Here is a 225477-nt window from a genome sequence, read left to right as displayed (position 1 = left end):
GAGCGCTGGCGCAAACAGTTCGATGAAGGTGTAGACAAAGCCGCGCAAGTACGCGCCTTGCTTGACGCCCAGGTGCGTGACGTTGGTGCCGAACAGATGCCCGGCCGGGATCGCACGCAGATTGCGATCACGCTCTGGGTCAAAGGCCATGCCGGCGACAATGCCCACGCCCAGGCCCACTTCCACATAGGTCTTGATGACGTCGGCGTCGATGGCTTCGAGCACGACATCGGGCTTCATCTGGCGCAACTCGAATGCGTGGTCGATCTTGGGCCGGCCGGCAAAGTGCTGGTCGTACGTGATGATCGGGTAACCCTTCAGGTCTTCCAGTGTCAGGTGCTGGCGTGCGAGCAGCGGGTGCTCAGGCGGCGTCACCACCACATGCTGCCACTGGTAGCCCGGGATCGAGATCAGATCCTTCACATGCGACATACCCTCGGTGGCGATGGCGATGTCGGCCTGATCGTGCAGCACCATCTCGGCAATCTGCGCGGGCGTGCCCTGCTGAATGGACAGGCGCACCTTGGGGTACTTGCGCGTGAATTCCGCGATCGCCTTGGGCAAGGCGTAGCGCGCCTGCGTGTGCGTGGTGGCGATGGTGAAGTTGCCCTGGTCCTGTGCTGCGTAGTCTTTGCCGACGCGTTTGAGCGTTTCGACCTCTTCCAGCACCCGCTCGACCGAGGCGAGGATGCGCCGGCCCGGCTCCGTGAGGCCCCGGATGCGCTTGCCGTGCCGCGTGAAGATATCGACACCCAGTTCCTCTTCCAACTCGATGATGGCCTTGGAGACACCTGGTTGTGATGTATAAAGCGCTTTTGCGGCCTCGGTCAGGTTGAATTTCTGCCGCACGGCTTCGCGCACGAAGCGAAATTGATGGAGGTTCATGGCTGCGCGGGGTAGTGCAAGGTCAAGGAAATGCGAGCGATAAGAAGGCTACTTATAACCGACGCCATATAAACAAACAATTTTTTATTGGTTTGGGATATGAGGCCATTTCATTACGATGCTCGAACTTCGTGATAACACGCCCTCACTGTCCCTGCGCTATGACGCTCGCCTATACGGTTTCCGGTTTGCTGGTCGGCCTGTTGGTCGGCCTGACGGGCGTTGGCGGCGGTTCGCTGATGACTCCGCTGCTGACGCTGATGTTCGGCTTTTCGCCGGCTACCGCCGTGGGCACGGACTTGGCGTTTGCCTCGCTGACCAAGGGCGTCGGCACGATCGCACACCGCAGCCACGGCCATGTTCGCTGGGACATCGTCAAGCGCCTCTGCCTGGGCAGTCTGCCCGCCGCGCTGGTGACGGTGATCATGCTGAAGAACGCCGGCAACCTCGATGCCGAATGGATGCACCTCATCCGCCTGACGATTGGCGTGTCGGTCATCCTGACGGTGATCTCGTTGCTGTTCCGCCAGCGCGTGCTGGGCTGGCTGGCGTCCAACCCGCGCTATCGCCTGCAGGGCACGGGTTTGGCCGTGGCAACCGTCATCGTTGGCGCGGTGCTGGGTGTGCTGGTGACGGTGTCGTCCATTGGCGCCGGTGCGGTGGGCGCGACGCTCATCCTGATCCTGTATCCCGAATTGAAGAGCGCCGAAGTGGCCGGCACCGATATCGCCTATGCCGTGCCGCTGACCGCCGTGGCGGGCCTCGGGCACATGTACCTGGGCACGATCGACTGGAACCTGCTGCTCTCGCTGCTGCTGGGCTCCATCCCGGGCATCTGGCTCGGTGCGCGTCTTTCCAAGAATCTGCCGGAACGTCTGGTGCGCGGCGCGCTTGCCGCCACGCTGACGATCACGGCCATCAAGCTGGTGTCGTGATGCGTGCGCCCGTGTGTGATGCGATGCCGGCCCCGCTTGATTGTTGCTGCTGCCGTTGAGTTGACGACAGCACCATAACGAAACGCTTTCTCCCAATTGAATCGCACGCCGGCCTGACCGGATTGGACTGAACAGTCATGTACCAATACGACGCTTACGATCACCGCCTCGTCGCCGACCGCGTCGCGCAGTTCCGCGACCAGGTGCGCCGCCGCATTTCGGGCGAGCTGACCGAAGAAGAGTTCCTGCCGCTGCGCCTGCAGAATGGTCTGTACTACCAGCGCCACGCCTACATGCTGCGCGTGGCGATTCCGTATGGCCACCTGCGCGCCAATCAACTGCGCATGCTCAGCCACATTGCCGCCGAGCACGACCGCGGCTATGGCCACTTCAGCACGCGCCAGAACATCCAGTACAACTGGATCGAGCTGGAGCAGGTGCCGGATATCCTGGCCAAGCTGGCTTCGGTGGAAATGCATGCCATTCAGACCTCGGGCAACTGCATCCGCAACATCACGACCGACCAGTTTGCCGGCGTGGCGCCAGATGAGGTGATCGATGCGCGCCCGCTGGCGGAAATCCTGCGCCAATGGTCGACGTTCATCCCCGAGTTCGCGTTCCTGCCGCGCAAGTTCAAGATCGCCGTCTCGGCCTCGCGCCAGGACCGCGCCGTGACGCAACTGCACGACATCGGCGTGTACGCCTATGAAAAAGACGGCCAGACGCTGCTGCGCATTCTGGCCGGCGGCGGCATGGGCCGCACCCCGATCCTGGGCGCCATCATCAAAGAAGACCTGCCGTGGCAGCACATGCTGTCGTACATCGAGGCCGCCGTTCGCGTGTACAACCGCTATGGCCGCCGCGACAACAAGTACAAGGCGCGTATCAAGATTCTCGTGAAGGCCATCGGCGCGGAAGAATTCGCCCGCCAGGTGGAAGAAGAGTGGCAACACATCAAGGACGGCCCGTCGACCATCCCGCAGGCCGAGTTCGATCGCGTGGCCCAGTACTTCGCGCCGCCCGCGTATGAAAAGCTGGCCGATACGGATGCCGCCTATGAGAAGGCGCTGCTGGAGAACAAGGCGTTCGCGCGTTGGGTCAGCCGCAACGTGCATGCGCACCGCGTGCCGGGTTACGCCGCGGTCACGCTGTCGCTCAAGCCGGGCGTGGCACTGCCCCCGGGCGATGCGACGGCCGAACAGATGGCGCTGGTGGCCGACTGGTCCGAGCGCTTCGGCTTTGGCGAGCTGCGCGTGGCGCACGAGCAGAACCTGATTCTGCCGGACGTGAAGAAGCGTGATCTGTTCGCGCTGTGGCAACTCGCCAAAGAGCACGGCATGGCCACCGCCAACATCGGCCTGCTGACCGACATCATCGCCTGCCCGGGCGGTGATTTCTGCTCGCTGGCCAACGCCAAGTCGATCCCGATCGCGCAGGCCATTCAGGCGCGCTTCGACAACCTGGACTACGTGTACGACCTGGGCGAGCTGTCACTCAACATTTCGGGCTGCATCAACTCGTGCGGCCACCATCACGTCGGCAACATCGGCATCCTGGGTGTCGATAAGGCGGATGAAGAGTGGTATCAGGTGTCGCTGGGCGGCGCGCAGGGCAACGAATCGGCGCTGGGCAAGGTGATCGGCCCATCGTTCAAGGCCGAAGAAATGCCCGACGTGATCGAGCGCATCATCGACACCTTCGTCGCCCAACGCGTGGAAGGCGAGGTGTTCATCGATACCTACCACCGCATCGGCATGGCCCCGTTCAAGGAACGCGTCTACGCCCATAGCGACAAGCAGGCTGCCTGATAACGAGGGAACGAACATGAGCAAGATCATCAAGCTGCAAAACGGTGCCCCGCAAATCGTGGCCGATGAATGGACCGTACTGCGCGCACCGGAAGGTGGCGAGCTGACGCCAGCCGATGTGGAGGCCGCCACGCACGCCATCGTGCCATTGGTCTTCTGGCAAGCCAATCGCGATGCGCTGCTCGGCCGTGCTCGCGCTGGCACGCTGGCCGTGTGGCTGGCCCCGGATGACGAGCCGTTCGCACTGCAAGCCGATTTGCCGAATCTCTCATTGGTGGCGGTGGACTTTCCGGTCTTCCGCGATGGCAGGGGCTACAGCACGGCCTTCCTGCTGCGCCAGCGCCTGGGCTTCACGCGCGAGCTGCGTGCCATCGGCGACGTGCTGCGCGACCAGCTCGACTTCATGCGCCGCTGCGGTTTCGATGCCTACGCCGTGCGCGCCGACAAGAACATCGACGATGCGCTGAACGGCTTTGGCGAGATCAGCGTGCGCTACCAGGGCGCCATCGACGAACCGCGCCCGTTGTTCCGCCGCGAGCGCGCCGTGCAGGAGGCCGCGTGAGCGATCTGCAAGACGCTGCCGTGTCGGAAGTGCCGGTGTCCATGATCGGGCGCCCGGTGCTGTGGACACGCCCGGCCTACACCGGCACCGCCGAAGCACTGGCCGCCAAGGAAGCCGCGCTGTTCGAGCGCCTGGCCGCGATTGCCGCCAAGCATGGCGTGGCGAAGTTCGCCACCAGCCTGGCTGCCGAAGACATGGTCGTGACCGACGCCATCCTGCGCAGCCCCGAAGCCGTGCGCGCGCATCTGCCGATCTTCACGCTGCAGACCGGCCGCCTGCACGCTGAAACGCTGGCGATGCTCGATCGCATCCGCGCACACTACGGCTACGCGATCGAGCAATACGCGCCGGACGCACGGGCAGTGGAAGCCTATGTGCGCGACCACGGCCTGAACGCGTTCTACGACAGCATCGAGCTGCGCAAGGCGTGCTGCAACATCCGCAAGGTGGTGCCGCTGAACCGCGCGCTGAAAGACGCCGACGCGTGGCTCACGGGCCAGCGCCGCGAACAGGCCGTCACCCGTGCCGACCTGCCGTTTGCCGAAGATGACGACGCGCGCGGCATTGCCAAGTACAACCCGCTGTTCGACTGGTCCGAGCCCGAAGTCTGGGCCTACCTCGAACAGCACAACGTGCCCACCAACGCGCTGCACGACAAGGGCTACCCCAGCATCGGCTGCGAGCCCTGCACGCGCGCGGTGCGCGCCGGCGAAGACGTGCGCGCCGGCCGCTGGTGGTGGGAATCGCGCGACAGCAAGGAATGCGGCCTGCATGCGGCGAATGCGGTGGCAAGCGCGGTGACAAATTCGGCGACGAACGTGTCGCAAAAGAGCTAAGGAAAGGAAGATGGGAGTGATGAGCGAGATCCCCGGCACGGCACTGACGCCCGTGCAGAACGAGCACCTCGACTGGCTGGAAGCCGAGTCGATCTACATCATCCGCGAGGTGGTGGCCGAGTGCCGCAACCCGGCGCTGCTGTTTTCCGGCGGCAAGGATTCGATCGTCATGCTGCACCTGGCGCTCAAGGCGTTCCGCCTGGGCGATCGCAAGATCGAACTGCCGTTCCCGCTGGTGCACATCGACACGGGCCACAACTACCCGGAAGTGATCACTTTCCGCGACCAGCAAGTTGCTGCGCTGGGTGCGCGCCTGGTGGTCGGTCATGTGGAAGACTCCATCAAGCGCGGCACGGTGCGCCTGCGTAAAGAGACCGATTCGCGCAACGCCGCGCAGGCCGTCACGCTGCTGGAAACCATCGAATCGCACGGCTTTGACGCCTTGGTGGGCGGTGCCCGTCGCGACGAAGAGAAGGCCCGCGCGAAGGAGCGCATCTTCTCGTTCCGCGACGAGTTCGGCCAGTGGGATCCGAAGGCCCAGCGCCCGGAACTCTGGAGCCTGTACAACGCCCGCATGTCGCAGGGCGAGCAGATGCGCGTGTTCCCGATCTCCAACTGGACGGAGCTGGACGTGTGGCAGTACATCGCCCGCGAAAACCTCGCGCTGCCGCCGATCTACTACGCGCACGAGCGTGAAGTTGTGCGCAAGAACGGCCTGCTGGTGCCGGTCACGCCGATCACGCCCAAGGCCGATGGCGACGTGAGCGAAGTCCTGTCGGTGCGCTTCCGCACCGTGGGCGACATCAGTTGCACGTGCCCGGTGGCGAGCACCGCCGCCACGCCGGCCGAGATCATCGCCGAGACGGCCATCACCGAAATCACCGAACGCGGCGCCACGCGCATGGACGACCAGACGAGCGAAGCCTCGATGGAAAAGCGCAAGAAGGAAGGGTATTTCTGATCATGACGAATCAAGCATCGCACCAAGGGCTGCTGCGCTTCATCACCGCCGGTTCTGTCGACGACGGCAAGAGCACGCTAATCGGCCGCCTGCTGTATGACAGCAAGGCCGTGTTGACCGACCAGCTCCAAGCGCTTACGCGCGCCAAGAACAAGCGCACCGCTGGCGAGCAGATCGACTTCTCGTTGCTGACTGACGGCCTGGAAGCCGAGCGCGAACAAGGCATCACGATTGATGTGGCGTATCGCTATTTCTCGACCGCGCGCCGCAAGTTCATCATTGCCGACACGCCGGGCCACGAGCAGTACACGCGCAACATGGTGACGGGCGCTTCGACCGCGCACGCCGCCATCATCCTGATTGACGTCACACGCGTGACGACCGTCGACGGCAAGGCCGAACTGCTGGCCCAGACCAAACGCCACTCGGCCATCGTCAAGCTGCTGGAGCTGCAGCACGTGATCGTGGCCGTCAACAAGATGGACCTGGTCGACTACAGCGAAGCGCGCTTCAACGAAATTCGCACCGCCTACGACGCACTGGCTGCGCAACTGGGCCTGCGTGACGTGCGCTACGTGCCGGTGTCCGCCCTGCGCGGCGACAACATCGTGCACGTATCCGAAACCATGCCGTGGTATCAGGGCGAGCCGCTGCTGGCGCTGCTCGAAGACCTGAAGGTGGAAGACACGGCCCCGGCGGGCGATGACGCGCTGCGTTTCCCGGTGCAGCTCGTGGCGCGCCAGGATGGCTCGCAGGCCGATGACTTCCGCGGCTACATGGGCCGCGTGGAAGCCGGCACCGTGCGCGTCGGCCAGGCCGTGCGCGTGCTGCCCGCCAACCGCGAAACCACCGTGGCCGAAGTGCTGACGCCCAACGGCGCCGCCGATTCCGCCGGCCCCGGCGAGACCGTCACCGTGCGTCTGGCCGACGACGTGGACATCTCGCGCGGCGACACCATCGTCGCCGTATCGACTGAAGCGACTGCCGCCGCCAACGCCGCCAAAAAGCTGCATGCAGACCTGTGCTGGTTCGATGAACACGCGCTGAACCCGGCGCGCAAGTACGTGCTCAAGCACACCACCGCCACCGTGTTCGCACGCGTGGCGGAAGTCGAGCGCGTGCTGGATGTGCACACGCTGTCGCACGAGACCGGCCGCAAGCAGATCGCGCTGAACGACATCGGTACGGTCCACATCAGCCTGCAAAAGCCGATTGTGTGCGATGCCTATGGCGATAATCCGGCCACGGGCGCGTTCATCCTGGTGGACGAATCGACGCACCATACGGTGGCTGCTGGCATGATCCGTGCATTTTCCTAAAGTGAAAGGGGCGCGGTAAGGCGGCGCCCTGCAAAGGAAAAGGCGAAGGAAAAGGCAAAGGAAGCTGCAAATGGAAGCGAAGACCCCCAAAACACTCGGTCACGTGAGCCTGATTGGTGCGGGCCCTGGCGCCGCCGATCTCATCACGGTGCGCGGTGCACGATTGTTGGGCGAAGCCGAGGTTGTGCTGCACGACGCACTGGTCTCGCCCGAGGTCTTCCAATACTGCCCGCAGGCGGTGCTGATCGCCGTTGGCAAGCGCTGCGGCAAGCGCTCGACCGCGCAGCGCTTTATTAACCGCCAGCTCGTTGATCTGGCCACCAAGTACCAGCGCGTCGTGCGCCTCAAGGGCGGCGACCCGATGCTGTTCGGTCGCGCTGATGAGGAACTGCAGGCGCTGGAGCATGCCGGTATCGACTACGAAGTCGTGCCGGGCATTACGGCAGCGCTCGCGGCCGCATCGGCGATTCGTCAGCCGTTGACCAAGCGCGGCGTCGCCCGCAGCGTTGCCTTCGTCACGCAAGCCAAGGCTGCCGACCCGGACACGCCGCAGCCCGAAGGCGTAACGCCCGGGCCCGCAGCGCAAGCCGATTCGCTCGTCTACTACATGGGCCGTGATCAGGCGGCATCCATTGCGGCTGACCTGATCGCCCGTGGTCGTGCACCGTCGACGCCCGCCTGGGTAGTTGAAGCCGCCACCACGCCCGAGCAGCGCTCGGCGTGCTTCACGTTGCAGCAGATGGCCGATGGTGCCGCTGGGGAGTGGATCAACCCCGAGCACCCGAGCCTGCTGATGATTGGCGACGCGTTTGCCGTGCGGGCCACTGCGGCAGTGCCCGAACGCGCGCTGGGCGCGCATCCCTACAGCCTGGCCGCCTGAGCCGCACTCAAGGCGCCAGCGCTTTCTCACCTCCCCTGTTCAGCAATCCAAACCGCCCGGTGCAGCGACAACGCTGCCGGGCATGAGATGCTTTGGTGTGTTCCATTCTCCGGGGAGAGATCTGTGCCATGCCGCACATCATCATCGAGTACACCGCCAATGTCGAAGCCGATGCGCGCATTCCTGAGCTGATGCGTGTGCTCAACGATGTGCTGATCGGCCACGCAGATGTGTTTCCCATTGGTGGCATCCGCACGCGTGCCCAGCGCCTCGACCAGTACCGCATGGCCGATGGCGTGGAAGACGACGCCTTCATCCACGTGGCCTTGCGCATCAGGGCGGGCCGGTGCAAGACCGTGACCGGGCCGATCTGCGCAGAACTGTTTGCCGCAATGCGCGCGCACCTGGCCGACGTGTTTGCCGGCCGTTACCTGGGGTTGACGCTGGAACTGGTGGAGTTCGACACGCACGGCTTTCACGTCGAGAACAACGTGCATACACGCTTCGCGCGCGTGGCGGAACCGCAGTAAGGAGACCTCTGGCTCAGCCGAGTTGGCGAGCGCAGTAACCCGCAATGGCGTCGAGTACGGCGTCGTCTTCACCAACGGCGTCAGCGCAGCGGATGGAGAGGGTGGGATGGGCCTGCGCGCATTGCGTGACCAGCGCAGGCAGATCGCGCCGCAAGTGGCCGCCCTGGCCGAAGAACACCGGCACGATGGTGACGCTCTGCGTGCCGTTTGCGGCCAGGTCGTCGATGGTGCCGGGCAGGTCAGGCGTCATCAATTCGAGAAAGGCGAGGCGCGTGTCGACGTCGGGCTGTTGCGCGGCCAAACGCTCGCGCAGGCGGTCGAACGGCTCACGCCAGCGGGCATCGCGCGCGCCGTGTGCAAACAGGATGAGCGCGCGCGCGGCCATCAGTGACGCTCCACCCAGCGCAGCGACACGAGCGCAAGTGCGAGGTACAGGGCGCCGGGCACGATCGCCGTGAAGATCGCTGGCCAGGTGTTCAGCAGGCCAACGTGCGAGAACAGGTTGTTCACCAACTGGAACGACAGCCCCAGCATGATGCCGCCGAACACCTTCAGGCCGACCGCACCCGCACGCGCATGCAGATAAGCAAAGGGCAGCGCCAGCGCCATCATTACCAGCACGGTGAACGGATAGACGACTTTCTTCCACAGCGCGATTTCGTAGCGCTGCGTTTCTTGCTTGTTGTCGCGCAGATGGCGGATGTACTGGAACAGATCCAGCGTGGCCATGCGGTCGGGTGTGACCATCAGCACCGACAGAATCTGCGGCGTGAGTTCGGAGCGCATCTCTTGCTGCGGCAGTCTGGTCTGCTCGCCGCGGAAGTCGGGCGCCAGCGCATCGGGCGCGCCGGCCACGGCTTGCACGGTGTTCTGCGGTGTCACAGTGCCGGGCTTGTGGGGGAGTTCAATGAAGCGCGTCTCCGTCACGCCGTTCAGTTGCCAGTTCTGGTGGCCCTGATAGCGCGCCTGTTCTGCCACGCGGATGGAGTTCAGGCGGTAGTCCGAATCGAATTCGTAGATGCGCAGGCCCTTGATGGACTGATCGGGCTGCAGCGCGCCCACGTTGACGAAGCGCGTGACTTCGCCGCCCGTGCCGTCCGGCTTGGCGGAGCCGCGATCCTTAACCCATACGCCCGAGCGGAAGCCCGCGGACACCGTTGCGCCCAACGCCTCCAGCCGAACCTTTTGTGCGTACTCCTCCGCCTTCGGCCCGATGAATTCACCAAAGATGTATGTGACAAGCGCCAGCGGCAGCGCGATCTTGAACAGCGACATCAGCGCGCGCCGCGTATCGAGCCCCGCCACGCGAAAGATCGTGAATTCCGACTGGCTCGCCATCTGTGAGAACACATAGATGGCGCTGATGAGCGCCGCCACCGGAATCACTTCATACACGCGCGTTGGCGCCTGCAGCATCACGTGGAAGAATGCGACGAGCGTGGTGTAGCGCCCCACCACCGAGCCCAATTCGCCCAGCATGTCAAAGAAGATGAACAGCGCCAGCACCGCAAACAGGATGAAGACGAACACGCCGTAAATCTGGCGCGCGAAGTACTTCTCGTAGACCGGCATCTTCATCATGCGCCCGCCTTCTTGGGTGCAAATCCGAGCAGGGCGGAAATCCCCTTCAAGCCGGCCGCGCTGTAATGGCGGAAGCGGAACAGCAGCACCGCGCAGATGAAGGCGGCAAGGTGGATCGGCCACCAGCCCATGAATACGTTCATCTTGCCTTGCGAGACCCACGCCTGTGACAGGTTCAGCAGGTTCGAATACGTCAGGTAGATCAGCACCGCGAAGATCATCGGCGTGTAGCGGCCCAGGCGCGGGTTGACGTAGGCCAGCGGAATGGCAATCAGCACGAAGTTCAGCGCCAGCAGCGGCAAGCCGATGCGCCAGACCAGCTCGCCCAGATTCTCGGGCGTCGGGTTGGCGAGCAGGTCTTTGGTGGAGCGGCTCTTGGTGGGCAGGTTGGCATCAGCCTGCGGTGGTTTGTTGGCGACCTTCACGCCGTACTTGTCGAATTCGACGATACGGTAGTCGAGCTTGCCGGGTGTGCCTTCATAGCGGCGGCCCTTGTCGAGCACGACGAAGCGGTCGCCGTCGGGCATGGTCTTGAACTCGCCGGTCTTGGCTATCGCCACGCCGATCTTGTCCTGCTCGGCATTGGCGACGAACAGGTTGCGGGCATGTTTCATGCCGTTATCGACGCCTTCAATGAAGAGCACGTAGTTGCCGTGCGCGGGCTCGATAAAGCGGCCGGCGGAGATCATCGACAGCACGTCGCGCTGCTCGAACCGGTCACGGAACAGCGCACTCTGCTGGTTGGCCCACGGCCAGCCAAACAGCGCCAGCAGCGCCACCAGCACGATGAGCGGCAGCGAGAAGCGCAGCACTGGGCGGATGAAATCCGTCAGGCTGATGCCCGCGGTGAACCACACCACCATCTCGGAATCCTTGTACCAGCGCGTGAGCACCAGCAGCACCGAGATAAAGAGCGTGGCGCACAGCAGAATCGCCAGATAACCCAGCGTGGCCAGGCCAATGAGGAGCAGGACGTCGTTCGGGTTGGCCTCACCGTTGGCGGCCATGCCTAGAATGCGGATCACCAGGGTGGTCAGCATGAACGTCAGCAGCACGAGGAAGACGGCGCCGGCGGTAAAGGACAGCTCGCGTCGCAGGGCTTGTTCGAAAATCATGCGGATGCGGGATGGAGGGCGAGGTCGGGATCAACGTTGTTGCGATGTGGATTCCATCGGGGCCCCGCGCAAAATGGCGGATAATGAAGGCTTTCGTTGACTCGCCTCAAAGAGAGAAGCGCGATGGAATTTAGCACAAAAGCCCTGGACTGGGCCAAAGCGGGCGCCCTGGCGGCCAAGAGCGATTGCCTCGTGATTGGTCTGTTCGAGTCGCAGACCCTGGCAGGCGCCGCCAAGGCGCTGGACGTGGCCACCAAGGGCCTGGTGGCCCGCCTCGTCAAGCTGGGCGACTTTGAAGGCAAGCGTGGCACGTCGTTGCTGCTGCATGAGGTGGCCGGCGTGGGCGCTGCCCGCGTGCTGCTGGTCGGCCTGGGCAAGGAAGCCGATTTCACCGACCGCGCCTATGCGGAAGCCGTGCGCACCGCGCTGCGCACGCTGGCCGGCACCAAGGCCGCCAACGTGACGTGGACGCTCACCGAGCACACCGCCCGTGACAAGGACACTGCCTGGGCCGTGCTGACCGCCGTCACGCTCATCCGCGAGGCCAGCTACCGCTTCATCGAGCGCCATCCAGAGCTCAAGAGCAAGCGCGACAAGAACAGCACCGGTTTGCGCAAGCTCGTGCTGGCCGTGCCGGCAGCGGACGCCAAGGCCGCCAGCGTTGCCGCCACGCGTGGCAACGCCATCGCCAACGGCATGGACCTCACGCGCGATCTGGGCAACCTGCCGTCGAACATTTGCACGCCGACGTATCTGGCCACCACCGCGCGCCAGATTGCCAAGGATTTCAAGCTCAAGGTCGAAGTGCTTGGCCGCAAGCAGATCGAAGCCCTGAAGATGGGCGCCTTCCTCGCCGTGACCAAGGGTAGCGTCGAGCCGCCAGCATTTATCGTGCTGCGCTACGAAGGCGGCCCGGCCAAGCAGGCACCGGTGGTGCTGGTTGGCAAGGGCATCACGTTTGATACGGGTGGCATCTCGCTCAAGCCGGGCGAGGGCATGGACGAGATGAAGTACGACATGTGCGGCGCCGCTTCGGTGCTGGGCACGCTGCGTGCTGTGGCCGAGATGGGCCTCAAGCAGAACGTCATCGCCGTGGTGCCGACCTGCGAAAACATGCCCAGCGGCGTTGCCACCAAACCGGGCGACGTGGTTACCAGCATGTCGGGCCAGACCATCGAGATCCTGAATACCGACGCCGAAGGCCGTCTGATCCTGTGCGATGCGCTCACCTACGTGGAGCGCTTCAAGCCGGCCGTGGTGATCGACGTGGCAACGCTCACCGGTGCCTGCATCATCGCGCTCGGCCACATCAACACCGGCATGTACGCCCGCAGCGATGCGCTGGCGGGTGCGCTGGTGGCGGCGGGCAAGCAATCGCTCGACACCGCCTGGCGCATGCCGCTGGACGAGGAGTACCAGGAACAGCTCAAGTCCAACTTTGCCGACATGGGTAACATTGGCGGCCGCCCGGCTGGAAGCGTGACGGCGGCCTGCTTCCTGGCGCGCTTTACCGAGAAGTACGACTGGGCCCACCTCGACATCGCCGGTACCGCCTGGAAGAGCGGCGCAGCCAAGGGCGCCACGGGCCGCCCGGTGCCGCTGCTGACGCGTTTCCTGATGGACCGCGGTTGATCAATCAGAGGCAAGGCAGCGCATGACCCGCGTCGATTTCCACAGCAACGTGCCCGGCAAGCTGGCGTATGCCTGCCGGCTCGTGCGCAAGGCTTACATGGGCAGCGACGGGGGCCACAAGGTGATCGTGGTGGGTGATCAAGCTGCGCTGCAAGCGTTTGATACGCAGTTGTGGACCTTCAGCCAGCTCGATTTCCTGCCGCACTGCGGCCTGCGTCATCCGCTCGCTGACCAGACGCCGATCCTGCTGGCCGATGTGTCTGAGCCGCTGGATGACGCTCCGCATCACGACATCCTGGTCAACCTCTCGCTTGAGCCGCCGCCGCTGTTCGCGCGTTTTTCCCGGTTGATCGAGATCGTTGGCGATGACGATGCCGATCGCGCTGCAGCGCGTGATCGCTTCCGCTTCTACCGCGACCGCGGTTATCCGATCCAACACCACGACGTGGGGCGCGCATGAGCGACGGACGCTATCCTGGATCCCACGCAGACAACAACATCCCCGTCCTGACGGAGATCGTTGAGCTGGAGGATGCTGCTCCCGTTGCCACGCCAGCCGCGACGCCGCCCGCGCCTGACGCCCCCCAGGTCCATGTTCCACCGGCCTTGCGAGAGCAGGGCCTGGCGCCCACGTCGGCCATGCCGCCCGCCGGCACCGACGCCGCGCGCGTGATGGGCGAGGTGATGTGGCGTTTTCAATCCGAATGGCCAGCGTTGATCGAGTCGCAATGCCGTGCCGCGATGGAGTCGCGTCTGTCGCTGTTGAGCGAACAACTGGCGGCGGACCTCACGCGCGCGCTGGAAGCACGCCTGATGGATTGGCTCGGCGCGGCGCTGGACGATGCGCTTGTTGCGCAACAAAGGCCGCCGCCGCGTTGATCGCACAGAGAAAACCCGCCATCCGGCGGGTTTTTTGTTGGTGGCGGCCGCAGTCAGTCCGTCACAGCACCCTTGCTGGCTGGCGCCGCCAGCTTCGCAAATTTTGCCAGCACGCCTCGCGTATAGCGGGGTGCGGGTTGCCTCCAGACGGCGCGGCGGCGGGCAAGTTCATCATCCGGCACGTTCAGTTGCAGCAGGCGCTGGTGCGCGTCGATGGTGATCGAGTCGCCTTCGTGCACCAGCCCAATCGTGCCGCCCACATACGCTTCGGGCGCCACGTGCCCGACCACCATGCCCCACGTGCCGCCCGAGAAGCGCCCATCCGTGATGAAACCGACCGACTCGCCCAACCCCTTGCCGATGATGGCCGACGTGGGTGCCAACATTTCCGGCATGCCGGGGCCGCCCTTGGGCCCGAGATAACGCAGCACGAGAATGTCACCGGCCTTGATCTGGTCGCTCAGGATGGCGTTCATCGCGCTTTGCTCATCGTCGAACACGCGCGCCGGGCCGGTGATGACCGGGTTCTTCAGGCCGGTGATCTTCGCCACCGCGCCTTCTTCAGCCAGATTGCCCTTCAGGATGGCGAGGTGGCCTTCCTTGTACAGCGCCCGGTCGATCGGCAGGATCACGTTCTGATCCGTACGCGGTTGGTCGGGCACGTTGGCGAGTTCCTCGGCGAGTGTCTTGCCGGTGATGGTGATGCAGTCCCCGTGCAGCAGGCCGGCGTTGAGCAGCAGCTTCATCACCTGCGGGATACCGCCAGCCTCGTGCAGATCGGTCGCTACGTACTGGCCTGACGGCTTGAGGTTGCAGATGACGGGCACGCGCTGGCGCACGCGCTCGAAATCATCGATGGTCCACTCCACGTCGGCTGCGTGGGCGATGGCCAGGTAATGCAGTACGGCATTGGTCGAGCCGCCGGTGGCCATGATGACGGCCACCGCGTTCTCGATCGACTTGCGCGTGATGATGTCGCGCGGCTTCAGGTCGCGGCGCACGGCCTCAACCAATACGCGGGCCGATTCTGCGGCGCTGTTGACCTTCTCCTGGTCCGGGTTCGCCATCGTCGACGAGTACAGCAATGACATGCCCAGCGCCTCGAATGACGAGCTCATCGTGTTGGCCGTGTACATGCCGCCGCACGAACCGCTCGACGGGCAGGCGTTCTTCTCGATGCCCTCGAAGTCTTCATCGCTCATGCGGCCGGCGGTGAATTCGCCCACGGCCTCGAATGACGACACGATGGTCAGATCCTTGCCTTTCCAGTGGCCGGGCTTGATGGTGCCGCCGTACACGTAGATGCCCGGCACGTTGGTGCGCGCTAACGCGATCATGCCGCCCGGCATGTTCTTGTCGCAGCCGCCGATGACCACCACGCCGTCCATCCACTGGCCGTTGACGCAGGTCTCGATGCAATCGGCAATCACCTCGCGCGAGATCAGCGAATACTTCATGCCCTCGGTACCCATCGACATGCCGTCGGAGATGGTGGGTGTGCCGAAGGTCTGCGGGTTGGCTTTGGCGTCTTTCACCGCAGCCACGGCGGCATCGGTCAGCTTCTGCAGCCCCGAGTTGCACGGCGTGATGGTTGAATGGCCGTTCGCCACGCCGATCATCGGGTTGTTGAAGTCGTCTTTCGTGTAGCCCAGCGCGTAATACATCGAGCGGTTGGGCGAGCGCGCCACGCCCTGGGTGATGTGCTGGGAACGCTTGTTGTCTGGCATGGGAGTCTCCGTGGGGCGGGAATGTCGCGGGAATGTCGTTATAGGAAACAGCGTGGCGCCCAGCATGCGCTTGGACAGAATACGCGTCAAATATATTATTGAGTGATTATTGAGTCGAAAAAACTATCAATCCAAATGATGGACTTGCGCCAGCTCCGCTATTTCGTGACCGTCGCCGAAGAACTCCATTTCGGCCGTGCCGCCGAGCGTCTGTCGATGACGCAGCCCCCCTTGTCGCAGCAGATTCGCACGTTGGAAGAGGAATTGGGCGTGACGCTATTCCACCGCACGCAGCGTTCGGTGGCGCTCACGCCGGTGGGCGCACGCTGGCTGGTCGAGGTGCGGCGCCTGTTGGCCGATGCGGCTGCGTTGCCGGCGCTCGCACAGCGGCTGGCGCGCGGGGAGGTGGGGTCGCTCTCGCTGTCCTTCGTCAGCACCGCCGATTACGGCATCCTGCCCGCCGTGCTGCGGCACTTCCGGGATGCGCGGCCTGACGTGCAGCTCCAGTTGCGCGAAGCCACCAGCGATGTGCAGATCGAGGCGCTCCTCGCTGGCGAGGTGGACGTCGGCGTGGTGATTGCGCATCACGTGGGCTCGGTGCCGGGCGAGCTGGAATACCGACCACTGGTGCATGAGCGCCTGGTGCTGGCCGTGCCTGCGTCGCGCGTCGAACAATGGGGCGTTGCACCGGGCCAGCCGATTGCGCTGGCCGATGCTGCGGCCGAGTCGCTCATCATCTTCCCGCGGCGGTCCGCGCCCGCGCTGTATGACATCATTACCGGCTATCATGCCGCGCACGGCAGACCCCGTGAGCCAGGGGTGGCCGGGCGTATCGGCCAGGAAGCCATCCAGATGCAGACCATCGTCAGCCTTGTCTCCGCCGAGATGGGTGTCGCGCTGGTGCCCGCATCGTTATGCAACCTGCAGCGGACAGGCGTGGTCTATCTCGAACTCGCTGCGCCGAGCCCGCTCATTGAGACCGGGCTGGTGTGGCGGCGCGATGCGGCTTCGCCGGTTCTGCCATGGTTCATAACCAGCGCCGAAGCCGTCGCCAGGCAGCACCAAGACAACCAAAACTGAAACCCCAGGATTCATGCTCATCCATCCGCAATTCGACCCCGTCGCCCTGCATCTGGGGCCGCTCGCCATCCGCTGGTACGGCCTGATGTATCTGGCTGCGTTCATCATGTTCCTGTGGTTCGGCCGCCTGCGCACGCGCCAGCCGCACATCGCCGCCGAGGGCTGGAGCGGCCGCGATCTCGACGACATGCTGTTCTATGGCGTGCTGGGCGTGATCCTGGGCGGACGCCTGGGTTACGTGCTGTTCTACAAGCCCGACTGGTATTTCGCTCACCCGCTCGACATCTTCAAGGTGTGGGAGGGCGGCATGGCTTTCCATGGCGGTTTCCTCGGCGTGGTCGTGGCGATGATGTTGTATGCGCGCATGCGCGGCCGCTCGTGGATGCAGGTGACGGATTTCATTGCGCCGATGGTGCCGTGCGGGCTGGCCGCGGGGCGCCTGGGCAACTTCATCAACGGCGAACTGTGGGGCCGCGTGTCGTCACCCGATCTGCCGTGGGCAATGATGTTCCCGCAGGCACAGGGTGAGGATCGTGAGTGGCTGCTCTCGCACGCGCAGCAGGCAGTCACCAGCGGCTTGCAAGCCGTGTTCGACCAGTACCACATGCTGCCGCGCCACCCGTCGCAGATCTATCAGTTTCTCGGCGAGGGCGTGTTGTTCTTCATTCTGCTGTGGTTGTACGCGCGCAAGCCGCGCCCGATGGGCGCTGTCTCGGGCGCCTTCCTGCTCGGCTATGGCGTATTCCGCTTCGCGGCAGAGTTTGCGCGCGAGCCGGACAACTTCCTCGGTCTGCTGGCGGCGAACCTGTCGATGGGGCAGTGGCTGTCGTTGCCGATGATCGTGATCGGCATTGCGATGTTGGTCTGGGCTTACCGGCGTGCGGGCAGCAACGGTAACGATGCAAAGGCCCGGGCGCACGCCTGACGCCGCATCCGCGCAAAGAAAAAGCCACCGGCTTCGGTGGCTTTTTCATGGCGGCGTGATCGCCCGCTTGCGCGCTTACTTCAGCATTTGCACAGCACCGGAGACGGTCACCGTCACCTGCGCCTTGCCGCCCTCGATGGGCACCGGCGCCGAATCGTACGAAGCCGGAGCGGCCGCCATGCGCATCATCGGACGCGGGCCCGGGTTGTTGCTGCCCTCGCTCACATGCACGTCGCGGATGGTGTAGCTCGTGTAGCCAAACAGCTTGGTGGTCGCCTGTGCCTTGTCGCGGAACGCATTCACGGCCTGATCGATCAGCTTGGCTTCAGCCGCGGTACGTGCCTCACGCGAGAGCGTGAAGTTCACGTTCTGCACCTGCATCTGGTTGGCGAGCTGGCCGGCCAGCTTGGAGGCTGCCGCAAAGTCCTTCGACGTGATGCGCACTTCCGCGCGGCCGCGCCAGACGCTGATCTTGCCGTTGCGGTCGGTGTTCGGATAGATGTTGAAACCGCCCGTTTCCGCCTGCACGCCAGACGTACGCTTGGCCTGATTGATCACCTCATCAGCCTTGCGCGACAGTGCTGTGGAGATCGCGCCCGGGTCCGCGCCTTCCTGTTCGGCGCTCAGGGTGAGCGTGACGGTGTCGGTCGGCACTTCGGCTACGGCCTGTGCATCCAGCGACAGCACGCCCGAATGATTTGTCTCAGGTGCAGCTTGTGCGAACGCAGTCGTCATCATTGCAGTTCCCAAAACGGTTGCGGCCAGGACAGATTTCATTGTGTTCTCCCAAAAAGCAATGTGATGCGTCTGACTGATCGCCGCGCGCATCGTTCATCACGTTTGCAACAATTGGCGCCTTGATGCCCGCCATTCACTCAGGGTTGTGCATCAACTTGGTGGTGATGTAGCGCCACTGCGCAGGCGTGACCGGCGTGATCGACAGGCGGTTACCGCGTTGCAGCACCGTCATGTCAGCGAGTTGTTCGTGCGCCCGCAGCGTCGGCAGATCGATCAGCGCGCACTTGCTGACAAACTTCACGTCGACGAGCATCCAGCGCGGCGCTTCCGGTTTTGACGCGGGGTCGTGATAGTGGCTCTTGGCGTCGAACTGCGTGGGGTCCGGGTAGCTGGTCGAGCAGACTTGCGCCAACCCGGCAATGCCCGGTTGCGGGCAAGACGAGTGATAGAACAGCACGCCATCGCCGATACGCATGCGGTCGCGCATGAAGTTGCGCGCCTGATAGTTGCGTACGCCAGTCCAGGGCAGGGTGCCCTCGGTGTGTAGCGTGTCAATGCTGGCCTCGTCGGGCTCGGATTTCATCAACCAGTATTGGGCGGCCATCGTGTGGGGCGCGGGTAGCGCACGGAAGTGACGGTGTGCGCAGCATAGCAACACCGTCGTGGCCTTGCCATTGGCGATACGGCAACCGAACGCGCAACGCGCGTGCGCAAAGAAAAAGGCGGTAGCGCACATGTGCACTACCGCCTTTTGTCGGGTCCCCACCTTGGCCGCTAGACCCGCATCCTGAACCCAAGTGAGGTTCAGAGTGGCAGCGGAAGCCGCATTTCGGGTACATCACCGGCACAGGGAGCCCGCGACTTTCGTCGCACGCTATGCACTGGAAGACGCGCTCGCCCACACGGCATATCCCGCACCAAGCAATGCTTATCGGTTCAAGGAATTAATGGCCATGGCGAACCAGGCAGGGAAACTGTCAGACGCATCATCACGCTGTTTTCTAGCGCATGGCGATGCGTCTGAGAGATTCATCGCGGGCAACCGTTTTTCGCTACTCTGTAGCCGCTAAAGCCTTATGTTGTAAGGGTTTGCGGGAGATGACGGAAGCCATTGGGAGACACTATACACCCGTTCGCATCCGAACCCAAGCCCGGATGCGATCCGGTTACAAACACGTTTTGTATTGAGTCAAATGACTTCGCCGTACTGGCGCAGCGCTTCGTCGGTGCGGGCGTTGAGGTCGGCCAATTTGGCGCGAATCGTGTCGATCGGCAGGGCGGAATCGGACGCGGCCTGGCGCTGCATCGAGAGCAGATCCGACGCGATGCTGATCGCGGCCATCACGGCGACACGCTCGATGCCCTTGGTGTTCGAGCCGTTCTTGATGCGCGTCATCTGGTTGTCGACCATGGCGGCAGCTTCACGCAGGGCGGCTTCATTGTCGACCGAGACCGCAAACTTGTACGGCTGCCCGGCGATGTTCACTTCAATTTGCTTGCTGCTCATGCTTAGGTCTCCGAATGCGGGGCGGGGGCGGCCGTTGTGTCATGGGCGCCGGCGGCCTGGCCTAGGAGGTCAAGCTGGCGGGCGTCGGTGGCCGTGGGCAGCTTGTCGAGAATCGACTGGATGCGCAGTTGCGCTTCTTCGATCTTGGCATTGAGCACGCTGCGATCGGCGACCATCGCGTCGCGCTCGGTCTTGGATGCCTCGGCTTCCGCCTGAAGCCGCTCGACTTCGGCGCGCAGGCGCTGGTTCTCGGCGGCTAGCGCATCGGCGTGACGCAGCACGCGCGCGATTTTGCCGGCAAGTTGTTCGAGTTCGTTCAGCATTGGGTGTCAATCAGAATCGAGTGGGGGGATTTTAGCCGATCATGCGCGCAGCGCCTGTCCTCCATACGGATGCGCAACAGGAGGCGACGCAGGGGGCACAACGGGCGGGTGGTTTTTTTACCGCATGGAAGGCGGGTTTGGTGTGCCTTTTCCGTTAAACTTCGCGGCGTCCTGGTGCTCGCAGCACCATCTGCAGTTAAACGGGAAGCAGGGAGCGCCCACCCCAAGTGACGCGCCAACCTGCGCTGCCCCCGCAACGGTAAGCGAAAGTCGCGTGTGCCTGCCATCTCACGAAGAAGATGGGCGCCGCGCGGTCTGTCCATGCGCCACTGTTCCTTCGGGAATGGGAAGGCGGGCAGGCCGCTTCGCCAGCCCGGATACCGGCCAGGACGGTGGATCTCAGAGCCGATGTGCAACCCTGGAGGGAACCGCATCGAGATCCTGCTGCCAGCGACCCGCGGGGGAACGGGTCCGGCTGACGCTTCTTGTCTTTTCAACATGAGCTTGACAAAAAAACGGCCACTCCGGATGCCCCGGACGGCCATGCGCGCGCTTGCCAGTGCGCTGACGGGGGTCATGGCGGGTGCAGTTGCGCCGGCCTGGGCACAAAGCAATACGCAGACGGCCAGCACGGCGGTGGGCGAACTGAATCCGACGGTGGTGACGGCCTCGCGCAGCGAGCAGCCCCTGTCGGATGCGTTGCCGCACACCACGGTCATCAGCCGCGCCGACATCGAGCGCTCGCAGGCGCCGGATGCGGTGACGCTGCTGCGCCGCGAGGCCGGCATCGAAATCGCACAAAATGGCGGCCCCGGCACGAGTTCCAGTCTTTTCATGCGTGGCGCCAGTTCTAGCCAGACGCTGGTTCTGATTGATGGTGTGCGGGTGAGTTCCGCTACGCTGGGCACCACGCAGATCGATCAACTGATGGCCGACCAGATCGACCATATCGAGGTCGTGCGCGGCAACGTGTCAGCGCTGTATGGTTCCGATGCGATTGGTGGCGTGGTGCAGATTTTCACGCGCAGCGGCCAGGGGCATGCCCCGTTGGCCAATGCAGAGATTGGGTACGGCGCACGCAACACCAAGCGCGCGCAGGCGGGTATCAGTGGCTCGCTGGGTGAGCGCGGCGATACGTCGTTCGCGGTGTCGGTGTCGGAGTTCAAGACCGACGGCTTCTCTGCAATCAATCCGCAGCAGGCCAAGAATGCCAACCCGAACGACAACCCCTACACGAACAAGAGCGTGTCGGCGCAGTTGTCGCATCGCTTTTCCGCGGATTGGCAGGCAGGGCTGACGTACTTCCAGACCTGGGGTGATGTCAGTTACGACAGCGGCTTTGGCAGCCCGACCGATATCAACATCGCGCATAACCAGGTGCGGTCGATGTCGGCGTACGTGGACGGCAAGGTGACGCAGGACTGGAAGACGCGCGTGACGCTCTCGCAAGGTGACGATAAAAACCTGAACTTCCTGAACGGCGCGCAGAACGGTCGTTTCAACACGCGCAACCAGCAGGCGAGCTGGCAGAACAATTGGGCGTTCATGCCTGACCAATTGCTGAAGGTGGGCCTGGAGCATTCGCAAATCACCATCGACAGCGATGCCTACGATGCGCCCACGCGTAGGATCGATTCCGGCTACATCGGCTACGAAGGCAAGTTCGGCCCGCATCAGTTGCAGTTGAACCTGCGTCGTGACCGCTACTCGGATTTCGGTGGCGCCAACAGCTACTACGCCGGTTACGGCTTCGCGTTCAACCCGCAATGGAAAGCCGTGGCGAGCGTGAGCAACGCGTTCCGTGCGCCGAGCTTCAACGAGCTGTACTACCCGTTCTTCGGCAGCCCCACCCTGCAGCCTGAGAAAGCCCGCTCGGTGGAAGGCGGCGTGGAATACAGCAGCACGATCGGCCTGGTGCGCGTGACGGCGTTCGAGACCGATTACAGCAACCTGATTACTGCGGTGTGTGACGCGTCGTTCAACTGCGCGGCCGCCAACGTCAATCGTGCGCGTGTGAATGGTGTGGAGACGTCGTATCGGGGTTCGATCTATGGCGTGGACCTGCGTGCCAGCTTTACCATGCAGAACCCGCAGGACTTGTCGGCCAACCAACTGCTGTCACGCCGCGCGCGGCACTTCGGCAGTGTGTCGGCGTACAAGACTTTCGGGCCGTTCTCGGCGGGTGTGGAGTGGAATGCAGCGGGCGACCGCCAGGATTCGACCAAAACGCTCGGCGGCTATGGCTTGCTGAACCTGGTCGGCCGCTACCAGATCACGCCGGATTGGGCACTGTCGGCGCGCGTGGAGAACGTGACGAACAAGAACTATCAGTTGATCTATCCGTACAACACGGCATCGCGTGGGGTGTTCTTCACGCTGTCGTGGCAACAGCACGAGCCGAAGAAGCAATGACACCTGCACTGCCCGCACGCGGTTTTGCCTGGCGACTGTGGTCGCTGCTGGCGCTCGCGTGCGCGGTGGTGCTGGTGGCGTCATTGATGCTGGGCAGCGTGAAGCTATCGCCCGCCGAAGTCTGGCGGGCGTTGATTGGCGGTGGCGATGGTCTGGCTGCAGGCATCGTCACCGAGTTGCGCCTGCCGCGTGCGGGTGCTGCATTTGCAGCCGGTGGCCTGCTGGCCTTTGCCGGGGCGCTCATGCAGATGCTGCTGCGCAATCCGCTGGCCGATCCATATGTGCTGGGCGTGTCTGGCGGCGGGGCGGTGGCGGCGCTCACGGCAATGCTGTTGTCGCTGCCGTGGTGGGGCGTGCAGGCGAGTGCTGGAGCGGGGGCCTTGCTGTCGATGGCCCTGGTGGCGGCGCTTGCGCGTCAGCACCTGTGGCGCGGCGAGCCGGGCGAGGCCAATGCGCGCCTGCTGCTCGGCGGCGTGGTGATGGCCTCCGGTTGGGTGGGCTTGATTACTTTGATTCTGACCGTCGCGCCCGAGAACAAACTGCGCGGCATGATCTTCTGGATGGTCGGCGACCTGGGTGGCGCTGATCGTTACGCGGGTGCGTTGATGGCGCTTGTCGCAGCGATGGCCGTGGTGCTGCCGCATGCGCGCGACTTGAACGTACTGCTGACCGGCGAGACGCGCGCGCGTGCGCTGGGTGTGCCGGTGGCGCGCGTGCGTGCGCTGATCTACGTGGTGGCTTCCCTCTGCACGGCGGTGGCGGTGACGATTGCGGGCTCGGTCGCCTTTGTCGGGCTGCTGGTGCCGCACATGGTGCGTCTGGCATGGACGCGCGACGTGCGCATCCACCTGCCCGCCACCGCAATGGCCGGCGGCGGGCTGCTGATGCTGGCAGATCTGATCGCCCGCACGGTGATCGCCCCGACGCAACTGCCGGTGGGTGTGATCACCACGATGCTGGGCGTGCCGACGTTCCTGTACCTGCTGATGCGTGGTGCGCGATGAGCTGGTTACGTGGTGTGCGTCGGGGTCCCCCTTCGGATGCATATGCACACCCGGACGCAGCACCTGAACTCGCGCTGCGCGACCTGCGAGTGGCCGTCGATGGGCGCGTGTTGATCGAGCGTCTATCGATGACGGCCACGGCTGGCCAGCTCTGGTGCGTGGTCGGCCCGAACGGCGCGGGCAAGTCGACGTGGCTTGCGGTGCTGGCGGGCCTGCGTGCGGCGGACGGCGGCAGCGTCACGCTCGATGGTGTGCCGCTTGCTGACTGGCCCGCGCTGGCGCTGGCACGCCGCCGCGCGTTTCTGCCGCAGACGTTGCACGATACGTTCCCGATCAGCGTGCGCGCCGCGGTGATGACGGGCCGCCATCCGCATCTCGCGCGCTGGGAGTGGGAGGGCGAAGCCGATGCACACGCTGTTGATGCGGCGATGTCTGCGCTGCAATTGCAATCGCTGGCACAACGCGATGTACGCACGCTCTCCGGCGGCGAGCGCCAGCGCGTGGCGATTGCTGCCGTGGTGGCGCAGGAGGCGCGTGTGCTGCTGCTCGACGAACCGGTCGCACATCTCGATTTGCATCAGCAGATTGCCGTGCTGCGCTTGTTGCGCGAAGGCTGCCGAAAGCATGACTGGCTTGTCGTGCTGACCGTGCATGATTTGAACCTTGCGCGCCGCTTCGCCACGCACGCGCTGCTGATGGATGGCCAAGGGCATACGAACGCTGGCGCTGCCGCCGATGTGCTCACCCCAAAACACTGCGCCCGCGTGCTGCGCACCCCGATTGCCGAGGTGGCCGACGGCCGCCACACGGCCTTGATTCCTGAAGACCCCGATGATGATTTCTGAAGACAAAAACGACGGCCTGAACGAGCGCCACCGCTCGCGCATGCAGCGCAAGAAAGCCGTGGTGGACGCCAAGATCGCCGCTGCTACCGATGTGCGCGGCGTGCTGCTGGTCAACACCGGCAACGGCAAGGGCAAATCCAGCTCCGGCTTTGGCATGGTGATTCGCGCCATGGGGCACGACATGCAGGTCGGCGTGGTGCAGTTCATCAAGGGTGCAATCCCGACCGGTGAGGAGCGTTTTCTGCGGCGCTTTCCCGAGCAGTGCGCGTTTTACGTGATGGGCGAGGGCTACACGTGGGAGACGCAGGACCGCACGCGCGACATTGAAAAAGCCCAGGCGGCATGGGCCTGCGCACGTGAGCTGCTGAACGACCCTTCCATCGGCCTGGTGCTGCTGGACGAACTGAACATCGCGCTCAAATACAACTACCTTGATGTGCAGACCGTGCTGGCTGATTTGCGTGCGCGGCCGCCCGCGCAGCACGTCGTCATTACCGGACGCGGTGCGCCGCCCGAGTTGATCGAGGCTGCGGATACCGTGACCGACATGGCGCTCGTCAAGCATGCGTTTGCCCAAGGCATTCAGGCACAGCCGGGAGTCGAACTGTAATGAGCCAAGCACTGCATATTCCGCCGTTTGATGATGCGCGGCGCACGCGCCTGAAGGCTGCTGTGGACAGCAAAACCAAGCCGCTCGGCGCATTGGGCCGGCTTGAATCCCTGGCCGTGCAGATCGGTCTGATCCAGAACACCGACACGCCGCAACTGACGCGCCCGGCGATGGTCGTGTTTGCCGCAGACCACGGCATCGCCCACGCAGGTGTGAGCGCCTATCCGCAGGCGGTGACTGCGCAGATGGTGCTCAACTTCATCGCGGGCGGCGCGGCCGTCAACGTGTTCTGCCGCCAGCATGAGTTTGCGCTGGAAGTGGTGAATGCCGGCGTGGCCGCTCCGCTGTGGCCGGCTGACACACCGGGCCTGGTCGATGCGCCCATCGGCCCTGGCACGCGCAACTTTGCTGACCAGCGTGTCCACCAAGCTGCCATGACCGCCGACGAGTGTGAGCGCGCTATGGCGCTCGGTGCACAGCGCGTGGCACACCACGCGGCGCTGGGTACCAATGTGATCGCGCTGGGCGAGATGGGCATCGCCAACACGGCGTCTGCCGCGTGTCTGATGGCGCGGCTCGCCGGCTTGCCAGTCGCGCAATGCGTCGGTCGCGGCACGGGTCTTGACGATGAGGGCCTGGCCCACAAGCGTGCCGTGTTGGAAGCGGCAATGGCCCGACATGCCGACGTGCATGATCCGCTCGATGTGCTCGCGTGCTTTGGCGGTTTCGAGGTCGCAGCCATGACTGGCGCAGTACTTGAGGCAGCGCAGCGTCGCATGGTCATCCTTGTCGATGGGTTTATCGCCACGGCTGCCGTGCTGGTGGCGGCCCGCATGGCGCCTGATGTGCTGCACTATTGCGTGTTCGGGCACGTGTCGGACGAACGCGGGCATCGTGCGTTGCTCGAGATGCTCGATGCGCGGCCGCTGTTGTCGCTGTCGTTGCGTCTGGGTGAGGGCAGCGGGGCGGTGCTGGCGTATCCGCTGGTCGTGTCGGCCGTGGCCTTCCTGCGCGAGATGGCCACCTTTGCCAGCGCAGGTGTGAGCGAGCGCTCCGCGCCATGAACATCCTGCGCGAGCACTGGCAGGCGCTGTGGACGGCGATCGGGTATTTCACCCGCATCCCTGTGCCGGCGTCGGTCGGGTTCTCGCAAGCAGGGCTGAATCGCGCGGCGCGCTACTTTCCGCTGATTGGCTGGTTGGTGGGCGCAGTGGCAGCCGCGGTGTACTGGCTCGTGTTGCGTACGGTGCCTGCGCCAGGTGTGGCAGTGGCCGTGTCGATGGTGGCCACGTTGCTGCTGACTGGCGCCTTTCACGAAGACGGCTTGGCCGATTGCGCCGACGGCTTTGGCGGCGGCTACACGCCAGAAGACCGGTTGCGCATCATGCACGACTCGCGCATCGGCGCGTTTGGGGCGATTGCCGTGTGCATGGCGTTGCTGCTCAAGTGGCAACTGCTGAGCGCGTTGGCGCCGCATGGTTTCGCCCTTCTTGTTGCGATGGTGGCCGCCCACGCTGCCAGCCGTGCGGCCGCTGTCAGTTACCTGCTCACACACGACTACGTGCGCGCCGAAGGCAAGGCCAAGCCCGTGGCGCAGCGCATGCGATGGGGCGATGCGTTGTGGACCGGCGTGTTCGGTGTCGTACCGCTGCTGTGGTTCGGGCCGATGTGTGCGGCGCTCGTCGTTGTCGGGTTGATTGTTGCGCGCTGGCTGCTGGGCCGCTACTTCGTGCGCCGCATCGGCGGCATCACGGGCGATTGCCTGGGGATGGCGCAGCAGATTTTCGAGTTGCTGGTTCTGTGGGGGCTGCTGGCATGGATGTCATCCTGATCCGCCACGCGCGGCCTGCCATGACTGCTGGTCTTTGCTACGGCCGTACGGATCTGGCGCTGGCGTCTCCGATGGACCCTGACCCTTCGGCCGTCGTCGAAAAACTCGTCGCTCACAAACCGCATCGCCTGTTGGCGAGCCCGTTGCAACGCAGCCGCCTGACGGCCGAAGCCATGGCGCAAGCGGCGCAATTGCCCGCCATCGAAATCGATGCGCAATTGATGGAACTCGATTTCGGCGCCTGGGAAGGCTGCCAGTGGGATGACATCCCGCGTGCGGAAATCGATTGCTGGGCGCGTGATCTGGTGCATGGCAATCCGCATGGCGGGGAGTCGGCGGCGGATTTGCTGGCACGCGTGACGACCTGGGCCAATGCAACGACTGCGATGCCCGTGCCATGTGTGTGGGCCGTGACGCATGCCGGCTGCATGCGCGCGCTGGCGGCGCATTGGTTGCAACGGCCGTTGGCCGAGACGCTGCAATGGCCGCTGCAATGGGGGGCGGCCAGTGGTTTTCGTGTGCAGCCCGGCGCGTTGCCGGTGTTGCTGTTCTGGAACCGCTAGCCGACGGTGCGTGTTAGCGGCCAGCCTGCGAACCCAGGCGCCGCGAGCGCGCCTGCTCCAGGTCTTCGCATAGCAGTGTTGCGGCTTGCACCAGGCGCGGGCCGAAGCGGTTGATCAGGTCACCATTGATGCTGAACAGGTTGCCGCGCTGCACGGCCAGCAATTGCGGCCAGCGCTTCCACCCGTCGAGCGTATCGATGGGGCGGCTGCCTTGCGTCGCGCCCATGCTGGCGGTCAGCAACACTTCAGGGTTGGCCGCGATCACGGCTTCGGGCGAGACGGTCGGCACCAGCAAGGGCTCGCTGGCAAACACATTGCGGCCACCGCACAGCGCCAGCATGTCCGTGAAGATGTGCTGGCCGTTGAGCGTCATCAGCGGTTGTTCCCATACCTGATAGAACACCGAAACCGGCGGCCGGCTGGCGTAGCGCTGGCGCAGCGTATCGGTGCGTTGGCCGAACGCCTGGGCCGCCTCATGCGCACTGGCGCGGGTGTCGAGCAGCGTGCCCAGCGCTTCGATCGAGCGCGGGATATCGCCCATGCGATGCGGCTCGGAAAAGAACAGCGGAATGCCCAGCGCATGCAGCCGGTCGATTTGCTTTTGCGCGTTGCCGTGGCGCCAGACCACCACCAGATCAGGCTTGAGCGCGGCAATGCGTTCCAGATCCAGCGAGCGGTTGTCGCCCACCTGCGCAATGTCGCGGGCGGGCGGTGGGTAGTCGCTATAGGCCACGGTGCCGACGATGCGCCCGCCGCCACCTGCCGCGAACAACAATTCAGTCGCATGCGGCGCGAGGCTGACGATGCGTTGCGCAGGGCGTTGCAGCGTGACGGTGGCGCCGGTGTCGTCGGTGACAGAGATGGCGGCAAGCGCCGGAGCGGTGGCGATCGCTAGCGCAAGTGTGGTGAGACCGAACACACACAGGCAACGGACAAGACGCGGGAGGCGGGCGGGCATTGGGGCGCAATCAGACGGGGGGCGATAGCGATGCTAGCGCATCGGCAAGACGTTGCCATCCGGTCTCATTTGGAGGAAGGCCGAAGCGCAAGCCGCAGACAGGTGTCTCAAACAGCCGGGTCCAGACGCCGAGGCGCGCCAGGCTTGCGTGCAGCGCATGAGCATGTGGCGTGGGCGCCCAGGCAAACAGCGGTGTGGCGATATTCAACAAGCCGTGGCGATCAAGCAACGCACAGAGCCGCACGCCTGCCTGTTGCAGTTGCGCGCGCGTGGAGGTTTGCCACGCGGTATCCGCCAGCGCGGCGCGCACCACGGCGCGGGCTGGGCCGTTGACGGTCCAGTGCCCCAGTGCCTCGCGCAGTGAGGCCAGCAGATCAGGCGCGGCCAGCGTGAAGCCGATGCGTGCGCCAGCCAACCCATAGAACTTGCCGGTGGAGCGCAGTACCACCAGCCCCGGCGTTCCCGCCAGCGGGGCCAGCGTCGGGCCTTCATCGAACGCTTCGATGAAGGCTTCGTCCACGATCAACGTGCCGCCGCGCGCATGCAGACGCGTGTGCCAGTCGCGCAGTGTTTCCACGCGCAGCAGGCGCGCTGTCGGGTTGTTCGGGTTGACGACGACCATGTGCCGCACGTCGTCAGGCAGATCACCGAGAAACACCGCTTCGGGCAGCAGCGCGACGTCGTGACCGGCGCGTGCAAAAGCGGGCGCATATTCGCTGTAGCCGACGTGCGCGATGCCAACTCGCCCGCGTGGCAGCAGGGTTGGCAGTGTGCGGATCGCCGCCTGCGTGCCCGCAACCGCCAGCACGGCACGCGCATCGCTCACGCCGTAATGCGCGGCTGCCTGGGCTTCGAGGCCATCGTCTTCGGGCAGGCGCAGCCAGGCGTCGGGCGGGATTGGCGGGACGGGATAGCCGTGTGGGTTGATGCCCGTAGACAAGTCCAGCCAGCCGCCGGCAGGCTCACTGTAACGGGCGCGTGCGGCTGCAAGGTTGCCGCCATGGACGATGCCGCTGATAGCACTCACGATACGCCCCCTGCCACGGCAGCAATCAGCGCCAGCATGCCGAGCCACAGCCACAGCGTGCGCGACACCAGCGTCAGCGCACGCGTGATATCGGCGGCGGTGGCGGGTTCACCGATGCCCAGCGGCGGGCGGGCCTCCTCCACGCCTGCGTAGCATGCGGCGCCGCCCAGCCGCACGCGCAGGCTGCCCGCACCTGCGGCCATCACCGGGCCCGCGTTCGGGCTCGACCAGTGCGGCGCCTGCGCACGCCAGCAGCGCAGCGCATCTGCGGTGTGGCCTAGCAGCGCATAGCTCATCGCCGTGAGCCGGGCGGGCATCCAGTTGAGCACGTCGTCGATGCGCGCGGCCGCCCAACCAAAGCCGTTAAAGCGCGCATTGCGATAGCCCCACATTGCATCGAGCGTGTTGGCCAGCCGATACAGCACCACACCCGGCGCACCGGCCACCACCAGCCAGAACAGCGGCGCGAAGATGGCATCGCTGCCGTTCTCCAGCGCAGACTCCACGGCGGCGCGGGCGATGGGTTCGTCGGTCGCTTCAGACAAGTCACGCGAGACGATGCGTGAGGCGAGTGCGCGTGCGCGGGGCAGATCCGCATCGCACAGCGCAAGCGCAATCGGCGCGATGTGGTCATGCAGGCTGCGCGCGCCGATGGCGAAATAGAGCGCGATGGCATTGAGCGCAACCCCCAGCCATGGCGATGCATGACGCACCATGATGACGAGCCATTCTGCCAACAGCACGAACGGCAGCACCGTGATCAGCCACGCGATGAGACCAACGATGCGCGACCAGGCCAACGCTGCAGGCGCGTAGTTCATGCAGCGCTCAATGGCTGTGGCGATGCGCCCGAAGCCGACCAGCGGATGCCAGCGCGGCACCTCGCCAAACAGCCGATCGAGCAGCACGCCCGCGAGCGTGGCGAGCGCGACGAGGGGCCATCCGAGATCCCATACGCTACCCACGCTACCCACGCCACCCACCGGAAAGCTCACGTTGCTGCACCGAGTGCCGGCCCTTTCACCACCATCGGAATGCCAGCTACCAGCAGATGCACGTTGTCGGCCAGTGCGGCCAGGCGTTGGTTCAGCCGGCCCAGCTCATCCACATAGAAGCGCGTGACGGCGCCCATCGGCACCACGCCCAGGCCGATCTCGTTGCTCACGAGAATGACCTCGCCGGGCAGCAGCGGCAGGGCAGTGAGCAGCGCGTCCATCTCGGCTGTCCAGGCGTCAGGCGGCGTGATGAGGCCAGTCTCGGGGTATTCGTGATGCTCGGAGAAGAGCAGGTTGTTGAGCCACAGCGTCATGCAATCGACCAGCACACAACCGCCGTGTTGCGTGTGCGTGTAGAGCGCTTCGGCCAGGTGCACGGGCGCTTCAACCAAGCCCCAATCGGCTGGGCGGCGCGCGCGGTGCAGGGCCACGCGCAGTTGCATCTCTTCATCGCCCTCATTGGCGGTGGCGACGTACGTGACTGGCCCCGCGCATTGCAGGGCGAGCTGTTCAGCGTGATGGCTCTTGCCCGAGCGGGCACCACCGAGGACGAGTGTGAGGCGGCGTGACATCCCTGCATTCTAGCGAGGCGGCAGGAGGGCGGGTGCGATAATCCGCGCATGTCAAAGCCACCGATTTCTGTGCCGCTGTCCGAGTATCGCGGCACGCTGATGATCCAGGGCACCACGTCTGATGCCGGCAAGAGCACGCTGGTCGCAGGACTGTGCCGCGTTGCGTCTCGCGCGGGTGCGCGCGTGGCGCCGTTCAAGCCGCAGAACATGGCGCTCAACAGCGCTGTCACCGCTGACGGCGGCGAGATCGGCCGCGCGCAGGCATTGCAGGCACTGGCCGCAGGCGTGGCGCCCACCGTCGACATGAACCCCGTGCTGCTCAAGCCCAACAGCGATACCGGTGCGCAGATCATCATCCACGGCCTGCCACGCTGCGACCTCGACGCCCGCGCGTATCACGACTACAAGCCCACTGCCATGGCTGCCGTGCTCGAATCGCACACGCGCCTGCGTGCGCAATACGACCTCGTGCTGGTGGAAGGCGCAGGCAGCCCGGCTGAGATCAACCTGCGCGACCGCGACATCGCCAACATGGGCTTTGCCGAAGCGGTCGATTGCCCGGTCGTGCTCGTCGCGGACATCGATCGTGGTGGCGTATTCGCGCACCTTGTCGGTACGCTCGCCTGCCTGTCGGAGAGCGAACGTGCGCGCGTGACCGGCTTCGTCATCAACCGGTTTCGTGGCGACATTTCACTGCTCACGCCGGGGCTTGACTGGCTGACCGCACAGACGGGCAAGCCGGTGTTTGGCGTGCTGCCCTACCTGCACGGCCTGCACCTTGACGCGGAAGATGCAGTGCAGACGGCGCAGCATGCGGCTTCAGACGATGCGCTACGCGTAGTGATTCCGGTGCTGCCGCGCGTGTCCAACCACACCGATTTCGATGCACTGCGTGCGCACCCGCAAGTGGACGTGCGCCTGATTGGTCCGGGGCAGCCGATTCCGCCGGCCGACCTCATCATCCTGCCAGGCAGCAAGAGCGTGCAGGCCGACCTTGCCTGGTTGCGGGCCAATGGCTGGGAAGCGGCCATCGCGCGGCATCTGCGGTATGGCGGCAAGCTGATCGGTATCTGCGGCGGTCTGCAGATGCTCGGTCGGCGTTTGCACGATCCGCAAGGGCTGGAGGGCGCGCCCGGCAGCGTCGAGGGCCTTGGCTATCTTGATTTCGAGACCACGCTGGAGACCGCCAAGCAATTGCGTCAGGTGCGCGGCGCGCTGGCAGCGGGCGGCGCAACCATGACCGGTTACGAAATCCACATGGGCGTGACAGCGGGGCCGGCGCTCACACGGCCCGCCGTGCAACTCGACGATGGCCGCGCAGATGGCGCGATCTCCGCCGATGGGCAAATCCTCGCCACCTACCTGCACGGTTTGTTCGATGCGCCCCACGCTTGCCGCGCGCTGCTCGCCTGGGCCGGCGTGCGCGATGCGCAGGCGCAGGACTACGCCGCATTGCGTGAGGCATCGCTCGAACGCCTTGCCGACACGTGCGAGGCGCATCTGGACCTCGCCGCGCTCTTCGGAGCGCCGCCACGTGCGGGCTGAGCCATAATTGCGGATGGGCAGATTCGATGAGTGATTGAATCAGCACACGACTCAGCGAGCGCGCGATGTGGACAAGGAGGCATGCATGCCGGTGGCCGTTGTAGCGAATCCGAAGGGCGGGGTGGGCAAAAGCACCTTGGCGACCAATCTGGCCGGCTACTTTGCCGCGCAGGATCACGCCGTAATGCTGGGCGACACCGACCGCCAGCAGTCCTCACGCGAGTGGCTGGCGCTGCGCCCCGAGACCGCCAAGCCCATCCGCACTTGGGAAATCAGCGCCGACCACATCGCCAAGCCGCCCAAGGGCACCACGCATGTGGTGCTCGACACCCCGGCCGGCCTGCATGGCTGGCGCCTGAGCGATCTGGTCAAGATGTCCGGCTATGTGATCGTGCCGCTGCAGCCCTCGATGTTTGACATCCTCGCTACGCAGGCCTTCCTGCGCAAACTGGCCGACGAAAAGCCGGTGCGCCATGGCGAAGTCAAGTTGGGCGTGGTCGGCATGCGCGTGGACATGCGCACGCGCGCCGCTGAACAGCTTCAGCGCTTCGTGCAGGGGCTGGAGGTTCCCATCCTCGGTTATCTGCGGGATACCCAGAACTACGTGCAACTGGCCGCGCACGGCCTGACGCTCTGGGACGTGGCGCCCTCGCGCGTCGCCAAAGACGTGGAGCAGTGGAGCGGCATCCTTTCATGGTTGGACCAGACGGGCCACGCTGCTTCCGCCGGCCCGCATACAAGCGACGCCCTGGCCGATTGACCGCTCTGCCCCCATTGACACATTGATACGTTGGCGCGCAGGCCAGGCCTCGGGCGTCATCGCCCGATTGACGTGTCGGCGATAAGGAGATGGCGTGCCATCCAACCAGTTACCCGGTGAGGCGCGAACACCCAGCACGGAGCGGTCCAGACTCCGCGAGCTATGGACAGGAATCAGAACGGCCTGCGCGGGTGCTGTTCAACCGTCCGGTAGCGGCCGGAACACACCGGATCTGGATGACAGCCAACCGCACGCTTCACGCGTTGCCATTCCGCCGGGTTTGCCGCCAACGGCAAGAAAGATCGGATATCACGGCACCAGCCTTTCCGGTTATCAACGAATCCTGGCGCGAGGTATTGAGCCGTCCGGTGCGCTGCGTACCGGCATGGCCGTTGCCAGCAGGCCGCCGGTTTTCTACATCACTGACAGGTGGGACACCGCCTTGTCTTACGCGAGCGGTCCGGAGCAGATTTTGATGGGCGCTACTTTGGGGTGATCTCCAGCGAGCAGGTGCGCTCAACCGTGGTGCCGCTTCTGACCTGGTGACTTGACGATTGGCAGTGCCGCGCGGATTGCCCGGCCTGCCGGCCTTGTCAGATCTCGAGGTTGTCGATCAGGCGCGTCTTGCCGAGCTTGGCCGCAGTCAGCACGACCAGTGGTTCACCTGCGGCGACGTTCTCGGGCGTCGGCTTTTGCAGATCGGTACGGCGGCGCACGGCCACATAGTCGGGTTGCCAGCCGCGGCCACGCAGATACTCCATCGCCTTGTTGGTCACCTCTTCATGCGAGGCCTGGCCCTGCAACACGGTTTCCAGCACGTCCTGGCGCACCTGATGCAGCGTGCGGTACAGCTCGGGCGCTTCGGCGCGCTCTTCGTTGGTCAGGTAGACGTTGCGTGACGATAGCGCCAGGCCGTCATCCGCGCGCACCGTTTCGGCCGGGATGATGTCTACCGGCAGCGCAAACTGATGGGCCATGCGGCGCACGATCATCAACTGCTGGTAGTCCTTCTTGCCGAACACGGCCACGCGCGGCTGCACGCAGCAGAACAGCTTCATTACCACCGTGCACACGCCCTTGAAGAAGCCGGGGCGGAACTCGCCTTCCAGCGTGTCGCCCAGGTCGTGTGGCGGGTCGACGCGGTATTCCTGCGGCTCGGGGTACATGTCGCGCTCGGTGGGGGCGAACAGCACGTACACACCTTCCTTCTGCAGCTTTTCAATGTCGTCCTGCAGCGTGCGCGGGTATTTGTCGAAGTCTTCGTTCGGACCAAATTGCAGGCGGTTCACGAAGATGGAGGCCACCACCGGATCGCCGTGCTGGCGCGCCAGGCGCATCAGGCTCAGGTGGCCCTCATGCAGGTTGCCCATGGTCGGCACGAAGGCGACGCGGTTCTGGCCGCGCAATTGGTCGCGCAGTTCCTGGATCGACGAGATGACTTTCATAGTTGTTGTGTGACCTGGCTGACCTGACGCTGGGTCAGGTCGGGGAGTAGGCGAGGCGCACGTAAATGGGCGCGTACGGTTCAGCCTGCGTGATTTCGAGCAGCGATTCGCGCGAAAGCTCCAGCATGGCGACAAAGTTGACCACCACGATGGGTGCGCCCTTGCCGGACTGGATCGCTTCTTCAAACAGCTCGGTGAACTCCATAAACCGCGCGTGCTGCAGACGGCGCAGGATCTGGCTCATGTGCTCGCGCACAGACAGCTCTTCGCGCGAGATCTTGTGATGCTGCGTGAGCTTTGCCCGGCGCAGCACATCGGCCCACGCGATGCGCAGGTCGTCGGAATTGACGTCGGGGTAGCGCGGCGCGAGGCTTTGCTCGATGTAGACCTGGGCGCGCAGGAAGTCGCGGCCCAGCTGCGGTACGGTGTCGAGCTTCTGGGCGGCCAGCTTCATCTGCTCGTATTCGAGCAGGCGGCGCACCAGTTCGGCGCGCGGGTCTTCGGGTTCAACGCCTTCGTCGGTTTTCTTGACCGGCAGCAGCATGCGCGACTTGATCTCGATCAGCATGGCGGCCATCAGCAGGTATTCGGCGGCCAGCTCAAGGTTGGTCGCGCGGATCTGCTCGATGTACGCCAGGTACTGTCGCGTGACCTGCGCCAGCGGAATGTCCAGCACGTTGAAGTTCTGGCGGCGGATCAGATACAGCAGCAAGTCCAGCGGCCCTTCAAACGCCTCAAGGAAGATCTCGAGCGCATCGGGCGGGATGTAGAGATCCTGCGGGAGCTTGAACAGCGGCTCGCCGTAGAGCCGCGCAAATGCGAGGCCGTCGACCTGCACGGGCGTGGAATCCTGATCGGGCGCCACGCTGGGCAGCTCGACGGGCAGTGGCAGCTTGTCCTGCGCGGATGTGGTCATGCGGCGGCGAGCCTGACGGGTTTGCGGCCCGTCGGCCGATCAGTCCAGCGAGTAGACGTAAGGCTTTTGCGCCACGCGGGCTGACTTGGCGCGTGCACGCTCTTCCAGGTCAATCGGGTCCTTGTCCCACAGCAGGGAGCGACCTTGGCGCTGCTGCGCTTCCAGGTCGGGCTTCTGGGTCTTGAGTTCTTCCAGAAACTGGGTGATCTCGGACTTGTACAGGGCCATGGCGGTATGTGATGTTGTGTGATCTTGCCCGCCCGAAAAGCGCCCGGACGGAAAACCGGCGCATTTTACCGTATTGGCCGTGGTATAGCCCGCGGGCACGGCACGTGCGAAACCCCTCTGGCCGATCCGGAAGGCAGCATTCGTTGCATTTGCCTGGGCACCCGCCGGGGTCGGTATGGTCAAATACGCCTTTCCTTTGACGCAGCCGGCCCGTGGGGCGGCGCCACGTTTGCCACGATGACCGGCTCCAATCGACCATCGCGACCGTCACGACCACCACGCTTTCGTTTCCCTGGTTTGCCCGCCGTCGTGCTGTGGGCTGGCGTTGCCATGTCCCTCGCCTGCGCGCCGGCGCATGCCGAGTACGACGTCAAGATCGACGCGCCGAAGTCTATCCGTGACCTGCTTGAGCGCCACCTGGATCTGCCGCGCTACAAAGATCGCAAAGACATCACTGACGATCAGCTCCAGTACATGGTCGAGACCATTGGCGATCAGGTCACCAAGCTGACGGCCACCGAAGGCTATTTCGTACCCAAAGCGACCGCGAAGCTGGAGGGCCCGCCGGAGCACCGTGTGGTCAACGTGAAGGTGGAGCCTGGCCCGCGTACCACCATCGACGTCGTAGCGCTCGACTTTACCGGCGCGATCACGCAGGACGCCAAGCGCATTGATGAACTGAAGAAATCATGGGGGCTGCAGCATGGCATGGCCTTCCGCCAGGCCGGGTGGGACAAGGCCAAGGACGACGGTTTGGCTGCGCTGCAAAGCAAACGTTATTACGCGGCCAAGCAGACATCGTCGCAGGCGCGGGTCGATCCGGACGAAAGCAAGGCGGACCTGGCGGTGAGCTATGACAGCGGCCCCGCTTACACGCTCGGGCCGTTGAATGTACAGGGTCTGTCGCGCTACCCGCACAGCATCATCGACCACGTGAACCCGTTGCGCGTGGGCGAGGATTACTCGGCCGATCGTTTGCAATCGTTGCAGGCCGCCATTCAGGGGCAGCCGTATTTCTCCAATGCCATCGTTGACTTGGGCGATGACCCGAAGAATCCGGTCAACGCGCCAGTGCGTGTGCGCGTGCGGGAGTACCCGCCCAACCGCATCACCAGTGGTGTGGGTTACGGCACAGATACCGGCGCCTCGGTGGAAGGGCGCTATCAGTATCTGAATCTGTTCAGCAAGGCATGGGTGGTCGACACGCAAGCCCGTATCGAACAGCGTCGCCAATACTTGTTTGCGGGCGTGACCGTGCCGCCCGACGACAAGCAATACGTGAACAGCGTCTACACCAGCATGGACCGCACCGATACCTCGGGCACCGAGACGCGCAGCTATCGTTCCGGCTTCAAGCAGACACGCGTGCGTGGTATCTACGAGACCTCGTTTACCGTTGATTTCTACTACGACGACTTGCGCCCCGAAGGCGCCGAGCGCCAGTTGAGCAAGGCACTCGTGCCCGGCTTTGCCTGGACGCGCCGCGATGTGGACGACCCGCTGTTCCCGCGCCGCGGCAACATCATCACGACGCAGATCGGCGCTGCGGTGAAGGGCGTGCTGACGGACCAATCGTTTGTGCGTTCGTACAGCCGTATCCGCCAGTTCGTGCCGGTTGGGCAGCGCGATATTTTTGTCGCGCGGGGGGAGCTGGGTGCGGTCATCACCTCCGGTTCGGGCGATGGCGTGCCGGCCACGCTGCGCTTTCGCACGGGCGGCACGCAGTCAGTGCGCGGCTACGATTTCCAGAGCATCGGTAACGACGTCAACGGCAGCACGCTGCCGACCAAGTTCCTCGTGACAGGCGGGTTGGAGTATCAACGCTGGTTCCTGCCGCAATGGGGCGCCGCCGTGTTCTGGGATACCGGCACCGCCACCGACAACTGGTCGGAGCGCCGCTGGTTCAACGGCGTGGGCATCGGCGTGCGCTGGAAGAGCCCGGTTGGGCCGATCCAGCTTGATATGGCCTATGGCATCCAACAGAAGCAGTTCCGGCCGAGCGTGTCGCTGGGCATCGCGTTCTGAAGGCCAGTATGAGCAGTAAGCAGAGGCTCCGCGTGGCGCAGACGCGCGCGGCCGCGAATGCCGCCAGCCGCCGACACTGCGGGGGCAAACTGACCGATTGCCGTCTGGAGGCGGCGACATGACCGATTCGCAAACGCCTGACGACAACCCGCCCGACGCACCGCGCCCCGAGCGCCCCAAGCGCCCCGAGCGAGGCTGGGGCCGCCGCACGCTGCGCTGGTTCGGTGGCTTCATCGCCCTTGTGCTGGTGATCGTGCTGGCGCTGGCCGGCTGGCTGGTCTGGGCGATTCATTCGCAGTCGGGCACGGCGCAGTTGTGGTCGCTCGCCACCCGCTTTGGCCACGCCTATGTGTCCGGCAAGCTGGAGGGCGGCACGGTGCGCAAGGGCCTGTCGTTGCGTGATCTGCACGTGCGCGCGGGCAGCACGGAAGTGCGTATCGACCACGTGGAAGGCCGCTGGGCCGTCACGCGTGGCCCGTGGCATGTGCACTTCGCCTATCTGCGTGTGGGCAATGTCGAGGTGATCCTGCATCCGACACCGCCCTCACCGCGGAGCGGCCCGCCCGATTCGCTCGTGTTGCCGCTGGCGCTGGATGTGGACCGCCTTGCCGTCGATCGTCTTGCCGTCCGGCAGGGCACGTCGACCACCGAACTGAAGTCGATTGCCGGCAGCCTGCACACAGACGGCGTGCATCACAACGTGCTGCTCGACGGCATGCAAACGCCGGCTGGCAAGCTGGCCGCCACCTTGCGCATGACTGGCACGCGGCCGTATCCGCTTACCGGCGCTGCGACGCTCGCCACGCAATTCGAGGCGAATGGGCAGAAGCAGGATGCATCGGTGTCCGCGCAGCTGTCGGGTTCGCTTGAGACGCTGCATATCGACGCGACCGGCACCGGCGCCAAGCTGACCGCACAGGCGCTGATTGACGCCACGCCGTTCGGCGCGTTGCCGCTATCGCGCGCCGTGATATCGGCGGAGCACGTGAATCCGCGTGCGTTTGCGCCGGGTGCGCCAGAAGCGTCGCTGTCGATCCACGCCGATTTGCGTCCCGACGAGAAGGGCAAGATGTTGACGGTATCCGGCCCCATCCAGATCGACAATGCGCAGGCCGGTACGCTCGACAAGCAGAAGCTGCCGCTGCAATCGCTGCGCGCGCAGGTGCGGCTGAACGAAGACGAACAGCAGCTCACCGGCCTGGATGTGCGGCTGCTGGGCGGCGCGCAATTAACGGGCGGTGCCGATGTGCAAAAAGGCCACGGCACGTTACGCGTCGATGTGCGCCAGCTTGACTTGCAGGCGCTGCACGCCTCGCTGGAGAAGACGAAACTCGCTGGCCCCATCACCGTCGACTTTGCGGGCGGCACGCAGCATGTGGCGCTGGATCTGGCGGGTGGCGATATGCGTGCGCAAGCAAAGGCGGTGCTCGATGCGGCGCTGGTAGCGGTCGAGAACGCACAGGTATCGCTTGGCCGTTCGCGGCTGACGCTGGCGGGCACGCTCAAGCATGACGATGCGCAGTCGTTCGCCTTCAAGGGCAACCTGGCGGAGTTCGATCCGTCGCGGCTGGCGAAGGTGGCCAAGGGCCGCATCAATGCGGAGTTTGATGCGCGCGGCACGCTGGGTGAGCCGATCGACGCGGCCATCAAGTTTGCCGTGCGCGACAGTGACTACGCCGGCTTGCCGATGACCGGCGACGGCAACGTCCATTTGCGCGGCGAACGCCTGCTGCCCAGCGATGCGAAACTCGACATGGCAGGCAACAAGGCCAGCCTGCGCGGCAGCTTTGGGGGGGCAGGCGACCGCATGCATGTTGAAGTCGACGCGCCGCAGCTTGCGCGTTTGCAGCTTGGCGTGAGCGGCGCGCTGACCTTGTCGGGCGATGTGTCCGGCACGATCAAGCGGCCACAGGTCGATGCCACGTTCCGCGCCAACCAGCTCGCCTATCAAGGCAACAAGATCGATACCGCCCACGGCCGTGCGCAGATCCGCGACGGGATCGACGGGCCATTGCTGTTCGAGCTGACTGCGCAGCGCGTGACGGGCCCGAGCCTGTCGTTGCGCGAGGTGCACGCCACGCTGGACGGCACGCGCCGCGCCCATCGCTTCCGCGCGGATGCTGACGGTAACGTGCGCAACCAGCCGTTCAGGTTCGCGCTGGCGGGGGATGGCGCGCTGACGCCGGCCAAGGACGGCGACGGATGGGATGGCACGATCTCCGCGCTGTCGGCGCAGGGCGCACCCAACCTGCAGCTCACGGCGCCGGTGCGCCTGTCGGTAGCGCCGGGCCGCCTCCTGATGGGCCGCGCAGACCTGACGCTGGATCAGACGCCCATCCATATCGAGCGCATTGAATCCACACAGGGCCACGTGCGCAGCGCCGGGCACGTCGACGGTTTGCAGACCGCTCGGGTGCTGGAGCTTGTACGCACCTGGACGGGCCAGGCACCGCCGGTACGCACGGATCTCGTCGTCGACGGCCAATGGGATCTGGACCTCGGCAGCACAGCTACCGGCACTGCGCGCATCGCCCGCCGCAGCGGCGATCTGTCGATCAACGCCGGCCGCGGTTTCACGCCGCTGGGCCTGACCGAAGCGACTGTGGAAGTGCGCGGCGAAGGCATGCGCCTGGGGCTGCGCGGCAACGTGCAATCCACGCGCGTCGGCAATCTCTACCTCGATGCCGGTGTCGGGCTCGTGCGTGATCCGGGGCCGGGCGCATTGGCACTGATGGCACCTGCCTCGCCTCTGTCCGGCGGCTTGACGATCAGCCTGCCGCACCTCAAGGGCATTGGCGACTTGCTTGGCCCTGACATCGCAACGGACGGCCAGTTGGCGGCCAGCCTGACGTTTGCCGGAACGGTGGGCGCGCCCAAGGTGAGCGGCTTCCTGACGGGGCAGGACATTGACGTGGCGCTATATGACCAGGGCATCCGCCTGACCAAGGGCGTGGTGCGCGTGGCGCTCGACCAGAACGTGGTCGACCTGCAGGAGGTGATGTTCCACGGCGGCGACGGCACCGTGCGGGCACAGGGCCGCGTGCAGCTTGGCGAGGCCAACCCGAATCTGGCCGGCTCCATCGTGGCCGACAAGCTGCAGCTCTTCGCCGATCCGGACCGCACGCTGGTGCTCTCCGGCCAGGCGCGCATCGCCAACGACAACGACCGCGTGGCCATCACCGGCAAGTTCAAAGTTGACCGCGGCTTGTTCGATCTGCCGAAAGACGGCGCACCGGCGTTGGGCGACGATGTGGTCATCGTGCGCCGCGCCGATGCCGCTCGCAACCAGGCCGAGCGTGGCGTCAAACGCGAAGAAAAGCCCGCTGGCCGCTTCAGCCCGGTGGTCGATGTCGATGTTGATTTTGGCGACAACTTCCGCTTCAAGGGCGCGGGCGCAGACCTCTCGCTCGGCGGCCAGATGCACGTGCACAGCGAACCGCTGGTGCCTCTGCGTGGCACCGGCACGATCTACGTGCGCCAGGGCAGCACGTACGAGGCGTTCGGCCGCAAGCTGGCCATCGAGCAGGGCGTGCTGAACTTTGTCGGGCCGATCAACAATCCGTCATTCAACATCACCGCCATGCGGCGCAACCAGGAAGTCGAGGCCGGCGTGCAGGTGACGGGCACCGTGCGCCAGCCGCGCGTAAAGCTCGTCTCCGAGCCGAATGTGCCCGACGAAGACAAACTCTCGTGGCTGATGTTCGGCTACAGCGCATCGAACGCGGGCCTGGGCCAGCAGCAGGCGATGTCCGGCGCGGCGCTTGGCCTGTTGGGCAACGTGGCCGGCAAGAACGTGGCGCGGCGCATTGGGCTCGACGAGTTTTCCATCGGGCCGTCCACCGCCGGGCTGACTGATCCGCAGGTGGTGAGCCTGGGCAAGGCGATTTCGGAGCGCATCACGGTCGGGTACGAACAGAGCCTGTCGACGGCCGATTCCATCGTCAAACTGACGTGGCAGTTCTCACGGCGGTGGTCCGTGGTGGCGCGCGGCGGCACGATCAACGGCGCGTCGGTGCTGTTCAACAAGCGGTGGTAATCGGGTAATCCGGCTGCCAGAATGCGAGGAATACACGTTTGAACGGGAGGGTCCATGCCGCATCGTCAACTGGCACAAGTGGGGGTCACCATGGGAATTCTGGCGTCATTGCTGGGGCTGTTCGGTTGCGATCAGCAGAAGGTTGACCAAGCCGTCGATCGCGTGGGTGACGCCGCCAAACGGGCGTGGCAGTCGGCCAAGCCCGACAACCTGTTGTTCAAGGACATCGTGCCCGGACAATCCACCGAAGCCGATGTGAAGGCCACCGCAGGTCAGCCAGAGATGATCTGGGAGAACGAGGGCGGCACGCGGCAACTGGAGTATCCGCGCGGGCCGGAAGGGACTTCAACCTGGATGGTGACGATCGGCCCCGACGGGCACGTGCAGAAGATCGATCAGGTACTGACGGCAGAGAACTTTGGACGCGTGCGGGTTGGGCAGAGCAAGGACGACGTCCGCCGGATGCTCGGCAAGCCGGGGAAGGTTGAGGCGTTTCGGTTGAAGCAGGAAGAGGTTTGGGGTTACCGGTGGATGGAAAGCCCGACTGAGAAGGCGTTCTTCAATGTGCACTTTGGGCCGGATGGGAAGGTGACCACGACCTCGCGTAGCGACAATCGCCTGAACGGAGCGTAAGGCTGATTGTTGTGTGTGTGGGCGCCCGCCGGGGGATGTGCTTATGGTGCATCCCCTTGTTTCATCCCCGGCAGGAGATGAAACCGGGGATGAACCAACAGCGCCCATCACAGGTCGGTGCGCAACTTCCAAAGCTCCGGAAACAACACCACATCCAGCATCTTGCGCAGATAGCCCACGCCTTCGGTGCCGCCGGTACCACGCTTGAAGCCGATCACGCGTTCCACCGTCGTCACATGCCGGAAGCGCCATTGCCGGAACGCGTCTTCCAGGTCGACGAACTTCTCAGCGAGTTCGTATAGCTCCCAGTGGTGTGTCGGGTCGCGGTAGACCTCCAGCCACGCGGCTTCCACCGAGGCGTTGTAGGTGACCGGGCGCGACCAGTCGCGCTCCACGCAATCGGCGTCAAACGCAAAACCGTGGCGCGCCATGTAGCGCACCGCTTCGTCGTACAGCGACGGCGTTTCCAGCGCGGCCTTCACCTGCGCGTAATGCTCCGGACGATGCGCGTGCGGCTTGAGCATCGCCGCGTTCTTGTTGCCCAGGATGAACTCGATCTCGCGGTACTGATACGACTGAAAGCCCGACGATTGCCCAAGGTGCGGGCGCATGGCCGAGTACTCGGGCGGTGTCATCGTGGCTAGCACGTTCCACGCCTGTACAAGCTGATCCATGATGCGCGACACGCGCGCCAGCATTTTGAACGCGGGCGGCAGGTTGTCGTTGCGCACGCAGTCACGCGCGGCGCGCAGCTCGTGCAGCATCAGCTTCATCCACAACTCCGTGGTCTGGTGCTGCACGATGAAGAGCATCTCGTTGTGGTCCGGCGAGCGCGGATGCTGCGCGTTCAGAATCTGGTCGAGCGCGAGATAGTCGCCATAGCTCATCGATTTCGAGAAATCGAGCTGCGCGTTGTGCCAGTTCTCGCCATCGTTGCCGGGTGCAGCGTGCATGGGGCAGCCCGATGCTGCAGGTTTGATCGGGTCAATGGGGTTCGACATCTCAGGTCACCAGCGTACGTTCGTTGAATTGGGCCGATTGCCATGTGCCGCTTTCCAGCACGTCGCGCAGCGCCTCCACGGCGTCCCACACATCGGCAAAGCTCGTGTATAGCGGCGTGAAGCCGAAGCGCATGATGCGCGGCTCACGGTAGTCCCCGATTACGCCGCGCGCGATCAGTGCCTGCACCACGGCATAGCCGTTCGGGTGTTCGTAGCTGACGTGGCTGCCGCGCACTGCGTGCTCACGCGGCGTGATGAGCGTGAGCGGAAAGTCTGCGCAGCGCGTTTCCACCAGCGTGATGAAGAGGTCGGTCAGCGCGAGGGATTTGGTGCGCAGCTCCGCCATCGATGTCTGTGCAAACAGGTCGAGCCCGCATTCGACCATCGCCATGGAGGTGATCGGCTGTGTGCCGCACAGGAAGCGGCCGATGCCGGCATCGGTGTCGTAGCGTGGCTCCATGGCGAACGGACGCGCATGGCCCCACCAGCCCGACAGCGGCTGCCAGAAACGCTCGCGCAGCGCAGGCGCCACCCACACGAAGGCGGGCGAGCCTGGGCCGCCATTCAGATACTTGTACGTGCAGCCGATGGCGTAATCCGCGCCGCCGGCGTGCAAGTCAACGGGCACGGCGCCCGCCGAGTGCGCCAGATCCCAGACCGTCAGCGCACCGTGCTTGTGCGCGAGTGCCGAGACGGCCGCCATGTCATACATGTGCCCGCTCTTGTAGTTCACGTGTGTGAGCATGGTCACGACAACGTCGTCGCCCAGCGCGCCTTCCAGCTCGTCTGGCGAATCGATCAGGCGCAGCCTGTAGCCGTCGCGCAGCAAGTCGGCCAGCCCTTCGGCGATGTACAGGTCGGTCGGAAAATTGTGCGTTTCCGAGACGATGATTTTGCGATTCGGCGCGTCTTCACGCTGCACGCGAATCGCGGCCGCCAGCACCTTGAAGAGGTTGATCGACGTCGTATCGGTGACGACCACTTCGTCTTCGCGTGCGCCAATCAGTGGGGCGAGCTTGTTGCCCAGGCGGCGCGGCAGCTCAAACCAGCCGGCCTGGTTCCAACTGCGGATCAGGCCGTCGCCCCATTCGTTGGCGACGACTTCCTGCGCGCGGGCGAGCGCAGCTTTCGGGCGTGCGCCGAGCGAGTTGCCATCCAGGTAGATCACGCCGTCGGGCAGCGCAAAGGCATCGCGCAGCGGGGCGATCGGGTCGGCTGCGTCGCGTTCGAGGCAGGCGTTGCGGGTGATGGTCATGTGAATGCGGGGGCGAAAAAAGCGGTTGGTGTTTTGTCGTTGTGTGGATCAGGGCAGGCTGCGCAGCACGGCGCGCACCGGGCTCGCATCAAGCGTGGCGAACTTGAGCGGCAGGGCGATCAGTTCGTAGTCGCCGGCGGGCACGTCGTCGAGCACCAGCCCTTCGAGGATGGCGAGACCGTGTTTGCCGACGGCGTGATGCGCGTCCATGGTCTTGGAGGTCTGCGGGTCGAGCGAGGCGGTATCGACGCCGATCAGGCGCACGCCCTGCGCGGCCAGCAGTTCGATGGTTTCGGGCGCGATCGCGGCGAAGTGGTCGTCCCACTTGGTCTGCGGCATTTGCGCGTAAGTGCGCAGCAGTACGCGCGGCGGTGTGTCGGTCAATGCCTCACGTACGTGTTCGGGTTCGACGCGCGCCACGCCCACGCAGTGGATGACGCGGCACGGGCCAAGGTAAGCATCGAGCGGTACCTCGCCAATCGCCGCACCGTCCGCACGGTAGTGCAGCGGCGCATCGGCATGCGCGCCCGTGTGCGGCGACAGCGTGATGCGCCCGACGTTGACTGGACAGTCACCTTCGAGCTTCCACGCAATTTCCTGCGAAAACGGCGTGTCGCCGGGCCAGATGGGCGTGGCGGCGGAAAGGGCGGGGCTGATGTCCCACAAAGTGCGTTCCAAGGCGGCTCCGAGGCAAAAACGCGTGTGAAAAAGTGTGAATCGGTGCCGGAATGATAGGGAAATCCACGCGCAATGGGTTTGCATATTCGTGCGCAAAATTTCAATGAAGTCGCATAAAATTCAACACATTAAAGAAATGGCGCAAAGAACGACGATAAATGCAACTCGACACCACCGATCTGCGCATTCTCAAGGTCTTGCAGGAAGACGGCCGCATCAGCAACCAGGACTTGGCCGAGCGCGTGGCGCTGTCGCCGTCGGCGTGCCTGCGGCGCGTGCGGATGCTGGAAGAGGGCGGCGCCATCACCGGGTACCGGGCGCAATTGGGCAGGGTGGCGCTGGGGCTGGAGCTGGAGGCCATCGTGCAGGTGTCGATGCGGCAAGACGTGACGGGCTGGCACGAGACCTTCATGGCCGCCGTGCAGAGCTGGCCCGAGATCGTGGCCGCTTACATCATCACGGGAGACTGCAATTACATCCTGCGCGTGCAGGCGCCCAACCTGCAGCACTACTCTGAGTTCATCATTGAGCGTCTGTACAAGACGCCGGGCGTGATGGACATCCGCTCAAACATCGTCCTGCGCACCATCAAGGACCGCGATGGCGGCCTGGCATTGCTCATGGAAGCACGCGGCGTCCGCCCGCTGGAAGGCAGCGCGACGGGCAAGCGAGGCAAAGCAAGCTAGCGCCGCACTTTCTGACGAGGATCAATCCCCTGCGGGTGGCATGCGCGGATAGTGGCCTTGTGTTGTCGACCGGAGCGGGCCATGGCCAAGAAATTTCCGCTGCATCCTGTGCACCCCGAGCGCATCTGCTGGGGCTGCGACAAGTATTGCTCTACCGATGCATTGGGCTGTGGCAACGGCTCGGGCCGCACCCAGCACCCTGCCGAGTTGCTTGGCGATGACTGGTATGAATTCGGGGACTGGGGTATCGAGGCGGAAGCGCCGCAGAAGGCGGCCACGTCCGCATGATGTGGCGGGCTACGTGCCGATGTGCGTGAGCGAAGAGAACGCGCCGCGATGGAACACCAGCGGTGCACCGTCGGGATCGATCACGCCGCAGCGTTCGACTTCGCCCACGAAGATAACGTGGTCGCCTTCGTCGTAGCGGCTGCGGTTATGGCACTCGAACCACGCCAATGATTGCGCGAGAATCGGCAAGCCAGTCGGGCTCAGGCGGTAGTCAATGTTGGCAAAACGATCGCCCTTGAGCGTGGCGAAGCGCTTGCACAGGTCCAACTGCTCAGCCGCGAGGATATTGATCACGTAGTGCGAGCCAGCATGGAACAGCGGGAATGAATTCGCCTGCATGCCCAGGCTCCACAGCACCAGCGGCGGGTCCAGCGACACCGAATTGAACGAGCTGGCCGTCACCCCGACGAACGCTGGTGTGCCCGGCGCGCCTTCCGAGCGCGTGGTGACCACCGTCACACCAGTGGCAAACTGGGACAGGGCATGCCTGAAATGCGCGGCATCGAAATCAGGCGGGGTGGCGCTACCATGCGCCGACGGCTTGCGCGCGGAAGGCTCCCTGTCGCGCGTGTGCCTGGGAATGGCTCCGTGATGGTCCATGCAAACTACCAAAAGTGATGCCCCAATTGTAACGGACGGTGGATTGTCCGGTTTGGGCGTAGGGCTTTGCGTGCTTCGGCAGACTCGTGTCAGGATTTGCGTGCTCTGCCGACCAATGGCAACCCGATCCACTTTGCAGGAGACCCGGAATGACTGAACAACGCGCCCTCGAGACCGCCATCCTGGGCGGAGGCTGTTTCTGGTGCCTGGAAGCCGTGTTCCAGCAGGTGCAGGGTGTGCGCAGCGTGGTGTCCGGCTATGCCGGCGGCCATGTCGATCACCCCAGCTACCGCGCCGTCTGTAATGGCAACACCGGTCACGTTGAAGTGGTGGCAGTGCAGTTCGACCCCGCGGTGATCCCGTATCGCGAGATTCTCGACATCTTCTTCGCCATTCATGATCCGACCACGCCGGATCGGCAGGGCAACGATGTCGGGCCGCAGTATCGCTCCGCCATTTTTGCGCAAACACCCGAGCAACTGGCGACGGCGCGCACAGCCATTGCTGAACTTGGCGCCAGCGACATCTTCGAAGCGCCCATCGTGACGGAACTGGTGGACGCCGCTGACGGCAAGGTGACCTTCTGGCGTGCAGAAGACGAGCACCAGAATTACTTCCGTGACCACCCGGCGCAGGGTTACTGCGCGTTCGTCATCTCGCCCAAGGTGGCGAAGTTCCGCAAGCAGTTCGCGCACCGCCTGCAGGGCTGAGCGGGAAGGGCTGGGGCTATGCCGCGTCCGCCGGCAGGCGCGCAGCAATGGCCTCAGCCAGCTTGATGCACGATAGCGGGGACGACCCTTCCGCCTTGTTGCTCACCAGAATCGTTACCTTGCGCCCGGCCGCCAGTGCAGCCACCGCCATGTCGGCCAGCGTCTCGCGCGAGAACGGATCTTCATCGACGAGCTTATTGAACGGCTTGTACGCTGCTTCGGCCTGCGCGTAGCGGTAGCGGCTGTTCAGGTTCCAGCGCACCACCAGCGGGCCGCCCGCACCTTCATCCAGCAGGGCAACCGCAGCGGCCTGCCGATCCGCCGCCGGCATCCGCTCATGCAGGCCCACGCAATAGCGCACGCCAACTGCACGCAGCATCTTGATGAAGCGTGGCGTGAGCAAGGTGGCGTCGCGCAACTCCACTGTGTAGCTGGCATCCGGATTGCGCTGCGGATCGAGCGGCGGCAGCGCGGTCAGAAACGCTTCGAGCCGCTCCACAAAACCGGCCGCATCTTCGGCCAGCGCGCCGAGCGGTGAAAGTTGGAACACCAGCGGCCCGCACCGCATGCCAAGCCCGCGTGTGGCCGGCTCGACAAAATCCCGCACCGCAAATTCCGCGTTCAGGAAGGCGGGATTGGCCATACGGCCGCGGCCGTCCGATTCGCGAATCCAGGCGTCGCACACGGCAGACGTTGCCTTGACAGCAAAGCGGAAATCTTCCGGCACGCTGGCCGCGTAGGCCACGTAGTCCGCCAGCGGAATCGGTGAATAGAAACCGCGATCGATGCTGACCGTGCGCAGCAGCGGGTGCCTGGCGTACGCGGCCAAGCCCTTGCGCGCGAGCATTGAGTCGGAATACTCACCCGCATAGACCAGCCCATCCCACCCCGGATACGACCATGACGACGTGCCAATGCGTAACCCATGCAGCCCACGCAGCAGGCGCTGCGCGAGCGCCGCCACCTCGGGTGTCACCGTGGCTGGCATCACGCCCTGGCGGGCGGAAGAGCGCTTGGGGCTGGATGCGGTTTTGGCTGAAGGGCGGACTAACCCTGTCGCCGCACTGTCGCTCGATGCTGGCGGCGCGCCAAACAGATCGTCGATGGGGGCAGGGTCGGATGAACTGGCGGCCAAACGGTTATGCGTAGATATAGCGGCGCGACCACGGGATCGAGGTCGCCGATTTGCCGGCTTTTTGCAGCACGGTCTGGAAAATCGAGATCTCGTCAGCGTCGAAGGCGTGCGCACAACCGGCCAGGTAGACGCGCCAGATGCGGTACTTCTTCTCGCCCACCATCGCGCGGATGGTGTCTCTGTTGGTCTCGAAGCGCTCGGCCCAGTGCTCAAGCGTGCGCGCATAGTGGCGGCGCAGGCTTTCAACGTCAAGCGCTTCCAGGCCGCCGTCCTGCGCAGCGGAAAGCGCCAGAGAGATATGCGGCAGTTCCCCTTGCGGGAAAACGTAGCGATCAATGAAATCGCCGCCACCCATGGACGCCTCGCCACCCTCAGGGTCGGTGGAGGTGATGCCGTGGTTCATGGCGATACCGCCATCGGCCAGCAGATCGTGCATGCGGCGGAAATAGCCCGGCAGGTTCTTGCGCCCAACGTGCTCGAACATGCCAACGCTGGTGATGCGGTCGAACTGGCCGGTAAGGTCTCGGTAATCCTGAATGCGGATTTCGATCTGATCTTGCAAGCCTGCGGCGCGTACGCGCTCGGTGGCGAGGTCGTACTGGTTTTGCGACAGCGTCACGCCCAGACAGCGCGCACCGTATTCCTGCGCCGCACGCAGCACCAGCGCGCCCCAGCCGCAGCCGATGTCGAGCAGCGTTTGCCCCGGTTGAAGGCGGATCTTGGTGAGGATGTGGTCGATCTTCTTGAGCTGCGCCTGATCGATCGTTTCGTCGCCGTTCTCGAAGTAAGCGCACGAGTAGATCATGTTCTGGTCCAGCCACAGCTTGTAGAAATCGTTGGAGACGTCGTAGTGGTACTGGATTGATTCCTTGTCGCCTTCCTTCGTATGGGCGAAGTGGCGCACCACGCGGGCCAGCGCATTGCCGCTGGTGGTGGCGGCCGAAGTGGCCAGGCCGTAGGCAACGTTGATGATGTCGGCCAGCTTGCCGTCCAGGTCGATCTTTTCCTGGACATACGCCTCGCCGAGATTGTTGAGCGTGGGCGCGAGCAGCAGGGGCAAGGCGCTGGCTTCGCGCACGGTAAGCGTGACACGCGGTTGCTCGAAACGGCCCAGTTCGTACTGGTCGCCGTTCCATAGGCGCAGGCGGATCGGGAGGTTGGAGGACTCACGGATGTCCTTGATCCACTGCTCGAGCTTGCGGTCAATCGCCTGATGGAAAAGCATGTCGACGCCTCCCTGATGTGCAGATGTTCGGGGTGGCCATCGGATTGCGGCCCGAACGCATCACATTAGCTTACGACAAACTTTCCCATTGTGCTGTGCGGGTCTTACGGGCGCGCGCTGGCCGCAATCCACGGCCAGCAAGCGCCGTGCCAGCATGACGCGATGCACAATAACTATGGCGTAATCCGTATTGCGCATCCGCCCCTCCGCCCTTCGGCCTATGGGGCGAGGCGAACGATCGTCCAGTTGCCGTCGGCCTGTTTGCGGTACTCCAACCGATCATGCAGGCGCGATGGGCGGCCTTGCCAGAACTCGAGCCGCTCGGGCAGCAGGCGATAGCCCCCCCAGTGCGGCGGCCGCGGCGGGGCGTCGCCAAAGCGCTGGCTGTATTCGGCTTCGCGGGCTTCCAGTGTGGCGCGGTCGGCCACCTCGCTGCTTTGCTCCGAGGCCCAGGCGCCCAGGCGCGAACCCAGCGGGCGCGAGTGGTAGTAGGCGTCGCTCTCGGCATCGCTTACCTTTTCGACGATGCCCTGAATGCGCACCTGGCGCTCCAGCCCGATCCAATGGAACAGCAGCGCAGCGCGGGGATTGGCGGCGAGTTCCTCGCCCTTGTGGCTGGCGTAGTTTGTGAAGAAGGTGAAGCCGCGTTCGTCCAGGTTCTTGAGCAGCACGATGCGGGCCGAGGGTTGGCCCAGCGGGTCTACAGTGGCAAGCGTCATGGCGTTGACTTCGGCCACCTCGGCTTTCAGGGCCTCGTCGAACCAGCGGCGGAACTGGCGCAGGGGGTTGGCATCGACATCGACGATGTCGAGCGAGGCGCGGGCGTAATCGGTGCGGATATCGGCAATGGAAGTCATATGCGTGGCGGATGCGTGGTAGGCGACATGCGGCGAACCGGCTGAGTATAGACAAACACCGCCTGCCGCCCTTTGCTTGCACGCAAGGGCTGGCACGGTTTGCGCTTGGGGCAGCGGTGCTGGCGATCTGTTCCGCGCCGCCTATATTGGCTAGTCAGGGCGTCAGGCTGGCGGCGCCTGCCATCTCTCCCCACAAAAATTTCAACAGGATGTCGAAATGGCCCCCCGTTCCCATTCTCCTGACTCCCCTGCCGGCCTGACGCGCCGCCAGTGGCTGCAGGGCACGCTGGCGTTGGCTGCGGCCGGGCTGGCGGGCTCGCAGGTGTTGCGCGCGGTGGCGCAGGCGCCCGGTGAATCGCTGGATGCGTTCATGGCGTTGTCACAGGCGCTGACGGCGCGGCCGGCGTTGGATCGTGCCGTTGGCACGCGGTTGCTGGCCGCGCTGGGCAAATCCGGTGCGGACTTTGCCGCGCAGTTGCGGCCCCTGGCGCAGGCACTGGCAGCGGGCTCACTCTCAGATGCACAGCAGAAGACCGCGCTGCAGATTCTGGAAGCGTGGTACCTGGGTGTGGTTGACGGCAACGTTGTCACGTACGAGCAGGCGCTGATGTACAGCGTGGTGTCCGACACGCTGGTCATCCGCACGTATTGCCCCAACCAGCCCGGCTTCTGGGCCGAGCCCCCTGTCGAGAGGCAAGCCTGATGGCCGATACTCAACAAGCCGATATCGTTGTGGTGGGCTCTGGCGTGGCGGGGGCGCTGGTGGCGTACGAGCTGGCGCGTGCGGGCAAGTCGGTGCTGATGCTCGAAGCCGGGCCGCGCCTGCCGCGCTGGGAGATCGTCGAGCGCTTCCGAAATCAGGCCGACAAGATGGATTTCATGGCGCCGTATCCGTCAACGCCGTGGGCACCGCATCCGGAATATGGCCCGCCCAACAACTACCTCGTGCTCAAGGGCGAGCATCAGTTCAACTCGCAGTACATCCGCGCAGTGGGTGGCACAACGTGGCACTGGGCAGCGTCCGCCTGGCGCTTCATACCGAACGATTTCAAGCTGCGCAGCGTGTACGGCATCGCGCGGGATTGGCCGCTCCAGTATCAGGATCTGGAGCGCTACTACGGCCTGGCAGAAGAGGCGCTTGGCGTGTGGGGGCCCAACGACGAGGAGCTTGGCTCCCCGCGCAGTCAGCCGTATCCGATGGCGCCACTGCCGCTGTCCTTCAGCGAACGCACGATCAAGGAAGCGCTCAACGCGCACGACGCGAGCTTTCGTGTGGTGACCGAACCGGTGGCGCGCAACAGCCGCCCATACGATGGCCGCCCGACCTGCTGCGGCAACAACAACTGCATGCCGATCTGCCCAATCGGTGCGATGTATAACGGCATCTTCCATGTGGAGAAAGCCGAGCAGGCCGGCGCGCGGCTGATCGAAAACGCCGTGGTCTTCAAGCTCGAAGTCGGGCCCAACAAGCGCATTGTGGCCGCGCGCTATAAGGACGCCAAAGGCGCCGAGCACCGCGTGGAAGGCAAGTGGTTTGTGCTGGCGGCCAACGGTATCGAAACGCCCAAGCTGATGCTGATGTCGACCAGCCAGGACTATCCCAAGGGCGTGGGCAACAGCTCCGACATGGTCGGCCGCAACCTGATGGACCACCCCGGCACCGGCGTGAGCTTCTATGCCGACCGCAAGTTGTGGCCGGGGCGTGGGCCGCAGGAAATGACCTCGCTGATCGGCTTTCGCGATGGGCCATTCCGGGCCACGCAGTCGGGCAAGAAGCTGCACCTGTCGAACATGTCGCGCATCGAGCAGGAGACGCAGCGCATCTTCAAGGAAGGCAAGCTCATCAAGCCCGCCGAACTGGATGCACGCATTCGTGATCAGGCCGCGCGCTATGTGCAGTTCGACAGCTTTCACGAGATTCTGCCGCTGCCCGAGAACCGCATCGTGCCGAGCGCGACGGAGGTTGATGCCATCGGCATCCCGCGTCCGGAGATCACGTATCACATCGACGACTACGTCAAACGCAGCGCGGTGCACACACGCCAGGTTTACGCCACGGCAGCCCAGGTGATGGGCGGCACCAATGTTGAATTCCACGACGACTTCGCGCCCAACAACCACATCACCGGCGCGACCATCATGGGGGCTGACCCGAAGGATTCCGTGGTCGACAAGGACTGCCGCACGTTTGATCATCCGAACCTGTTCATCAGCAGCAGCTCCACCATGCCGACAGTGGGCACCGTTAACGTGACGCTGACCATCGCGGCACTTGCCCTGCGCATTGCAGATCAACTGAAGAAGGAGGCGTGACATGCGAACGATCGCTTCGTTCTCTTTGCTGTTGCTCTCGGGCTTGGTGGCAAACGCATGGGCCAAGGACACGCCGGCCGATGCCGCGCAGATCAAGCGCGGCGAATATCTCGCCATTGCCGCCGATTGCGCGGCCTGCCACACGGCGCCGGGCGGCAAGCCATTCGCGGGCGGCTTGCCGATGCAGATCCCGATGCTGGGCACGATCTACAGCAGCAACATCACACCCGATGAAAAGACCGGCATCGGCAAATGGAGCTATGAGGATTTCGAACGCGCCGTGCGCAAGGGCGTGGATGACGACGGCGACAATCTGTATCCGGCCATGCCGTATCCGTCGTACGCGAAGATCAACGATGCGGACATGCGTGACCTCTATGCATACTTCCGCAACGGCATCACGGCCGTGCAAAACGATCCACCACCGAGCACGATCCGCTGGCCGCTGAGCATGCGCTGGCCGCTCAAGCTGTGGAACCTCCTGTTCCTCAAGAGCGAGCCGTACGTCCCTCAGGGCGACAAATCGCCGAGGTGGAATCGCGGCGCGTATCTCACGCAGGGCCTCGCGCACTGCGGCACATGCCACACGCCGCGCGGCTTCGCCATGCAAGAGAAGGCGATGGATGAGCGCGGCAGTGGCTACCTGTCGGGTTCCACGCTGGCGGGCTGGACGGCGTTCAACATCACCTCGGACCCAACCAGCGGCATCGGCGCCTGGAAGCCCGAACAACTCGTGCAGTACCTGCGCACCGGCAGCCTGCCCGGCGTGGCGCAAGCCGCGGGGCCGATGGGCGAGGCCGTGCAACACAGCTTCTCGCGCATGACGATACGGGACGTTCAATCCATCGCTGAATACCTGCGCACCGTGCCGGCCGTGAGCAACAACCTTGAGCGCGCGCGGCAGGACTGGGGCAAGCCCGCCACCGATGTGACCGCGCTGCGCGGCAAGCCCATCGAAACCACCATCGACGCCGCGCGCCTGTACCTCGGCAACTGCGCCACGTGCCACCAGGCTGACGGACGCGGCACGCCCGATGGCTACTATCCGCCGCTGTTGCACAACTCCGCAGTTGGCACGCGGGATACGACCAACCTTGTGCAGGTGATTCTGTTCGGTATCGAGCGCAAGGCGGGCGACAAGCACATCGGCATGCCGGCGTTTGGGCGTCAGCTGTCCGACGAACAGCTCGCAGCACTCACCAACTACGTCACGCGGCAGTTTGGTGATCCGGCCACCCCGCCGATGACTGCGGACGCCATCGCAAAGCGGCGTTCAGCAAAGTAGCGACGATGGTGCCGGCGGCAGATCAGCCGCCGGTCGTCAGCGGGTCGCGCGCTGCAGGCGCTGCGGGGCGGGCAGGCGCTGCGGCCTTGCCCGAGTCGGACTGCGTCGATTTCAAATCGCCTTCCGGCGTACGCCCCGGCGTTTTGCTGTGATACGTCTTGCCCGGCGGCGGCGCGGTCGGGCGTTGGCGTACATCGGCGAGCAGCTTGCCGCAGGCGCTTTCCGGCGCAGGCTTGAGTTCCAGCACCGGCAACACTGCTGCCACCGGCGCCGTCAGTGCCAGCGCTACCGCACCGCCTGCACGCAGCGCCACCACCGCCGGGTTGACCGACACGTCCGGATGCTTGTAGGTGCCCTTTACGTACAGTGGTGTGCGCAGTGAGAACACACGCAGCCCCTTCGAGTCCGGATGGATGGTGAAGTCCAGCGCTTCCTGCTTGAAGCTGGTCGCGCCGGTCACGTCGATGACGGCATCCTGTGTATCCACCACGAACGTGCGTGCCTGCGCCAGACCATTGCTCACGGCAAAGTCGCCGGCCGCGCAGTTGATGGTGACCTGCTTGTCGCCGAAGAGCTTGGTGAGGATCACGTTGCCCACGTTCAGCCCCATGGCTTCGAGAATGAATTTGCTGATGGTGCCTTGCTCCACCAGGATCTTCAGCTCTCCGTTGGACGCGCCGAGCAGCGCCGCCACCGAGTTGCCGGTGGCCGACAGGCGTGCGTCCCCGTTGATCTCGCCCACGCTGGCGCGCACGGATTCGATCTTCGGGAACAGTTGCTTGATCTTGAAGTGCCGCGCAGCCAGTGCGGCGCGCGCCTGCATGGGCGAAGCATGGCCGTCGAGCTGGATGTTGGACGCCAGCGTGCCGCCCGCAATGCCGAAGTTGAGCGGATCGAGTGTGAGCACCGCATCCTGCAGCTTGACGTGCGTGACGAGGTGATTGATCGGCAAGTCGGCGGTGTGGACGATGCGCTCGCCCGTGAACTTCACGTCGGCATCGATGGCGTTCCAGCGGTCCGTGCGGAAAGGCTCGACCGGCAGCACCTTGTCGGCGGGTTGGCGCACGGTCTTGTTGTCGCCCGGCTCTGCGCTTGGGTCAGCGCGTTTTGCCTTGCTGGCGTTGGAGTCGGCACCGATGATTGGCGCCAGATCAGCAAACAGCAATTGATGCGAGACCAGTTCACCCGTCAATTGCGGACGCGGCTCGCGCATCGCAAAGGCGAGCGTGCCGCCCAAATCCGAACCGCCTACGCGGCCCGTAAATTTTTCATAGCGCCACGTCGATCCTTGTTTGCGCAGTTCACCGATCAGCCGACCACGCGTGTCAAACGGCGGTGTATCGGGCAGCACCACGCCCGTCAGCGGATACAACTGCGCCATGCTTGCGCCCGACAGGTGCAGGCGCAAATCCAGCGCCGTCAGGCTGGCCGGGTTGGTGAGCGTACCTGCCAGATCAATGCGCGTCTTGCCGACCGTGACGTCGGCCTGCAGCGGGTAGGGCCGTTGTGCATCCTGCAGGCGCAGCACGCCGCCGGCCTTGCCGCTGCCCCTGATGGCAGCGTTGTTGTAGGTGCCCTTGACCGTCCAGGCGATGCCGTAAGGCTGCTGCGGATCGGGCGCCACCGGCGTCTGTGCCGCGGTGCCTGATGCCGTCGCGCCTGATGCCGCCGCACCAGATGCGGTCGGCACCTTGGCAGGCTGGTCCGTGCTTTTGATGGCCGTGCCGTTGGCGGCCGTGTACAGCGCCTGGTTGTCGACCGTGTCGATGGTGGCGGCCAGGTGGATGCGCTTGATGTCATCGTCCAGCGCCAGCGAGCCCTTGCTGAACGCAATTTCGCGCAGGTCCAGTTTCCAGTCCGATGGCTTCTTGTTGTCGCCCTCGCTGCCCGCCAGGTTGAACGTCCAGTTGTTGCGGTTCTGCTTGTCGCGCTCCAGCGCAATGGCAGGCGTGTCCAATGTCACGCTCGGGATGACGATGCGATGCGCCAGCAGCGGCAGCGCCTCCAGCACAAACGTAAGCTGATGGATGGTTGCTACGTTCGGTTGCTTGGCCCAATCCGGATTGCCCACGGTGATGTCGTTGGCAATCAATCGCGGCCATGGCACATACGCACGCCAGCCAGATTCGCCTTCGGGCTTCTTCCACGTGAGCATCAGGTCGCCATTGATGGCGAAGGGGCGGCCGATGGCTTGCGAGACGCGGTCGTTCAGATAGGGCTTGGCGCGGTTCCAGTCGAACGTCAGCACAAAGATGACCGCCGCTGCCACGATGACGACGGGTGTGATGACCAGTCCGAGGGCGAGTTTGCCGGATGTACGCATCGTCTTTTTGTTGGTATTGGCACAAAAATGCGACCGCGCGCGTTGATATATAGTTCGGCGCAATCCCGATTCAATTGTGTCATGAGCCACGTAGCAATCAGCGCGCCCGCGCATCCGCCCATCCTCGATGATGAATACGCACGCCGGTTTGGCGGCGTTGCCCGGCTATATGGCCCGCAGGCGCTTGAGCGCTTTGCGGCGGCGCACGTGTGCGTGATCGGCATCGGCGGCGTGGGCTCGTGGGCAGCCGAAGCGGTGGCGCGCTGTGGTGTCGGCAAGTTCACGCTGATCGACCTCGATCACATCGCCGTATCCAACACCAACCGCCAGATTCACGCGCTGGGCGACGCTTATGGCATGGCCAAGGTGGACGCCATGGCCGAGCGTATCCTGCAGATCAATCCGCGTGCCGAGATCAGCCGCATTGATGATTTCGTGACCATCGAAAACGTCGAGGCATTGCTCGGTCACGCGTTCGACTACGTGATCGACGCCATTGACGCGGTGAAGGTAAAAACGGCCATCGTCGCGTTCTGCAAGCGCACCGGCAAACGCATGGTGACGTGCGGCGCCGCAGGCGGGCAACTCGACCCGACGCGCATTCGCGTAACAGACCTCTCCCGCACGATTCAAGACCCGCTGCTGGCCAAGGTGCGTGGCAATCTGCGGCGCCAGCACGGCTTCTCGAAAAACCCGAAGTCGCGTTTCGGCATTGATGCCGTGTTCTCGGACGAGCCTTTGCGCTATCCCGAACCGGAGCAGCAGGCGTGTGCGGTCGAGTTACCAGTCGAGTCGAGCCACGCCGGTATCGACGACCTTGCGGCGACTGGCGACATCGCTGTGGTCAACGCACCGCCCGCGCCGCAGCCCACGCAGGGGCCGCAGGGCCTTGCATGCGCGGGCTTTGGTTCGTCCGTGTGCGTGACGGCGGTGTTCGGGATGGTGGCAGCGTCAACGGCGCTGCGGGCGATCGCTGGCGTCTGACGCTGAGCGACGCGTCAACGCGGGATGACCTGATCCAGCTTCTCGCGGATGGCGTCGGCATACACCCCTGACCATCCATCGCGGGGCTGGCTATCGGCAAAGACCACAAAGCCCGGCATGACCGACACGCCGTATCGATCGGCGGTGCCCTGGCTCTCGTCGAAATCCATGGTGACGAACGTGGCACGTCCGGCGTAGTTCGATTCCATCTGTTCCAGGCTGGCCACGGCGGATTGGCTCGGGTGACTCCACTGCGCTGCAAAGCACACGACCACCGGCTTGCGTTGCGAGGCGTCGATCACATCGGATTGAAACGAGGCATCGTTGACGGTCTTCATGGGCGCTCCCGGGCTGGAGTGGACGCCCGCACAACGAGGGCCAGCGGGCAGGGCCACTCTGACTCTAGGCAGCAGAGCGCCGGTCGACAAGCCGTGTTCAGTCGACGTGCTCGATGTTGCTCATCGGGTTGCCCATCTGCGCCAGATACGTCGTCATCATGCGGTCCATCACGTCGACATGCTGCGCAAACCAGGCGGGCAGTTCCGCCACCAGCCGGCGGCCCAGTTCCATCTCGCCGGCGGCGGCGCGCTTGCGCACCTCGCGGCACAGCGCCAGTACGTTGTCGTGCTCGCCGCGGTGGCAGTGGCGTGGGGGAAAGTCCGCCGCGTCCATCCACCCGTTTTCTTCGGCGAAATGGTGCTCGGTGTGCTCGATGAAGGCGTCGAGCGTGGCGATGAACTCCGCGTCCGAGGCATCGGCAACGGCGTTGAGCAGCGCGCAGAACTCGGCGTGGTTGGCGTCGGTGGCGGCGTCTCCGAGTTGGAGCGTTTCAGACCATTCGATCACGGGCATGGCGGCGCAGAGTAGGGTGGACGAAGCCGTCAGCTTACGCGACGGCCTTTGTGCCAGGGTTTGACGCTGGGCAAACCGGCTATTCGGCGTCTGCCTCGGGCTGCTGTTGCAGCACCTCCATTGCCCGCGCGTACAGCGCCACCGACGACGCATAGCCGCGCCCGATCTGGTACAGCGTGCCGCCCTGTTCGGCCAGCAGGCTGGGAAAACCGTTGATGCCCCAGCGGCGCGACAGGCGGAAGTCTTCGCGGGTTTCGTCGCGCAGCGCGTCCGTATCGAACACGCCATCGAAGTGTTCCGCCTCAACGCCGCTGGCGATGGCCACTTCGCGCAGCACGCCGGTCTGTGTGGTGTCGCGGCCTTCGGCATAGAAGGCGTGCTGGATGGCGTGGAAGAGGGTGAGCACGCGCTCGTCATCTTCGGCCCAGTGCTCGCGTGCCATGACGACGGCGCGGCAGGCAGGTTCGGTGTCGTAGACGAAGCCGTCCCGGCGCATGGCTACCGTGGGCGATTGGTCGAATGGCATGCCGCTGCGCTCGGCCACGGCATGCCAGTGGTGAAGGATTTCGTCGCGCTTGTCTGCGGCCATGGGCTCACGCTGGCCGGGGCGCAACCCACCGGTGATGAGCGTGACGGGCACCGGTGCACCAAGCATGTCGGCCAGGCGCTTGCGCAAGTCGGCAAGCTGCGGGCCGAAGCCGTAGCACCAGGAACACATCGGATCGGCTACGTAGATCAGTCGCATGATGGCTCCTTCAATTCAGTTTGGATGCCAGTTGGCGGCGCCAGTGCGACACCGCCTGCGGTGCGTCGTGCATCATGTCAAACACCGAGACCATCGTCTTGCGGGCAATGTCATCGCGGAATGCACGGTCGCGTTCAACGATGGCGAGCAATTGTTCCAATGCCGCTTCATATGCCTGCCCGGCAATGTACTGCTGCGCCAGGTCGAGCCGCGCTTGCAGATTGCCCGGTTCCGCTTCCACGAGCGTGCGCAGGGCGCCGGCATCTGGCAGCGTGTCGGCCCGTTCGGTTGCCTTCAGGCGCGTCTCCAGTGGGGCATAGCGCGCGTGTTGCGACGCCTTGGGCGAGAGCAGTGCGAACGCGTCCTGCGCGGCATGCGTGTCGCCCCCGTCCAGCAGCAGGTTCACCAGTTCAAAACGCGCGGCATCGAAACCAGGGTCGAAGGCCAGCGCGTTCTGGAACGCCTCGCGCGCGTGAGCCGGTTCACCCGCCTGGCTTGCGGCCAGTCCTTCGCGGTAGGCAACTTCCGCGGGTTGCGGAATCACGCGGTCAAGGAACGCGCGCAGTTGCGCTTCGGGCAAAACGCCGACGAACTGGTCAACCGGTTTGCCATCCACAAACGCCACCACATACGGGATGCTGCGCACGTGGAACTGGGCGGAAAGCTCGGGGTTTTCATCCGAATTGATCTTGGCGAGCTTCCATTTGCCGGCGTACTCGGCTTCGAGCTTTTCCAGCATCGGGCCCAATGTGCGGCATGGGCCGCACCACGGCGCCCAAAAATCGACCAGCACCGGGATCTGGCGAGAGGTTTCGATCACTTCTTGCGCGAAATTCTGCGAGGTGATGTCACTCATCGTCGGGATTCTCCTGAGGGGCAATGGCGCCGGCACATGCCCGGCGAAGGGTATTGTGCATTTTACTTGGGGTGGGCTGGGCCGTTTTCAGGGGGGGTTGTCCACCCGCTGAGCGGCGCAATAACGTATGTCAGGGCAACGGTTGAAAATAGAACGATCGTTCGGATACCATCCGGTAAAAACAACATACAAATTCACGGAGACATGGCATGACACGACCGCACTTCCAGTTCTGGCCCCGACGTTTGCCGTACAACATCAGCTCGCCGCAAACGAGCCTTTGGTACAACCTGGAAGTGTCTGCGCGACGCTATCCGGACAAAGACGCGATCATCTTTTACGGTCGCCACACCACCTTCCGTGAGTTGCACGACGATGCGCTGGCCGTGGCCGGCTGGCTGCAGCAGGTGGCGGGCGTGCAGAAGGGCGATCGCGTGCTGCTGTACATGCAGAACTGCCCGCAGTTCATGGCTGCGTACTACGGCATCTTGCGCGCTGATGCGGTGGTCGTGCCGGTCAACCCGATGAACCGGCCCGAAGAATTCAAGCACTACATCACCGATTCGGGCGCAGCCACGGTCATCTGCAGCGCAGACCTGGCCGTCAACGTGACGACCTCCAACGCAGAACTGGCGCCAGCCCAGCGCACGAAGCATCTGCTGGTGACCTCCTACGCTGACGCACTGCCTGCCACGTACGAATACCCTGAAGACGCACCGCCCGCATGGATCGCCGCACAACATCCGGCACAACCGGGCGCCGTTGACTGGAACGGCGTGCTGGCACAGCGCCTCGTGCCGGGCCCGCACACCGCCGGGCCGGATGATCTGGCCGTGATGCCGTACACGTCTGGCACCACGGGTTTCCCGAAGGGTTGCATGCACCCGCACCGTACCGTCATGCACAACGTGGTGGGCGGCTCGATGTGGTCGAGTTCGACCAAAGAGGGCGTGAGCCTGTCGATCATTCCGCTGTTCCACGTGACCGGCATGCAGTACGGCATGAACGCGCCGATCTACATGGGCTCCACCGTCGTGATGCTGCCGCGCTGGGACCGCGAGGTGGCGGGGCGGCTGATCTCGCGCTACAAGATCACGCACTGGACGAACATCCCGACCATGGTGATCGACTTTCTGGCGAGCCCGCAGTTGGCGGAGTTTGACCTGTCGAGCCTGGCCTACATCGGCGGTGGCGGCGCGGCGATGCCGCAGGCCGTGGCCGAGCGCTTGCTGAAGGATTTCAACCTGGCCTACCAGGAAGGCTATGGCCTGTCGGAAACCATCGCGCCCACGCACAGCAATCCGGCTGACCGGGCCAAGCAGCAGTGCTTGGGTATTCCCGTGTTCAACACCGACGCGCGCATCGTCGATCCGCAGACCCTTCAGGAACTGCCGATTGGCGAGGTGGGCGAGATCATCGTCAGCGGCCCGCAGGTTTTTCTGGGCTACTGGGGCAAGCCGCAGGCCAGCGCGGAAGTCTTCATCGAGTTCGAGGGCAAGACGTTCTTTCGCACGGGCGATCTGGGCCGGATGGACGAAGACGGTTACTTCTTCCTCACCGACCGCCTGAAACGCATGATCAACGCGTCGGGCTTCAAGGTGTGGCCTGCCGAGGTGGAGAGCCTGCTGTACAAGCACCCCGATGTGCAGGAGGCCTGCATCATCGGCACGCGTGACGCATATCGCGGCGAGTCGGTCAAGGCGGTGGTGGTGCTCAAGGCCCACGCCAAGGGCAAGGCCACCGAAGACGACATCATCAACTGGGCGCGCGACAACATGGCCGCCTACAAGTACCCGCGCGTGGTGGAGTTCGTGGATGCGCTGCCCAAGTCCGGCACGGGCAAGGTGATGTGGCGCACGCTGCAGGAACAGGAAAACGCCAGAAACGTGGCGGCCGAGAAACCGGCGGTTGCCTAAAAAGAGCGTCGAGACCGTCGAGACCGTCAAGAGTAAGGGGCCCGCGCGGCCCCTTTTTCAATGCCCGCGTGCCTTGAAGAGCAACGCGCCAATGCCATGAAAACCACGCTGACGCGCATGCCGCATCGGCGTGACGCCCCCGCGATCTGCCAGGTTCGGATCGGCCCCGCCGTCGAGCAGCAACTGTACGGTCTTCTCGTATTTGTCGCTGCCGTCGCCCAGGGCTACGGCTTCGATCAGCGCGGTGAGGCCCAGGTTGTTGGTGGCGTCTGGCGGCACGCCCGCCTTGACGAGTTCGTTCACCACTTCCACGTAGCCACGGCGTGCGGCCGGGATGAGCGCGGTGTCGCCGTCAGCGTTGGTGGCGCGCAGGTTGGCACCGTGCGACAGCGCAAGGCGTACCGTTTCCGCATCGCCCTGGATGGCAGCGAGCAGGAAGGCGCTGTTCTGCGTGTTGTCCTGCAGGTTGACATCGGCACCGGCCTGGATAAGCAAGCGGGCCGCCGCGCCCATGTGTGCCATGACGGCGGCGATGAGCGCCGTGCGGCCGTCGGCGTCGCGCGCCTTGAGGCTGGCGCCCTCGGCCAGCAACGACTGGATGGCCATTGTGTTGCCGGTCTGCGCGGCAGCGATCAGGTCGCGGTCACGCGTGGCGGGCGCGCTGTGGCGCACGGAGCGGGCGTCGGGCGTGTGGGCCGCGCCGGGTGCCACCTTGGCGCTGGCGTTGGCCGCGACACGCAGGATCGGCAGATGCTGCTCCTGCCACGCGTTGGCCATGTCGCCCACGGCCAGTGCCATCCCCAGCATGACGCCGATGAACTGGTTGAGCGCAGGACGCGGAGCGATAAGCATGGCGGACGGGTTCAGGCGCTGAGATAGGGGTCAGGCAGCGGTGCGGTGTCCGTTGCGTCTGTTGTCGCGGACGGTGCGTTTGCCGCGTCGGTGGCTTGCAGGCGTGACCACAGGCGGTCCAGATATGGATCGTGCAGCCCATTGCTGGCCAGGCCGATCAGCGTGCGCTGCAGGTATTCGCGGGCCGGGCCGTACAGCCCGACCGCTTCGCGCAGGCAGCCGACCACGCGTTCGTCTGGCAGGCGGCCGGCGTAGGCTTCGTGCGTGCGGTTCATGACGAAGGCCAGCGCCAGGACGCGTTGGCCGTTGATCTCGGTGGGCAACCAGCGGGGGAGGTAGGCGCCGGTCAGCATCTCACGGCGCCAGAGGACGCGGAATTCGCGCTCGGCATGGTCGCGCGGCACGCGAAAGGCCACGCCCCGGCAACTGCCGCCACGGTCCAGGCCGAGCACCAGCCCCGGGTTGTCCCAGGTACCGCGGTTGATACGGGAATAGAGGTAGAAGCCGCGATGGTATCCGTGCACCGTGGCGCGGGCGGCCTCGGTGTGGAAAATCATCGGGTTCCAGATGAGGGAGCCGTAACCGAACACCCAGGCGTCCTGGCAAGCGCCGGGCGCAGCCGACAACCGCGCGAGCGTCGATGCAAGCGACGCTTCCAGCGCAGTCTCGGTCAGCAACGACGACGCGACGGGCGAATCACCCAGGGCGGCGCGCAACCGGTTCTGTTCGAGATCCTCTCGGGTGACGGCCATGTCGCAAGCATAGAGCAATCGTTACGAGTGGTCACGCGGGTGGGCCGCCGATGCCTCGGAAACAGTGTGTTGCGTGGTGGGGGGAACGTCTGACTATGGCGCGGCCGCAACGGTAGAGGGTATTGGGCCGGAAACTGGAGGCGGGGGAACGGAATTGAACCGTCTTATACGGCTTTGCAAGCCGCAGCATTGACCACTCTGCCACCCCGCCGGGGGAGGCGGCTGCGATGCGCCGTGTGAGGCATCGCAAGCCGGGTGCGGATTCTAGCGCAGGATCAGACTTCCAGCAGATCGACCTCAAAAAGCAACGTTGCGTTCGGGGGGATCACGCCACCAGCGCCGCGTGCGCCGTAGCCCAGGGCAGCCGGAATGATCAGCTTGCGCGTGCCGCCGACCTTCATGCCTTGCACACCTTCGTCCCAGCCCTTGATGACGTGGCCTGCGCCTAGCGGGAAGGCGAACGGGTCGTTGCGGTCCTTGCTGGAGTCAAACTTGGCGCCGGCCTGGCCGTTTTCGTACAGCCAGCCGGTGTAGTGCACGGAGACATACTTGCCGGCCGTGGCTTCAGCGCCGTCGCCGACGACGACGTCTTCGTATTGCAGGCCGCTTGCGGTGGTTTCGATGGTCATGTTGAGCCTCGTGGGGTGGCGTGGGTTAGAGAGGGTTCAGGGTTCAGGCAGCGTCTGCAGCCTTGAGCGTTTCGAGCCGGACGTGGACGTTGTCCGCGTCATTGGCGATCCAGATGTCGCCGTCCTGGATGGTGACCTGCAGACGCATGGTGCGTTCCACCATGGCGGCGAGCGCCGCGACGGTGTCCGCCGCGACTTCGTACACCGACACGTTGGTAAAGCGCGTGACCTTGGTTTCAGTCTGCTGCCACCACACGCGGCTGGCGTTGCCGCTATAGGTATACACGGCGACTTGTTCAGCGCGATTGCTGGCCTTGCGGATGCGGGTGTCGTCGGGGTTGCCGAGGTCGATCCACAGTTCGATGGCGTCGGTCAGATCGCGTTGCCAGAGTTCGGGCTCGTCGGGTTCGGACAGGCCGCGCGTGAAGGCGAGCGTTTCGCTGGCGTGGCGGGCGAAGGCGAGCACACGCACCATCATGCGTTCGTCGTTCTCGCTCGGATGGCGGGCGACGGTCAGCGCGTGGTTGGCGTAGTAGTGGCGATCCATGTCGGCGATCTGCAGATCGACCTTGTAGATCGTGGATTTCAGGGCCATGCGGGTGATCGGTGGATGGGCCGTTTTTGGCAAAGCGCGCATTGTCGCACGGGCTGATGAAGCTGACGGTATTGGCTGGGCGCATTCCCAACGGCGGCTGTTTGCGGTATACGAGCGGTGTGTGCGCTAGTCGGCGCATGCTTTTCGTATCCAAATCAGGACAATCAGAACGATGCGTTGGATATTCGGAATCGTGGGCCTGTTGCTGGGCGGCCTGTCGGGGGGCGTCGTCGGGGCGTTCTTTGGGGCGTTGATCGGCCTGGGGCTGGCGTCGCTGATCCTGTACATGGACAAGCGGGCCAGCGCGCAGTGGGCCAATCCGCCGGAGGTGCCGGATGCGTCGCAGGCTCATGCGCCCGCACAGGCGGCCGCGGCGCACGCGCCCGCCACGCTGCAGGAGCGCGTGGCGCGGCTCGAGCATGAGGTGTCGCTCTTGCGCCGGCAGATCGCTGAAATCAAAGGTGGAACGCTTACCGCGCCCGCCGACGTGGAGGCCGTTGCTGTTGAGCCGCCTCCGGCCACGGCCGAAGCGCTGTCGCCGGTGGATGTGCCTGCCGTGCCCGCGCCGAGGCCGCAGGTGGCGGTTCCGCAGCCGCTTCCTCAGCTTGCGCGCCAGCCTGCGCCGGTCCTGGCGCCGCACGAGCCTGACTGGGTGGAGCGCGCTGTGGGCGCCGTCCGCGACTGGCTGTTGGGCGGCAACAGCGTGGTGCGCGTCGGCATCCTGATCCTGTTCTTCGGCGTGGCGTTCCTGCTCAAGTACGCGGCGGACAACAGCCTTCTGCCGGTGGAGTTCCGCCTGGCGGGTGTGGCCGTCGGGGCCATCGTGTTGCTCGGCATTGGCTGGCGCCTGCGTGACAAGCGCCCAGGCTACGCGCTGGTAATGCAGGGCGGTGGGGTCGGCGTGCTGTATCTGACGGTATTTGCCGCCACGCGCATGGTGCCGCTGCTCACGCCGGGCATGGCGTTTGCGCTGCTGGTGCTGATTTGCGCGTTGGCCGCCGGGCTGGCCGTCAAGCAGAACGCACCAGCGCTGGCGTTTACGGGCAGTGCGGGTGGTTTCCTGGCGCCGATCCTGATCTCGACGGGGCAGGGCAGCCACGTGGCGCTGTTCAGCTATTACGCACTGCTCAACGCGGGCATCTTCGCCATTGCGTGGTTCCGTGCATGGCGTGCGCTGAATCTGCTGGGCTTTGTCTTTACGTTCGGCATTGCCACGGCCTGGGGCGTGCTGCGCTATCAGCCGACATGGCTGGCGAGCACCGAGCCGTTTCTGATTCTCTTCTTCCTGATGTACGTGGGCATTGCGCTGCTGACTGCACTGCGCCGCCATGTCAGCCTCAAGCACTATGTGGACGGCACACTGGTGTTCGGCACGCCGCTGGTGGCGATGGGGTTGCAGGCGGGGCTCGTGCATCACGTTCCGTTTGCAATGGCGTGGAGCGCCACCGCGCTGGCCGCGTTTTATCTGGCGATTGCGGGCTGGCTGGCACCCAGGCGCGCGGCTCTCGGCCTGCTGTACGAGGCGATGTTTGCACTGGGCGTGATCTTCATCACGCTGGCAATTCCGCTGGCCTTCGACGGGCGCACCACCAGTGCGGTGTGGGCGCTCGAGGGCGCTGCTGTGGTGTGGCTAGGCGTGCGCCAGCAGCGTCGGCTGGCGTTGGCGGCGGGCTTGTTGCTGCAACTGGCAGCGGGTGGTGCCTTTGCCCTAGACGCGGTGTTCGATTGGGCGCCGCAGAGTGGCTGGGCTGTGCTCAACAGCCGCTACATCGGCGGGTTGCTGATTGCGCTGGCGGGTGTGTTCAGCGGCTGGCGCCTGCATGGCAAGGCAGAGGTACGTGCTTGGCTGAAGGCTGCGCCGGTGCTCGGCATTGTTGCATCGGCGTGGGGCTTGCTGTGGTGGCTTGGCAGCGGCAGCAACGAGATCGACCGCTGGGCTTGGCGCTTCGCCAGCAAGACAGTCGATCGGCCGGACATTCCGCTGTACGCCGCGTTTGCTGTGCTGACGGCGTGGGCTGCGCACGGCCTGCGCCGCAAGCTCGACTGGACGCAGGCCGAGTGGCCCGCGCTGGCGTTGTCGCCGGTGCTCGCGCTGATTTCGTTGGCCGCGATCGAACACTGGGTGCCGTCGCCGCTGGCCGGCTGGGGCGGGTTGGTGTGGATTGGCGCCGTGGTGCTGGCCTTTGTGCTGCTGCGCCGCCAGGAACACGACGTGAAAGACGCCATCCTGGCACCGCTGCATACCGTGTTGTTCTGGCTGATCTGCGGCGTGCTGGCCACCGAAGGCTACTGGCGCCTGGACGCCTACGTGCCCGAGGGTACATGGAGTTTTGCCGCCTGGGCTTACGCGTATGGCGCACTGCTCGCCCTGCTGGCGGGCGCGGGCTGGCGCATCCGCTGGCCGATTGCCCGCTTCGAGCGCGCTTACCTGCTGTGGGGTGCCGCACCGCTGGCCGCACTACTGTGGTTGTGGAGCCTCGTCAGCGCCGCGAGCGACGGCAATGCCGCGCCGCTGTTCTACCTGCCGATCCTCAACCCGCTGGACGTGGCGCAACTGTTGGTCTTCCTCGCCATCGCACTGTGGATGCGGCGGTTGGCATTACAGAAGCTTGTGCTCGAGCCAATGGTCATTGGCTATGCAGTCGGCGCGACGCTGTTTATCTGGGCCAATGCGGTGCTGCTGCGTACGCTGCACCATTGGGCGCATGTGCCCTACACGCTGAATGACCTGGGCGACTCGATGCTGGTGCAGGCGTCACTATCGATGTTCTGGACGGTGCTGGCGCTGGCGGTGATGGTGTTTGCCACGCGGCGCGCCAGCCGCGTGCTGTGGTTCACGGGCGGCGCGCTGCTGGGCGTGACAGTGGTCAAGCTGTTCCTGTTCGACTTGTCGCGCGTGACGGGTGTCGAGCGCATTGTTTCGTTTATCGCGATTGGCGTGCTGCTGCTGTTGATCGGTTATTTGTCGCCGCTGCCGCCCAAGCCCAAGGCTGAGATCGAACCCAAGGAGGTTCTGTGAAGAAGGTTGTTCTTGCGATGGCAGCGGCGTCGCTGTTGTCCGCGCCGGCCTGGGCCGAGCGCTTTGCATTGACGGGCACGCCCGGCGCTGCCTACTACGCCGTCCCGCTCAATGAAGACGTCTATGCCCATGCGCGCGAGGCCAGCCTGGCCGACCTGCGCATTCTGAACGGTGACGGTGAACCCGTGCCGTTCACCATCGATATCCCGCGCGACCCGGCACCCCAGGCACGCACGCTGCAAGACGTGCACTGGTTCGCCACGCCCGTCGATGATCAGAAGCCGGGTGCCGCCGGTGTCGTGCTCGGTGCCGATGGTGTGCTGCGTGCAACGGGCACTCAGCTATCGCAGGCGCCTGTCCGCGCATGGGTGGTGGACCTGAGCCAATTGCCGAACAGGAAAACGTCGACCGTGACGGCGCTGGTGGTGGCGTTGCCCGCTGCAGAATTTCAGAGCGGCGTGAGTGTGCAAGCCAGTGATGATCTGCAGCACTGGAGCCCGGTCGCCCAGGCTACGCTGTTCCGCCTGTCGAACCAGGGCAGCACGCTGGTGCAGGACCGCATCGAGTTCACCGGGCTGCGTGCGAAATACCTGCGCTTGATGTGGCAGGGCAAGCCGCCCGCACCCGACGCAGTGCGGGCCGAGCTGGCCGCCGGCGCGCCTGTTGCACTGGCTGACAGCGCGATCCAATGGCGCAACGGTCTGACGCCAGTTCAGACACCGGCCCCCGGCGATTACCAGTTCGATACCGGCGGCGTGTTCCCGGTTGAACGGGTGAAGATCCATCTGCCGCAAGCCAACACCGTCGCACAGGCGACGCTGTATACGCGTGCCGATGCGCAAGCGCCCTGGCGGCCGGTGACGTCTGCACGCCTGTTCCGGTTAGCAGAAGCTGGCGGAAAGGGCGAGCAGGAGAACGCTCCCATTACCGTGCTCGCCACGGGCGAGCGCTACTGGCGTGTGCAGGTTGATACGCGCAGCGGTGGCCTGGGCGCGGGTGCGCCGCAATTGGCGATCGGCTGGCGTCCGGCCACGGTCACGTATGCAGCGCGCGGCAACGTGCCGTTCACGCTGGCGGTGGCGGAGGCGGCGCACGGCAATCCGGTTGCTCGCGCGGATTTGCTGGCCGGCGCATCGCCTGCAATCGCGCAGGCACAGCTTGGCGCGATGAGTGATTCACCTGCCGATGCGCTCAAGTCGGAGCCGCCTGGCGGGCGCAAACGCCAATGGGTGTTGTGGGGCGCGCTCGTGGCCGCCGTGGCGGTGCTGGGCGGGATGGCGTGGCGGTTGTTCCGTGCACCGGCCGTGCCGCCGGATGCGTCAACGTAGAATCCGCATCGCTCAAGGAAAACGGCGCCACATGGGCGCCGTTTTTCATGGAAGCATGGTTGCTCAGTGTGCGAAGGCGGGCTGCACGAACAGCGCAACGCACAGGGCAAAGCCTGCAAACCACATCAGCGAACGCAACGGCGCCCAGTTGGCCAGATAGCACACGGTGTACAGCACGCGCACCACGATGAACGCGATGGCCAGCAGGTTGATGCGGTCGATCACGCCGCCGCCCAGAATGGCCACCAGCACGGCCACGGCAAAGAACGGAAACGCTTCAAAGTGGTTCTGCTGCGCCGCGGCGGCACGGCTCGTGACGCCGGTTTGCTGCGCGAGCCAGGCGCGCGGGTTGCGGTTGTCGTACCGTGGGCCTTTGGCCTTGGCGATGCCGACGCATAGGATCGGCAACACCGCTGCCACCAGAACGCACCAGAGGGCGATCGGCATGGTCAGTCTCCTGAGGGTGGATGGGTTTGAAGGTGCCGCACCGTAGCACAGGCGGCGTTTTCAAACACCTGAAGTGCTAGTCGACACCCTGTACGGCAATGCGCACATCTCCGAGCATGACCACCTGGCCTGCGCGAATCTTGGCTGTCTTGCGCAGCTCCGTCTGGCCATCCACGGTAACGGCGCCATCGGCGACAACTGCTTTGCCGGCGCCACCGCTGTCAACCACACCGGTGAGCTTGAGCAGCTTGTGCAGCTCGATGTATTCAGTGGTCAGGGCGAAATCGATGTTGGGCATAGAGAGGTTACTGAGGCGTGGCTTCCACGCTGATGTCGAGGTCGACGCGGTCGCCCACATCGGGCAGGAAGCGCGTCATGCCGAAGGCGCTGCGGGCAATGGCGAGGTGGAAGTCTCCGCCGCAGACGTGGCGTGTGCTGCCGGGCAGCTTCTCGTCGCCGCAACTGAAGCGGCGCACCTCCAGCCGCACGGGCTGCGTCACGCCGTGCAGCGTCAGCTTGGCTTGCACGGCAACAAGCTTGCCGCCTTCCACGACAAAGCGGTCACTGCGTAGCCGGATGAACGGAAACTGCATGGCATCGAGAAACTGCTCGGACTTCAACACGCCATCCAGCACCTGCAGGCGCGTGTTGATGGATGCAGCATCGACGGTGAAATCGAGGCCGCCTTGGTTGGTGGCTTCATCGAAATTGATGGCGCCGTCGATCTTGTCGAAGCGGCCGCGCATGGTGGTGCGATCGAAATGCGACGCGGCAAAGTAGACGGACGTGTGCTCCAGGTCTGGCGCAAATGGCGCGGCCACGGCGGGCGCAGCGGCAGTCGTGAGCACTGCCGCCAGCAACGGAATCCATGCACGCATGATGCCTCCTTGCTTAGAGGCCCACGCATGCATGGGCCTGTGCTTATTTACCCCAGCTGTCCTTCAGGCCGACCACGCGGTTGAACACGGGCTTGCCCGGTTGCGAGTCGATGCGGTCAGCCACGAAATAGCCGTGGCGCTCGAACTGGAAGCGGTCTTCCGGGCGGGCCGTTGCCAGCGTCGGCTCCAGGTAGGCCGTGACGATCTTCTTGGAATCGGGGTTGAGCGCGTCCAGGAAGTTCTTGTCGCCCGAATCCGGCTGTGGGTCGCTGAACAGGCGGTCATACAGACGCACTTCGGCTTCCAGCGCATGTGCAGCGCTCACCCAATGGATGTTGCCCTTCACCTTCACGCTATCAGCACCCGGCGTGCCACTCTTGGTGTCCGCAATGATGTTGGCGTGCACGGCGGTGATGTTGCCGCCGGCATCCTTGTCGCAGCCAGTGCATTCGATAACGTAGCCGTAGCGCAGACGCACCTTGTTGCCCGGGAACAGGCGGAAGTAGCCCTTGGGTGGCGTCTCGGTAAAGTCTTCGCGCTCGATCCACAGCTCGCGGGTGAGCGGAAATTCGCGGCGGCCGAGTTCGGGCTGCTTCGGGTGGACGGGGGCCGAGCACGGCTCGTTGAAATCGGCCGGCACGTTGTCCAGCACGAGCTTGACCGGGTCCAGCACGCCCACGGAGCGCGGCGCACGCGCATCGAGGTCGTCGCGTACGGCGCCTTCCAGGATGCTCATGTCGATCCAGCTATCGGCCTTGGACACGCCTACGCGTTCACAGAAGAGCTGGATCGATTCCGGCGTGTAGCCGCGGCGGCGCACGCCCACGAGTGTCGGCATGCGCGGGTCGTCCCAGCCGTCGACGCGCTTTTCGTTCACCAACTGCAGCAGTTTGCGCTTGCTCGTAATGGCGTAGGTCAGGTGCAGGCGTGCGAATTCGTACTGATGCGGCAGCGCGGAGGCTACACCCCCGGGCAGCACGCCGGCGTCGCGCAGGTGGTCGAGCACCCAGTCGTACAACGGGCGGTTGTTCTCGAACTCCAGCGTGCACAGCGAATGCGTGATGTTCTCCAGCGCATCCGAAATGCAATGCGTGAAGTCGTACATCGGGTAGATGCACCATGCGTCGCCGGTGCGGTGGTGATGTGCGTGGCGAATGCGGTACAGCACCGGATCGCGCATCACGATGTTGGGCGCGGCCATGTCGATCTTGGCGCGCAGCACGTGTTGGCCATCCTTGTACTTGCCCGCGCGCATGTCGCGGAACAGCGCAAGGTTCTCTTCCACCGAGCGCTCGCGATACGGCGACGGCGTGCCCGGCCGGGTAAAGTCGCCACGGTTGCCCGCAATCTGCTCCGCGCTTTGGCTGTCGACATAGGCCACGCCGCGCTGGATCAGCACTTCGGCAAAGCCGTAGAGCTGCTCGAAGTAATCGCTGGCGTAGTAGAGGTGCTCGCCGCCTGCATCGCTCCACGAGTAGCCGAGCCAGTGCACGGCGTCGATGATGGAATCGACGTATTCGGTGTCTTCCTTGACGGGGTTGGTGTCGTCAAAGCGCAGGTGGCAGCGGCCGTTGTAGTTCTTGGCCATGCCGAAGTTCACCCAGATACTCTTGGCGTGGCCGATGTGCAGGTAGCCGTTGGGCTCCGGCGGGAAGCGGGTGACCACCGGCGGAATCGGCTGGCCGGCGGCGTCTTTGCGATTGGCGTACGTGCCTTGCGCAAGGTCGCCGTCAATGATCTGGCGCAGGAAGTTGGACGTGGGGGCGGCGGCAGTGCCCGCGGCAGTGGCGTTGTCTTGGCTCATGGGAGGGCGTGATTCGGCAATCCCGTGATTTTACCGTGCCGGACGTCTTCTGCCCGCGTATGGCTGTGTCAGGGCGACTTCCGTTGTGCCAGACCGTCCAAAGCCTGTGCGCGCTGCGCCTCATTGGTGGCGGTGAAGGTCTGCTGGCGCAATTGTGCAATCTGCGTGGTGCGATCGGCTTCGGACAGGCCGGTAAAGGCGTTGATGCGATCCCGCTCGCGGGCGTAGGCATCGTAGCGGTTGCGCCAGTCGGCTTCTTCGCGATTACCCTGGATCAGGCGGTCGGCGACGATGCCGCTCACGCCTTGTGCGGCCAGTTGTTGGCGCATCTGGGCGTCGGTCAGGCCTTGCTTGGTCCATCTGTCCATGGCGTTGGCGATGCGGATGGGCGCGGCGGCGTCGCGGCGCGCTTGCTGTATGGGTGGCGGCAGGTTCGCCTCGATGGCAGCGAGCTTCGCAGCACGTTGCTCGGGCGTGAGCGAGGTGTCGGCCATCACGGCCAGGCGTTCAAGCTCCGCGGCGTTCATCGCATCTTCATCGCCATACCAGGCCTGGGCGACGCTGGTGCCGAGATACTGTTGGCGCAGCGCGGCACGGCTGGCGAGTCGCTGACGCAACGTGGCGAGCATCTCGGGGCGCTGCTGCAGCTGGTCAATGCCTGGTTTGTTGCGGTCCGCATCGCCCTGCGCCGCCAGCGCCTTGCGGTAAGCGAGATAGCGTTGCAGTAACGACTGGGCTTGCGCCAGCGCGGGCGATACCAGCTTCGCGCGCAGATGCGCTTCAGCCATCGCTACGCGCTGCGCTTCGGGCAGCGATGCGGGCACATCGAGGAAGTAGTCGAACACGAGGCGGTTGGCGGCTTCAACGATGAGGTAGCCGTGCGTATCGACGTGCAGGCCGTCAGGTGCCTGCGTGTCGGCCAATTCAGGCGGAGGCGCTGCCGCAACCGCGATTGCAGGCGCGCGCCCCACGTTGCCGATGAACGCACCCTTGGCCGCCTGCGGCGGCTGCACTGCGGGCGTTCGGGCCGCATCCGACGTGTGCCACCAATAGACCCCGCCCGCGACCGATACCGCGACCAGCACGGCGACCAGCACGGCGACGACAAACGTTATGGGCTGGATCGACGGCGATTGGGGCTTCATGGTGGCGAATGCGTACGGGTGGTTACAGACCGGCCGTCTTCAGCCGGTTGGCTTGCGTGCGGATCACCGCAACCGGGTCGGCAGCGCCCCAGCCGATCAGGCCAAGCAACTGGTTGACTTCATCGAGGTGGTTCCACGCGTAGTCGGTCGACAGCACCTGCCCGAACTTCGCGCTGCATACGGAGACGAGCCCATCGTTCGTTCCCGAACCGCGCGCCTGCATGACGCCGCCGCTGAAGATCAGTACCGGATCAAACACGTCGAGGAAGTTGGTGGCGGTGGAGCGGCCCGTCCACGAATACAGGTTCTGCACGTTGCCGTTGCGCACATCGGTGGCGCTGCCGGTATTGCAGCCGCTGGCGAGGCCCGCGCTCGGGAAGGTCTGATTGAAATCGGCCGCGCCCGAGGTGGACAGGATATGCAGTGCCGCAAAGCCATCCTGCGGGTTGCTGTTGCCGTTGAACCAGCCGAGCACCGAGCCGAACACGTCAGCGCCCAGGCTCACCAGGGCCTGGAATGGCGCCGGTGTGCTTTCAACAAAGTCCGCAAACTCCGAGCCCTTGTGCGGCGTGCCGATGGTGGTGACGGAGGCCACCAGGTCTGGCGCCACGGCCGCGGCATAGCGCGAGGTCAGGCCGCCTTGGCTGTGGCCGATGAGATTGACCTTGGCGGCGCCCGTGGTGGCCAGCACGGTGCGGATCTGGCTGACGAGCTGTTCGCCGCGCACGGTTTCATCGTTGAAGGCGGATACGTCGGCCACATAGACGTTGGCGCCGTTGGCCCGCAGGTCTTCCGGGATCTGATACCAGTAATCGACCACGCCGAGGAACTTGCTGGTGCCCGACAGGCCATGCACCAGCACGATCGGATACTTGGTGGCGGCATAGGTGCTGTCGGCCTGGGCCGGCGAGACAGCACCCAGGGTGAGGGCTGACGTGGCCAACAGGGCCGCTGCAGCGCGCGTGCCGAAGAAGCTGCGTACTGACTTGTACACAGCGTGGAGCAGGGAAGTCTGTGACATTCGGTTGTCTCCTGGACATTGGATGGAAAATCGACCTCTGCGGGCCGATCGCCCTCCGTTATCCGAAGTGCGCTATCCGACGTCAACCGAAGTGGAAGTTTGGCTCTAATGGTGCGCTGCCGTATGCGCAAACAAAAACCGGAGGGCGAGCCTCCGGTTCTGTAGGGTGCGATGCAGCAACGCGCTTATTCTTCTTGAAACGCTTCTTCGCGCTTTCTGTGGATGGCCGGCAGCGCCACCAGCACGACCAGAATGCCGGCTGCAATCAGCAACCCCAGCGACAGCGGCCGCGTGACAAAGGTAGCGAAATCCCCACGCGAGAGCAGCAGCGCGCGGCGGAAGTTCTCTTCCATCATTGGGCCGAGCACGAAGCCCAGCAGCATCGGTGCCGGCTCGCAGCGCAGCTTGACGAACATGTAGCCGATCAGCCCGAAGAGCGCGGTCTGGAAGATATCGAACGTGGTGTTCGACACCGAATACACGCCGATGCAGCAGAACACCAGAATGGCTGGATACAGGAAGCGATACGGCACCTTCAGCAGGCGTACCCACACGCCGATCATCGGCAGGTTCAGCACGATCAGCATCAGGTTGCCGATCCACATGGATGCGATCAGGCCCCAGAACAGCGCGGGGTTGCTGGTCATCACCTGCGGGCCGGGCTGGATGTTGTGGATGGTCATCGCGCCCACCATCAGCGCCATCACCGCATTGGGCGGAATGCCCAGCGTGAGCAGCGGGATGAATGACGTCTGCGCTGCGGCGTTGTTGGCGGATTCCGGCCCGGCCACGCCCTCGATGGCGCCCTTGCCGAATTCGCTCGAATACTTCGAGGTCTTCTTCTCCAGCGAATACGACGCGAACGACGCCAGCGTCGCGCCGCCGCCCGGCAGGATGCCCAGCACTGAACCGAGTGCCGTGCCGCGCAGCACGGCCGGGATCATGCGCTTGAAGTCTTCGCGGCTGGGCCAGAGGTTGCGCACATGCTCGACAAAGGTCTCGCGGTGCTCCTTTTGCTCCAGGTTGGCGATGATCTCGGCAAAACCGAACACGCCCATCGCCACCGAGACGAAGTTCAGCCCATCGGCCAGCTCCGGCACGTCAAATGAATAGCGCGCAGTGCCCGAGTTCACATCCGTGCCGACCAGGCCGAGCAACAGGCCCAGCACGATCATCGCAATGGCCTTGACGAGCGAGCCCGAGGCGAGCACCACCGCGCCGATCAGGCCGAGCACCATCAGCGAGAAATATTCCGCCGGCCCGAAGTTGAACGCGAATTCCGACAGCGGCGTGGCAAATGCGGCCAGCACCAGCGTGGCCACGCAGCCTGCGAAAAACGAGCCCAGACCGGCGGTGGCCAGCGCCACGCCCGCGCGCCCGCGCCGTGCCATCTGATAACCGTCAATGGTTGTTACCACCGACGACGATTCGCCCGGCAGGTTGACGAGGATGGCCGTGGTGGAGCCGCCGTACTGCGCGCCGTAGTAGATGCCTGCCAGCATGATGAGCGCAGCCACGGGCGGCAACGCATACGTGGCCGGCAGCAGCATCGCAATGGTGGCGATGGGGCCGAGGCCCGGCAGCACGCCGATGAGCGTGCCGAGCACGCAACCGATGAACGCGTAGATCAGGTTCTGGATAGACAGCGCAGTGGAGAAACCGAGCGCGAGATTGGCAAAGAGGTCCATGTCGAGCGCTCCTCAATTGCCGATGAAAGCAGGCCATACCGGGAACTGCAGCTTGAGCCCGTAGACGAAGGCCGCCAGGCTCATCACCACCATCACGATGGCTGTGCCGACAGCACCTTTGAGCGTGAATTCGTGGCTCGCCATGCTGGAGACCAGCACGAGCACCACCAGTGAGAGCACCAGCCCCAGTGGCTGCAGCAGCAGCCCAAACAGCACCACTGAGCCGAGAATCCACAGCAGCGTCTTGACGTCCCAGCGCGGGATGCGATCGGCCACGCCCCTGCGCGACAGCGATTGCACGATCACCACCACACCCAGGAGCACCAGCACGATACCCAGCCAGAATGGGAAGTAGCCCGGGCCCATGCTGCTGGCCGTGCCCATGCGGTAGCTGCGCGCCAGAATGGCAAACGCCGCGCCCGCGACGATAAACATGACGCCCGACGCAAAGTCCTGGTGACTGCGGATGACGGGACGACTTTGTGGATCGTTTTGCAAGGCGGGTCTCCTCGTGTCGGCGTGCGGCGCCAGGTTGGGGTGGGCTGCCCTGTGCGCTGTAAGGCGGCCAAGTTTGCACGCTAAGCAGACCCGCTTTCAAGCACCTTGCAGAAGGATTGATCGGTCGTCTCGCGGCCCCGCGCGGTGCGTGCGCAAACGGTTCAGGGTTTGTCCCTAGCGCTGCCGCGAAGACGTTTGGAGCCGCGCAACGTTATCGCGCAGCCCTGTGCAGTTACATGCCGATGCCGCGTGCCATCAGCACCGCCGCCAGCGGAATGAAGATGATCAGGTGCGACTCGATCATGACCCAGCGGCGCGTCTGGGCAATCTCCGACGGCGTGGGCACGAAGTCGGGCAGCGTCTTGCCTTGCTTGTTCCAGCGCAGGATGGTGATGGTCGGCTTGATCGACAGCAGCCCGACCAGGATGAACAGGCCGACCTTGATGTGGAACACTGGGTTGTGCACGTAGAACGCGTAGCCCTTGGCGCCGTAGAACACGCGCAGCAGCCCGGTCACCAGTACCGCCAGCGCAGCAAAGCCGAACACCGCGTCATAACGGCCCAGGCGCTTGCGGATTTCAGGCGTCATGTCGGGCCGCAGCACCACGGCTTCGGCGCTCAGGAAAACGATCAGCGTGAAGATTGAGATGTAATGCAGGTAAGCCAGCAACGCATCAAGCCACATGTTGACCTCGTGAGGGTGGGGGAATGGTTTGGTCCGGTTGGGCGTGTGTCAGATCACGCCTCGTGCACGCAGCGCTTCGATCTGGTCGACGCCCAGGTCGAGCACGTCGCGCAACACGGCCTCGGTGTGTTCGCCCAGCAGCGGCGGGTGGCTTGCGGCCTTGGGCGGCGTGGCGCTCATCTTGACCGGGCTGCCGACCAGCTTGACGGTGCCTGCGCTCGGGTGGGGCAGGTCGACGCGCAGGCCGCGCGCCTGCACCTGCGCGTTGTCAAACACCTCATCAAGCGAGTTGATCGGGCCACACGGCACGCCTGCGGCTTCGAGCTTGTCGATCCATCCGCCTTTGCTGAAGCGCTTGACCATCTCGGCCAGGATCGGCACCAGCACATCGCGGTTGGCCACGCGCTGCGGGTTGGTGGCAAAGCGCGGGTCGTCGGCCAGTTCGGGCATGCCGCCGGCGTCGACAAAGCGACGGAATTGGCCGTCATTGCCGACCGCGACGATGATCCAGCCGTTGGCCGCCTGGAACGTCTGGTACGGCACGATGTTCGGATGCGCGTTGCCCCAGCGCTTGGGCGCCTGGCCGCTGGCCAGATAGTTGGTGTTCATGTTGGCCAGCATGGCGACCTGTACGTCGAGCAGCGCCATGTCGATGTACTGGCCCTCGCCGGTGCGATCCCGGTGTGCCAGCGCGGCCAGCACGGCCACGGTGGCATACATGCCGGTCATCAGGTCGGAGATGGCCACGCCGGCCTTCTGCGGGCCGCCGCCGGGCAGGTCGTCACGTTCCCCGGTCAGGCTCATGAAGCCGCCCATGCCCTGCACGATGAAGTCGTAGCCCGCGCGTGCCGCGTAGGGGCCGGTCTGGCCGAAGCCGGTAATGGAGCAGTAGATCAGGTCTGGCTTGACGGCCTTGAGTGATTCGTAATCGAGCCCGTACTTCTTGAGTTGGCCGACCTTGTAGTTCTCCAGCACCACATCGGCATGTGCGGCGAGCTTGCGGACAATGTCTTGCCCTTCGGGCGTGCTGATATCGACGGTGATCGAGCGCTTGTTGCGGTTGGCAGCCAGGTAGTAGGCGGCTTCTGCGGTGTCCTGGCCGGCTTCGTCCTTCAGCCATGGCGGGCCCCAGGTGCGGGTGTCGTCGCCAGCGCCGGGGCGCTCCACCTTGATGACGTCGGCGCCGAAATCGGCAAGGTTCTGCGCGCACCAAGGGCCGGCAAGCACGCGGGTCAGGTCAAGAACACGGAGATGGCTGAGAGCGCCCATGGATTGACGAATCGACACGATTGGAACGGGTGCACTCTACACCACGCCCCGGGGTCCCTCTAACCCGATGCGACCAAGCGGGGAAAATGCGGCGCGAATAGGGTGCGAACCCCGTATAATCAACGGTTTGCACTAATCTGAGACGCTCAGGAGCGGGATGCTCCCGGGCGCCATGCTGACTCCGGCACCCCGCGACATGAAAGCCTCCGATATCCGCCAAAAATTCCTGACGTTCTTCGAGACGAAGGGCCACACCGTGGTGCGCTCTTCGCCGCTGGTGCCGGGCAACGACCCGACGCTGCTGTTCACCAACTCCGGCATGGTGCAGTTCAAGGACGTCTTTCTCGGTACCGACAAGCGCCCGTACGTGCGCGCCGCATCCGTGCAGCGCTGCCTGCGCGCCGGCGGCAAGCACAACGATCTGGAAAACGTCGGCTACACCGCCCGCCACCACACCTTCTTCGAAATGCTTGGCAACTGGTCGTTCGGCGACTACTTCAAGCGCGACGCACTCGTGTGGGCGTGGGAACTGCTGACGCAGGAATACAAGCTGCCGGCTGAAAAACTGTGGGCCACCGTCTATCACAACGACGACGAAGCCTACGACATCTGGACCAAGGTCATCGGTCTGCCGCCCGAGCGCGTCGTGCGCATTGGCGACAACAAGGGCGCACCGTACGCCTCCGACAACTTCTGGCAGATGGCGGACACCGGCCCGTGCGGCCCGTGCTCGGAAATCTTCTACGACCACGGCCCGGATATCTGGGGCGGCCCCCCGGGAAGCCCGGAAGCCGACGGCGACCGCTACATCGAGATCTGGAACAACGTGTTCATGCAGTTCGACCGCCAGCTCGATCCGGCCACCGGCGAATACACGCTGACGCCGCTGCCCGCACCGTGCGTGGACACCGGCATGGGCATGGAACGCCTGGCCGCCATCCTGCAGCACGTGCACAGCAACTACGAGATCGACCTGTTCCAGGCGCTCATCGCTGCCGCCTCGCGCGAGACCAACACCAAGGATCTGTCGAACAACTCGCTGCGCGTGATTGCCGACCACATCCGCGCATGCTCGTTCCTGATCGTTGACGGTGTGATCCCGGGCAACGAAGGCCGCGGCTACGTGCTGCGCCGGATCATCCGCCGCGCCATCCGCCACGGCTACAAGCTGGGCTGCCGTGCCGCGTTCTTCCACAAGCTGGTGGACGACCTCGTTGTGCAGATGGGCGAAGCCTATCCGGAACTGCGTGACGCGCGCGACCGCGTGGTGGATGTGCTGCGCACGGAAGAAGCGCGCTTCTTCGAGACCATCGAGCACGGCATGTCGATCCTCGACGCGGCACTGGGCGAGCTGAAGACGCGTGGTCAGGATGGGAAAGAGCGGATGTTCGACGGCGAACTCGCCTTCAAGCTGCACGACACCTACGGCTTCCCGCTGGACCTGACGCAAGACGTCTGCCGCGAGAACGATGTGATCGTCGACGAAGCCGCCTTTGACGCCGCCATGAACCGCCAGCGCGAGCAGGCACGCGCGGCCGGCAAGTTCAAGCTGGCCGCCGGCACGCTCGACTACACCGGCGACAAGACCACCTTCCACGGCTACGACCAGCTCGTGCGCGACACCGCGCGTGTGACGGCGCTGTTTGTCGACGGTGCGTCGGTCACGGAAATGCACCCCGGCCAGACCGGTGTGGTGGTGTTGGACCACACCCCGTTCTATGCCGAATCCGGCGGTCAGGTGGGCGATCAGGGCACGCTCAAGGCCGCCACCGTCCGGTTTGACGTGGCCGATACGCTGAAGGTGCAGCCGGAAGTGTTCGGCCACCACGGCGAGCTGCGCACCGGCGTGCTGAAGGTTGGGGATGCCGTGGCTGCGGAAGTGGACGCCGCGCGTCGTGCGCGCACCATGCGCAACCACTCGGCCACTCACCTGATGCACAAGGCCTTGCGCGAAGTGCTGGGCGCCCACGTGCAGCAGAAGGGCTCGCTGGTGGATGCGGAGAAGACCCGCTTTGACTTTTCGCACAATGCGCCGATGACGCCGCTGCAGATTCGTGAGGTGGAAGCGCGCGTCAACGCCGAGATTTTCGCTAACGCCCCGACCGCCGCCCAGATCATGGGCTTTGACGATGCGGTCAAGAACGGCGCGATGGCGCTCTTTGGCGAGAAGTACGGCGACGAGGTGCGCGTGCTGTCGATCGGCACGTCAAAGGAGTTGTGCGGCGGCACCCACGTGGCGCGCACCGGTGACATCGGCTTGTTCAAGATCGTGGGCGAATCGGGCGTGGCCGCGGGCATCCGCCGCGTGGAAGCCATCACCGGCGACAACGTGCTGCATTACCTGCAAACACTGGATAACCGCGTCAATGAAGCGGCTGCTGCCCTGCGCGCGCAGCCGGGTGAACTGACGCAGCGCATCGTGCAGGTGCAGGATCAGGTCAAGACGCTGGAGAAGGAGCTGGAGCGCCTGAAGTCCAAGCTGGTCGCAGCCCAAGGGGACGAACTGGTCAGCCAGGCCGTGGATGTGGCCGGCATCAAAGTGCTGGCCGCCAAGCTGGACGGCGCCGATGCCAAGACGCTGCGCGAGACGATGGACAAGCTCAAGGACAAGCTGCAGACCGCCGCCATCGTGTTGGGCAGCGTGAGCGACGGCAAGGTCGCGCTGATTGCCGGTGTGACGGCGGATGCGACTGCCAAGGTCAAGGCCGGTGAGCTGGTCAACTTTGTCGCCCAGCAGGTCGGCGGCAAGGGCGGCGGCCGCCCCGACATGGCACAGGCCGGCGGTACCGAGCCGGACAATCTGCCGCAAGCGCTGGCCGGTGTGGCAGCGTGGGTGCAGCAGAAGGTGTGATGTAGCGCCTTCCTTGGCTGACGCGATGCGCTGAACGGCGCGCGTTCCCGGCAACGGGGCGCGCGCCGTTTTGTTTTGCGGTGGGATTCCGTGCGCAATGCACCGATGTACGACTTGTATAAGCGTGAAAAACAAGCGCGTGCGTGGGGCAACGCTGGAGACAGGCTGCGCCATCGCCTATACCGGGGAGGCGTGACCGATTGCGTGGAGATTGTGTGGCCGCTGGCAGGCAATTTGCATCGGTGACGCGCGCTGTTCCCCGCAGCGCAGGTTGTTCCATCCCCATCCCCCAATCCGAGGAGAACCATGAGCGTCCTATCGAACGAGGTCGACGCTGTGCCGCCGGAGCTTTTGGCTGCGCGGCGCAGCAAACGATTGCTACGGGCGGTCGCGGCCGGTGTGCTGCTGGCCACGGGCATCGGCGCGTCGACGCAGCCCGTTGCGCAACTTGCGCCGGAATCGCACGCGCGCAAGGTCAAGGTGCTGATCATCAGCATGTTCGCGCCCGAGGCACAGCCGTGGATCGACAAGCTGGGCCTCACGCAGAACGTGCCCGTGCCGGGCCTGTCGATCGACTACCCGAACGTGCACTGCAACGCCAGCGACGTCTGCCAGCTCACCACCGGCATGGGCAAGGCGAATGCTGCGTCGTCGGTGTCGGCGCTGATCTACAGCGGCCAGTTCGACTTGCAGCGCACGTACTTCCTGGTGGCGGGCATTGCCGGGATTGATCCATCGCAGGGCACGCTGGGCAGCGCCGCATGGGCCCGCTTCCTGGTCGACAGCGATATCGCTTGGGAAATCGACGCGCGCGAGGTGCCCGCCAACTGGCCCAGCGGCTTCATCGGCGTCAACACGCAAGGCCCAGGGCAGAAGCCGCCGCTGGACTACAAGACCGAAGTCTTCCGCGTGAACGAGGCATTGCTGCAGAAGGCGCTGGCGCTCTCCAGGGGCGCGGTGCTGGACGACAACGCCACCGCGCGCGCCTACCGCGCCAACTATCCGAGCGCACCGGCCAACCAGCCGCCGGCTGTCGTGCAATGCGATACCGCCGCCGGCAACACGTACTGGCACGGTGCCAAGCTGGGCGAGCGCGAAGCGGCGTGGGTCAAGCTGCTGACCGACGGGCAGGGCACCTACTGCACCACGCAGCAGGAAGACAACGCCACGTTCGAAGCGCTTACACGCGGGTCCAAGGCGGGCCTGCTTGATCTGCAACGCGTGGCGGTGCTGCGCACCGCGTCGAACTTCGATCGGCCGTATCCGGGGCAGACGCCATACGACTCGCTGGTCAACAGCCACTCGGGCGGGTTCGTGCCCTCGCTCAACAACCTTGTGCTGGCGGGCGGCCCGCTGGTCAATGAGATCGTCACGCGCTGGAGCGTGTGGAAACACGGAGTGCCCTCGCCATGATCGATTCCAAGACCAAAGTTAAGACACACGCTCCCATGCGATCCATTGCCACGCTGTTCGCCGTGTGCGCGGCGGCACTTACCCTGAACAGCTGCGCGTTTGATGGCGTCAAGGTCATCGTCATTAACATGTTTCAGGGCGAAGCGCAGCCATTCATCGACCGCTATGACCTGAAGGAGAAGGTCTACATCTCCGGTCTGTCGCCCGACGCGCCCAACATGCTGTGCAACTACGACGGCATTTGCCAGGTCACCACGGGCATGGGCTACGCGAATGCGGCGGCGACGATTTCTGCGTTGCTCTATCGCAGCAAGCTGGACCTGACGCACACCTACTTTGTGATTGCCGGCATTGCGGGTATCGATCCGGGGCAGGGCACGGTGGGCTCGGCGGCGTGGGCGCGCTATGCGGTGGATTACGGCATCTCGCACGAGATCGACGCGCGCGAAATGCCCAACGGCTGGCCCTACGGCTACTTTGGTATCGGCACCAGGGGCCCGGGCGAGAAACCGCCGATGGACTACCGCACCGAGGTATTCCAGTTGAACGAGGCGTTGCTGCAGCGCGCATTCACGCTGTCGAAATCGGCCACGCTGGAAGACAGCCCGGAGGCCATCGCCTTCCGCAAGAATTATGCGATTGCGCCGGCCAACCAGCCGCCATCGGTCATCCAGTGCGATGTCGTTTCCGCCGATACATGGTGGGCCGGCCGCAACCTGGGCCAGCGCGCGCGTGACTGGGTGAAGACGATGACTGACAACAAGGGCACCTACTGCACCACCGCGCAGGAGGACAACGCCACGCTGGAAGTGCTCACGCGCGGCGCCCGTGCAGGCAAGGTCGATTTCGGCCGTGTAGCGCTGCTGCGCTCGGGGTCCGACTTTGACCGCCCGTACGACGGCCAGACGGCCGCCGATGGCCTCATCAACTACGCGCAGCAAGGCGGCTTCGTACCGGCCACGCACAACCTCGTCAACGCGGCAAAGCCGTTGCTGGACGATATCGTGACCCGCTGGCCGCAATGGAAGCAGGGGGTGCCCGCAAACTGATCGTTGTGTGCAAGGCTGCTTACGTTACATTCCAACGTTTTCAATGACAATCATTTTCAGTTGATGGGCTGCGACAGGCACCTTGCCTGATCGCTGGCCATCGCTTCCGCCGGGCGAGCCAGCGGGTTTTCACGTGCCAGCCAATGGGTCGACGCGCCGCATCTGTTTTTGTGGCGCATTTTTTTTATCCTTCAGCGCATTTCTGGGCGCGTCCGGTTTCGCCAATCCTGATTGATTCCTTGCCTGCAATGACCAACCATCGCGCGCTCGCGCGCCGCGCCTGTTCAAGCTCGGCATGAAGATCGACCTGTGATGATGTTTTCTGGAGTGCAACGCATGCAATCGCTGCTTCGTTTCTGTGCCATCGCGTTGGTGGCACTGGTATTCACACAACCCGCAACGGCTGCCGGCAAATGCGTGCTGATGGTCGTATGCGTGGAGGGCAAGAACCTGCCGATCGACAAGCAGATCGACAAGCAGATCGCCGCAGGCCGCAAGCTGTTCGACGCGGCCATCGATTGGGCCGCCGCCGGCATAGGATCAAACAACGGATGCACCATCAACCATCAATAGAGAACCAACCCGGCCTCTAATTCTTCTTCAACGCCCCCAAGACATCCATCGGCAACGGAAACACAATCGTTGAAGCCCTGTCACCGGCAATTTGCGTAAGCGTCTGCAGATAGCGCAACTGAATTGCCTCAGGCTGCTGCGCCAGCATGCGCGCCGCCTCCAGCAGTTTCTCCGAGGCCTGCAGTTCCCCCTCCGCATGAATGACCTTGGCCCGCCGTTCGCGCTCGGCCTCGGCTTGGCGCGCAATGGCACGGACCATCGATTCATTCAAGTCGACGTGCTTGATCTCCACATTTGCAATCTTGATCCCCCACGGGTCAGTCTGAATATCGAGCACCTTCTGGATGTCGAGATTGAGCTTCTCGCGCTCGGCCAGCATTTCATCCAATTCGTGCTTGCCAAGAATCGCCCGCAGCGTAGTCTGCGCAAGCTGGCTCGTCGCCTCCAGAAAATTGGCGACCTGGATGATGGCCCGCTCGGGGTCGACCACGCGGAAGTACACCACCGCGTTGACCTTGACTGACACGTTGTCGTGCGAGATCACGTCTTGCGGCGGCACATCCATCACCACGGTGCGCAAGTCCACACGCACCATCTGCTGCACGGCCGGAATGATGAGCACCAGCCCTGGCCCCTTTACTCGCCAGAAGCGGCCGAGCATGAACACCACGCCGCGCTCGTACTCACGCAGCACCCGGAACGATGAGATAACGAGCAGCACGGCCAGAAAGATCAGGCCGCCTGCGCTGAAGAAGCCGTAAATCATGTTTCTTCTCCTTAGGATGACACCGGCACCACGCTCAACTTGAGACCATGCCGCGCCGTCACACGCACGCGATCGCCGCGTGCTATCGGGCCATCGCAATGCACGCGCCAGCGTTCGCCATGCACTTGTGCCCAGCCCGCCGCGGGATCGTTGGGGTCGGTCGGGTCCAGTTCCAGCAACTCGCCTGTCATGCCGATGATCGTGTCGCCGCCAGTCACCTTGGGCCGTCGCCGCGCACGCACCGCCATGCTGGAGAGCAACAGGATCACAGCCAGACTCATCAACGCCATTGATACGATCAGCGGCAGCGGTACGCCAAAGCCCGGCGTTTGCGTATCGATCAACATCACCGCGCCGAGCACGAACGCGACGATGCCGCCCACGCCCAGCGCACCGAACGTCGGCAAAAACGCCTCGGCCACCATGCAGCCGAGGCCCAGCGCAATCAACGCCAGCCCCGCGTAGTTGATCGGCAGCATCTGCAGCCCGTAGAGCGCCACCACAATGCACACCGCGCCCAGGATGCCGGGCACGACCATCCCCGGCGTCGAGAACTCGAAGATCAACGCATACACCCCCACCGTCAGCAGCAACAGCGCGAGGCTCGGGTCGGTGATGACGCCGAGGAAGTGGTTGCGCCAGTCGGGCTCCAGCACGACGGCCTGCGCGCCTGCGGTGTGCAGCGTAACCAGGCTCGCAGATGCGCCGGTGGTGCGTATGGCACGGCCATCCACTTGTTTGAGCAGATCAGGAATATCGTTGGCGAGGAGGTCAATCACGTGCTGGTTGGCCGCTTCGGGCGCGTCCAGACTCACGGCTTCGCGCACGGCGCGTTCGCCCCAGTCGGCATTGCGGCCGCGCAGTTGCGCCAGGCCGCGGATGTACGCGGCGGCGTCGTGCATCTGCTTGCGGGCCAGGGTGTCTTCGTTGCTTGAGGGTGCGGCGGGCGCGCTGGCCGGCTTGGCGGCATCACCCGGGCTTGGCGCATGGCCGCCGATGCCGATCGACACGGGCGATGCAGCGCCCAGATTGGTGGCCGGTGCCATCGCCGCGATATGGCATGCATAGAGGATGTAGGTGCCCGCACTGGCCGCGCGCGCACCACCCGGCGCCACGTAGCCCGCCACCGGCACCGGGGAAGCAAGGATTGCCTGGATGATCTGCCGCATTGACGCATCCAGCCCGCCGGGCGTATCCATCTGCAGCACGACAAGTTGCGCGCCTTGTTCGCGCGCCTGCTGCAAACCGTGGACGACGTAGGCGGCAGTCGCAGGGCCGATGGCGCCGTTCACCGGAAGCACGATCACCGGCGCGGCTGCCATGGCAACGCTGCACCATGCGGCGGCGATGCCTGCCGCCAGCCAGCCCACACCTTGCCGCATCCACCCTGACCACATTGACGGTCGCATAGGCGCCTCCGTCGTGATTGCCGCGCTCGATACGTTAGACCGCCGGCACGGTCGATCTACTCATTCGAGCGCATTCGAGCTTATTCAAGCTTATTCAAATTTAGGCAGCCATGGCTTCGCCGGCGGGCGTGCTTGCTTCGGCATGCGGCTCGCGCAGCACCTGCAGCAGCGCTTGCAGGGCCGGCCCCGCCATGTCGCGATGCCACGCGAGCACCGTGTCGACGCGGCCCGGCTTGCCGAGTTCGTGAACACTGATCTCTGGCGCGTTCGTGTATAGCTCCAGCACCGAGCGCGGCACCAGTGCCACGCCAATGCCGGCCGCCGCACACGCGATGATGGCGTGATACGAGCCCAGTTCCAGCACGCGCGACGGCACCACGCCGTCTGCGGCAAACCAATCCTCAATCAACTGCCGATAGGCGCAGCCGGGCTCGAAACCGAGCAGCGCGGGGCTGTGCACATCGCCCGCGCGGCGGATGGGCGGATGCGCCCGGTGGGCGATCAGCACCAGTTCTTCGGCAAAGGCGGACAACGTGGTCATTGCCGCGCGGGCATTGGTCAGGCTGGCGGTCTCGGCGATGAAGGCGCAATCCACCTCGAAGTTCGACAACGCCCGGATCGACTGGCGTGTCGTCATCGTCACCAGTTCGAGTTGCACACGCGGCCAGCGCTGGTGCAGCGTGGCCAGCAGCGTCGGCAGCCGGCTTGCGGCAGTGCTTTCCATCGAGGCGATGCGCAGGCGCCCGTGCGGCTCGGCCGGCTGCACGGCCTGACGCGCTTCGGTGGCAAGGCGCAGGATGTCGTCGGCGTAGGTCAGCAAAGTCTGGCCGGCCGGTGTGAGCACCATGCGTTTGTTCTCGCGCACGAACAGTTGCACGCCCAGCGACGCTTCGAGCTGACGGATGCGCGTCGTCACGTTCGACTGCACCCGGTTGAGTTGCTGGGCCGCCCGGGTGACGCCGCCTTCTCGCACAACCGTCCGGAAAATCTCGAGCGAGGCCAGATCCATGATGTATCTCAAATGCTAATGGGTTCGTTCAATATAATTCATTTTTCAGGATGAGCAGCCTTGCGTACGATGAACTGCCGATTTCTTCATCCCCGCTTCCTGCAATGGTTCCCATGGACCACACCCTGTCGTCTTCCTCTGCCTTATCTGCCGTGCAGCACAAGCGCGCCGCCGCGTGGCGTGTAGCGATTGCGGGTATGGTGGCCCTTTCGGTGGCCATGGGCATCGGCCGCTTCGCCTTTACACCGATTCTGCCGATGATGCTGCACGACGGTAGCCTGACGCTTGCGCAGGGCAGTTGGCTAGCCACGGGCAACTACCTTGGCTATTTCGTCGGCGCGCTGGCCTGCATGGCGGTGCGCGGCGACGCGGCGCGGCTCATCCGCACTGGCCTGATCGCGACTGTGTTGCTCACGGCCGGGATGGGCGTGCTGCAGGGCCAGCCGGCATGGCTGGTGCTGCGCTTCGCGGCCGGCATGGCCAGCGCACTGGTGTTCGTCTTCACCGCTGGCTGGTGTCTGCACAAGCTGACTGAGCTAGGGCATGCGGCGCTGGGCGGCATCATCTTCTGCGGGCCGGGGCTCGGAATTGTCATTCCGGGTTTGGCGGCCAGCGGCATGGTCGCGCTGGGTTGGCATGCAACGTCGGCGTGGATTGCGTTTGGCGTGCTGTCAGCGCTGCTCTCGGCGGCGGTGTGGTCCACGATTGAACCAGAAGCACGTTCACATGCCGCGTCTGCACCGGCTGCGTCTGGCACGACGCCCGGCCTGGATCTGCCCACCACCGCCGTCACGCTCGCCTACGGCCTGGCCGGTTTTGGCTACATCATCACCGCCACGTTCCTCCCGGTGATTGCGCGCAAGGTGCTGCCGGCCGGCTCCGTCTGGCCTGACTTGTTCTGGCCGATGTTCGGCGCCGGCGTGGCACTGGGCGCCTTCCTTTCCACGCGGATCAGCCTGGCGCGCGACAACCGTGTGTTGTTGGCCACCGCATACGCCATGCAGGCCGTTGCCGTGACAGTCAGCATCGTTTGGCCGACGGTGCCGGGGCTGGCATTGTCGAGCACACTGCTTGGCCTGCCGTTCACGGCCATCACACTGTTCGCCATGCGCGAGGCGCGTCGCCTGTGGCCGCACGCTGCGCCGCGCCTGATGGGCTTGATGACGGCGGTGTATGGCATCGGCCAGATCGTTGGGCCGCCGCTGGCCAATCGGCTGTTTGCCGCCACAGGCGGCTTCAATGCCTCACTGGCGGTGGCGGCAGTGTCGCTCATGGTGGGCGTGACCACGTTCGCCGCCGTCAAACGCGCCGCGCCTGTACGCGCATGATGGACTGCATGTAGCGCAGGTCGACGCGCGATCTGCGCGCACGTTCTAGAATGCCTCCTCCATTGGAGGAGCCCCATGTCTTTTGCCCTGCGCCCCGGCGCCGTCGTGCCCGGGGGCGAGATCAGCGAGGCCGAGCGCGCCGTGCGTATCGACCTGGCAGCCGCCTATCGCCTGGCCGCGCTCAACGGCTGGGATGACCTGATCTACACCCACCTTTCGGCCACCGTGCCGGGCGAGCCCGACCACTTCCTCATCAACGCGTTTGGTTTGTCGTTTGATGAGATCACCGCGTCCAACCTGGTCAAGATCAACCGCGCCGGCCAGCTCGTGGGCGATTGGCCTGATGCGGCCACGCGCCCGTTGGTCAACGTGACGGGGTTTGCGCTGCATGCCGCCGTGCACGCTGCGCGGCCCGATGCGCATTGCGTGATCCACCTGCACAACACGGCGGGCATTGCTGTGTCTGCGCAGAAGCACGGGCTGCTGCCTCTGTCGCAGCACGCGCTGCGCTTTCACAAGCGCATTGCGTATCACGATTACGAAGGGTTGGCCTTTACACCTGAAGAGGGCGCGCGCCTGACCACATCCCTGGGGCCGTCGTTTGCCATGCTGCTGCGCAACCACGGCACGCTCACCATTGGGCGCACCGTGGCGGAAGCCCACGTGCTGATGGCCACGCTAATCAAGGCGTGCGAAATCCAGATCCAAGCGCTGACGGGCATAACCGGCGACGGGGTCGTCGCGCCCGCACCGCAAGTGGCCGACCGCGCTGCAGAGCAACTGGAAGACGGCGGCGCCATTGAAGGCGTGATGGAGTGGCCAGCCCTGCTGCGCAAACTGGATAAAATTGACGCTTCATATCGCGACTAATGCGCGAACACCTGACACCGGAGACACCATGCCGACTTTCCATATTGAAATGTTTGAAGGCCGCACCGTTGAACAGAAAAAGAAGTTGGTCGAAGAGGTGACGCGCGTCACCTGCGAGACCCTGGGCTGTGCGCCGGGCTCGGTCGACATCATCATTGCCGACATCAAGCGCGAGAACTGGGCCACCGGCGGCGTGCTCTGGTCTGAACAGAAGTAAGCCCTTCTTCCATCTCTGTGCAGGTCCGCCATGCAGCCGATGCAACACTTCGCCTCTGACAACTACGCGGGCTTCTGCCCCGAATCGCTGAAGTACTTCCTGGAAGCCAACGGCAGCGGCCACGAGCCCGCTTACGGCGATGACTCCTGGACGCAGCGCGTGTGCGACCGAATCCGCGATCTGTTCGAGACCGACTGCGAAGTCTTCTTCGTCTTCAACGGTACGGCGGCCAATTCGCTGGCACTGTCAGCGCTGTGCCAGTCGTATCACTCCGTGATCTGCCACGAGCTGGCGCATATCGAGACGGACGAGTGTGGCGGCCCCGAGTTTTTCTCCAACGGCTCCAAGTTGCTGACCGCCAAGGGTGAAAACGGCAAGCTCACGCCCGATGCGATGGAGGCTCTGGTTACGCGCCGCTCCGATATCCACTACCCGAAGCCCAAAGTCGTTTCGCTCACGCAATCGACGGAAGTGGGTACGGTCTACACCGTGGAAGAAGTGCGCGCCATTGCGGCCATCGCTAAGCGCCGCCAATTGCGCGTGCACATGGACGGCGCGCGCTTTGCCAACGCGGTGGCGTCGCTCGGCGTGCATCCGTCGGAAATCACCTGGCGCGCGGGCGTGGACGTGCTGTGTTTTGGTGGCACGAAGAATGGCCTGCCGGTGGGCGAGGCGGTTGTCTTCTTCGACCGTCGCCTTGCCGAGGATTTTGCGTATCGCGTCAAGCAGGCCGGGCAACTGGCCTCGAAGATGCGCTTCATCTCTGCACCGTGGCTGGGCCTGCTGGAGAACGACGTTTGGCTGCGCAACGCGCGCCACGGCAACGCGATGGCGCAGTTGCTGCATTCGCGCATCGTCGACGTGCCGGGCGTGCGCATCATGTTCTCGACCGAATCGAACGCTGTGTTCGCCGAGCTGCCGCTGCCTGCCATCGAAGCGCTGCACGCACGCGGCTGGAAGTTCTACACATTCATCGGCGCGGGCGGTTGCCGCCTGATGTGCTCGTGGGATGTGCAGCCCGAAACGGTGGAAGCCTTCGCTGCCGACATTCGCCTCGCTTGCGAACAAGCCGTCTGATTCATCCCCAACCCGCTCATCTCACTGCCATGAGTTTCGACTACCGCTTCTGCCCGCAATGCGCCACGCCGCTCGTCGAGCAGCACACCGCCGGCCGCTTGCGTATCGCATGCCCCGCGCCGGACTGCGGCTTCGTTCACTGGAACAATCCGCTGCCGGTGCTGGCGGCGTTGGTCGAATATCGCGGACAGATGTTCCTGGCGCGCAATGCGTTGTGGCCGGAGGGCATGTTCGCGCTCGTCACCGGCTTCATGGAGCGCGATGAGACACCCGAAGAGGGCATCGCGCGCGAACTGAAGGAAGAGACGAACCTCGACGCGCAGTCGATCTCGTTGATTGGCGTGTACGAGTTCATCCGCAAGAACGAGCTGATCATCGCGTACCACGTTGTCGCCGATGGCGAGATCGCGTTGTCGGAAGAACTGGTCGAATACCGCCTGAAGCCGTTCGAGAAGGTGCGTCCGTGGACTGCTGGCACCGGTTATGCGGTGGCGGATTTTTTGACCGCGCGCGGTCTGCCTGTCAGCTATATCGACATCCGCACCGGCGAGCCCGCAGAGCCGCCGCCGAGACAATGGCAGCCCACGCGGCTCGTTACAATGGCGGAATGACTTACGCGAGCCGCCGTTAGACCCACCGCACGCTGCTCGCTCGCAAACCAGAGGAAGACATGGAGTTCCAGAAGGAAATCGACGCACGCGGCCTGAACTGCCCGCTGCCCATCCTGCGTACAAAGAAGGCGCTTGCCGACATGCAAAGCGGCGACGTGCTCAAGATTCTCGCTACCGACCCGGGCGCCACGCGCGACTTCCAGGCGTTTGCCAAGCAGACCGGCAATGAGCTGCTGGAGCACAGCGAGCACGACAAGGTCTTTACGTTCTACATGCGCCGCCGCTAGATTTGCAGCGCGCAAAAACACTGCGGGGCGATCCGGGCAGCTTGCCGGATCGCCCCGCGGTCGTTTAGAGCGATGTTGGCGCCTTACTTGCGCGCCTCCATCGCCATGCGCAGCGCCAAGCTCGTCAGCACTGTCCCCATCAGATAACGCTGGACCGACAGCCAACTCGGCTTGCGTGAGAGAAACGCGGCGATGCTACCGGCTGTGGCGGCAATCATCGAGTTGACTGTCACGCTTACGCAGATCTGCGTAATACCCAGGCACACCGACTGCACCAGCACGCTCCCGTGCGCCGGCTCAATGAACTGCGGCAGCAGCGAGAGATAGAGCACCGCCACCTTCGGATTGAGCATGCTGGTCAGCAGGCCCATCGTGTAGAGCTTGCGCGGGCTGTCAACCGGCAGCTCGCGCACCTGGAACGGCGCGCGGCCACCCGGTCGCACAGCCTGCCAAGCGAGATACAGCAGATAAATCGCCCCGCCAAAGCGCAGTGCATCGTAGGCAAACGGCACCGCCATCAGCAGTGCCGTAATGCCAAATGCCGCACACAGCATGTAGAAAACGAAGCCCGTAGCGATGCCCGCAAGCGATACCAGCCCCGCATTGCGCCCCTGGCAGATCGAACGCGAGATCAAATAGATCATGTTCGGGCCGGGCGTCAGCACCATGCCGAGCGCGACCAGGGCAAAGGTGAGCAGGTTGGTCAGCGTAGGCATGGCGGGCTCGGGGGCTGGCAAGAGAAAGAAGAGTTTGCAGGCTAGCACCCGTCCTGCCGACGCCGACAGGTACAGAAAATCATAAATTTCGCTGATTCTGTATTGGTCCTGCGATGGCGGGGGCACCTGTTGCGGTGTTCCGATTCAGCCGCGAGGACGTGACCACCGGCAACCGCGCAATCGCCCCCACGTCCGCGCCAGCCAGAGCGCAAGCGACAAGTGCCGGCACCTTGTGCAACCGAGCGGCCTCGTCCTCAACGTGAACATCGGCAGATAACGCGTACCTCGGTTGAGCAATCAAAAACCCGTGCCAGAGAAAGCGCCGCGGATTTTTTGTTTTGTTCTGCCGTACCGGCGGACGACCGCGGAGGCAGAAACAAAAAGAGGTCGATTTGCGAATCGGCCCAACGAGCCCTGCAATTAGAGGCAGCGAGGGTCGATATGAACGTGTGCGTCACGCTGCATGCAGCCCTGAGGGCGAGGCGCGGCGTGACGACGATAGGAAAGAGCGCCGGTGCTGGCGCGTGACGCATTAGAAACGAGGACGCAGTACCCCGGATGTACCCCCAAGTACCTCCGGATTGCGTTGGGCGATATAGACTGCGGCGGAAACAAAAAACCCCGCAGACCTTTAATCTACGGGGCTTCCTGGACTTTCTTGTACTGCTTTGGATCAAAAACTGGTGGTGGAGCGGAACCCTGCGCCAAACCTATGCAACTCAGCGCGTTACAACCGCTTTGAACTTCTGCGGAAAGGCGCGAAATCCAGTCCCCAACGGGCCTTATCGTATCAACTTCGACCCGCTGTCGGCATCAATCCTGCACTTCAAAGCTGGGGCAGTTCGATTCCATTTGCGGAATCAGATCCGCGTCCGCAACTTCGCCAGAGGATATTGGCTATTCCAATCTCGCCATTTTTGTGCGAATTGTGTTTCAACAGCCGGCTCCGTTTTTTTATTAATTGGTATTTTCCTTCGCTGTATCCAAGGACGGGTAATCATCGTAGCCCTCGGCACCGCCGGCGTAGAACGATTCCTCGCGCGCCGGATTAAATCCCGCGTTCAGACGCAGACGCTCGGGAAGGTCGGGATTAGCGATGAAAAGCTTGCCGAAGGCAATAAAATCAGCTTGTTCACTCTCAATTGCGTCAATCGCGCTGTCACGCTCATAGCCGCCATTGGCCATGTAGGCGCCATTGAAGATGTGCCGGAGCTTTTGATAGTCGAAGCCGTCCGTGCGGTCTTCAACCACGTGAAGGTAGCCCAGGCCATATTGGTTCAGTTGCTCGACCACCGTTTCAAAGGTGGATTGCGGACTGGAGTCGGCAATATCGTTGAACGGATTTGTCGGCGAGATGCGAACTCCGACTTGACCGGGCTCCCAGACGGACAGGATCGCCTCTGTCACTTCGCGCAAAAGACGCGCGCGGTTTTCCACCGAGCCACCATAGGCGTCGTCACGCTTGTTGGTGCCGTCACGGAGGAACTGATCAATCAAGTAGCCGTTCGCGGCGTGAATTTCGACGCCGTCGAAGCCCGCCTCTTTCGCATTGGCGGCAGCGCGGCGAAAGTCTTCAATCAACGCAGGAATTTCGTTCGTGGCGAGTGCGCGTGGCGTCACGAATGGCTGCATCCCTTGGTCAGTGTAAATCTCGCCAGCAGGCTTGATCGCAGAAGGCGCCACCGGGAGATCGGCTATTTCCAACGTCAGGGGATGCGAGATACGCCCGACATGCCACAGTTGAAGAAAAATCTTCCCGCCGCGCTCATGGACTGCATTCGTCACCAGGCGCCACCCGTCAATTTGCGGATCACTGTGAATTCCAGGCGTCTTTGGATAACCTTGACCTTGCGGACTGATCTGGGTTGCTTCCGAGATAATCAAGCCAGCAGAGGCGCGTTGCGCATAATAACGGACGTTAAGTTCATGCGGTACGTTGCCGTTTGCGGCACGACTGCGCGTTAACGGCGCCATCACGATACGGTTTTGAAGTGGCACGGAACCAAGAACGGCCGGCGCAAAGAGTTTTGATGGGTTTTGTGTTGGTTTCATATTGATCAAGGTGACGAATGAATCGGGATTCGTTGCGTTGGCCAAGAAAAGAGTCTCTTGAGGCGGAAACGCGATACGACGGTCTTCCAGAGGTCGAAGCAGGCTGAAGCCCCGCTTCGCTCAGTGATCTATGCTGAGGATTCGGTGCGCAATTGCCAGCAAGTCCTTCTCGACGATGTCAGGCTGGTCGCCAACGGGCAAGGGCGCGTTCCCTGGTCGGGTTAGGAGTGCGGCCTTCCACCCGGCTGCCATCGCCCCTAGCGTGTCCCAGGTATGGGCCGCAACCAATCGCAACGAGCCCGCGTCGGTGCCCAGCGCCGAGGCCACGCTGCTGTAAGTCTCTGGGGCAGGTTTAAAGCGCTTGACTGCATCAACCGAGAATTGCTTCTCAAAATAGTGGGAAAGCCCTGCCTTCTGAAGAACTGCCTGGCCAGCCTCGGATGCTGAGTTCGTCAAGGTCACCAGACGGAATCCTGAACTCTTGAGGATTTCCAAAGCGGGCGCGGCATCTTTGTGGGCAGGTAGCCTGCCCATATGGTCCTTGAAGTCATCGAGATCGTTTGCCGTCAGCGAAACGTTTTTTATCTCCGCAATCATCTTAAGTACGGCCACCGCGAGTTGACCAAAAGGCGAGTAACTGCCGCTCAAAGTAAGTGCCTGAGAGTAAAGAATCAGTTCTGCAAACCACTGTCGCGTGACACGCGCATCGCCAAAGGCGCGTTCGAAAAACGGGTTCAGTGTTTCGATATCCAGCAGCGTTTCATTCACATCAAAGACGATCACGCGCTCGTGCTTTCTCGATTGATTCATTGTTGAATCCAATGGCGAAAATCAACGATAGATCGGCCGCGCGGCTGTTTTGGAGCCAATCTTTACCGTGCAGGCGACTGATCAATTTTTGAAAAATATTTGTGGAAATTTCGGTAAAAAATAGAGAAAATTACTCCATTAATCCAGCTAATATGTTTTCAATAACGGGATTGAGTTCATCGGCTGAACATCCCCCTTTTGCAAGAACGCGCAGACCCGAAATGGCGGTAACGAGAATGACGGCATACTGATGGGGGTTCACGCCGGATTTAAACTGCCCAGCTTCCTGGCCCGCGCGAATCAGGTTTGCGAATGCGTCCATCATCCCGTTGAAACCAGCTTTGACGTGTTGACAAACTTCGCCATCACGCGCTCCGAATTCGGCGGCCGTGTTCACCAGTAAACAGCCTCGTCCCGCGTTATTGCCGGAGACCACCTCCAGCAATATCTCGCGCAGCAGCCCCCCTGCATTCTCGCTACCAGCGCGCGCGACGAGCTTCGAACGCTGACTGTTGGCGTAATGGTCAACCGATTCGAGGAAAAGATCTCGTTTCGAGCCAAACGTGTTGTACAGCGAAGACTTTGCAACGCCCATTGCTTCGGCAATTTCCATGGCAGACAAGGGGTCATAGCCGAACCGCCAGAACGCGTCGACTGCCCGAGCAATAACTTCCGTGCGATCAAATTCCAGATGTCGAGCCATGAGCAGCGTACCTTGCAATAAATTCTGGACCGATTGTACCAGAATGTTGCTATCATGCCCGTTTAGACGGTGCGGGAATCAGGCACTTCGCCTTCCTTGAGAGTGCGCTGTTCATCTCAGGGAAGACCAAATGTTCGGAATGATTTTTCAGCTACCCCGAAACAAATCCCGCGCCAGCGACAGCGCGACGTTATCAAGGTCACATCATGAGCGATGCAAGCGAATACATTCCGCCCAAGGTCTGGATCTGGGATCAGGAAAGCGGCGGCCAGTTTGCCAGCATCAACCGGCCTGTTGCTGGTGCCACGCACGACAAGGACTTGCCAGTGGGACGCCACCCGCTACAGCTGTATTCGCTGGCCACGCCCAACGGGGTCAAGGTGACGGTCATGCTGGAAGAGCTGCTGGCCCTGGGGCACGGTGGCGCTGAATACGACGCTTGGCTCATTCGGATCAATGATGGCGACCAGTTCGGCAGTGGATTTGTGGGAGTCAACCCTAATTCCAAGATCCCGGCCTTGATGGATCACAGCGGTGAAACACCGGTACGGATATTTGAGTCCGGCGCTATCCTGCAGTACCTGGCCGAGAAGTTTGGTGCTTTCTTGCCCGCCAGTGGCGCGGCGCGGGCTGAATGCTTGTCGTGGCTTTTTTGGCAGATGGGCAGCGCACCCTTTCTGGGTGGTGGCTTTGGCCACTTTTATGCCTACGCGCCCGCAAAGTTCGAGTACCCGATTAACCGCTACGCCATGGAAGTCAAGCGCCAGCTTGATGTGTTGGACCGCCAACTGGCCGAGCACCGTTTCCTGACCGGCGACACCTACACCATCGCCGACATGGCGGTGTGGCCTTGGTACGGTGTCCTGGTCAAGGGCCAGCTTTACGAAGCTGGCGAGTTCCTCAGCGTGCACGAGTACAAGCATGTCCTGCGCTGGTCGAACGAAATTGCACTGCGTCCGGCCGTCCAGCGCGGGCGCAAGGTCAACCGCGCCTGGGGTGAGCCATCCAGCCAGTTGCTCGAACGCCACGACGCCAGCGATTTCGATACTCGCACCCAAGACAAGGTGACCACTTCCGCCGACGGCAGGCCGTAATTGCGCGTGGCGACAGCGCCACCGACCGTGCTCTGTCCGCACTGCCTGCTGAAAAAGCCGCGTTGCACAAGGGCAATGCCACCATCTGAATTCTCGCTAAGTTCGCTACTCACCATTTTCCACCCCGTTTTTAGAGGCTCGTCATGATCAAATTCTATTACCACCCATCCCCTAACCCGGCCAAGGTGGCCCTCTTCCTGGAAGAAGCAGGCCTGCCTTATGAATTGGTGCCAGTAGACACCCGCAAGGGCGAGCAGCACGAGCCCGCCTACACCGCCATCAACCCGAATGCCAAGACGCCGGCCTTGGTGGACGGCGAGGTTGTGGTGTTCGACAGCAATGCCATCCTGCTGTACCTAGCCGAGAAAACCGGCAAATTTCTGCCGGAGAACAAACCCGAGCATCGTGCGCAGATGCTGTCGTGGCTGATGTTCGTGGCCACGGGGATCGGCCCATATTCAGGCCAAGCTGTGCACTTTAAGCACTTCGCGCCAGAACCGAAGGCCTATGCAGTGAACCGTTACGACTTCGAAGCGCAGCGCCACTGGCGCCTGATCGACGCACAACTCGCCAAGCATTCCTACATGGTGGGTGACCGCTACAGTCTCGTCGACATGGCGGTGTGGGGCTGGGCCCGCGCCGTGCCTTTTATCCTTGGCGCCGAAGCGTGGGGCAGCCTCCCCAATGTGAAGCGTCTGCTTGATGAAATCAACGCACGGCCCGCCGCCCAGCGCGCCGAAGCCCTAAAGGCGCAGCACGCTTTCAAAACCGAGATGGATGACGAGGCCCGCCGCGTGCTGTTTCCGCAAAACGTGCGTCTGGGCGCTGCGTCCTGATCGGTTACACACAAAAGCTGCCAACGGGGAACGATTGGCATCCGTCGAAAACGGTTGTGATTTTCGCGGACCATGTGAGCGGCGTTGACGTGCGACACCGAGGCGCAAGTCGAGCTTAGGTGTTGGGATCGTGTTCTTGTTCAGTCCGTCACCCAAAGCTGGTCGTTGTCCTGGGACGCCGCCCCAGAAGTCGTCAAACAGTGCTAGCTTGGCCTCGCAAGCCGTCGGGTAAGTCTTCGCGCCGAACCTGTCGGCAAACTTGTAGCCAAAGCGCCCCGTCTTCGTTGGGTACACCACCAGGTTGCGACCATCGACATTCAGGAAGCTGTTGCCTTTGGCCGAGACTCGCCGCTTGCAGTGAAGCCAACGCGCGCGACGAGATGCGCGATTCTAAGACGCGCCTCGCGGCGTTTGGGACCGACGTAGTCGTAGGTCATCTTCTTCTCCGCACACACGCAGCCACCCAGCAGTTCAACACCACCACCTCGATGGGACGGTTGATGTTGAGCATCCTGCTGTCCTTCGCCCAGTTCGAGCGCGAGGTCACCGGCGAGCGCATCCGCGAGAAGATCGCCGCCCGGCTACGACGTCGAGAACCGGCGGCTGGTGCCAAACGACCGGAGGCCAAGCTCATCCGTCACATCTTCCAGCGTTTCGTCGAACTCGGTTCCCGGACGCTGTTCAAGTTGCTGAAGCTGGACGGCGTGACCTCCAAGGCGTGGACCACGCAGGACGGTAAGACCTGCGACGGCAAGCCGATCGACAAGGGGCTAATATCGTCCGCGCGTAACTTGTTGATCTGTAATGGAGTCGCTGGCGGGCTTTGCAGACTTCGGGCGCTTGGCGTGGAGCCAGGCCGGAGAGAAGAATGACCTGGAGAGAGCGGAATGTGCCGAACTGGCGCGATCAGGCAAGAAAAAACCCCAACCGGGAGGGGTTGGGGTTTCGATATTGGTGGAGCCGGCGGGAATCGAACCCGCGTCCGCAAGCCCTCCACAGAGCGTTCTACATACTTAGTTCAGTCGTTTGATTTAACCGTAACGACGCGGACGAACACGCTGCGCGACGGCGATCCACTGGATTTAGCACCCGGATCCGTGGCGATCTCCGGGAGCGGTCCGATATTGATGACCTCGCGTGGCCTTGCGGCCTCTAGCCTATCGGCAAGCTAGTACGAGGGAAGTTACCGGTTATTAAGCGGCAAGAGCGAACGACGAATCGTTCGCAGCTTCGTTTTTGCTAAAGGTAGCAATTATTGCGTTCCCATTGATTAACGAGGTGACGGGTCCTCGGTATGCCCGCTACTGCTTTGCAACCCACGTCGAAACCAGGTCGGCCCCAGTAGAAGAGTCTCAATTATCCCACAGATGGGCTATTTCAGCGCGAAATCAACCCTTGTGGTCTTGCCCTTGTCCTTGATGCCTTCTGCGTTGAGCTTGGGGGCCACCACGAAGAGACGCCCCGGTTCCACGCGTTCGGCCAGCGCCACATGCACGGCGTTGGCGCGGCGCTGGGCCAGTTCGCGCAGATCGGCTTCCGTCACCTGTATGTTGGTCTCCATCAGCTTGCGCATCTCTTCAGGCGGCAGCGATTTTGTCAGGCCGATCACGTTGCGCGGCTTCGGGAACTTGGCGGCCTTGTAGGCGCGTTCAAGGTACTTATTCTCCTCTTCCGGCTTGACGGTGGTGTCGGCTTCAGCAGCGTCGCCGGCGTCCTTCAGTTTTTGCTCGCGGATCTGGCGGTTCACGGCTTCACGGCGCAGGCCGTCGCGGTCGAATTCCGGATCGACGCGACCGACGATGTCGACCTTCAGCCCCGGGCGGTCCTTGAGCGCGGTGGCCAGCTTGTCCATCTTGGCGATCGATGCCTGGCTGATGGTCGACGTGCCGGGGTCGAATTCGATGTAGCCGAGTTCCTCGCCGCCGCTGCCGCCAAAGGCGCTGGCCAGCAGCGAGAACGGTGCCGTCACCGCGCGCGCAATCAGGTTGACGAACGCGCGCAGGATCACGCCGCCGATGCTGAACTGGGGGTCGCTCAGCGAACCCGACACCGGCACGCGCACGTCGATTTCTCCGCGCGAATTCTTGAGCAGCGACACCGCCAGTCGCACAGGCAGGTTGGTCGCATCCTTGCTCTCCACGCGATCGCCAAAAGTGAGCTGGTCGATGAAGATGTGGTTGTCGGCCGTCAGCTTGCCGCCGTCGAGCAGGTAGTGCAGGTCCATCGTCAGCTTGCCCTTGATGATCGGGTAGCCGGCGTACTTGGCGGAGTAGGGCGTCAGGTTGGTCAGCTCAACCCCGTCGGCTTTGGCCGTCAGATCCACGAAGGCCGTGGGCGCGAGCGGGTTGATTTTGCCGTGGATGTCTATCGGTGCGGTGCCGTCGACACTGCCGCGTAGCGTGACGTCGGCGGGCGTCTGATTGGCGGCCGTGCTAATGGTGCCGACCGTGCCGCCAATGGCAGTCAGGTTGGCGGTGTAGTTCGGTTTGACGAAGTTGTCGGTAAAGCGGATGTTGCCGTCCTGCAGCGTGATGGCGTCGACACGCAAGTCTGCGCCGCCGGCCTTGGGCGTAGGCGCTGTAGCCGTCACAGCCGATGCCGGGGCTGCAACCGGAGCCGAAGCCGCCACCGGCGCCGACGCGCCCGATGCAGGTTCGCTCTGCGTGAGCGAGCGGCGCTCCTCATCCGACTGCACGCGGATGTCCTGCAGGTTCAGGCGCCCGTTCGGGTTGATGATGACCCGCGCATAGAACGACGACAGTGCGACCGCGCCCACGCGCACGTGCGGCGTGCTGCCATCGTAATTCGCCTGGATGCGGTTGAGTGAGAGCGAGCGCCAGCGCAGGAAGTCGTCCGAACTCACGCGGTCTTGCAGGCGCACATTGCCCAGCGTTGCGTTGCCTTGGTAGTTGACCGTCAGCGCCTTGCCCTGCTTGAGCACGAGGCGCCCATCCATCGACAGCAGCGCGCTCGTAATCGCCGCATTCAGCGATTTGTCCAGGTACGGATCCAGGCCCGCCAGTGAAAGGTTTTGCGAATTCACGCGCAGGTCGGCCTTCAGCGGCTGCGGCACAACTTCGCCGCGCACATCGAGTTTGCCCTTGGCACCCAGCCCCGCGCCGATCTGCACGTTGACGGGCTTGCCGAGATCGTTCGATGCGTTCTGCACGACCACGTTCAGCGGCTCGACGCGCACCTTCACCGGGCGCGAGTTCGATTGGTCTTCAAAGCCGACAGCGCTGTTGTCGAGTTTCAGTGTCTGTACGGTCACGGCCCAGGCTTTTTCGGCCGGGGCGTTCGACTTTGTGCCGGATTTTGCGTTGGATTTGGCGGACGCCGCCGATTTGCCGGCCGCCGGTTGTGCCCCATCGAGCAGCGTCAGCGTGGTTGTGCCATCTTTCTTGCGCAGTGCGTCGATCTGCAAGCCGTCGGCACGGACTTCGTTCAGTGCGATGGTGCGTGCCGCCAGGTCGAAGGTCTTCACATCTGCGCGCAGCAGCTTGGCGCGCAGCGCCGTGTCCTTGCCCGTGGCAGGTGCCAGCGACAGGTCTGCCAGGCTGACCGTCAGCGGCTGCGCACGTACGTTGAACTTGTCCGGCCCGAAGTCGAGCGCGACCTTGCCCTCGGCCGACAGCGCACCATTCTGCAATTGCGGCGCGCCCGCCTGGCGCAGGTATGGGCCGATACCGGCCAGCTTCACGCCATCCAGCTTCAGTTCCAGTTCGCCAGTGTTCTTCTCCAGCGACGTGTTCCCCTTGACATTGAGCGTGCCGCCTTGCGCCAGCTTGGCACCAATGTCGAGCGTGGTCGGACCGCCCAGTGTGCGCACGCCAATGTCGCCGTGGAGGTCTTCCAGCGTCAGGTCAGCAGCAGGCTGTGTGGTCGCATCACGCCAGTGGACGGTGCTGTTGGCCAGTTGCAGCTTGGCGATGGCCACGTCCAGCGGCTTCGGTTTTGCTGCCGGGGCAGGTGCCGGCTCGGCGGGCTTCGCCTGTGCGGGCTTGCTGCCAAGCTGCGCGAAGTTGACCGCACCGTCTGCGCTGCGCGAGGCATCGACACGCACGCCGTCGAGCGTCAGCGTATCGAGGTGGAACACGTTATCGAGCGGACGCACGTCGCTGAGCGTTGCGCGCACCTGTTTGGCGACCACCAGCGGCGTCTTCCTGGCATCGGTCACTTCCAGGTTGTCGAGCCCGGCGGTGCCGTGCAAGCGCAGCACCGGCGCGCTGCTCTTGGGTTTCTGGAAATCGATCGTCAGGTCGGTCGTCAGCTTGCCCTGCGGCACCGCCACCGGCAGCGGCCCGGGCACATAACCGAGATAGCGGGGCAGATCGAGCCCGTCGATCTTGATGTTCAGGTTCGATTCCAGCGAATCGGCAAACGGCTTGGTCTTGCCAGCGAAGTGCAGCGGCGTGCCATCAATGCGCGCGGCCAGCAGCGGTTGTACAAAGATGTTCACGTCGGCCGGCAGGCTGGCCAGAAAAGGCACGCCGATCTGCAAGCCATCCACCTTGTGCTGTGCGCCGAGCGGCTGATCGACAAAGTCGATTGCGCCGTTGGTCAACTGCAGGTTGGCGAAGACAAAACGTGCGGGCTCATCCGACTTGGGCTTGGGCGGGTTCTCGGGCCGGCTCAGCTTGTCGACAATGTCGGAGAAGTTGAAGCGTTGCTCGGCAGTGCGCACGATACGCACATGCGGTGCGTCCACGCTGATGTCTTCAATGACGGGCGCGCGGCGGAAGATCGAACTCCACGACGCATTCACATGCAGATGGCCGACATCGACGAACGGCGCCTTGCCATCGCGCTCGGCAATGTGGAGTTGGTCCACATCAAGCCGCAGCGTGTACGGATTGATGCTGATTTTGCCGACCGAAACCGGCCGTTCCAGCAGCTTGCTAAGCTGCGTTTGCGCCAAGTGGCGCAGCAATGGCGGACCGCCGAACGCACCCAGCAGGCCGAACACCACGAGGAAGATGAGCACGCCGACCCCGATGCGCTTGGTGCGCCGGGAGGTGCCGACCTGTGCGGCGCGTTGCCAACCGGCCGAGCCGCGTACGCGATCCAGCCGCGCACGCCAGCTGGTGGGATTCGATTGCAGGTCAGGGCGCGAGTCGGGGGAGGTGCTCATGCTGGTGTCGGTCCGGCCACGGCGTGGCGTACTTCGTCAGTCAATCGACCGCCACGTCCCATGTGGGAGGCGGCGGCCCTGAAAAAAGGTGCGGGGCCCGGGCATTTACCCGGGCATCGGTGTCAAGCGCGTTGCGATTCGAGCAGCAGCGGAATCAACTCGGCTGCGCTGGCGATGAGCGCATCGGCGCGCCATTCCGTCGGCGACAGCCCATTACCACAATAGCCGTAACTGGCCGCAATGGTAGGCATGCCGGCAGCGCGGCCGGCCTCGATGTCGCGCAAGTCATCGCCCACGTAGACGATCTGCCGTGCCTCGACGCCGATCGATTCGGCCGCATGCAACAGCGGGGCAGGGTGGGGTTTGGCGTGCGGCGTGGTGTCACCGGCAACAACGCAGGCCGGCGGCACCGGAAACGGCAACTGTGCCACCAGGGGCACCGTTAGCCGGCCCGACTTGTTGGTGACGATCCCCCAAGGAATACCTGCACGGCCGAGTTCGGCCAGTACATCAGTCATGCCCGGAAACAACTGCGTACGCACGCAGATTTCCGCTTCATAGTTGGCGAGGAACGCCAGCCGCAGCGATTCGAATTCCGCATCCCCAGGCCCCACGCCAAAGGCCACACCAATCAGCCCGCGTGCGCCATGCGAGGCAACGGGGCGCAGCGCTTCATAGTCCACCGGCTTGAGGCCGCGGTCGGTGCGCACCTTGTTGGCTGCGGCGGCCAGATCGGGTGCCGTGTCCGCCAGCGTGCCGTCCAGGTCGAACAGTATCGCGCCCAGCGGATCGGGAAACCGGCTCCCCATCATGCTTCGGCCGGACGGCGTGTGGCCATCAGATAGTTGACGCTGGTGTCTTGCGTGAGGGCGTAGCGGCCCGTGATCGGGTTGTACTCCAGCCCACGCATCTGCTGCGCCTGGAGTCCCGCCCCGCGCACGAATGTACTCAGCTCCGACGGGCGAATGAACTTGGCATAATCATGCGTGCCGCGCGGCAGCATGTTCAATACGTACTCGGCCCCAATGACTGCCAGCAGATACGCCTTGGCATTGCGATGGATGGTCGAAAAGAACACGTGGCCGCCCGGCTTCACCAGCGTCGCGCAAGCGCGCACAACCGATTCAGGATCGGGCACATGTTCGAGCATCTCCATGCAAGTCACCACGTCAAAGCTGCCGGGTTCACGTGCGGCCAGCGCTTCTGCGGCGATCTCCTCGTAATCGACGGTAACGCCCGCTTCCAGGCCATGCAGATCAGCAACGCGCAATGCTTTGCGTGACAGATCGATGCCTTTGACGTTGGCCCCGGCACGCGCCATGCTCTCTGAAAGGATGCCGCCGCCGCAGCCGACATCGACAACGCGTTTGCCGGCCAACGGCGCGATCGACTGAATCCAGTCAAGGCGCAGTGGATTGATTTCATGCAGAGGTTTGAACTCGCTGTTAGGGTCCCACCAGCGGTGGGCGAGTTCGCTGAATTTTTCGAGTTCGCCGGGATCGGCGTTCGCGTGAGTGGTCGTCATGTTGCACTGCGCCTGGGTGTATCGGCTAGGTGAGGAAATGTACCAAAAAGCGTCGCCCTGACCAAATCACATGGTGTGCAAAAAGGTTTCACATTGAAACAAAGGTGAACAAACGCGCATGCGTTTCCTCCAACTGTCACCTTCGCTCAAGGAGAGGTCAATGAAATCCAAACAAATTCTGGCGGGACTGGGTGTTGCGGGCTTGACGGTGCTGACTGGCTGCGCAGCGCCGGGTTACGGCGGTGGCTATAACGGTGGGTATGCGCAACAGCCTGCCTATGGCCAGCAACCGGCTTATGGCGGCCAGCCACAGCAAACGGGCGCGTTGTATGGTCGAGTCGAATCGATCCAGCCGATGCAGGCCCCGGCGAACAGTCCAGGCATTCTGGGTACGATCATCGGCGGTGTTGCGGGCGGCATCCTCGGCCACCAGGTCGGCGGCGGTACGGGCAATACCGTGGCAACCATTGGCGGCGCGGCACTGGGCGCCTATGCGGGCAACCAGGTCGAGCAGCGTGCCGGCGCAGGCGGCCAAACCGTCTACCGCATCAGCGTGCGCTTGGATGATGGCCGCGTAGCGACCGTTACGCAGCGTAATCCGAACAATCTGCGCGTGGGTGATCGCGCGATGGTTGCGAACGATCAGGCGACGCCGTCTTACTAAGAGGCGACGATAGGCGAAAGAAAGGGGCGAATGCTCTGAATAAAAAAACGATGGCGCGCTGGCGTCATCGTTTTTTTTTGTTGCCCGGCAGCCAGCGAATCGACGGGCGACCCACTGACGCACAAACAAAAAAAGCCCAGCTTTCGCTGGGCTTTTTCCCGGTGTGAACCGAATTACTGAGCCTTGCGGGTGCCGACGACTTCGACGTCCACGCGGCGGTTCGGTTGCTGGCAGGCGATTTGTGCCTTGCGAGCGCCCTTGCACGACTTCGGATCAACCTTCAGCTGGCGCTTGCCCTTGCCTTCCGTGTAAACACGGTTGGCTTCGATGCCCTTGCTGACCAGGTAGCCCTTGACGGCTTCAGCACGACGAACCGACAGGCGGTCGTTGTACTTGTCCGAGCCGAACGAGTCGGTGTGGCCAACGGCGATCACGACTTCCAGGTTGATGCCCTTCAGCTTCGAGACCAGATCGTCCAGCTTGGCCTTGCCTTCCGGCTTCAGCACAGCCTTGTCGAAGTCGAACAGGGTGTCAGCAGCGAACGTAACCTTTTCGCTCGACACAACCGGAGCAGCCGGAGCAGCCGGAGCAGCCGTCGAAGCAGCTGCCGGAGCCAGAGCGCCGTCGCACTGAGCATTGGCGGTTGCCGGCGTCCAGAAGCCATTGCGCCAGCACAGTTCGTTCGTGCCGTTCTTCCAGACCCACTCGCTCGTGCCGTTACCCCAGTTGTCGTTGACGGCCTTCTTTTCGTAGGGCACCGACTGAGCGTAAGCGGACGCAGCCATGGCTACCGCAGCTGCAGCGAACGCGAGCTTGGCAAATTTTTTCATATTTCTCCTCTCAGGATGAGATCACCGCAGAAGACTGCGAGCAGATGGGACGAAAACAAGTCATACATTCTTCGGAGTATAACATTCTCGGTGTGGTGAAGGCTCCACTTCGAACAATGTCTGCCTCTTCGCTGGGGGATTGTGCCACAAGCACGCACTCCTAAAAAGCAAATATAAGCGATTCGAACGGGGCGCCACGGCCTTGTGGTGTGTACGCAACAAGGCAGGAAATGGCTCGCAAACCCTTATGGGGACTGGGTCGCCGGTTTTGCCCCCGCTCGCAGGGAACGTGCCCGGGGTTGATGATGCGTCGCTCGCGCGTATGAGGGGAGGGGGCTTGCGGCATGGTAAAATGTTCTGTTATTCGCGCAACCGCAGCGTCCTGTCGTGCGCATCACTGTGCTCACTACGGGACCTCCCACCGTTCGCCCAATGGATCAATTCGCCAAAGAGACACTCCCGGTATCGCTCGAAGAAGAAATGCGCAGTTCGTACCTCGCTTACGCGATGAGCGTGATCGTAGGCCGCGCCCTTCCAGATGTGCGGGATGGTCTCAAACCGGTGCATCGTCGTGCGCTGTACTCGATGCACGAGCTGAACAACGACTGGAATCGCCCTTATAAGAAGTCCGCCCGTATTGTCGGGGATGTGATCGGTAAATATCACCCCCACGGCGACACTGCTGTATACGACACCATCGTGCGGATGGCGCAGAACTTCTCGCTGCGCTACATGCTGGTCGATGGCCAAGGTAACTTCGGCTCGGTCGACGGCGACAACGCTGCGGCGATGCGTTACACCGAAATCCGCCTGTCGAAGATCGCCCACGAACTGCTGGCTGATCTTGATAAGGAAACGGTCAATTTCGAGCCGAACTACGACGGTTCTGAGACTGAGCCGTCCGTTTTGCCGGCACGCATTCCCAACCTGCTGATCAACGGTTCGTCCGGAATTGCAGTGGGTATGGCGACGAACATTCCTCCGCACAACTTGAATGAAGTCGTCGATGGCTGCCTGCACTTGCTGCGCAATCCGGAAGCGACGGTCGACGAGCTGATCGAACTGATTCCGGCGCCGGATTTCCCGACGGCTGGCATCATTTATGGCATCTCGGGTGTGCGCGAGGGCTACCGCACCGGTCGCGGCCGCGTGGTAATGCGCGCTAAAACGCACTTCGAGGATATCGATCGCGGCCAGCGCCAAGCGATCATCGTCGACGAGCTGCCCTATCAAGTTAACAAGCGCACGCTGCTTGAGCGTATTGCCGAGCTCGTGACGGAAAAGCGCGTCGAAGGCATTTCCGACATTCGCGACGAGTCGGACAAGTCCGGCATGCGCGTGGTGATCGAACTCAAACGCGGCGAGGTGCCGGAGGTTGTACTTAACAACCTCTATAAGAATACGCAGCTGCAGGACACGTTTGGCATGAACATGGTGGCGCTGGTTGATGGCCAGCCCCGCCTGCTGAATCTGCGCCAGATGCTGGAGTGCTTCCTGCTGCACCGCCGCGAGGTGGTGACGCGTCGCACGGTCTTTGATCTGCGCAAGGCGCGCGAGCGCGGCCATATCCTGGAAGGCTTGGCTGTTGCGCTTGCCAATATCGACGAGTTCATCGCGATCATTAAAGCCGCGCCGACTCCGCCGGTTGCCAAGGCCGAATTGATGAGCCGCAGCTGGGATTCGGGCCTGGTGCGTGACATGCTCGTCCGTGCAGAAAGCGAAACCTCCGGTGGCGGTGCAGCATATCGTCCGGAAGGTTTGCTGCCTGCATTCGGTATGCAGGATGATGGTCTCTATAAGCTGTCGGACACGCAAGCGCAGGAAATTCTGCAGATGCGCCTGCAACGCCTCACCGGGCTGGAGCAGGACAAGATTGTTCAGGAATACCGCGAGGTGATGGCGCAGATCGCCGACCTGCTGGATATCCTGGCGCGCCCTGAGCGCATTACCGCCATCATCGTCGAAGAACTTACTACTATCCGCGCTGAATTCGGCGATGAGCGTCGCTCGCAGATCGAGCACAATGCGACCGAGTTGGATACAGAAGACCTCATTACGCCGCAAGATCTGGTGGTGACACTGTCCCACAGCGGCTATATGAAGAGTCAGCCGATTTCTGAGTATCGTGCGCAGAAGCGGGGCGGCCGTGGCAAACAAGCTGCTGCAACGAAGGAAGACGATTGGATCGACACGCTATTTGTCGCCAACACGCACGATTACATCTTGTGCTTCTCGAACCGCGGGCGCCTGTACTGGCTGAAGGTGTGGGAGGTGCCGCAGGGCAGCCGCAACTCGCGCGGGCGACCGATCGTCAATATGTTCCCGCTGTCGCCGGGCGAGAAGATCAACGTGATCCTGCCGGTCAAGCAGTTTGACGAACAGCACTTCGTGTTCATGGCCACCTCGAAGGGCACGGTTAAGAAGACGGCGCTTACCGAGTTCTCCAACCCGCGTAAGGCGGGCATCATCGCCGTGGATCTGGATGAGGGCGATTTCCTGATCGGTGCCGATATTACCGATGGCAAGCATGACGTGATGTTGTTCTCGGATGCTGGCAAGGCTGTGCGTTTTGATGAGAATGACGTGCGCCCGATGGGCCGTCAGGCACGTGGTGTCCGTGGGATGAACCTCGAGGAAAGCCAGCAGGTCATCGCGATGCTGGTGGCGCCTGCCGAAACCGAGGGTGAAGGGGCCCAGGCAGGGGCGGGTAGCGTGCTGACCGCCACCGAAAATGGCTATGGCAAGCGCACGCCGATCTCTGAATACACCCGTCACGGCCGCGGCACGAAGGGCATGATTGCCATCCAGACCTCCGAGCGTAACGGCAAGGTGGTGGCTGCCGCGCTGGTGGCGCCGGAGGATGAAATCATGCTGATCACGACGGGCGGCGTGCTGATTCGCACGCGTGTGGATGAGATCCGTGAAATGGGTCGTGCCACGCAGGGTGTCACGCTCATCTCGGTGGGTGAGGGCAACAAATTGTCTGGGCTGCAACGTGTGATGGAGTCGGACGCTGAAGGTGCGGATGGTATTGATGGCGCTGATGCAGCGGATGCCGCGCCGGATGCCGATGCACAGCCGAATGACAGCAGCGAGACATAATTAGAAACATCTTTTGCTTGCCGCTAGGCGCAGTTCTGTCATGATGCCGGACCTGTGCGCGGCAAGGGCTTGGAACTTTTGCGTCACACGCCCGGCCTAAACGCAACGCTTATCTCAAGGGAGCAACAATGCACAAGAGTCTCAAACTCAAACATCTGATCGTGGTGGCTGGTTTCGCTCCGCTGTTCGCGTTCGCGCAGGCTGGCGACGCCGACAAGACGGCTGCCATCAAGGACTTGCTGACGACGATGAATGTCGACGCAGCCATCAAGGGTCAGGGCGAAGTGCTGGCCAACGGCGCTAAGCAGGAAGCTCCGCTGGTGCTGGAGCAGGCGCTGGTCGAGAACAAGACTCTGAACGACAAGCAAAAGCAGGCCGCTGTCGACAAGCTGAAGAAAAACGGCGCTGTGCAGCGTATGACCGACGGCGCGGGCAAGGATTTCGACACGGAAGCCTTCCGCAAGGACGCTCTGCAAGCCCACTACGATTCGCTGGGCAAGTATTACTCGGCTCAGGAAATCAAAGACCTGACCGCCTTCCTGAAGACGCCGAGCGGCCAGAAGTTCATGGCTAACCAAGGCAAGGCCATGCAGGAAGTGTGGGGCAACGTGATGCAGAAGTACGGCCCGCAAGTCGGCAAGAAGATGCGTGACATGGCTGACAAGGAAGTTGCCGCCGCTTCGAAGTAATTGACCGGCATAGGCGGGCGATCGGGGCGCAATCCCCGTCGCGCCGCCAGTTGGTAGATAATGGCTGTTTGGGTTTGCGCCCAGACAGCCATTTTTCTTTTGTCCTTCGCCCCATGAACCAAGCGGATCGAGCTCTTCAAGCCAGCCAGGCGCGCGTGTACAACTTTTCGGCAGGTCCGGCAGTATTGCCGGTCGAGGTGCTGGAGCAGGCGAAAGACGAGATGGTCTCCTGGCACGGCAGCGGCATGAGCGTGATGGAAATGAGCCATCGCGGCCGCGAGTTTGAAAGCATCCTGGCGGCGGCTTTTGGCGATCTGCGTCAGCTGTTGGCGGTGCCGGACAACTACGAAATCCTCTTCCTGCAAGGCGGCGCCATCGCCGAGAACGCCATCGTGCCGCTGAACCTGATGCGCCGGCTGTCGGCGGATGCCCCGAAGGCGGACTACGTCGTCACCGGCACGTGGTCGATCAAGTCGCAGCAGGAAGCGCGCAAGTACGGTGAGGTGAATATTGCTGCCACCAGCGAGGCCGAGCGTTTTCACAAGATTCCGGATGTATCGAGCTGGAAACTGTCGTCCGATGCCGCCTACGTGCACCTGTGCACGAACGAAACCATCGTCGGCGTGGAATACCAGGAAACGCCCGATGTTGGTCAGGCGCATGGGCGTGTGGTGGTGGCTGATGTGTCGAGCCACATCCTTTCGCGACCGATCGATTGGAACGGCTATCAAGTCCTGTACGGTGGCGCGCAAAAGAACATTGGCCCCGCCGGCCTGACGATTGCCATCGTGCGCAAGGATCTGTTGGGCCATGCACATCCGCTGTGCCCGTCGGCATTCAACTGGCGTCTGGTGGCCGAGAACGGCTCGATGTACAACACGCCGCCCACCTATGCGATCTATATCGCGGGCCTCGTGTTCCAGTGGATCAAACGCCAGGGCGGCGTGGAGGCATTGGAGACACGCAACATCATCAAGTCGAAGATGCTGTACGACTTTATCGACGCCAGCAGCTTCTATCGCAATGAAATTCACCCGACGTGCCGTTCGCGCATGAACGTGCCGTTCTTCCTCAACGACGAATCCCGCAACGAGGCGTTTCTCACGCAGGCGCGCGAGCGCGGGTTGGTGCAACTCAAGGGCCACAAGTCCGTGGGCGGCATGCGGGCGAGCATCTACAACGCGATGCCGCTGGAAGGCGTAGAGGCGCTGGTCGACTTCATGCGCGAATTTGAGCGGGCGTGCGCCTAAATCTGGCCCTCAATCACGGCAGAACATTGCGCGAAGTGCCCGCTTCGCGCGGCAATTTGCAATCCGTTGCCGAACCCGATTCCTACAATGACCAGTCAGTCAGACGATACGAAGCAAAACAAGGACACCGCACTAGCGGCGGAGCTTGCGCCGTTGCGCACGCAGATCGACGCGATCGACAATCAGTTGCTTGCGCTGCTCTCTGACCGCGCCCGGGTGGCGCAGGAAGTGGGCGAAGTAAAGAAGCGTTATTCGTCACCGGCATTCCGGCCAGACCGCGAACTGCAGGTCATCCGAAAAATGCAGTCGGGCAATCAAGGGCCGCTGCACGACGAGAGCATCGCCGCCATCTGGCGCGAGGTGATGTCTGCCTGCCGTGGCCTGGAGCAGGCGCTGCGCATCGGTTACCTGGGCCCGGCGGGCACGTTCTCGGAACAGGCGGTGATCGCGCATTTTGGTCACGAGATCCAGCCGCTGCCGTGCCCGAGCATTGATGAGGTGTTCCGTGCGGCGGAGTCCGGCACGGTCGATTGCGGTGTGGTGCCGGTCGAGAATTCGACGGAAGGCGTGGTGTCGCGCACGCTCGATCTGTTTTTGCAGACGTCGCTGAAGATCAGCGGCGAGATTGCGTTGCGGGTGCACCACAACCTGCTGCACAAAACAGGCGACATGTCGCAGGTGAAGGTGGTGCGTGCACATGCGCAGGCACTGGCGCAGTGCCAACGGTGGTTGAACACGAACTATCCGAACCTGCCGCGCGAAGCCGTATCGAGCAATGCCGAGGCCGCGCGTATGGCTGGCGAGGATGAAACCGTTGCCGCGCTGGCAAGCGTGCAGGCGGCCAACCGCTACGGCCTGCACGTGGTGCGCGCCAATGTGGAAGATGATCCGCACAACCGCACGCGCTTCGTCGTGATCGGCAACTACGAGACGGAGCCGAGCGGGCGCGATCAGACGTCGTTGATTCTGTCAGTGCCGAACGAGGCCGGCGCGGTCTACAAGTTGCTGGCGCCGTTGGCAGAGAACGGCGTGTCGATGTGCCGCTTCGAGTCGCGCCCGGCGCGCAGCGGCGCGTGGGAGTACTACTTCTACGTTGACGTGGAAGGCCATCAGCGTGACCCGCAGGTAGCGCGCGCGCTGGAAAAACTGCGTCACGACGCGGCGTATTTCAAGGTGCTGGGGTCCTATCCCTCGGCACATTGAGGGATTCAACGCGCTCTGCATGGGCGGAGCGTCGATAACGGAGGAGCACCCCATGTCTTTGCAGTTCGGCCCGGAGTATGTTCGCGCCATCGCCCCCTATGTGGCCGGCAAGCCGATTTCCGAAGTGGCACGCGAGTTTGATCTGGATGCCGCGCGCATCATCAAACTGGCGTCTAACGAAAACCCGCTGGGCATGCCGCAGTCGGCCAAGAACGCGATGGCCGCAGCCATCGATGAACTGGCGCGCTACCCGGATGCCAACGGTTTCAGTCTGAAGGCCGCGCTGCATGCCAAGTTTGGCGTGCCGCAAGCGTGGATCACGCTCGGCAACGGCAGCAATGACATTCTCGAGTTGGCAGCCCGTGCGCTGGTGTCGCCGGGGCAGGGCGTGATTTATGCGCAGCATTCGTTTGCCGTGTATGCGCTGGCAGCGCAGGAAGTCGGTGCGCGTGCCATTGAAGTGCCTGCGCGTGACTACGGCCACGACCTCGACGCGATGGCCGCTGCCATTACGCCGGACACACGCCTGATCTACATCGCCAATCCCAACAACCCGACCGGCACGTTCCTGTCGGCCGATGAGATTGCTGCGTTCCTGGCCAAGGTGCCGCCGACGGTTGTGGTGGTGTTGGATGAGGCGTACAACGAATTTCTCAAGCCTGAACAGCAGTACGACTCCACCGCCTGGGTGCGCCAGTATCCGAACCTGCTGGTGTCGCGCACGTTCTCCAAGGCGTACGGGCTGGCTGGACTGCGTGTCGGCTACGGCATTGCGCAGCCGCAGTTGACCGACCTGCTCAACCGCATTCGCCAGCCGTTCAACGTAAACAGCTTGGCCCAGGCGGCAGCCGTGGCGGCGCTCAATGATGCGCAATTCCTGCGTCAATCCGCCGAGCTGAACGCCGCTGGCTATGTGCAATTGACTGAAGCGTTTGATCGCCTTGGCCTGCAGTACGTCCCATCGTCGGGCAACTTCGTGCTGGTTCGCGTGGGCGACGACGACAGCGCCGGGGCGCGCGTGAACGTTGCGCTGCTCAAGCAAGGTGTGATCGTGCGTCCGGTCGGCAACTACGGCTTGCCACAATGGCTGCGCGTCAGCATTGGCTTGGCGGAAGAAAACGCCACCTTCATCGATGCGCTGGAAGTGGCGCTGGCGCAAGAAAAAGCCGCGGCGTAACTTCTGTCGCAACCGCCACAAGGCCCTGGTTTGGGCCTCGGGCGCTGTGCACATCGGGCTACAATGCCGCTTTGTTTTTTTCTGGCAGGGCGGTGTTGTGGCCTCTTCTTTTTCCAGTTCCCGATTGGTGGTTGTCGGCGTCGGCCTGATTGGCGGTTCGTTGGCGCTGGGGTTGCGTCGCGCGGGCGTGGTCGGGCATGTCGTGGGTGTTGGGCGGTCGGCCGCGTCGCTGGAGGCGGCGGTCCGGCTGGGCGTGATCGACGAAGCCCTGCCGATGGAAGAGGCTGTGCGCGGTGCCGACATGGTGGTGGTGTGCGCTCCCGTGGCGCAGACATTGCCGCTGCTGCTCGCGATGCAGCCACACCTTGGCCCGGACACGATCGTCACGGACGCCGGTAGTACCAAGTCTGACGTCATCATGGCCGCCAAGACGGCATTGGGCGACCAGGTCAGTCAGTTTGTACCGGCGCATCCGATTGCTGGCCGTGAGTTGAATGGCGTGCAAGCCGCGCTGGCTGATCTCTACGTCGGCAAAAAGACCGTGCTGTGTCCGCTGCAGGAAAACAGGCGCAGCGATGTCGCCCGCGTGCAGGCGATGTGGGAAGCGGTGGGTGCGTATTGCCACATCATGTCGGCCGTGCAGCACGATGCCGTGTTTGCTGCCGTCAGCCACCTGCCGCACGTGCTGTCGTACGCGCTGGTCGCGCAAATCATCAATGCTGAAGACGGTGCACTCAAGCTCGATTTTGCCGGCGGTGGCTTTCGTGATTTCACGCGCATCGCAGCGTCGTCGCCCGAGATGTGGCGGGACATCTGCTTGTCCAATCGCGAGGCGCTGCTGCGCGAATTGAATACCTACGAGGCGGTGATCGGCCGCCTGAAGACAATGATTGCCGAGCGCGATGGCGCCTCGCTTGAGCGTGTGTTCCGCCGCGCAAGTGAAGCACGCCTGGCGTGGCCGCAGCGCGTGGCGCCGACCACCCAACCCGAATAACGTTTGTTTTGAACTGACTGGATTCATGGAACATCTCGACGTCGGTCCGCTGAAGACGGCGCGCGGCACCATCAAGCTGCCGGGCTCAAAGAGCATCTCCAACCGCGTGCTGCTATTGGCTGCCCTCGCGCAGGGCGAAACCATCGTGCGCGACCTGCTCGACTCCGATGACACTCGCGTCATGCTGGATGCACTCGGCAAGCTCGGCGTCTCGGTAGAAGACCTGGGCGAGAACGCCTACCGCGTCACCGGCACCGGCGGCCGCTTCCCGGTCAAATCGGCTGATCTGTTCATGGGCAACGCAGGCACGGCCATTCGTCCGCTGACCGCGGCGCTTGCGCTGCAAGGCGGCGAGTACACCCTGCACGGCGTGCCACGCATGCACGAGCGCCCGATTGGCGACTTGGTCGACGGCCTGCGCCAAGTCGGCGCGCGTATCGACTACTCCGGCAACGCAGGCTATCCGCCGCTGGCGATCCACGCCGCGCCAGTCAAGATCGACGCGCCGATCCGCGTGCGCGGCGATGTTTCGAGCCAATTCCTGACGGCATTGCTGATGACCTTGCCGCTGGTGGAACCGGCTGGCAACGTCACAATTGAAGTCGTCGGAGAACTGATCTCCAAGCCCTACATCGAGATCACGCTGAACCTGATGGCGCGCTTTGGCGTGCAGGTTGCGCGCGACGGCTGGGCGTCATTCACGGTGCCGACAGGCATCACTTACAAGGCGCCGGGCGAGATCTTTGTGGAAGGCGATGCTTCGTCAGCATCGTACTTTCTGGCGGCCGGCGCGCTTGGTGGCGGGCCGGTGCGCGTGGAAGGCGTCGGTATGTCCAGCATCCAGGGCGACGTCCGCTTTGCCGATGCGCTCAATCGCATGGGCGCCAACGTCATGGCTGGCGGCAACTGGATTGAAGTGCGCGGCGTCGAGCGCGACGACGGCAAGCTGCACGCGGTCGAGTTGGATTGCAACCACATTCCCGACGCGGCAATGACGCTGGCCGTGGCGGCTCTGTTTGCCGACGGCACTACCACCCTCACCAACATTGCAAGCTGGCGCGTCAAGGAAACCGACCGCCTGAGCGCCATGGCCACCGAACTGCGCAAGCTCGGCGCCGAGGTCGAGGAGGGTGCTGACTACATTCGTGTGACGCCTCCGTCGCAGTGGACCCCGCCCGCCGGCGGAATTGATACCTACGATGACCACCGCATGGCGATGGCATTCTCGCTGGCCGCGTTCGGCCCGGTGCCGGTGCGCATCAACGACCCGCGGTGCGTCGCCAAGACGTTCCCGGAATACTTCACCGCGTTCGGTGGCCTTACCGCTTAAAGCGCAATTAACCGCCCGTACTTCCTTATGTCCGACGCTGCTGCCTCCATGCTGTATCCGGTCATCACTATCGACGGTCCGACTGCATCTGGAAAGGGCACTGTCGCCCATCAGGTCGCGGATTTGCTTGGCTTTCACCTGCTTGACAGCGGATCGTTGTATCGCCTGGTGGCGCTTGCCAGCATGCGCGAGAACGTCGATGAGCACGATGTCGACAATCTTGTACGCATCGCGAGCACGCTGGAGGTTCGCTTCAAGGCAGATCACATCTGGCTCAAGGGTGAAGATGTGAGCTTGGCATTACGTCACGAATCGGTTGGCAACCAAGCCTCGGCCATCGCCGTACATGGGGCGGTGCGTGAGGCGTTGCATGCCCGCCAGCGAGCGTTCCTGGAAGCACCCGGCCTCGTGGCCGACGGCCGCGATATGGGCACGGTGGTTTTCCCCGAGGCGGTGCTCAAGGTGTTCCTCACGGCAAGCGTGCAGGCACGCGCCGAGCGGCGCTATAAACAATTGATTGCAAAGGGTTTTTCTGCTACAGTGGAAAGTCTTTCGCAGGACTTGGAAGCGCGTGATTTGCGGGATTGCACCCGCAGCGTCGCGCCGCTGCGTCCGGCGCAGGATGCGCGACAACTTGATTCGTCCGACATGACGGTTGATGAAGTCGTCGCGCAGGTACTGGACTGGTACCGGCAGGTGCAGAGCGCCAACAAGGCGAACTGAGCCGGCTGATCTGGTCCGATCGGCGCCGGTGGTATGTTGCTGCCGGCGGTTTTTCAACTCGTAACCCCGCATGCGCGTGTCTTCGCCAATTGAGCGAAAGCTGTGCGAGGCATGTTCTGCGGATGCTTATTTTTATGTCCCAAACTAACGAATCTTTTGCCGCCCTGTTCGAAGAGTCGATCGCCCGTTCCAATATGAAGGCGGGTGAAGTGATCTCTGCGGAAGTTGTGCGTATCGACCACAACTTCGTCGTTGTGAACGCGGGCCTGAAGTCCGAAGCATTTGTTCCGGTCGAAGAATTCCTGAACGACCAGGGCGAGCTGGAAGTGCAAGTCGGCGACTACGTTTCGGTCGCGATCGACGCACTGGAAAACGGCTACGGCGACACCATCCTGTCGCGCGACAAGGCCAAGCGCCTGGCTTCGTGGCTGAACCTTGAGAAGGCACTGGAATCCGGCGAGATCATCTCCGGTACCGTGACCGGCAAGGTGAAGGGCGGCCTGACCGTCATGGTCAACGGTATTCGTGCATTCCTGCCGGGTTCGCTCGTCGACGTGCGTCCGATCAAGGACACCACGCCGTACGAAGGCAAGACCCTCGAATTCAAGGTCATCAAGCTGGACCGCAAGCGCAACAACGTTGTGCTGTCGCGCCGTGCCGTGGTTGAAGCCACGCTGGGCGAAGAGCGTCAGAAGCTGATGGAAACGCTCAAGGAAGGCGCGATCGTCAACGGTATCGTCAAGAACATCACCGACTACGGCGCGTTCGTGGATCTGGGTGGCATCGACGGTCTGCTGCACATCACCGACTTGGCATGGCGTCGTGTGCGTCACCCGAGCGAAGTGCTGTCGGTTGGCCAGGAAATCACCGCCAAGATCCTCAAGTTCGACCAAGAGAAGAACCGCGTCTCGCTGGGTGTCAAGCAACTGGGCGAAGATCCGTGGGTTGGCATCTCGCGCCGCTACCCGCAAGGCACCCGCCTGTTCGGCAAGGTGACCAACCTGACCGACTACGGCGCGTTCGTCGAGATCGAAGCCGGTATCGAAGGTCTGGTGCACGTGTCGGAAATGGACTGGACCAACAAGAACGTGGCCCCGTCCAAGGTTGTCCAGCTGGGCGACGAAGTGGAAGTCATGGTTCTGGATATCGACGAAGACAAGCGTCGTATCAGCCTGGGCATGAAGCAATGCAAGGCCAACCCGTGGGACGATTTCGCGCGCAACCAGAAGAAGGGCGACAAGCTGGCTGGCCAGATCAAGTCCATCACCGACTTCGGCGTGTTCATCGGTCTGCCGGGCGGCATCGACGGCCTGGTGCACCTGTCGGACCTGTCGTGGCAAGAAACCGGCGAAGAGGCCGTTCGCAAGTACAAGAAGGGCGACGAAGTGGAAGCCGTTGTGCTGGCCATCGACGTCGACAAGGAACGCATCTCGCTGGGTATCAAGCAACTGTCGGGTGACCCGTTCAACAACTTCATCTCGACCAACGACAAGGGTTCGATCGTGCAGGTCACGATCAAGGCCGTTGATCCGAAGGGCGCCGTGGTGCAGTTGGCTGACGACGTGGAAGGTTACCTGCGCGCCTCGGAAATCTCGAGTGACCGCGTGGAAGACGCCCGCAACGTGCTGAAGGAAGGCGAAACGATGACCGCGATGATCGTCAACATCGATCGCAAGTCGCGCAACATCAACGTCTCCATCAAGGCCAAGGACAGCGCCGACCAACAGGAAGCGATGCAGAAGTTCTCGGCGGATACCGGCGCGGCTGGTACCACGAACCTCGGCGCGCTGCTGAAGGCCAAGCTGAACGAAACCAATCAGTAAGCATCCACCGGGTCGACCCTAAAGAACGACGAGGACGCGCGCACGATGCCCATGACCAAGTCCGAACTCGTGGAAAAGCTGGCCGCCCGCTTTCCGCAGCTTTTGCTGCGGGATGCGGACATCGCGGTCAAGACGATTCTGGATGCGATGTCCGACGCCTTGGCGGACGGCCACCGCATCGAGATCCGCGGGTTCGGGAGTTTTGGTTTGAATCGTCGTCCGCCGCGCGTCGGCCGCAACCCCAAGTCCGGCGAGAAGGTGCTGGTGCCCGAGAAACGGGTGCCGCACTTCAAGGCCGGCAAGGAGTTGCGCGAGCGGGTCGACCGCAGCCTGGAGCGACAAGGTGAGCCTTCTTCGGAGGGCGAGCCTGCCGTGTCGCTCGCGGCTGTAAAGGCTGCTCGACAGATCGACAGCGCCCGTCAGGCTGCCGGTTTTCCGGTAGAGGCGGTGGTGCCGTTGGTTATGTCGCGCTGAGCCCAGGTAGCACTTGGCAGTTTCAGGAACGCCCCGCTTGCCGGGGCGTTTTTTATTCCGGCGGTGCTTGAGTGCCGGCAAGCCTGGCGTGGCTGGCCGCCATATGAATCCGCTACAATGCGGCACAACAAGGCAATCGTGCCGCCAATTGCGCCACATCCGGCTGCTGCACCGCCGCCCGTTTCCGAATCCGCATGAAATTTCTCGTTTGGGTCATCCGCATCCTGTTGTTTGTGCTGCTTTTTGTGCTGGCACTGCACAACACGGCGGAAGTCTCGCTCGTGCTGCCGTTTGGCGTGGTCTGGCATGCGCCGTTGATTCTGATTGCGCTGGCATTCTTCGTCACCGGCATCTTGCTGGCCATGCTGGCGATGGCACCGCGTGTGATGCGCCATCGCTTTACGGCAAGCCGTCTGCGTCGCCAGATCGGTCACATGAAGAAGACCGAAGAGGTGGCCGAGGTGCCGACGCCCGTTGTTGCCGATTCTCCATATCACGTTCCCGGCCCCAAGGTCTGACGCATGGATTTTGATCTCTGGTGGCTGTTGGCCATCCCCCTGGTGTTTGGCTTGGGTTGGGTGGCTGCTCGGTTGGACGCCCGTCAGTTGCGCACCGAGCAATCGTCGCTGCCGCGCTCGTACTTCAAGGGGCTGAATTTCCTGCTAAACGAGCAACCGGACAAGGCTATCGACGCCTTCATTGAAGTTGCGCGTCTGGACCCCGAGACCACCGAGCTGCACTTTGCGCTCGGCAGCCTGTTCCGCCGTCGGGGTGAGACCGAACGCGCCATCCGTGTCCACCAGAACTTGGTCAACCGCCCCGATCTGCCTGCCAACGAGCGTGATCACGCGCTGTTTGAACTTGGCCAGGATTTTCTGCGAGCAGGGCTGCTGGATCGTGCGGAAGAATCCCTGCGCATGCTGATGGAAGGCACGTTCGCCGAGCCGGCCAAGCGTGTGCTGCTGGAGCTGTATGAGGTCGAGAAGGAATGGCGCAAGGCCATTGAGGCGGCACGTGAGTTGCAGAAGCTGCAGGGCAAGGACTACGCCGTGCAGATTGCGCAATTCTGCTGCGAGGTCGCTCAAGAGGGGCTCCAGCGCAAGGATGTGCCGACCGCCATCGAATGGCTGGAACGTGCGCTGCAGGAGAACCCCAAGAACGTGCGCGCCACCATCCAGTTGGGCGATGTGGCGCAAGGCCAGGGGGATGTTGAGGCCGCCATCAAGCGTTGGCGTAGCATCGAACAGCAGAACACGGCATTCCTGCCGCTGGTGGCCGAACGGCTGATGAAGGCGTACACGCAGCTTGGCCGTGCCGCCGAGGGGCTCGCCTGGTTGCGCTCCAAGATGGACGCACGCTTAGGGCCCGAATTGCTCGATACGGTCTACAAATACGAGTTGGATGTGCACGGTATCGACGACGCTGTGGCGCTGATGCGCGATCAGATCCGTCGTCAGCCATCGTTGATGGCGTTGACGCGGCTGGTGGAGGCTGAAGCGTCGCGTGCGTCCGAGGCGGTTGGCCATGAGGTGCCGACGACGACTGATGTGGCCGAAAGCGCGCTGGCTGATCCGGTTGAGGCCGGCAGCAATGCTGATATCCAGCGCGCGCAGGATCTCGGCGCCATTCGCGATCTGCTGCAAAGTCGTACGCGCAACCTGGCACGCTACACCTGCCAGGAGTGCGGATTCCGCGCGCGTCTGTTCTATTGGCAATGCCCCGGCTGCAACCGCTGGGAAACGTATGCACCGCGCCGTACCGAGACGCTCGGCGGCAGCGGCGGCGCCAGCATGTAATTCAGTCTGGCGCGGTGTGTTTGTAGTGACCGCGCTGGCGCATTTTTAATCTTTGAAGTGTTCGTATGAAAATCACCATCATCGGTAGCGGTTATGTCGGTCTGGTCACCGGCGCGTGTCTGGCGGAGCTGGGCAACGATGTGTTCTGCCTCGACGTCGACCAGAAGAAAATCGACCTGCTCAACGCCGGCGGCGTGCCCATCTACGAACCGGGCTTGAAGGAGCTGATCGAGCGCAACCGTTCGGCTGGCCGTATCCAGTTTTCGACCGACGTGGCTGCCAGCGTGGCGCACGGCGACGTGCAGTTCATCGCTGTCGGTACGCCGCCCGATGAAGATGGCTCGGCCGACCTGAAGTACGTGCTGGCGGCCGCCCGCAACATCGCTCAGCACATGACCGGCTTCAAGGTGATCGTCGACAAATCGACGGTGCCCGTTGGCACCGGCGACAAGGTGCGCGCTGCTGTGGGAGAAGTGCTGGCCACGCGTGGCAAATCGGACATCGGCTTCTCCGTGGTATCGAACCCCGAATTCCTGAAGGAAGGCGCTGCGGTGGACGATTTCATGCGCCCGGACCGCATCGTGCTTGGCACATATGGCGATACCGATGGCCTGCGCGCCAAGGCGATCATGCGCACGCTCTACGCGCCGTTCAATCGCAACCATGAGCGCACGTTCTACATGGATGTGCGCTCCGCCGAGTTCACCAAGTACGCTGCCAACTCGATGCTCGCCACGCGCATCTCGTTCATGAACGAGATGGCCAATCTGGCCGACAAGGTGGGCGCCGACATCGAACTCGTGCGCCTTGGCATCGGCTCCGACCCGCGCATCGGCTACAGCTTCCTCTACGCCGGCACCGGTTACGGCGGCTCGTGCTTCCCGAAGGATGTGCAGGCGCTGGTGCGTACGGCGCAGGAATACGGTCAGACGCTGCATGTGCTGGAAGCCGTCGAGGCCGTCAACGACAAGCAGAAGGAAGTGCTGGTCAGCAAAATCGAAGACCGCATGGGCGCTGACCTGACCGGGCGCGCCTTCGCCATCTGGGGCCTGGCCTTCAAGCCGAATACCGACGACATGCGCGAGGCACCGAGCCGCATTCTGATTGCGGCGCTGCTTGCCCGTGGCGCACGCGTGCAGGTGTATGACCCGGTTGCAATGGAGGAAGCCCGCCATGCACTGGCACTTGATCTTTCTGCCGAACAACTGGAACGCGTGACGTTCTGCGCCGGTCAGATGGACGCGCTCAAGAATGCCGACGCGCTGGTCATCGTGACCGAGTGGAAGGCGTTCCGCAGCCCCGACTTCAACGCCGTGAAGGCCCTGTTGAAGACGCCGATGGTGTTCGACGGCCGCAACTTGTTCGAGCCGCAAGCCATGCGTGATGCCGGCTTTGAATACCAGGCCATCGGGCGCTCCACCCAATCGTAATCACCGCTGCCGGCGCCCCAGACCCATGACCACCCTCGCTTCCGAACAGATCCACACCGCCCGCATTCTCGTGGTCGGCGACATGATGCTCGACCGCTACTGGTTTGGAGACGTCGATCGGATTTCGCCCGAAGCGCCGGTGCCAGTCGTGCAGATCAAGCGCCAGGACGAGCGCTTGGGCGGTGCTGCCAACGTGGCACGCAACGTTGCTGCGCTTGGTGCGCACGCGGGCATGCTCGGCGTGATTGGCGACGACGAGCCCGGCCGCAGCATCGAAACGCTGCTTGGCGAGAGCCACGTTACTGGCCACTTGCATCGCGACCCGGCCGTCAACACGACGATCAAGCTGCGCGTGCTGGCACGCCAACAGCAATTGATTCGCGTCGATTTCGAGAACGCGCCCACACACGAGGTGCTGATGTCGGTGCTCGACCGTTTCGGTGCGCTGGTGTCGCAGCACGACGTGGTGGTGCTGTCGGACTATGGCAAGGGCGGTCTCACGCACGTCGGCAAGATGATCGAGGCGTCGCGTCACGCAGGTCGCCGTGTGCTGGTCGACCCGAAGGGCGACGACTATTCGCGCTATAAGGGCGCTACCATGATCACGCCCAATCGCGCCGAGATGCGCCAGGTGGTCGGCTCGTGGAAGTCGGAGCAGGACCTGACCATCCGCGCGCAGAATTTGCGCCGCGAACTGCAGCTCGAAGCGCTGCTGCTCACGCGTTCGGAGGAGGGCATGACGCTCTACACTGAGCACGAAGTGCTGCACGTGTCAGCTCAGGCGCGCGAGGTGTTCGATGTGTCGGGCGCCGGCGACACCGTCATTGCGACGCTGGCCACGCTGTTGGGCGCGGGCGCCAACATCAAGGAAGCCGTGCAATATGCGAACCGCGCGGGCGGCATCGTGGTCGGCAAGCTGGGCACGGCGGTTGTCACCCACGCAGAACTCTTCAACTGATCACTTGATCAACGGATCATGACCATCATCGTCACCGGCGCGGCTGGCTTTATCGGCGCCAACATCGTCAAAGGCCTGAACGCGCGCGGCGAGACCGACATCGTCGCCGTCGACAATCTCACGCGGGCCGACAAGTTTAAGAACATCGTCGACTGCCAGATCAGCGATTATCTGGATAAGACCGAATTTGTCGAACGCTTTGCGCGCGGCGATTTCGGCAAGGTCCGGGCGATCTTCCACGAAGGCGCGTGCTCCGACACCATGGAGACCGACGGCCGCTACATGATGGACAACAACTACCGCTATTCGCTGGCGGTGATGCGTGCGTGTCTGGACCAGGGCGTGCAGTTTCTTTATGCCTCGTCGGCGGCCACGTACGGCGCGTCTGAAACCTTCCGCGAGGAGCCCGAGTTCGAGCGGCCGCTCAACGTGTACGGCTACTCCAAGCTGCTGTTCGATCAGATCGTGCGCCGTGTCATGCCGACTGCGCTGTCGCAGATCGTCGGCTTCCGCTACTTCAACGTGTACGGCCCGCGCGAGCAGCACAAGGGCCGCATGGCGTCGGTGGCGTTCCACAACTTTAACCAGTTTCGCAGCGAAGGCACGGTCAAGCTGTTCGGGGAATACAACGGTTACCCGCAGGGCGGCCAGATGCGCGATTTTGTGTCGGTGGAAGACGTGGTGAAGGTCAACCTGTTCTTCTTCGACAATCCTGACAAATCGGGCATCTTCAACCTGGGTACAGGGCGCGCGCAGCCGTTCAACGATATCGCCACGACGGTGGTGAACACGTTGCGTGGCGCAGAAGAGAAGCCGGCGCTTTCCACCGAGGAGTTGGCGCAGGAAGGCCTGATCGAGTATGTGAAGTTTCCTGATGCGCTGCGCGGCAAGTATCAGTGCTTTACGCAGGCCGATCAGTCCCGACTGCGTGCGGCAGGCTACACGGCGCCCTTCCTGACGGTGCAGGAAGGTGTGGAACGCTACTGCCAGTGGCTTTTGAAGCAGCCAGCCTGAAACCGCGAATCAGACAGTGCGTGACTTTTTGTCGGCGCGCTGCAGTATCGCCAAGATGCTCTTTAAGATGTGTTGAAACCGCCACCCGATGTGGCGGTTTTTTATTCCCTATGCCAAGGAGGCGCACATGTTGAAGAAGCTTTTGTCCGTTTTACTGGTGTCGCTGTCGATGTTGTCGGCCGCGTGGGCGGCAGTGGATGTGAACACTGCGGATCACGCGGCGTTGGAGACATTGTCCGGTATCGGCCCAAAACGTTCTAAATCCATCATTGAAGAGCGAACCACGAGCGGCCCGTTCAAGGATGCCGCCGACTTCAAGGCGCGCGTCCCCGGCATTGGCGACAAGACTCTGTCCAAGCTGGAAAGCGAAGGGTTGACGTTCGGTGCGGCCGCACCGGCACCGGCGGCTGCCAAGAAGGCCGGCAAGGACGCAAAGAAGAAGTAAGCGCCCTGGTCAGCCACGGCAAGACGCCCCGCGCGAGCGGGCGTTTTGCCATGTGCGAGGAAGGGGTTTGGGCTGCATTACAATGGCCTGATTCCCGTCCCACACGCATCATGGCCTATCTCACCATCGAAGACACCATCGGCAATACGCCGCTGGTCCAGCTCCAGCGCATTCCCGGCGAAGGCAACGCGCGCCGCGGCAATGTCATTCTCGGCAAGCTTGAGGGCAACAACCCGGCTGGCTCGGTCAAGGATCGTCCCGCGCTGTCCATGATCAAGCACGCCGAGGCGCGTGGCCGCATCAAGCCAGGCGATACGCTCATTGAATCCACGTCGGGCAACACGGGTATTGCGCTGGCCATGGCCGCTGCCGTGCGTGGCTACAAGATGGTGCTGATCATGCCGGAAGACCTGTCGGTGGAGCGCCGCCAGAGCATGGCCGCCTACGGCGCAGAAATCATCCTCACCCCCGTCAAGGGTGGCATGGAATACGCGCGCGATCTGGCCGACGCGATGGAGAAGGAAGGCAAAGGCGTCATCCTTGACCAGTTTGCCAACCCGGACAACCCGCTCGCGCATTACGAGACCACCGGCCCCGAGCTGTGGCGCGACACCGAAGGCCGCATCACGCATTTCGTCTCGGCAATGGGCACCACCGGCACGATCACCGGCGTCTCGCGCTTCCTGAAAGAGAAGAACGCGGACATCCAGATCGTCGGAGCGCAGCCGGAAGAGGGCTCGCGCATTCCGGGCATCCGCAAGTGGCCCGAGGCGTACATGCCAAAGATCTACGATCCGAAATACATCGACCGTACCGAGCCCGTAAGCCAGTCTGACGCCGAACACATGGCACGTCGCATGGCGCGCGAAGAAGGCATCTTCTGCGGCATCTCTGCAGCAGGCGCATTGTGCGTGGCATTGCGCGTGGCGGAGGAAGCCGAGAACGCGACCATCGCGTTTGTGGTGTGCGACCGCGGTGATCGTTATTTGTCGACGGGCGTCTTCCCCGCCTGACATCAGGCTGCATCAGCATGAAAAAAGCGCAGCCGAGGCTGCGCTTTTTCGTTGCGTCGACGGCGGATCAACCCTGCATCGCTTGCCGCACGGCTTGGCCCAGCTCATACACGGCCGCCGCATAGAAGAAGCTGCGGTTGTAGCGCGTGAGCACGTAGAAGTTACGTAGGCCGACGCGGTATTCGGTCGGCTGGCCGGGCGTGGGCAGATCGATCATCAGCACTTCGGTTTCCTGCTCGCGCGAGGCATCAACGCCCGGCGCCAGCGCGAGGCCCGCACGCGTGAGTTTGGACAGCGTCATGCGCGGATATGGCTGGCCGTCTGCGGCGGCTGCGGCAATGCCCTGGCTGTCTGTGTCGCCAGCGATGTTCCACATTACCGGGCGGTTCGGCTCCCAGCCGTGCATCTGCAGAAAGCGCGCGACGCTGCCGATGGCATCCACCGCACTGTTGCGCAGATCAATGTGGCCGTCGTGGTCGTAGTCGATGGCGTATTCGCGGATGCTGGTTGGCATGAACTGCGGAATGCCGACCGCGCCAGCATATGAGCCCAGTACCGAGAACGCGTCCGTGCCGGTGTCGCGGCACCAGAGCAGGAAGTCCTTGAGCTGGTTGCGGAACATCGTGCTGCGGTCTTCGCGGTTGGGCGTGTCAGGGTAATCGAAGGCCAGTGTGGACAGCGCGTCCATCACGCGGAAGTTGCCCATGTCGCGGCCGTAGATGGTCTCCACGCCCAAGATGCCGACAATCACGTCGGCCGGCACGCCGAATTCTTTCTCGGCACGGCGCAGCGTATCGCCGTATTGCTGCCAGAACCGGACGCCGGCGTTGATGCGGATCGGCTCGATGAAGCGGCCGCGATAGGCCGTCCAGCTGCGGCGTGCGGGGGTGGCTGGCGGCAGGATCAGCCGTGCCACCGTGGCGGAATAGGCGGCGCCTGCAAACAGCGTGTCGAGCGACGCCCGATCAAAATTGTATTGGCCGACCAGCATGCCGATGAAAGCCTGCGTCTGCGGGTTGTTGCGGTAGCGGTCGGGGTCGATCTCTTCTTCATGCACCGCGACGCGGCGTTTGGGCGACTTGGCGGCCTTCTTGGCAGCAGCCAGCGAGAGCGCGGGAAAAGAGAGTGCGGAGAGCGCTGCGCCAGCCATCAGGGCGCGCAATACGGGACGACGGGAAGAAGGCGATTGGCTCATGGGCAGGCTTCAAACGGAATCGGGGCATTGTAGCGGATGCGTCTGTTGGATCGCGCTGGGCGCGCGGCGTTGTCGCATAGCCGTGCTAACGTAGCGGCTGGAGACACTGAAACACACCGGATCACAACAACATGGCGACCGGCCTCTACACGCATCCCGAATTCCTCCGGCACGAGATGGGGCCGCACCATCCCGAATGTCCTGACCGTTTGCGCGCGATCGAAGATCAGTTGATCGCCAGCCGCATCGAAAACCTGCTCGTGCCTTGCGAGGCGCCGCCTGCCACCGAGGCGCAACTGTGTCGCGTGCATCGCACTGAATATGTGCGTGAACTGGTGGCCAGCGTGCCGATTGCCGGCTACATGCCGATCGACCCCGACACCTCGATGAACCCGCACACCTACATGGCTGCAGTGCTGGCGGCAGGTGCTGCGGTGGATGCCACCGACAAGGTCATTGCCGGTGAGCTTGAAAATGCCTTCTGCAGTGTGCGCCCGCCTGGCCACCATGCCGAGCCCGGCCGCGCGATGGGCTTCTGCTTCTTCAACAATGTGGCTGTGGCTGCGCGCCACGCGCTGGAGCACCACGGCTTGCAGCGCGTGGCGATCGTCGATTTTGATGTACACCACGGCAACGGCACCGAGGCCGCGTTCATTGACGAGCCGCGCGTGATGATGTGCAGCATCTTTCAGCACCCGTTCTATCCGTATTCGGGCACCGAGGCGGTGGCAGCAAACATGGTCAACATTCCGCTGCCGGCATACACCAACGGCCTGACCGTGCGCGAGGTGGTGGAGACGATCTGGTTGCCGCGCCTGGAAGCGTTCCGACCGGAGATGTTGTTCATCTCCGCCGGTTTCGATGCCCACCGCGAGGATGATCTCGGACAAATGGGCCTGGTCGAAGCCGATTACACCTGGATCACGCAACAGCTCATGCAACTGGCGCGCACCTACGCCAAGGGTCGCATCGTGAGTTGCCTGGAGGGAGGCTACAACTTGAGTGCGCTGGGCCGCAGCGTGGTGGCGCATGTCAAGGCGCTTGCCGAGCTTTAAGCGCTTGACGATGACGAATCGTCGATGTCATTCGAAAAAGTAATAAAGACATCGTTAAAGAATCGTTCCTCGCATGTAGGGCCTGCCTTACACTAGCGCCCTACTCAAACAAAAAAGAGACGGCAACGGCCTCGGACCAGGGCGTTGCCGTTTTTGTATGTACGCATGATTGAACTCAAGGGGATATCGCAGCACTTTCGGGGAGCGGGCGGCCATGACGTCCACGCGCTGCGCAATGTCGATCTCACCATCAACCACGGCGAGATTTTCGGCATTATCGGCCGTAGCGGCGCGGGCAAAAGCACGCTGGTGCGCGTCATCAACCTGCTGAACAAGCCGACCTCCGGCACGGTTACCGTGGCGGGTCAGGAACTGACGGCGCTCAATGCTGATGGGCTGCGCCAGGCGCGCCGCAAGATCGGCATGATCTTCCAGCATTTCAACTTGCTGTCGTCGCGCACGGTGTATGGCAACGTAGCGTTGCCGCTTGAGTTGTCTGGCACGCCGCGCGAACGCATTCGTGAAATCGTGCTGCCGCTGCTAGACCTCGTTGGCCTGGCCGCGCACAAGGATCGCTATCCGGCGCAGATTTCCGGCGGCCAGAAACAACGTGTCGGCATCGCCCGCGCATTGGCGAGCCAGCCGGATGTGTTGCTCTCGGACGAAGCCACCTCCGCGCTGGACCCCGAGACGACGCGCTCGATTCTCGACCTGCTGCGCAAGATCAATCGTGAACTCGGTCTGACCATCGTGCTGATCACGCACCAGATGGAAGTTATCAAGCAGGTGTGCGACCGCGTGGCGGTGCTCGACGCCGGCCGCGTGGTCGAGCTTGGCCGCGTGATCGACGTATTCCTCAAGCCGCAGCACGACGTGACGCGTGCGCTGATCGGCGAGGTGATCTCGCAGGAACTGCCGCCTTCTGTGCTGGCGCGCGTGGAAAGCCGTCTTGTCGCACGCGAGCAGGGCGGGCGTGACCACCTGTTCCGCCTCGCCTTTACTGGCGCGGGCGTCGATCAGCCCGTGCTGGCTCAGGCGATCCGCAACTACGGGCTCGACTTCAACATCCTGCACGGCCATATTGACGAGATCCAGGGCCAAGCCTTCGGCTCGCTGGCGATTCTGGCTTCGGGCGAATCCGCCGACATCAATAACGCGATGAACTTCCTGCGCGAGCAAGGCGTGGTGGTCGAGGAGATCAACCATGTGGTCTGACGTGACCGATCTGTTCCTGCCGGCGTTCTGGGAAACGCTGGCCATGGTGGGCGTGTCTGGCGGCATCGGTGCGCTCTTTGGCGTGCCGCTGGGCGTGCTGCTCTATCTGACTGTGCCGGGCGGCGTGCTGTCGGCGCCGGTGTTCAACCGCGTGGCGGGCCTCGTCGTCAATGCCGTGCGTTCGGTGCCGTTCATCATTCTGCTGGTGGCGGTGATTCCATTCACGCGCCTGCTGGCTGGCTCGTCCATCGGGACCGCTGCGGCTATCGTGCCGCTGACAATTGCGGCGATTCCTTTTGTCGCACGTTTGGTGGAAACCGCATTGCGCGAAGTAGACCGCGGCCTGATCGAAGCGGCCCAATCGATGGGCGCGACTACCAGCCAGCTCGTCTACAAGGTGCTGCTGCCCGAAGCCATGCCCGGCATTCTCGCTGGGTTGACGATCACCTTTGTCAGCCTGGTCGGTTACTCGGCCATGGCCGGTACCATCGGCGGCGGCGGCCTGGGCGACCTGGGTATCCGCTACGGCTACCAGCGCTACGAATCGGACATCATGCTGGCGGTCGTCGTCATCCTGATCGTCTTTGTGCAGGCAGTGCAGTCCACGGGCGACTGGCTCGTGCGCCGTCTCAGCCATCGTTAAGCAACCCACAGACTCATCATGAGGGAAACACAATGAATCGTCGTCAACTGCTGCAATGGTCGGCCAGCCTGGGTGCCGCGCTGGCACTGGTCGCAGGGAGCGCGCTGGCGCAGGGCAAGCCGATCAAGGTGGGCGTGACTGCCGGCCCGCACGCCGAGATCATGGAAGAAGTGAAGAAGGTCGCCGAGAAGGACGGCCTGAAGCTCCAGATCGTCGAGTTCAACGACTACATCCAGCCGAACGCCGCGCTCGCCGCCGGTGACCTGGATGCCAACAGCTACCAGCACCAGCCGTACCTGGACGACCAGATCGCCACGCGCGGCTACAAGTTCGTGAGCGTCGGCCAGACCATCACGTTCCCGATGGGCATCTACTCGAAGAAGATCAAGTCACTGAAGGAACTGAAGGACGGCGCGCGCTTCGGCCTGCCGAACGATCCGACCAACGGCGGCCGTGCGCTTCTGCTGCTGCAGGCCCAGGGCGTGATCAAGCTCAAGCCAAACGCGGGTTTCAAGGCTTCGCCACGCGATGTGGCCGAGAACCCGAAGAAGCTGAAGTTCATCGAGCTGGATGCGGCCCAACTGCCGCGCTCGCTGGATGACCTGGACGCCGCGGCCGTCAATGGTAACTACGCCGAGAAAGCTGGCCTGGACCCGACCAAGGATGGCATCGCCATCGAAAGCCCGAAGGGCCCGTATGCCAACGTGCTGGCCGTGCGCGCTGCCGACAAGGATCAGCCGTGGGTCGCCAAGCTCGTGAAGGCATATCATTCGGACGCCGTGAAGTCGTTCGTCAAGACGAAGTACAAAGATGCCGTCATCGTGGCGTGGTAAACACTTTTACACACGGTTAGAGGGTTTTCCCCAACGAATTGCCGGACGTTCGACTGGTGTCCGGCAATTTTTCGCGGTTAAAATAGCACGACCGTTCGGAAATTTAACGCGGCCGACCGGCCCCCCTTATAATGGCCGGCGTTTTGCAAAATCGTCTTATCAATTAGTGGAGTGAGCGCATGAAAGTCCTGGTCGCAGTCAAGCGCGTGATCGATTACAACGTGAAGGCTCGCGTGAAGGCCGACGGCAGCGGTGTCGATCTGGCCAACGTCAAGATGAGCATGAACCCGTTCGACGAGATCGCCGTGGAAGAGGCGGTCCGCCTGAAGGAAGCGGGCGTGGCTACCGAAGTCATCGCCGTATCGTGCGGTGTGACGCAGTGCCAGGAGACCCTGCGCACCGCCATGGCCATCGGCGCCGACCGTGGCATCCTGGTTGAAACGAGCGAAGACCTGCAGCCGCTGGCCGTGGCCAAGCTGCTCAAGGCGCTGGTCGACAAGGAACAGCCGCAACTGATCATCCTGGGCAAGCAGGCGATTGACGACGACGCCAACCAGACCGGCCAGATGCTGGCTGCGCTGGCTGGTCTGCCGCAAGCGACCTTTGCCTCGAAGGTGCAGGTTGCCGATGGCCGCGCTTCGGTCACGCGTGAAGTGGATGGCGGTCTGGAAACCCTGTCGGTCAAGCTGCCGGCCGTGGTCACCACCGACCTGCGCCTGAACGAGCCGCGCTACGTGACGCTGCCGAACATCATGAAGGCCAAGAAGAAGCAGCTTGATACGGTCAAGCCGGAAGACCTGGGCGTGGACGTTGCACCGCGCCTGAAGACGCTGAAGGTGGTTGAGCCCGCCAAGCGCAGCGCCGGCGTGATGGTGCCCGATGTGGCCACGCTGGTGTCCAAGCTGAAGACAGAAGCCAAAGTTATCTGAGCGCGGGGAGAGAAAACATGACTGCACTCGTTATTGCTGAACACGACAACCAATCCATCAAGGCCGCGACGCTGAACACCGTGACGGCAGCCGCTCAATGCGGCGGCGACGTCCACGTGCTGGTGGCTGGCGCAGGTTGCGGCGCTGCCGCCCAGGCCGCCGCGCAGATCGCCGGCGTGACCAAGGTGCTGGTGGCCGACGCGCCCCAGTTTGCCGATGGCCTGGCCGAAAACGTCGCCGAGCAGGCCCTGGCCGTTGCCGCCAACTACAGCCACATCCTGGCGCCCGCCACTGCTTACGGCAAGAACATCCTGCCGCGCGTGGCCGCCAAGCTGGACGTGGCCCAACTGTCCGACATCACCAAGGTCGACAGCCCTGACACCTTCGAGCGCCCGATCTACGCCGGCAACGCGATTGCCACTGTGCAATCGGCCGACAAGGTGAAAGTGATCACCGTGCGCGGCACGGCATTCGACCCGGCTGCCGCCACCGGTGGCTCGGCCGCAACCGAAGCCCTGACCGCCGTGGCTGATGCCGGTATCTCGCAATTCGTCTCGCGCGAAGTAACCAAGAGCGACCGTCCGGAACTGACCGCCGCCAAGATCATCGTGTCGGGTGGCCGTGGCGTGGGCTCGGGCGAGAACTACACCAAGGTGCTGACGCCGCTGGCTGACAAGCTGGGCGCGGCACTCGGTGCCTCGCGCGCCGCCGTGGACGCCGGCTTCGTGCCGAACGACTACCAGGTTGGCCAGACCGGCAAGATCGTCGCGCCGCAGCTGTATATCGCCGTCGGCATCTCGGGCGCGATCCAGCATCTGGCCGGCATGAAGGATTCCAAGGTGATCGTCGCGATCAACAAGGATCCGGAAGCGCCGATCTTCCAAGTGGCTGACTACGGCCTGGTGGGCGATCTGAACGCTGTGGTGCCGGAGCTGGTAAGCGCGCTGGGCTGATCGAACCGCGCGGTGCGCCTGATGCAGGGCGCATCGTAACGTCCCACGCGAAGCCGTTTCCGACCCGTTTGGAAACGGCTTTTTCATGCGCGAGCGCCATCAGGAGAGCGCGCCCCGAACCCCGGTGGCGACTGTCCTGATCGCGCTTAACGAAGGATTGGAGAGAGACATGACCTATCAAGCCCCCGTCAAGGACATGCTGTTCGTGATGAACGAACTGGCCGGCTTGGACAGCGTTGCCAAACTGCCCGGCTTTGAGGATGCCACCGCCGACACCGCGCAAGCCGTGCTGGAAGAAAGCGCACGCTTTACCGGAGAAGTCGTTGCTCCGCTCAATGTGGAGGGCGACCGCAACCCGAGCAGTTGGAAGGACGGTGCTGTCACGGCCACTGCCGGATTCAAGGAAGCCTTTCAGCAATTCGGCCAAGGTGGCTGGCAGGGTGTGCAGCACCCGCTCGAGTACGGCGGCCAGGGCCTGCCCAAGCTGATTGCCACGGCATGCATCGAGATGCTGAACTCGGCCAACCTGTCGTTCGCGCTGTGCCCGCTGCTCACCGATGGTGCCATCGAAGCATTGCTCACAGCCGGCACGGAAGAGCAGAAGCAACTGTTCGTGCCCAAGCTCATCTCTGGCCAATGGACGGGCACGATGAACCTGACCGAGCCGCAGGCCGGCTCCGACCTCGCGCTTGTGCGCACGCGCGCCGAGCCGGTGGGTGACGGCACGTTCAAGATCTTCGGCACGAAAATCTTCATCACCTGGGGCGAGCACGACATGGCCGAGAACATCGTCCACCTCGTGCTGGCGCGTACGCCGGGTGCGCCGGAAGGCGTGAAGGGGATCTCGCTGTTCGTGGTGCCGAAGTTCCTTGTCAATGAAGACGGCTCGCTGGGCGCACGCAACGATGCCCATTGCGTGTCGATCGAGCACAAGCTCGGCATCAAGGCGAGCCCGACGGCCGTGCTGCAATTCGGCGACAACGGTGGCGCCATCGGCACGCTGGTCGGCGAAGAGAACCGCGGCCTGGAGTACATGTTCATCATGATGAACGCCGCGCGCTATGCGGTGGGCATGCAGGGCATCGGTGTGTCGGAGCGCGCGTATCAGAAGGCCGTGGCCTATGCGCGTGACCGTGTGCAGAGCCGCCCGGTGGATGGCTCGGCGGCCAAGGCCGTTGCGATCATTCATCACCCGGATGTCAAGCGCATGCTGCTGACCATGCGGGCCATGACCGAAGGCGCCCGCGCGCTGGCCTACGTGGCCGCCGCTGCATGCGATGCCGGCCATCACGCCGCGGATGACGCTGCGCGCAAGCAAAACGAAGCACTGTACGAATTCCTGGTGCCGGTCGTGAAGGGCTGGAGCACCGAGATGTCGATCGACGTGACGAGCCTGGGCGTGCAGGTGCACGGCGGCATGGGCTTCATCGAAGAGACGGGCGCCGCGCAGTACTACCGCGACGCGCGTATCCTGCCGATCTACGAAGGCACCACGGCCATCCAGGCCAACGACCTGATCGGCCGCAAGACGGTGCGCGATGGCGGTGCCGTGGCACTGGGCATCTGTGCGGAAATCGCCAAGGTGGAAGCCGCGCTCGCCGCCAAGGGTGGCGCGCATTGCGAGGCGATGCGTGCGCGTCTGGCTGCGGGCCGCGAGGCGATGGAGGCGGTGGTGCGTTTCGTGGTGGCGCAGACCAAGGCGCAGCCGAATGCCGTGTTCGCGGGCAGCGTGCCGTATCTGCGCTTGTGCGGCATCGTGCTGTCGGGCTGGCAGATGGCGCGTGCGCTGCTGGTGGCCATCGACCGCGAGAGCGAAGACCCGAACTTCTATGGCGCCAAGATCGCCACGGCGCGTGTGTTTGCCGAGGTGCTGCTCACGCAGGCGCCTGGTATTGCGCAGTCGGTCTTGACGGGCGGTGAGACCATCGGCGCAGTGCCGGAAGTGCAGTTCTAAGCCGCATTGGCGGGCATGAAAAAAGGGAGGCTTCGGCCTCCCTTTTTCGTTGATGCGGCAAACGGTCAAGCCAACGCAGGCTTGGTTGCGGGCATCGGGGCCCCGCCCAGATAGCGATGCACCGACAGATCATCCGCACGGATGGCCGGCGAGCGGCCCGACACCAGATCGGACAGCAGCTTGCCCGAGCCGCACGCCATGGTCCAACCCAGCGTGCCATGGCCGGTGTTGAGCCACAGACCGCGCACGGGCGTCTGGCCGACGATGGGTGTGCCGTCCGGCGTCATCGGACGCAGGCCGGTCCAGAACGAAGCGCGCGACACGTCGCCCGCACCCGGGAACAGATCGTTGACAACGAACTCCAGCGTCTTGCGCTTGCCTGGGTCCAGGCGCTTGTCGTAGCCAACGATCTGCGCCATGCCGCCAACGCGGATGCGGTCGTCAAAGCGCGTGACGGCCACCTTGTAGGTTTCGTCCAGGATGGTGGAGACGGGGCTCTTTTCCGCAGCCGTCATCGGCACGGTGATCGAGAAACCCTTGAGCGGATACACCGGCACGCTCACCAGATTCTTCAGGAACGGCGTGCTGAAGCTGCCCAGCGCCACGACCACAAGATCGGCGTCGATCGGTTGGCCATCGACCAGCGCGCCGCGCACGGCATCGTTCTTGAAGATCAGGCTGTTGACGGTGCTGTTGAAACGGAAGCGCACGCCAAGCTTCTCGGCCATCGCGGCCAGGCGCGTGGTGAAGAGTTGGCAGTCGCCCGTTTCGTCATTGGGCAGGCGCAAGCCACCGGCCAGCTTGTGGCGGGTCGAGGCCAGGCCTGGTTCACTGCGCACGAGGTCTTCGCGCGAAAGCAGTTCGTAGGGCACGCCGGCGCGCTCGAGCACGGCGATGTCGTTCGCGGCGCCGTCGAGTTGCTGTTGCGTGCGGAAGACTTGCAGCGTGCCTTGCTGGCGGCCTTCATAGGCGATGCCGGTGTCGGCGCGCAGGTCACGGATGCAGTCGCGGCTGTATTCGGCCAGGCGGACCATCCGCTCCTTGTTTTGCGCGTAGCTGGCGGCGTCGCAGTTGCGCAGCATCTGCCACATCCATTTGAGCTGGAAGAGCGTGCCGTCGGGGCGAATCGACAGTGGCGCGTGCTGCTGGAACATCCACTTGATGGCTTTGAGCGGCACGCCCGGTGCGGCCCATGGCGATGCGTAGCCCGGCGAGATTTGCCCAGCGTTGGCAAAGCTCGTTTCCAGCGCCGGACCGGCTTCACGGTCGACAACGGTGACTTCATGGCCGGCGCGGGCCAGGTAATAAGCGCTGGTGACGCCGATCACGCCACTGCCAAGAACAAGCACGCGCATGGTGATACTCCCCGGAGATGCATTTGCGATAGATGTCGCTATCGTATTCGTACCTATCCAGTCATTGTTTCTGTATATTTTCATAAAACAGGAACAATTTTTATTTTGCGGTGTTTTTAACCATGCGAACCCAACGCAAGCCCGTCCGGGCTCTCGACAAGCTCGATCGACGCATCCTCGACCTGCTGCAGAAGGACGGCCGACTCTCCATGAAGGAGTTGTCCGAGGCTGTCGGCCTGACCATCACGCCGTGCATCGAGCGCGTCAAGCGGCTGGAGCGCGAGGGCTTCATCCTGGGGTATTACGCGAGGCTGAACCCGGCCATGCTGGGCGCCTCGCTGCTGGTGTTTGTGGAGATCAGCCTGGGCAGCAAATCCGGCAACATGTTCGAGCAGTTCCGGCGCGAAGTGCTGCGCATCCCGGAGGTGCTGGAGTGCCACCTGGTCTCGGGCGATTTCGATTACCTCATCAAGGCGCGCATCCGCGAGATGGGCGAATACCGCCGCTTGCTCGGCGACATCCTGCTGCAGTTGCCGGGCGCTGTGCAGTCCAAGAGTTACATCGTGATGGAGGAGATCAAGGAGACGCTCGCCATCGACGTGACGGAAGAGGGCGGGTGACGTAGCGCTGTCATGGAGGCATCTTAGGCTGGTTAGTGATCTTCCCCACCGACACCGGAGCCCCATATGTCCGATCACCCGATCTTCAAGCCGACCCGCCGCACGCTCATCAAGGGTCTTGTCTGCGCCAGCGGCACTGCACTGCTTGGCTCGCGTATCGGCGACGTGCTAGCCCAGGGCGTTGCGCCAGCAGCAGTCACCGCCGAACGTCTGCGCCCGCAACTGCCGGGCGGCGTGATGAGTGGCGATGTGACGGCCGACAGCGCCATCGTCTGGAGCCGCACGGATCGCCCGGCACGCATGATCGTCGAGTATTCGACCGATGCCGCTTTCAAGAAAATCGTGCGCCGTGTTGGCCCAACGGCGGCTGAGAGCAGCGGTTTGACTGCGCGTGTTGACCTGACCGGTCTGCCCGCCGGCGCCGACCTGTTCTACCGCGTCCGCTTTCAGGATCTAGTGCACGAGAAAGCGTTCAGCGAGCCCGTTATCGGCCGCTTCCATACCGCGCCCGTGCACGCCAATCGCCCGATCTGCTTTGTGTTCTCTGGCGATGAAGCCGGCCAAGGCTGGGGCATCAACGAACGCTTCGGTGGCTATCGCCTGTATGAAGCAATGCGCCGCGAATCCCCCGACTTCTTTATCCACTCTGGCGACCAGATCTACGCAGATGGCCCGATCCAGGCCGAAGTGAAGCTGCCCGACGGCTCGATGTGGACCAACCTCGTCACCGAGGCCAAGTCGCACGTCGCGCAAACGCTTGATGACTACCGCGGCGCCTTCGCGTACAACCAGCTCGACAAGAACAAGCGCGCCTTTGCCGCTGAAGTGCCGTTCCTTGTGCAATGGGACGACCACGAGGTCCGCAACAACTGGTATCCCGGCCAACAGATCGGCCCCGAAGAGAAGCGCTATCAGGAGCGCAGTGCATCGGTGCTGGCCGCACGTGGGCGTCAGGCGATGTTCGAATACAACCCGTTCCGCTTCAACCCGATCGACCCCGAGCAGATCTACCGCGCGTTCCAGTACGGCCCGCTGCTCGACGTGTTCATGCTGGATGAGCGCAGCTATCGAGGCCGCAATTCGCCGAACCGTCAGACCAGGCTCGATGCCGATTCCGCTTTCCTCGGCCCGGCGCAGACGGCGTGGCTCAAGCAATCGCTCAAGCAATCGAAGGCGACGTGGAAGGTGATCGCCAGTGACATGCCGATTTCGCTGGTGGTGCCCGATCTGAATCCGGATGTGCCAAAGGGCACCTATGAGGCATGGGCCAATGCCGATGACGGCGCACCGTCCGGCCGCGAGTTGGAGCTGGCCGAGATCCTGCGCTTCATCAAGCAGGAGAACATTCAGAACGTGGTGTGGGTGACGGCCGATGTGCACTACGCGCAGGCCACTTACTACCATCCGTCGCGCGCCAAGTTCACGGAGTTCAAGCCGTTCTGGGAATTTGTCGGCGGGCCGATCAACGCGGGCACGTTCGGGCCGAATGAGGTTGATCAGACTTTCGGGCCGGACCTGCGTTACATCAGCATCCCGAAAGACAATCCGCAAAATCAATCGCCGGCTGCGCTACAGCAGTACTACGGCCGCGCCAAGATCGATCCGGCGACCCGCACGATGCACGTGTCGCTGCATGATCTCGACGGCAAATCGCTCTGGGAAGTGAAGCTCGACCCGGAAGCGTAGCCCGCGCCACACACAGCGGAGCGGGGCCGGATGCGATAGGATCAGCAAGCCCCCGCATCCGATCTTTTCCGCTGTGTCCGATATGTTCGATCGCCACGTCCCACGCAAGGGGCGCGGCGCCACTTCTAATCTGCAAGGCCGTTTCGAACGCGATGAACGCACGCGCGTTGACGACGGCTGGCAGCCGCTTGTCGCGCAGCTCGATCCGGACGGTACGCCGACGCGTATCGAGACCACGGTCTCCATCGAACGCGCGCGCTCGATCCTGAGCCACAACCAGTCGCCGGATATTCCGTTTGGCGTGTCGCTCAACCCGTATCGCGGGTGTGAGCATGGCTGTGTGTACTGCTTTGCGCGGCCGACGCATGCGTATCTGGAGTTGTCACCCGGGCTCGATTTCGAGACGAAGTTATTCGCGAAAACGAATGCTGCCGAGGTGCTGCGCGAGACGCTGGCCAAGCCCGGCTACCGCTGTGAGGCGATCGCACTTGGCGTGAACACTGACGCATATCAACCGATCGAGCGCGAGTTGCGCGTCACGCGCGAGGTGTTGCAAGTGCTGCACGATTGCGATCACCCGGTCGGTCTGATCACCAAGTCGACATTGATCGAACGCGACATCGATCTGCTCGCACCGATGGCGGCCAAGAACCTCGTCGTCGCAGCGGTGACCATCACGACGTTGGACTCGGATCTGGCGCGCAGGCTGGAGCCCCGCGCGGCCACACCGTCGCGCCGCCTGCGTACCATTCGCGCGTTGGCCGAGGCGGGCATTCCCGTGGGCGTGAGCGTCGCGCCGATGATCCCCTTCGTCACCGACGACCACATGGAGCAGATTCTGGAGGCCTCGCGCGAGGCGGGTGCCACTTACGCGAGCTATATCGTGCTGCGGCTGCCAAATGAGCTGAACGCAGTGTTCCAGGATTGGCTGAGCGCGCATTTTCCCGACCGTGCGCAACGCGTGATGAACCGCATCCGCGATCTGCACGGCGGCCAAGACTACAAGGCGGATTTCGCCACGCGCATGCGTGGCACAGGTATCTGGGCCGATCTGCTGCGGCAGCGCTTCTACAAGGCCGCCGACAAGCTCGGCTTCAATTACCACCGCTACAACGAGCTGGTGCTCGACACATCGCAGTTCAAACCGCCCGCGCGACCCGTCAAACCAAAGAAACCGGTCGACGAGCGTCAGGGCAGTCTGTTCTGATTACTGCGACAACGCCTTCGCTGCCTGCACCTGCGTTTCGAAGTATGTCTGGAAGGTGATGGCCAAACCCGCCATCAGCAGGCCGGTGCCGATCATCAATGTGAGGATGCTCAACAGCACGACAGGCCAGCCCGAGCGCGTGGGTGTGCCGTCGGTATTGAATTGTGCGTCCCATTTTTCGTCGGGGCGCAGGCCATACACCAGCGCCGACAGATAGCCCGCCAGCACTGAAGATCCGCCGATAATCGCGCAGACCCAGCCTGGGATGCTCGCGCGCTGCGTCGACCACAGCAGTGCCACCCCAACCGCGCCAAGCACCATAGCCAGCACTTGCGACCACGCCCAGAAGTCGCGTCCGCCTTTGAGGTAGAAACGATGCGCGCCCACACTCCCAAACAGGAAGGCGAGCAGTACGGTCAGCAGCTTGGATTTTTTTTGGAGAGCGGTCGTAGGCATGGCAGGGCGCGAACACACGGCAAGGCAACACAGCGCCGCGCATTCTACGCCCAACATCAACCGCCATGCAGCCAAATGGCGGCGCCAGGAACGCGTCCTAAAGACGCATCAGCAACCGGAGGAAGTGGCCGTCAATTCGGTCGCGGGGTGGGGCGCCTGTAACGTGCGTCCCTGCAATCCAGTACGGCCCGGGGTGTCCTCCAGCGAGCTTCAGGATGCGAAATGTGGCGCTGTATACGCCTCAGCCCCGACGCGAGCCGCGCCAGTTGCCTTGATCGCCGTTGCCGCGTTCTTGGCGCATGCGCTCTTGCTGTTGCCAGTCTCCCCGGCCGCCGCCGTCGCGAGGTTGTACGCGACCGTTCAGGCGATCGTCGGCGCGGGCGCGTGCTTCCATGCGCTCCATCTGCGCACGGATGCGGGCGGCCTGGTCGCTATGGGCATCCGCAAAAAATTGCGCCACCAGCGGGCGTTTCTGCGGCATGCTCTGCGCCGCTTGCGTCCATGCGGGCACGGCGGATTCAGCAAAGGCGACGGCGGCTTGATGCGCCGATGCGTTGGCAGCCACAGCGCCCGCAGAGGCGACGATCAGAACGCCTGCCGCCAAGGGGTGAAGCAATGCGCGGATCGGCATGGCTATCTCCTGTCGGGCAAGGATTCGAAAGCGCCACGCGCCGCGTTCTTCCGGGGTGTGCGAGAGAGGTCGGCAGCGCGTGTTCATGCCTGTCAATGTAAGGCTTCACTCAGCGTGCATCCACTGTGCGAACGTTACCCGTGTAACGAGATGTTTCGTGCACGCTTTGCCCGGGCGAGAGGCGACGCTCAGGGCATTTTTCGCTGTAGCGGATGCGATACACGACACGGTGCCCGCCAAGTCGCCGATACTTGCTGAGCCGCATTCTCGATGCCGTCGAGCCTGCACCATGCGCGAAACCGTCGACCCGCAGAGATTGCTATCACGCCATGCCATGCTCACAGGCTGTTGTCGCTCTGGCGTGGCGCATTCGGCACGCGGGGCGATCGGGTTGGTAGTTTTGCCACCGCTGAAATCGGCGCCCAAAGCAGCGCCCAAAGCAACGCCGCAGGGCCAATAGTAGGTTTTGCGCACCGCGAGCCATTGGTGACGGCGCTCGCCAAGCCTAAGTGTTTGTTTGGTCGGGAAAATTACGCTATACTTACGTGTTTCTCTGTACGCATACCCAGTTTTTCAAGGAAAAGATCCATGGTCGTGATCCGTCTGGCCCGCGGTGGCTCCAAAAAGCGCCCGTTCTTCAATATCGTTGCGACCGACTCGCGTAACCGCCGTGATGGCCGTTTCATCGAGCGCGTCGGTTTCTACAACCCGCTCGCCGGTGAAGGCGAAGAAGGTCTGCGCATCGTGCAAGACCGCCTGACCTACTGGGAAGGCGTGGGCGCACAACTGTCGCCGACGGTTGCTCGCCTGGTGAAGCAAGGCGCCAAGAAGGCTGCTGCCTGAGTTTCAGCATGCGTCGATCGACGGTGCCGTCCGAGCACTTCCTGCTATGACGCGCGCTGCATCGACACGGCCCGGTCCTGTGGCTGTTGCAACGCAGGCAATCTCGCAAAAGGTTGCGGAGCGTCTGCAAGCCATGCGCCCGGGCGAGGGCACCAACCCGACGCTCCCCGATGACCTCATCGAGGTGGGTTATGTCGGGGGTGCTTATGGTATTCGCGGCTGGATCAAGGTCCAGTTGCATGGCGACGCAGACGCGCTGCTGCACGCCCGGACCTGGTGGCTCAAACCCGCTACTGGCGCGCTGGCAACGTCGACGGACTGGCGGGTGTTTCCCGTTGGCACGTCGCGCGAGCACAGCGGCACGGTGGTGGCGGGTTCGCCTGCCGCGCCCGATCGCAATGTCGCCGAGGCACTGCGTGGCTATGCCGTGTGGGTTAGCCGGGCCGATTTTCCCGAGCCAGACGATGATGAGTTTTACTGGGTCGATCTGATCGGCGCCACGGTCGTCAACGAGCAGCAGGAAACGCTTGGTACGGTGGGAGGCTTGATCGACAACGGTGCGCATCAAATCTTGCGTATCGTCGGTGAGGGCGAGGTCGAGCGGCTCGTGCCGTTTGTTGAGGTTTACGTGAAGTCGGTGGATGTGGCAGGCAAGCGCATCGTCGTCGACTGGGGTCTGGATTACTGAACATGCGGCCGGAGAATTCGGCGATGCAGTTCGACGTCGTCTCGCTGTTTCCGGACATGTTCCGGGCGCTGACGGACTGGGGAATCACCAGCCGCGCAGCCAAGCAGCAGGTGTACACGTTGCGCACCTGGAACCCGCGCGATTTCACGACGGACAACTATCGTACCGTGGACGACCGGCCTTACGGCGGCGGCCCCGGCATGGTGATGTTGGCCAAGCCCCTGGAAGCCGCGCTTGACGCGATTCACGAGGCGCAAGCGCCGGCGGCCTCGCATGTGGTGTTGCTTTCGCCGCAGGGCAAGCCGCTCACGCACAAGCGGGTGATGGAGCTGGCGCAGTTGCCGGCGCTCACGTTGCTGTGCGGGCGCTACGAGGCGATCGACCAGCGTCTGGTCGATCGTCGCGTGGATGAGGAAATCAGCCTTGGCGATTTCGTCCTCTCCGGTGGTGAGATTGCAGCGATGGCGATCATCGACGCCGTAGTACGGCAACTGCCCGGTGTGCTGGGCGATGCGCAGTCAGCGGTGCAGGACAGCTTTGTCAATGGCTTGCTCGACTGCCCGCACTACACGCGGCCGGAAGAGTACGAAGGCGTGCGAGTGCCCGATGTGCTGCTGGGTGGTCACCATGCCGAGATCGAGAAGTGGCGCCGCCAGCAGGCGCTGTTGAATACAACGCGCAAGCGGCCCGATCTGATCGACGCAGCGCGCAAGCAAGGTTTGTTGTCCCGCAGCGATGAGGCTTTCCTCGCTGCCGCGGCGACGACGGCAAAGGGGCCGGATGCTTCCATACCGGAAGCCTCGGCCAAGTGAAGTTCCCATCCTCTACCGGGGCCGCGATCCATGGATCGGGCAAAACGCCGGCATGATGGTCAAGGAGAAAAAGATGAATCTCATCGAGCAAATCGAGCAGGAAGAAATCAAGCGCCTGACGGCCAACAAGACGATCCCCCCGTTCGCCCCTGGCGATACCGTGATCGTCAACGTGAACGTCGTTGAAGGCACTCGCAAGCGTGTGCAGGCGTATGAGGGCGTTGTGATTGCCAAGCGCAATCGTGGCCTGAATTCGTCGTTCATCGTTCGCAAGATCTCTTCGGGCGAAGGCGTGGAGCGTACGTTCCAGCTGTACTCGCCGCTGCTGGCCAGCATCGAAGTGAAGCGTCGCGGCGATGTGCGCCGTGCGAAGCTGTACTACCTGCGCCAACGCTCGGGCAAGTCGGCACGCATCAAGGAGAAGCTGACCTTCAAGCGCAAGGAAGCCGCTGCGGAGTAATCTGCGCGCGTTGCGAAAAGGCACCTTCGGGTGCCTTTTTTCTCTTTTGCGGCGGAAGATTGACCCCACGTGTCTTCCACTCACAACAATTCCAGTCTCCATCCGATGCGCCGTCCCGTGTTCGACCCTGAGCAGTTGCCGGTGGTGCCGACAGAGGCATCATTGCCGGCGCTCGGGGCCGTGCGGTTGACGGCCGGGTTCGTGCGCGAGCGGCTGCAGGCCCAGCCCGACTGGCAGCCGGAGCAGACGGATGAATCCCGCCTGATCGACGCCTCGCTCAAACTGCGGGAGGCCGCTGTGCTGGTGCCGCTGGTGCAGCGCGAGCCGGGCCTGACGGTGCTGCTGACCCAGCGCAATGCGTCGCTCAGTCAACATGCGGGTCAGGTCAGCTTTCCCGGCGGCGGGCGTGAAGAGTTTGATCGGGACATGGTCGATACGGCACTGCGCGAAACGATGGAAGAGGTGGGCATCAGCGCAAATCACATCGAAGTGATCGGCCGCCTGCCGGATTACATCACCGGCACGGGTTTCCATGTGAGCCCGGTCGTCGGATTGCTGACGCCCGATTTCACGCTGCAGCCGGACCCAAGCGAGGTGGCCGAAGTGTTTGAAGTGCCACTCGCCTTTTTGATGGACCCGGCCAACCACGAAATACGCGAGTTGCGTTGGGAAGACCGTGTGCGCCGGTTTTACGCGATGCCATATCGTCGTTCCGATCGAGAGGCCGGCGCCAGTCACCACTTTATCTGGGGTGCGACGGCGGGCATGCTGCGCAACCTGTATCACCTGCTGGCAGCGTAGCGCCGGCGCGAATATGGGCCCCATAGTGCGCTGTTGCGCGCACGCTGTGTGCTATCGTCTTGCACATCGCATTCATGGCGTGATTCACGCCTTCGCAACGCCCCTCCAATGACTTTTTTCTCCGTACTCTGCGCGCTGATTCTCGAACAGTTCCGTGCGCTCAGCCGGGACAACCCCATCTATGACGTCGTGCGCGCACTGGCCGCGCGGGCAGAAGAGTGGTTCGACACCGGAAATCGCCGCGATGCGGTGCTCGCCTGGTGCGTGGTTACGCTGCCGGCTGTAGTGGTCGTGGCGCTGGTGCACTATCTGCTGTCGTCGATCAGCTTCGGGCTGGCGTTCCTGTGGAACGTGCTGATGGTCTATCTGACGCTTGGTTTCCGCCAGTTCAGCCATTACTTCACCGACATCCATGAGGCGCTGCGCAGCGATGACGTTGTCACTGCGCGTCTGCTGCTGAACGAGTGGTCGGGGCAGGATACGACCGACATGCCGGTCAATGAGATCGTTCGCCATACGCTGGAATGCGCGATCGTGGCGGCGCATCGTCATGTGTTCGGTGTGTTCTTCTGGTTTCTGGTGCCGATCGGGCCAGCGGGTGTGGTGCTGTACCGCGGCGCCGAGTACTTGGCTCGCCACTGGAGCGACGTGTCGACGGAGCGCAGCCCCGCACTCGGCCTGTTTGCTCGGCAGGCGTTCTTCGTTATTGATTACGTCCCGGCGCGTCTGACTGCGGTCGGCTTTGCCATCGTCGGCAACTTTGAAGATGCGGTGTACGCGTGGCGCACCCGCGCCGCCAAGTGGAGCGACGAGGTGAACGGCATCCTGCTGGCAGCGGGCGGCGGTGCACTCGGCGTGCGCCTCGGTACTCCCATTGCGCAACGCGATTCTGCCGAGAGCATCGCCGACGAGGATGGCGCCTATCCGATGGAAGTGGGGCAGGAGCCGAACGTTCGCACGCTGCAATCGGCCGTGGGGCTGGTGTGGCGCGCGGTGGTGCTGTGGATGCTGCTGCTCGCGATGCTGTCGATCGCCGTGTGGCTGGGCTGATACGGCAGGACGCTGAATCGCCGGGCGAACAATCAGGCCGCATCCTCGCGGTCTTTGCCGCAGCGCCAGCATTGGGCGAACTGCGGTTCGTGACGCTCCGCGCAATGTGCGCAGCGCCAAGCCGGGCCGGTTGGCGGATGTTGCGCTTGATCGAGCAGCGCTTGCGCCTGGGCTTCCTGCGCCGGGTTTAGCAGCCAGACTTGCGCTGCGCAATCCTGCGGCGGAACGTCACCCGCCACGCTGCTCAGGTAGATGTTGCGCAGTTCGGTACGGATGCCGGCAGCAGACAGCACGTTCTGCCAGTGCGCCGCCATGCCGAGCGATGGACTGCTTACCAACAGTTTCATCTGTGCCTCCCTGAACGTATCGTCGGTCGCTACCAGGGCTTTTGCTGCTCAGATTCGTGCAGCAGCTGCGCGTAGAGCTGGTGCCGGCGCGGATCAATCTTGCCTTCGGCCATCGCACCCAGAATGCCACAGCCGGGTTCTTGCAGGTGCCGACAGTTATAAAAGCGGCATTCGGTCAGATGCGCGCGGAATTCGGGGAAGGCGCGTTCGAGCATGCCTTCGCTCAGGTGATGCAGGCCAAATTCCTGGAAGCCCGGCGAGTCGATCAGCACGCCACCCTGGCCCCATTCGGCGGGCAGGTGATAGAGCCGCGTGAATGTGGTCGTGTGCTTGCCGGAATCCAACTTCTCGGAGATCTCGCGCGTTTGTGCATCGACACCCGGAATCAGCAGATTCAGCAGCGACGATTTGCCCATGCCCGACTGCCCGATCAGGATCGACGCGCGTCCGGCCGCATGCGGCTCCAGCGCGGCGTGCGCGGCTTGCGGCGCGCCATGCACCGTCAGTTCCACGATTGCGTAGCCAAGCTCCCGATACAACGCCAGGCGCGAGCGCGCCGTCTCCAGCCGTGCAGTCAGGTCGATCTTGTTGAGCAGGATCAGCGGCGTGATGCCGAGCGATTCTGCGGCCACCAACGCGCGGCCGAGCAGGTCTTCCGAGAAGCTCGGTTCGGTGCCGAGCATGATGATGACCTGATCCAGGTTGGCGGCCAGTACCTTCGATTTGAACTGGTCGGAACGGTGGAGCAGGTTACGGCGTTCATCCACGCGCACGACGACGCCCTGGTCGACGGCGGTGGCCTCATAGACGACGTGATCGCCGACGGCGCATTCGCTGCGTTTGCCGCGCGGGAAGCACTGCAGGAAACCGCCGCCTTCGCGCTCTACCAGGTAGTGGCGGCCGTGCGCGGCGATGACGAGCCCGTGCTCGCCGGTGGCAGCGTGCTTATGGGCGCGGCTTGGTTTGCCGCGCGTCATGCTGCGCGGGCCTGCACCAGGCGCTCAACCCGCTGCGATGCGCTTGGGTGCGAATAGTAGAACGTTGAGTAGACCGGGTCCGGCGTGAGTGTCGAGGCGTTGTCCTGGAACAGCTTGACCAGCGCTGAGACGAGTTGCTGGGCGTCGGCGTGCTCGGCAGCAAAGGCATCCGCTTCGTACTCATCCTTGCGCGATGACAGGCTCGCCAGCGGCGAGACAAAAAACGTGAACACTGGCAGCGCCAGGAAGAACAGCATCAGCGCCAGTGCATGGTTGTCGGAGAACAGGTTGGGCGCAACGCCCAGCCCCAGGTAGAACCACGTGCGCGTCATCAGCCAGCCGAGCAGCGCCAGCGCACCCAGGCTCAACGCGAACGTCACGGCGATGCGCTTGGTGATGTGGTGGCGCTTGAAGTGACCGAGTTCATGCGCGAGCACGGCTTCCATCTCGGACGGGTTCAGGCGGGCGAGCAGCGTGTCAAAGAAGACGATGCGTTTGGTTGCGCCAAAGCCGCTGAAATACGCATTGCCGTGTGCGCTACGGCGGCTGCCGTCCATCACGAACAGGCCCTTGCTGGCAAAGCCGCAGCGCTTGAGCAGGCTTTCGATGCGCGAGCGCATTTCCTCATCCTGCAACGGCGTGAATTTGTTGTAGAGCGGCGCAATGACGTTCGGGTAGATGGCTTGCACGAACAGCATGAAGGCCATCCATACGATCCAGGTGTAAAGCCACCAGTACGTGCCCATCTTGTCCATCAGCCACAGTACCGCCAGCAGCAGCGGCAAGCCCAGCACGGCGCCGATAGCCAGGCCCTTGAGGTTGTCGGCCAACCACAGCTTGAGCGTCATGCGGTTGAAGCCGAAGCGCTCTTCGACGACAAACTGCGCGTACAGCGAGAACGGCAGCTCGATCACGCTGCTGATGACGATGACCGATGCTATGAGCGCCACGCCGTACGCATAGCCCGGCCCGAACACGCCCAGCCATGCCTGATTGATCCAGTTCAGCCCGCCCAGCAACGTCAGAGCGATCAGCAAGGCGGCCTGCACCGGCACTTCCAGCATCGCCAGACGGGTGCGGGCGATGGTGTAGTCCGCGGCCTTGTGATGCATGTCCAGCGTGATCGACTCGGCAAACTGCGCGGGTACGGCATTGCGGTGGCGTGCCACGTGACGGACTTGACGCGCAGCCAGCCACAGGCGTGTGGCGGACATCAATACAAGGGCGACCAGGAAGACGGCAGTAAAGGCGGGCATGTGGGGAAACACCTATCAGATATGCGAAAATTATAGCCTTCAGTCATTTTCTCAAGGCCCTCGCGTGAGTACCCCCGCTTCCCAGTCCACCTTCCAGTCCGCCGTATCCTCTTCGATCCCCAATCGCGTTGCCGCCAAGAGCGACAACAATCTGGTCTGGCTCGACATGGAGATGACTGGCCTGAGCCCCGAGAACGACCGCATCATCGAAGTGGCCGTGGTGGTGACCGATTCTGAGCTGAATGTGCTGGCGGAGGGCCCGGTGCTGGTGATCCATCAATCCGACGAACTGCTCGACGGCATGGATGCCTGGAACAAGGGCACGCACGGCCGCTCCGGACTGATCGACAAGGTCAAGGCGTCGACCACGACGGAAGCGGAAGCGGAAGCGGAACTGCTGGCTTTCCTCAAGAAATGGGTGCCCAAGAGCAAGTCGCCGATGTGCGGCAACTCCATCTGTCAGGACCGTCGTTTTATGGCGCGCTACATGCCCAAGCTCGAGGAGTACTTCCACTACCGCAACCTGGATGTCTCCACGCTCAAGGAGTTGTGCAAGCGCTGGCAGCCGGCCATTGCGAAGGGCTTTACCAAGCACCAGCGCCACACGGCATTCGCAGACATCATCGAGTCGATCGAGGAACTGCGTTACTACCGCGAGCACTTCATTCGCGACGTCCCTCAGACGCCGGACGCTGAAGCGCTGGCGTCTTCTGTGGCCCCCTAAGCGTTAAACCTGCAGCGTTTTTGCGCGCACAGCGTGCTTGGGCCGCCAGGCCTTGACCACGCTGTCGTGCGTCTCAATGTATGGGCCGCCGATCAGGTCGATGCAGTAGGGCACGGCCGCAAAAATACCGGGCACCGTGGCGCGGCCTTCTACATCCTTCAAGCCTTCCAGCGTTTCCTTGATGGCGCGCGGTTGACCGGGCAGGTTGATGATCAGCGTGGCGCGTGACGGCGTTTCACGGATCACCGCCACCTGACGCGACAGGATCGCCGTTGGAACGAAGTTCAGGCTGATCTGGCGCATCTGCTCGCCGAAACCCGGCATTTCCTTGGTCGCGACGGCCAGCGTCGCCTCGGGTGTCACATCACGGCGCGTCGGGCCGGTGCCGCCGGTGGTGAACACCAGATCGCAGCCAGCGTGGTCTACGAGGTCGATCAGCGTCTCGGTAATCACGGCCTGATCGTCCGGAATCAGCCGATCCACACCTTGCCACGGCGACGACAGCGTAACACCAAACCAGTCGCGCAGCGCCGGAATCCCTTCATCCTGATACGTGCCGGCCGAGGCGCGGTCCGAAATCGACACAAAGCCGACGATCAGTTCGTCGGGGTGGCGGCGGGGGATCGGTGCGGAGGCAGTCATGCTTCGTCGTCTTCGGCTTCGGGTTGATCGGCTTCGTCGTCACGGTCATTGCCATCCAGGGTCTGTTTGACCATCTGGAAAATCTCTCGCGACGACTTGGGCGGCTTCGCCAGTTGTGCTTCCTTGCGCGCATTGCGCACCAGCGTGCGCAGGGCCTGTACGTCCGTATCCGGGTGCGCTGCAATGAACTCGGTGATGGCGTCATCGCTGGCGATCAGGCGGTCGCGCCAGCGCTCGATGGCGTGCAGACGGGCGGTTTCAGCCCTGGAGGCGCCGACGAAAGTGGCCAGCACGCGGCGGATGGCCTCGACCTCTTCGTCGGTCAGGGCGCGCATCAGCTTGCCGATGTACTGCATCTGGCGGCGCTTGCCTTCGTGTGCGGTGGTGCGTTTGGCTTCGCGCAGGGCATCGACCAGCTTTTCAGGCAGCGGCACCTTGGCGAGTTTGTCCTTGGGCAGCGCTTCGAGGGCGGTGCCCAGGTCTTGCAGGGCGTTCACCTCGCGCTTGCGCTGCGATTTGCTCTTGGGCGTATCCGGATCGTCCTCGTCACCGATGTCGGTGCGCACGACGGGTTGCAGGTACGTGGGGTTGTGTCGGGATGCTCGGCTCATGGCGCGCATTGTATCTTGCTATGATGGGCGCTTCCGCCCGCTTTTGCCAAAATCGCGGCACTCGTTTCTCCCTTTATTGCCCATGTCTCAAACGCTCGATTCCAAGATCCGCAATGCAACCGGCGCCGTGTTTGCCTACCGCCGCGAACAGCTCGAAGAGATGGCCACCGATGTGCTGCGCATTGCACGCGAACTCGGTGCCAGCGATGCCGCAACGGAAATCTCCGAGGGCCAAGGCCTGTCGGTCACGGTGCGCAAGGGTGAAATCGAGACCATCGAGCAGAACCGCGACAAGATCGTCGGCGTGACGGTCATGCTGGGCAAGAAGCGCGGCAACGCCAGCACGTCGGATTTTTCGCCGGCCGCGCTGCGCTCCACGGTGGAAGCGGCCTATAACATCGCGCGCTTTACGGCTGACGACGATTGCGCCGGCCTGGCCGAAGAGGAACTGCTGGAGAAGCAGCCGCGCGACCTGCAGCTCTATCACCCGTGGATGATCGATGCCGAAGCTGCTGTCGAGATCGCCCGCGCCGCTGAAGCCGCTGCCTTTGCCGTGAGCCCGAAGATCCGCAACAGCGATGGCGCGAGCATCTCGGCGCAGCATTCGCACTTCGTGCTGGCCACGTCGCGCGGTTTCATGGCGGGCTATCCGTATTCGCGGCACTTTATTTCGGCAGCGCCGATTGCCGGGTCGGGTGCGCATATGCAGCGTGACGACTGGTATTCGTCCAAGCGCTCGCCCGACGATCTGGCCGCACCGGAAGCCATCGGCAAGTACGCGGCCGAACGCGCGCTGGCGCGTTTGTCCGCGCGTCGGCTGACGACGCGCAAGTGCCCGGTGTTGTTCGAGGCACCGCTGGCCGCGGGCCTGCTGGGTGCGTTTGTGCAGGCGGTGTCGGGCGGCGCGTTGTATCGCAAGTCGACGTTCCTGCTCGATACGCTGGGCAAGGAAGTCTTCGCGCCGCACGTGCAGATCAAGGAAGCCCCGCACGTGCCGGGCGGCATGGGCAGTGCGCCGTTCGATGAAGAAGGTGTGCGCACGCAGCGCCGCGATGTGGTCAAGAACGGCGTGGTGGAGGGCTACTTCCTGTCGACGTATTCCGCACGCAAGCTCGGCATGCAGACCACCGGCAACGCGGGCGGTTCGCACAATCTGACGTTGTTCTCCGACAAGACGCAGCCCGAGGACGACTTTGCCGGCATGCTGCGCCGTATGGGCACGGGTTTGCTGGTGACTGAGCTGATGGGCCAGGGTGTGAACTACGTGACGGGCGATTACTCGCGCGGTGCGTCGGGCTACTGGGTCGAGAATGGCGTGATCCAGTATCCGGTGGAGGAGATCACCATTGCCGGCAACCTGGGCGAGATGTTCCGCCAGATCGTCGCCATCGGCGCGGATGCGCTGGTGCGCGGCACGAAGGAAACCGGCTCGATCCTGATTGAACAGATGACGATTGCCGGCGAGTAAGCCGCTGCAGCCCAAACGAAAAACGCGCTCGAAGCTGAGCGCGTTTTTTTGTTACCTGCCGCCGGTTACTGCTCGTCTGAAGGCGGCCGTTCGTAAGTAACGAATGCGTAGTCGAAATCGTTGGGTGCTGCCGCGTGATGTGTCTCGCGTGCGACTTCGTGCCAGACCTTCGGGTCCGGCATGGGGAAGTGCGCATCGCCTTCGAAATCGGCGTCGATCTCGGTGATGATCAGGCGATCTGCGCTGGGCAACGCATCGGCATACAGTTGCGCGCCGCCGATCAGGAAGATCTGCTCGACACCCACACACAGGCGCTGCGCGTCCTCCATCGAATACGCGATCTCGCAACCGGGCAATTCGAGTTTGGCATTGCGGGTGACGACGATGTTGCGCCGACCCGGCAGCGGGCGGCCGATCGAGTCGTACGTCTTGCGGCCCATCACGATTGGCGCGCCCATGGTCGTGCGCTTGAAGTGTGCGAGGTCTTCGGGCAAGCGCCAGGGCAACGTGTTGTCGCGGCCGATCACGCCATTGCGCGCGCGGGCGACGATCAAGGTCAGAGTCGTCATACCGCCACCGGTGCTTTGATCGCAGCGTGGCTCTGGTAGCCGACGATCTCGAAGTCTTCGTATTGGTAATCGAAGATGCTCTCGGGCTTGCGCTTGATGTGCAGTTTTGGCAGCGGCAGCGGTTCGCGCGCGAGCTGCGTCTCCACCTGTTCGAAGTGGTTGTTGTAGAGGTGGCAGTCGCCGCCGGTCCAGACAAAATCACCCACGTCCAGGCCGGTCTGTTGCGCCACCATGTGCAAGAGCAGCGCGTAGCTGGCGATGTTGAACGGCACGCCGAGGAAGATGTCGGCGCTGCGCTGGTAGAGCTGGCATGACAGCTTGCCGTCGGCCACATAGAACTGGAAGAACGCGTGGCAGGGCGGCAGCTTCATGCGCGGGATGTCGGCCACGTTCCAGGCCGAGACAATCAACCGGCGCGAATCGGGGTTGCGTTTGATTTGCGCGATCAGCTCGGCGATCTGGTCGATGTGCTCGCCGTTGGGCGTCGGCCAAGAGCGCCATTGAGAACCGTAGACGGGGCCCAGTTCGCCATCGGCATCGGCCCATTCGTCCCAGATCGTCACGCCGTTGTCCTGCAGCCAGCGCACGTTGGTCGAGCCTTGGAGGAACCACAGCAGTTCATAAACGATGGACTTGATGTGGACCTTCTTGGTGGTCACCAGCGGAAAGCCGTCCTGCAGGTTGAAGCGCATCTGGTGCCCGAACACGGAACGCGTGCCGGTGCCGGTTCGGTCGGCTTTGTCGGTGCCATGTTCGTAGACATGGCGCATCAGGTCGAGATAGGGCTGCATGCGGGCGCGGGCAAAGAGGCAGAGCGATCAGAAATCGAATGAGCCGCATTGTAACGTGAGCGGCGCGGCGTCGACTGTACCGGCGGTGTCTGGAAACTGGCCCGGTCGAATGGGCGGCACGGTTGGGCTGGCAAAGCGCGGAATTGTCGATGTTGCCGGGCGGAGAAGCTCGGCAGAATGGGGCCTTCGCTTCGAATTGTCCGTTGGAGAAACGCCATGTCGCCCATTGCCGTCGCCTCACTCGACCGTGCCGCTGAGTTGCGCCATCTGCGCGCCGCCGCCGATGTCGTCCACGCGGTGATTTCGCCTACGCCGCAATATTGCTGGCCGTTGCTCTCGCAAGCCATGGGCGCGGCGGTATGGGTGAAGCATGAGAATCACACGGAAGTGGGCGCGTTCAAGGTGCGGGGCGGATTGACCTATCTGCACGCGCTGCGCAGTCGTGAGCCGGCGTTACGCGGCGTGATCGCGGCGACGCGTGGCAATCATGGCCAGTCGATCGCCTTGGCGGCGCGTCAGAACGGTATGACCGTGACCATCGTCGTGCCGCACGGCAATAGCGTCGAGAAGAACGCCGCCATGCGCGCGCTTGGCGCAGAGCTGATCGAAGCGGGCGATGATTTCCAGGCGAGCCGCGAGGTGGCTGATCAATTGGCTGCCGAACGCGGCCTGCACCTGGTGCCCTCGTATCACGAGGATCTAGTCGTCGGGGTGGCGAGCTACTGGCTGGAGTTCTTCGAGGCCGCACCGCTGGATGTGGTCTATGTGCCGATCGGCATGGGTTCGGGGATTTGCGCGGCGGTACGTGCGCGCAATGCGCTTGGGTTATCGACGCGCATTGTTGGAGTCGTTTCGGCGCATGCGCGATGTTATGAGCAGTCGTTCGCAGCCGGTGAAGCAGTGTCGTCGCCGGTGTCGACGCTGCTGGCTGACGGGCTGGCGTGCCGCACGCCGGACGCGAATGCGCTGGGGGTGATCCGCGCTGGAGTCGACGAGATCATTGCGGTGACGGACGATGAAGTGGCAGAGGCCATCCGCCTGTATTTCTCGACTACCCATAACGTGGCCGAAGGCGCCGCCGCCGCGGCCCTCGCGGGCGCGTGGCAGCAGCGAGGGCAGATTGCCGGCCGGCGCGTCGGCCTGCCACTGACCGGCGGCAACATTGATCGCGCCAAGCTGGCGCGTGTGCTCGCCGGTCAGCCCATCGTGGCTTAAGCGGGTTGTTGGCGGCGACGTTGCACCAGCCAACCGCCGCCCAGCACGATCAGGAACACCACCCCATACACCGCCCACTTAAGCGGCGGCTGCGCAGCAAAGAGCGGCTTGAGGACGGGTTCGGCCACGATCATGTGCGCTGCCGTATAAGCCAGCACCGCCGCACCGCCGTAGATGATGATCGGGAAACGTTCGATCAGGCGCAGCACCACGCCGCTGCCCCACACCACCACGGGCACGCTGATCAGCAAGCCCAGCACCACCAGCAGGAAGCTGCCGTGGGAAGCGCCGGCAATGGCGAGCACGTTGTCGATGCCCATCACCGCATCGGCGATGATGATGGTCTTCATTGCGCCCAGCAGCGTGGTGCTGCTGGCGCCGTGTTCGTCACCGTTCTGGCCGTCGTCAGCCAGGAGCTTCCACGCAATCCACACCAGCGCCAAACCGCCCACCAGCATCAGACCCGGAATCTTCAGCAGCCACACAACCGCCAGCGTCATCAGCGCACGTACGACGATGGCGCCGGCCGCACCCCACAGGATGGCTTTCTTCTGCAGCTCGGGCGGCAGATTGCGCGCGGCCAGCGCGATGAGGATGGCGTTATCGCCCGCAAGCACGAGGTCGATCACGATGATCGATGCCAGCGCGGCAGCAAACTGCATGGTGAAAATGTCAGACAACCATTCCATGGTGGCTCCAAGTCAAACAAATAAAAATCCGGTTGACCGAACTGCATGGAGTGCTGGGGCGAGACGCTTTGCAGACCATGAAATCCGGTTGCAAAGGTCTTGCTCGACACGAGCAGATTAGGAACCTGCTGGTGCCGGCACGACCGGAAGCGTGAGCTTCGTCATGACGATCGTGCCTGGGGCTGAAGAGCCCCCGAGCTACTCCCCTTTGAGGAAGGGCGAATTATATCGCAGCGAGCCGATGTTGCGCTGCAAAAACGCAACATCGGCATGGCGTGGCGGTGTGCGTGATTTTTTCAGCGGCGTGGGTGATTTTTACGATCGGCGCGATGCCGCGTTGTGATCGCCTCCGGCGAAAGAACGGTGGCGCTGTCACAAAGCGGCGTCTACGCTGCAATTTCACCTGTGCGCCACCGGCGCGCGGTGATGGCATAGGAGCGATGGCACATTTCTCGCTGTCGATGGCCCTCATGACCATGCAGCACCGTGCCGTTCCACCCACAACGGGAGACACCATGCAGGCCACTAAGCCGTCCGCCGATGCCTATGCCCACCGCGCGCTGGCCCGTCTGATCCAGCCCCAGCCCACGGTCGATGCCGTGGGCGCTGGCCTGACCTTCTACCAACTGTTTACGGAAGACGACGCTGCGCTGCGTGCTGAGGCAGAAGCCGGTTTGCTCGCCAAGGCGGCCAGCATCAGCCCGAAGTTCTTTTACGACCCGCTGGGTTCGCGCCTGTTCGAAGCGATTACCGATCTGCCCGAGTACTACCCGACGCGCACCGAAGCTGCCATCTTCAACCTGCACGCAGCGGAGATCGCATTGCGGGTTGGCCGCGGCGCGACGCTGATTGACCTCGGTGCTGGTAACTGTGAAAAGGCCGCGCGCCTGTTCCGTACGCTCGCGCCGTCGCGCTATGTGGCGATCGATATCTCGGCGGATTTTCTGCGCGATACGCTGCGGGGGCTTGCGCGCCAGCATCCGCGGTTGCCGATGGTCGGCATTGGCGCCGATCTGTGCGCGCCGCTGGTGTTGCCCGATGTGGTGGGCGATGGGCGCCGCGTGTGGTTCTACCCGGGTTCGAGCCTGGGCAACTTCACGCCGGAAGAAGCGGGGGCATTCCTCTCGCGCCTGCATGAAGCTTCTGCGCCGGGCGACAGCGTGCTGATGGGCATCGATCTCATCAAAGACCGGCATCGGCTCGAGGCTGCTTATGACGATCCGCTCGGTGTGACGGCTGCGTTCAACCTGAACGTACTGCGCAACCTGAATCGTCTCCTGGGGGCGGATTTCGACGTGCGCGATTGGCGCCATGTCGCGCAGTATCGCGAGCAGGCACATCGTATTGAGATGCACCTGGAAGCCCGGCGCGACGTGACGGTGCGTTGGGGCGAGCATGCGCGCGCCTTTGCCGCCGGCGAGCGCATGCATACTGAAAACTCCGTCAAATACGACTTGCCGCGCCTGCACGAGATGTTTGCCGGCGCCGGTTTTGAAGGCCTGCATGCCTGGACAGACGTTGACTGCAATTTTGCTGTCTGCCACGCCAGCGTCGGTCGCTAGTCGCGCCGCAAAGGGCTGGGGAGCCAGTGCGATAATGGGCCGATTCCCGCCCGAGGTTTGCCGCGATGGCTGAATTCTTCATGCTTCCCGATCCGACCTTTATCGGATCGCTTCCCGACTGGACCGACGGCCGCCGTCTTCCGCGCCTGGGGCTGGCGCACAGCCTTGTCGACGCGCGCAATCGCACGCTTGCGTTGCTGTCTGCATTTGGCGATACCCAGCGTGGCTGGCAGATTGAACGCGTGGAGCATCACGCGCCGCCGCTCTGGACGCTGGGCCAACTTGCCTGGTTTGCCGAATTCTGGTGCCTGCGCGAGCCGCGTCGCAATGGCAGCGACACCATTAAAGACGGCGCCGGCACGGAATGGGACCTGGCGCTCTGGCAAGCCACGCTGCCCGCCGCGCTCGACGGCGCTGACAGCTTCTTTGATATGGATCGCATGCCGCCCGAGGCGTGCTGGGAACTGACGCTGCCCGGCATCGCGGCGATCAAGCAGTATGCGCATGACGTGCTCGACCGCGTGCTGCGCAAGCTCGCCACACTCGGCACCGATGACGATGCGGCGCTCGAACCATTCCGCTGGGCGGTCTTCCATGAAGATCTGCGCGCCGAACATCTGCATGGCTTGCTGCAGGTGCTCGGCTTGCAACCCGCTGGGCAACCGCCCTTGGCCGCCGTGGCTGTGCCTGCTGCGCAGACGCTGTCGATGCCGGGCGGTCGCTTCCAGATGGGCTGGCCCGACGCCGATGGTTTTGTCTTCGACAACGAATGTCCGCCGTATCGCACCTATGTGCCAGCCTATGAAATTGACGCGCAGCCGGTCACCAACGGCCAATACCTGGAGTTCATCGAAGATCGCGGCTATGACCATCCGCAGTGGTGGTCGCCGGCGGGCATGGAGTGGCTGATGATGCAGGAGCGCTCCGCGCCGTTGGGTTGGCAGCGTGATCCGGCTACGCGGACTTGGCAGGCGCTGCGCTACGGCCAGGCACGCACGATCAACCGCGATGAGCCTGTGCGCCACGTGAGCCTGTATGAAGCGCAGGCGTGGTGCCGCTGGGCTGGCCGGCGCTTGCCGACCGAAGACGAATGGGAGATGGCTGCGGTGCAGGGCCGCGCTGGTTTTCATTGGGGGCAGGTATGGGAGTGGACCTCCTCACCATTCGAGCCCTATCCGGATTTCGTGCCGGGCGTGCCGCGAGGTCGCGTGGCGAGCCTGTCTGCGACGCATTTCATGACGATGCAGGCCGTGCGCGGCGCAGCGGCGCATACGCCGCTGCGTGCGCGTCACCCGCGTTTCCGGGGTTTCGTGCTGCCGGAGCGCGACGATGTCTTCATCGGCTTCCGAACCTGCGCACTTTGATGTGCGCAACGCATTCCCTAACCCTCGCTTTGGCGAGGGTTTTTTTGTTGCTCTCGTTGGTGGGGCGACATCAACGCGCTACCGGTGACAGAAATAGCATTAAGCATCCCGCTGCTGTCGCCATCTAACTGATCTCAAAAGGCACGATCAACCACAAGACCGGTAAGTCGAGCTGCAACTGATCGAGTTTGCATAAAGAAAAACCCCACGCGGTCAGGCGTGGGGTTTGTCTATAAGCCAAGCGAGGCCATCCTGCGGGATGGCCTTTTTACTGATCAGCGGTCGAAGTCGCGCGAGCGGCCCTTGCTGCCGTAGCTATCGCGGTTACCGTCGCGATTGCCGTAGCTGCGACGCTGCGCGCCGTTGCCACCGTCGCCAAAGCGGCTACCACCATTGTTGTCGCCGAAACGACGCGGGGCGCCTTCACGATTACCGTAGCTTTCACGATTGCCATCGCGATTGCCGTAACCACCACCGTTGCCGCCGTTGCTATTGCCGTAGCCACGGTTGCCGTCTTGCGTGCCGTTCGTACGTGCGGGGCGCTGTTGTTGCCAGTCGCCGCGGTTTTGCTGGCCTTGGCCGTACGACTGACGCGGAGCGCGGTCGTCACGGTTCCACTCGCGTTGGCCACCTTGGTAGCCGCCGCCGTTGCCGTTGCTGTTGCGATCATCACGGCGCGGGGCAAAGCCGTCGCGGTCGCCGCCGAAGCTGCGTTGGAGACGGCCTTCACTGTTGCCGCCATTGCCGCCTTGGCGTGCGCCGTAGCCTTCACGCTGGCCGCGATAGCCGCCGCCATTGCCGCCGCCGTTTCCACGGTAGCCACCGCGGTCGCCGCCGGCACGCGGGCCACCGGTGCGCGGCTTGGGCGAGCGCTTCGGCTCCAGTCCTTCCACCACGGACGCGTCGATGCGGCGATCAACGAAGCGCTCGATACGGCGCCATTGGAACGTGTCGTTGTGGTTCACCAGGTTGATGGCGATACCGCTGCGGCCGGCACGGCCCGTGCGGCCGATACGGTGCACATAGTCTTCGGCTTGTTTGGGCAGGTCGAAGTTGACCACGTGCGTGATGTCCGGCACGTCGATGCCGCGGGCGGCCACGTCGGTGGCCACCAGCACGCGCAACTGGCCGCGGCGCAGTGCCGTCAGCGTGCGGTTACGCGCGCCCTGGTGCATGTCGCCGTGCAGGGCGCCGGCGGAGAAGCCGTGCTCGGTCAGGCGCTCGGCCAGCGAGTCGGCATCACGCTTGGTTGCCGTGAAGACGATGGCTTGCTTGAGCGATGCGTCGCGCAGCAGGTGGTCCAGCAGCTGCTGCTTGTGCGACATGTCATCCGTGAAGTGCAGACGCTCTTCGATGTTGCTCTGGTCAACCTTTGCTGCAGCGATCTCGATGCGCTGCGGATCGCGCATCATGCGCTCGGCCAATTGCTCGATACGGCGGTCCATGGTGGCCGAGAACATCAGCATCTGGCGCGTAGCCGGCGTGGCGCCGACGATGGCTTCGATGTCGTCAGCAAAGCCCATGTCGAGCATGCGGTCGGCTTCATCGAACACCAGCATATTCAGCGCCGACAGGTCGATGCGGCCCGAATCGATGTGGTCGAGCAGGCGGCCCGGCGTGGCGATGATGATGTCCGGCATGCGCGCCAGCATGTCGAGCTGCTTCGGGTAGGGCATGCCGCCCAGAATGCTTGCGCAGACGATGCGGCGCATGTGGCGGCCGTATTGGGAAGCGGCGGTCGTCACCTGCAGAGCGAGTTCGCGCGTGGGCGTGAGCACCAGCAGCGACGGCTTGGCGGGGGCCGGGCGGGGGCGGCGGCCCTTCATGCGTTGCGGCGGGCCGTCCATGCGCGGGCGCTGCGGCTCGGGCTGCTCGCTGATACGTTGGATGGCCGGCAGCATGAAGGCTGCGGTCTTGCCCGAACCGGTCTGGCTCGTGACCAGCAGGTCGCTGCCTGCCAAGGCAGCTGGAATGGCTTGCGCCTGCACCGGCGTCGGGATGGTGTAGTTCACTTCGCCCAGGGCGCGGACGATGCGATCGTCCAGGCCGAGTGCAGCAAAAGCGCTGGCGGCGGTGGCGACGTTGGCAATCAGGGCGTCGGAATTCGGAGTGTCGGATTCAGCGTGCGCAATCGCACCGCCGTCCAGTTGAGGCTGTGTCATGTCGAATAGGTAGTGAGGCTGCCGCGCCGCTGCTCTAATGGATGCAGACGACGGAAATGGGATACGGCGACCGGTTAATCACGGGCGTCGGCGCCAATCGGATAAGGCCGGTTCGACAGACGAGCTGCTGAACGGACAGGCGGGGGAGTGGGCCGGCCTCAAGCCGAACAAGTCGGCCAGGTGGGGCGGCGGTCCCTTCGGCGTGATGTGAATCCACGCGGGAGATCGGAGACGATGCCAAGCACTATGGCAATCGGCTGCGCATGCATGCAACGGGCGAGGATTCGGGCGGACACTGGTTTAGTACCAGCGCATCGACCAACCGCGGACCGAAAAATACGGCAGTAAGCAGCCAAGCCGCGAACTATAGCACGGATTTTTTGCAGTGCGGCAAAATATTTGCTGCCGCTTGCCGGATCGAAGGCGCGTCCTATACTCGAAGGACCGGCCATGCTCACGGCCGGGAAAGGGGCGGATGATGGAATTCCCGATGGCCTTCTCCAACCTGTATCTGTTGCTCGCCGTTTGCGTTGCGGGCGTGATCGGGCTGGCCTCTGCGCCACTGGTGATCCGAGGTGCGCGAGTAGGGATTCGCGTGTTGCTGACGATCATCGGGGTGTTGATTGGGCTGCTCGTGCTCGAGGCACTGCCGGTGTTGACCTAGATGGCCCGGGGCCATCCGCAGCCATAGGCCCGCCCGTATGTGGCGGGCCTCGTCGTTTTGTGCGGTGGGAAAAACAAAAGCCAGGCGCGTTGCCTGGCTTTGCCGTATCTGATGGTCCCGCCGACAGGAATCGAACCTGTATCTCACGCTTAGGAGGCGCGTGCACTATCCATTGTGCTACGGCGAGTGACCGACCCCGGGTGACGCAAACGGCGGCCCGAGCGAGCCGCGATTCTACGCAATTTGAGAGACCAAGACCAGCGAGCCACCGGGGGTGAGGGGCAGTATCCGTGGCGGCTACGCAGCGTAGGTGAAACGATGATGACGCTATGGGTTTTTGGGTTTGCGCCCACAGTTCAGGCGCTTTTGTGATGAAACAAACGCTAAATCGAACGAACGATCGGTCACAGAACCAGATTTAAGTATTACGAACTTTGCATGATCGTTCACGGAAGTTATGCTTCTCCACTCATCCCAAACCCCCCTAGGCGGCCAACATGCTGACATCCGAAGAACGGGACGATCCGTGGACGGTGGAGCCGTCGCTGGAAAGTCTGCTGCCCACGCATCGGCCCGGGACGATCGATCGGCCGATCTATTTCCGTCACACCGACACGCCTGACGGCCACGTCATCAAGCAGTTTCCGGATGGCTCGCGCCAACTCGTGCGTTTTATCGGTCTGGAAGAGCAGGTCGTCAAACACTTCCTTTAAATCCGGCTTTCCTGTTTCGCCAATCGCACGCATTCGCCGCACGCCGTGTTGTCGCGTGTGCTCGGTAAGCCGGTGGTGTGCCTGCGGCGTTAGTCGCGCACAAACAAAAACGCCGCCGTGCAAGATGGCGGCGCTGACGATGCGTGCAGCTTCGTTTAGTCGGCGACCTTGTCGCTCGGGTACTTGAACGAGTCGCGCAGCAGAAAATTCATCGGAATATCGAGCTTGGCGCTGTGGGGTGGAATCGGCTGCTGGAACCACTTCTTGTAGAGCTTTTCGGCGTCGTAGTCGAGGATGATGTTGGTCATCGCGCGATCGATCAGGCGCTTGAATTCGGTGTCGTCCTTGCTGAGCATGATCGCGTAGGGCTCGACCGTCAGCATGTCGCCGACGACGGCGTAGTCACTCGGGTTCTTGGTGTTGGCGCGGAAGCCGTAGAGCAGCACGTCGTCCATCGCAAAGGCGTCGGCCTTGCCGGCCTCGACCATCGCGAAGGATTCGGCGTGGTCTTTGGCTTCAAGGAACTTCATGTTCAGCACGCGCACGTCGTTCATCCTGCGCAGCTCCCCGACGCTGGTGGTGCCCTTGGTGGTGACGACAGTCTTGCCGCGCAGGTCGTCCCATTTGCGGATGCCAGATGAAGTCTTGACGATCATGCGGATGCCCGCGATGTAGTGCGGGATCGTGAAGGCCACTTTCTCGCGGCGTTCACGGTTGTTCGTGGTCGAGCCGCATTCCAGGTCGGCCTTGCCTTCAATGATGGCCGGCATCCGGGTGGAAGGCGTGACCATCACATACTGCACTTTCAGGTCGGGGCGCTTGAGATCGGTGCGCAGCTTGTCGACCACGCGCAGGCACAGGTCCATGGCGTAGCCAACGGGCTTTTTGTCGGCGTCGTAGAACGAGAAGGGCACGGAGCTTTCGCGGTAGGCGACGCGGACGGTGCCGGTATCGCGGATGCGGTCAAGCACCGGTGTGGACGAAGCCAGCGCGGCGCCTGGCGCAAAACTGGACAGCGAAGTGAAGAGCAGCGCCGCAACTGGCAGCGCGCGCGTGAAGAACGGCATGGTTGTATCCCCCGGGAAAGAATCGGCGGCCCACCTTATCGTTATGCCCGGCTCGTGGCCGGAGGGCCTGCCGCATGATACGGTGCGGCGCCGCAACCTGCAGGCCCGTGCTTTTTTGGTGTTGTAAGCAGGCTGCAAGACTGGATTTTGTCTTCTAAAGGACGGTCGACAGTGATCGCCTTGCGGTGGTGCGTTGTGCACACGCGGCGTGCGGTGCGGCACCGTCTCAGCCGTACGGCTGGTGCGGCGGACTCGCCCGCGGTGCATGCTTGACGCAGCATGCGTTGCTGCGGTGCGAAGCCGCACCGGGCTTGGCGTTAGGCGTTTTTCCCTACCGGGTTTGTCCCGACTGCCCGAGACGAACGAGGGGCGCTATGCTCCGGCCATGTCTTGTTCGCAAGGCATCGAGGAGAGACTCTTCTGGCCCGCCGAAAGCGGGCCGTTTTTCTTTGGCGCGTTCGTGTTCGCGCGCTGCTCAGTTCTGATTGGGCAGCACATTACCCGGCTGGGGCGATTGCCGCGGCCAGTTCGAAAACGCGAAAACCCACAGCGCCACCAGGTTCACCACTGGCACCAGCACGAGCAAGGTCCACCACGGTGAGAAGCCGGTCCGCAGCAAGATCTGCCGCACCGGAATGCCTGCCACGATCAAGATGATCAACAGCCCGAAAAGTCCGCGCATCGTTGTTCCCCCTTCAGTAAGGGTATGGTTGGCGTGGCCGGCGAAAGCGAGTCCGGCAGCACAAGCGTTATAGCACCCGCACACGCAAGCGCAATGGCGCCGGTGGGCAACACGCGGGCCGACTACAATACGCGCCTTCTGGCCGCACACGGCCCGCATTCTTTTTCTATCCGGCATGGCCCTGTTCTCCATTACCAATGCGCAACTGGCGTTCGGCCACGTAGCGCTGCTCGACCACACTGATTTCTCGCTGGAGGCCGGTGAGCGCGTTGGCCTGATTGGCCGCAATGGCACCGGCAAATCGTCGTTGCTGAAAATCGTGGCCGGCACCATCGCGCCCGATGACGGCCTGATCGCCCGCCAGAGCGGTGTTACCTCGGCTTATGTGCCGCAAGAGCCCGAATTCGATCCTGACCAGACCGTGGCCGAAGCCGTGGCGATGGGCGTGCCGCATGCCGCCGGTCTGCTGGCTGAATACGAAGCGCTGATCACGTCGATGGGCGATTCCCACGATGAAGAGGCACTGCACAAGCTGCACGCATTGCAATCCCAGCTGGAAGCCGCTGACGCCTGGCAACTGCGCACGCGCGTGGAAACGACCATCGCCCAGCTTGGCCTGCAGCCGGGCGCGCGTATCGGTTCGCTATCGGGTGGTTTGACCAAGCGCGTGGCGTTGGCCCAGGCGCTGGTGAGCGCGCCCGACATCCTGCTGCTGGACGAGCCCACCAACCACCTCGACTACGACTCGATCCGTTGGCTCGAAGACTTGTTGCGGGCCTTCCGAGGCAGCGTGCTGTTTATCACGCACGATCGCGCATTTCTTGATCGCGTGGCCACACGCATCATCGAACTGGATCGCGGCAAGCTGCGTTCGTACCCCGGCAACTTCACGGCTTATCAGACACGTAAGGCGCAAGAACTGGAAGCCGAAGCGCTCGAGAATGCGCGCTTCGACAAACTGCTCGCGCAGGAAGAAGTGTGGATTCGCAAGGGTGTGGAGGCGCGCCGCACTCGCAGCGTTGGCCGCGTCGCGCGGTTGGAGCAGATGCGCGTGGATCGCGAGGCGCGCCGTGACGTGCAGGGCAACGTCAAGCTGGAGGTGTCGCAGGGCGACCGCTCCGGCAAGATCGTTGCCGAGTTGACCGACGTCACCAAGCGGTACGGTGACAAGGTGGTCGTCGACGCCTTTACCGCCACGATCCTGCGTGGTGACAAGGTGGGCATTCTGGGCGCCAACGGCGTCGGCAAGACCACGCTGCTCAAGCTGATCCTGGGCGAATTGGCGCCCGATTCGGGCACGGTGCGTAACGGCACCAACCTGCAGGTCGCATATTTCGACCAGATGCGTGCGCAGTTGGATCTGAACCGCTCGCTGGCTGACACCATCAGCCCCGGCAGCGACTGGATCGAAGTCAACGGCCAGCGCAAGCACGTGATGAGCTATCTGGGCGACTTCCTGTTTGCGCCTGAGCGTGCGCGCTCGCCGGTAGCGTCGCTTTCGGGCGGTGAGCGCAACCGGCTGCTGCTGGCGCGTCTGTTTGCGCGGCCGGCCAACGTGCTGGTGCTGGATGAGCCAACCAATGATCTGGACATCGATACGCTTGAACTGCTGGAAGAATTGCTGCAGGAATACAGCGGCACGGTGTTCCTGGTCTCGCACGACCGCGCGTTTGTCGACAACGTCGTCACCTCGGTGATTGCGGCCGAGGGCGAGGGCCGCTGGCGTGAATACGTGGGCGGCTTCTCGGATTGGCAGACGCAGTCGGCACGCTCGGCGCAGATGGTGCAGGCCGCCAAGCCCGTCGCTGAAGAGAAAAAGCCCGAGGCGGCCAAGCCGCGCGAGCGCGCTACGGTCAAGCTCAGCTACAAGGAGCAGCGTGAACTGGATGCGTTGCCCGCAACCATCGAGGCGCTGGAGGCAGAGCAAAAGCAAGTTGGCGGCGAACTGGAAGACGGCACGATCTACGGCCGTGACCCTGAGCGCGCGCAAAAACTGGCTGAGCGCCACGAGGCGATCGAGCTGGAGTTGCTCGAAGCACTGGAGCGCTGGGAGGCCCTCGAAGGCAAGCGCGCCGGCACGGTGTGATGCCGCGTTAGCCCTCCAATATGTCAACGGGATGTCGACCGAATGTGAGTTTCAGGGCGCATCCGTGTGCTGACAATCCCTGCGCATTGTTGAGGGCAGCTTCCTTTACAATGCGCGCTGCATTCCGGCGCTCGGGGTAGACCCTGAGCCCGTCAGTTTTTTCGCCTTCCATGAGCAAAACCTCCCAATACAGCGAATCGTCGATCAAGGTCCTCAAGGGCCTGGAACCGGTCAAGCAACGGCCGGGCATGTACACGCGCACCGACAACCCCCTGCACATCGTGCAGGAAGTGATCGACAACGCCGCCGACGAGGCGTTGGGCGGCTACGGCAAGCTGATCGCCGTGACGCTGCACAAGGACGGCAGCGTGAGCGTGGAAGACGATGCGCGCGGCATTCCTGTCGGCATTCACCCGGAAGAGGGTGTGCCGGTGGTCGAGATCGTCTTCACGCGCCTGCACGCAGGCGGCAAGTTCGACAAGGGCCGCGGTGGCGCGTATGCATTCTCGGGCGGCCTGCACGGCGTGGGCGTATCGGTCACGAACGCGCTGTCGACGCGGCTGGAAGTGGCGGTCTGGCGTGACGGCAATGTGTCCACGCTCACGTTCTCCGGTGGCGACGTCGTTGAAAAGCTGAGCACCCGCAAAGCCGAGCGCGGCGAGAAGAAGAACGGCACGCGCGTGCGCGTGTGGCCAGACGCCAAATATTTCGATTCCGAGAACATCCCCCAGGCCGAGCTGCAACGCTTGCTGCGCAGCAAGGCCGTGCTGCTGCCGGGCGTGAAGGTCACGCTCACGCTGGAAAAAACTGGCGAGACACTCGAATGGAAGTACGACCAGGGCCTGCGCGGCTATCTGGTCGAATCGCTCGCGCAGGGCAGCGGTGCCGAGCCGGTGATCCCCCTGTTTGAAGGCGAACACTTTGCCGACCCCGACAAGCCCGGCGAAGAAGGTTTTGCCTTCGGCGAGGGCGCATCGTGGGTGGTGGCGTGGACGGAAGAGGGCTCGCCGGTGCGCGAGTCGTACGTCAACCTGATCCCGACGCCCGCGGGCGGCACGCACGAATCCGGTTTGCGTGAAGGCCTGTTCCAGGCCGTGAAGAGCTTTGTCGAGATGCACGCGCTGCTGCCCAAGGGCGTCAAGCTGATGTCTGAAGACGTGTTTGCGCGCGCATCGTTCGTGCTTTCGGCCAAGGTGCTCGACCCGCAGTTCCAGGGCCAGATCAAGGAACGCCTGAACAGCCGCGACGCGGTGCGGCTTGTGTCTACCTTCAGCCGTCCGACGCTGGAGCTGTGGCTGAACCAGCACGTCGAGCACGGCAAGAAACTGGCCGAACTCGTCATCAAGCAGGCGCAGGCACGCACGCGTGCAGCGCAGAAAGTCGAGAAGAAGAAGGGCTCCGGCGTCGCCGTGCTGCCCGGCAAGCTGACCGATTGCGAATCGGACGACGTCACCCGCAATGAACTCTTCCTGGTGGAGGGCGACTCCGCCGGTGGCTCCGCCAAGATGGGCCGCGACAAGGAATTCCAGGCCATCCTGCCACTGCGCGGCAAGGTGCTCAACACGTGGGAAACCGAGCGCGACCGCCTGTTCGCCAACAACGAAGTGCATGACATTGCGGTTGCCATTGGCGTGGACCCACACGGGCCGACCGACACGGTTGACCTGTCCGGCCTGCGCTACGGCAAGATCTGCATCCTGTCCGATGCTGACGTGGATGGCGCGCACATCCAGGTGTTGCTGCTCACGTTGTTCTTCAAGCACTTCCCGCAACTGATCGATCGCGGGAACGTATGCGTGGCCCGTCCGCCGCTGTATCGTGTCGATGCCCCGGCGCGCGGCAAGAAGCCCGCGCAGAAACTCTACGCGCTGGACGAGGGCGAGCTGGAAGCCATTGAAGACAAACTGCGCAAGGACGGCGTGAAAGAAGGCGCCTGGCAGATCTCCCGCTTCAAGGGCCTGGGCGAAATGAGCGCCGAGCAACTGTGGGAAACCACCATGAACCCCGACACCCGCCGCCTGCTGCCCGTGGCGCTGGGCGAGCTTGGCCAAGACCAGACCATCAACATGATGAACATGCTGATGGGCAAGGGCGAAGCCGGCGCGCGCCGCACGTGGCTGGAAGCGCGCGGTAACGAAGTCGAGGCCGACATCTGACTGCTGACTACTGACCGACAACGATGAAGCTTTTCGTACGTTTCGCACTCGCATTGACGGCACTGGCCTTGTTGGCCAGCCAGCCGGCGCGCGCGGACGTCTATGGCTACATCGATGAAAACGGTCTCGCGCACTTTGCTGCGGAACGTCTGGACGATCGCTACGTGCTCTTCATGCAGGGCGTGGCGGTGGCGAGCAAAGGCGATGCCAAGGACGACAGCGCCATTGCCCTGCCGGCCACCGAGTTGCCGGATGCCGATGCCTACCTGAACGCCAGCAAGCGCGATGCGCTCGACAACGCCGGTGGCATGCGCCAGCGTCTGGTGCGCGCGGTGCTGCAGCACCCTAACGTGCCGACAGTCGAGCCGCTGATCCGCCAGGCCGCGAACAAGCACGGCATCGACCCTGCCTTGGTAAAAGCGGTGATTGCCGCCGAATCCGGCTTCAACCCGTTGGCTGTATCGCCCAAGGGCGCGATCGGGCTGATGCAGGTGATTCCGGATACGGGCGCGCGCTACGGCGTGACCGGCGATGCGCGCCGCACGGTCGCGCAAAAGCTGGCTGACCCGAAAACCAACATCACCACCGGCGTGCGTTACCTGAGCGATCTGCTGCGCATGTTCTCGGGCAACCTTGAACTTGTGCTGGCCGCCTACAACGCCGGCGAGGGCGCCGTGCAGAAGCACGGCAACGACATCCCGCCCTACGCCGAGACGCAGAACTACGTAAAAACGGTGCTGCAGTTCTACCGTTATTACAACCCGGTTGCAGCCGCGCCTGGCCTGATGAACGTGAGCGCCAACGGCGTCATCGCCACACGCAAGCCTGGCCGCACAGGCCGGCCCGCACGCATTGAACTCGTATTGGACCCGGCCACCGGCGTGGCCGCCAACGTACCCCAACATTGATCCTTGGCGGCGCCGCAATGTGACGTGTGCCGCTTTCGCTTGAGCTTCCATGGAACAACAAGACATCCTCTTCGACCCTAGCGAGCCGGCCGAAGCGCTCACGCTTGGCGCCTATGCCGAACGCGCCTATCTCGACTACGCCATCAGCGTGGTCAAGGGCCGCGCGCTGCCCGAGGTGGCCGATGGCCAGAAGCCGGTGCAGCGCCGCATCCTGTTTGCGATGCACGAGATGGGCCTGCGCGCCGATGCCAAGCCGGTCAAATCGGCGCGTGTCGTGGGTGACGTGCTCGGTAAATACCACCCGCACGGCGATCAATCCGCCTATGACGCGCTGGTGCGCCTGGCGCAGGATTTCTCGCTGCGCTACCCGCTGATCGACGGCCAGGGCAACTTTGGCTCGCGCGATGGCGACGGCGCTGCCGCGATGCGTTATACGGAAGCGCGCCTGACGCCAATCTCGCGCCTGCTGCTCGAAGAGCTGGACCAGGGCACGGTCGACTTCATCCCGAACTACGACGGCTCGATGGACGAGCCGAAGCTGCTGCCGGCGCGCCTGCCGTTCGTGCTGCTCAACGGCGCATCGGGCATCGCGGTGGGCATGGCGACTGAGATCCCGTCACATAACCTGCGCGAAGTGGCAAACGCTGCGGTCGCGCTCATCCGCGACGACAAGCTCACCAGCACCGACCTGATGCAGTACATGCCGGGGCCTGACTTTCCGGGCGGCGGGCAGATCATCTCATCAGCGGCTGATATTGCGCAGGTGTACGAAACCGGCCGCGGCAGCCTGAAGGTGCGCGCGCGCTGGAAGATCGAAGAGCTTGCGCGCGGCCAGTGGCAACTGGTGGTCAACGAACTGCCGCCCAACACCTCGTCGCAGAAGGTGCTCGAAGAGATTGAAGAGCTGACCAATCCGAAGGTGCGCACCGGCAAGAAGTCGCTCTCGCCGGATCAGCTCACCATGAAGCAGACCATGCTGGGCCTGCTCGATGCGGTGCGAGATGAATCAGGCAAAGACGCGCCCGTGCGTCTCGTGTTCGAGCCCAAGAGCAAGAATATCGACCAGCAGGAATTTGCCAATGCGCTGCTGGCGCATACGTCGCTGGAATCGGGCGCAGCCATCAACCTGGTGATGATCGGCACGGATGGCCGGCCGCGCCAGAAGGGCTTGGCCGAGATCCTGCGCGAGTGGATCGCCTACCGCTTTGCCACGGTAACGCGTCGCACCCGCCATCGCCTGGGCAAGGTGGAAGACCGCATCCATATCCTCGAAGGCCGGCAACTCGTGCTGCTGCGCATCGAAGATGTGATCCGGATCATCCGCGAAAGCGAGGACCCCAAGGCCGCGCTGATCCAGGTCTTCAACCTGAGCGATCGCCAGGCGGAAGACATCCTGGAAATCCGCCTGCGCCAACTCGCCCGCCTGGAAGCCATCAAGATCGAGCAGGAGCTGAAGAATCTGCGCGACGAGCAGGGTGAGCTGGACGTGCTGCTTAAATCCGAGACCATGATGCGCCGTCGCATCATCAAGGAGATCGAGACCGACGCGAAGCAATACGGCGATGACCGCCGCACCTTCATTCAGGAAGAGCGCCGCGCCGCCGCCGAAGTGAAGGTGGTTGATGAACCCGTTACGGTGATCGTCTCGCAGAAGGGCTGGGTGCGTACGCGCCAGGGGCACGGGCATGACGCCACGCAGTTTGGCTTCAAGGCGGGCGACACGCTGTACGACACGTTTGAGTGCCGCACGACCGATGCGCTGCTGATCTTCGGCACGCGCGACGACAAGGGCACCGGCCGCGTCTATTCCGTGGCCGTGGCCAACCTGCCGGGCGGCCGTGGTGATGGTGTGCCACTCACCACACTGATCGAACTCGCGCCGGGCACGCATATCGCCCACACGTTCGCGGGCCATGCCGAGCAAAATCTGGTGATTTCCACGCATGGCGGCAACGGCTTCATGGCCAAGGTGGGCGACATGATCGGCCGCCAGAAGGCCGGCAAGGCGTTCCTGACGCTGGATGAGGGCGACCAGCCCAACAAGCCCGCGCCGGCACCGGCTGACGCCTATGGCGTGGCCTGCCTGTCGGCGGGCGGTCGCGTTCTGTTGTTCCAGATCAGCGAGCTGAAGACGCTCGCCAGCGGTGGCCGTGGCGTGATCCTGATGGAGTTGGAGAAGAACGAAACGCTGCTTCAGGCGCTGGCCTTTGGTGCTGCAGGCTTTGTGCTCTCGGGCACCGGCCCGCGCGGCGGCAAGGCGGTCGAGCAGACCATGACGACGCGCGCGCAAGAGCCGTACGCCGGCAAGCGCGCACGTAAGGGCAAGACGCTGGAGCCCAAGCTGCGCGATCCGAAGCTTTCGCTGCCCAAGCCCGCACCGCAAGCCGCCTGAAGCGATGAGCGATCAGCGCGCCGAGCCTGACACCAACGCCGCAAGCACCGCGGCAAGCGTTCCATCCTGCGGCAAACTCTTCATCGAGTTTGCGCGCATGGGGCTGTCGGGCTTCGGCGGCGTGCTGCCGTTCGCGCGCGCCGGCATTGTCGACCGCAACCGCTGGCTCTCCAACACCGAATTCGCTGAACTCCTGAGCCTGGGCCAAGTGCTGCCGGGCCCGAACATCGTCAACCTCTCGGTGATGCTGGGCTATCGATACCACGGCGTGCGCGGCGCGGCGTCAGCCATGGGTGGTCTGGTGCTTGTGCCTGCCGTGCTGCTGTTGCTGATCGTCATGCTGTACGACCACTACAGCGCGCTGTCCGTCGTGCAGAACCTGCTCAAGGGCATGGCGGCGGTGGCCGCAGGGCTGGTGCTCTCTACCGCCGTCAAGCTGGCGCAGGGGCAATCGCGCACCTGGCGTGCCATCGGCATCGGCCTGGCTGTGTTCCTGACGATTGGCGTGCTGCAATGGCCGCTGTTGCCGGTCATGCTCGTGCTGATTCCGCTCGCGCTCGTGCTGGAGTGGAGCGCGACGCGGTGACCTACCTCGCCACTGTCTTCGATCTGTTCTGGCACTTCCTCGTGCTGTCGTTCCTTGCCATTGGCGGGGCCAGCTCGACGCTGCCTGACATGCACCGTTTTCTGGTCGACACGCGCCACTACATGACGAGCGAGCAACTCAGCGCTATGTACGCCATCTCGCAGGCCGCGCCGGGGCCGAACGTGCTGTTTGTCGAATTGTTTGGTTGGCAGGCCGCGGGCGTGGGTGGGGCGATTGCCTCGCTGGTCGGCATCTGCGGGCCGTCGTGTGTGATCGCTGCTGTGATCGCGCGGGTCATGCACCGCACGCCCGAGGCGCGATGGATTGCGCTGGTGCGTCGCGGCCTGGCGCCGCTCACCATTGGCCTGCTGTTTTCCACCGGCTGGATTCTCGCGCGCGGGGCGGACAACAGCTTCGGCACCATCCTGCTGACGGTGGCGACGGTGCTGGCCTGCACCTTCACACGCGTACACCCGCTGATTCTGGTCAGCCTGGGCGCGCTGGTGGGCGGGTTGGGCTGGGTGTAGCCGCGCTCGATGCAGACGCCGGCGCCGATGCGCGTGCGGTGTCAGTCGATCCATGCCAAGGGCGGACGATGTCCGCCTTTTTCTTTGCACGGGCTTGAAAAAGTTGGCCACCGCCTTCTTTCTCTAAAACTTCGGGAATACCCCAATACATCTGTGATTGTATATACAACAACATGCGCCAATACATGATGTTGTCTGTATTTCATGGGGTATCGATCAAACAACATTTCACCGCTTGGCGGGAGCGGACGAAGATCCGCTGGCCATTCACACGGTTCCAGGCGCCATTCGCTGACATATGCGCTGACATATTCGCTGACATAAACAGGAGACAGATTGGAACACCTTCAACGCAACCTGCGCGCGCGGCATATCCGTTTTCTCGCGCTCGGTTCGGCCATTGGCACGGGCCTTTTCTATGGATCTGCATCGGCCATCCAGTTGGCCGGTCCGGCCGTGATCCTGGCGTACATCATCGGCGGCGCGGCCGTCTACATGGTCATGCGCGCGCTGGGTGAAATGGCTGTGCGGCAGCCGGTTTCCGGCTCCTTCGGGCGCTACGCACGCGACAACCTCGGGCCGCTCGCCGGCTTTCTAACCGGGTGGACGTACATCCTCGAAATGGTGATCGTCTGTCTGGCCGACGTAACCGCCTTCGGCATCTACATGGGCTTCTGGTTTCCCGATGTACCGCAATGGATCTGGGTGCTCGGCATCGTTATGCTGATCTGCGCGCTGAACCTGTGCAACGTCAAGGTATTCGGCGAGATGGAGTTCTGGCTCGCGCTGGTCAAGATCGTGGCGATCGGCGCGATGATCGTCGGCGGCATCGCCATCCTGTTCCTGGGCGTGCAGATGAACGGCGAGCACGCACCCGGCCTGAGCAACCTGTGGGCGCACGGCGGCTTCCTGCCGCACGGCGTGGGCGGCCTGGTTGCCTCGCTTGCGGTGGTGATGTTTGCCTACGGCGGCGTCGAGATTATCGGCATCACCGGCGGTGAGGCGCAGAACCCCGACAAGGTCATCCCCAAGGCGATCAACGCCGTGCCCGCGCGCATCCTGTTGTTCTACGTGCTGACGATGTGCGTGCTGATGGCGATTTTTCCGTGGACGGGCATCGGCGGCCAAGGCAGCCCGTTCGTGCAGATTTTCTCGGGGCTGGGCATCAAGTCTGCCGCGGCGATCCTCAACCTGATCGTCATCTCGGCGGCCATCTCGGCCATCAACAGCAACATCTTTGGTGCGGGCCGCATGATGTACGGCATGGCCGAACAGGGCCAGGCGCCGCGCATCTTTGCCGCGACCTCGCGCCACGGCGTGCCCTGGGTGACGGTGCTGACCATGGCCGCTGCATTGCTGGGCGGCGTGGTGCTGAATTACCTGATTCCCGAAAACGTCTTCCTGATCATCGCGTCCATCGCCACCTTTGCGACCGTGTGGGTGTGGCTGATGATTCTGCTGTCGCAGGTGGCCATGCGCCGCCGCCTGTCGGCCGACGAAGTGCGCGCGCTCAGGTTTAAGGTGCCGCTGTGGCCGGTTGGCCCGGCACTCGCCATCGCCTTCATGCTGTTCGTGATCGGCGTGCTGGGCTACGTGGAAGAGACCCGCGTGGCGTTGTATGTCGGTGCTGGCTGGGTTGTGCTCATGTCGGCGGCCTGGTATCTGCGCGTCAAGCCGACTGCCGGTGGCCCCCTTGCCAACGAGGCGCGCGGCACATAAACCTGTTGCGGTGGCGCAAGGCGTCAAGCCACGCCGACAAACCCCCCCGTCTGATGCGCCCACAGGCGCGCATACAGCCCACCCGCCTGCAGCAGCTCGGCGTGCGTGCCGCTCTCCACGATGCGGCCGCCGTCGAGCACCACCAGCCGGTCCATCCGCGCAATGGTTGACAGCCGGTGCGCAATCGCAATCACCGTCTTTCCTTGCATCAGCGTCTCCAGGCTTTCCTGGATGGCGGCTTCGACTTCTGAATCAAGCGCGGAGGTCGCCTCGTCCAGGATCAGGATCGGCGCATCCTTGAGCAGCACACGCGCGATGGCAATGCGCTGACGCTGCCCGCCCGACAGCTTCACACCGCGCTCGCCCACCAGCGCATCAAAGCCGCGCCGGCCTTGCGCATCAGACAGTTGCGGGATGAACTCGTCAGCGCGGGCGCGGTGCACGGCTTGCATCAGCTCGGCCTCGGTGCTCTCGGGTTTGCCGTAGCGCAGGTTCTCGCGGATGGAGCGGTGCAGCAGTGACGTGTCTTGCGTGACCATGCCGATCTGCTCGCGCAGGCTTTCCTGCGTGACGGCGGCGATGTCCTGGCCGTCCACCAGAATGCGGCCGCGCTCCACGTCGTACAGGCGCAGCAGCAGGTTGACGAGCGTCGATTTGCCCGCGCCCGAGGGGCCGACCAGGCCAATGCGTTCACCGGGGCGTACCACCAGGTCCAGCCCTTCGATCACGCCGCCGCCCTTGCCGTAATGAAAGCCCACCTGCTCGAAGCGCACTTCGCCCCGGGCAACATGCAGCGGCTTGGCATCGGGCTGGTCCGTCACCGTGCGGGGCAGGGCGATGGTCTGCATGCCGTCCTGCACCTGCCCGACGTTTTCAAAGATGCCGTTGACCACCCACATGATCCAGCCCGACATGTTGTTGATGCGGATCACCAGCCCCGTGGTCAGCGCAATCGTGCCGGCGCTCACCCGGCCCTCGCTCCACAGCCACAGCGCAAGTGCTGATGTGCCGACGATCAGCAGCCCGTTCATGGCTGTGATGGTGAAATCCATACCGCTGATCATGCGGCCCGACAGGCGCGTCTTGTCGGTCTGCTCGGCCATGGCGTCGCGCGCATACGTCTCTTCATGCTGCGTATGGGCGAACAGCTTGAGCGTGGTGATGTTGCTGTAGCCGTCGACAATGCGGCCCATCAGCTTAGAGCGCGACTCCGTGGCGATAACCGAACGTGCCTTCACGCGCGGTACGAAGTAGGCGAGCGCGGCGATGTAGCAGCCGATCCACACCAGCAGCGGCACCATCAGCCACCCGTCGGCCTTGGCAAACAGGACCAGCGCGCTGATCGAATAGATCACCACGTGCCAGAGCGCGTCTACCGCCTGCACCGCCGAATCGCGCAGTGAGAACCCCGTCTGCATGATGCGCTGGGCAATGCGGCCGGCAAAGTCGTTCTGGAAAAACGTCAGGCTCTGCTTGAGCACGTAGCGGTGGTTTTGCCAGCGGACGAGGTTTGACAGGTTCGGGTTGATGACCTGATGCACCAGCACGTCGTGCAGGCCGAAGATCATGGGCCGGGCGATCAACGCAACAAAGGCCATCCACAGCAGTTCGTTGCGGTGGCGGGCGAAGAACACGGCACCGGGTGTTGCCTGGGTCATGTCGACGATGCGGCCGAGGAAGTCGAACAGCGCCACTTCGATCAGCGCGCCCAGCAGCCCCACAAGCAGCAGGAATGCGAACACGCCCCGCACTTCACGCAGAAAGTAGGCGTAGAAGTGCCAGACGTTGGCCGGAGGTTGGCTGTCGGGCAGGGGGCGGAACGGGTCGATGAGTTGTTCGAGTCGGCGCAGAGGCATGTCGGATCGGGGGGATGGGCCGACGCCCCACGGCGGGGCGCGCGCAGGTGATTGACCCATGATACGCGCCGAGCAAGCCACGCTTGGGACGCGGCTTTCCGAGTCTGCCGCGCAGAAGCCGGCCGCCTGAGCCCCGCGAGCGGGGCTCTGAACCCGGCATCCGGCAGTCGTCATCCGGGGAACCCGGCGCCGCATATAAAAAAAGCCGCTCGTTTGAGCGGCTTCTTGTGTAGACAGCGGGCGCAGTCTTCAGTGCACGACCATGCGCGTGAACGGCTCCACGTAGGCCTGCAGGGTGATCATCAGCCCCACCAGGAAGGCCAGTGCGATCGAGTGGAAGAACACGTAGCGCAGGATGTCGCCCTCGTGGCCGTACCACTTGGTGGCTGTGGAGGCCACCACGATCGACTGCGCGTCGATCATCTTGCCCATCACGCCGCCTGCGCTGTTGGCGGCTGACATCAGGATCGGCGACAGGCCAAGCTGCTCGGCCGTGGTCTTCTGCAGGCCGCCGAACAGCACGTTCGATGCCGTGTCCGAGCCGGTGAGCGCCACACCCAGCCAGCCCAGCATCGTGCCGAACAGCGGATACAGCACGCCGGTGTGCGCAAAGGCCAGGCCCAGCGTGGCGTCCAGACCCGAGTAGCGGGTCAGGTAGCCGATGCCGAACATCGCGCAGATGGTCAGCAGCGAATAGCGCGTGAGCTTGATGGTGTTCCAGTACTCCTTGAGCATGCGCGGGATCGAATACCCCATCAGCAGACCCCCCACCACGGCTGACACCAGAATGCCGGTGCCCGCCATCGACAGCACATTGAAGGTGAACACCGCGCCTTCGGCCGTCAGCTTGGGCACCACCGGCGGGCCCTTGAAGACCATCTTGTCGAGGCCCGGAATGGCGAATTTGAATTGCCAGATGCCGTCGACCATGGCCTTGAACTGCGGCACGCCCCAGATGAACACGAAGATGGTCAGGATCACCCACGGCAGCCACGCCTGCACGCGCGAGATCTTGCCGTCGATGGCGGTGGTGGCCTCGCGTGCATCAGCCGCGGCTTCGGGGTCAACGCGGGAGTTGTCTTCGCGGTTGCGCAGGGCGGTCGACGTCCAGATCGTCTTGGGCTTCCACACCTTCAGGAACAGCGTGAGCGAGCCCATGGACACCAGCGCCGCAATCACGTCCACCAGCCACGGGCCGTGGAAGTTCGACACCAGGAACTGCGGAACGGCAAACGACACGCCCGCCACCAGGATCGCCGGCCAGATCTGCAGCATGCCGCGGAAACCCGCAAACGCCCAGATCAGCCAGAACGGCACCAGCACCGAGAAGAACGGCAATTGGCGGCCGACCATGGCCGACAGGTGCAGAAGATCCAGCCCCGTGACAGAGGCCAGCCCGATGAGCGGCGCGCCCAGTGCCCCGTAGGCGACCGGCGCGGTGTTGGCGATCAGCGCCAGGCCCGAGGCCGCCAGCGGCGAGAAGCCCAGGCCGATCAGGATGGCGCCGGTCACGGCCACCGGCGTGCCGAAGCCCGCTGCGCCTTCAAAGAACGCGCCAAAGCTGAAGGCCACCAGCAGCAGTTGCAGGCGGCGGTCTTCCGTGATGCCCGAGATTGAACTCTGCAAGACCTTGAATGAGCCGTTCAAGGTGGTGAGCCGGTGCAGGAAGATGATGTTGAGAACGATCCAGCCGATCGGGAACAGGCCCGACACGATGCCCAGCCCCGCAGCCTTGCCTGCCATCGCGGCCGGCATGCCGAACACGAACGCGGCGATGCCCACCCCGACAATCAGCGCCAACCCGGCCGCCAAGTGGGCCTGCATATGGAAGAACGCCAACGAACACAGCAATACCGCAACGGGTATCCCGGCCGCCAGGGTTGACCACACGGCATTGCCGAGCGGGTCATAGACTTGATTCCACATCTTGATCTCCTCCTATTTGGGCGTTTCAGTTCTTCTCGATACCGAACGTCTTCTGTCGCCCCAATTTTGAGGGGCAAAGGCCGATTGTAGGAACAAGCGTGTCCGGGGCCGGGCAATATTCTGTCACTTTCGCCCTGAAAAGTATTCATCGGCGCCGGTGCGTGGTGTGGCGCGGCGCACGCAATTGCACCGGGTAAATCCGGGTTGTGGAATCATTGCGCCTGCATCGCTGCCCACCACATAAATTTGCCCTCTATTCATGGCTTTCCTGACGGCCTTTTTGCTTTGCCGCCGCGGCTCCCAATTGAGCACTGCCGCGCTCACCTTGTTCATGGCATTGGCGACGCTATCGCCCGCGGCGCATGGCCAGACTGCACAGGCGCCCACGCAGGCGAATGCCGAATCGACACGGCCACGCATTGGTTTGGTGCTGTCGGGGGGTGGGGCGCGCGGCTATGCGCATATCGGCGTGCTCAAGATGCTGGAGCGCATGCGCATTCCCGTTGACGCGATTGCCGCGACCAGCATGGGTGCTGTGGTGGGTGGGCTGTACGCCAGCGGCATGCGCGCCGATGCGCTGGAACAGAAGCTCTCGCAGGTTGACCTGAGCGACATCGCCTTTGACCGCAACGACCGCGCCAAGCTGCCGCAATCGTTGCGCGAGGATGACTTCCAGTATCCGATCGGCCTGTCTGCCGGTTATGGCGACGGCAACCTCAAGCTGCCGGCCGGGCTGGTGCAGGGCAACCGCTTGCTGGCGCTGCTCAAGAACTGGACGGCGCAGTGGCCCGACAACATCAAGTTCTCGCGCCTGCCGATTCCGTTCAAGGCCATGGCGACCGATCTGGCCACGGGCGACGCGGTGATCCTCGATCATGGCTCGCTGCCGCTGGCCATGCGCGCCAGCATGGCCGTGCCGGGGCTGTTCGCGCCCATTGAGGTGGAAGGACGCACGCTGGTGGACGGCGGCCTGGTGAGCAACCTGCCGGTGCAACTGGCGCGTGACATGGGCGCGGACATCATCATCGCCGTCAATATCGGGTCGGACTTGCAGCGGCCGGAAGATCTGGCCTCGCCGGCGGCGGTAACGCAGCAGATGATCACCATCCTGGTTGGCCAGAACGTGCGCGCGCAGAAGGCGCTCCTGCGCGGCAAGGATGTGCTGATCGAGCCGCAGCTCTCGGACCTCTCGTTCACCGATTTCGCCAAGGGCCCGCAGGGCGTGCGGCAGGGTGAGCGCGCAGCACAGGGCGCCCAGGCCAGGCTCGCGGCGTTGTCGCTGTCGCCGCAGGCGTATGCCGCGTACCGCGCTGCCCACGAACCGCGGGGCACGCTGATGGCGGGCGCACGCATTGATGCCATTGATGTGACCACCAACGGCCGCGTGCCGGCGGCGCGCGTGCGTCAGTTGATCGCGGTGCACGAAGGTGATGCGTATGACGCGGAAGCGCTCAACCACGAACTGTCGGCGCTGGCCACCACGGGCGATTTTGAAACCGTCACGCAGCGGCTGGTGGAAGAGAACGGCGTGCACACGCTCAAGATCGACGCGCGCGAAAAGTCGTGGGGCAATCAGTTCTTCCTGTTCGGGCTGGGCATGTCGACCAACTTCGATGGGCGTGGCGCGCTCAACATCAACCTCGGCCATCGGTATCCGTGGCTCACGCAGAGCGGGCTGGAGTGGCGCAATGACATCGTGCTCGGCAGCAACCGGGCGAGCATTCACACCGAGCTGCGTCAACCGCTATGGCAGGCGCGCGGTTTCTACATTGCACCGTATGCGGAGTATTCGCGCCGCCGTGCGGACCTCTATCTCGACGATGAGCCGCCGAGCAAGGACACCAAGCCATTCAATGCCATCACGATCGAAACGGCGCGCGCTGGTGTCGACCTGGGTATCCCGCTTGGGCGTAAGGGCGAACTCCGGCTTGGGGTGAACTACGTGAGCAAGAGCCTGAGCGTCGATTACCAGGGGCTGCTGCTCGATGACGCAAGCGGGCAGTCCATTCCGTTCAACTTCCTGACGCAGCGTGCCAAGCAGCCCGCGTTCCGGGCCCAGCTCACGCTGGATCAACTGGACGATGCGTTGTTCCCCCGCAGTGGCTACTACCTCTTCAGCAGCGTGGAAGCCGGTTTCGGTTCGCTTGACAAGACATACAACACCGCGCAGGCCAAAGGGCTGTGGGCCACGAGCTACGGTCGTCACACCTTCAATGTCGCCTTGGAGGGTGCCGGGCAATTCGGCGCGAACAGTCCGACGCGGGAGAACGACGGCGGCAGCGGAAACGGCACCAGCGAGGGCTTCGCGCTTGGCGGCTTCCAGCACCTCTCGGCCTATGCGCAGGATCAGTTCAATGGCCAATACCTGCTGTATGGCCGGCTGACCTATCTGTACGACCTGCGTATCAACGATCTGCTCGGCCTGCGCGCGCCCGTGTTCGGGGCCAGCGCGGAGGCGGGTAACGTCTGGCAGTTGCGCAACAACTTTGGCACGGGCCCTTACTTGAAGAGTGGCAGCGTGTTCGTTGGCGGCAACAGCCCAATCGGGCCGCTGTACTTCGGTTTTGCGATGGCGCCGCGCGGCGTTTGGAACGCGTATTTGCAGCTCGGTCGCGTCTTCTGAAGCGGCATCGATCGACAACAATCGGCAGCGGGTTTGCGCAGGCGCGCCGGGAGCGCGGCGCGTGTTCAGGGGCGGCGAGCGCCAGCGCCGGCTGGATGCCGCGTACGAGCACGAGACGGTGGGCCCGGCCGTCTGATCACTCGGCCATGGCTGCGCCTTTGCGTTTGGCTGCTGCCGGGTCGAACCCGAAGAAGCGCAGCACCTCGGCCGCGACCTGATCGCGGTCGTTGTCCACGCAGATCATGTGGTAGCTGTCTTCCAGCACCACGGTGCGCGCGTGGGGAAGGGTGGCTTGCAGCGTTTGGGCGGAGCGCAGGCTGGTGAGCTCGTCTTCGCGGGAATGGATCACCAGCGTTTGGCACTGCGTGTCGGGCGCTGCCGCCCGGGCCCGGCGGCGCAGCCGATCCACCTGCCGAATGCACGCCAGTGGCACCCAGGGGTAGTGGAAGCTGTCGCCACGCGCGAGTTTGGCCTTGATGATCCGCCGCAACAGCGGGTTCTTAACGCCGAACGGTTCATCTTCTTCCACACGCATGCGTGCGGCCATGCCCGGAATGCGATACACCGCATACCGCAAATCCCGATACCAGGGCGTCGACCAGCCGTCGATATGGATGGGCGTGGCCAGCAGCGCCAGCCTGTCTTGCGGGCGGTCGATGCCATGTCGAACGCGGTGCGCCAGTATCAGCGCCAGCAGCGCGCCCATGCACATTCCCCCGATATGCACGGTTTCATGCTCGGCGACGAGCTGCTCATACGTTTGCGTGAGCGTTTCAAGCCAAGCTTCAGCGGGCATATGAATCAGGTCTTCGGGGCGCGTGCCGTGGCCAGGCAAGGTCGGGACGTGCGTCACTGCGCCGGCATTGCGCAGCGCTTTCTGCAGCACGCCCAGGTCGTAGGCCGTGCCGCCCAGGCCGTGAATCAGCAGCACCGCAGTGCTGCCGGGCGCTTGAATGGTCATAGAGGGGTCACAGCGCCGTCTCGACCGACCAAGTGCCGGCCACCAGCGCGGTGTTGCCGAGGGCGTCGGTCAGCGGGCCGCCGTTGTCGACCACGGTGTGCAGCGTGCCGTCGCGCGCGGTGATACGCAGCGTCTGGCGTCGTGCAGGGGAGGCAGCCTCATCGTCTTGCGGCGCGTCACCCAGCCAACGCGCACGCAGCGCATTGCGGTCATCCGGATGCACCAACTGCAGCACGGTTGAGATGGACGCCAAGCTTGCCGCGTCGTGCCCGAAAACGAGAACCACATCGCCACCCCAATCGATGCGGCCGCTGGCCGGGTCGATGGTGTAGACGAGTTGCCCCGCCGCCGACAGCGCCAGTTCCACGCGGTTTTGCCACTGTGCACTTTGCTCGTGCAGTTGCTCGCGCGTCGTCTTGAGTGCGCTCACCACCAGCACCAGCAGTGCGGCGACGCCCAGGTACAACTGCGCTTCGAGCAGCGACTGGCCGTAGTGGTGATCCAGCACAGCGAAGGGGCCGTCGCCTTCAGCGGTTTGCGTAAGCGCCACCAGCGTGAGCAGCAACACCGCCACCGAGCCGCCGCGGCCGCCCCACAGCAGAGCCACTACCACGGCAAAAAACAGCGGGATGTACGTCAATGCAAAGCCGATGCCGTCGCCAAATTTCGCGTCGCTGTTGCCATCGAAGATGATGTATGCCGACAGCGCCAGCGCAACGAAGGCGGCCAGCCCGAGCAGGAAATCCGTACGGTCGGTGCCGCCTGAACGGAACGCGCGAAAGCGCGACCACGCCGCCAGCACCGGCGTGACGATCAGAACGCCGAGAAAGTCCGACGCCGCCCAGATGTGCAGCACGTGCCCGAACGCGCCGCCTTGTGACCACGCAAACCATGCCGCGCCGAACAGCGCGCCCAGCACTGCGCTGAACGCACCTGCGGCCAGCATCGCCCGCACGAAGTACAGTCCCTCGAGCGGCACGCGCGCCAGCCGCACCAGCGCCACGCCCAGCGCCGCGCTGCCCGCCTCGTCGAGCACAAACAGCATCGCGTGCGCAGGGTTGGTGTGTTCAATGGCCGCCAGCGCCAGTTGCGCGGCGGCAAACGCCGCGCCCAGCCCCGGCCATTCGCGGTACGGCCGCAGCATGAACGCGGCCATCGTCACGCCCGCCGGCAGCCAGAGGTAGCCCGTCATGTCGACCGGCCCGTTTAGCCGGTGTGACACGATGGCGGCAACCAGGTAAAGCGCACCCCAGAGGATCGTGGCGACGGTGGTGGAGGGTCGGTTCAGTGGCATCCGGATTTGCCTCGGTAAAAACAAAAAACCGCGCCGGCCAGGGTGCCGTGCGCGGTGGATGATGCTACCGCAATCGGTTTGGATGGTGGTCTAAACCACCGGCAGCGCCAACACTTCCCGCGCTGCTCGACGGTCGCGCAACTCCGTCATCCAACGCTCAAGGTTCGGGCGGGCGGGGCGCTCCATCGGCAAGCCGAGCCAGCGGTGCGTGGCGCAGCCGCAGACGATGTCGGCCATCGTGAAGCGCTGGCCGGCCACGTAGGGCTGCTTGGCCAACACGGCTTCGAGAACGGCGGTGGCGCGCTCGGCCGCCTGGCGTGAGTGTTCAATGCGGGCGGCGTCGCGCTGGTCTTCCGGCGTACGCACGAGCTGCAGGAACGCATCGACCATCGACGGGCTGTACGAGGTGGTCTGCCAATCCATCCAGCGGTCGGCATCAGCACGTTCATGCAGTTCGAGCGGGTAGAGGTTGCCAGGGCCGTAGCGTGCCGACAGGTAGCGCACGATGGCGTTGGATTCCCACAGCACGAAGCGCGTATCGCCGGAATCGTTCAGGCCGTCTTCGATGACGGGGATCATCCCGTTCGGGTTCATCGCCTTGAATTCCGCCGTATCGACGCCCCCAAAGGCACCGCCGACGTCGATGCGTTCATGGTCCAGCGACAGCTCGCGCGCGCACCAGACCACTTTCTGCACATTGACCGAAGAGAGTCTTCCCCAGATCCGCAACATCGACGACGGCTCCTTTCTTAAGCGTGGTGACGTAAATTTAGGCGGCCTTGGGCGTGAGCGCCGCGATTTCCGCGCGGATCAACTCGCCCAGCACGGCAACGCCTTGTTCGATGCGTTCCGGCGCGACAGTCACGAAGGCCAGGCGCAGGGTATTGCGACGCGGCGCGTTGGCATAGAACGGCGCGCCGGGCACGAAGGCCACATTGCGCGCAACGGCCTTTTCCAGCAAGGCCATCGTGTCGATGCCTTCGGGCACTTCCACCCAGATGAACATGCCGCCTTCCGGACGGTTCCAGTGCACGCCGGTCGGCATGTGGCGCTGCAGCGAATCCAGCATCGCTTCGCACTGCTTGCCGTAGAGGTCTCGGATGCTCGGGATATGCGTGTCGAGCAGGCCGGTCTTCAGTACCTCGTATGCCACGCGCTGCGTGAAGCTGGGCGTGTGCAGATCCGACGCCTGCTTGGCCTGCACGAGTTTGAAGTGGATGTGCTCGGGCGCAATGATGTAGCCCAGGCGCATGCCCGGTGCCAGGATCTTCGAGAACGAACCCATGTAGACCACGCCGTCCGGGTTGAGCGAGCGCAGCGAGGGCAACTGGTCGCCGGTATAGCTCAGCTCTCCGTACGGATCGTCTTCGACCAGCAGCACGCCGAGTTCTTTGGCGCGGGTCACCAGGGCCTGGCGGCGGTCCAGCGGGAGGCGGCGGCCGGTCGGGTTCTGGAAGTTCGGGATCGTGTAGAAGAAGCGCGCGCCGGCAGTCAGTTCGGGCGTGAGCGCTTCGGGCAGCAGACCTTTGTCGTCGCTGGGCACCGACATGTACGCCGGCTCGAACAGTGAGAACGATTGCAGCGCTCCCAGATAGCTGGGCGTTTCCACCATCACCTTGCTTTGCGGGTCGATGAAGATCTTGCCCAGCAGGTCCAGCCCCTGTTGCGACCCCGTCGTGATGAGCACGCGCGAAGCCGTGGTGTCGTGTCGCTGGGCAATCCATTCCCGCAGTCCGGACAGCCCCTCGGTCGGGCCGTACTGCAGTGCGGCCTGCGGGTTGTCTGCAAACATGCGGGCGCACGCCGCCTGAATCGCCTCGACCGGGAAGGTGACCGGGGCGGGCAGGCCACCGGCAAACGAAATGACCTCAGGACGTTCAGTGATCTTGAGGATTTCCCGGATCGCCGAACTGGTGAGCTGTTGAGCACGGCGGGAGAAGGTACAGGGAGCGTGGTCCATGGTGTGGTCCTTGTGTTGCGGTGCCCACCTCGTGAGCGGGCGCCGTGGGTGGGCAAAGCGCAGAGAATAGCAGGCAACCGGCCCGTCTAACATAGGGCGGCCGCCTTGGGCACAGGCGGAAAAGCGTCGCTCAGGCGACTTCGGCAATCAGTTCGATCTCAACACACGCGCCGAACGGAATCTGTGCAACGCCGAAAGCGCTGCGGGCGTGCTTGCCGGCCTCGCCAAACACATCGGCAAACAGTTCCGACGCGCCGTTGGTCACCAGGTGCTGCTCGGTGAACTCCGGTGTGGAATTGACCAGGCTCATGACCTTGACGATGCGTTTGACGCGGGCGAGGTCGCCCCCCAGGTGCGTGTTCAACGTGGCGATGAGGTCGATGGCGATGGCGCGTGCAGCGGCCTTGCCTTGTTCGGTGGTCATGTCGGCGCCCAGCTTGCCGACCCAAGGCTTGCCGTCTTTCTTGGCGATGTGGCCAGACAGGAAGACCTGGTTGCCGGTTTGAGCGGCCATAACGTACGCAGCGGCTGGAGCACCGGCGGCGGGCAATTCGATGCCCAGTTGCTTGAGCTTGGCCTGAGCGTCGTGCGAGGCGGACATATTGACTCCTTGAGGTGTTGGGTGAACAGGGATGGGGAACGACGCTATCGGCGCACCGACGTCCGCCGGCCAATGCCGACCACGGCAATCACTGCCAGCGCAAACAGCACGGTGGGCGCGTCCAGCGATTCGCCCAGCAGCAACCAGCCGCCAATCAGCGTCATGAAAGGTTGCAGCAATTGTATCTGGCCGACCCGTGCAACACCGCCTGCAGCAAGGCCCGAATACCAGAACAGGAAGCCGATGAACATGGAAAAGGCCGACACGTAAGCCAGCCCCATCCAGGCGCGCGATGAAGCATGCGCCAGTGCCTCGGCCTGATGTGTGGCCGGCAGCCACGCCAGCGCACCCACCAGCGGTAGCAGCACGGGCAGCGAGACGACCAGCGCCCAGGCAATCGTCTGCGTGCCGCCCAACTCGCGTGCGAGCTTGCCGCCTGTCGCATAACCGAGGGCCCCGGTCACCATGGCCGCAAACAATAGCCAATCGGCGCGATGCAACGCGCCTGCACCTTGCAGCAGCGCAAATGAGACGACGAGCACACTGCCGATCACCGCGCACAGCCAGAACCCCGTCGATGGCCGTTCACGCCCGAACCACGCGGCAAAGACGGCGGTTGCCAGCGGCAACAGACCGGTGATGATGGCGCCGTGCGCGGCTGGCACATCGCGCATCGCCAGTGACGAAAACAGCGGAAAGCCCACCACCACGCCCATCGCGGTTACCGCGAGTTGCCACCATTGGTTGCCGCGCGGGCGCTTGCCGGGGGAAAACGCCCGCGTCGCTGCCAGCAGGCCGAGTGCCAGCACACTGGCCAGCACCGCCCGCGCCAGCGCTACGAACGTCGCGTCCAGCTCAGCGACGGCCATGCGCGTGAACGGTAGCGTCTGGCTGAAGATCGTCACGCCGATGAAGCCGAGCAGCAGGCCGCGGCGTTCAGCGTGATCAATGTGGTTCATGGGCAGGGTGGCGGACTTGTTCATGGCGGCCGCTCAATCTGCAAACGCCACTGCCACGCGCCGGTTCTGGCGGCTCTTCTTTTCGATCTTGGTGACGACCACGCGGCCGATTTCACCGGTGGCGCGCACGTGGGTGCCGCCGCACGGCTGGCGGTCGATGCCCTCGATATGGATGATGCGGATGGCTGACGCACCCGCCGGCGGCGCCGCGCCGATGGTGCGCACGAGCTCTGGCTGCGCGGCCAGCGCTTCCGGCGTGATCAGGTCGATGCGTACTGGCGTGTTGCGGCCGATGAGTTCGTTCAGTTGCGTGGTGAGCGTGTCGCGGTCGAGCGTCGATTCGGGCAGGTCGAAATCGATGCGGCCGGAGTCTGGCGAGATGCCACAGCCCGTGACCGGCACCGGAATCAGCGAGCCCAGCAGATGCAGGCACGTATGCAGGCGCATCAGGCGGTGGCGGCGGTCCCAGTCGATGGTGGCGGTGACGGGCGTGCCAGGCGCGAGCAGCGTGAGCTTGGCGTTGTCGGCGGCCACGTGCAGCACGGTCTGGCGATCGGCGCTGTAGACGGTGTCGGCAATTGTGATGGCCTGCCCATCGCCCAGGACGAGCGTGCCGGTGTCGCCGGCCTGACCGCCGCTGCGGGCGTAGAACACTGTGGCGTCCAGCTCAATGCCTTCCGGGTGTACGGCGACAACGGTGGCGTTGCAGGTGGTGCGGTAGGCGTCTTCGTCAAAGCGTTTCAACGTAGGCATGTGCGGTCTCCAAAATGCGCTCTGGGGGCGGAATTCTGACCTTGATGCTACCGAACTGTGTCTGTACAGTACCTGTACACTTTGCCATGGTGCTTTCTGTACAGTTTTCCGCCTGCTCCAGCGTATCCCGTCATGAATTCCACCTCTCATATCATCAGCCTGGATGCCCGCCGCGCGGCAGCGCGCCCGGCGGCGGAGCAATTGCCGGATCCGATTCCGTCAGCGCAGATGACGCTGGTGGATCAGCTCACGGAGTGGGCGCGCATGCGCATTGACGAGCGTGTGTTTCGCGCCGGCATGCGCATGCCGTCGATCCGGCAACTGGCACAGGAGAAAAGCATTTCGCGCTTCACCGTGGTGGAGGCGTACGAGCGGCTGGTGGCGCAGGGGTATCTGGAATCGCGCCGCGGCTCGGGCTTTTACGTAAAGGAGCGCCACACGCCGTTGCCCGAAGAGCCCGCTGCGCCGCCAGCCACGGCACGCAAGATCGACGTGACCTGGCTGTTGCGGAACATGTTCCATTCTGCCGAGCCGCGCAAGGCGCCGGGCATCGGCTTTTTGCCCAACGGCTGGCTCGACGGCGAGCTGATCGCGAACGCGCTGCGTACGCTGGGCCGCCAGAACGGCAACCAGTTTCTCGCGTGGGGGTCGCCGCAGGGCTTCCTGCCGTTGCGCCAGCAGTTGCAGACGCGGCTGGCGGAGCTGGAGATTGGCGCGCGGCCGGACCAGATCGTCATGACCTCCGGCATTACTTCGTCGCTGGACCTGATTGCGCGTCAGTACGTGCAGCCCGGCGACACAGTGCTGGTGGGCGATCCGGCATGGTTTCTGATGTTCGGCCGCTTTGCCGCGCAGGGTGCCCAGGTGATCGGCGTGCCGTACACCACCGAGGGCCCGGATCTGGCCGCCCTGGAAGGGCTGGTGCAGGTACGCCGCCCAAAGCTGCTGATTATCAACTCGATCCTGCACAACCCGACGGGGACATCGCTCTCGGCGGCCAAGGCGTTTCAGTTGCTGCGGCTGGCTGAGCAGTACGGCTTCCTGATCGTGGAAGACGATATCTACGGCGATCTCGCGCCGCCAGGACATCCCGGCACACGGCTGGCGAGCTTGGACCAGTTGCGCCGTGTGATCTACCTGAGCAGCTTTTCCAAGACGCTCGCGGCGAACCTGCGCGTGGGCTTTATCGCCTGCCATCCGGAGTTGGCCAAGAACCTGATCGACGGCAAGTTGCTGACCGGTTTGGTCACGCCGGAGATCAACGAGCGCGTGCTCTACAAGATCCTCACGGAAGGGCACTATCGCAAGCACGTCGAACGCATACGCGGCCGCCTGGACCGCGCCCGGGACGGCGTGCAGCGTGGCTTGGAGCGCATGGGCCTGAAACTGTTTGCGCAGCAGGGCGCGGGCATGTTCCTCTGGGCCGATACCGGGCAGGACACCACCGCCATCGCCCGCGCCGGGCACGAGCAGGGCTATGTGTTTGCGCCGGGCAGCCTGTTTTCGCCGTCGCAGATGCCGTCTACGTGGATGCGCTTCAACATTGCGACCAGCGCCGATCCGGACATGATCCGGTTCTTGGCTGAGCAGCTTGAAAAGGGGTGAAGTTGCTTATGTACGCCCTTGCTTTAGCCAATGCCACGCAAGAAGCGCCAAGAGCGCGACCAAACAGGTTAGGGAGAGGGAAACCAGCAACCACGTGTAGCCGAGAATCAATGAGGCAACGATGCGCCACGCTACCGGGTTGATATCGGTACCGTAGCCGGAGAGCGCCGGAAAGGTGGCCGCACCGACCTTGAATGTGCTCATCGGTTGACCATTCAGTTCAAAGCTGCAATCGAGCGTGGAGCCACGCCAACGGATTGAACGTGTCGATTCCGGCCGTGCGCCGCCATGCCTCACAATCGCCGAGTGTGATTTTTGTGCATGTGTGGCGCTTGAAATAACGGCTCAACGCCCTATCTAGCTTCACAAATTCATGCGGGCGCACGCGCAAGGTGTAGCCCGCTTCTCTTTCCACTTTTCAGACTTTTACGCACACCATGAGCGCACCGCACGAGAAGATGGCTTTCCAGGCAGAAGTGAAACAGCTTCTGCATCTGATGATCCACTCCCTGTACAGCAACAAGGAAATCTTCCTGCGTGAGCTGGTTTCCAATGCGTCGGATGCGGTGGACAAACTGCGCTTCGAGGGCATCGCCAATCCGGCTTTGCTCGAGGGTGGCAATGCGGGCAGTGGTGAATTGGGCATCCGCATCGGCGTTGATACGGCCGCACGCACCATCACCGTTGCCGACAACGGCATCGGCATGAGCCGCGACGAGGCCATCCGCAACCTCGGCACCATCGCCCGCTCGGGCACGCGCGAGTTCTTCAGCCAGCTCTCGGGCGACCAGCAGAAAGACGCGGCACTCATCGGCCAGTTTGGCGTGGGCTTCTACTCGGCCTTCATCGTGGCCGACCGCGTGACGGTGGAATCGCGCCGCGCCGGCGTGGCCGCCAATGAAGGCGTGCGCTGGGAAAGCGCGGGCGACGGCGAATTCACGGTCGACACCATCGAGCGCGCCGAGCGCGGCACCACCATCACGCTGCACTTGCGCGAGGGCGAGGACGATTTCCTCTCCGCCTGGCGCGTCAAGTCGATCGTGCAGAAGTATTCGGACCACATCTCCCTGCCGATCCAGATGCGCAAGGAAGCGTGGGACGAAGAGAAAAAAACGATGGTCGCCCAGGACGAATGGGAAACCATCAACCAGGGCAGCGCCCTTTGGGCCCGCCCGCGTGCGGATGTGACCGACGAGCAATACATCGCCTTCTACCAGCACATCGCGCACGAAAACGGCAAGCCGCTCGCCTGGACACACAACCGCGTGGAAGGCCGCAGCGAATACACGCAACTGCTGTACATCCCGACCAACGCGCCGTTCGATCTGTGGGACCGCGAGCGCCGCAGCGGCCTGAAGCTGTACGTCAAGCGCGTCTTCATCATGGACGACGCCGAGCAACTGCTGCCGGGCTACCAGCGCTTCGTGAAGGGCGTGATTGATTCGGCCGACCTGCCGCTGAACGTGTCGCGTGAAATCCTGCAGGAAAGCCGCGACGTGAAGGCGATCCGTGAGGGCTCGACCAAGCGTGTGCTGGGCATGCTCGAATCGATGGCCGAGTCCGATGATGCGGCCGAGAAGGAAAAGTACGCCACGTTCTGGCAGCACTTCGGCCAGGTGCTCAAGGAAGGCATTGGCGAAGACCACGCCAACAAGGACCGCATTGCCAAGCTGCTGCGCTTTGCCTCCACGCATAACGAAGACAGCGCCCAGACCGTCTCGCTGGCCGACTACATCGGCCGCATGAAGGAAGGTCAGGACAAGATCTACTACGTGACCGCCGAGAACTGGACGGCTGCCAAGTCGAGCCCGCACCTGGAGATCTTCCGCAAAAAGGGCGTGGAAGTGCTGCTGTTGACCGACCGCGTGGACGAATGGATGCTCTCGTTCCTGCACGACTTTGAAGAGAAGGAACTGGTGTCGGTGGCACGCGGGGATCTCGACCTCGGCGCGATGGAAGACGAAGCCGAGAAGGCCGAGCACGCCAAGGTGGAAGGCGAGTTCAAGGCGCTGGTGGAGCGCGCCAAGGCTGTGCTGAACGACAAGGCCAAGGACGTGCGCATCACGCACCGTCTGACCGATTCGCCGTCGTGCCTGGTGGCGGATGACGGCGACATCAGCGGCACGCTGGCACGTCTGCTCAAGCAGGCCGGTCAGCAGGCGCCTGACAGCAAGCCGGTGCTGGAGCTGAACCCGACGCATCCGCTGGTGCGCAAGCTGGCGCTGCTGGAGACCGTCACGGGCAATGAGGCGGACCGCGCTGCGTTTGAAGATCGCCTGCATGTGCTGTTCGATCAAGCACTGCTGGCCGAGGGGGGCTCGCTGACAGACCCGGCAGCTTACGTGCAACGTGTGAATCGCCTGCTGGCCTGACGGGCAACGTGACGCTCAAGCGATGCTTTCCGCCCGTGGCCGACGCGCACACGCGCGTACTGATTCTGGGCAGCCTGCCCGGCGAAGCATCGCTTGCGCAATCGCAGTACTACGCCTACAAGCACAACCAGTTCTGGGATCTGACGGGCGATGTCATTGGGCAGGACCTGCGGGGCATGGACTACGCCATGCGTTTGCAGACGCTGCTCGCGCACCGCATCGGCCTGTGGGACGTGGTGGCGGAGGCGAAGCGCGAGGGTAGCTCCGATAGCGCGATCCGCGACCATGCCGGCAATGATCTGGCTGGCTTGATCGCATCGTTGCCCGAACTGGCGGTGATCGCTTTTAACGGCGGCACCGCTGCGCGCATCGGCCTGAAGGCACTCGGTGAACACGGCGAACATCGCATCGTCAGGCTGCCTTCCAGTAGTCCGGCGCATACCGTGTCCTACTTGGAGAAGTTGCAGGCCTGGCGGGAGTTGCGAATCTGGCTGGACCGGCTCGCCTGATGACTGCGGAGACAATTCATTCGATCCGTCAGTACCACGTCTTCAACGCTATCCCGCCCAACGCCAATCGCCTTTCCTTCAACAGGTCTGTTGCGAGACTGAAACGTTTTTTACGGTTTCACTGCGTGGCGCTGTGCCATGCCAAGGATTGACGCCTGTCACGCGGCCCGCTCCAGCTGATGGCATGCTAGATGCTTCGCATTTTCCCTGGGCGATGCGACGCAGACGAATGGCGTTTTACGGAGATGGCGATGCGAATTTACCGGCTGTTCTTTGCGAGCATCGTTGCCTTGGGCATCCTCGCTCTGAGTCAGGCGCACGGTGAGGCAACGGAGACGCAAACCGGCACGCACCTCATCACGCTCGGTACGCGCGGCGGCCCGATTCCCGCCAAGGATCGGGCGCAGTCATCAAATCTGTTGATCGTCAACGGGACGTATTACCTCGTAGACGCTGGCGATGGCGTGCTCCGCCGGTTGACGCAGGCAGGGGCCAATTTTCGGCAGATCGGGCTGGTGTTCATCACGCACGGCCACGACGACCACACTGCGGGGTTGGGCGCACTCATGTCTGTTGCGTGGGATTTTCAGCGCCACGACCCCATTGCCGTTTACGGTCCGCCTGGGACCGCCGCGCTGGTAAAAGGCGCCATTCAGTATTTCACGGTGAATGCGGAAATCCGCTGGGCCGAAGGCAGGCGCACACCGCTTGGCGATGTCTTTGTCGGCCATGATGTGGCGCCAGGACTGATCTACCAAGATCAGAACATCAAGGTTACTGCTGTTGAGAACACGCACTTCCATATCCCGGAGGGCAGCCCGTACTACGGCAAGTACAAGTCCTATTCCTATCGTTTCCAGACACCCGACCGTGTCATTGTCTTCACTGGCGACACCGGCCCCAGCGACGAGGTGACGGAGCTAGCAAGGAATGCCGATACGCTCGTGTCGGAGGTGGGTTCCGGCGAAGACGTGAAGCAGGTGTTGATCAAGAACGGTACGTGGCAAGGCATGACACCGGAGCAACGGACAGCGTTCATGCGGCATGAAGTTGAGGAGCATCTGACACCGGATGAGGTCGGGAAAATGGCGGCACGCGCTCACGTCAAGAGGGTGGTGCTAACTCATCTGCTGCCGACGGTCAACGAGCATGACGATTACCAGCGCTATGTGCTCGAGGTTAAGAAATTTTTCTCCGGACAAGTGGTCGTTGCCAAGGACCTGATGGAGTTTTGACCCCATGTCCGCTCAATTCAATCAACCTTTGCAACGCGGCAGTCCCGGCCCGGCATCTGCCGGGCATGGAGTACGCCGAGCGCCTGCAAGCATTGCTCGTGCATCGGCCTGACGCTGTTCAGAGACGGACTTGGCAAAACCGGCGACCGTCACGCGATCGCCAAACTGCCTTCTAGCAGCCCGCTTACACTGTGCCGTACGCGCAAACGCGCGATGCATGGTGGAACCTGCGAGCCTGGTTGCCGGTCACCATCGATTGACCCCAAGGAGCCCCTTCCCGATGACCACGTCTTTGATGTACGAGTTTCTGGTGCCGACCGCAAACCGCATGCTGGGCAACCTGTCTGCGTTGCTCGACACGGCGGCCGCCCACGCCGAAGCCAGGAAGTTCGACCCGGCCAATCTGATGAGCGCGCGTCTGGCGCCGGACATGCACCCGTTTGTGCGGCAGGTGCAGATCGCCTGCGATCAGGCCAAGGGCGGCGCGGCGCGTCTGTCGGGCAACGAGGTGCCGTCGTTCCCCGACGTGGAGACGACGATTCCCGAACTGAAGGCGCGCATTGTCAAGACGCTGGCGTTCGTCAACAGCATCGACCCGGCGGCCTTTGCCGGCAGCGAAGATCGCCAGATCACGCTCAAGACGCCCACGCGCGAACTGCAGTTCACTGGTATCGATTACCTGCGCGGCTTTGTGCTGCCGAACCTGTATTTCCATATCACCACCGCCTACGCGCTGCTGCGCCATAACGGCGTGGAGATCGGCAAGCTCGATTTTCTCGGTCGCCCCTGAAACAAGCAGCGTCGCTGCAAGGACAACGCCGGCTGCCTGACGACAGGCGCCGGCGTTTTTCATGGGCGCGCGATCAACCCGGCTGCGGCAGCGTAGCGGCGTAGCTCGGCCGTTCTCGAATGACGGCCTGCGCGCGGCGGATGTTCGGGCAGCGCTCCAGCAGCGCCTTGCTCTCGGGAAACATCTCCAGAGACATCACGATCGGCGCGAGGAACAGGTCGGCCATCGACAGCGTGTTGCCGACCAGGAAATCGCGTTCGCCGTACGCCTGGTCGAGCACCTGCAGTTGGGTGGCCATTTCCGGCAGGGCGGCGTCGATGGTGGCGCGCTCGGGTTGTCCGTCCGCACCCTTGGGGAAGATGTACTGCAGCACGTAGCGGCGCACCATCGTGTCGTACGCATGGCAGTTGATCAGGCTGATCCATTGCTCGCCGCGTGCGTGGGCGGTGGCGCCCCATTGCGGCAGCAGGCTCGGGCCGTCGAAGGCTTCGTCGATGTAACCGAGGATGGCGCGCGTTTCATAGAACTCGATCGGACCATCACTGAACGCCGGCACGCGGCCAAACGGATTATGTGCGACCAGCTCCGGCGTGTGCGGCGCTAGCGGGTTGAGCTTGTAGGGCACGCCTTTTTCGGCAAGTGCCATGCGTACCGTGCGGCAGTAGGAGCTGCGCGGGTTGCCGTACACGGTGACGGTGCCGGCTGTGCCGTCGGGGTCCAGGTAATCGTTCAGGCGGTTGAAGACAGATTGCCAGCCGCCCATGTGGCCGTCGCGTGCCAGCGCATCCGGGAAGCCGGTGTGGCGCATGTGCAGATCGGTGCCGCCGTCTTTGTCGGTCAGCGTGACTTCAATCAGCGTCTTCAGTTCGGGCGGCAATGATCCAGCTTCCCACCACCACGTGTAGGCGAGGAAGTTGGCGCGATCGAGCGTCTGGTATTCCCCCGCGGCGATGTATCTGGCGCCATCGCGCCCACCCATGACGATGCGGTATTGGCCGCCTACACGCGCATCGGCGGTGGCTTGGGTGACGCCCATGCCGCGCGGGCAGTGCCACGCCGCCAGTGCCGCCTGATCGGTAAAAGCATCGAACACCCGCTCGCGCGGCGCGCGGATGTGGCGGGTCATCTCCAGTTCGAATGTGGCAGCACGGTCCATGATGGTCTCCGGGGCTTGCGTCAATCTTTGGTGGGTGGGGTTTGAGTTTGCTCGACAAAGGCGACCAGGCGATCCAGGTTGCCCTCCCAATGCAGGCGATAACGCTCAAGCCAGCCATGCGCATCGCGCAGGGCATCAGAGCGCAGATGGCAGATACGCCAGCGCGCGTTGATTTCGCGCTCGATCAGCCCGGCCTCGGCCAACACGCGCAGGTGCTTGGAAATGGCCGGGGCGGACATGTCGAACGGGCGGGCAAGCTCGCTGACGGGGGCTTCGCCTTCGGCCAGGCGCGCGAGGATCGCTCGGCGGGTCGGATCGGCCAAGGCAGCGAATACGGTCGAAAGGGTGTCGTCTGATGTCGGCATGCGTTCATTTAACTAACTGGTTAAATGTGTGTCAAGGGCCGTTACATGCGGCGTTGAAGGCGCTCGATGTGCAAGCGTTAAGAACAGGTCACGACCGCGCGCCGGCGCATCTGTCACAATCGCGCCCGTGGCCGGCGCGGGGAGTGTCGGTGCATTTCACTTTCGGGTCTTCACATGCCGTTTCTTGGAATCGGGTTTCACGTCATCGTCGCGTTGTTCTTTGCCGTGCATGTCGTGCGCAGCAACCAGAACATGTATTGGCTGTTCATCCTTTTTGCGTTTCCGTTGCTGGGCAGCGTGGTGTATTTCTTTGCGATCTATCTGCCGGAGATGCGTCACTCGCGCGGTGCCCGCGTTGCCAGCCGTGCCGTGACGCAACTGATCGACCCGAACCGCGCCGTGCGCGAGGCCCGCAACGACTTCGATCGTGCGCCGACCGTACAACACCGCCTGCGCCTGGGTGAAGCGCTGCTGGAAGCCGGCGATGCCAAGCAGGCGCGCCAGCACTTCGAGCAGGCCGCCACTGGCCCGTTTGCCGGCGATCCGGCAGTGCTGTTGGGCTTGGCCCGCACGCAGTTCGCCACCGGCGATGCAGCACTCGCCAAAGGCACGCTCGACAAGCTGTTCGAAGCGCATCGCGTGACGCGTCAGCAGCCTGATCCGACACTGCTGTACGCACGCGCATTGGCTGCGACGAACGCGCCGAATACGCGTGAAGCGTTCGAGCAAGCGCTGACCTGCGCCAACGATGCCGCTGCCCGCTGCCTCTTCGGCGAATGGCTGCTCGACCAGAAGAACGACGCCGACAAGCAACGCGCCCAAGCCTTGTTCGAAGAAATCCTGCGCGATGCCAAGCACTGGACGCGCTACGCCAAAGACCACAATCGCGAATGGCTGCAGCGCGCTGCGGCCGCTCAGTCTGCTTCCCGTTGATCCGATTTATGACACTGTTGAAACGCAAGTCCATCGAGGCCGTTGCCTCGCGCCGCCCGGCCCGCGCCAAACGCGAAGACCGCATGAACCACGATGACGAACCGAAGCGCATGGCGCCGCGCTTTGCGCCGGTCACGTTTTCTGAACTAGCGGGCGTGCGCTATCTGCACTTTGGCACCGAGTGGGTGCAGGGCGCCATGCGCCTGTCCAAGCCCGACGCCATCGAGTTGGAATACGCCCAGCAGATGATGGCGTGGATGCTGTTTCTTGATCCGGCTGCGCGCCCGGATTTCCATGTCGTGCAACTCGGCCTGGGTGCCGCAGCGCTGACCAAGTTCTGCCACCGCCAGCTTGCGCCCGCGCAGGTTACGGCAGTGGAGTTGAACCCGTCGGTCATCGTCGCAGCGCGCAGCATGTTCGGCATGCCGTTCGACGACGCACGCTTGAGCGTGCTCGAACAGGACGCCTACGACTGGGTGACAGACGCCAGCCACCACGGCACCGTCGATGCCCTGCAGATCGATCTGTACGACGCCACGGCGCGTGGCCCCGTGCTGGATACGCCTGCGTTCTACAAGGCCTGCCGTCAGGTGCTGCGTTCGCCGGGCGTGATGACGATCAACCTGTTTGGCGACCACACCAGCTTCCCGCGCAATATAGAGCGGATTTGCGACGCGTTCGACAACCGTGTGCTCGTCTTCCCCGAAGTGCATGACGGGAATGTGATTGCGCTGGCGTTCAATGGGCCGCCGTTGAAGGTGAGTTGGGAGGCTGTGCAGAAGCGGGCTGCGGCGCTGCAGGCATCGCTCAAGCTGCCAACCAAGGGTTGGGCAGAAGGGCTGCGCAACGCCAATGCCGGACAGGAAGACGGGCTGGTGATTTGAGTTTTTGCTTGAGGTTCACCCCGGCAGGGGGTGAGCCAAGGGATCGATCAGAAACACATAATCGATCCCCCCACAACATTACTTGGACAGCAACCGCATTGCCGATTCCAACCCGGCAATCGTGACCGGATACATCCGCGTCTTCACGATCTGGTTGATGACCGAGATGGATTGGCGGTATTCCCACAGGCCTTCCGGCTCAGGGTTGAGCCAGACGAACTTCGGGAACTGCTCAATCAGCCGCTTGAGCCAGACGGCACCGGCTTCTGCGTTGTTGTATTCGACCGAGCCACCGGCCTGCAGGATTTCGTACGGGCTCATCGTCGCGTCGCCCACGAAGATCAGCTTGTAGTCGGGCGGGTACTTGCGGATGACATCCCACGTGGAAAAGCGCTCCGCGTGGCGGCGGCGGTTGTTCTTCCACAGATGCTCGTACACGCAATTGTGGAAGTAGTAGTACTCCAGGTGCTTGAATTCGGTCTTGGCGGCGGAGAAGAGTTCTTCCACACGTTTGATGTGGTCGTCCATCGAGCCGCCCACGTCCATCAGCATCAGCACCTTGACGTTGTTGTGCCGCTCGGGGCGCATCTTGATGTCGAGCATGCCGGCATTGGCGGCGGTGGAGTGGATGGTGTCGTCCAGGTCCAGCTCGATGTCGGCACCATCACGTGCGAACTTGCGCAGACGGCGCAGCGCCACCTTGATGTTGCGCGTGCCGAGTTCGACGGTATCGTCGTAGTCCTTATACGCACGCGCTTCCCACACCTTGACCGCCGTGCGGTTGCCCTTCGATGGCCCGCCGATGCGGATGCCTTCCGGGTTGTAGCCACCGTGCCCGAACGGCGACGTGCCGCCCGTGCCGATCCACTTGCTGCCGCCTTCGTGGCGCTCGTGTTGCTCATTCAGCAGCGCCTTCAGGCGCTCCATGAGCTTGTCGAGGCCGCCCATGGCTTCGATCTTCGCTTTCTCTTCCGGCGAGAGTTCGCGCTCGAGCTTCTTGATGAGCCAGTCGAGCGGAATGTCTGCACGCCAATCGACCGCGCTTTCCATGCCCTTGAAGTACGCACCGAAGGCTTGGTCGAACTTGTCGAAGTGCTTCTCGTCCTTCACCAGCGTCATGCGCGCCAGGAAGTAGAACTCGTCGAGTGACGGCGCGATGACCTGCTGCTTGAGGCCCTCAAGCAGCGTCAAGTATTCCTTGACCGAGACCGGCAGCTTGGCGTGCCGCAAGGTGAAGAAGAAATCGATGAGCATGTTGTCTCCTGCTCAGTGTGATGTGCCGCTCAGGTTCAGCAGCGCCACGCCGCCCACCACCATGCCAATACCGGCGAGTAGCAGCCACGGGTTCATCGCGGCAGCTCCAGCTTGTATTGCAGATGGCGTTTCACCGTGAGCCATTCCGACGCGATGATGGAGAACACGACCGTGTCCCGGAAGCTGCCATCCGGCATGCGCTGGTGATTGCGCAGCACGCCGTCCTGCTTGGCGCCCAAGCGGGCGATGGCGGCGCGGCTCTGGTGGTTCATCCAGTGCGTGCGGAATTCCACAGCAATGCAGTGCAGCGTCTCAAAAGCGTGGGTGAGCAACAACAGCTTGCATTCCGTGTTGATGGCCGTGCGCTGTACCGATTTGGCGTACCACGTGTGCCCGATCTCCAGCCGGCGGTTGGCCTCGTCCACGTTGAAGAAGCGCGTGGCACCGACGACCCTGCCCGGTTGCCCATCGCGCATCTCGCGCACGACAAACGGCATGGCCCCCAACCGTTCACGCATGTCCAGCGCAATCGCCAGCCAATCGCCAACTTTCTCGGGTTCGGGCACCGAGGTGTACCAAAGCTTCCACAAGTCACCGTCCGCGACCGCGGCGCGGACTTCGTCCATGTGTTCCGGGCCGAGCGGTTCCAGCCAGGCGTGCTGGCCGGACAGGGTGACGGGCTCGATCAGGCGCGGCATCGTCGGGCCCCGTTCAGCGGTTCGCGCGGTTCATGAAGACCAGCCGCTCGAACAGGTGCACGTCCTGCTCGTTCTTGAGCAGCGCGCCGTGCAGCGGCGGAATCGCGGCGTTCTTGTCCTGGCTGCGCAGCGATTCCGGGGGAATATCCTCCGCCAGCAGCAGCTTGAGCCAGTCAATCAGCTCGGAGGTCGATGGTTTCTTTTTCAACCCCGGCAGGTTGCGCATCTCGTAGAACGCGTCCAGCGCGGCCTTGACCAGCGCGGGCTTGATGCCCGGATAGTGCACGTCGACGATGGCCTGCATCGTGTCCGCATCCGGAAATTTGATGTAGTGGAAGAAGCAGCGGCGCAGGAAGGCGTCGGGCAACTCCTTCTCGTTGTTCGACGTGATGATGACGAGCGGACGGTGGCGGGCGCGGATGGTCTCGCGCGTTTCGTACACGTAGAACTCCATGCGATCCAGCTCGCGCAGCAGGTCGTTCGGGAATTCGATGTCGGCCTTGTCGATCTCGTCGATCAGCAGAACGACGGGCTCGTTGGCCTCGAAGGCCTGCCACAGCACGCCCTTGACGATGTAGTTGCGGATGTCGTGGACCCGGTTGCTACTTTCCTTGTCGCCCAACTGAGAGTCGCGCAGGCGCGACACGGCGTCGTATTCGTACAGGCCCTGCTGCGCCTTGGTGGTGGATTTCACGTGCCACTGCAGCAGCGGCATGCCCAGCGCGGCGGCCACTTCCTCGGCCAGCATGGTCTTGCCTGTACCCGGCTCGCCCTTGATGAGCAGGGGGCGTTGCAGCGTCATCGAGGCGTTGACGGCGAGCTTGAGGTCATCGGTGGCAACGTACTGGTCGGAGCCTTCGAAACGTGCGGCCTGTTTGGGCGTAGTGGACGTCGAGGTAGGATTCATCGGGCAAGCCTACTGAGCGGTAAAGGAATCGAAAACGGCCAGTATAAGAGCATTTGGGCGTTTGCCGCCGGGCAGCGCCAGGGCGGGCGCCGTGCCATTCCGCGCTGTCAAGTCACGGGTCCCCTAACTGGACTGGAAAAAAAGCAGTGCGCTACAATGCGCCGGTTTGACGCACCTCAAACGACCGTCCTATGGCTTCTTGCCAACGGCGGGTGAACGCGCCCAGCGAGACAGCCGGCTGGCAAGCCAAGCAGGCAGGCAGGGCGAGCAGGATTCTGAAACTCCACGCTTAAGAACGAGATGAAAAAGATCCTCACCATGGTGGCCGCGTTTGGCGCATTCAGCGCGCTGGCCGCGTCAGCCACAGCAGCCGACGTTCAGGGCAACGCGGCTGCCGCCGAGAACAAGGTCGCCATGTGTATCGGCTGCCATGCCATTCCCGACTACAAGACGTCGTTCCCCGAGGTGTATCGCGTGCCCTATCTGGGCGGCCAGAACGCCAAGTACATCGAAAGCGCGCTGCATGCGTATCAGAAGGGTGACCGCAAGCACCCGACCATGCGCGCCATTGCCGGGTCGCTGACGGACCAGGACATCGCCAACCTCGCTGCGTACTACTCGCAGCAGACGGCCGCCACCCAAAACAACCCCCAGAAGTGACGAGGACGAACATGAAGAAGATTTCGCTCGCAACCTCGGTCACTCTTGGCGCGTTGATCCTGGGCGCTGCCTTGTCGGCACAGGCTGCTGATCTGGAGAAGGGCAAGCAACTGGTGGAGAAGGGCACGTGCGCGGCCTGCCACGGTGCGGGCCTGAATGCCCCGATTTCGCCGGACTACCCGAAGCTCGCCGGCCAGCACGGCGACTACATCTATCACGCACTGCTGGCCTACCAGACCAGCAACAACCCGCTGGTGGGCCGCAGCAACGCCATCATGGCCGGTCAGGTCAACAGCAACCCCGCCACCATCGGCGCCGACGGTAAGCCGCGTCCGTTCACGCAGGCGGAGTTGAAGGACATTGCCGCGTATATCGAATCGCTGCCAGGTTCGCTGGTGCTCAAGAAGTAATCGGGTATTTGCAGGCAAAGAAAAACCGCTCTTCGGAGCGGTTTTTTGTTGGGCGGATGACTCGAACGCTTAGCGGGCAGTGGCGCGCTTGCGCACGCATTCGATATAGCCTTCGCCGTCGGGCGGCAAGCCGGTGCGCTGCGCCGTCCATAGCATCTGGCCAAGGCATTCCATGACCTGATGCTGCGCTTCGTGCGGTGAATCCAGCCGCTGCGCCAGAGCCTCATACGCCGCACGAATGCCGCGCGGCTGGTCCACCGACACCTGCTCGCTGATCGACAGATGCATCGACAGGTGCAGGAACGGGTTGCTCTGGCCGCTCTCGGGCGTGTAGTCGCGGGTGAGGGCTTCGTCGCCGGCTTCCAGCGTGTCGTGGTATTCGGGATGCTGCAGCATCCAGTCGAGTGCCATGGCTTCGAGCGGCGTGAGGATTTCTGCCTGACGGTGCTTGCGCCACGCGCCGCAGAAGAATTGACGGACTTCGTCGCGGGAGGGATTGAACATAATCTCGCCATTGTACCGGCGCGCCTTGATGTCTGCCGGGCGGTTTCAGGCGACGCCAACGCTACAATGGCGCCCCGCACCCGCAGACGGCGATCTCATACAAAACGCCGCACGCCATGAGACAAGCCACCGATTCCAACCTCGCTGCACGCGCCGCTGACAAGCTGCTAGGCGTGCTGCTGATCGCCGTGTCCGCAGCATCGTTCGGCGCGATGGCCATCTTCACGCACTACGCCTATGCGAGCGGCGCCAATGTGGTGGGCTTGCTGATGCTCCGCTTTGTCATCGCGGCTGTGGCGCTGATGGTGGTGATGCGCGCGCGCCGTATTGGCATACCGCCGTGGTCGCGCGTGGCGGGGCTGGCGGCCATGGGCGGTATCGGTTATGCGGGGCAGTCGTTCGCATTCTTCACAGCGTTGAATTACGCGCCGGCCAGCCTGGTGGCGCTGCTGCTGTATCTGTATCCGATGTTCGTCACGATGCTGGCCGCGATTTTCTTGCGCGAGCGGCTGACCACGACGGCGATCATCGCGCTTGTGTTGTGCTCGGTCGGCGCGGGGCTCACGGTGGGCGGTGCGGGACTGTCAGGCGGCAGCATGCTTGGCATTGCGCTGGGTGTGGCGTCAGCGGTGATCTACTCGATTTACATCACGGTCGGCGCGCGTGTGACGCGTGGGCTGGACCCGCTGGCGAGCACGACTGTCATCTGCGCCGCGGCGGCGGTGGTGTACACGGGCATGGCCCTGGCCGGCGCGCCCGCACACTTGCCCGGCACATTCGGCGGTTGGGCGGCGGCGCTGGCCATTGCCGGCTTGTCGACGGTGGTGGCGATCCTGACTTTCTTTGCCGGGTTGCAAAAGCTGGGGGCGGCGCAGGCGTCAATGCTGTCCACGTTGGAGCCCGTGGTCACGGTGCTGCTGGCGGCGTTGTTGCTCGGTGAATCGATTGTGCCCACACAGATGACGGGCGGCGTGCTGATCCTGGCCGGGGTGCTGTGGCTCACGCGTGCGGATGCTAAGCCTTCGGGCCATGAGACGGAGGATATGGCCTGATGTTGGCGTGATGCCAAAAGAAAAGTTCGTAAGCAAGCCGTGTAAAGGGCCGTTTTTCATCGCACGCGATTGGCTGTAAAAATGACCATGCCCAGGCAATGTGGCGCCGCAATACGTGCGATTAAATACAAAGAAGGCATACGTTTTTTTATAGTTTTTTTATAGAGATCCGGTGCAACTGATGGGAGCCGGATGCCCATCCGGTGCGTGCAGGTGTCCGGCACGCGCGGATACGGCGCATTACAATGCGCTCCTCAACTCTTTCCCGGAGCACCTTGCAATGCCCATGCTTGAACCGTCCGTGCTGGACCAACTGTTCCACGCAGCCCGTACCCACAACGTGTGGCTCGACAAGCCGGTCGACGACGAACTGCTGCACACGCTGTACGACACCGTGAAATACGGCCCGACCGCCGCCAACAGCACGCCGGCCCGCTTCGTGTTCGTCAAGAGCGCTGCTGCCAAGGAGCGCCTGATTCCGTGCATGTCGGCCGGCAATCAGGAAAAGACCCGCCAGGCGCCCGTAGCCGTGATCGTTGCGTACGACACGCAATTCCACGAGCAACTGCCCAAGCTGTTCCCGCACACCGATGCGCGTTCGTGGTACGCCGGCGACCAGGCCAAGATCAATGCGGCCGCGCTGATGAATGGCTCGCTGCAGGGCGGCTACCTCGTGCTCGCCGCGCGCGCGTTGGGTCTGGATTGCGGCCCGATGGCCGGCTTTGATGCCAGCAAGGTCAACGAGACGTTCTTCCCCGATGGCCAATGGAAGGTCAACTTCATCATGAACATCGGCTACGGCGATGCGGAAAAGCTGCACCCGCGCAACCCGCGCCTGTCGTTCGAAGAGGCGTGCAAGATCGTCTGATTGCCTGATCGCTGAAGCGCGATCGTCGATCAAGCCCCTGTGAGAAATCGCAGGGGCTTTTTTACTGGATGGACAACGCGTTCATCAGCGTACGCAGCAGTTTTGCACCATCGCCGCGCCACGCGCTGCCGTGCATGCAGGCCAGGGTGGTCGGCTCGGTAGCGATCAGTTTCTCGAACAGCGGCTGGGCGCCCATGGTGTGCGAGTAGTAATCCAGTTGATGCCGGAAGGCCTCGCTGGGCCCGAGAATGTCCGACTCGGTCAGCGGCGGCAGGCCTGCACCGGGTTGGGTGAAAAGGTCACCGCAGAGCAGGGTGCGCGTGCTGTCTTCGATCAGGAACCCACATTCCCAGGCATGCGGGAGATGCGGGGTGTCGAGCCAGCGAACGCGATGCCTTCCCAAGGCGACCGTTTCTCCGTCGGCGAGTGCTTTGGGCGCCCGATCCGCAAGATCCCCGATCGACACAAGTGCGGCAACCGACCCGCACAACGGCACGGACTGAGGCGCGACACGCAGCCACTCGTTGAGCGAGCCGCACTCGTCGGCTTCGACGTGAGAGAAGGCGATATAGCGAAGCTGATCGACCGGCAATACGCTGGCAACCGCCTCCTGCACGAGCGGAAACATCTTGCGCGGGCCGGTGTGAAACAGCAGCGGCGTGTCGTCTGCGATGAGGTACTGGTTGAACGAAAAGGCACCCGCGCCCGGGATCTGGACCGGCGTGTTGATGCGGTAGATGCCGTCGGCAACTTCGTGCACATTCGTTCCCGACGTTGGGTTCGTGATCGCCATTCGCCACCTCCAAGGTCTGACGCAAGGGTGCTGGTCATTATAGGCAGCGTGGTGGCGGAAATTCGGGAGCCTGTACGTCGTCTCAAGCAGTGATGCCGTTAATGGGAGGCGGCGAACCTGCGGTGCTCATTCCTTCGGCGCAGGCGTTTTCGGCCGGAACTCGCACAGCGGCTCGATCGCGCAGTGCCAGCATTCGGGCTTGCGCGCCTTGCACACGTAACGCCCGTGCAAAATCAGCCAGTGGTGCGCGTCCTGGCGGAATTCTTCCGGCACCACCTTCAGCAGTTTCAGCTCGACTTCCAGCACGTTCTTGCCTGGCGCCAACCCGGTACGGTTGGCCACGCGGAAGATATGCGTGTCCACTGCGATGGTCGGCTCGCCGAAAGCCGTGTTCATTACCACATTGGCCGTCTTGCGGCCCACACCGGGCAGTTCTTCCAGCGCTGCGCGGTCACGCGGGACTTCACCACCGTACTGGTCGAGCAGAATGCGGCACGTCTGCAGGATGTGCTTGCACTTGGTGCGGTACAGGCCGATGGTCTTGATGTATTCGGTGATGCCTTCCTCGCCCAACGCCAGCAGCTTGGCGGGCGTGTTGGCCACCGGAAACAGCTTGCGCGTCGCCTTGTTCACGCCCACGTCGGTCGCCTGTGCGGAGAGCAGTACCGCAATCAGCAACTCGAACGGCGTGGTGTACTCCAGTTCGGTGGTCGGCGTCGGGTTGTTCTCGCGCAGGGTCTCGAAGATGGCGTAGCGCTTGGCGGGATTCATCGTCGGGCGTCGTCAGGGTTTGTCGGCGTCGGGTTTGGCGCTGTGCTTGATCTGGTCTGCGACGCGCTTGCGGCGGGCTTCGGCTTCATCGATCTGGGCTTGCACATCCGCAGGCACGTCGGTCACGTTGCGCGGCCCTTGCCCGCGCGCGGCCATGTCGGCCTGCTTCTGGCGTGCGCGTTCGATAGCGGCCTGGATGATCGCTTTCTTGCGCGCCTGTGCGGCGAGTTCAGCGTCATCAGCGGGTTGTTCGGCACTCACGGCGGCCAGCTTGGCGGCGGCTTTGGCAGCCAGACGCGCCTCGTTTTCGGCCTGTTCACGTTGCAGGCGTGCGTTGCGGAAGACGTAGCGGTCGCGGGCGACGTCGGCCTGCTCTTGGCTCCACGCGTCCCAACCGGTGCGCCCGCCGGTGATGGGGATCATGTCGATGCAGTCGACCGGGCAGGGCGGCACGCAGAGGTCGCAGCCGGTGCACCAGTCTTCGAGCACCATGTGCATCGCCTTGGGTGCGCCGACGATGGCGTCCACCGGACACGCCTGGATGCAGAGCGTGCAACCGATGCAGCGTTGCGGGTCGATGACGGCCACCGCACGCGGTTGCTCGATGCCGTTAGCGGGGTCCAGTGGCAACAGATCACCCGCACGACCGAGTGCGTCAGACAGGCGGCGGATGCCTTCCACACCGCCAGGCGGGCAGCGGTTGGGCAGCGCTTCGCCGCTGGCCATAGCTTGCGCGTAGGGGCGGCAACCGTTGTAGCCGCACTTGGTGCATTGCGTTTGTGGCAGGAGGTTTTCGAGCCGGTCGGCCAGCGATGCGGCCAATGCGGGGACCAAGGAAACCACGGTGGGACTTGTCGTTTGAATAGCCTGCCATTATCGCCGATTTGGTCACCGTGCAAGGCGTGCATGCCCTGACATCGCGTGCGGGGAGCATGTCGTAACCCTATGACATAATTCCCGCGTTCTCAACGGACCGACGTGCCATGTCGCCTCATCCAGCCGCGCCGCTCCCGGATATCGAAGCCGATGCCCTGGGCGAATCCGCCGCACCCCGCGCGCGTCGCGACCCTGCCGGCACGCGCCGACGCATCCTCGCTGCTGCTGTTGAAGAGTTCTCGCGCGGCGGCTTTGCTGGTGCCCGTGTCGACGCCATCGCCCGCCGCGCCGAGACCAATGAGCGCATGCTCTATTACTACTACGGCAGCAAGGAAAAGCTCTTCCTGACTGTGCTCGAGCACATGTACTTTCGCTTTAAAGAGGCGGAAGAGCAGGTGCAGATCGAGTCGTCGGACCCGCGTGAGGCAGTCATCCAACTCGCGCGTTTCGTCTGGGATTTCTACTACGAGAATCCCGAGTTCATCCGCCTGCTCAACAGTGAAAACCTGCACGAAGCGCGGCACCTGAAGACGTCGCCGCACTTGGTGGAGCTGGTCAATCCGGTCATCGACGTGCTCCGTGGTGTGGTAGATCGTGGTCAGCGTACCGGCATCTTCCGCGACGATATCGATGTGTCGCGCCTGTATCTGACGATCTCGGCGCTGGGTTATTACGTGCTGTCCAACCGCTACACGATCAGCGCCGTGGTGGGCCGCGATATTGCCTCGGCCGATGAACACGAGGCGTTTGCACAACTGCATATCAAGATGCTGCTGGCATATCTGGATCGGCCCAAGGATTGATCGACGTGAATTGACCGAAGTGAAGTGTCATCGCGCAAAAAAGCCTCGCAAGAAGCGAGGCTTTTTCTTGTGTGCTTCAGACTCAGGCGACAGCCTTGAAGCGTGGTGCGTTCTCGTCGTAGCGGCGGATGAAATCGCGCAACTGCGGATACACCTGCTCGCGCCAGCGGCGGCCCGAGAAGATGCCGTAGTGGCCGCACTTGGGCGCCGTCAGATGCTGCTTGTGTGCCTTCGGGATGCCGCTGCACAGGCCATGCGCGGCTTCGGTTTGGCCGCTGCCGGAGATGTCGTCCAGCTCGCCTTCGATGGTGAACAGCGCGGTGCCCTTAATGTCCTGCGGGCGTACCGGCTTGCCTTCCACCACCCACGTGCCGTTGGCCAGGTGGAATTCCTGGAACACGTCGCGGATGGTCTCCAGGTAATACTCGGCGGCCATGTCGAGCACGGCGTTGTACTCGTCGTAGAAGCGCACGTGAGCTTCAGCGTCTTCCGTGTCGCCTTCGATCAGGTTCAGGTAGTAATCGTAGTGTGACGACACGTGGCGGTCCGGGTTCATCGCCACGAAGCCAGCATGCTGCAGGAAGCCCGGATACACCCTGCGACCATGGCCCGGGTAGTTTGCCGGCACCGTATAGATCACGTTGTTCTCGAACCAACTGTGCGACTTGTTGGTCGCCAGCGAGTTGACGGCGGTCGGGCTCTTACGCGCGTCGATCGGGCCGCCCATCATGGTCATGGTGCGGGGCGTTTTCTCGCCGTCCGAGGCCATCAGCGAGATGGCCGCCAGCACCGGCACGGTCGGTTGACACACCGAGATCACGTGCAGCTTGTCAGCACCGATGTGGTTGATAAATTCGCGGATATAGCTGATGTAGTCCGACAAGTGGAAGGCACCTTCTTCGGCCGGCACCATGCGGGCGTCGATCCAGTCGGTGACGTACACCTTGTGATCTTGCAGCAGCGTGCGCACGGTGTCGCGCAGCAGCGTGGAGTGGTGGCCCGACAGCGGCGCGCACACCAGCACGACGGGCTCATCCTTGAGCAGCTTGATGGTCTCGGCGTCGTCGGCGTAGCGCTTGAAGCGGATCAGGCGGCAGAACGGCTTCTCGACGATGGTCTGTTCGACGATCGGGATGTCGCGGCCGTTGGACTTGACGGAGCGGATGCCGAATTCCGGCTTTTCGTACTCCTTGCCCAGGCGATACAGCAGTTCGTAGCCCGCAGCGTAGCGTTGTGCGCCAGGCATCAGGGACAGCGGGCTCAAGGGGTTAGTGAAGGTCTTGGCAGTCGCTTGGGCCCAAGCCGTCATGGGGCTGAGCAGGGCGCGCTGGAATTCGTGAAGCTGGTAAAGCATGGCTGGACCGGTCTGTGGTGGCGGCGAGGGGGCAAGGTGCGCAAACGATTATGCACCTGGGCGCAGGTTACTGCGATGCAGCATAAACCCTGATAACAGAGTGTTGCGCCGCTTATATGATGCGCCCGTGTCAGTCTAGTCCGATGCAGCAAAAAAGCGGCCGAAGCCGCTTTTCTTTTTGCAATTGCTCTGAGATGAGCGACGTATGAATCACCTTACAGAACATCAGCGATAGCGTTTACCACCGCGTCGATGTTGTGGGTGTTCAGCGCGGCCACGCAGATGCGGCCGGTCGACACGGCGTAGATGCCGTGCTCGGTACGCAGACGATCCACTTGCGCGGAGCTCAGGCCCGAGTACGAGAACATGCCGCGCTGCGCCTTCACGAAAGAAAAGTCGGTCTTCACGCCCTTGGCGGCCAGCTTGTCGACCAGCGCGTTGCGCATCGACTTGATGCGATCGCGCATTTCGCCCAGTTCCTGCTCCCACATCGCGCGCAGCTCGGGGCTGTTCAGCACGCTGGCGACCACCGTGCCACCGTGCGTCGGCGGGTTGGAGTAGTTCGTGCGGATCACGCGCTTGACTTGCGACAGCACGCGGGCAGCTTCGTCCTTGCTGGTCGTCACGATCGACAGTGCACCGACGCGCTCGCCGTACAGCGAGAACGACTTCGAGAACGAGCTGGACACGAAGAACGACAGGCCCGATTCAGCAAACAGGCGCACGGCCAGGCCGTCTTGCTGGATGCCGTCGGCAAAGCCTTGGTAGGCCATGTCGAGGAACGGAATCAGGTTCTTTGCCTTGATGACTTCAACGACCTGCTTCCATTGGTCGGTGGTCATGTCCACGCCGGTCGGGTTGTGGCAGCAGGCGTGCAGCACGATGATTGTGTTCGGCGCGTAGCTGTTGAGCGAATCGAGCATGCCGGCAAAGTTCAGGCCGTGCGACGGAGCATCGTAGTACGCGTAGTTGACGACTTCAAAGCCGGCCGACTCGAACAGCGCGCGGTGGTTTTCCCAGCTCGGGTCGGAAATGGCGACCTTGGCGTCCGGGTACAGGCGCTTGAGGAAGTCGGCGCCGATCTTCAGTGCGCCCGTGCCGCCCAGGGCTTGCGCCGTGACCACGCGGCCTTCGGTGATGAGGGGCGATTCAGCGCCGAACAGCAGCTTCTGCACGGCCTGGTCGTAGGCGGCAATGCCTTCGATCGGCAGATAGCCGCGCGGGGCAGCAGCAGCCAGGCGTGCCTTTTCGGCTTCCTGTACAGCGCGCAGCACCGGAATTTTCCCTTCGTCGGTGAAGTACACGCCCACGCCCAGGTTCACTTTGGTGCTGCGAGTGTCGGCGTTGAAGGCTTCATTCAGGCCAAGGATGGGGTCGCGCGGGGCCAGTTCGACGGCGGAGAAAAGCGACATGAATTGTCTCGATCGGTTGGTTCGGAATTCGGTGGGATCTTGCAGGCGGTGCGGCGCGGACTCCGGGGCGGGTTGCCCGGTGCGGCTCACACAAGGGAGCAATTGTACCGAATACGGACTCTAATCGCCCGAGAAAACCTTGCAGAACAGGCGTGCAAAGCGTTTTGGTGGCCGGTACAGATGGGGCCGGTTCGGGTGTCCAAACCATTGCTACGGGTCGTCGATACGGCGCGCTACACTAAAAGATTGGTTGCAATTGCCGTTGCCGCCCTCATTTTCTGGGGCGTGCGAGTCACTTTTGTCGACTTTCCGCGCTGCCATCCTGCCCCGCCGCCATGACCGATCTGAGCCAAGTCCCCAGCCCGCACGACGAGTCGAAGTTCGTGACTTTCGAGGGCTCGCCGTTCCAGTTGTACCAGCCATATCCGCCGGCCGGCGATCAGCCCGAGGCGATCCGCCAGCTCGTTGAAAACATCGGGGATGGCCTTGCGTATCAGACCCTGCTGGGTGTGACGGGCTCAGGCAAGACGTTCACCATGGCCAATGTGATCGCGCAGGTGGGGCGCCCGGCCATCGTGTTTGCGCCCAACAAGACGCTGGCGGCGCAGTTGTACTCAGAGTTTCGCGAGTTCTTCCCCCGCAACGCGGTCGAGTACTTCGTCTCGTACTACGACTACTACCAGCCGGAAGCCTACGTGCCACAGCGCGATCTCTTCATCGAGAAGGATTCGTCGATCAACGAGCACATCGAGCAGATGCGGCTGTCGGCCACCAAGAGCCTGCTGGAGCGCCGCGATGTGGTGATCGTGGCCACTGTCTCGGCCATCTACGGGATCGGCAACCCGAGCGAATACCACCAGATGATCCTGACGCTGCGCGCGGGCGACAAGGTCAGCCAGCGCGATGTGATCGCGCGTCTGATCGCCATGCAGTACACGCGCAACGAGACGGACTTCCAGCGCGGCACCTTCCGCGTGCGCGGCGACACGGTTGACATCTTCCCCGCGGAGCACGCCGAGATGGCCGTGCGCCTCGAACTGTTCGATGACGAAGTCGAATCGCTGCAACTGTTCGACCCGCTTACCGGGCGTGTGCGGCAGAAGATTCCGCGCTTCACGGTGTACCCGTCAAGCCATTACGTGACGCCGCGCGAGACCGTGCTGCGCGCCATCGAGACCATCAAGGCCGAACTGCGCGAACGGCTCGATTTCTTCTACAAGGAAAACAAGCTGGTTGAGGCGCAGCGGCTGGAGCAGCGCACGCGCTTTGACCTGGAGATGCTGCAGGAGCTGGGCTTCTGCAAGGGCATCGAGAACTACTCGCGGCATCTGTCGGGCTCCGCGCCGGGCGAGCCGCCGCCAACGCTGGTCGACTATCTGCCGCCCGATGCGCTGATGTTTCTGGATGAGTCGCACGTGCTGATCGGCCAGCTCAACGGCATGTACAACGGCGACCGCGCGCGCAAGGAAACGCTGTCCGAGTACGGTTTTCGGTTGCCTTCTGCGCTCGACAACCGGCCGCTCAAGTTTGCCGAGTTCGAGACCAAGATGCGGCAGGTGACGTTCGTCTCTGCCACGCCGGGCGACTACGAGAAGAAAACGGTGGGCGACACCGAAGTGGTCGAGCAGGTGGTGCGTCCCACAGGCCTCGTCGATCCGACCATTGAAGTGCGCCCAGCCACCACGCAGGTGGATGACCTGCTCTCGGAGATCCACTTGCGCGTCGAAGCGGGGGAGCGCGTGCTGGTGACCACGCTCACCAAGCGCATGGCAGAGCAACTTACGGAGTTTCTGTCCGAGAATGGCGTCAAGGTTCGCTACCTGCACTCGGATATCGATACGGTCGAGCGCGTGGAGATCATCCGCGACCTGCGACTGGGTACGTTTGACGTGCTGGTCGGCATCAACCTGCTGCGCGAGGGTTTGGACATTCCCGAGGTGTCGCTGGTGGCGATTCTGGACGCGGACAAGGAAGGTTTCCTGCGCGCGGAGCGCTCGCTCATCCAGACCATCGGACGCGCCGCGCGGAACGTGAACGGCACCGCCATTCTCTACGCCGACCGCATTACCGAGTCGATGAAGAAGGCCATTGGCGAAACCGAGCGCCGCCGCGCCAAGCAGATCGCCCACAATGAGGCGAACGGCATCACGCCGCGCGGTGTGGTCAAGCGCATCAAGGACATCATCGACGGCGTGTACAACGTCGACGAGGCGCGTGCCGAGTTGAAGGCCGCGCAAGAGGCCGCCAAGTACGAGGACATGAGCGAAAAGCAGGCGTCCAAGGAAATCAAGCGGCTGGAAAAGCAGATGCTCGACCACGCCAAGAACCTCGAATTCGAGAAGGCGGCGGCGGTTCGCGATCAACTGGCCAAGCTCAAGTCGCAGCTCTTCGGCGCGAGCGGCGAAGACCATATCGTTCCGGCCGCCTGAACTGCGCGGCCATTTGACGGGTCGGATACTCACCGCCACCTCCTGCGGAGCTGGCGGTGAGTTCGTTTTGACACAATTTCAAATCATATTCAGGCGCCGCGCGTCGCCTGTTCGGAGCTGGGACACGTTAAGCAGGCACCGGCCCATGCGCTGGGTGCACGTGTTCGTTATCCAGGGAGTTTGATGTTCAATTTTTTGCTCAATCCGTGGCGCAAGTGGCGCGCTTCCCGGCACGCCAGCCATCAACTCGATGCCATCCTGGCGCAGTTCGAGCCCACGCGCAGTCTGGCCGAACGCAATGAATGGCTGATCGAGCTGGCGTACTGGCTGCGCCGTGCCGATCGGCCTGCGGGGGCCACATCAGAGTCATGGCGTTACGCGCGTCTGCGCTATCTGCTGCAGGTGCTGGAGAACAACCCGGAGCTGGCCGAGCGGGTCGGGCATACGCTGCGCAGCATCATGCAGGACAACGATCCGGTGTCGCTGCTGTGCGATACGGGGCTCTCGTCACGCTCCGGTTTCTGGGGTGAATTGGTTGACCGCTGGCAGGCGCGCTTCCTGCCGCCCGCGCCCAATCAGGCGCAGTTGTCCACGCTGTTCGCACTGCTGTTTGTTGGCCCGACCGATGCGCAATGGGTGGATGGCCTGGACGACGAACTGGTAACGCGTCTGCACACGCTCTTCCGTGCCGGCCTGAGCGATGAAGATGAAACGACAGGCCAGACACGGCTGGAACGCAGCTTGGGGCTGGGTATCCAGATCCTGATCAGCCAGGTGCGTGCGGCGGGCTTGTCGCGCGGTATCCGTATGCGCATGGACTATGCGGAAGTCACTGACTCGCCGTTCTACCGGTTGGCCGATGCCGCCAACGCCATCTTCCTTGAACGGCCGGACGAGGCGCCCGCCCGCCCCGAAGCCATGGGGCAGCAGCTCAACTACTTCCGTGCCGTGCTGGACCAATGCCGCATGGCCACGGCCAGCGTTTATCAGCATCTGGATGAGAACGGCGTTTCGGTTGAAGTCGTGTTCCAGGTCGAGCGCATGAAGGCGTGGCTGGGCCGTCTGGACTTGCTGCTCACCGCCTGGGCCGATGCGCGCGCCTCACGCCGCTTCGTGCATCTGACGGCCGAATTGGTTTCTGCCAGCCAGCACCGCCGAAGTGTCGGCTACCTGATCCGTTCCACTTTTGCCGATCTGGCACGCAAGGTGGTCGAGCGTTCCGCCGAGACCGGCGAGCACTACATCACCCGCGACGGCAAGGAATATGGCGCCATGGTGAAGGCGGCGGCCGGCGGCGGCCTCATCACGGTGGCCACGGTCTACATCAAGTTCTTCATTACCGCCGCGCATCTGAGCCGCGTGGCAGAAGGGTTTTTCGCGTCGATCAACTATGCGGTGAGCTTTCTTGGCATTCACTTCGCGCACTTCACGCTGGCGACCAAGCAGCCGGCGATGACAGCCCCCGCGCTGGCACATCGGATCGATCAGGTGAGCCGGCCCGAAGGGCTGGATCGCTTCGTTGACGACACCGTCGCCATGATCCGTTCCAACGCGGCGGCGATTGCCGGCAACCTCGTGGCAGTGGGGCCGGTGGCGTTCCTGGTGCAGTGGATGGCCGGGCGCTTTTTACATGCGAATCTGATCTCGCCGGAGAAGGCGGTGGCGACGATCGATTCGTTTTCGATTCTTGGCCTGACGCCGTTGTACGCAGCCTTCACAGGTGTGCTGCTGTGGGCATCGAGCCTGGCGGCAGGCTGGGCCGACAACTGGTTCGCGCTGCATCGCGTGGGCGATGTGATTGCCTACCACCGGCGCCTGCGCTTCATGGTGGGCGAGCGCGGCGCGCATCGCGTTGCAGACTTCTGGAAGCGCAATCTCTCGGGCATTGTCGCCAACGTGTCGCTGGGTTTTATGCTGGGGCTGGGGCCGGAGATCATCTCGTTCTTCGGGCCGCATCTGGAAGTGCGTCACGTCACACTGTCGACGGGTTCGGTGGCGACGGCCGTCGGTGTGCTGGGCTCGGATGTAATGCACACGGGCGCGTTCTGGCTGGCGGTGGCTGGCATCGCCCTGATGGGCGTGTTGAACGTCGCGGTGTCGTTTGCGCTGGCGTTTGGCATGGCGATGCGCTCGCGCAACCTGCGCAGGCTGGATCGCTGGCGCATTACGGGCGCGGTATTGCGACGGATCGTGCGTGACCCGCTGTGCCTGCTGGTGCCGCGCGCGCCGACTGCGAGCGCGCCGCCCGGCACCAGCACGCCGGCCTAATGCGTCACGGGTGTGGCAGGTGCGCCCAACTCGCTACGGAACGGAATGGACGGCTGCGCGCCCAGCCGGGTGACTGACACCGCCGCCGCGGCTTGTCCGAACTCAATGGCTACATCGGGTGCCGCATCTTCCGCCAGCGCCGCAGCCAGCGCACCGACAAACGTGTCGCCGGCGGCCGTGGTGTCGATGGCCTGCACGGTGGGCGCCGGCATTAGCAAGCGTGAGTGGGTATCCATGTAAGCAACGCCATGCGAGCCCAGCGTGACAATCACGTGCCGCGCACCTTGCGCGTGCAGATCTGCGGCAGCATCCAACGCGGCTTCGGGTGAATCGACAGGGCGGGCCGTCAGCAGTGCGGCTTCGGTCTCGTTCGGGATCAGATAATCGCAGGCCGCAATCCATGGCGTAGGCAACGGGCCGATGGCGGGCGCCGGGTTCAGGATGACGATCTTGCCCAACCGCTGGCCCAGCTTGAGCGCGCATTCCACCGCATCCGGTGGGGATTCCAACTGACAGACGATCACGCGTGCGCGCTCGAATGCGGAGCGCTGCGCTTCGATCATGGCCGGCGTCAGCAATTCGTTGGCGCCGGCCACAATGACGATGGTGTTCTGGCCGCTATTGGCCACGGTTACGCAAGCGATGCCAGTAGCGGCGCCAGCGTGCGCAGACACCATCGACGTCTCCACGCCCTCGCGGCGCAGGCCGTCGCGCAGTGCCGTGCCGTATGCGTCATCGCCGACGCATCCAAGCATGGCGACACGCGCGCCCAGGCGTGCAGCGGCCACGGCCTGGTTGGCACCCTTGCCACCTGGGATGGTTTCCAGCGCAGGCGCTGCAACCGTTTGCCCAGGACGCGGCAGGCGCGGTGTGCGGATCACGAGATCCATATTCAGGCTGCCGACGATCAGCACGTCGGCAGCAGGGTAGACAGGAGAGGCGGAAGGGTGCTTTGCCACGATGGCGGGACTACGTTGAAAGCGTGAAAGGAATGCAGGATCAGGCAGCGCGTGCCGGGCGCTCGGGCTCGGCGGTCGACTCGCGCAGCGATAGGCGCGGCGGCAGCACGATGCGGCGCGCGCGCGGTTCTTCCACGGGATGGCGCAAGGCGTTGTCACCGAGGTGTTCGAGCAGCGTTTGCGCGGTGGTCTCACCCAGTTGGCGGATCGACTGGCCAACGGTGGACAGCGCTGGATAGACGTAGCGACTGAGTTCGATGTCGTCAAAACCGATCACGGACAGCGCCTTGGGCACGGGAATGCCCAACTCGGCCGCGGCACGCAGCGCGCCGATGCCCATCAGATCATTGCCGGCAAAGATGGCGGTGGGCAGCTCACCTTCGGTCAGCAGTTGACGCGCGGCGCGGTAGCCGCCGGGGCTGGTGAAATCGCCTTCGGCAATGCGGGCGGAGGCCTCTGGCACGCCCGATTCGCGCAACGCACGATGGAAACCTGCCAGGCGCTCGGCCGTCACGCTCAGCGCCGACGGCCCGCTGATGCAGGCGATGCGGCGGTGGCCAAGGTCCAGCAGATGCTTGGTCGCCATGTAGGCGCCTTCTTCGTGATCGACTTGCACCTGATCGGCATGGATGCCTTCAGTCGGGCGGTCGACCATCACAACTGGCAGGGCCGATTCGCCGAGCGCCTCGATCAAAGCCGTGTCGGGCCCGGCACTGCTGACGATGATGCCGTCGACGCGCTTTTCCATCAGCACGCGCAGGTAGTCGCGCTGCTTGCGCGGGTCGTCATCGGAATTGCAAAGTATGACGCTGTAGCCGGCAGCCGCGCACACGTCTTCAATGCCGCGCGCCAGCTCCGCAAAGTACGGGTTGGTGGCGGTGGGCACGAGCACGCCGATGGTGCGCGTGGTGCGGTGCTTGAGCGAACGCGCCACGGCGCTGGGCACGTAGCGCGTGGCACGGATGGCCTCTTCCACGCGCTTGCGGGTCTCGGCGTTGACTGGCCTCGTGTTGTTGATGACGTGCGAGACGGTGGTGAACGAAACTCCGGCCAGTGCGGCCACGTCCTTGATGGTTGCCATGACGATCTCCTCGGTCTCTCAGTGTGGCTTGGTGCGGTTGCGGCGGGTGCGATAGGTATCCATGACCACGGCCGCGACAATGACCGCGCCCGTGATGATCCGTTTGGTGGGTTCGGAAGCGCCGATCTGTGCGAGGCCCGATTCGAGCACCGAGATGATCAGCACGCCGAACAGCGTGCGCGCGACCGACCCGCGTCCGCCCATCAGGCTCGTGCCGCCGATCACCACCGCAGCGATCACTTGCAGTTCCATGCCGACGCCGGCATTCGGGTCGGCCGCCTCCAGGCGCGACACCTGGAACAGCGCAGCCAGGCCCGAGAGCAGGCCCATCAGCGCGAACACCGCGATCTTGTAGGGGCGCGGGTTGACGCCCGCCAGCCGCACGGCTTCTTCATTGGTGCCGATGGCCACGAGGTAGCGCCCAAACACCGTGCGTACCAGTACGATCTGGCCAACGACCGTGATAACAATCGCAATCAGGAACGATGGCGCAATGCCTAGTGCGATCGGGTTGGCCAGCCAGTCGACCGCGCTGCCGATGTACACAGTGCGCGAATCGGTAAGGCTGTAGGCGAGGCCGCGCGCCATCTCCAGTACACCCAGCGACACGATGAATGAAGGGATGCCCCAGTGCACCGTCACCGCACCCGTGAGCGTGCCGGCTGCCGTTGCCAGGACGACGCCTGCCAATGCCGCCGGCAACAGGCCCCAGCCGAACTTGGTCATGGCAACCGACAGCACCGAAGCCGCCAGCGCCAGCACCGAGCCGACCGACAAATCAATGCCACCGATCATCAGAATGAAGGTCATGCCGACGGCCATGACCAGCAGGTCGGGAATTTCGTTGGCAATGGTCGTGAACGTGGGCGGCGAGAAGAATGTCGGCGAGAGTGTGCTGAACAACACCAGCATGGCGATCAACGCGGCCAGCAGCCCGCCGATTGCGCCAAGCGACATGCCCAGCGCGGCGCGCGTGCTGGCAGGCGCAGCGGGCGGCGTCGGAGACAGGGTGGAATCAGAGCGCATCTGCGGTCTCCGAAGACGAACTGAGGTTCGGTAACTCGGGTTCCGACTCACCGAACGCAGCGGCGAGCAGAGCGTCCTGGCTCCAGCCGTTGCGTTGAAAGATGTGCGTGAGCCGCCCAGCACGCATCACGCCGATGCGATCACACAACTGCATGAGTTCGCGCAAGTCGCTCGACACCACGACCAGCGCCTTGCCGCGCGCGGCCAGCGCATCGAGCAGCATGTAGATGTCAAACTTGGCGCCCACGTCCACGCCGCGCGTGGGTTCATCGAACAGCAGCACCGGGGTGTCGCGCTCCAGCCAGCGGGCAACCGCCACCTTTTGCTGATTGCCGCCAGAGAGCTCACCTACCGGTTGCTCCGGCCCCGCGCAACGGATGCGCATTGCGCTGATGTGCCGCTGCGCCAGCACACGCTCGCGCGCCGGTTGCAGCCAGCCGCGCGTCGTTACGCTTGGCATGTTGCCCAATGCAATGTTGGTGGCAATGGGCAAGCCGAGCATCAGGCCTTCGTCTTTGCGATCTTCTGTGAGCAGGCTGATACCGCGGCGCACCGCGTCGTTGGGGGAGTGGATGCGCGCCGGTGCCAGCGGCGTGCCGACTTCAATGGTGCCGGCATCCGCGCGGTCTGCGCCGAAGATCAGCCGCAGCAGTTCCGTGCGCCCCGCGCCGACCAGGCCCGCGATGCCAAAAATCTCGCCCGGTGCGACGTCGAAGCTCACGTCGCGCACAGCCGGCGCGCGCGTGAGACCGGTCACTCGCAGTGCGGGTGAAGCATCGCCATGCCAGGGCTTGCGTGCGGCACGTTCCGTTTCGGATGGGGCCGCCACGTCGCGTCCGACCATCGCCCGGATCAACGTTTCCTGCGTGACCGTGGCGGCCGGCGCATCGATGATCAACTGGCCGTCACGCAACACGGCGATGCGGTCAGCAACACGCGCCAGTTCGTCCAGGCGGTGCGATATATAGACGATCGCCACACCTTCGCGGCGCAGCGCGTCGATGCGCTCGAACAGCGTGGCGCTTTCGTGCGCGCTCAGCATCGCCGTCGGCTCGTCGAGGATCAGCACACGACACGCGCTGGCCAGAGCACGGGCAATCTCGATCATCTGACGGTGGCCGATGCCGAGCGTATGCACGGGCGTCCACGGGTCGAGCTTCAGGCCGACGCGCGCGAGTGCCTGCTCGGACCGGCGGTGCAGCGCGGCACGGTCAACAAAGCCGAGACGCCGCGGCAGGTCGCCAAGGAACAGGTTCTCAGCCACCGAAAGCGTCGGCACCATGCTCAGTTCCTGCAGCACCATGCGTACGCCCAGCGCTTCCGCCGCGCAGCGCGAGGCCGGTGCGTACAGCGTGCCAGCCAGTGTCATCGAGCCCGAAGTCGCCGTCTCCAGCCCGCAAAGGATCTTGGAGAGTGTGCTCTTGCCCGCGCCGTTCTCGCCCGTGAGCGCAAGCACCTCGCCCGCATGCACGTCGAGATCGATGTCTCGCAGCACGGGGGCGGCGTAGCGCTTGCTGACGTTGGAGATGCGCAGCAGTGGCGGGCGCGGTTCGTAAGCGGCAGACATGGCTGGCGGCGGCTTGCCCGTCTGTGGCGTTACGCGCGCGTAACGAGGTTGACCGGCGTCTCGACGACACCCGTCAGCTTCGCCTGCGGCGTTTTGGCAGCCAAGGCCTTCAGTGCGGTCTCGATACCGTAGACGGCCTGCTGATCGGCGTGCTGGTCTGCGGTGGCAATCACGCGTCCGTCAGCCAGCATGGCCTTGATGGCGTCGATGTTGTCATAGCCGCCAATCAGCACCTTGCCCAGCTTGCCCGCTGCGCGCACGGCAGACACGGCGCCAATTGCCATGTTGTCGTTACCGCACAGCAGCGCTTTCAGGCCTGGTTGCGAGCGCAGCATCGCGGCGGCCACCTTGTTGCCTTTGTCGATTTCCCATTCGCCCGATTGCACGCCCGCGATCTTCAGCTTGGCAGCCTCGGCGGCATCCTTGAAGCCGGCAGTGCGCTGCTGGGCGTTGGTGGTGGTCGGAATACCTTCGATAATGCCCACGGCGTCGCCCGGCTTGAGCGACTTGGCAACGAAGTCGCCCACCAGCCGCGCGCCCTTGCGGTTGTCCGGCCCAACGAAGGGCACGTTCAGGTCTTTCTCCTTGAGCGCAGCCGGGTCCAGCCGGTTGTCGATATTGATGACGAGGATGCCCGCGTCCACGGCTTTCTTGACCACCGGCACCAGCGCCTTGGAATCGGCCGGCGCCAGCACCAGCGCATCGACCTTCGATACGATCATTTGCTCAATCAGGCGGATCTGGCCGGTGGTGTCCGTCTCGTCGCGGATACCGTTGCACAGCAGCGTGTATTCGGCAGCGTGATCTTTCTGATGCTTGCGTGCGCCGGTCTCCATGGTCAGGAAGAACTCGTTGGCGAGCGATTTCATCACCAGCGCCACCTTGGGCGGCTGATTGGCGGCATGTGCAAGGGAAAACGGAAAGGGCAACGCAACAGCTACAACAGAACCCGCGCCAAGTTGCAGGGCGCGGCGACGGCGGATATCCATGGTGTCTCCTCCAGGAAGAGGCCTGTCTGGGGCGGATGGGTGCGAGCGTCGTTGCTTTGTCGTGCCGTCAGGGCTTTCTAAGGGCAATCGCGCCTCGCTCTTCGCAAACGTTTGCGTATTTAGGAGTCTCGGCTACCACGTAACAGAAGTCAACAAAATTGCGCTTTCCATCGCATAAGTAGAAACCCGTAGTGGCCATGCCGTCGCGGTCGGTTCGCAAGTCGCGCTGAAGGAGTGGCGTGATAGGCCCTATCCAACGTGGTGGATTGTTTTGGTCCACAATACGGCCTGCCGCGTGGCCACCCCATTCTTGGGGCGCTGCAAACCCCTTGCTGCGACGCGGAATCCCCCGACGCCTTAGTTGACTGATTTTGTCGGGTTCCTTTATACTTGAGCAAAATGATCAGGTATTTCCCCCGACGCCATGAGACTGACCACCAAAGGCCGCTTCGCGGTCACCGCCATGATTGACTTGGCGCTGCGCCAAGAGCAGGGCCCGGTCACGCTGGCCGGCATCAGCCAGCGTCAGAAGATTTCGCTGTCGTATCTGGAGCAGTTGTTCGGCAAACTGCGCCGCCACGAAATCGTGGAAAGCGTGCGTGGTCCGGGCGGTGGCTACAGCCTCGCGCGCCGTGCGGACGACGTCACCGTTGCAGACATCATCATCGCCGTGGACGAGCCCCTTGATGCCACCCAATGCGGCGGCAAGGGCAACTGCGGCGGCGAAGAGCACAGTGGTGGACACGCCGGCCGCTGCATGACGCACGACCTTTGGGCCACGCTCAACCAGAAGATGGTGGAGTACCTCGATTCCGTATCGCTGCAGAATCTGGTTGACCAGCAACGCGAGCGTCAGCCCGAAGTGATTCAAGACATGCGCGAAGCGCGTCCGGCCCGCCGTGAGCGCACGCCGACGCGTGCCCGCTCCCTCGACGCGCCCGCCACCGCATCGGTAGCGGCCGAGCCGGTCAAGCGCGCACCGCTGGTCAACTCCGTTTTCAGTCTGGCGCAGTCGTGACTGTGCCGGCGTGAGGTTCGGCCCTGAAGCCGCCCCACAAATAGAACATCGCCCCCCACACAAGGCAGACAAGATATGAGCACCCTGCAGCTTCCCATCTACATGGACTATTCCGCGACGACGCCGGTGGATCCGCGCGTGGTCGACAAGATGATTCCGTACCTGCGCGAGAGCTTCGGCAATCCGGCATCGCGCAGCCACCCGTTTGGCTGGGAGGCCGAGAAGGCCGTCGAGACCGCGCGCGAGCAAGTCGCCGCGCTGGTCAATGCAGACCCGCGCGAGATCGTGTGGACGTCGGGCGCGACCGAGTCGGACAACCTGGCGATCAAGGGCGCAGCCAATTTCTACAGCAGCAAGGGCAAGCACATCATCACCGTCAAGACCGAGCACAAGGCTGTGCTGGACACGACGCGTGAGCTGGAGCGCCAGGGCTTTGAAGTCACGTATCTGGACGTGAAGGACAACGGCCTGATCGATATCGAAGTCTTCAAGCAAGCCATCCGCCCGGACACCATTCTTGCGTCGGTGATGATGGTGAACAACGAGATCGGCGTCGTTCAGGACATCGAGCAACTTGGTGAGATCTGCCGCGAGAAGGGCGTGATTTTCCACGTGGATGCGGCGCAGGCCACGGGCAAGGTGGGCATTGACCTGCAGAAGCTGAAGGTCGATCTGATGTCGTTCTCGGCGCACAAGACATATGGCCCGAAGGGCATTGGCGCGCTGTATGTGCGCCGCAAGCCGCGTATCCGCATCGAAGCGCAGATGCACGGCGGTGGCCACGAGCGCGGTATGCGTTCGGGCACGCTGGCGACGCACCAGATCGTCGGCATGGGCGAAGCGTTCCGCATCGCCAAGGAAGAAATGGCGACCGAGAACGAGCGCGTCCGCATGCTGCGTGACCGCCTGTACCGCGGTCTGAACACGATGGAAGAGGTGTACGTGAACGGCGACATGGAACAGCGTGTGCCGCACAACCTGAACATCAGCTTCAACTTTGTGGAAGGCGAGTCGCTGATCATGGCGATCAAGGACGTTGCCGTGTCGTCAGGTTCGGCTTGTACGTCGGCCTCGCTGGAACCGTCCTACGTGCTGCGTGCGCTGGGCCGCAATGACGAACTGGCCCACAGCTCGATCCGCTTCACGGTCGGCCGCTTCACCACGGAAGAAGAGGTCGACTACGTGGTCGATCTGCTCAAGAACAAGATCGGCAAGCTGCGCGACCTGTCTCCGTTGTGGGAGATGTACAAGGACGGCGTGGATCTGAACAGCATTCAATGGGCGGCGCACTAAGCGCGGCGTTTGACGAATAACAGGCGCCCCCGCGCCAGCCAACGATTGAAAGAGGTGTGAAATGTCTTACAGCAACCAAGTTCTGGACCATTACGAAAACCCGCGCAACGTCGGCTCGTTCGAGAAGGGCGACGAGACGGTCGGCACCGGCATGGTTGGCGCGCCGGCCTGCGGCGACGTGATGAAGCTGCAGATCAAGGTCAACGAGCAGGGCGTGATTGAAGACGCAAAGTTCAAGACTTACGGCTGCGGCTCGGCGATCGCCTCGTCGTCGCTCGTGACGGAGTGGGTGAAGGGCAAGACGCTGGATCAGGCGCTGGAAATCCGCAACACGGCCATCGCTGAAGAGCTGGCCCTGCCGCCGGTGAAAATCCACTGCTCGATCCTGGCTGAAGACGCCATCAAGGCGGCCGTGGCCGACTACAAGGAAAAGCACGGCACTGCTGCCGAGCAGAAGGTTGCCTGAAGCCCATCGATTGGAAGGACGCAGCATGATCACTCTGACCGACAAGGCCGCGCAGCACGTCTCACGCTACCTGACCCGCCGTGGCAAGGGCGTGGGCCTGCGCGTGGGCGTGAAGACCACCGGTTGCTCGGGCCTGGCCTACAAGCTCGAATATGCGGATGAGATTGCCGCCGAAGACCAGGTCTTCGAATCCAACGGTGTCAAGGTGATCGTCGACCCGAAGAGCCTGCCGTACGTCGATGGCACCGAGTTGGACTACGCGCGCGAAGGGCTAAACGAAGGCTTCCGCTTCAACAACCCGAACGTGAAGGACGAGTGCGGTTGCGGCGAGTCGTTCCGCGTTTGAAGCAGCGTATTGTCGGTTTCGAGCGGGACGAGGATGGCCACTGGGTCGCCCGTCTCGCTTGCGGGCACGGCCAGCATATGCGCCACGATCCGCCCTGGCAGCAACGGCCCTGGACCGAAACCGAAGCAGGGCGCGCCAGTAAGATCGGCGTGATTGTGGAGTGCCTGAAGTGCGATCGGGGTGAGCCGGTCGGCTAGCAACACCAAGGCGGCGCGGCCGCTTTTTTTATTCATGAATCCTGGCCTGTCAGCGAACACCACGCATTTCTCCCTGTTTGGCTTGCCCGAGCACTTTGAGGTCAACGAAGACGCGTTGAACACCGCGTACCGGACCGTGCAGTCGCAGGCGCACCCGGATCGTTACGCTCATGCCGGTGACGCTGAGCGCCGTGTTGCCATGCAATGGGCCACACGCGCCAACGAGGCGTATCAGACGCTGCGTGATCCGCTGAAACGGGCGACATACTTGCTGCACCTGCGCGGTATCGACGTGCAGGCCGAAAACAATACGGCCATGCCGCCGGCGTTTCTGATGCAGCAGATGGAATGGCGCGAAGCGTTGGGCGATGCGAAGGCGGAGCGCAACGTTGATGCGCTGGACGACCTGCTCGGCATGCTGCGCAAGGAAAAATACGCGCGCTATCAGGCGCTGGCCGGCCTGCTCAACGGCGACAGTAACGACACCGCAGCGGCTGACGCCGTGCGCCAATTGATGTTCATCGAAAAGATCGAACGCGACACCGCTGAGGCCATCGACCGGCTGGAAGACTAGAACCCAGAATTTGCGACAATGTCGGGTTTGCCAAAGCCACGCCGTTCATCGCACTGGCAACCGCACCCGCGCAATCGAGACACCCCATGGCTTTACTGCAGATTTCCGAACCCGGCGAATCGCCCGCACCGCACCAGCGCCGTCTGGCGGTGGGCATCGACCTGGGCACGACCAACTCGCTGGTGGCCTCCGTGCGCAGCAGCGTGCCGGAAGTGTTGCCCGACGATCAGGGCCGCCCGTTGCTGCCGTCTGTGGTGCGCTATCTGCCCGCCGGCGGGGCGCACATCGGCTATAAGGCGCAAGCCGAATCTGTGCGCGATCCGAAGAACACCATCATCTCTGTCAAGCGCTTCATGGGCCGCGGTCTGAAGGACGTTGCACACATTGAGAACACGCCGTACGACTTTGTCGACGCGCCTGGCATGGTGCAGTTGAAGACCGTGGCCGGGGTGAAGAGTCCGGTGGAAGTGTCGGCGGAAATTCTCGCCACGCTGCGCCAGCGCGCGGAAGACACGCTCGGCGATGAACTGGTCGGCGCCGTCATTACCGTGCCGGCGTACTTTGATGACGCACAGCGCCAGGCCACCAAGGACGCCGCCAGGCTGGCCGGCCTGAACGTGCTGCGCCTGCTGAACGAGCCGACCGCCGCAGCGATCGCCTACGGCCTGGACAACGGCGCCGAGGGCATCTATGCCGTCTACGACCTGGGTGGCGGCACGTTCGATATCTCTGTGCTCAAGCTCACCAAGGGCGTATTCGAAGTGATGTCGACAGGCGGCGATTCCGCGCTCGGCGGCGACGATTTCGACCAGCGCATCGTGTGCTGGGTCGTCGAGCAAGCCGGCCTGCAGCCGCTCTCTGCCGAGGACACGCGCTTGCTGCTGAACAAGGCGCGTGCAGCCAAGGAGTGGCTCTCCACCGCTGACAGCACGGAGATCGACGCAATGCTTTCGACCGGCGAAACCGTGCACCTTGTGCTGACCGCCGAAACCTTTGCTGAGTTGACAGCTAATCTGGTGCAGAAAACGCTGTCGCCGGTGCGCCGTGCGCTGCGCGATGCCGGCGTTACGGTGGAAGATGTGAACGGTGTGGTGCTGGTGGGCGGCGCGACGCGCATGCCGATCATCCGCCGCGCTATCGGCCAACTGTTTGGTCGTACGCCGCTCACGAATCTCGATCCGGACCAGGTGGTCGCGATTGGCGCCGCCATGCAAGCCAATCTGCTGGCGGGCAACCGCGCACCGGGTGAAGACTGGCTGCTGCTCGACGTGATCCCGCTGTCGCTGGGTGTCGAGACGATGGGCGGCCTGGTCGAGAAGATCATCCCGCGCAACAGCACGATCCCCGTGGCGCGCGCGCAGGAGTTCACCACCTTCAAGGATGGCCAGACGGCCATGGCGATCCATGTGCTGCAAGGCGAACGTGAACTGGCGAGCGATTGCCGTTCGCTCGCGCGTTTCGAGCTGCGCGGCATTCCGCCGATGGTGGCTGGCGCCGCGCGCATCCGTGTGACGTATCAGGTGGATGCCGATGGCCTGCTGTCGGTGTCCGCGCGCGAGACTGTGTCGGGCGTGGAAGCATCCATCACCGTGAAGCCGTCGTATGGCCTGGGCGATGACGATGTCGCGCGCATGCTCCAGGAAGGCTTCCAATCCGCCGAAGACGACATGCGCCGCCGTGCGCTGGCCGAAGAGCGCGTCGAGGGCGAGCGCCTGCTCGAAGCGCTGACACAGGCGTTGGCGGCCGATGGTGATCTGCTCTCTTCGGACGAGCGCAGCGCCATCGACACCGAAATGGCCAAACTGCGCGCCACCATGCAGGGCGAAGACCACCGCGCCATCAAGGACGCCGTGGATGCGCTGTCGCACGGCACCGACGAATTCGCCGCGCGCCGCATGGACCGCGGCATCCGCAAGGCGTTGGCCGGCAAACGTATCGAGGAGCTCGGCTGATCGCCGGTCGCATCCCCGCAAACACACTTATCGAACGAGTCTCTTCATGCCACAAATCGTCGTCCTTCCTCACGTCGAATACTGCCCGGAAGGGGCTGTGATTGAAGCCAAGTCCGGCACAACCATCTGCGATGCGTTGCTGGACGCCGATATCGAGATCGAGCACGCGTGCGAAAAATCATGCGCCTGCACGACCTGCCACGTGATCGTGCGCGAAGGCTTCAACTCGCTGGATGAAGCGACTGAGAAAGAAGAAGACCTGCTCGACAAGGCTTGGGGGCTGGAGCCGAACTCGCGTCTGTCCTGTCAGGCCAAGGTGGCGGACGAAGACCTCACCGTCGAGATCCCGAAGTACACCATCAACCATGCCAAGGAGAACCACTAAGCCGCGCGGCTTGTGGTGGAGGGAGCCATCATGAAATGGAACGACATCACGCAGATTGCGGAAGCGCTGTACGACAAGTACCCCGACGTTGATCCGACACGCCTGAACTTCGTCGATCTGCACAATAAGGTCGTCACCCTGGAAGGCTTTGATGACGACCACAAGCGCGGTGGCGAGAAATTTCTCGAAGCGATCCAGCAGGCGTGGATTGATGAAGCGGAATAAGCGCAATGTTCTAAACGCGCATGAAAAAACCGGCCCGAAGGCCTAATGCCGTTCAGTTAAGACCTGAACGGCATTTTTGTTTTTAGGGCTTGGAGTTGTAAACAGA

Annotated in this window: 214 protein-coding genes, 2 tRNA genes, 1 other RNA gene, 1 pseudogene and 1 riboswitch (1 of these 219 only partly in view); of the genes and pseudogenes, 121 read left to right on the top strand and 97 right to left on the bottom strand. The window is 63.5% G+C overall.

All coding sequences use genetic code 11. The annotated features are described in order from the left end of the window. On the bottom strand, positions 1–885 hold the 5' portion of the coding sequence (locus tag PSUB009319_RS07500) for a CysB family HTH-type transcriptional regulator (RefSeq protein ID WP_124381599.1). Its footprint begins 57 nt before the window's first position; the window shows 885 of its 942 coding nt (coding positions 1–885); it begins with the start codon at positions 883–885; the stop codon falls past the left edge of the window. A 161-nt stretch (positions 886–1046) separates the two neighbouring features. On the opposite strand from PSUB009319_RS07500, the gene PSUB009319_RS07495 reads away from it, so the two are divergent. The 8 genes from PSUB009319_RS07495 to PSUB009319_RS07460 all read left to right on the top strand — a co-directional run bounded on the left by PSUB009319_RS07495 (position 1047) and on the right by PSUB009319_RS07460 (position 8716). Beyond that, positions 1047–1820 carry a sulfite exporter TauE/SafE family protein gene (locus PSUB009319_RS07495; RefSeq protein WP_124381598.1) on the top strand — a complete coding sequence of 258 codons (774 nt, stop codon included), beginning with the start codon at positions 1047–1049 and terminating at the stop codon, positions 1818–1820. Positions 1821–1957: 137 nt separating this feature from the next. Further along, positions 1958–3628: a nitrite/sulfite reductase gene (locus PSUB009319_RS07490; RefSeq protein ID WP_124381597.1), complete on the top strand. Its 1671-nt coding sequence runs from the start codon at positions 1958–1960 to the stop codon at positions 3626–3628. 16 nt (positions 3629–3644) lie between these two features. Continuing rightward, on the top strand, positions 3645–4190 hold the full coding sequence (locus tag PSUB009319_RS07485) for a DUF934 domain-containing protein (protein WP_124381596.1): 546 nt from the start codon (positions 3645–3647) through the stop codon (positions 4188–4190). 41 nt (positions 4191–4231) lie between these two features. Further along, positions 4232–5026: a phosphoadenylyl-sulfate reductase gene (locus tag PSUB009319_RS07480; RefSeq protein ID WP_124381684.1), complete on the top strand. Its 795-nt coding sequence runs from the start codon at positions 4232–4234 to the stop codon at positions 5024–5026. Between the two features lie 10 nt (positions 5027–5036). Further along, on the top strand, positions 5037–5987 hold the full coding sequence (gene cysD, locus PSUB009319_RS07475) for a sulfate adenylyltransferase subunit CysD (protein WP_124381595.1): 951 nt from the start codon (positions 5037–5039) through the stop codon (positions 5985–5987). Positions 5988–5989: 2 nt separating this feature from the next. Next, entirely contained in the window at positions 5990–7306 is a 1317-nt protein-coding gene (locus tag PSUB009319_RS07470; RefSeq protein ID WP_124381594.1) for a sulfate adenylyltransferase subunit 1, read from the top strand. Between the two features lie 70 nt (positions 7307–7376). Beyond that, positions 7377–8186 carry a uroporphyrinogen-III C-methyltransferase gene (gene cobA, locus PSUB009319_RS07465; RefSeq protein ID WP_124381593.1) on the top strand — a complete coding sequence of 270 codons (810 nt, stop codon included), beginning with the start codon at positions 7377–7379 and terminating at the stop codon, positions 8184–8186. A gap of 128 nt (positions 8187–8314) precedes the next feature. Continuing rightward, positions 8315–8716, top strand: coding sequence for a 5-carboxymethyl-2-hydroxymuconate Delta-isomerase (locus tag PSUB009319_RS07460; RefSeq protein WP_124381592.1), 402 nt, complete (start codon positions 8315–8317; stop codon positions 8714–8716). A gap of 13 nt (positions 8717–8729) precedes the next feature. On the opposite strand, the gene PSUB009319_RS07455 is transcribed toward PSUB009319_RS07460, so the two are convergent. Genes PSUB009319_RS07455 through lptF form a run of 3 tightly spaced genes read right to left on the bottom strand, consistent with a single transcriptional unit; the run spans position 8730 to position 11412 of the window. After that, positions 8730–9101 (bottom strand): sirohydrochlorin chelatase, encoded by a 372-nt coding sequence (locus PSUB009319_RS07455; RefSeq protein WP_124381591.1) that lies wholly within the window; start codon positions 9099–9101, stop codon positions 8730–8732. Then, on the bottom strand, positions 9101–10294 hold the full coding sequence (lptG, locus tag PSUB009319_RS07450) for an LPS export ABC transporter permease LptG (protein ID WP_124381683.1): 1194 nt from the start codon (positions 10292–10294) through the stop codon (positions 9101–9103). Before lptG ends, PSUB009319_RS07455 begins: the two co-directional genes overlap by 1 nt. Then, a complete protein-coding gene (lptF, locus tag PSUB009319_RS07445) occupies positions 10294–11412 on the bottom strand; it encodes an LPS export ABC transporter permease LptF (RefSeq protein WP_124381590.1) in 1119 nt (372 codons plus the stop codon). The genes lptG and lptF overlap by 1 nt, the downstream gene beginning before the upstream one ends. A gap of 123 nt (positions 11413–11535) precedes the next feature. Between lptF and PSUB009319_RS07440 the strand changes: the two genes are divergently transcribed. From PSUB009319_RS07440 to PSUB009319_RS07430, 3 genes are read left to right on the top strand one after another with little or no spacing between them, the layout of a single operon-like run. Next, entirely contained in the window at positions 11536–13044 is a 1509-nt protein-coding gene (locus PSUB009319_RS07440; RefSeq protein ID WP_124381589.1) for a leucyl aminopeptidase, read from the top strand. A 22-nt stretch (positions 13045–13066) separates the two neighbouring features. Further along, positions 13067–13504, top strand: coding sequence for a DNA polymerase III subunit chi (locus PSUB009319_RS07435; RefSeq protein WP_124381588.1), 438 nt, complete (start codon positions 13067–13069; stop codon positions 13502–13504). Beyond that, complete coding sequence (locus PSUB009319_RS07430; RefSeq protein ID WP_124381587.1) at positions 13501–13923, top strand: DUF2486 family protein; 423 nt, start codon at positions 13501–13503, stop codon at positions 13921–13923. Before PSUB009319_RS07435 ends, PSUB009319_RS07430 begins: the two co-directional genes overlap by 4 nt. A 53-nt stretch (positions 13924–13976) precedes the next feature. On the opposite strand, the gene ilvD is transcribed toward PSUB009319_RS07430, so the two are convergent. Further along, positions 13977–15650 (bottom strand): dihydroxy-acid dehydratase, encoded by a 1674-nt coding sequence (gene ilvD, locus PSUB009319_RS07425; RefSeq protein WP_124381586.1) that lies wholly within the window; start codon positions 15648–15650, stop codon positions 13977–13979. A 138-nt stretch (positions 15651–15788) separates the two neighbouring features. On the opposite strand from ilvD, the gene PSUB009319_RS07420 reads away from it, so the two are divergent. Together PSUB009319_RS07420 and lgt are read left to right on the top strand one after the other, a co-directional pair. Beyond that, positions 15789–16730 carry a LysR family transcriptional regulator gene (locus PSUB009319_RS07420; protein WP_124381682.1) on the top strand — a complete coding sequence of 314 codons (942 nt, stop codon included), beginning with the start codon at positions 15789–15791 and terminating at the stop codon, positions 16728–16730. 13 nt (positions 16731–16743) lie between these two features. After that, positions 16744–17655, top strand: coding sequence for a prolipoprotein diacylglyceryl transferase (gene lgt, locus PSUB009319_RS07415; RefSeq protein ID WP_124381585.1), 912 nt, complete (start codon positions 16744–16746; stop codon positions 17653–17655). 75 nt (positions 17656–17730) lie between these two features. Here the strand turns inward: lgt and PSUB009319_RS07410 are convergent, their stop codons facing one another. From PSUB009319_RS07410 to PSUB009319_RS07395, 4 genes are all read right to left on the bottom strand, one after another. After that, positions 17731–18432, bottom strand: coding sequence for an SIMPL domain-containing protein (locus tag PSUB009319_RS07410; RefSeq protein WP_124381584.1), 702 nt, complete (start codon positions 18430–18432; stop codon positions 17731–17733). A gap of 94 nt (positions 18433–18526) precedes the next feature. Beyond that, the gene (locus PSUB009319_RS07405) at positions 18527–18997 is read right to left on the bottom strand and encodes an EVE domain-containing protein (RefSeq protein WP_124381681.1); all 471 of its coding nucleotides are present in this window, start codon (positions 18995–18997) and stop codon (positions 18527–18529) included. A 585-nt stretch (positions 18998–19582) separates the two neighbouring features. Further along, complete coding sequence (locus PSUB009319_RS07400; RefSeq protein ID WP_092972874.1) at positions 19583–19900, bottom strand: cell division protein ZapA; 318 nt, start codon at positions 19898–19900, stop codon at positions 19583–19585. Positions 19901–19902: 2 nt separating this feature from the next. Next, the gene (locus PSUB009319_RS07395) at positions 19903–20223 is read right to left on the bottom strand and encodes a hypothetical protein (protein WP_124381583.1); all 321 of its coding nucleotides are present in this window, start codon (positions 20221–20223) and stop codon (positions 19903–19905) included. Between the two features lie 155 nt (positions 20224–20378). Next, a riboswitch (cobalamin riboswitch) is annotated at positions 20379–20627 on the top strand. Between the two features lie 124 nt (positions 20628–20751). On the opposite strand from PSUB009319_RS07395, the gene PSUB009319_RS07390 reads away from it, so the two are divergent. The 7 genes from PSUB009319_RS07390 to cobC are packed head-to-tail and all read left to right on the top strand — an operon-like array spanning position 20752 to position 27488. After that, complete coding sequence (locus PSUB009319_RS07390) at positions 20752–22635, top strand: TonB-dependent siderophore receptor (protein ID WP_124381582.1); 1884 nt, start codon at positions 20752–20754, stop codon at positions 22633–22635. Continuing rightward, positions 22632–23639, top strand: a complete 1008-nt coding sequence (locus PSUB009319_RS07385) for an iron ABC transporter permease (protein WP_124381581.1) — start codon at positions 22632–22634, stop codon at positions 23637–23639. The genes PSUB009319_RS07390 and PSUB009319_RS07385 overlap by 4 nt, the downstream gene beginning before the upstream one ends. Continuing rightward, a complete protein-coding gene (locus PSUB009319_RS07380) occupies positions 23636–24484 on the top strand; it encodes an ABC transporter ATP-binding protein (RefSeq protein WP_124381580.1) in 849 nt (282 codons plus the stop codon). Before PSUB009319_RS07385 ends, PSUB009319_RS07380 begins: the two co-directional genes overlap by 4 nt. Continuing rightward, a complete protein-coding gene (gene cobO, locus PSUB009319_RS07375) occupies positions 24474–25094 on the top strand; it encodes a cob(I)yrinic acid a,c-diamide adenosyltransferase (RefSeq protein ID WP_124381680.1) in 621 nt (206 codons plus the stop codon). The genes PSUB009319_RS07380 and cobO overlap by 11 nt, the downstream gene beginning before the upstream one ends. Continuing rightward, a complete protein-coding gene (cobT, locus tag PSUB009319_RS07370; RefSeq protein ID WP_124381579.1) occupies positions 25094–26158 on the top strand; it encodes a nicotinate-nucleotide--dimethylbenzimidazole phosphoribosyltransferase in 1065 nt (354 codons plus the stop codon). Before cobO ends, cobT begins: the two co-directional genes overlap by 1 nt. Beyond that, positions 26155–26925: an adenosylcobinamide-GDP ribazoletransferase gene (locus PSUB009319_RS07365; protein WP_124381578.1), complete on the top strand. Its 771-nt coding sequence runs from the start codon at positions 26155–26157 to the stop codon at positions 26923–26925. Before cobT ends, PSUB009319_RS07365 begins: the two co-directional genes overlap by 4 nt. Continuing rightward, positions 26910–27488, top strand: coding sequence for an alpha-ribazole phosphatase (gene cobC / locus PSUB009319_RS07360; protein WP_124381577.1), 579 nt, complete (start codon positions 26910–26912; stop codon positions 27486–27488). The genes PSUB009319_RS07365 and cobC overlap by 16 nt, the downstream gene beginning before the upstream one ends. 13 nt (positions 27489–27501) lie before the next feature. Here cobC and PSUB009319_RS07355 read toward each other — a convergent pair whose 3' ends face one another. From PSUB009319_RS07355 to cobU, 4 genes are read right to left on the bottom strand one after another with little or no spacing between them, the layout of a single operon-like run. Continuing rightward, positions 27502–28446: a cobalamin-binding protein gene (locus tag PSUB009319_RS07355; RefSeq protein WP_124381576.1), complete on the bottom strand. Its 945-nt coding sequence runs from the start codon at positions 28444–28446 to the stop codon at positions 27502–27504. Positions 28447–28456: 10 nt separating this feature from the next. Then, entirely contained in the window at positions 28457–29464 is a 1008-nt protein-coding gene (gene cobD / locus PSUB009319_RS07350; protein ID WP_124381679.1) for a threonine-phosphate decarboxylase CobD, read from the bottom strand. A gap of 5 nt (positions 29465–29469) precedes the next feature. Further along, positions 29470–30468, bottom strand: a complete 999-nt coding sequence (gene cbiB / locus PSUB009319_RS07345) for an adenosylcobinamide-phosphate synthase CbiB (RefSeq protein WP_260392903.1) — start codon at positions 30466–30468, stop codon at positions 29470–29472. Then, positions 30465–31040 (bottom strand): bifunctional adenosylcobinamide kinase/adenosylcobinamide-phosphate guanylyltransferase, encoded by a 576-nt coding sequence (cobU, locus tag PSUB009319_RS07340; RefSeq protein WP_124381575.1) that lies wholly within the window; start codon positions 31038–31040, stop codon positions 30465–30467. Before cobU ends, cbiB begins: the two co-directional genes overlap by 4 nt. Before the next feature lie 48 nt (positions 31041–31088). Here cobU and PSUB009319_RS07335 point away from each other — a divergent pair, with 48 nt between their 5' ends. Continuing rightward, positions 31089–32585, top strand: coding sequence for a cobyric acid synthase (locus tag PSUB009319_RS07335; protein WP_185453429.1), 1497 nt, complete (start codon positions 31089–31091; stop codon positions 32583–32585). A gap of 85 nt (positions 32586–32670) precedes the next feature. Then, positions 32671–33345 carry a ParA family protein gene (locus tag PSUB009319_RS07330; protein ID WP_124381574.1) on the top strand — a complete coding sequence of 225 codons (675 nt, stop codon included), beginning with the start codon at positions 32671–32673 and terminating at the stop codon, positions 33343–33345. Positions 33346–33938: 593 nt separating this feature from the next. Here the strand turns inward: PSUB009319_RS07330 and panC are convergent. From panC to PSUB009319_RS07310, 3 genes are read right to left on the bottom strand one after another with little or no spacing between them, the layout of a single operon-like run. Beyond that, positions 33939–34790 carry a pantoate--beta-alanine ligase gene (gene panC / locus PSUB009319_RS07320; protein ID WP_124381572.1) on the bottom strand — a complete coding sequence of 284 codons (852 nt, stop codon included), beginning with the start codon at positions 34788–34790 and terminating at the stop codon, positions 33939–33941. Between the two features lie 34 nt (positions 34791–34824). Next, positions 34825–35706, bottom strand: coding sequence for a ScpA family protein (locus tag PSUB009319_RS07315; RefSeq protein WP_124381571.1), 882 nt, complete (start codon positions 35704–35706; stop codon positions 34825–34827). 39 nt (positions 35707–35745) lie between these two features. Next, entirely contained in the window at positions 35746–35934 is a 189-nt protein-coding gene (locus PSUB009319_RS07310; protein ID WP_009241263.1) for a DUF3460 family protein, read from the bottom strand. A gap of 237 nt (positions 35935–36171) precedes the next feature. Here PSUB009319_RS07310 and PSUB009319_RS07305 point away from each other — a divergent pair, with 237 nt between their 5' ends. From PSUB009319_RS07305 to PSUB009319_RS07295, 3 genes are all read left to right on the top strand, one after another. Continuing rightward, positions 36172–37959, top strand: a complete 1788-nt coding sequence (locus tag PSUB009319_RS07305; RefSeq protein WP_124381570.1) for an autotransporter assembly complex family protein — start codon at positions 36172–36174, stop codon at positions 37957–37959. 118 nt (positions 37960–38077) lie between these two features. Next, positions 38078–41995 (top strand): translocation/assembly module TamB domain-containing protein, encoded by a 3918-nt coding sequence (locus PSUB009319_RS07300; RefSeq protein ID WP_124381569.1) that lies wholly within the window; start codon positions 38078–38080, stop codon positions 41993–41995. A 90-nt stretch (positions 41996–42085) separates the two neighbouring features. Beyond that, positions 42086–42628: a hypothetical protein gene (locus tag PSUB009319_RS07295; protein WP_124381676.1), complete on the top strand. Its 543-nt coding sequence runs from the start codon at positions 42086–42088 to the stop codon at positions 42626–42628. A 107-nt stretch (positions 42629–42735) separates the two neighbouring features. On the opposite strand, the gene kynA is transcribed toward PSUB009319_RS07295, so the two are convergent. The 3 genes from kynA to kynB are packed head-to-tail and all read right to left on the bottom strand — an operon-like array spanning position 42736 to position 45562. Next, positions 42736–43629 carry a tryptophan 2,3-dioxygenase gene (gene kynA, locus PSUB009319_RS07290; protein ID WP_124381568.1) on the bottom strand — a complete coding sequence of 298 codons (894 nt, stop codon included), beginning with the start codon at positions 43627–43629 and terminating at the stop codon, positions 42736–42738. Between the two features lies 1 nt (position 43630). Further along, on the bottom strand, positions 43631–44884 hold the full coding sequence (kynU, locus tag PSUB009319_RS07285; protein ID WP_124381567.1) for a kynureninase: 1254 nt from the start codon (positions 44882–44884) through the stop codon (positions 43631–43633). A gap of 48 nt (positions 44885–44932) precedes the next feature. Next, on the bottom strand, positions 44933–45562 hold the full coding sequence (gene kynB, locus PSUB009319_RS07280; RefSeq protein ID WP_124381566.1) for an arylformamidase: 630 nt from the start codon (positions 45560–45562) through the stop codon (positions 44933–44935). A 158-nt stretch (positions 45563–45720) separates the two neighbouring features. Here kynB and PSUB009319_RS07275 point away from each other — a divergent pair, with 158 nt between their 5' ends. Both PSUB009319_RS07275 and PSUB009319_RS07270 read left to right on the top strand, forming a co-directional pair. Next, positions 45721–46248 carry an Lrp/AsnC family transcriptional regulator gene (locus PSUB009319_RS07275; protein ID WP_124381565.1) on the top strand — a complete coding sequence of 176 codons (528 nt, stop codon included), beginning with the start codon at positions 45721–45723 and terminating at the stop codon, positions 46246–46248. An 81-nt stretch (positions 46249–46329) separates the two neighbouring features. After that, the gene (locus tag PSUB009319_RS07270) at positions 46330–46536 is read left to right on the top strand and encodes a DUF3079 domain-containing protein (protein WP_124381564.1); all 207 of its coding nucleotides are present in this window, start codon (positions 46330–46332) and stop codon (positions 46534–46536) included. Positions 46537–46545: 9 nt separating this feature from the next. On the opposite strand, the gene PSUB009319_RS07265 is transcribed toward PSUB009319_RS07270, so the two are convergent. Next, positions 46546–47136 carry a flavin reductase family protein gene (locus PSUB009319_RS07265; protein ID WP_124381563.1) on the bottom strand — a complete coding sequence of 197 codons (591 nt, stop codon included), beginning with the start codon at positions 47134–47136 and terminating at the stop codon, positions 46546–46548. A 149-nt stretch (positions 47137–47285) separates the two neighbouring features. On the opposite strand from PSUB009319_RS07265, the gene msrA reads away from it, so the two are divergent. Beyond that, positions 47286–47846, top strand: coding sequence for a peptide-methionine (S)-S-oxide reductase MsrA (gene msrA / locus PSUB009319_RS07260; protein WP_124381562.1), 561 nt, complete (start codon positions 47286–47288; stop codon positions 47844–47846). A 16-nt stretch (positions 47847–47862) separates the two neighbouring features. On the opposite strand, the gene PSUB009319_RS07255 is transcribed toward msrA, so the two are convergent. The 3 genes from PSUB009319_RS07255 to pdxH form a co-directional block, all read right to left on the bottom strand. Beyond that, a complete protein-coding gene (locus PSUB009319_RS07255; protein ID WP_124381561.1) occupies positions 47863–48981 on the bottom strand; it encodes a DUF72 domain-containing protein in 1119 nt (372 codons plus the stop codon). A 4-nt stretch (positions 48982–48985) separates the two neighbouring features. Next, positions 48986–50206: a cyclopropane-fatty-acyl-phospholipid synthase family protein gene (locus PSUB009319_RS07250; protein ID WP_124381560.1), complete on the bottom strand. Its 1221-nt coding sequence runs from the start codon at positions 50204–50206 to the stop codon at positions 48986–48988. A 218-nt stretch (positions 50207–50424) separates the two neighbouring features. After that, positions 50425–51063, bottom strand: coding sequence for a pyridoxamine 5'-phosphate oxidase (gene pdxH, locus PSUB009319_RS07245; protein ID WP_124381559.1), 639 nt, complete (start codon positions 51061–51063; stop codon positions 50425–50427). A gap of 217 nt (positions 51064–51280) precedes the next feature. Here pdxH and PSUB009319_RS07240 point away from each other — a divergent pair, with 217 nt between their 5' ends. The 3 genes from PSUB009319_RS07240 to PSUB009319_RS07230 are packed head-to-tail and all read left to right on the top strand — an operon-like array spanning position 51281 to position 54661. Continuing rightward, positions 51281–51766: a sugar dehydrogenase complex small subunit gene (locus tag PSUB009319_RS07240; RefSeq protein WP_124381558.1), complete on the top strand. Its 486-nt coding sequence runs from the start codon at positions 51281–51283 to the stop codon at positions 51764–51766. Further along, positions 51766–53376, top strand: coding sequence for a GMC family oxidoreductase (locus PSUB009319_RS07235; protein ID WP_124381557.1), 1611 nt, complete (start codon positions 51766–51768; stop codon positions 53374–53376). Before PSUB009319_RS07240 ends, PSUB009319_RS07235 begins: the two co-directional genes overlap by 1 nt. Before the next feature lies 1 nt (position 53377). Further along, entirely contained in the window at positions 53378–54661 is a 1284-nt protein-coding gene (locus PSUB009319_RS07230; RefSeq protein WP_124381556.1) for a cytochrome c, read from the top strand. A 22-nt stretch (positions 54662–54683) separates the two neighbouring features. Here PSUB009319_RS07230 and PSUB009319_RS07225 read toward each other — a convergent pair whose 3' ends face one another. Next, positions 54684–56984 (bottom strand): AsmA family protein, encoded by a 2301-nt coding sequence (locus PSUB009319_RS07225; protein WP_124381555.1) that lies wholly within the window; start codon positions 56982–56984, stop codon positions 54684–54686. 81 nt (positions 56985–57065) lie between these two features. On the opposite strand from PSUB009319_RS07225, the gene tcdA reads away from it, so the two are divergent. Further along, positions 57066–57968: a tRNA cyclic N6-threonylcarbamoyladenosine(37) synthase TcdA gene (gene tcdA, locus PSUB009319_RS07220; RefSeq protein ID WP_124381554.1), complete on the top strand. Its 903-nt coding sequence runs from the start codon at positions 57066–57068 to the stop codon at positions 57966–57968. Between the two features lie 14 nt (positions 57969–57982). On the opposite strand, the gene PSUB009319_RS07215 is transcribed toward tcdA, so the two are convergent. The 4 genes from PSUB009319_RS07215 to trxA all read right to left on the bottom strand — a co-directional run bounded on the left by PSUB009319_RS07215 (position 57983) and on the right by trxA (position 60421). Then, positions 57983–58306, bottom strand: a complete 324-nt coding sequence (locus PSUB009319_RS07215; protein ID WP_124381553.1) for a co-chaperone YbbN — start codon at positions 58304–58306, stop codon at positions 57983–57985. Between the two features lie 97 nt (positions 58307–58403). Beyond that, complete coding sequence (locus PSUB009319_RS07210) at positions 58404–58820, bottom strand: bacteriohemerythrin (protein WP_124381552.1); 417 nt, start codon at positions 58818–58820, stop codon at positions 58404–58406. Between the two features lie 79 nt (positions 58821–58899). Further along, positions 58900–59565 carry a DsbA family protein gene (locus PSUB009319_RS07205; RefSeq protein WP_124381551.1) on the bottom strand — a complete coding sequence of 222 codons (666 nt, stop codon included), beginning with the start codon at positions 59563–59565 and terminating at the stop codon, positions 58900–58902. 10 nt (positions 59566–59575) lie between these two features. Further along, positions 59576–60421, bottom strand: a complete 846-nt coding sequence (trxA, locus tag PSUB009319_RS07200; protein ID WP_124381550.1) for a thioredoxin — start codon at positions 60419–60421, stop codon at positions 59576–59578. Between the two features lie 209 nt (positions 60422–60630). Here trxA and PSUB009319_RS07195 point away from each other — a divergent pair, with 209 nt between their 5' ends. Next, positions 60631–62337, top strand: a complete 1707-nt coding sequence (locus PSUB009319_RS07195; RefSeq protein WP_124381549.1) for a long-chain fatty acid--CoA ligase — start codon at positions 60631–60633, stop codon at positions 62335–62337. 57 nt (positions 62338–62394) lie between these two features. Here PSUB009319_RS07195 and PSUB009319_RS07190 read toward each other — a convergent pair whose 3' ends face one another. From PSUB009319_RS07190 to PSUB009319_RS07170, 5 genes are all read right to left on the bottom strand, one after another. Continuing rightward, a complete protein-coding gene (locus PSUB009319_RS07190; protein ID WP_124381548.1) occupies positions 62395–63189 on the bottom strand; it encodes an ankyrin repeat domain-containing protein in 795 nt (264 codons plus the stop codon). Between the two features lie 11 nt (positions 63190–63200). Then, positions 63201–63941, bottom strand: coding sequence for a gamma-glutamylcyclotransferase (locus tag PSUB009319_RS07185; RefSeq protein WP_124381547.1), 741 nt, complete (start codon positions 63939–63941; stop codon positions 63201–63203). Between the two features lie 135 nt (positions 63942–64076). Next, positions 64077–64152 (bottom strand) — tRNA-Cys (locus PSUB009319_RS07180). A gap of 64 nt (positions 64153–64216) precedes the next feature. Further along, positions 64217–64570 (bottom strand): FKBP-type peptidyl-prolyl cis-trans isomerase, encoded by a 354-nt coding sequence (locus tag PSUB009319_RS07175; RefSeq protein WP_124381546.1) that lies wholly within the window; start codon positions 64568–64570, stop codon positions 64217–64219. A 43-nt stretch (positions 64571–64613) separates the two neighbouring features. Then, on the bottom strand, positions 64614–65165 hold the full coding sequence (locus PSUB009319_RS07170) for a YaeQ family protein (RefSeq protein WP_124381545.1): 552 nt from the start codon (positions 65163–65165) through the stop codon (positions 64614–64616). Positions 65166–65337: 172 nt separating this feature from the next. Here PSUB009319_RS07170 and PSUB009319_RS07165 point away from each other — a divergent pair, with 172 nt between their 5' ends. Both PSUB009319_RS07165 and PSUB009319_RS07160 read left to right on the top strand, forming a co-directional pair. Continuing rightward, a complete protein-coding gene (locus tag PSUB009319_RS07165) occupies positions 65338–68184 on the top strand; it encodes a DUF2339 domain-containing protein (RefSeq protein ID WP_124381544.1) in 2847 nt (948 codons plus the stop codon). Beyond that, positions 68181–69512, top strand: a complete 1332-nt coding sequence (locus PSUB009319_RS07160; RefSeq protein WP_124381543.1) for a DUF3999 domain-containing protein — start codon at positions 68181–68183, stop codon at positions 69510–69512. The genes PSUB009319_RS07165 and PSUB009319_RS07160 overlap by 4 nt, the downstream gene beginning before the upstream one ends. Positions 69513–69575: 63 nt before the next feature. Here PSUB009319_RS07160 and PSUB009319_RS07155 read toward each other — a convergent pair whose 3' ends face one another. From PSUB009319_RS07155 to PSUB009319_RS07110, 10 genes are all read right to left on the bottom strand, one after another. Continuing rightward, positions 69576–69959: an MAPEG family protein gene (locus PSUB009319_RS07155; RefSeq protein WP_124381542.1), complete on the bottom strand. Its 384-nt coding sequence runs from the start codon at positions 69957–69959 to the stop codon at positions 69576–69578. Positions 69960–70035: 76 nt separating this feature from the next. Continuing rightward, entirely contained in the window at positions 70036–70257 is a 222-nt protein-coding gene (locus PSUB009319_RS07150) for an RNA-binding S4 domain-containing protein (RefSeq protein WP_124381541.1), read from the bottom strand. A gap of 7 nt (positions 70258–70264) precedes the next feature. Further along, a complete protein-coding gene (locus tag PSUB009319_RS07145; protein ID WP_124381540.1) occupies positions 70265–70837 on the bottom strand; it encodes a YceI family protein in 573 nt (190 codons plus the stop codon). Positions 70838–70880: 43 nt separating this feature from the next. Beyond that, complete coding sequence (locus PSUB009319_RS07140) at positions 70881–72641, bottom strand: glutamine--tRNA ligase/YqeY domain fusion protein (RefSeq protein ID WP_124381539.1); 1761 nt, start codon at positions 72639–72641, stop codon at positions 70881–70883. A gap of 68 nt (positions 72642–72709) precedes the next feature. Next, positions 72710–73786, bottom strand: a complete 1077-nt coding sequence (locus PSUB009319_RS07135) for a lipase secretion chaperone (RefSeq protein ID WP_124381538.1) — start codon at positions 73784–73786, stop codon at positions 72710–72712. Between the two features lie 22 nt (positions 73787–73808). Next, a complete protein-coding gene (locus PSUB009319_RS07130; RefSeq protein ID WP_124381537.1) occupies positions 73809–74807 on the bottom strand; it encodes a triacylglycerol lipase in 999 nt (332 codons plus the stop codon). Positions 74808–74992: 185 nt separating this feature from the next. Next, positions 74993–76495, bottom strand: coding sequence for a tripartite tricarboxylate transporter permease (locus tag PSUB009319_RS07125; RefSeq protein ID WP_124381536.1), 1503 nt, complete (start codon positions 76493–76495; stop codon positions 74993–74995). A gap of 12 nt (positions 76496–76507) precedes the next feature. Then, on the bottom strand, positions 76508–76930 hold the full coding sequence (locus PSUB009319_RS07120; protein WP_260392909.1) for a tripartite tricarboxylate transporter TctB family protein: 423 nt from the start codon (positions 76928–76930) through the stop codon (positions 76508–76510). Between the two features lie 295 nt (positions 76931–77225). Continuing rightward, positions 77226–77678, bottom strand: a complete 453-nt coding sequence (locus PSUB009319_RS07115) for a DUF2214 family protein (protein ID WP_124381534.1) — start codon at positions 77676–77678, stop codon at positions 77226–77228. 48 nt (positions 77679–77726) lie between these two features. After that, entirely contained in the window at positions 77727–78947 is a 1221-nt protein-coding gene (locus PSUB009319_RS07110) for a CaiB/BaiF CoA-transferase family protein (RefSeq protein WP_124381533.1), read from the bottom strand. Positions 78948–79143: 196 nt separating this feature from the next. On the opposite strand from PSUB009319_RS07110, the gene alaS reads away from it, so the two are divergent. From alaS to PSUB009319_RS07090, 4 genes are all read left to right on the top strand, one after another. Then, a complete protein-coding gene (gene alaS / locus PSUB009319_RS07105) occupies positions 79144–81798 on the top strand; it encodes an alanine--tRNA ligase (protein ID WP_124381532.1) in 2655 nt (884 codons plus the stop codon). Between the two features lie 306 nt (positions 81799–82104). Further along, on the top strand, positions 82105–83211 hold the full coding sequence (locus PSUB009319_RS07100; protein ID WP_124381531.1) for a purine nucleoside permease: 1107 nt from the start codon (positions 82105–82107) through the stop codon (positions 83209–83211). A gap of 35 nt (positions 83212–83246) precedes the next feature. Next, positions 83247–84260, top strand: a complete 1014-nt coding sequence (locus PSUB009319_RS07095; protein ID WP_124381530.1) for a purine nucleoside permease — start codon at positions 83247–83249, stop codon at positions 84258–84260. Positions 84261–84596: 336 nt separating this feature from the next. Further along, a complete protein-coding gene (locus tag PSUB009319_RS07090) occupies positions 84597–84833 on the top strand; it encodes a hypothetical protein (protein WP_124381529.1) in 237 nt (78 codons plus the stop codon). Positions 84834–84849: 16 nt separating this feature from the next. Here the strand turns inward: PSUB009319_RS07090 and PSUB009319_RS07085 are convergent, their stop codons facing one another. From PSUB009319_RS07085 to PSUB009319_RS07075, 3 genes are all read right to left on the bottom strand, one after another. Next, positions 84850–85599, bottom strand: a complete 750-nt coding sequence (locus tag PSUB009319_RS07085) for a slipin family protein (RefSeq protein WP_124381528.1) — start codon at positions 85597–85599, stop codon at positions 84850–84852. 11 nt (positions 85600–85610) lie between these two features. Further along, the gene (locus PSUB009319_RS07080) at positions 85611–87008 is read right to left on the bottom strand and encodes a nodulation protein NfeD (protein ID WP_124381527.1); all 1398 of its coding nucleotides are present in this window, start codon (positions 87006–87008) and stop codon (positions 85611–85613) included. Between the two features lie 100 nt (positions 87009–87108). Beyond that, on the bottom strand, positions 87109–88017 hold the full coding sequence (locus PSUB009319_RS07075; RefSeq protein ID WP_124381526.1) for a LysR substrate-binding domain-containing protein: 909 nt from the start codon (positions 88015–88017) through the stop codon (positions 87109–87111). 113 nt (positions 88018–88130) lie between these two features. Between PSUB009319_RS07075 and PSUB009319_RS07070 the strand changes: the two genes are divergently transcribed. From PSUB009319_RS07070 to PSUB009319_RS07045, 6 genes are all read left to right on the top strand, one after another. Next, on the top strand, positions 88131–89345 hold the full coding sequence (locus PSUB009319_RS07070) for a YbfB/YjiJ family MFS transporter (RefSeq protein WP_124381525.1): 1215 nt from the start codon (positions 88131–88133) through the stop codon (positions 89343–89345). A gap of 75 nt (positions 89346–89420) precedes the next feature. Next, complete coding sequence (locus PSUB009319_RS07065) at positions 89421–90215, top strand: class II aldolase/adducin family protein (RefSeq protein ID WP_124381524.1); 795 nt, start codon at positions 89421–89423, stop codon at positions 90213–90215. 28 nt (positions 90216–90243) lie between these two features. Beyond that, positions 90244–90432, top strand: a complete 189-nt coding sequence (locus tag PSUB009319_RS07060) for a 4-oxalocrotonate tautomerase (RefSeq protein WP_124381523.1) — start codon at positions 90244–90246, stop codon at positions 90430–90432. A gap of 39 nt (positions 90433–90471) precedes the next feature. Beyond that, complete coding sequence (locus tag PSUB009319_RS07055) at positions 90472–91509, top strand: low specificity L-threonine aldolase (protein ID WP_124381675.1); 1038 nt, start codon at positions 90472–90474, stop codon at positions 91507–91509. Positions 91510–91538: 29 nt separating this feature from the next. Further along, complete coding sequence (locus PSUB009319_RS07050) at positions 91539–92120, top strand: NUDIX hydrolase (RefSeq protein WP_124381522.1); 582 nt, start codon at positions 91539–91541, stop codon at positions 92118–92120. Between the two features lie 59 nt (positions 92121–92179). After that, positions 92180–92407 carry a sulfurtransferase TusA family protein gene (locus PSUB009319_RS07045; protein ID WP_004629370.1) on the top strand — a complete coding sequence of 76 codons (228 nt, stop codon included), beginning with the start codon at positions 92180–92182 and terminating at the stop codon, positions 92405–92407. A gap of 83 nt (positions 92408–92490) precedes the next feature. Here PSUB009319_RS07045 and PSUB009319_RS07040 read toward each other — a convergent pair whose 3' ends face one another. From PSUB009319_RS07040 to PSUB009319_RS07025, 4 genes are all read right to left on the bottom strand, one after another. Further along, positions 92491–93123 carry a LysE family translocator gene (locus PSUB009319_RS07040; RefSeq protein WP_124381521.1) on the bottom strand — a complete coding sequence of 211 codons (633 nt, stop codon included), beginning with the start codon at positions 93121–93123 and terminating at the stop codon, positions 92491–92493. 957 nt (positions 93124–94080) lie between these two features. Continuing rightward, entirely contained in the window at positions 94081–95175 is a 1095-nt protein-coding gene (locus PSUB009319_RS07035) for an alkene reductase (protein ID WP_124381674.1), read from the bottom strand. 120 nt (positions 95176–95295) lie between these two features. Continuing rightward, positions 95296–95985 (bottom strand): haloacid dehalogenase type II, encoded by a 690-nt coding sequence (locus tag PSUB009319_RS07030; RefSeq protein ID WP_185453428.1) that lies wholly within the window; start codon positions 95983–95985, stop codon positions 95296–95298. 130 nt (positions 95986–96115) lie between these two features. After that, positions 96116–96688, bottom strand: a complete 573-nt coding sequence (locus tag PSUB009319_RS07025) for a TetR/AcrR family transcriptional regulator (RefSeq protein WP_124381520.1) — start codon at positions 96686–96688, stop codon at positions 96116–96118. Between the two features lie 206 nt (positions 96689–96894). Here PSUB009319_RS07025 and yghU point away from each other — a divergent pair, with 206 nt between their 5' ends. From yghU to PSUB009319_RS07010, 3 genes and pseudogenes are all read left to right on the top strand, one after another. Continuing rightward, positions 96895–97782, top strand: a complete 888-nt coding sequence (gene yghU, locus PSUB009319_RS07020) for a glutathione-dependent disulfide-bond oxidoreductase (RefSeq protein ID WP_124381519.1) — start codon at positions 96895–96897, stop codon at positions 97780–97782. A 143-nt stretch (positions 97783–97925) separates the two neighbouring features. After that, a complete protein-coding gene (locus PSUB009319_RS07015; RefSeq protein WP_124381518.1) occupies positions 97926–98618 on the top strand; it encodes a glutathione S-transferase family protein in 693 nt (230 codons plus the stop codon). Between the two features lie 455 nt (positions 98619–99073). After that, positions 99074–99409 (top strand): annotated as a pseudogene (locus tag PSUB009319_RS07010) (recombinase family protein); the annotation flags it as partial. 161 nt (positions 99410–99570) lie between these two features. Here PSUB009319_RS07010 and ssrA read toward each other — a convergent pair. From ssrA to ubiG, 4 genes are all read right to left on the bottom strand, one after another. Then, positions 99571–99958: a transfer-messenger RNA gene (gene ssrA / locus PSUB009319_RS07005) on the bottom strand. Positions 99959–99990: 32 nt separating this feature from the next. Continuing rightward, on the bottom strand, positions 99991–103749 hold the full coding sequence (locus PSUB009319_RS07000; protein WP_124381516.1) for a DUF748 domain-containing protein: 3759 nt from the start codon (positions 103747–103749) through the stop codon (positions 99991–99993). A gap of 122 nt (positions 103750–103871) precedes the next feature. Then, positions 103872–104561 (bottom strand): HAD-IA family hydrolase, encoded by a 690-nt coding sequence (locus tag PSUB009319_RS06995; RefSeq protein ID WP_124381515.1) that lies wholly within the window; start codon positions 104559–104561, stop codon positions 103872–103874. Further along, on the bottom strand, positions 104558–105274 hold the full coding sequence (gene ubiG, locus PSUB009319_RS06990; protein ID WP_124381514.1) for a bifunctional 2-polyprenyl-6-hydroxyphenol methylase/3-demethylubiquinol 3-O-methyltransferase UbiG: 717 nt from the start codon (positions 105272–105274) through the stop codon (positions 104558–104560). Before ubiG ends, PSUB009319_RS06995 begins: the two co-directional genes overlap by 4 nt. 160 nt (positions 105275–105434) lie before the next feature. Here ubiG and PSUB009319_RS06985 point away from each other — a divergent pair, with 160 nt between their 5' ends. Then, complete coding sequence (locus tag PSUB009319_RS06985) at positions 105435–105938, top strand: glycine zipper 2TM domain-containing protein (protein WP_124381513.1); 504 nt, start codon at positions 105435–105437, stop codon at positions 105936–105938. A gap of 173 nt (positions 105939–106111) precedes the next feature. Here the strand turns inward: PSUB009319_RS06985 and ompA are convergent, their stop codons facing one another. Continuing rightward, the gene (ompA, locus tag PSUB009319_RS06980; protein WP_124381512.1) at positions 106112–106768 is read right to left on the bottom strand and encodes an outer membrane protein OmpA; all 657 of its coding nucleotides are present in this window, start codon (positions 106766–106768) and stop codon (positions 106112–106114) included. Between the two features lie 432 nt (positions 106769–107200). On the opposite strand from ompA, the gene gyrA reads away from it, so the two are divergent. From gyrA to cysM, 17 genes are all read left to right on the top strand, one after another. Next, complete coding sequence (gyrA, locus tag PSUB009319_RS06975; protein WP_124381672.1) at positions 107201–109870, top strand: DNA gyrase subunit A; 2670 nt, start codon at positions 107201–107203, stop codon at positions 109868–109870. 128 nt (positions 109871–109998) lie between these two features. Continuing rightward, a complete protein-coding gene (locus PSUB009319_RS06970; RefSeq protein WP_124381511.1) occupies positions 109999–110559 on the top strand; it encodes a DUF2059 domain-containing protein in 561 nt (186 codons plus the stop codon). Positions 110560–110672: 113 nt separating this feature from the next. Further along, complete coding sequence (gene serC / locus PSUB009319_RS06965; protein ID WP_124381510.1) at positions 110673–111809, top strand: 3-phosphoserine/phosphohydroxythreonine transaminase; 1137 nt, start codon at positions 110673–110675, stop codon at positions 111807–111809. 87 nt (positions 111810–111896) lie between these two features. Continuing rightward, a complete protein-coding gene (gene pheA, locus PSUB009319_RS06960) occupies positions 111897–113012 on the top strand; it encodes a prephenate dehydratase (RefSeq protein ID WP_124381509.1) in 1116 nt (371 codons plus the stop codon). 52 nt (positions 113013–113064) lie between these two features. Next, positions 113065–114189 (top strand): histidinol-phosphate transaminase, encoded by a 1125-nt coding sequence (hisC, locus tag PSUB009319_RS06955; RefSeq protein ID WP_124381508.1) that lies wholly within the window; start codon positions 113065–113067, stop codon positions 114187–114189. 97 nt (positions 114190–114286) lie between these two features. Then, positions 114287–115183, top strand: a complete 897-nt coding sequence (locus tag PSUB009319_RS06950) for a prephenate dehydrogenase (RefSeq protein ID WP_124381507.1) — start codon at positions 114287–114289, stop codon at positions 115181–115183. A 25-nt stretch (positions 115184–115208) separates the two neighbouring features. Then, a complete protein-coding gene (gene aroA, locus PSUB009319_RS06945; RefSeq protein WP_124381506.1) occupies positions 115209–116513 on the top strand; it encodes a 3-phosphoshikimate 1-carboxyvinyltransferase in 1305 nt (434 codons plus the stop codon). 27 nt (positions 116514–116540) lie between these two features. Next, positions 116541–117236, top strand: a complete 696-nt coding sequence (gene cmk, locus PSUB009319_RS06940; RefSeq protein WP_124381505.1) for a (d)CMP kinase — start codon at positions 116541–116543, stop codon at positions 117234–117236. 134 nt (positions 117237–117370) lie between these two features. Continuing rightward, positions 117371–119059: a 30S ribosomal protein S1 gene (rpsA, locus tag PSUB009319_RS06935; protein ID WP_124381504.1), complete on the top strand. Its 1689-nt coding sequence runs from the start codon at positions 117371–117373 to the stop codon at positions 119057–119059. 45 nt (positions 119060–119104) lie between these two features. After that, complete coding sequence (locus tag PSUB009319_RS06930) at positions 119105–119533, top strand: integration host factor subunit beta (RefSeq protein WP_124381503.1); 429 nt, start codon at positions 119105–119107, stop codon at positions 119531–119533. 194 nt (positions 119534–119727) lie between these two features. Beyond that, a complete protein-coding gene (locus tag PSUB009319_RS06925) occupies positions 119728–120051 on the top strand; it encodes a lipopolysaccharide assembly LapA domain-containing protein (RefSeq protein ID WP_124381502.1) in 324 nt (107 codons plus the stop codon). A 3-nt stretch (positions 120052–120054) separates the two neighbouring features. Beyond that, the gene (gene lapB, locus PSUB009319_RS06920) at positions 120055–121329 is read left to right on the top strand and encodes a lipopolysaccharide assembly protein LapB (protein WP_124381501.1); all 1275 of its coding nucleotides are present in this window, start codon (positions 120055–120057) and stop codon (positions 121327–121329) included. A 65-nt stretch (positions 121330–121394) separates the two neighbouring features. After that, positions 121395–122759 carry a UDP-glucose/GDP-mannose dehydrogenase family protein gene (locus PSUB009319_RS06915; protein ID WP_124381500.1) on the top strand — a complete coding sequence of 455 codons (1365 nt, stop codon included), beginning with the start codon at positions 121395–121397 and terminating at the stop codon, positions 122757–122759. Between the two features lie 25 nt (positions 122760–122784). Next, positions 122785–123717: a D-glycero-beta-D-manno-heptose-7-phosphate kinase gene (rfaE1, locus tag PSUB009319_RS06910; protein WP_124381499.1), complete on the top strand. Its 933-nt coding sequence runs from the start codon at positions 122785–122787 to the stop codon at positions 123715–123717. 18 nt (positions 123718–123735) lie between these two features. Then, the gene (gene rfaD, locus PSUB009319_RS06905) at positions 123736–124731 is read left to right on the top strand and encodes an ADP-glyceromanno-heptose 6-epimerase (RefSeq protein WP_124381498.1); all 996 of its coding nucleotides are present in this window, start codon (positions 123736–123738) and stop codon (positions 124729–124731) included. 127 nt (positions 124732–124858) lie between these two features. Next, positions 124859–125176 (top strand): helix-hairpin-helix domain-containing protein, encoded by a 318-nt coding sequence (locus tag PSUB009319_RS06900; protein ID WP_124381497.1) that lies wholly within the window; start codon positions 124859–124861, stop codon positions 125174–125176. Positions 125177–125286: 110 nt separating this feature from the next. After that, positions 125287–126189 carry a cysteine synthase CysM gene (cysM, locus tag PSUB009319_RS06895; RefSeq protein ID WP_124381496.1) on the top strand — a complete coding sequence of 301 codons (903 nt, stop codon included), beginning with the start codon at positions 125287–125289 and terminating at the stop codon, positions 126187–126189. A gap of 67 nt (positions 126190–126256) precedes the next feature. Here cysM and mltB read toward each other — a convergent pair whose 3' ends face one another. Further along, on the bottom strand, positions 126257–127384 hold the full coding sequence (gene mltB / locus PSUB009319_RS06890) for a lytic murein transglycosylase B (protein ID WP_124381495.1): 1128 nt from the start codon (positions 127382–127384) through the stop codon (positions 126257–126259). A gap of 131 nt (positions 127385–127515) precedes the next feature. Here mltB and PSUB009319_RS06885 point away from each other — a divergent pair, with 131 nt between their 5' ends. The 7 genes from PSUB009319_RS06885 to PSUB009319_RS06855 all read left to right on the top strand — a co-directional run bounded on the left by PSUB009319_RS06885 (position 127516) and on the right by PSUB009319_RS06855 (position 134966). Next, the gene (locus PSUB009319_RS06885) at positions 127516–128439 is read left to right on the top strand and encodes a histone deacetylase family protein (RefSeq protein ID WP_124381494.1); all 924 of its coding nucleotides are present in this window, start codon (positions 127516–127518) and stop codon (positions 128437–128439) included. A gap of 165 nt (positions 128440–128604) precedes the next feature. Then, positions 128605–129654: a methionine ABC transporter ATP-binding protein gene (locus PSUB009319_RS06880; RefSeq protein WP_124381493.1), complete on the top strand. Its 1050-nt coding sequence runs from the start codon at positions 128605–128607 to the stop codon at positions 129652–129654. Further along, the gene (locus tag PSUB009319_RS06875) at positions 129644–130297 is read left to right on the top strand and encodes a methionine ABC transporter permease (protein ID WP_124381492.1); all 654 of its coding nucleotides are present in this window, start codon (positions 129644–129646) and stop codon (positions 130295–130297) included. The genes PSUB009319_RS06880 and PSUB009319_RS06875 overlap by 11 nt, the downstream gene beginning before the upstream one ends. A gap of 32 nt (positions 130298–130329) precedes the next feature. After that, positions 130330–131130, top strand: coding sequence for a MetQ/NlpA family ABC transporter substrate-binding protein (locus PSUB009319_RS06870; RefSeq protein ID WP_124381491.1), 801 nt, complete (start codon positions 130330–130332; stop codon positions 131128–131130). A 179-nt stretch (positions 131131–131309) separates the two neighbouring features. Continuing rightward, a complete protein-coding gene (locus PSUB009319_RS06865; RefSeq protein WP_124381490.1) occupies positions 131310–132059 on the top strand; it encodes an electron transfer flavoprotein subunit beta/FixA family protein in 750 nt (249 codons plus the stop codon). A 17-nt stretch (positions 132060–132076) separates the two neighbouring features. After that, positions 132077–133012 carry an electron transfer flavoprotein subunit alpha/FixB family protein gene (locus PSUB009319_RS06860; protein WP_124381489.1) on the top strand — a complete coding sequence of 312 codons (936 nt, stop codon included), beginning with the start codon at positions 132077–132079 and terminating at the stop codon, positions 133010–133012. Positions 133013–133181: 169 nt separating this feature from the next. Beyond that, positions 133182–134966, top strand: coding sequence for an acyl-CoA dehydrogenase (locus PSUB009319_RS06855; protein ID WP_124381488.1), 1785 nt, complete (start codon positions 133182–133184; stop codon positions 134964–134966). Positions 134967–135031: 65 nt separating this feature from the next. Here the strand turns inward: PSUB009319_RS06855 and PSUB009319_RS06850 are convergent, their stop codons facing one another. Beyond that, positions 135032–136321 (bottom strand): D-amino acid dehydrogenase, encoded by a 1290-nt coding sequence (locus PSUB009319_RS06850; RefSeq protein WP_124381487.1) that lies wholly within the window; start codon positions 136319–136321, stop codon positions 135032–135034. Positions 136322–136443: 122 nt separating this feature from the next. On the opposite strand from PSUB009319_RS06850, the gene PSUB009319_RS06845 reads away from it, so the two are divergent. The 3 genes from PSUB009319_RS06845 (at position 136444) to PSUB009319_RS06835 (ending at position 139834) form a co-directional block, all read left to right on the top strand. Beyond that, complete coding sequence (locus PSUB009319_RS06845; protein ID WP_009238635.1) at positions 136444–136941, top strand: Lrp/AsnC ligand binding domain-containing protein; 498 nt, start codon at positions 136444–136446, stop codon at positions 136939–136941. 66 nt (positions 136942–137007) lie between these two features. Then, positions 137008–138627: an alkaline phosphatase gene (locus PSUB009319_RS06840; RefSeq protein ID WP_124381486.1), complete on the top strand. Its 1620-nt coding sequence runs from the start codon at positions 137008–137010 to the stop codon at positions 138625–138627. Between the two features lie 82 nt (positions 138628–138709). Then, the gene (locus PSUB009319_RS06835; protein ID WP_124381485.1) at positions 138710–139834 is read left to right on the top strand and encodes a PA0069 family radical SAM protein; all 1125 of its coding nucleotides are present in this window, start codon (positions 138710–138712) and stop codon (positions 139832–139834) included. Here the strand turns inward: PSUB009319_RS06835 and PSUB009319_RS06830 are convergent, their stop codons facing one another. Further along, complete coding sequence (locus tag PSUB009319_RS06830) at positions 139835–140290, bottom strand: NINE protein (RefSeq protein ID WP_124381484.1); 456 nt, start codon at positions 140288–140290, stop codon at positions 139835–139837. 241 nt (positions 140291–140531) lie between these two features. Further along, a complete protein-coding gene (locus tag PSUB009319_RS06825; protein WP_124381483.1) occupies positions 140532–140921 on the bottom strand; it encodes a hypothetical protein in 390 nt (129 codons plus the stop codon). A gap of 588 nt (positions 140922–141509) precedes the next feature. On the opposite strand from PSUB009319_RS06825, the gene rpsP reads away from it, so the two are divergent. From rpsP to PSUB009319_RS06795, 6 genes are all read left to right on the top strand, one after another. Next, the gene (rpsP, locus tag PSUB009319_RS06820; RefSeq protein WP_004629147.1) at positions 141510–141764 is read left to right on the top strand and encodes a 30S ribosomal protein S16; all 255 of its coding nucleotides are present in this window, start codon (positions 141510–141512) and stop codon (positions 141762–141764) included. Positions 141765–141810: 46 nt separating this feature from the next. Further along, positions 141811–142452, top strand: a complete 642-nt coding sequence (gene rimM / locus PSUB009319_RS06815; protein WP_374704186.1) for a ribosome maturation factor RimM — start codon at positions 141811–141813, stop codon at positions 142450–142452. A gap of 23 nt (positions 142453–142475) precedes the next feature. Continuing rightward, positions 142476–143264: a tRNA (guanosine(37)-N1)-methyltransferase TrmD gene (trmD, locus tag PSUB009319_RS06810; RefSeq protein ID WP_124381482.1), complete on the top strand. Its 789-nt coding sequence runs from the start codon at positions 142476–142478 to the stop codon at positions 143262–143264. A 73-nt stretch (positions 143265–143337) separates the two neighbouring features. Beyond that, complete coding sequence (rplS, locus tag PSUB009319_RS06805; protein ID WP_004629138.1) at positions 143338–143724, top strand: 50S ribosomal protein L19; 387 nt, start codon at positions 143338–143340, stop codon at positions 143722–143724. Between the two features lie 105 nt (positions 143725–143829). Next, positions 143830–144525, top strand: a complete 696-nt coding sequence (locus PSUB009319_RS06800) for a CoA pyrophosphatase (RefSeq protein ID WP_124381481.1) — start codon at positions 143830–143832, stop codon at positions 144523–144525. A gap of 108 nt (positions 144526–144633) precedes the next feature. Continuing rightward, complete coding sequence (locus PSUB009319_RS06795) at positions 144634–145575, top strand: CobD/CbiB family protein (RefSeq protein WP_124381480.1); 942 nt, start codon at positions 144634–144636, stop codon at positions 145573–145575. Positions 145576–145607: 32 nt separating this feature from the next. On the opposite strand, the gene PSUB009319_RS06790 is transcribed toward PSUB009319_RS06795, so the two are convergent. From PSUB009319_RS06790 to PSUB009319_RS06780, 3 genes are read right to left on the bottom strand one after another with little or no spacing between them, the layout of a single operon-like run. Further along, positions 145608–145922 carry a hypothetical protein gene (locus PSUB009319_RS06790; protein ID WP_124381479.1) on the bottom strand — a complete coding sequence of 105 codons (315 nt, stop codon included), beginning with the start codon at positions 145920–145922 and terminating at the stop codon, positions 145608–145610. Between the two features lie 29 nt (positions 145923–145951). Then, complete coding sequence (gene rsgA, locus PSUB009319_RS06785; protein WP_124381478.1) at positions 145952–146899, bottom strand: ribosome small subunit-dependent GTPase A; 948 nt, start codon at positions 146897–146899, stop codon at positions 145952–145954. Then, the gene (locus PSUB009319_RS06780) at positions 146896–148155 is read right to left on the bottom strand and encodes a M48 family metallopeptidase (protein WP_124381477.1); all 1260 of its coding nucleotides are present in this window, start codon (positions 148153–148155) and stop codon (positions 146896–146898) included. The genes rsgA and PSUB009319_RS06780 overlap by 4 nt, the downstream gene beginning before the upstream one ends. A 64-nt stretch (positions 148156–148219) precedes the next feature. On the opposite strand from PSUB009319_RS06780, the gene orn reads away from it, so the two are divergent. Further along, on the top strand, positions 148220–148879 hold the full coding sequence (gene orn, locus PSUB009319_RS06775; RefSeq protein ID WP_124381476.1) for an oligoribonuclease: 660 nt from the start codon (positions 148220–148222) through the stop codon (positions 148877–148879). 3 nt (positions 148880–148882) lie between these two features. Here orn and mog read toward each other — a convergent pair whose 3' ends face one another. Both mog and yjgA read right to left on the bottom strand, forming a co-directional pair. Beyond that, positions 148883–149521 (bottom strand): molybdopterin adenylyltransferase, encoded by a 639-nt coding sequence (mog, locus tag PSUB009319_RS06770; protein WP_124381475.1) that lies wholly within the window; start codon positions 149519–149521, stop codon positions 148883–148885. Next, a complete protein-coding gene (yjgA, locus tag PSUB009319_RS06765) occupies positions 149518–150132 on the bottom strand; it encodes a ribosome biogenesis factor YjgA (protein WP_306308026.1) in 615 nt (204 codons plus the stop codon). The genes mog and yjgA overlap by 4 nt, the downstream gene beginning before the upstream one ends. A gap of 82 nt (positions 150133–150214) precedes the next feature. Between yjgA and pmbA the strand changes: the two genes are divergently transcribed. Next, positions 150215–151600, top strand: a complete 1386-nt coding sequence (gene pmbA, locus PSUB009319_RS06760; RefSeq protein ID WP_124381473.1) for a metalloprotease PmbA — start codon at positions 150215–150217, stop codon at positions 151598–151600. A gap of 65 nt (positions 151601–151665) precedes the next feature. Here the strand turns inward: pmbA and PSUB009319_RS06755 are convergent, their stop codons facing one another. After that, positions 151666–152169: a dihydrofolate reductase gene (locus PSUB009319_RS06755; RefSeq protein WP_124381472.1), complete on the bottom strand. Its 504-nt coding sequence runs from the start codon at positions 152167–152169 to the stop codon at positions 151666–151668. Then, entirely contained in the window at positions 152166–152960 is a 795-nt protein-coding gene (locus PSUB009319_RS06750) for a thymidylate synthase (RefSeq protein ID WP_124381471.1), read from the bottom strand. The genes PSUB009319_RS06755 and PSUB009319_RS06750 overlap by 4 nt, the downstream gene beginning before the upstream one ends. Positions 152961–153176: 216 nt before the next feature. On the opposite strand from PSUB009319_RS06750, the gene PSUB009319_RS06745 reads away from it, so the two are divergent. Next, on the top strand, positions 153177–154175 hold the full coding sequence (locus PSUB009319_RS06745) for a threonine dehydratase (RefSeq protein ID WP_124381470.1): 999 nt from the start codon (positions 153177–153179) through the stop codon (positions 154173–154175). On the opposite strand, the gene PSUB009319_RS06740 is transcribed toward PSUB009319_RS06745, so the two are convergent. Beyond that, positions 154172–154864 carry a TerC family protein gene (locus PSUB009319_RS06740; protein ID WP_124381469.1) on the bottom strand — a complete coding sequence of 231 codons (693 nt, stop codon included), beginning with the start codon at positions 154862–154864 and terminating at the stop codon, positions 154172–154174. The two genes, PSUB009319_RS06745 and PSUB009319_RS06740, sit on opposite strands and share 4 nt — an antisense overlap. Positions 154865–155027: 163 nt before the next feature. Between PSUB009319_RS06740 and PSUB009319_RS06735 the strand changes: the two genes are divergently transcribed. The 3 genes from PSUB009319_RS06735 to PSUB009319_RS06725 all read left to right on the top strand — a co-directional run bounded on the left by PSUB009319_RS06735 (position 155028) and on the right by PSUB009319_RS06725 (position 157790). Then, the gene (locus tag PSUB009319_RS06735) at positions 155028–155207 is read left to right on the top strand and encodes a hypothetical protein (RefSeq protein WP_124381468.1); all 180 of its coding nucleotides are present in this window, start codon (positions 155028–155030) and stop codon (positions 155205–155207) included. A gap of 172 nt (positions 155208–155379) precedes the next feature. After that, on the top strand, positions 155380–156426 hold the full coding sequence (egtD, locus tag PSUB009319_RS06730) for an L-histidine N(alpha)-methyltransferase (RefSeq protein ID WP_124381670.1): 1047 nt from the start codon (positions 155380–155382) through the stop codon (positions 156424–156426). Positions 156427–156491: 65 nt separating this feature from the next. Further along, complete coding sequence (locus PSUB009319_RS06725) at positions 156492–157790, top strand: ergothioneine biosynthesis protein EgtB (RefSeq protein WP_124381467.1); 1299 nt, start codon at positions 156492–156494, stop codon at positions 157788–157790. Positions 157791–158065: 275 nt separating this feature from the next. Here the strand turns inward: PSUB009319_RS06725 and PSUB009319_RS06720 are convergent, their stop codons facing one another. Beyond that, positions 158066–159952: a DEAD/DEAH box helicase gene (locus PSUB009319_RS06720; protein WP_124381466.1), complete on the bottom strand. Its 1887-nt coding sequence runs from the start codon at positions 159950–159952 to the stop codon at positions 158066–158068. Between the two features lie 475 nt (positions 159953–160427). Here PSUB009319_RS06720 and PSUB009319_RS06715 point away from each other — a divergent pair, with 475 nt between their 5' ends. After that, positions 160428–160616, top strand: coding sequence for a hypothetical protein (locus PSUB009319_RS06715; protein ID WP_012435166.1), 189 nt, complete (start codon positions 160428–160430; stop codon positions 160614–160616). A gap of 112 nt (positions 160617–160728) precedes the next feature. On the opposite strand, the gene PSUB009319_RS06710 is transcribed toward PSUB009319_RS06715, so the two are convergent. Beyond that, positions 160729–160803, bottom strand: a tRNA-Arg gene (locus PSUB009319_RS06710). A 310-nt stretch (positions 160804–161113) separates the two neighbouring features. Here PSUB009319_RS06710 and PSUB009319_RS06705 point away from each other — a divergent pair. Beyond that, positions 161114–161329, top strand: coding sequence for a hypothetical protein (locus PSUB009319_RS06705; protein WP_124381465.1), 216 nt, complete (start codon positions 161114–161116; stop codon positions 161327–161329). Positions 161330–161484: 155 nt separating this feature from the next. Here PSUB009319_RS06705 and PSUB009319_RS06700 read toward each other — a convergent pair whose 3' ends face one another. Both PSUB009319_RS06700 and PSUB009319_RS06695 read right to left on the bottom strand, forming a co-directional pair. Further along, on the bottom strand, positions 161485–162396 hold the full coding sequence (locus PSUB009319_RS06700; RefSeq protein WP_124381464.1) for an amino acid ABC transporter substrate-binding protein: 912 nt from the start codon (positions 162394–162396) through the stop codon (positions 161485–161487). 475 nt (positions 162397–162871) lie between these two features. Beyond that, the gene (locus PSUB009319_RS06695; RefSeq protein WP_124381463.1) at positions 162872–163078 is read right to left on the bottom strand and encodes a hypothetical protein; all 207 of its coding nucleotides are present in this window, start codon (positions 163076–163078) and stop codon (positions 162872–162874) included. Positions 163079–163253: 175 nt separating this feature from the next. On the opposite strand from PSUB009319_RS06695, the gene PSUB009319_RS06690 reads away from it, so the two are divergent. The 7 genes from PSUB009319_RS06690 to PSUB009319_RS06660 all read left to right on the top strand — a co-directional run bounded on the left by PSUB009319_RS06690 (position 163254) and on the right by PSUB009319_RS06660 (position 173452). Then, positions 163254–165164, top strand: a complete 1911-nt coding sequence (locus PSUB009319_RS06690; RefSeq protein ID WP_124381462.1) for an ATP-binding cassette domain-containing protein — start codon at positions 163254–163256, stop codon at positions 165162–165164. A 170-nt stretch (positions 165165–165334) separates the two neighbouring features. Next, on the top strand, positions 165335–167320 hold the full coding sequence (locus PSUB009319_RS06685) for a DNA topoisomerase IV subunit B (RefSeq protein ID WP_124381461.1): 1986 nt from the start codon (positions 165335–165337) through the stop codon (positions 167318–167320). A gap of 23 nt (positions 167321–167343) precedes the next feature. Further along, on the top strand, positions 167344–168228 hold the full coding sequence (locus PSUB009319_RS06680) for a lytic transglycosylase domain-containing protein (protein ID WP_124381460.1): 885 nt from the start codon (positions 167344–167346) through the stop codon (positions 168226–168228). Positions 168229–168277: 49 nt separating this feature from the next. Next, positions 168278–170620 carry a DNA topoisomerase IV subunit A gene (parC, locus tag PSUB009319_RS06675; RefSeq protein WP_124381459.1) on the top strand — a complete coding sequence of 781 codons (2343 nt, stop codon included), beginning with the start codon at positions 168278–168280 and terminating at the stop codon, positions 170618–170620. 4 nt (positions 170621–170624) lie between these two features. Continuing rightward, on the top strand, positions 170625–171206 hold the full coding sequence (locus tag PSUB009319_RS06670; protein ID WP_124381458.1) for a chromate transporter: 582 nt from the start codon (positions 170625–170627) through the stop codon (positions 171204–171206). After that, the gene (locus PSUB009319_RS06665; RefSeq protein ID WP_124381457.1) at positions 171188–171733 is read left to right on the top strand and encodes a chromate transporter; all 546 of its coding nucleotides are present in this window, start codon (positions 171188–171190) and stop codon (positions 171731–171733) included. Before PSUB009319_RS06670 ends, PSUB009319_RS06665 begins: the two co-directional genes overlap by 19 nt. Before the next feature lie 336 nt (positions 171734–172069). Beyond that, positions 172070–173452, top strand: coding sequence for an amino acid permease (locus tag PSUB009319_RS06660; RefSeq protein WP_124381456.1), 1383 nt, complete (start codon positions 172070–172072; stop codon positions 173450–173452). Positions 173453–173475: 23 nt separating this feature from the next. Here the strand turns inward: PSUB009319_RS06660 and PSUB009319_RS06655 are convergent, their stop codons facing one another. After that, positions 173476–175308 (bottom strand): ABC transporter ATP-binding protein, encoded by a 1833-nt coding sequence (locus PSUB009319_RS06655; RefSeq protein ID WP_124381455.1) that lies wholly within the window; start codon positions 175306–175308, stop codon positions 173476–173478. Between the two features lie 249 nt (positions 175309–175557). Further along, entirely contained in the window at positions 175558–177234 is a 1677-nt protein-coding gene (locus PSUB009319_RS06650; RefSeq protein WP_124381454.1) for an L-lactate permease, read from the bottom strand. Positions 177235–177565: 331 nt separating this feature from the next. On the opposite strand from PSUB009319_RS06650, the gene PSUB009319_RS06645 reads away from it, so the two are divergent. After that, positions 177566–179857 carry a patatin-like phospholipase family protein gene (locus PSUB009319_RS06645; protein WP_260392907.1) on the top strand — a complete coding sequence of 764 codons (2292 nt, stop codon included), beginning with the start codon at positions 177566–177568 and terminating at the stop codon, positions 179855–179857. Between the two features lie 136 nt (positions 179858–179993). On the opposite strand, the gene PSUB009319_RS06640 is transcribed toward PSUB009319_RS06645, so the two are convergent. From PSUB009319_RS06640 to PSUB009319_RS06610, 7 genes are all read right to left on the bottom strand, one after another. Beyond that, entirely contained in the window at positions 179994–180818 is an 825-nt protein-coding gene (locus PSUB009319_RS06640; protein ID WP_124381452.1) for a carboxylesterase, read from the bottom strand. Positions 180819–180825: 7 nt separating this feature from the next. Further along, positions 180826–182112, bottom strand: a complete 1287-nt coding sequence (locus tag PSUB009319_RS06635; protein WP_124381451.1) for an MASE1 domain-containing protein — start codon at positions 182110–182112, stop codon at positions 180826–180828. Positions 182113–182202: 90 nt separating this feature from the next. Further along, a complete protein-coding gene (locus PSUB009319_RS06630) occupies positions 182203–182844 on the bottom strand; it encodes a glutathione S-transferase family protein (protein ID WP_124381450.1) in 642 nt (213 codons plus the stop codon). Between the two features lie 37 nt (positions 182845–182881). After that, positions 182882–184072, bottom strand: a complete 1191-nt coding sequence (locus PSUB009319_RS06625; protein ID WP_124381449.1) for a PLP-dependent aminotransferase family protein — start codon at positions 184070–184072, stop codon at positions 182882–182884. Positions 184073–184202: 130 nt separating this feature from the next. After that, positions 184203–184673, bottom strand: coding sequence for a RidA family protein (locus PSUB009319_RS06620; protein WP_124381448.1), 471 nt, complete (start codon positions 184671–184673; stop codon positions 184203–184205). 44 nt (positions 184674–184717) lie between these two features. Then, complete coding sequence (locus tag PSUB009319_RS06615; protein ID WP_124381447.1) at positions 184718–185656, bottom strand: DMT family transporter; 939 nt, start codon at positions 185654–185656, stop codon at positions 184718–184720. 9 nt (positions 185657–185665) lie between these two features. Continuing rightward, positions 185666–186385: an alanyl-tRNA editing protein gene (locus PSUB009319_RS06610; RefSeq protein WP_124381446.1), complete on the bottom strand. Its 720-nt coding sequence runs from the start codon at positions 186383–186385 to the stop codon at positions 185666–185668. A gap of 57 nt (positions 186386–186442) precedes the next feature. Here PSUB009319_RS06610 and PSUB009319_RS06605 point away from each other — a divergent pair, with 57 nt between their 5' ends. Beyond that, positions 186443–187990: a PLP-dependent aminotransferase family protein gene (locus PSUB009319_RS06605; protein WP_185453427.1), complete on the top strand. Its 1548-nt coding sequence runs from the start codon at positions 186443–186445 to the stop codon at positions 187988–187990. 6 nt (positions 187991–187996) lie between these two features. Here PSUB009319_RS06605 and PSUB009319_RS06600 read toward each other — a convergent pair whose 3' ends face one another. After that, complete coding sequence (locus PSUB009319_RS06600; RefSeq protein ID WP_185453426.1) at positions 187997–188194, bottom strand: hypothetical protein; 198 nt, start codon at positions 188192–188194, stop codon at positions 187997–187999. 233 nt (positions 188195–188427) lie between these two features. On the opposite strand from PSUB009319_RS06600, the gene htpG reads away from it, so the two are divergent. From htpG to PSUB009319_RS06580, 4 genes are all read left to right on the top strand, one after another. Continuing rightward, a complete protein-coding gene (gene htpG / locus PSUB009319_RS06595; RefSeq protein WP_124381443.1) occupies positions 188428–190362 on the top strand; it encodes a molecular chaperone HtpG in 1935 nt (644 codons plus the stop codon). Between the two features lie 8 nt (positions 190363–190370). Further along, positions 190371–190871: a DNA-deoxyinosine glycosylase gene (locus tag PSUB009319_RS06590; protein ID WP_124381442.1), complete on the top strand. Its 501-nt coding sequence runs from the start codon at positions 190371–190373 to the stop codon at positions 190869–190871. Positions 190872–191062: 191 nt separating this feature from the next. Beyond that, complete coding sequence (locus tag PSUB009319_RS06585) at positions 191063–192106, top strand: MBL fold metallo-hydrolase (protein WP_260392901.1); 1044 nt, start codon at positions 191063–191065, stop codon at positions 192104–192106. Between the two features lie 280 nt (positions 192107–192386). Next, on the top strand, positions 192387–192896 hold the full coding sequence (locus tag PSUB009319_RS06580; protein ID WP_124381441.1) for a DUF1993 family protein: 510 nt from the start codon (positions 192387–192389) through the stop codon (positions 192894–192896). Positions 192897–192969: 73 nt separating this feature from the next. Here the strand turns inward: PSUB009319_RS06580 and PSUB009319_RS06575 are convergent, their stop codons facing one another. Further along, positions 192970–194052 carry an SRPBCC domain-containing protein gene (locus tag PSUB009319_RS06575; RefSeq protein WP_124381440.1) on the bottom strand — a complete coding sequence of 361 codons (1083 nt, stop codon included), beginning with the start codon at positions 194050–194052 and terminating at the stop codon, positions 192970–192972. Between the two features lie 20 nt (positions 194053–194072). After that, complete coding sequence (locus tag PSUB009319_RS06570) at positions 194073–194417, bottom strand: helix-turn-helix transcriptional regulator (protein WP_124381439.1); 345 nt, start codon at positions 194415–194417, stop codon at positions 194073–194075. Positions 194418–194591: 174 nt separating this feature from the next. Between PSUB009319_RS06570 and PSUB009319_RS06565 the strand changes: the two genes are divergently transcribed. After that, positions 194592–195350, top strand: a complete 759-nt coding sequence (locus tag PSUB009319_RS06565; protein ID WP_124381438.1) for a tetratricopeptide repeat protein — start codon at positions 194592–194594, stop codon at positions 195348–195350. 8 nt (positions 195351–195358) lie between these two features. Next, positions 195359–196234 carry a spermidine synthase gene (locus tag PSUB009319_RS06560; protein ID WP_124381437.1) on the top strand — a complete coding sequence of 292 codons (876 nt, stop codon included), beginning with the start codon at positions 195359–195361 and terminating at the stop codon, positions 196232–196234. Between the two features lie 78 nt (positions 196235–196312). Here the strand turns inward: PSUB009319_RS06560 and PSUB009319_RS06555 are convergent, their stop codons facing one another. From PSUB009319_RS06555 to PSUB009319_RS06545, 3 genes are all read right to left on the bottom strand, one after another. Then, entirely contained in the window at positions 196313–197488 is a 1176-nt protein-coding gene (locus tag PSUB009319_RS06555; protein WP_124381436.1) for a VWA domain-containing protein, read from the bottom strand. A 92-nt stretch (positions 197489–197580) separates the two neighbouring features. Then, entirely contained in the window at positions 197581–198186 is a 606-nt protein-coding gene (locus tag PSUB009319_RS06550; RefSeq protein ID WP_124381435.1) for a GNAT family N-acetyltransferase, read from the bottom strand. A gap of 13 nt (positions 198187–198199) precedes the next feature. Further along, complete coding sequence (locus PSUB009319_RS06545) at positions 198200–199093, bottom strand: MoxR family ATPase (protein WP_124381434.1); 894 nt, start codon at positions 199091–199093, stop codon at positions 198200–198202. A gap of 300 nt (positions 199094–199393) precedes the next feature. On the opposite strand from PSUB009319_RS06545, the gene PSUB009319_RS06540 reads away from it, so the two are divergent. Next, positions 199394–199753 (top strand): cytochrome c, encoded by a 360-nt coding sequence (locus PSUB009319_RS06540; RefSeq protein ID WP_124381433.1) that lies wholly within the window; start codon positions 199394–199396, stop codon positions 199751–199753. A gap of 11 nt (positions 199754–199764) precedes the next feature. Next, entirely contained in the window at positions 199765–200163 is a 399-nt protein-coding gene (locus PSUB009319_RS06535) for a cytochrome c (protein WP_124381432.1), read from the top strand. A gap of 69 nt (positions 200164–200232) precedes the next feature. Here PSUB009319_RS06535 and PSUB009319_RS06530 read toward each other — a convergent pair whose 3' ends face one another. Then, positions 200233–200667 (bottom strand): DUF1841 family protein, encoded by a 435-nt coding sequence (locus PSUB009319_RS06530; RefSeq protein WP_124381431.1) that lies wholly within the window; start codon positions 200665–200667, stop codon positions 200233–200235. Between the two features lie 116 nt (positions 200668–200783). On the opposite strand from PSUB009319_RS06530, the gene PSUB009319_RS06525 reads away from it, so the two are divergent. Together PSUB009319_RS06525 and PSUB009319_RS06520 are read left to right on the top strand one after the other, a co-directional pair. Then, positions 200784–201719, top strand: coding sequence for a DMT family transporter (locus PSUB009319_RS06525; protein ID WP_124381430.1), 936 nt, complete (start codon positions 200784–200786; stop codon positions 201717–201719). 280 nt (positions 201720–201999) lie between these two features. Next, positions 202000–202587, top strand: a complete 588-nt coding sequence (locus PSUB009319_RS06520) for a malonic semialdehyde reductase (RefSeq protein WP_124381429.1) — start codon at positions 202000–202002, stop codon at positions 202585–202587. 61 nt (positions 202588–202648) lie between these two features. On the opposite strand, the gene PSUB009319_RS06515 is transcribed toward PSUB009319_RS06520, so the two are convergent. The 3 genes from PSUB009319_RS06515 to rsxB all read right to left on the bottom strand — a co-directional run bounded on the left by PSUB009319_RS06515 (position 202649) and on the right by rsxB (position 204994). Then, a complete protein-coding gene (locus PSUB009319_RS06515; RefSeq protein ID WP_124381428.1) occupies positions 202649–203380 on the bottom strand; it encodes an MBL fold metallo-hydrolase in 732 nt (243 codons plus the stop codon). Between the two features lie 126 nt (positions 203381–203506). Then, positions 203507–204151 (bottom strand): endonuclease III, encoded by a 645-nt coding sequence (gene nth, locus PSUB009319_RS06510; protein ID WP_124381427.1) that lies wholly within the window; start codon positions 204149–204151, stop codon positions 203507–203509. A 12-nt stretch (positions 204152–204163) separates the two neighbouring features. Then, positions 204164–204994 carry an electron transport complex subunit RsxB gene (rsxB, locus tag PSUB009319_RS06505; protein WP_124381426.1) on the bottom strand — a complete coding sequence of 277 codons (831 nt, stop codon included), beginning with the start codon at positions 204992–204994 and terminating at the stop codon, positions 204164–204166. 140 nt (positions 204995–205134) lie between these two features. On the opposite strand from rsxB, the gene PSUB009319_RS06500 reads away from it, so the two are divergent. Further along, complete coding sequence (locus PSUB009319_RS06500; RefSeq protein WP_124381425.1) at positions 205135–205830, top strand: TetR/AcrR family transcriptional regulator; 696 nt, start codon at positions 205135–205137, stop codon at positions 205828–205830. 82 nt (positions 205831–205912) lie between these two features. Here the strand turns inward: PSUB009319_RS06500 and PSUB009319_RS06495 are convergent, their stop codons facing one another. Continuing rightward, positions 205913–207184 (bottom strand): polyhydroxyalkanoate depolymerase, encoded by a 1272-nt coding sequence (locus tag PSUB009319_RS06495; RefSeq protein ID WP_124381424.1) that lies wholly within the window; start codon positions 207182–207184, stop codon positions 205913–205915. A 215-nt stretch (positions 207185–207399) separates the two neighbouring features. After that, positions 207400–208596, bottom strand: a complete 1197-nt coding sequence (locus tag PSUB009319_RS06490) for an amino acid aminotransferase (RefSeq protein ID WP_124381423.1) — start codon at positions 208594–208596, stop codon at positions 207400–207402. A gap of 335 nt (positions 208597–208931) precedes the next feature. On the opposite strand from PSUB009319_RS06490, the gene uvrB reads away from it, so the two are divergent. Together uvrB and PSUB009319_RS06480 are read left to right on the top strand one after the other, a co-directional pair. After that, complete coding sequence (gene uvrB / locus PSUB009319_RS06485; RefSeq protein WP_124381422.1) at positions 208932–211025, top strand: excinuclease ABC subunit UvrB; 2094 nt, start codon at positions 208932–208934, stop codon at positions 211023–211025. A gap of 183 nt (positions 211026–211208) precedes the next feature. Next, positions 211209–213293 carry a site-specific recombinase gene (locus PSUB009319_RS06480; RefSeq protein ID WP_124381421.1) on the top strand — a complete coding sequence of 695 codons (2085 nt, stop codon included), beginning with the start codon at positions 211209–211211 and terminating at the stop codon, positions 213291–213293. Here PSUB009319_RS06480 and rbsK read toward each other — a convergent pair. From rbsK to PSUB009319_RS06455, 5 genes are read right to left on the bottom strand one after another with little or no spacing between them, the layout of a single operon-like run. Continuing rightward, complete coding sequence (gene rbsK / locus PSUB009319_RS06475) at positions 213290–214255, bottom strand: ribokinase (RefSeq protein WP_124381668.1); 966 nt, start codon at positions 214253–214255, stop codon at positions 213290–213292. The two genes, PSUB009319_RS06480 and rbsK, sit on opposite strands and share 4 nt — an antisense overlap. Before the next feature lie 37 nt (positions 214256–214292). Continuing rightward, the gene (locus PSUB009319_RS06470) at positions 214293–215333 is read right to left on the bottom strand and encodes a LacI family DNA-binding transcriptional regulator (protein WP_124381420.1); all 1041 of its coding nucleotides are present in this window, start codon (positions 215331–215333) and stop codon (positions 214293–214295) included. 18 nt (positions 215334–215351) lie between these two features. Next, on the bottom strand, positions 215352–216359 hold the full coding sequence (locus PSUB009319_RS06465) for an ABC transporter permease (RefSeq protein WP_124381419.1): 1008 nt from the start codon (positions 216357–216359) through the stop codon (positions 215352–215354). Further along, on the bottom strand, positions 216349–217926 hold the full coding sequence (locus PSUB009319_RS06460; RefSeq protein ID WP_124381418.1) for a sugar ABC transporter ATP-binding protein: 1578 nt from the start codon (positions 217924–217926) through the stop codon (positions 216349–216351). Before PSUB009319_RS06460 ends, PSUB009319_RS06465 begins: the two co-directional genes overlap by 11 nt. 29 nt (positions 217927–217955) lie before the next feature. Then, complete coding sequence (locus PSUB009319_RS06455; RefSeq protein WP_124381417.1) at positions 217956–218915, bottom strand: sugar ABC transporter substrate-binding protein; 960 nt, start codon at positions 218913–218915, stop codon at positions 217956–217958. A gap of 424 nt (positions 218916–219339) precedes the next feature. Between PSUB009319_RS06455 and iscR the strand changes: the two genes are divergently transcribed. From iscR to iscX, 9 genes are all read left to right on the top strand, one after another. Then, positions 219340–219933, top strand: a complete 594-nt coding sequence (iscR, locus tag PSUB009319_RS06450) for a Fe-S cluster assembly transcriptional regulator IscR (RefSeq protein ID WP_124381416.1) — start codon at positions 219340–219342, stop codon at positions 219931–219933. 75 nt (positions 219934–220008) lie between these two features. Further along, positions 220009–221226 carry an IscS subfamily cysteine desulfurase gene (locus PSUB009319_RS06445; protein ID WP_124381415.1) on the top strand — a complete coding sequence of 406 codons (1218 nt, stop codon included), beginning with the start codon at positions 220009–220011 and terminating at the stop codon, positions 221224–221226. Between the two features lie 61 nt (positions 221227–221287). Then, on the top strand, positions 221288–221692 hold the full coding sequence (gene iscU / locus PSUB009319_RS06440) for a Fe-S cluster assembly scaffold IscU (protein ID WP_124381414.1): 405 nt from the start codon (positions 221288–221290) through the stop codon (positions 221690–221692). A 25-nt stretch (positions 221693–221717) separates the two neighbouring features. Continuing rightward, positions 221718–222038: an iron-sulfur cluster assembly protein IscA gene (gene iscA / locus PSUB009319_RS06435; protein ID WP_124381413.1), complete on the top strand. Its 321-nt coding sequence runs from the start codon at positions 221718–221720 to the stop codon at positions 222036–222038. Beyond that, a complete protein-coding gene (locus tag PSUB009319_RS06430) occupies positions 222035–222235 on the top strand; it encodes a DUF3565 domain-containing protein (protein ID WP_124381412.1) in 201 nt (66 codons plus the stop codon). Before iscA ends, PSUB009319_RS06430 begins: the two co-directional genes overlap by 4 nt. Before the next feature lie 34 nt (positions 222236–222269). Next, complete coding sequence (gene hscB, locus PSUB009319_RS06425) at positions 222270–222809, top strand: Fe-S protein assembly co-chaperone HscB (protein WP_124381411.1); 540 nt, start codon at positions 222270–222272, stop codon at positions 222807–222809. A gap of 86 nt (positions 222810–222895) precedes the next feature. Beyond that, positions 222896–224761 carry a Fe-S protein assembly chaperone HscA gene (gene hscA, locus PSUB009319_RS06420; protein WP_124381410.1) on the top strand — a complete coding sequence of 622 codons (1866 nt, stop codon included), beginning with the start codon at positions 222896–222898 and terminating at the stop codon, positions 224759–224761. A 46-nt stretch (positions 224762–224807) separates the two neighbouring features. Then, positions 224808–225146, top strand: a complete 339-nt coding sequence (fdx, locus tag PSUB009319_RS06415; protein ID WP_124381409.1) for an ISC system 2Fe-2S type ferredoxin — start codon at positions 224808–224810, stop codon at positions 225144–225146. Positions 225147–225176: 30 nt separating this feature from the next. Continuing rightward, positions 225177–225371 (top strand): Fe-S cluster assembly protein IscX, encoded by a 195-nt coding sequence (gene iscX / locus PSUB009319_RS06410; RefSeq protein ID WP_124381408.1) that lies wholly within the window; start codon positions 225177–225179, stop codon positions 225369–225371. Positions 225372–225477: the final 106 nt, after the last annotated feature.

The sequence above is a fragment of the Ralstonia sp. SET104 genome, from assembly GCF_003851545.1.
In the GTDB taxonomy this organism is placed as follows: Bacteria; Pseudomonadota; Gammaproteobacteria; order Burkholderiales; family Burkholderiaceae; genus Ralstonia.
The sequence above is the reverse complement of the archived record's forward strand: the minus strand, read 5'-3'. Positions and strand labels throughout refer to the sequence as shown.

Bases quoted from the DNA above. Each gene is read 5' to 3' on its own strand.
- msrA (WP_124381562.1), top strand. From the start codon at position 47,286: ATGACTGAACAACGCGCCCTCGAGACCGCCATCCTGGGCGGAGGCTGT.
- PSUB009319_RS06545 (WP_124381434.1), bottom strand. From the start codon at position 199,093: ATGAATCCTACCTCGACGTCCACTACGCCCAAACAGGCCGCACGTTTC.
- PSUB009319_RS06650 (WP_124381454.1), bottom strand. From the start codon at position 177,234: ATGTGGAATCAAGTCTATGACCCGCTCGGCAATGCCGTGTGGTCAACC.
- PSUB009319_RS07000 (WP_124381516.1), bottom strand. From the start codon at position 103,749: ATGAGCACCTCCCCCGACTCGCGCCCTGACCTGCAATCGAATCCCACC.
- PSUB009319_RS07430 (WP_124381587.1), top strand. From the start codon at position 13,501: ATGAGCGACGGACGCTATCCTGGATCCCACGCAGACAACAACATCCCC.
- PSUB009319_RS06725 (WP_124381467.1), top strand. From the start codon at position 156,492: ATGGCTGAATTCTTCATGCTTCCCGATCCGACCTTTATCGGATCGCTT.
- PSUB009319_RS07410 (WP_124381584.1), bottom strand. From the start codon at position 18,432: ATGAAATCTGTCCTGGCCGCAACCGTTTTGGGAACTGCAATGATGACG.
- PSUB009319_RS06780 (WP_124381477.1), bottom strand. From the start codon at position 148,155: ATGCCCGCCTTTACTGCCGTCTTCCTGGTCGCCCTTGTATTGATGTCC.
- PSUB009319_RS06835 (WP_124381485.1), top strand. From the start codon at position 138,710: ATGTTCGATCGCCACGTCCCACGCAAGGGGCGCGGCGCCACTTCTAAT.
- PSUB009319_RS07195 (WP_124381549.1), top strand. From the start codon at position 60,631: ATGACACGACCGCACTTCCAGTTCTGGCCCCGACGTTTGCCGTACAAC.
- lapB (WP_124381501.1), top strand. From the start codon at position 120,055: ATGGATTTTGATCTCTGGTGGCTGTTGGCCATCCCCCTGGTGTTTGGC.
- PSUB009319_RS07355 (WP_124381576.1), bottom strand. From the start codon at position 28,446: ATGCCCGCCCGCCTCCCGCGTCTTGTCCGTTGCCTGTGTGTGTTCGGT.
- cobU (WP_124381575.1), bottom strand. From the start codon at position 31,040: ATGTCACGCCGCCTCACACTCGTCCTCGGTGGTGCCCGCTCGGGCAAG.
- cobO (WP_124381680.1), top strand. From the start codon at position 24,474: ATGATTTCTGAAGACAAAAACGACGGCCTGAACGAGCGCCACCGCTCG.
- PSUB009319_RS06575 (WP_124381440.1), bottom strand. From the start codon at position 194,052: ATGGACCGTGCTGCCACATTCGAACTGGAGATGACCCGCCACATCCGC.
- kynU (WP_124381567.1), bottom strand. From the start codon at position 44,884: ATGACCATCACCCGCAACGCCTGCCTCGAACGCGACGCAGCCGACCCG.
- PSUB009319_RS06880 (WP_124381493.1), top strand. From the start codon at position 128,605: ATGATTGAACTCAAGGGGATATCGCAGCACTTTCGGGGAGCGGGCGGC.
- PSUB009319_RS06560 (WP_124381437.1), top strand. From the start codon at position 195,359: ATGACACTGTTGAAACGCAAGTCCATCGAGGCCGTTGCCTCGCGCCGC.
- PSUB009319_RS07485 (WP_124381596.1), top strand. From the start codon at position 3,645: ATGAGCAAGATCATCAAGCTGCAAAACGGTGCCCCGCAAATCGTGGCC.
- PSUB009319_RS06715 (WP_012435166.1), top strand. From the start codon at position 160,428: ATGATGGAATTCCCGATGGCCTTCTCCAACCTGTATCTGTTGCTCGCC.
- PSUB009319_RS06795 (WP_124381480.1), top strand. From the start codon at position 144,634: ATGACTTTTTTCTCCGTACTCTGCGCGCTGATTCTCGAACAGTTCCGT.
- PSUB009319_RS07055 (WP_124381675.1), top strand. From the start codon at position 90,472: ATGCAACACTTCGCCTCTGACAACTACGCGGGCTTCTGCCCCGAATCG.
- PSUB009319_RS07185 (WP_124381547.1), bottom strand. From the start codon at position 63,941: ATGGCCGTCACCCGAGAGGATCTCGAACAGAACCGGTTGCGCGCCGCC.
- trxA (WP_124381550.1), bottom strand. From the start codon at position 60,421: ATGAGTGACATCACCTCGCAGAATTTCGCGCAAGAAGTGATCGAAACC.
- serC (WP_124381510.1), top strand. From the start codon at position 110,673: ATGAACCAAGCGGATCGAGCTCTTCAAGCCAGCCAGGCGCGCGTGTAC.
- PSUB009319_RS07125 (WP_124381536.1), bottom strand. From the start codon at position 76,495: ATGGACCTCTTTGCCAATCTCGCGCTCGGTTTCTCCACTGCGCTGTCT.
- cobA (WP_124381593.1), top strand. From the start codon at position 7,377: ATGGAAGCGAAGACCCCCAAAACACTCGGTCACGTGAGCCTGATTGGT.
- PSUB009319_RS06875 (WP_124381492.1), top strand. From the start codon at position 129,644: ATGTGGTCTGACGTGACCGATCTGTTCCTGCCGGCGTTCTGGGAAACG.
- PSUB009319_RS07035 (WP_124381674.1), bottom strand. From the start codon at position 95,175: ATGAAACCAACACAAAACCCATCAAAACTCTTTGCGCCGGCCGTTCTT.
- PSUB009319_RS07230 (WP_124381556.1), top strand. From the start codon at position 53,378: ATGCGAACGATCGCTTCGTTCTCTTTGCTGTTGCTCTCGGGCTTGGTG.
- PSUB009319_RS07400 (WP_092972874.1), bottom strand. From the start codon at position 19,900: ATGAGCAGCAAGCAAATTGAAGTGAACATCGCCGGGCAGCCGTACAAG.
- ompA (WP_124381512.1), bottom strand. From the start codon at position 106,768: ATGAAAAAATTTGCCAAGCTCGCGTTCGCTGCAGCTGCGGTAGCCATG.
- rfaD (WP_124381498.1), top strand. From the start codon at position 123,736: ATGACCATCATCGTCACCGGCGCGGCTGGCTTTATCGGCGCCAACATC.
- PSUB009319_RS07405 (WP_124381681.1), bottom strand. From the start codon at position 18,997: ATGGCCGCCCAATACTGGTTGATGAAATCCGAGCCCGACGAGGCCAGC.
- PSUB009319_RS06655 (WP_124381455.1), bottom strand. From the start codon at position 175,308: ATGCCTCTGCGCCGACTCGAACAACTCATCGACCCGTTCCGCCCCCTG.
- PSUB009319_RS06680 (WP_124381460.1), top strand. From the start codon at position 167,344: ATGAAGCTTTTCGTACGTTTCGCACTCGCATTGACGGCACTGGCCTTG.
- PSUB009319_RS07070 (WP_124381525.1), top strand. From the start codon at position 88,131: ATGGACCACACCCTGTCGTCTTCCTCTGCCTTATCTGCCGTGCAGCAC.
- PSUB009319_RS06970 (WP_124381511.1), top strand. From the start codon at position 109,999: ATGCACAAGAGTCTCAAACTCAAACATCTGATCGTGGTGGCTGGTTTC.
- PSUB009319_RS06885 (WP_124381494.1), top strand. From the start codon at position 127,516: ATGGCGACCGGCCTCTACACGCATCCCGAATTCCTCCGGCACGAGATG.
- PSUB009319_RS06700 (WP_124381464.1), bottom strand. From the start codon at position 162,396: ATGCCGTTCTTCACGCGCGCGCTGCCAGTTGCGGCGCTGCTCTTCACT.
- PSUB009319_RS06525 (WP_124381430.1), top strand. From the start codon at position 200,784: ATGAGACAAGCCACCGATTCCAACCTCGCTGCACGCGCCGCTGACAAG.
- iscA (WP_124381413.1), top strand. From the start codon at position 221,718: ATGATCACTCTGACCGACAAGGCCGCGCAGCACGTCTCACGCTACCTG.
- PSUB009319_RS07025 (WP_124381520.1), bottom strand. From the start codon at position 96,688: ATGGCTCGACATCTGGAATTTGATCGCACGGAAGTTATTGCTCGGGCA.
- PSUB009319_RS07040 (WP_124381521.1), bottom strand. From the start codon at position 93,123: ATGCCTACGCTGACCAACCTGCTCACCTTTGCCCTGGTCGCGCTCGGC.
- PSUB009319_RS06740 (WP_124381469.1), bottom strand. From the start codon at position 154,864: ATGGAATGGTTGTCTGACATTTTCACCATGCAGTTTGCTGCCGCGCTG.
- PSUB009319_RS06580 (WP_124381441.1), top strand. From the start codon at position 192,387: ATGACCACGTCTTTGATGTACGAGTTTCTGGTGCCGACCGCAAACCGC.
- PSUB009319_RS07135 (WP_124381538.1), bottom strand. From the start codon at position 73,786: ATGAAGCCCCAATCGCCGTCGATCCAGCCCATAACGTTTGTCGTCGCC.
- cobC (WP_124381577.1), top strand. From the start codon at position 26,910: ATGGATGTCATCCTGATCCGCCACGCGCGGCCTGCCATGACTGCTGGT.
- PSUB009319_RS07455 (WP_124381591.1), bottom strand. From the start codon at position 9,101: ATGGCCGCGCGCGCGCTCATCCTGTTTGCACACGGCGCGCGCGATGCC.
- rpsP (WP_004629147.1), top strand. From the start codon at position 141,510: ATGGTCGTGATCCGTCTGGCCCGCGGTGGCTCCAAAAAGCGCCCGTTC.
- PSUB009319_RS06840 (WP_124381486.1), top strand. From the start codon at position 137,008: ATGTCCGATCACCCGATCTTCAAGCCGACCCGCCGCACGCTCATCAAG.
- PSUB009319_RS07330 (WP_124381574.1), top strand. From the start codon at position 32,671: ATGCCGGTGGCCGTTGTAGCGAATCCGAAGGGCGGGGTGGGCAAAAGC.
- PSUB009319_RS07470 (WP_124381594.1), top strand. From the start codon at position 5,990: ATGACGAATCAAGCATCGCACCAAGGGCTGCTGCGCTTCATCACCGCC.
- trmD (WP_124381482.1), top strand. From the start codon at position 142,476: ATGCAGTTCGACGTCGTCTCGCTGTTTCCGGACATGTTCCGGGCGCTG.
- rpsA (WP_124381504.1), top strand. From the start codon at position 117,371: ATGTCCCAAACTAACGAATCTTTTGCCGCCCTGTTCGAAGAGTCGATC.
- rsgA (WP_124381478.1), bottom strand. From the start codon at position 146,899: ATGACGCGCGGCAAACCAAGCCGCGCCCATAAGCACGCTGCCACCGGC.
- PSUB009319_RS06640 (WP_124381452.1), bottom strand. From the start codon at position 180,818: ATGACCATTCAAGCGCCCGGCAGCACTGCGGTGCTGCTGATTCACGGC.
- PSUB009319_RS06930 (WP_124381503.1), top strand. From the start codon at position 119,105: ATGCCCATGACCAAGTCCGAACTCGTGGAAAAGCTGGCCGCCCGCTTT.
- PSUB009319_RS07310 (WP_009241263.1), bottom strand. From the start codon at position 35,934: ATGGCCCTGTACAAGTCCGAGATCACCCAGTTTCTGGAAGAACTCAAG.
- mltB (WP_124381495.1), bottom strand. From the start codon at position 127,384: ATGAGCCAATCGCCTTCTTCCCGTCGTCCCGTATTGCGCGCCCTGATG.
- panC (WP_124381572.1), bottom strand. From the start codon at position 34,790: ATGAAAGTCATCTCGTCGATCCAGGAACTGCGCGACCAATTGCGCGGC.
- PSUB009319_RS07225 (WP_124381555.1), bottom strand. From the start codon at position 56,984: ATGCGTACATCCGGCAAACTCGCCCTCGGACTGGTCATCACACCCGTC.
- PSUB009319_RS06555 (WP_124381436.1), bottom strand. From the start codon at position 197,488: ATGCTCATCGATTTCTTCTTCACCTTGCGGCACGCCAAGCTGCCGGTC.
- PSUB009319_RS06830 (WP_124381484.1), bottom strand. From the start codon at position 140,290: ATGCCTACGACCGCTCTCCAAAAAAAATCCAAGCTGCTGACCGTACTG.
- PSUB009319_RS07045 (WP_004629370.1), top strand. From the start codon at position 92,180: ATGGAGTTCCAGAAGGAAATCGACGCACGCGGCCTGAACTGCCCGCTG.
- PSUB009319_RS07395 (WP_124381583.1), bottom strand. From the start codon at position 20,223: ATGCTGAACGAACTCGAACAACTTGCCGGCAAAATCGCGCGCGTGCTG.
- iscX (WP_124381408.1), top strand. From the start codon at position 225,177: ATGAAATGGAACGACATCACGCAGATTGCGGAAGCGCTGTACGACAAG.
- PSUB009319_RS06515 (WP_124381428.1), bottom strand. From the start codon at position 203,380: ATGGCGATCACGAACCCAACGTCGGGAACGAATGTGCACGAAGTTGCC.
- fdx (WP_124381409.1), top strand. From the start codon at position 224,808: ATGCCACAAATCGTCGTCCTTCCTCACGTCGAATACTGCCCGGAAGGG.
- PSUB009319_RS07065 (WP_124381524.1), top strand. From the start codon at position 89,421: ATGTCTTTTGCCCTGCGCCCCGGCGCCGTCGTGCCCGGGGGCGAGATC.
- PSUB009319_RS06585 (WP_260392901.1), top strand. From the start codon at position 191,063: ATGCTTCGCATTTTCCCTGGGCGATGCGACGCAGACGAATGGCGTTTT.
- PSUB009319_RS07250 (WP_124381560.1), bottom strand. From the start codon at position 50,206: ATGCTTTTCCATCAGGCGATTGACCGCAAGCTCGAGCAGTGGATCAAG.
- PSUB009319_RS06705 (WP_124381465.1), top strand. From the start codon at position 161,114: ATGCTGACATCCGAAGAACGGGACGATCCGTGGACGGTGGAGCCGTCG.
- PSUB009319_RS06850 (WP_124381487.1), bottom strand. From the start codon at position 136,321: ATGCGCGTGCTTGTTCTTGGCAGTGGCGTGATCGGCGTCACCAGCGCT.
- PSUB009319_RS07365 (WP_124381578.1), top strand. From the start codon at position 26,155: ATGAACATCCTGCGCGAGCACTGGCAGGCGCTGTGGACGGCGATCGGG.
- PSUB009319_RS06900 (WP_124381497.1), top strand. From the start codon at position 124,859: ATGTTGAAGAAGCTTTTGTCCGTTTTACTGGTGTCGCTGTCGATGTTG.
- hisC (WP_124381508.1), top strand. From the start codon at position 113,065: ATGTCTTTGCAGTTCGGCCCGGAGTATGTTCGCGCCATCGCCCCCTAT.
- PSUB009319_RS07205 (WP_124381551.1), bottom strand. From the start codon at position 59,565: ATGCGACTGATCTACGTAGCCGATCCGATGTGTTCCTGGTGCTACGGC.
- gyrA (WP_124381672.1), top strand. From the start codon at position 107,201: ATGGATCAATTCGCCAAAGAGACACTCCCGGTATCGCTCGAAGAAGAA.
- PSUB009319_RS07095 (WP_124381530.1), top strand. From the start codon at position 83,247: ATGCGATCCATTGCCACGCTGTTCGCCGTGTGCGCGGCGGCACTTACC.
- PSUB009319_RS07150 (WP_124381541.1), bottom strand. From the start codon at position 70,257: ATGCCCAACATCGATTTCGCCCTGACCACTGAATACATCGAGCTGCAC.
- PSUB009319_RS06495 (WP_124381424.1), bottom strand. From the start codon at position 207,184: ATGCTTTACCAGCTTCACGAATTCCAGCGCGCCCTGCTCAGCCCCATG.
- PSUB009319_RS06520 (WP_124381429.1), top strand. From the start codon at position 202,000: ATGCCCATGCTTGAACCGTCCGTGCTGGACCAACTGTTCCACGCAGCC.
- PSUB009319_RS07300 (WP_124381569.1), top strand. From the start codon at position 38,078: ATGACCGATTCGCAAACGCCTGACGACAACCCGCCCGACGCACCGCGC.
- PSUB009319_RS06870 (WP_124381491.1), top strand. From the start codon at position 130,330: ATGAATCGTCGTCAACTGCTGCAATGGTCGGCCAGCCTGGGTGCCGCG.
- PSUB009319_RS07190 (WP_124381548.1), bottom strand. From the start codon at position 63,189: ATGCTTATCGCTCCGCGTCCTGCGCTCAACCAGTTCATCGGCGTCATG.
- PSUB009319_RS06685 (WP_124381461.1), top strand. From the start codon at position 165,335: ATGAGCAAAACCTCCCAATACAGCGAATCGTCGATCAAGGTCCTCAAG.
- PSUB009319_RS06635 (WP_124381451.1), bottom strand. From the start codon at position 182,112: ATGCCACTGAACCGACCCTCCACCACCGTCGCCACGATCCTCTGGGGT.
- PSUB009319_RS07120 (WP_260392909.1), bottom strand. From the start codon at position 76,930: ATGTTTATCGTCGCGGGCGCGGCGTTTGCCATTCTGGCGCGCAGCTAC.
- PSUB009319_RS06745 (WP_124381470.1), top strand. From the start codon at position 153,177: ATGTCGCCCATTGCCGTCGCCTCACTCGACCGTGCCGCTGAGTTGCGC.
- PSUB009319_RS06825 (WP_124381483.1), bottom strand. From the start codon at position 140,921: ATGCCGATCCGCGCATTGCTTCACCCCTTGGCGGCAGGCGTTCTGATC.
- PSUB009319_RS06720 (WP_124381466.1), bottom strand. From the start codon at position 159,952: ATGACACAGCCTCAACTGGACGGCGGTGCGATTGCGCACGCTGAATCC.
- PSUB009319_RS07030 (WP_185453428.1), bottom strand. From the start codon at position 95,985: ATGAATCAATCGAGAAAGCACGAGCGCGTGATCGTCTTTGATGTGAAT.
- rimM (WP_374704186.1), top strand. From the start codon at position 141,811: ATGACGCGCGCTGCATCGACACGGCCCGGTCCTGTGGCTGTTGCAACG.
- PSUB009319_RS07100 (WP_124381531.1), top strand. From the start codon at position 82,105: ATGAGCGTCCTATCGAACGAGGTCGACGCTGTGCCGCCGGAGCTTTTG.
- PSUB009319_RS07335 (WP_185453429.1), top strand. From the start codon at position 31,089: ATGTCAAAGCCACCGATTTCTGTGCCGCTGTCCGAGTATCGCGGCACG.
- alaS (WP_124381532.1), top strand. From the start codon at position 79,144: ATGAAAGCCTCCGATATCCGCCAAAAATTCCTGACGTTCTTCGAGACG.
- PSUB009319_RS06600 (WP_185453426.1), bottom strand. From the start codon at position 188,194: ATGAGCACATTCAAGGTCGGTGCGGCCACCTTTCCGGCGCTCTCCGGC.
- PSUB009319_RS07115 (WP_124381534.1), bottom strand. From the start codon at position 77,678: ATGTGGCTTGATGCGTTGCTGGCTTACCTGCATTACATCTCAATCTTC.
- PSUB009319_RS07215 (WP_124381553.1), bottom strand. From the start codon at position 58,306: ATGAAGACCGTCAACGATGCCTCGTTTCAATCCGATGTGATCGACGCC.
- PSUB009319_RS06755 (WP_124381472.1), bottom strand. From the start codon at position 152,169: ATGACGACTCTGACCTTGATCGTCGCCCGCGCGCGCAATGGCGTGATC.
- aroA (WP_124381506.1), top strand. From the start codon at position 115,209: ATGGAACATCTCGACGTCGGTCCGCTGAAGACGGCGCGCGGCACCATC.
- PSUB009319_RS06625 (WP_124381449.1), bottom strand. From the start codon at position 184,072: ATGGACCACGCTCCCTGTACCTTCTCCCGCCGTGCTCAACAGCTCACC.
- PSUB009319_RS06915 (WP_124381500.1), top strand. From the start codon at position 121,395: ATGAAAATCACCATCATCGGTAGCGGTTATGTCGGTCTGGTCACCGGC.
- htpG (WP_124381443.1), top strand. From the start codon at position 188,428: ATGAGCGCACCGCACGAGAAGATGGCTTTCCAGGCAGAAGTGAAACAG.
- lptG (WP_124381683.1), bottom strand. From the start codon at position 10,294: ATGAAGATGCCGGTCTACGAGAAGTACTTCGCGCGCCAGATTTACGGC.
- cysD (WP_124381595.1), top strand. From the start codon at position 5,037: ATGGGAGTGATGAGCGAGATCCCCGGCACGGCACTGACGCCCGTGCAG.
- hscB (WP_124381411.1), top strand. From the start codon at position 222,270: ATGAATCCTGGCCTGTCAGCGAACACCACGCATTTCTCCCTGTTTGGC.
- PSUB009319_RS07210 (WP_124381552.1), bottom strand. From the start codon at position 58,820: ATGCCCGTGATCGAATGGTCTGAAACGCTCCAACTCGGAGACGCCGCC.
- PSUB009319_RS07420 (WP_124381682.1), top strand. From the start codon at position 15,789: ATGGACTTGCGCCAGCTCCGCTATTTCGTGACCGTCGCCGAAGAACTC.
- PSUB009319_RS07090 (WP_124381529.1), top strand. From the start codon at position 84,597: ATGCAATCGCTGCTTCGTTTCTGTGCCATCGCGTTGGTGGCACTGGTA.
- PSUB009319_RS06800 (WP_124381481.1), top strand. From the start codon at position 143,830: ATGCGCCGTCCCGTGTTCGACCCTGAGCAGTTGCCGGTGGTGCCGACA.
- egtD (WP_124381670.1), top strand. From the start codon at position 155,380: ATGCAGGCCACTAAGCCGTCCGCCGATGCCTATGCCCACCGCGCGCTG.
- PSUB009319_RS07015 (WP_124381518.1), top strand. From the start codon at position 97,926: ATGATCAAATTCTATTACCACCCATCCCCTAACCCGGCCAAGGTGGCC.
- rfaE1 (WP_124381499.1), top strand. From the start codon at position 122,785: ATGACCACCCTCGCTTCCGAACAGATCCACACCGCCCGCATTCTCGTG.
- cmk (WP_124381505.1), top strand. From the start codon at position 116,541: ATGTCCGACGCTGCTGCCTCCATGCTGTATCCGGTCATCACTATCGAC.
- PSUB009319_RS06995 (WP_124381515.1), bottom strand. From the start codon at position 104,561: ATGATGGGGAGCCGGTTTCCCGATCCGCTGGGCGCGATACTGTTCGAC.
- PSUB009319_RS06620 (WP_124381448.1), bottom strand. From the start codon at position 184,673: ATGTCCGCCTCGCACGACGCTCAGGCCAAGCTCAAGCAACTGGGCATC.
- PSUB009319_RS07460 (WP_124381592.1), top strand. From the start codon at position 8,315: ATGCCGCACATCATCATCGAGTACACCGCCAATGTCGAAGCCGATGCG.
- PSUB009319_RS06615 (WP_124381447.1), bottom strand. From the start codon at position 185,656: ATGAACAAGTCCGCCACCCTGCCCATGAACCACATTGATCACGCTGAA.
- PSUB009319_RS07490 (WP_124381597.1), top strand. From the start codon at position 1,958: ATGTACCAATACGACGCTTACGATCACCGCCTCGTCGCCGACCGCGTC.
- PSUB009319_RS06985 (WP_124381513.1), top strand. From the start codon at position 105,435: ATGAAATCCAAACAAATTCTGGCGGGACTGGGTGTTGCGGGCTTGACG.
- cobT (WP_124381579.1), top strand. From the start codon at position 25,094: ATGAGCCAAGCACTGCATATTCCGCCGTTTGATGATGCGCGGCGCACG.
- pheA (WP_124381509.1), top strand. From the start codon at position 111,897: ATGACCAGTCAGTCAGACGATACGAAGCAAAACAAGGACACCGCACTA.
- PSUB009319_RS06535 (WP_124381432.1), top strand. From the start codon at position 199,765: ATGAAGAAGATTTCGCTCGCAACCTCGGTCACTCTTGGCGCGTTGATC.
- pdxH (WP_124381559.1), bottom strand. From the start codon at position 51,063: ATGACTTCCATTGCCGATATCCGCACCGATTACGCCCGCGCCTCGCTC.
- PSUB009319_RS06480 (WP_124381421.1), top strand. From the start codon at position 211,209: ATGTTCAATTTTTTGCTCAATCCGTGGCGCAAGTGGCGCGCTTCCCGG.
- PSUB009319_RS07270 (WP_124381564.1), top strand. From the start codon at position 46,330: ATGGCCAAGAAATTTCCGCTGCATCCTGTGCACCCCGAGCGCATCTGC.
- PSUB009319_RS06550 (WP_124381435.1), bottom strand. From the start codon at position 198,186: ATGCCGCGCCTGATCGAGCCCGTCACCCTGTCCGGCCAGCACGCCTGG.
- PSUB009319_RS07085 (WP_124381528.1), bottom strand. From the start codon at position 85,599: ATGATTTACGGCTTCTTCAGCGCAGGCGGCCTGATCTTTCTGGCCGTG.
- cysM (WP_124381496.1), top strand. From the start codon at position 125,287: ATGGCCTATCTCACCATCGAAGACACCATCGGCAATACGCCGCTGGTC.
- PSUB009319_RS07075 (WP_124381526.1), bottom strand. From the start codon at position 88,017: ATGGATCTGGCCTCGCTCGAGATTTTCCGGACGGTTGTGCGAGAAGGC.
- tcdA (WP_124381554.1), top strand. From the start codon at position 57,066: ATGAGCCACGTAGCAATCAGCGCGCCCGCGCATCCGCCCATCCTCGAT.
- PSUB009319_RS06690 (WP_124381462.1), top strand. From the start codon at position 163,254: ATGGCCCTGTTCTCCATTACCAATGCGCAACTGGCGTTCGGCCACGTA.
- PSUB009319_RS07155 (WP_124381542.1), bottom strand. From the start codon at position 69,959: ATGCCGATCGCCCTCTGGTGCGTTCTGGTGGCAGCGGTGTTGCCGATC.
- PSUB009319_RS07295 (WP_124381676.1), top strand. From the start codon at position 42,086: ATGGGAATTCTGGCGTCATTGCTGGGGCTGTTCGGTTGCGATCAGCAG.
- ilvD (WP_124381586.1), bottom strand. From the start codon at position 15,650: ATGCCAGACAACAAGCGTTCCCAGCACATCACCCAGGGCGTGGCGCGC.
- PSUB009319_RS07495 (WP_124381598.1), top strand. From the start codon at position 1,047: ATGACGCTCGCCTATACGGTTTCCGGTTTGCTGGTCGGCCTGTTGGTC.
- PSUB009319_RS07265 (WP_124381563.1), bottom strand. From the start codon at position 47,136: ATGGACCATCACGGAGCCATTCCCAGGCACACGCGCGACAGGGAGCCT.
- PSUB009319_RS07130 (WP_124381537.1), bottom strand. From the start codon at position 74,807: ATGTCACAGACTTCCCTGCTCCACGCTGTGTACAAGTCAGTACGCAGC.
- PSUB009319_RS07110 (WP_124381533.1), bottom strand. From the start codon at position 78,947: ATGGGCGCTCTCAGCCATCTCCGTGTTCTTGACCTGACCCGCGTGCTT.
- PSUB009319_RS06790 (WP_124381479.1), bottom strand. From the start codon at position 145,922: ATGAAACTGTTGGTAAGCAGTCCATCGCTCGGCATGGCGGCGCACTGG.
- rplS (WP_004629138.1), top strand. From the start codon at position 143,338: ATGAATCTCATCGAGCAAATCGAGCAGGAAGAAATCAAGCGCCTGACG.
- yjgA (WP_306308026.1), bottom strand. From the start codon at position 150,132: ATGAGCCGAGCATCCCGACACAACCCCACGTACCTGCAACCCGTCGTG.
- PSUB009319_RS07480 (WP_124381684.1), top strand. From the start codon at position 4,232: ATGATCGGGCGCCCGGTGCTGTGGACACGCCCGGCCTACACCGGCACC.
- PSUB009319_RS06610 (WP_124381446.1), bottom strand. From the start codon at position 186,385: ATGCCTACGTTGAAACGCTTTGACGAAGACGCCTACCGCACCACCTGC.
- PSUB009319_RS07145 (WP_124381540.1), bottom strand. From the start codon at position 70,837: ATGCGTGCATGGATTCCGTTGCTGGCGGCAGTGCTCACGACTGCCGCT.
- PSUB009319_RS06670 (WP_124381458.1), top strand. From the start codon at position 170,625: ATGAGCGATCAGCGCGCCGAGCCTGACACCAACGCCGCAAGCACCGCG.
- PSUB009319_RS06735 (WP_124381468.1), top strand. From the start codon at position 155,028: ATGACGATCGTGCCTGGGGCTGAAGAGCCCCCGAGCTACTCCCCTTTG.
- PSUB009319_RS06750 (WP_124381471.1), bottom strand. From the start codon at position 152,960: ATGCAGCCCTATCTCGACCTGATGCGCCATGTCTACGAACATGGCACC.
- PSUB009319_RS06490 (WP_124381423.1), bottom strand. From the start codon at position 208,596: ATGTCGCTTTTCTCCGCCGTCGAACTGGCCCCGCGCGACCCCATCCTT.
- PSUB009319_RS07380 (WP_124381580.1), top strand. From the start codon at position 23,636: ATGAGCTGGTTACGTGGTGTGCGTCGGGGTCCCCCTTCGGATGCATAT.
- PSUB009319_RS06500 (WP_124381425.1), top strand. From the start codon at position 205,135: ATGTCGCCTCATCCAGCCGCGCCGCTCCCGGATATCGAAGCCGATGCC.
- PSUB009319_RS06925 (WP_124381502.1), top strand. From the start codon at position 119,728: ATGAAATTTCTCGTTTGGGTCATCCGCATCCTGTTGTTTGTGCTGCTT.
- parC (WP_124381459.1), top strand. From the start codon at position 168,278: ATGGAACAACAAGACATCCTCTTCGACCCTAGCGAGCCGGCCGAAGCG.
- kynA (WP_124381568.1), bottom strand. From the start codon at position 43,629: ATGTCGAACCCCATTGACCCGATCAAACCTGCAGCATCGGGCTGCCCC.
- PSUB009319_RS07440 (WP_124381589.1), top strand. From the start codon at position 11,536: ATGGAATTTAGCACAAAAGCCCTGGACTGGGCCAAAGCGGGCGCCCTG.
- iscU (WP_124381414.1), top strand. From the start codon at position 221,288: ATGTCTTACAGCAACCAAGTTCTGGACCATTACGAAAACCCGCGCAAC.
- PSUB009319_RS06630 (WP_124381450.1), bottom strand. From the start codon at position 182,844: ATGTTGCGGATCTGGGGAAGACTCTCTTCGGTCAATGTGCAGAAAGTG.
- PSUB009319_RS06570 (WP_124381439.1), bottom strand. From the start codon at position 194,417: ATGCCGACATCAGACGACACCCTTTCGACCGTATTCGCTGCCTTGGCC.
- PSUB009319_RS06540 (WP_124381433.1), top strand. From the start codon at position 199,394: ATGAAAAAGATCCTCACCATGGTGGCCGCGTTTGGCGCATTCAGCGCG.
- PSUB009319_RS06855 (WP_124381488.1), top strand. From the start codon at position 133,182: ATGACCTATCAAGCCCCCGTCAAGGACATGCTGTTCGTGATGAACGAA.
- PSUB009319_RS07175 (WP_124381546.1), bottom strand. From the start codon at position 64,570: ATGACCATCGAAACCACCGCAAGCGGCCTGCAATACGAAGACGTCGTC.
- PSUB009319_RS07240 (WP_124381558.1), top strand. From the start codon at position 51,281: ATGGCCCCCCGTTCCCATTCTCCTGACTCCCCTGCCGGCCTGACGCGC.
- PSUB009319_RS06465 (WP_124381419.1), bottom strand. From the start codon at position 216,359: ATGCGCTCTGATTCCACCCTGTCTCCGACGCCGCCCGCTGCGCCTGCC.
- lptF (WP_124381590.1), bottom strand. From the start codon at position 11,412: ATGATTTTCGAACAAGCCCTGCGACGCGAGCTGTCCTTTACCGCCGGC.
- uvrB (WP_124381422.1), top strand. From the start codon at position 208,932: ATGACCGATCTGAGCCAAGTCCCCAGCCCGCACGACGAGTCGAAGTTC.
- PSUB009319_RS07140 (WP_124381539.1), bottom strand. From the start codon at position 72,641: ATGAGCCAAGACAACGCCACTGCCGCGGGCACTGCCGCCGCCCCCACG.
- iscR (WP_124381416.1), top strand. From the start codon at position 219,340: ATGAGACTGACCACCAAAGGCCGCTTCGCGGTCACCGCCATGATTGAC.
- PSUB009319_RS06445 (WP_124381415.1), top strand. From the start codon at position 220,009: ATGAGCACCCTGCAGCTTCCCATCTACATGGACTATTCCGCGACGACG.
- PSUB009319_RS07315 (WP_124381571.1), bottom strand. From the start codon at position 35,706: ATGACCACATCCGCGCAGGACAAGCTGCCACTGCCCGTCGAGCTGCCC.
- PSUB009319_RS07080 (WP_124381527.1), bottom strand. From the start codon at position 87,008: ATGCGACCGTCAATGTGGTCAGGGTGGATGCGGCAAGGTGTGGGCTGG.
- PSUB009319_RS07390 (WP_124381582.1), top strand. From the start codon at position 20,752: ATGCCCCGGACGGCCATGCGCGCGCTTGCCAGTGCGCTGACGGGGGTC.
- mog (WP_124381475.1), bottom strand. From the start codon at position 149,521: ATGACTGCCTCCGCACCGATCCCCCGCCGCCACCCCGACGAACTGATC.
- PSUB009319_RS07275 (WP_124381565.1), top strand. From the start codon at position 45,721: ATGCAACTCGACACCACCGATCTGCGCATTCTCAAGGTCTTGCAGGAA.
- PSUB009319_RS06455 (WP_124381417.1), bottom strand. From the start codon at position 218,915: ATGGATATCCGCCGTCGCCGCGCCCTGCAACTTGGCGCGGGTTCTGTT.
- nth (WP_124381427.1), bottom strand. From the start codon at position 204,151: ATGAATCCCGCCAAGCGCTACGCCATCTTCGAGACCCTGCGCGAGAAC.
- PSUB009319_RS07435 (WP_124381588.1), top strand. From the start codon at position 13,067: ATGACCCGCGTCGATTTCCACAGCAACGTGCCCGGCAAGCTGGCGTAT.
- lgt (WP_124381585.1), top strand. From the start codon at position 16,744: ATGCTCATCCATCCGCAATTCGACCCCGTCGCCCTGCATCTGGGGCCG.
- PSUB009319_RS06865 (WP_124381490.1), top strand. From the start codon at position 131,310: ATGAAAGTCCTGGTCGCAGTCAAGCGCGTGATCGATTACAACGTGAAG.
- PSUB009319_RS06460 (WP_124381418.1), bottom strand. From the start codon at position 217,926: ATGTCTGCCGCTTACGAACCGCGCCCGCCACTGCTGCGCATCTCCAAC.
- PSUB009319_RS07050 (WP_124381522.1), top strand. From the start codon at position 91,539: ATGAGTTTCGACTACCGCTTCTGCCCGCAATGCGCCACGCCGCTCGTC.
- PSUB009319_RS06860 (WP_124381489.1), top strand. From the start codon at position 132,077: ATGACTGCACTCGTTATTGCTGAACACGACAACCAATCCATCAAGGCC.
- PSUB009319_RS07235 (WP_124381557.1), top strand. From the start codon at position 51,766: ATGGCCGATACTCAACAAGCCGATATCGTTGTGGTGGGCTCTGGCGTG.
- PSUB009319_RS07305 (WP_124381570.1), top strand. From the start codon at position 36,172: ATGACCGGCTCCAATCGACCATCGCGACCGTCACGACCACCACGCTTT.
- PSUB009319_RS07385 (WP_124381581.1), top strand. From the start codon at position 22,632: ATGACACCTGCACTGCCCGCACGCGGTTTTGCCTGGCGACTGTGGTCG.
- yghU (WP_124381519.1), top strand. From the start codon at position 96,895: ATGAGCGATGCAAGCGAATACATTCCGCCCAAGGTCTGGATCTGGGAT.
- PSUB009319_RS06565 (WP_124381438.1), top strand. From the start codon at position 194,592: ATGCCGTTTCTTGGAATCGGGTTTCACGTCATCGTCGCGTTGTTCTTT.
- ubiG (WP_124381514.1), bottom strand. From the start codon at position 105,274: ATGACGACCACTCACGCGAACGCCGATCCCGGCGAACTCGAAAAATTC.
- PSUB009319_RS06695 (WP_124381463.1), bottom strand. From the start codon at position 163,078: ATGCGCGGACTTTTCGGGCTGTTGATCATCTTGATCGTGGCAGGCATT.
- PSUB009319_RS06845 (WP_009238635.1), top strand. From the start codon at position 136,444: ATGCGAACCCAACGCAAGCCCGTCCGGGCTCTCGACAAGCTCGATCGA.
- PSUB009319_RS06470 (WP_124381420.1), bottom strand. From the start codon at position 215,333: ATGGCAACCATCAAGGACGTGGCCGCACTGGCCGGAGTTTCGTTCACC.
- pmbA (WP_124381473.1), top strand. From the start codon at position 150,215: ATGTCTCAAACGCTCGATTCCAAGATCCGCAATGCAACCGGCGCCGTG.
- PSUB009319_RS07060 (WP_124381523.1), top strand. From the start codon at position 90,244: ATGCCGACTTTCCATATTGAAATGTTTGAAGGCCGCACCGTTGAACAG.
- PSUB009319_RS07170 (WP_124381545.1), bottom strand. From the start codon at position 65,165: ATGGCCCTGAAATCCACGATCTACAAGGTCGATCTGCAGATCGCCGAC.
- PSUB009319_RS06645 (WP_260392907.1), top strand. From the start codon at position 177,566: ATGGCATTGGCGACGCTATCGCCCGCGGCGCATGGCCAGACTGCACAG.
- PSUB009319_RS06530 (WP_124381431.1), bottom strand. From the start codon at position 200,667: ATGTTCAATCCCTCCCGCGACGAAGTCCGTCAATTCTTCTGCGGCGCG.
- hscA (WP_124381410.1), top strand. From the start codon at position 222,896: ATGGCTTTACTGCAGATTTCCGAACCCGGCGAATCGCCCGCACCGCAC.
- PSUB009319_RS07165 (WP_124381544.1), top strand. From the start codon at position 65,338: ATGCGTTGGATATTCGGAATCGTGGGCCTGTTGCTGGGCGGCCTGTCG.